Annotated in this window: 160 protein-coding genes, 1 pseudogene and 1 riboswitch (1 of these 162 only partly in view); of the genes and pseudogenes, 50 read left to right on the top strand and 111 right to left on the bottom strand. The window is 71.8% G+C overall.

The features are described from left to right. Positions 1 to 401: 401 nt before the first annotated feature. Positions 402 to 1,703, bottom strand: a complete 1,302-nt coding sequence (gene tyrS / locus FHS13_RS06630; protein WP_184289113.1) for a tyrosine--tRNA ligase — start codon at positions 1,701 to 1,703, stop codon at positions 402 to 404. A gap of 318 nt (positions 1,704 to 2,021) precedes the next feature. Between tyrS and FHS13_RS06625 the strand changes: the two genes are divergently transcribed. Further along, positions 2,022 to 2,702 (top strand): HNH endonuclease family protein, encoded by a 681-nt coding sequence (locus tag FHS13_RS06625; RefSeq protein ID WP_343064925.1) that lies wholly within the window; start codon positions 2,022 to 2,024, stop codon positions 2,700 to 2,702. A gap of 45 nt (positions 2,703 to 2,747) precedes the next feature. Here FHS13_RS06625 and FHS13_RS06620 read toward each other — a convergent pair whose 3' ends face one another. The 31 genes from FHS13_RS06620 to FHS13_RS06470 form a co-directional block, all read right to left on the bottom strand. Continuing rightward, positions 2,748 to 3,266, bottom strand: coding sequence for a hypothetical protein (locus tag FHS13_RS06620; RefSeq protein WP_246404602.1), 519 nt, complete (start codon positions 3,264 to 3,266; stop codon positions 2,748 to 2,750). Positions 3,267 to 3,479: 213 nt separating this feature from the next. Next, positions 3,480 to 3,908: a DUF742 domain-containing protein gene (locus tag FHS13_RS06615; protein ID WP_184289107.1), complete on the bottom strand. Its 429-nt coding sequence runs from the start codon at positions 3,906 to 3,908 to the stop codon at positions 3,480 to 3,482. Next, the gene (locus FHS13_RS06610) at positions 3,895 to 6,525 is read right to left on the bottom strand and encodes a sensor histidine kinase (RefSeq protein ID WP_184289104.1); all 2,631 of its coding nucleotides are present in this window, start codon (positions 6,523 to 6,525) and stop codon (positions 3,895 to 3,897) included. The genes FHS13_RS06615 and FHS13_RS06610 overlap by 14 nt, the downstream gene beginning before the upstream one ends. Positions 6,526 to 6,807: 282 nt before the next feature. Beyond that, the gene (locus FHS13_RS06605) at positions 6,808 to 7,725 is read right to left on the bottom strand and encodes a sirohydrochlorin chelatase (RefSeq protein ID WP_184289101.1); all 918 of its coding nucleotides are present in this window, start codon (positions 7,723 to 7,725) and stop codon (positions 6,808 to 6,810) included. A 154-nt stretch (positions 7,726 to 7,879) separates the two neighbouring features. Then, entirely contained in the window at positions 7,880 to 8,482 is a 603-nt protein-coding gene (locus FHS13_RS06600) for a GTP-binding protein (RefSeq protein WP_184289098.1), read from the bottom strand. After that, a complete protein-coding gene (locus FHS13_RS06595; RefSeq protein WP_343064924.1) occupies positions 8,463 to 8,972 on the bottom strand; it encodes a DUF742 domain-containing protein in 510 nt (169 codons plus the stop codon). Before FHS13_RS06595 ends, FHS13_RS06600 begins: the two co-directional genes overlap by 20 nt. Then, positions 8,969 to 9,403 carry a roadblock/LC7 domain-containing protein gene (locus FHS13_RS06590; RefSeq protein ID WP_184289095.1) on the bottom strand — a complete coding sequence of 145 codons (435 nt, stop codon included), beginning with the start codon at positions 9,401 to 9,403 and terminating at the stop codon, positions 8,969 to 8,971. Before FHS13_RS06590 ends, FHS13_RS06595 begins: the two co-directional genes overlap by 4 nt. A gap of 1 nt (position 9,404) precedes the next feature. Next, positions 9,405 to 11,855 carry a nitrate- and nitrite sensing domain-containing protein gene (locus FHS13_RS06585; protein WP_184289090.1) on the bottom strand — a complete coding sequence of 817 codons (2,451 nt, stop codon included), beginning with the start codon at positions 11,853 to 11,855 and terminating at the stop codon, positions 9,405 to 9,407. 226 nt (positions 11,856 to 12,081) lie between these two features. Next, positions 12,082 to 13,500, bottom strand: a complete 1,419-nt coding sequence (gene argH / locus FHS13_RS06580) for an argininosuccinate lyase (RefSeq protein ID WP_184289087.1) — start codon at positions 13,498 to 13,500, stop codon at positions 12,082 to 12,084. Positions 13,501 to 13,561: 61 nt separating this feature from the next. After that, on the bottom strand, positions 13,562 to 14,101 hold the full coding sequence (locus FHS13_RS06575; protein WP_184289084.1) for an arginine repressor: 540 nt from the start codon (positions 14,099 to 14,101) through the stop codon (positions 13,562 to 13,564). Continuing rightward, complete coding sequence (argF, locus tag FHS13_RS06570) at positions 14,098 to 15,036, bottom strand: ornithine carbamoyltransferase (protein WP_184289082.1); 939 nt, start codon at positions 15,034 to 15,036, stop codon at positions 14,098 to 14,100. The genes FHS13_RS06575 and argF overlap by 4 nt, the downstream gene beginning before the upstream one ends. Continuing rightward, complete coding sequence (locus FHS13_RS06565) at positions 15,033 to 16,244, bottom strand: acetylornithine transaminase (RefSeq protein ID WP_184289079.1); 1,212 nt, start codon at positions 16,242 to 16,244, stop codon at positions 15,033 to 15,035. The genes argF and FHS13_RS06565 overlap by 4 nt, the downstream gene beginning before the upstream one ends. Further along, positions 16,241 to 17,218, bottom strand: coding sequence for an acetylglutamate kinase (argB, locus tag FHS13_RS06560; RefSeq protein WP_184289076.1), 978 nt, complete (start codon positions 17,216 to 17,218; stop codon positions 16,241 to 16,243). The genes FHS13_RS06565 and argB overlap by 4 nt, the downstream gene beginning before the upstream one ends. Beyond that, complete coding sequence (locus tag FHS13_RS06555; protein WP_184289073.1) at positions 17,215 to 17,997, bottom strand: bifunctional ornithine acetyltransferase/N-acetylglutamate synthase; 783 nt, start codon at positions 17,995 to 17,997, stop codon at positions 17,215 to 17,217. The genes argB and FHS13_RS06555 overlap by 4 nt, the downstream gene beginning before the upstream one ends. Before the next feature lie 18 nt (positions 17,998 to 18,015). Beyond that, positions 18,016 to 19,044 (bottom strand): N-acetyl-gamma-glutamyl-phosphate reductase, encoded by a 1,029-nt coding sequence (gene argC / locus FHS13_RS06550; RefSeq protein WP_184289070.1) that lies wholly within the window; start codon positions 19,042 to 19,044, stop codon positions 18,016 to 18,018. 558 nt (positions 19,045 to 19,602) lie between these two features. After that, positions 19,603 to 21,054: an NAD(P)/FAD-dependent oxidoreductase gene (locus FHS13_RS06545; protein WP_184289067.1), complete on the bottom strand. Its 1,452-nt coding sequence runs from the start codon at positions 21,052 to 21,054 to the stop codon at positions 19,603 to 19,605. Positions 21,055 to 21,220: 166 nt separating this feature from the next. Beyond that, positions 21,221 to 21,700: a MarR family winged helix-turn-helix transcriptional regulator gene (locus FHS13_RS06540; protein ID WP_184289064.1), complete on the bottom strand. Its 480-nt coding sequence runs from the start codon at positions 21,698 to 21,700 to the stop codon at positions 21,221 to 21,223. A 170-nt stretch (positions 21,701 to 21,870) separates the two neighbouring features. Then, complete coding sequence (locus FHS13_RS06535) at positions 21,871 to 23,094, bottom strand: aminotransferase family protein (protein ID WP_246404757.1); 1,224 nt, start codon at positions 23,092 to 23,094, stop codon at positions 21,871 to 21,873. Positions 23,095 to 23,514: 420 nt separating this feature from the next. Continuing rightward, complete coding sequence (pheT, locus tag FHS13_RS06530) at positions 23,515 to 26,001, bottom strand: phenylalanine--tRNA ligase subunit beta (protein WP_184289058.1); 2,487 nt, start codon at positions 25,999 to 26,001, stop codon at positions 23,515 to 23,517. Continuing rightward, positions 26,001 to 27,119 (bottom strand): phenylalanine--tRNA ligase subunit alpha, encoded by a 1,119-nt coding sequence (gene pheS / locus FHS13_RS06525; RefSeq protein WP_184289055.1) that lies wholly within the window; start codon positions 27,117 to 27,119, stop codon positions 26,001 to 26,003. Before pheS ends, pheT begins: the two co-directional genes overlap by 1 nt. Before the next feature lie 192 nt (positions 27,120 to 27,311). Then, the gene (locus FHS13_RS06520) at positions 27,312 to 28,490 is read right to left on the bottom strand and encodes an ATP-binding protein (protein ID WP_184289052.1); all 1,179 of its coding nucleotides are present in this window, start codon (positions 28,488 to 28,490) and stop codon (positions 27,312 to 27,314) included. Positions 28,491 to 28,874: 384 nt separating this feature from the next. Further along, positions 28,875 to 29,729, bottom strand: a complete 855-nt coding sequence (locus tag FHS13_RS06515; protein ID WP_184289049.1) for a TrmH family RNA methyltransferase — start codon at positions 29,727 to 29,729, stop codon at positions 28,875 to 28,877. 11 nt (positions 29,730 to 29,740) lie between these two features. Beyond that, positions 29,741 to 30,106, bottom strand: coding sequence for a 50S ribosomal protein L20 (gene rplT / locus FHS13_RS06510; RefSeq protein WP_184289046.1), 366 nt, complete (start codon positions 30,104 to 30,106; stop codon positions 29,741 to 29,743). Positions 30,107 to 30,272: 166 nt separating this feature from the next. Continuing rightward, positions 30,273 to 30,467: a 50S ribosomal protein L35 gene (gene rpmI, locus FHS13_RS06505; protein ID WP_184289043.1), complete on the bottom strand. Its 195-nt coding sequence runs from the start codon at positions 30,465 to 30,467 to the stop codon at positions 30,273 to 30,275. A 174-nt stretch (positions 30,468 to 30,641) separates the two neighbouring features. Further along, the gene (gene infC, locus FHS13_RS06500) at positions 30,642 to 31,208 is read right to left on the bottom strand and encodes a translation initiation factor IF-3 (RefSeq protein WP_343064929.1); all 567 of its coding nucleotides are present in this window, start codon (positions 31,206 to 31,208) and stop codon (positions 30,642 to 30,644) included. Positions 31,209 to 31,594: 386 nt separating this feature from the next. Next, positions 31,595 to 32,425 carry a shikimate dehydrogenase gene (locus tag FHS13_RS06495; RefSeq protein ID WP_184289040.1) on the bottom strand — a complete coding sequence of 277 codons (831 nt, stop codon included), beginning with the start codon at positions 32,423 to 32,425 and terminating at the stop codon, positions 31,595 to 31,597. Further along, positions 32,422 to 34,695: an endolytic transglycosylase MltG gene (gene mltG, locus FHS13_RS06490; protein WP_184289037.1), complete on the bottom strand. Its 2,274-nt coding sequence runs from the start codon at positions 34,693 to 34,695 to the stop codon at positions 32,422 to 32,424. The genes FHS13_RS06495 and mltG overlap by 4 nt, the downstream gene beginning before the upstream one ends. Beyond that, entirely contained in the window at positions 34,692 to 35,180 is a 489-nt protein-coding gene (gene ruvX / locus FHS13_RS06485) for a Holliday junction resolvase RuvX (RefSeq protein WP_184289034.1), read from the bottom strand. Before ruvX ends, mltG begins: the two co-directional genes overlap by 4 nt. A gap of 492 nt (positions 35,181 to 35,672) precedes the next feature. Then, complete coding sequence (alaS, locus tag FHS13_RS06480; protein WP_184289031.1) at positions 35,673 to 38,342, bottom strand: alanine--tRNA ligase; 2,670 nt, start codon at positions 38,340 to 38,342, stop codon at positions 35,673 to 35,675. A 296-nt stretch (positions 38,343 to 38,638) separates the two neighbouring features. After that, the gene (locus FHS13_RS06475; RefSeq protein ID WP_184289028.1) at positions 38,639 to 38,914 is read right to left on the bottom strand and encodes a hypothetical protein; all 276 of its coding nucleotides are present in this window, start codon (positions 38,912 to 38,914) and stop codon (positions 38,639 to 38,641) included. Further along, a complete protein-coding gene (locus tag FHS13_RS06470) occupies positions 38,911 to 39,303 on the bottom strand; it encodes a DUF948 domain-containing protein (RefSeq protein ID WP_184289024.1) in 393 nt (130 codons plus the stop codon). The genes FHS13_RS06475 and FHS13_RS06470 overlap by 4 nt, the downstream gene beginning before the upstream one ends. A 390-nt stretch (positions 39,304 to 39,693) precedes the next feature. Here FHS13_RS06470 and FHS13_RS06465 point away from each other — a divergent pair, with 390 nt between their 5' ends. After that, positions 39,694 to 41,229, top strand: a complete 1,536-nt coding sequence (locus FHS13_RS06465) for a serine/threonine-protein kinase (protein ID WP_184289021.1) — start codon at positions 39,694 to 39,696, stop codon at positions 41,227 to 41,229. A 39-nt stretch (positions 41,230 to 41,268) separates the two neighbouring features. Here FHS13_RS06465 and FHS13_RS06460 read toward each other — a convergent pair whose 3' ends face one another. The 4 genes from FHS13_RS06460 to FHS13_RS06445 form a co-directional block, all read right to left on the bottom strand. Continuing rightward, positions 41,269 to 42,603 carry an AAA family ATPase gene (locus FHS13_RS06460; RefSeq protein ID WP_184289018.1) on the bottom strand — a complete coding sequence of 445 codons (1,335 nt, stop codon included), beginning with the start codon at positions 42,601 to 42,603 and terminating at the stop codon, positions 41,269 to 41,271. A gap of 30 nt (positions 42,604 to 42,633) precedes the next feature. Then, the gene (locus tag FHS13_RS06455; RefSeq protein ID WP_184289015.1) at positions 42,634 to 44,634 is read right to left on the bottom strand and encodes a SpoIIE family protein phosphatase; all 2,001 of its coding nucleotides are present in this window, start codon (positions 44,632 to 44,634) and stop codon (positions 42,634 to 42,636) included. A gap of 469 nt (positions 44,635 to 45,103) precedes the next feature. Beyond that, positions 45,104 to 46,867, bottom strand: a complete 1,764-nt coding sequence (aspS, locus tag FHS13_RS06450; RefSeq protein WP_184289012.1) for an aspartate--tRNA ligase — start codon at positions 46,865 to 46,867, stop codon at positions 45,104 to 45,106. 155 nt (positions 46,868 to 47,022) lie between these two features. Beyond that, on the bottom strand, positions 47,023 to 47,700 hold the full coding sequence (locus tag FHS13_RS06445) for an MBL fold metallo-hydrolase (RefSeq protein WP_184289009.1): 678 nt from the start codon (positions 47,698 to 47,700) through the stop codon (positions 47,023 to 47,025). A gap of 464 nt (positions 47,701 to 48,164) precedes the next feature. Here FHS13_RS06445 and FHS13_RS06440 point away from each other — a divergent pair, with 464 nt between their 5' ends. After that, positions 48,165 to 49,397, top strand: a complete 1,233-nt coding sequence (locus FHS13_RS06440) for a DUF349 domain-containing protein (RefSeq protein WP_184289006.1) — start codon at positions 48,165 to 48,167, stop codon at positions 49,395 to 49,397. A gap of 68 nt (positions 49,398 to 49,465) precedes the next feature. Here the strand turns inward: FHS13_RS06440 and FHS13_RS06435 are convergent, their stop codons facing one another. The 14 genes from FHS13_RS06435 to pyrR all read right to left on the bottom strand — a co-directional run bounded on the left by FHS13_RS06435 (position 49,466) and on the right by pyrR (position 65,976). Continuing rightward, positions 49,466 to 50,128 carry a DUF11 domain-containing protein gene (locus FHS13_RS06435; RefSeq protein WP_184289003.1) on the bottom strand — a complete coding sequence of 221 codons (663 nt, stop codon included), beginning with the start codon at positions 50,126 to 50,128 and terminating at the stop codon, positions 49,466 to 49,468. A 153-nt stretch (positions 50,129 to 50,281) separates the two neighbouring features. Then, entirely contained in the window at positions 50,282 to 51,475 is a 1,194-nt protein-coding gene (gene metK, locus FHS13_RS06430) for a methionine adenosyltransferase (RefSeq protein ID WP_184289000.1), read from the bottom strand. Between the two features lie 240 nt (positions 51,476 to 51,715). Next, positions 51,716 to 52,933 (bottom strand): bifunctional phosphopantothenoylcysteine decarboxylase/phosphopantothenate--cysteine ligase CoaBC, encoded by a 1,218-nt coding sequence (coaBC, locus tag FHS13_RS06425; protein WP_184288997.1) that lies wholly within the window; start codon positions 52,931 to 52,933, stop codon positions 51,716 to 51,718. A 25-nt stretch (positions 52,934 to 52,958) separates the two neighbouring features. Next, positions 52,959 to 53,225, bottom strand: a complete 267-nt coding sequence (gene rpoZ, locus FHS13_RS06420; protein WP_184288994.1) for a DNA-directed RNA polymerase subunit omega — start codon at positions 53,223 to 53,225, stop codon at positions 52,959 to 52,961. Between the two features lie 116 nt (positions 53,226 to 53,341). Next, positions 53,342 to 53,929 carry a guanylate kinase gene (gene gmk, locus FHS13_RS06415; RefSeq protein WP_184288990.1) on the bottom strand — a complete coding sequence of 196 codons (588 nt, stop codon included), beginning with the start codon at positions 53,927 to 53,929 and terminating at the stop codon, positions 53,342 to 53,344. A gap of 639 nt (positions 53,930 to 54,568) precedes the next feature. Then, a complete protein-coding gene (mihF, locus tag FHS13_RS06410) occupies positions 54,569 to 54,892 on the bottom strand; it encodes an integration host factor, actinobacterial type (RefSeq protein ID WP_184288987.1) in 324 nt (107 codons plus the stop codon). 404 nt (positions 54,893 to 55,296) lie between these two features. Further along, complete coding sequence (pyrF, locus tag FHS13_RS06405) at positions 55,297 to 56,013, bottom strand: orotidine-5'-phosphate decarboxylase (RefSeq protein ID WP_184288984.1); 717 nt, start codon at positions 56,011 to 56,013, stop codon at positions 55,297 to 55,299. A gap of 308 nt (positions 56,014 to 56,321) precedes the next feature. Beyond that, on the bottom strand, positions 56,322 to 57,257 hold the full coding sequence (locus tag FHS13_RS06400; protein ID WP_184288981.1) for a dihydroorotate dehydrogenase: 936 nt from the start codon (positions 57,255 to 57,257) through the stop codon (positions 56,322 to 56,324). Between the two features lie 43 nt (positions 57,258 to 57,300). Beyond that, positions 57,301 to 58,200 (bottom strand): dihydroorotate dehydrogenase electron transfer subunit, encoded by a 900-nt coding sequence (locus FHS13_RS06395; protein WP_184288979.1) that lies wholly within the window; start codon positions 58,198 to 58,200, stop codon positions 57,301 to 57,303. A gap of 335 nt (positions 58,201 to 58,535) precedes the next feature. After that, on the bottom strand, positions 58,536 to 61,838 hold the full coding sequence (carB, locus tag FHS13_RS06390) for a carbamoyl-phosphate synthase large subunit (protein WP_184288976.1): 3,303 nt from the start codon (positions 61,836 to 61,838) through the stop codon (positions 58,536 to 58,538). A gap of 17 nt (positions 61,839 to 61,855) precedes the next feature. Next, a complete protein-coding gene (carA, locus tag FHS13_RS06385; protein WP_184288973.1) occupies positions 61,856 to 62,998 on the bottom strand; it encodes a glutamine-hydrolyzing carbamoyl-phosphate synthase small subunit in 1,143 nt (380 codons plus the stop codon). Positions 62,999 to 63,048: 50 nt separating this feature from the next. Further along, positions 63,049 to 64,347: a dihydroorotase gene (locus FHS13_RS06380; RefSeq protein WP_184288957.1), complete on the bottom strand. Its 1,299-nt coding sequence runs from the start codon at positions 64,345 to 64,347 to the stop codon at positions 63,049 to 63,051. Positions 64,348 to 64,444: 97 nt separating this feature from the next. Beyond that, positions 64,445 to 65,353 carry an aspartate carbamoyltransferase catalytic subunit gene (locus tag FHS13_RS06375; protein WP_184288954.1) on the bottom strand — a complete coding sequence of 303 codons (909 nt, stop codon included), beginning with the start codon at positions 65,351 to 65,353 and terminating at the stop codon, positions 64,445 to 64,447. Then, positions 65,353 to 65,976 carry a bifunctional pyr operon transcriptional regulator/uracil phosphoribosyltransferase PyrR gene (gene pyrR, locus FHS13_RS06370; RefSeq protein WP_184288951.1) on the bottom strand — a complete coding sequence of 208 codons (624 nt, stop codon included), beginning with the start codon at positions 65,974 to 65,976 and terminating at the stop codon, positions 65,353 to 65,355. Before pyrR ends, FHS13_RS06375 begins: the two co-directional genes overlap by 1 nt. Positions 65,977 to 66,476: 500 nt before the next feature. Here pyrR and bldD point away from each other — a divergent pair, with 500 nt between their 5' ends. Then, positions 66,477 to 66,971 (top strand): transcriptional regulator BldD, encoded by a 495-nt coding sequence (bldD, locus tag FHS13_RS06365; RefSeq protein ID WP_184288948.1) that lies wholly within the window; start codon positions 66,477 to 66,479, stop codon positions 66,969 to 66,971. A gap of 238 nt (positions 66,972 to 67,209) precedes the next feature. Further along, positions 67,210 to 67,821 (top strand): GNAT family N-acetyltransferase, encoded by a 612-nt coding sequence (locus tag FHS13_RS06360; RefSeq protein WP_343064922.1) that lies wholly within the window; start codon positions 67,210 to 67,212, stop codon positions 67,819 to 67,821. Here the strand turns inward: FHS13_RS06360 and metF are convergent. Next, on the bottom strand, positions 67,736 to 68,596 hold the full coding sequence (metF, locus tag FHS13_RS06355; RefSeq protein ID WP_246404729.1) for a methylenetetrahydrofolate reductase [NAD(P)H]: 861 nt from the start codon (positions 68,594 to 68,596) through the stop codon (positions 67,736 to 67,738). The two genes, FHS13_RS06360 and metF, sit on opposite strands and share 86 nt — an antisense overlap. A gap of 222 nt (positions 68,597 to 68,818) precedes the next feature. On the opposite strand from metF, the gene FHS13_RS06350 reads away from it, so the two are divergent. From FHS13_RS06350 to FHS13_RS06340, 3 genes are all read left to right on the top strand, one after another. Further along, positions 68,819 to 69,898 (top strand): polyprenyl synthetase family protein, encoded by a 1,080-nt coding sequence (locus FHS13_RS06350; protein WP_184288942.1) that lies wholly within the window; start codon positions 68,819 to 68,821, stop codon positions 69,896 to 69,898. A gap of 133 nt (positions 69,899 to 70,031) precedes the next feature. Further along, complete coding sequence (locus tag FHS13_RS06345) at positions 70,032 to 71,333, top strand: DUF418 domain-containing protein (protein ID WP_184288939.1); 1,302 nt, start codon at positions 70,032 to 70,034, stop codon at positions 71,331 to 71,333. Positions 71,334 to 71,398: 65 nt separating this feature from the next. Continuing rightward, complete coding sequence (locus tag FHS13_RS06340; protein ID WP_184288935.1) at positions 71,399 to 72,292, top strand: SDR family oxidoreductase; 894 nt, start codon at positions 71,399 to 71,401, stop codon at positions 72,290 to 72,292. A gap of 8 nt (positions 72,293 to 72,300) precedes the next feature. Here FHS13_RS06340 and thiE read toward each other — a convergent pair whose 3' ends face one another. Continuing rightward, positions 72,301 to 72,969, bottom strand: a complete 669-nt coding sequence (thiE, locus tag FHS13_RS06335) for a thiamine phosphate synthase (RefSeq protein ID WP_184288932.1) — start codon at positions 72,967 to 72,969, stop codon at positions 72,301 to 72,303. Positions 72,970 to 73,044: 75 nt separating this feature from the next. Further along, positions 73,045 to 73,404, bottom strand: a complete 360-nt coding sequence (locus tag FHS13_RS06330; RefSeq protein ID WP_184288914.1) for an Rv2175c family DNA-binding protein — start codon at positions 73,402 to 73,404, stop codon at positions 73,045 to 73,047. A gap of 109 nt (positions 73,405 to 73,513) precedes the next feature. Continuing rightward, a riboswitch (TPP riboswitch) is annotated at positions 73,514 to 73,624 on the top strand. Between the two features lie 30 nt (positions 73,625 to 73,654). On the opposite strand from FHS13_RS06330, the gene thiO reads away from it, so the two are divergent. The 7 genes from thiO to thiI all read left to right on the top strand — a co-directional run bounded on the left by thiO (position 73,655) and on the right by thiI (position 81,440). Next, positions 73,655 to 74,857, top strand: a complete 1,203-nt coding sequence (gene thiO, locus FHS13_RS06325; protein WP_184289217.1) for a glycine oxidase ThiO — start codon at positions 73,655 to 73,657, stop codon at positions 74,855 to 74,857. Continuing rightward, the gene (thiS, locus tag FHS13_RS06320) at positions 74,848 to 75,063 is read left to right on the top strand and encodes a sulfur carrier protein ThiS (RefSeq protein ID WP_184288913.1); all 216 of its coding nucleotides are present in this window, start codon (positions 74,848 to 74,850) and stop codon (positions 75,061 to 75,063) included. The genes thiO and thiS overlap by 10 nt, the downstream gene beginning before the upstream one ends. Further along, positions 75,060 to 75,836 carry a thiazole synthase gene (locus FHS13_RS06315; RefSeq protein WP_184288910.1) on the top strand — a complete coding sequence of 259 codons (777 nt, stop codon included), beginning with the start codon at positions 75,060 to 75,062 and terminating at the stop codon, positions 75,834 to 75,836. The genes thiS and FHS13_RS06315 overlap by 4 nt, the downstream gene beginning before the upstream one ends. Positions 75,837 to 76,106: 270 nt before the next feature. Next, positions 76,107 to 78,050: a Stk1 family PASTA domain-containing Ser/Thr kinase gene (gene pknB / locus FHS13_RS06310; protein ID WP_184288907.1), complete on the top strand. Its 1,944-nt coding sequence runs from the start codon at positions 76,107 to 76,109 to the stop codon at positions 78,048 to 78,050. Positions 78,051 to 78,089: 39 nt separating this feature from the next. Then, the gene (locus FHS13_RS06305) at positions 78,090 to 78,743 is read left to right on the top strand and encodes a response regulator (protein ID WP_184288904.1); all 654 of its coding nucleotides are present in this window, start codon (positions 78,090 to 78,092) and stop codon (positions 78,741 to 78,743) included. Positions 78,744 to 78,892: 149 nt separating this feature from the next. Continuing rightward, positions 78,893 to 79,918, top strand: a complete 1,026-nt coding sequence (locus tag FHS13_RS06300; protein WP_184288902.1) for a 6-phosphofructokinase — start codon at positions 78,893 to 78,895, stop codon at positions 79,916 to 79,918. A 238-nt stretch (positions 79,919 to 80,156) separates the two neighbouring features. Next, on the top strand, positions 80,157 to 81,440 hold the full coding sequence (gene thiI, locus FHS13_RS06295; protein WP_184288899.1) for a tRNA uracil 4-sulfurtransferase ThiI: 1,284 nt from the start codon (positions 80,157 to 80,159) through the stop codon (positions 81,438 to 81,440). Positions 81,441 to 81,616: 176 nt separating this feature from the next. Here thiI and aroF read toward each other — a convergent pair whose 3' ends face one another. Continuing rightward, positions 81,617 to 82,663, bottom strand: coding sequence for a 3-deoxy-7-phosphoheptulonate synthase (gene aroF, locus FHS13_RS06290; protein WP_184288896.1), 1,047 nt, complete (start codon positions 82,661 to 82,663; stop codon positions 81,617 to 81,619). 361 nt (positions 82,664 to 83,024) lie between these two features. Between aroF and FHS13_RS06285 the strand changes: the two genes are divergently transcribed. Further along, positions 83,025 to 83,654: a molybdopterin-dependent oxidoreductase gene (locus tag FHS13_RS06285; protein ID WP_420221564.1), complete on the top strand. Its 630-nt coding sequence runs from the start codon at positions 83,025 to 83,027 to the stop codon at positions 83,652 to 83,654. Between the two features lie 23 nt (positions 83,655 to 83,677). Here FHS13_RS06285 and macS read toward each other — a convergent pair whose 3' ends face one another. From macS to FHS13_RS06270, 3 genes are read right to left on the bottom strand one after another with little or no spacing between them, the layout of a single operon-like run. Then, the gene (gene macS, locus FHS13_RS06280) at positions 83,678 to 84,820 is read right to left on the bottom strand and encodes a MacS family sensor histidine kinase (RefSeq protein WP_221442487.1); all 1,143 of its coding nucleotides are present in this window, start codon (positions 84,818 to 84,820) and stop codon (positions 83,678 to 83,680) included. A 3-nt stretch (positions 84,821 to 84,823) separates the two neighbouring features. Next, on the bottom strand, positions 84,824 to 85,654 hold the full coding sequence (locus FHS13_RS06275) for a hypothetical protein (RefSeq protein WP_184288887.1): 831 nt from the start codon (positions 85,652 to 85,654) through the stop codon (positions 84,824 to 84,826). Continuing rightward, positions 85,651 to 86,454 carry an alpha/beta fold hydrolase gene (locus tag FHS13_RS06270; protein WP_184288884.1) on the bottom strand — a complete coding sequence of 268 codons (804 nt, stop codon included), beginning with the start codon at positions 86,452 to 86,454 and terminating at the stop codon, positions 85,651 to 85,653. Before FHS13_RS06270 ends, FHS13_RS06275 begins: the two co-directional genes overlap by 4 nt. A 326-nt stretch (positions 86,455 to 86,780) precedes the next feature. On the opposite strand from FHS13_RS06270, the gene FHS13_RS06265 reads away from it, so the two are divergent. Next, complete coding sequence (locus FHS13_RS06265; RefSeq protein WP_184288881.1) at positions 86,781 to 87,608, top strand: lysophospholipid acyltransferase family protein; 828 nt, start codon at positions 86,781 to 86,783, stop codon at positions 87,606 to 87,608. A 58-nt stretch (positions 87,609 to 87,666) separates the two neighbouring features. On the opposite strand, the gene FHS13_RS06260 is transcribed toward FHS13_RS06265, so the two are convergent. Together FHS13_RS06260 and FHS13_RS06255 are read right to left on the bottom strand one after the other, a co-directional pair. Further along, positions 87,667 to 88,620 (bottom strand): ROK family glucokinase, encoded by a 954-nt coding sequence (locus FHS13_RS06260; RefSeq protein ID WP_184288877.1) that lies wholly within the window; start codon positions 88,618 to 88,620, stop codon positions 87,667 to 87,669. Positions 88,621 to 88,747: 127 nt separating this feature from the next. Beyond that, on the bottom strand, positions 88,748 to 89,164 hold the full coding sequence (locus tag FHS13_RS06255; RefSeq protein WP_246404591.1) for a hypothetical protein: 417 nt from the start codon (positions 89,162 to 89,164) through the stop codon (positions 88,748 to 88,750). A gap of 488 nt (positions 89,165 to 89,652) precedes the next feature. Here FHS13_RS06255 and FHS13_RS06250 point away from each other — a divergent pair, with 488 nt between their 5' ends. Next, positions 89,653 to 91,452, top strand: a complete 1,800-nt coding sequence (locus tag FHS13_RS06250; protein WP_184288873.1) for an AMP-binding protein — start codon at positions 89,653 to 89,655, stop codon at positions 91,450 to 91,452. 270 nt (positions 91,453 to 91,722) lie between these two features. Here the strand turns inward: FHS13_RS06250 and qcrB are convergent, their stop codons facing one another. From qcrB to ctaE, 4 genes are read right to left on the bottom strand one after another with little or no spacing between them, the layout of a single operon-like run. Beyond that, positions 91,723 to 93,369, bottom strand: a complete 1,647-nt coding sequence (gene qcrB / locus FHS13_RS06245) for a cytochrome bc1 complex cytochrome b subunit (RefSeq protein ID WP_184288870.1) — start codon at positions 93,367 to 93,369, stop codon at positions 91,723 to 91,725. A 3-nt stretch (positions 93,370 to 93,372) separates the two neighbouring features. Beyond that, on the bottom strand, positions 93,373 to 94,494 hold the full coding sequence (qcrA, locus tag FHS13_RS06240) for a cytochrome bc1 complex Rieske iron-sulfur subunit (RefSeq protein WP_184288867.1): 1,122 nt from the start codon (positions 94,492 to 94,494) through the stop codon (positions 93,373 to 93,375). Continuing rightward, the gene (locus FHS13_RS06235; protein ID WP_184288864.1) at positions 94,487 to 95,458 is read right to left on the bottom strand and encodes a c-type cytochrome; all 972 of its coding nucleotides are present in this window, start codon (positions 95,456 to 95,458) and stop codon (positions 94,487 to 94,489) included. The genes qcrA and FHS13_RS06235 overlap by 8 nt, the downstream gene beginning before the upstream one ends. A gap of 17 nt (positions 95,459 to 95,475) precedes the next feature. Continuing rightward, positions 95,476 to 96,102, bottom strand: a complete 627-nt coding sequence (gene ctaE, locus FHS13_RS06230) for an aa3-type cytochrome oxidase subunit III (RefSeq protein ID WP_184288860.1) — start codon at positions 96,100 to 96,102, stop codon at positions 95,476 to 95,478. A gap of 481 nt (positions 96,103 to 96,583) precedes the next feature. On the opposite strand from ctaE, the gene FHS13_RS06225 reads away from it, so the two are divergent. Together FHS13_RS06225 and trpD are read left to right on the top strand one after the other, a co-directional pair. After that, the gene (locus FHS13_RS06225; protein WP_184289214.1) at positions 96,584 to 97,021 is read left to right on the top strand and encodes a response regulator transcription factor; all 438 of its coding nucleotides are present in this window, start codon (positions 96,584 to 96,586) and stop codon (positions 97,019 to 97,021) included. 194 nt (positions 97,022 to 97,215) lie between these two features. Next, positions 97,216 to 98,301, top strand: a complete 1,086-nt coding sequence (gene trpD, locus FHS13_RS06220; RefSeq protein ID WP_184288857.1) for an anthranilate phosphoribosyltransferase — start codon at positions 97,216 to 97,218, stop codon at positions 98,299 to 98,301. A gap of 37 nt (positions 98,302 to 98,338) precedes the next feature. Here the strand turns inward: trpD and FHS13_RS06215 are convergent, their stop codons facing one another. Genes FHS13_RS06215 through FHS13_RS06205 form a run of 3 tightly spaced genes read right to left on the bottom strand, consistent with a single transcriptional unit; the run spans position 98,339 to position 101,135 of the window. Next, positions 98,339 to 98,614 (bottom strand): Lrp/AsnC ligand binding domain-containing protein, encoded by a 276-nt coding sequence (locus tag FHS13_RS06215; RefSeq protein WP_184288854.1) that lies wholly within the window; start codon positions 98,612 to 98,614, stop codon positions 98,339 to 98,341. 51 nt (positions 98,615 to 98,665) lie between these two features. Beyond that, complete coding sequence (locus FHS13_RS06210) at positions 98,666 to 99,430, bottom strand: rhomboid family intramembrane serine protease (RefSeq protein ID WP_184288851.1); 765 nt, start codon at positions 99,428 to 99,430, stop codon at positions 98,666 to 98,668. Continuing rightward, the gene (locus tag FHS13_RS06205; protein WP_184288848.1) at positions 99,408 to 101,135 is read right to left on the bottom strand and encodes a DEDD exonuclease domain-containing protein; all 1,728 of its coding nucleotides are present in this window, start codon (positions 101,133 to 101,135) and stop codon (positions 99,408 to 99,410) included. The genes FHS13_RS06210 and FHS13_RS06205 overlap by 23 nt, the downstream gene beginning before the upstream one ends. A gap of 126 nt (positions 101,136 to 101,261) precedes the next feature. Between FHS13_RS06205 and FHS13_RS06200 the strand changes: the two genes are divergently transcribed. The 5 genes from FHS13_RS06200 to FHS13_RS06180 all read left to right on the top strand — a co-directional run bounded on the left by FHS13_RS06200 (position 101,262) and on the right by FHS13_RS06180 (position 106,757). Beyond that, the gene (locus tag FHS13_RS06200; RefSeq protein ID WP_184288845.1) at positions 101,262 to 101,531 is read left to right on the top strand and encodes a hypothetical protein; all 270 of its coding nucleotides are present in this window, start codon (positions 101,262 to 101,264) and stop codon (positions 101,529 to 101,531) included. Further along, positions 101,528 to 102,883, top strand: coding sequence for an NYN domain-containing protein (locus FHS13_RS06195; protein WP_343064920.1), 1,356 nt, complete (start codon positions 101,528 to 101,530; stop codon positions 102,881 to 102,883). The genes FHS13_RS06200 and FHS13_RS06195 overlap by 4 nt, the downstream gene beginning before the upstream one ends. A gap of 254 nt (positions 102,884 to 103,137) precedes the next feature. Beyond that, entirely contained in the window at positions 103,138 to 104,139 is a 1,002-nt protein-coding gene (locus FHS13_RS06190) for a C40 family peptidase (protein ID WP_184288839.1), read from the top strand. 339 nt (positions 104,140 to 104,478) lie between these two features. Next, positions 104,479 to 105,471 (top strand): C40 family peptidase, encoded by a 993-nt coding sequence (locus tag FHS13_RS06185; protein WP_184289211.1) that lies wholly within the window; start codon positions 104,479 to 104,481, stop codon positions 105,469 to 105,471. A 152-nt stretch (positions 105,472 to 105,623) separates the two neighbouring features. Further along, positions 105,624 to 106,757, top strand: coding sequence for a glycosyltransferase (locus FHS13_RS06180; protein WP_184288836.1), 1,134 nt, complete (start codon positions 105,624 to 105,626; stop codon positions 106,755 to 106,757). Between the two features lie 68 nt (positions 106,758 to 106,825). On the opposite strand, the gene FHS13_RS06175 is transcribed toward FHS13_RS06180, so the two are convergent. The 3 genes from FHS13_RS06175 to ctaC are packed head-to-tail and all read right to left on the bottom strand — an operon-like array spanning position 106,826 to position 109,875. Then, positions 106,826 to 107,251: a cytochrome c oxidase subunit 4 gene (locus tag FHS13_RS06175; protein ID WP_184288832.1), complete on the bottom strand. Its 426-nt coding sequence runs from the start codon at positions 107,249 to 107,251 to the stop codon at positions 106,826 to 106,828. Between the two features lie 6 nt (positions 107,252 to 107,257). Further along, positions 107,258 to 108,931, bottom strand: a complete 1,674-nt coding sequence (ctaD, locus tag FHS13_RS06170) for an aa3-type cytochrome oxidase subunit I (RefSeq protein WP_184288829.1) — start codon at positions 108,929 to 108,931, stop codon at positions 107,258 to 107,260. After that, the gene (gene ctaC / locus FHS13_RS06165; RefSeq protein ID WP_474646577.1) at positions 108,931 to 109,875 is read right to left on the bottom strand and encodes an aa3-type cytochrome oxidase subunit II; all 945 of its coding nucleotides are present in this window, start codon (positions 109,873 to 109,875) and stop codon (positions 108,931 to 108,933) included. Before ctaC ends, ctaD begins: the two co-directional genes overlap by 1 nt. 402 nt (positions 109,876 to 110,277) lie before the next feature. Between ctaC and FHS13_RS06160 the strand changes: the two genes are divergently transcribed. After that, positions 110,278 to 110,535 carry a sulfurtransferase TusA family protein gene (locus tag FHS13_RS06160; RefSeq protein WP_184288823.1) on the top strand — a complete coding sequence of 86 codons (258 nt, stop codon included), beginning with the start codon at positions 110,278 to 110,280 and terminating at the stop codon, positions 110,533 to 110,535. Positions 110,536 to 110,723: 188 nt separating this feature from the next. On the opposite strand, the gene rpsD is transcribed toward FHS13_RS06160, so the two are convergent. From rpsD to FHS13_RS06120, 8 genes are all read right to left on the bottom strand, one after another. Further along, positions 110,724 to 111,335: a 30S ribosomal protein S4 gene (gene rpsD, locus FHS13_RS06155; RefSeq protein ID WP_184288819.1), complete on the bottom strand. Its 612-nt coding sequence runs from the start codon at positions 111,333 to 111,335 to the stop codon at positions 110,724 to 110,726. Positions 111,336 to 111,667: 332 nt separating this feature from the next. After that, complete coding sequence (locus FHS13_RS06150; RefSeq protein WP_184288803.1) at positions 111,668 to 112,639, bottom strand: PfkB family carbohydrate kinase; 972 nt, start codon at positions 112,637 to 112,639, stop codon at positions 111,668 to 111,670. A gap of 410 nt (positions 112,640 to 113,049) precedes the next feature. Next, positions 113,050 to 113,397, bottom strand: coding sequence for a HesB/IscA family protein (locus FHS13_RS06145; RefSeq protein WP_184288800.1), 348 nt, complete (start codon positions 113,395 to 113,397; stop codon positions 113,050 to 113,052). 303 nt (positions 113,398 to 113,700) lie between these two features. Beyond that, the gene (locus FHS13_RS06140; RefSeq protein ID WP_184288797.1) at positions 113,701 to 114,801 is read right to left on the bottom strand and encodes a glycerate kinase; all 1,101 of its coding nucleotides are present in this window, start codon (positions 114,799 to 114,801) and stop codon (positions 113,701 to 113,703) included. 41 nt (positions 114,802 to 114,842) lie between these two features. Next, positions 114,843 to 115,433: a PspA-associated protein PspAB gene (gene pspAB, locus FHS13_RS06135; protein ID WP_184288795.1), complete on the bottom strand. Its 591-nt coding sequence runs from the start codon at positions 115,431 to 115,433 to the stop codon at positions 114,843 to 114,845. Positions 115,434 to 115,469: 36 nt separating this feature from the next. Continuing rightward, positions 115,470 to 116,387 carry a zinc metalloprotease HtpX gene (gene htpX / locus FHS13_RS06130; RefSeq protein ID WP_184288792.1) on the bottom strand — a complete coding sequence of 306 codons (918 nt, stop codon included), beginning with the start codon at positions 116,385 to 116,387 and terminating at the stop codon, positions 115,470 to 115,472. A 179-nt stretch (positions 116,388 to 116,566) separates the two neighbouring features. Continuing rightward, a complete protein-coding gene (pspAA, locus tag FHS13_RS06125; protein ID WP_184288790.1) occupies positions 116,567 to 116,845 on the bottom strand; it encodes a PspA-associated protein PspAA in 279 nt (92 codons plus the stop codon). Further along, positions 116,842 to 117,612, bottom strand: coding sequence for a PspA/IM30 family protein (locus FHS13_RS06120; protein WP_184288788.1), 771 nt, complete (start codon positions 117,610 to 117,612; stop codon positions 116,842 to 116,844). Before FHS13_RS06120 ends, pspAA begins: the two co-directional genes overlap by 4 nt. 97 nt (positions 117,613 to 117,709) lie before the next feature. Between FHS13_RS06120 and FHS13_RS06115 the strand changes: the two genes are divergently transcribed. Then, a complete protein-coding gene (locus tag FHS13_RS06115; RefSeq protein WP_184288785.1) occupies positions 117,710 to 118,378 on the top strand; it encodes a DUF3043 domain-containing protein in 669 nt (222 codons plus the stop codon). Positions 118,379 to 118,485: 107 nt separating this feature from the next. Beyond that, positions 118,486 to 119,493, top strand: coding sequence for an aldo/keto reductase family protein (locus FHS13_RS06110; protein ID WP_184288782.1), 1,008 nt, complete (start codon positions 118,486 to 118,488; stop codon positions 119,491 to 119,493). Positions 119,494 to 119,556: 63 nt separating this feature from the next. On the opposite strand, the gene FHS13_RS06105 is transcribed toward FHS13_RS06110, so the two are convergent. Beyond that, complete coding sequence (locus FHS13_RS06105) at positions 119,557 to 119,763, bottom strand: hypothetical protein (protein WP_184288779.1); 207 nt, start codon at positions 119,761 to 119,763, stop codon at positions 119,557 to 119,559. Between the two features lie 207 nt (positions 119,764 to 119,970). Here FHS13_RS06105 and FHS13_RS06100 point away from each other — a divergent pair, with 207 nt between their 5' ends. The 10 genes from FHS13_RS06100 to FHS13_RS06055 all read left to right on the top strand — a co-directional run bounded on the left by FHS13_RS06100 (position 119,971) and on the right by FHS13_RS06055 (position 131,653). After that, entirely contained in the window at positions 119,971 to 120,921 is a 951-nt protein-coding gene (locus FHS13_RS06100; protein WP_184289209.1) for a bifunctional adenosylcobinamide kinase/adenosylcobinamide-phosphate guanylyltransferase, read from the top strand. Then, positions 120,918 to 121,712 (top strand): adenosylcobinamide-GDP ribazoletransferase, encoded by a 795-nt coding sequence (locus FHS13_RS06095; protein WP_184288776.1) that lies wholly within the window; start codon positions 120,918 to 120,920, stop codon positions 121,710 to 121,712. The genes FHS13_RS06100 and FHS13_RS06095 overlap by 4 nt, the downstream gene beginning before the upstream one ends. A gap of 266 nt (positions 121,713 to 121,978) precedes the next feature. Then, complete coding sequence (locus FHS13_RS06090) at positions 121,979 to 123,493, top strand: leucyl aminopeptidase (protein WP_184288773.1); 1,515 nt, start codon at positions 121,979 to 121,981, stop codon at positions 123,491 to 123,493. Positions 123,494 to 123,620: 127 nt separating this feature from the next. Continuing rightward, a complete protein-coding gene (gene lpdA / locus FHS13_RS06085) occupies positions 123,621 to 124,997 on the top strand; it encodes a dihydrolipoyl dehydrogenase (RefSeq protein ID WP_184288770.1) in 1,377 nt (458 codons plus the stop codon). A 117-nt stretch (positions 124,998 to 125,114) separates the two neighbouring features. Then, positions 125,115 to 126,875 carry a 2-oxoglutarate dehydrogenase, E2 component, dihydrolipoamide succinyltransferase gene (gene sucB, locus FHS13_RS06080; protein WP_246404693.1) on the top strand — a complete coding sequence of 587 codons (1,761 nt, stop codon included), beginning with the start codon at positions 125,115 to 125,117 and terminating at the stop codon, positions 126,873 to 126,875. Between the two features lie 140 nt (positions 126,876 to 127,015). Next, on the top strand, positions 127,016 to 127,585 hold the full coding sequence (locus FHS13_RS06075; RefSeq protein ID WP_184288764.1) for an NADPH-dependent FMN reductase: 570 nt from the start codon (positions 127,016 to 127,018) through the stop codon (positions 127,583 to 127,585). A 437-nt stretch (positions 127,586 to 128,022) separates the two neighbouring features. Then, positions 128,023 to 128,955, top strand: coding sequence for a TIGR01777 family oxidoreductase (locus FHS13_RS06070; protein ID WP_184288761.1), 933 nt, complete (start codon positions 128,023 to 128,025; stop codon positions 128,953 to 128,955). Positions 128,956 to 128,964: 9 nt separating this feature from the next. Further along, positions 128,965 to 129,669, top strand: coding sequence for a lipoyl(octanoyl) transferase LipB (gene lipB / locus FHS13_RS06065; protein ID WP_184288758.1), 705 nt, complete (start codon positions 128,965 to 128,967; stop codon positions 129,667 to 129,669). A 93-nt stretch (positions 129,670 to 129,762) separates the two neighbouring features. Next, the gene (gene lipA, locus FHS13_RS06060; protein WP_184288755.1) at positions 129,763 to 130,710 is read left to right on the top strand and encodes a lipoyl synthase; all 948 of its coding nucleotides are present in this window, start codon (positions 129,763 to 129,765) and stop codon (positions 130,708 to 130,710) included. Between the two features lie 217 nt (positions 130,711 to 130,927). Continuing rightward, the gene (locus tag FHS13_RS06055; protein ID WP_184288753.1) at positions 130,928 to 131,653 is read left to right on the top strand and encodes a DUF4191 domain-containing protein; all 726 of its coding nucleotides are present in this window, start codon (positions 130,928 to 130,930) and stop codon (positions 131,651 to 131,653) included. A 109-nt stretch (positions 131,654 to 131,762) separates the two neighbouring features. Here the strand turns inward: FHS13_RS06055 and FHS13_RS06050 are convergent, their stop codons facing one another. The 3 genes from FHS13_RS06050 to FHS13_RS06040 form a co-directional block, all read right to left on the bottom strand. Beyond that, on the bottom strand, positions 131,763 to 133,139 hold the full coding sequence (locus FHS13_RS06050; protein ID WP_184289206.1) for an LCP family protein: 1,377 nt from the start codon (positions 133,137 to 133,139) through the stop codon (positions 131,763 to 131,765). Between the two features lie 200 nt (positions 133,140 to 133,339). Further along, on the bottom strand, positions 133,340 to 134,764 hold the full coding sequence (locus FHS13_RS06045) for an LCP family protein (RefSeq protein WP_184288750.1): 1,425 nt from the start codon (positions 134,762 to 134,764) through the stop codon (positions 133,340 to 133,342). Positions 134,765 to 134,919: 155 nt separating this feature from the next. Further along, positions 134,920 to 135,393 carry an RDD family protein gene (locus FHS13_RS06040; protein WP_184288746.1) on the bottom strand — a complete coding sequence of 158 codons (474 nt, stop codon included), beginning with the start codon at positions 135,391 to 135,393 and terminating at the stop codon, positions 134,920 to 134,922. A gap of 331 nt (positions 135,394 to 135,724) precedes the next feature. Here FHS13_RS06040 and glnA point away from each other — a divergent pair, with 331 nt between their 5' ends. Beyond that, positions 135,725 to 137,149: a type I glutamate--ammonia ligase gene (glnA, locus tag FHS13_RS06035; protein WP_184288742.1), complete on the top strand. Its 1,425-nt coding sequence runs from the start codon at positions 135,725 to 135,727 to the stop codon at positions 137,147 to 137,149. A gap of 142 nt (positions 137,150 to 137,291) precedes the next feature. After that, positions 137,292 to 140,330: a bifunctional [glutamine synthetase] adenylyltransferase/[glutamine synthetase]-adenylyl-L-tyrosine phosphorylase gene (locus FHS13_RS06030; RefSeq protein WP_184289203.1), complete on the top strand. Its 3,039-nt coding sequence runs from the start codon at positions 137,292 to 137,294 to the stop codon at positions 140,328 to 140,330. A gap of 57 nt (positions 140,331 to 140,387) precedes the next feature. Here the strand turns inward: FHS13_RS06030 and FHS13_RS06025 are convergent, their stop codons facing one another. From FHS13_RS06025 to FHS13_RS06015, 3 genes are all read right to left on the bottom strand, one after another. After that, positions 140,388 to 142,295: a carbohydrate-binding module family 20 domain-containing protein gene (locus FHS13_RS06025; RefSeq protein WP_184288739.1), complete on the bottom strand. Its 1,908-nt coding sequence runs from the start codon at positions 142,293 to 142,295 to the stop codon at positions 140,388 to 140,390. A gap of 314 nt (positions 142,296 to 142,609) precedes the next feature. Then, positions 142,610 to 142,945, bottom strand: a complete 336-nt coding sequence (locus tag FHS13_RS06020; protein ID WP_184288736.1) for a hypothetical protein — start codon at positions 142,943 to 142,945, stop codon at positions 142,610 to 142,612. 47 nt (positions 142,946 to 142,992) lie between these two features. Continuing rightward, the gene (locus tag FHS13_RS06015; RefSeq protein WP_184288733.1) at positions 142,993 to 143,574 is read right to left on the bottom strand and encodes a hypothetical protein; all 582 of its coding nucleotides are present in this window, start codon (positions 143,572 to 143,574) and stop codon (positions 142,993 to 142,995) included. A gap of 279 nt (positions 143,575 to 143,853) precedes the next feature. Between FHS13_RS06015 and FHS13_RS06010 the strand changes: the two genes are divergently transcribed. After that, positions 143,854 to 145,215: a glutamine synthetase beta-grasp domain-containing protein gene (locus FHS13_RS06010; RefSeq protein WP_184288730.1), complete on the top strand. Its 1,362-nt coding sequence runs from the start codon at positions 143,854 to 143,856 to the stop codon at positions 145,213 to 145,215. A gap of 43 nt (positions 145,216 to 145,258) precedes the next feature. Here the strand turns inward: FHS13_RS06010 and FHS13_RS06005 are convergent, their stop codons facing one another. From FHS13_RS06005 to FHS13_RS05995, 3 genes are all read right to left on the bottom strand, one after another. Beyond that, positions 145,259 to 146,437 carry a globin domain-containing protein gene (locus FHS13_RS06005; RefSeq protein WP_184288727.1) on the bottom strand — a complete coding sequence of 393 codons (1,179 nt, stop codon included), beginning with the start codon at positions 146,435 to 146,437 and terminating at the stop codon, positions 145,259 to 145,261. Between the two features lie 234 nt (positions 146,438 to 146,671). Then, positions 146,672 to 147,100, bottom strand: coding sequence for an Rrf2 family transcriptional regulator (locus tag FHS13_RS06000; RefSeq protein WP_184288724.1), 429 nt, complete (start codon positions 147,098 to 147,100; stop codon positions 146,672 to 146,674). Next, a complete protein-coding gene (locus FHS13_RS05995; RefSeq protein ID WP_184288721.1) occupies positions 147,091 to 148,665 on the bottom strand; it encodes a DHA2 family efflux MFS transporter permease subunit in 1,575 nt (524 codons plus the stop codon). Before FHS13_RS05995 ends, FHS13_RS06000 begins: the two co-directional genes overlap by 10 nt. 373 nt (positions 148,666 to 149,038) lie before the next feature. On the opposite strand from FHS13_RS05995, the gene panB reads away from it, so the two are divergent. Beyond that, complete coding sequence (gene panB / locus FHS13_RS05990) at positions 149,039 to 149,896, top strand: 3-methyl-2-oxobutanoate hydroxymethyltransferase (protein WP_184288718.1); 858 nt, start codon at positions 149,039 to 149,041, stop codon at positions 149,894 to 149,896. A gap of 221 nt (positions 149,897 to 150,117) precedes the next feature. Continuing rightward, entirely contained in the window at positions 150,118 to 151,158 is a 1,041-nt protein-coding gene (locus FHS13_RS05985; RefSeq protein ID WP_184288715.1) for an LLM class F420-dependent oxidoreductase, read from the top strand. Between the two features lie 47 nt (positions 151,159 to 151,205). Here the strand turns inward: FHS13_RS05985 and npdG are convergent, their stop codons facing one another. Further along, a complete protein-coding gene (gene npdG, locus FHS13_RS05980; protein WP_184288712.1) occupies positions 151,206 to 151,901 on the bottom strand; it encodes an NADPH-dependent F420 reductase in 696 nt (231 codons plus the stop codon). Between the two features lie 52 nt (positions 151,902 to 151,953). Then, a complete protein-coding gene (locus tag FHS13_RS05975) occupies positions 151,954 to 152,139 on the bottom strand; it encodes a hypothetical protein (RefSeq protein ID WP_184288710.1) in 186 nt (61 codons plus the stop codon). A 114-nt stretch (positions 152,140 to 152,253) separates the two neighbouring features. On the opposite strand from FHS13_RS05975, the gene map reads away from it, so the two are divergent. Continuing rightward, positions 152,254 to 153,105, top strand: coding sequence for a type I methionyl aminopeptidase (gene map, locus FHS13_RS05970; protein ID WP_221442419.1), 852 nt, complete (start codon positions 152,254 to 152,256; stop codon positions 153,103 to 153,105). 362 nt (positions 153,106 to 153,467) lie between these two features. Further along, positions 153,468 to 154,424: a S66 peptidase family protein gene (locus FHS13_RS05965; RefSeq protein ID WP_343064919.1), complete on the top strand. Its 957-nt coding sequence runs from the start codon at positions 153,468 to 153,470 to the stop codon at positions 154,422 to 154,424. 13 nt (positions 154,425 to 154,437) lie between these two features. On the opposite strand, the pseudogene FHS13_RS21840 reads toward FHS13_RS05965, so the two are convergent. Continuing rightward, a pseudogene (locus FHS13_RS21840) lies at positions 154,438 to 154,557 on the bottom strand (IS481 family transposase); the annotation flags it as partial. 128 nt (positions 154,558 to 154,685) lie between these two features. On the opposite strand from FHS13_RS21840, the gene FHS13_RS05955 reads away from it, so the two are divergent. Further along, positions 154,686 to 154,955: a helix-turn-helix domain-containing protein gene (locus tag FHS13_RS05955; protein WP_184288706.1), complete on the top strand. Its 270-nt coding sequence runs from the start codon at positions 154,686 to 154,688 to the stop codon at positions 154,953 to 154,955. 99 nt (positions 154,956 to 155,054) lie between these two features. Beyond that, positions 155,055 to 157,019 (top strand): acyl-CoA dehydrogenase family protein, encoded by a 1,965-nt coding sequence (locus tag FHS13_RS05950; protein WP_184288703.1) that lies wholly within the window; start codon positions 155,055 to 155,057, stop codon positions 157,017 to 157,019. Positions 157,020 to 157,160: 141 nt separating this feature from the next. Here the strand turns inward: FHS13_RS05950 and FHS13_RS05945 are convergent, their stop codons facing one another. Next, positions 157,161 to 157,760, bottom strand: a complete 600-nt coding sequence (locus FHS13_RS05945) for a hypothetical protein (protein ID WP_184288700.1) — start codon at positions 157,758 to 157,760, stop codon at positions 157,161 to 157,163. A 159-nt stretch (positions 157,761 to 157,919) separates the two neighbouring features. Between FHS13_RS05945 and FHS13_RS05940 the strand changes: the two genes are divergently transcribed. Continuing rightward, entirely contained in the window at positions 157,920 to 158,369 is a 450-nt protein-coding gene (locus FHS13_RS05940; RefSeq protein ID WP_184288697.1) for a hypothetical protein, read from the top strand. A gap of 42 nt (positions 158,370 to 158,411) precedes the next feature. Here FHS13_RS05940 and FHS13_RS05935 read toward each other — a convergent pair whose 3' ends face one another. From FHS13_RS05935 to FHS13_RS05890, 10 genes are all read right to left on the bottom strand, one after another. Further along, entirely contained in the window at positions 158,412 to 159,698 is a 1,287-nt protein-coding gene (locus FHS13_RS05935) for a thymidine phosphorylase (RefSeq protein ID WP_184288694.1), read from the bottom strand. A gap of 82 nt (positions 159,699 to 159,780) precedes the next feature. Continuing rightward, positions 159,781 to 160,188 carry a cytidine deaminase gene (locus tag FHS13_RS05930; RefSeq protein WP_184288692.1) on the bottom strand — a complete coding sequence of 136 codons (408 nt, stop codon included), beginning with the start codon at positions 160,186 to 160,188 and terminating at the stop codon, positions 159,781 to 159,783. Further along, the gene (locus tag FHS13_RS05925) at positions 160,167 to 161,444 is read right to left on the bottom strand and encodes an ABC transporter permease (protein ID WP_420221533.1); all 1,278 of its coding nucleotides are present in this window, start codon (positions 161,442 to 161,444) and stop codon (positions 160,167 to 160,169) included. Before FHS13_RS05925 ends, FHS13_RS05930 begins: the two co-directional genes overlap by 22 nt. Continuing rightward, positions 161,441 to 163,000, bottom strand: coding sequence for an ABC transporter permease (locus FHS13_RS05920; RefSeq protein WP_184288689.1), 1,560 nt, complete (start codon positions 162,998 to 163,000; stop codon positions 161,441 to 161,443). Before FHS13_RS05920 ends, FHS13_RS05925 begins: the two co-directional genes overlap by 4 nt. Next, positions 162,997 to 164,589: an ABC transporter ATP-binding protein gene (locus FHS13_RS05915; protein WP_184288686.1), complete on the bottom strand. Its 1,593-nt coding sequence runs from the start codon at positions 164,587 to 164,589 to the stop codon at positions 162,997 to 162,999. Before FHS13_RS05915 ends, FHS13_RS05920 begins: the two co-directional genes overlap by 4 nt. A gap of 137 nt (positions 164,590 to 164,726) precedes the next feature. Further along, positions 164,727 to 165,779, bottom strand: a complete 1,053-nt coding sequence (locus FHS13_RS05910) for a BMP family ABC transporter substrate-binding protein (RefSeq protein ID WP_184288684.1) — start codon at positions 165,777 to 165,779, stop codon at positions 164,727 to 164,729. A 345-nt stretch (positions 165,780 to 166,124) separates the two neighbouring features. Beyond that, positions 166,125 to 166,853: an alpha/beta fold hydrolase gene (locus tag FHS13_RS05905; RefSeq protein WP_184288681.1), complete on the bottom strand. Its 729-nt coding sequence runs from the start codon at positions 166,851 to 166,853 to the stop codon at positions 166,125 to 166,127. A 139-nt stretch (positions 166,854 to 166,992) separates the two neighbouring features. Then, positions 166,993 to 167,334, bottom strand: coding sequence for a biotin/lipoyl-containing protein (locus FHS13_RS05900; RefSeq protein WP_184288678.1), 342 nt, complete (start codon positions 167,332 to 167,334; stop codon positions 166,993 to 166,995). Positions 167,335 to 167,340: 6 nt separating this feature from the next. Next, on the bottom strand, positions 167,341 to 168,363 hold the full coding sequence (locus FHS13_RS05895) for an alpha-ketoacid dehydrogenase subunit beta (protein ID WP_420221530.1): 1,023 nt from the start codon (positions 168,361 to 168,363) through the stop codon (positions 167,341 to 167,343). Further along, the gene (locus FHS13_RS05890) at positions 168,360 to 169,400 is read right to left on the bottom strand and encodes a thiamine pyrophosphate-dependent dehydrogenase E1 component subunit alpha (protein WP_184288675.1); all 1,041 of its coding nucleotides are present in this window, start codon (positions 169,398 to 169,400) and stop codon (positions 168,360 to 168,362) included. Before FHS13_RS05890 ends, FHS13_RS05895 begins: the two co-directional genes overlap by 4 nt. 565 nt (positions 169,401 to 169,965) lie before the next feature. Here FHS13_RS05890 and FHS13_RS05885 point away from each other — a divergent pair. Further along, positions 169,966 to 170,457: an Lrp/AsnC family transcriptional regulator gene (locus tag FHS13_RS05885; protein WP_184289191.1), complete on the top strand. Its 492-nt coding sequence runs from the start codon at positions 169,966 to 169,968 to the stop codon at positions 170,455 to 170,457. Between the two features lie 42 nt (positions 170,458 to 170,499). On the opposite strand, the gene FHS13_RS05880 is transcribed toward FHS13_RS05885, so the two are convergent. Genes FHS13_RS05880 through deoC form a run of 6 tightly spaced genes read right to left on the bottom strand, consistent with a single transcriptional unit; the run spans position 170,500 to position 176,996 of the window. Beyond that, positions 170,500 to 172,194, bottom strand: a complete 1,695-nt coding sequence (locus FHS13_RS05880) for a phospho-sugar mutase (protein WP_184288672.1) — start codon at positions 172,192 to 172,194, stop codon at positions 170,500 to 170,502. 17 nt (positions 172,195 to 172,211) lie between these two features. After that, positions 172,212 to 173,009: a purine-nucleoside phosphorylase gene (locus FHS13_RS05875; protein ID WP_184288669.1), complete on the bottom strand. Its 798-nt coding sequence runs from the start codon at positions 173,007 to 173,009 to the stop codon at positions 172,212 to 172,214. Next, positions 173,006 to 173,623: a GNAT family N-acetyltransferase gene (locus tag FHS13_RS05870; RefSeq protein WP_184288666.1), complete on the bottom strand. Its 618-nt coding sequence runs from the start codon at positions 173,621 to 173,623 to the stop codon at positions 173,006 to 173,008. The genes FHS13_RS05875 and FHS13_RS05870 overlap by 4 nt, the downstream gene beginning before the upstream one ends. Before the next feature lie 13 nt (positions 173,624 to 173,636). Beyond that, complete coding sequence (locus FHS13_RS05865; protein WP_184288663.1) at positions 173,637 to 174,623, bottom strand: aldehyde dehydrogenase family protein; 987 nt, start codon at positions 174,621 to 174,623, stop codon at positions 173,637 to 173,639. Next, positions 174,616 to 176,046 (bottom strand): aldehyde dehydrogenase family protein, encoded by a 1,431-nt coding sequence (locus FHS13_RS05860; protein ID WP_184288658.1) that lies wholly within the window; start codon positions 176,044 to 176,046, stop codon positions 174,616 to 174,618. The genes FHS13_RS05865 and FHS13_RS05860 overlap by 8 nt, the downstream gene beginning before the upstream one ends. A 2-nt stretch (positions 176,047 to 176,048) precedes the next feature. After that, positions 176,049 to 176,996, bottom strand: a complete 948-nt coding sequence (gene deoC, locus FHS13_RS05855; RefSeq protein WP_184288655.1) for a deoxyribose-phosphate aldolase — start codon at positions 176,994 to 176,996, stop codon at positions 176,049 to 176,051. A gap of 354 nt (positions 176,997 to 177,350) precedes the next feature. On the opposite strand from deoC, the gene FHS13_RS05850 reads away from it, so the two are divergent. Then, the gene (locus FHS13_RS05850) at positions 177,351 to 178,037 is read left to right on the top strand and encodes a hypothetical protein (protein ID WP_184288652.1); all 687 of its coding nucleotides are present in this window, start codon (positions 177,351 to 177,353) and stop codon (positions 178,035 to 178,037) included. Positions 178,038 to 178,067: 30 nt separating this feature from the next. Here FHS13_RS05850 and FHS13_RS05845 read toward each other — a convergent pair whose 3' ends face one another. The 4 genes from FHS13_RS05845 to FHS13_RS05830 all read right to left on the bottom strand — a co-directional run. Then, positions 178,068 to 179,324, bottom strand: a complete 1,257-nt coding sequence (locus FHS13_RS05845; protein ID WP_184288648.1) for a heparan-alpha-glucosaminide N-acetyltransferase domain-containing protein — start codon at positions 179,322 to 179,324, stop codon at positions 178,068 to 178,070. A 104-nt stretch (positions 179,325 to 179,428) separates the two neighbouring features. Further along, the gene (locus FHS13_RS05840; protein WP_184288645.1) at positions 179,429 to 181,420 is read right to left on the bottom strand and encodes an acetoacetate--CoA ligase; all 1,992 of its coding nucleotides are present in this window, start codon (positions 181,418 to 181,420) and stop codon (positions 179,429 to 179,431) included. A gap of 124 nt (positions 181,421 to 181,544) precedes the next feature. After that, the gene (locus tag FHS13_RS05835) at positions 181,545 to 182,231 is read right to left on the bottom strand and encodes an HAD family hydrolase (RefSeq protein ID WP_184288643.1); all 687 of its coding nucleotides are present in this window, start codon (positions 182,229 to 182,231) and stop codon (positions 181,545 to 181,547) included. Between the two features lie 32 nt (positions 182,232 to 182,263). Further along, a protein-coding gene (locus tag FHS13_RS05830) for a DUF4126 domain-containing protein (protein ID WP_184288640.1) crosses the window boundary here: on the bottom strand, positions 182,264 to 182,322 show its end. 574 nt of this gene lie beyond the right edge of the window; 59 of the gene's 633 nt are visible here — the last part of the coding sequence; its start codon lies beyond the right edge, outside the window; its stop codon occupies positions 182,264 to 182,266.

Raw genomic sequence — 182,322 nt, 5'->3', positions numbered from 1 at the left:
TGGTTGCTCTTCCGGAGAAGGCGTCTGCGTTTCCGCTTTGTTGTGTCTTCACTTTATCAGCGTTCCGGTCCGCCACCAAATCGGTGTTTTTCCGGTGTGCTTCACAAGTGAAGAAGTCCGTTTCCGCCCCGATTGCCTGGTCCGAAGACCCTGCTTTCCGAGGAGGCCTTCCGAAGCTTACACGGCTTCGGGCACTGCCCGGACCGAGCTTGTTCGGAGAGGAGGTTCGCCGCCGATCGCAGTCGGTCCCGCTCTCGAAGGAGCGCCCACCGTGCCGCTGCGGCCCGATCGACTATAGGCGGGCTCTGTGCGGGCGTCAAATCGCCTTCCCTGTCGTCCGGAAGTCCGCCGGTACAGCAGGAGGGCGGGCGCACGGAGCGCCCACCCTCCCCCTCGCCCTGTCAGGCCTTGAGGACGACGCCCCCGATGTTGCGCTTGCCCCGGCGCAGCACCACGAAGCGGCCTTCCAGCAGGTCCTCGGCGCCGAGACGGGCCTCCACGTCGGTGACCTTCTCGTTGTTCACGTAGGCCCCGCCCTCCTGGACCGCGCGGCGGGCCGCCGACTTGCTCGGGGTCAGGCCGCTCAGGGCGAACAGCTCCACCACCGACGGCAGCTCCGCCACCGGGCCCTCGACCTCGGCCTTGGGAACCTCGGCCAGGGCGGAGTCCAGCGTGCGGGCGTCCAGGGCGGACAGGTCCGCACGGCCGAACAGCGCCAGACTGGCGTCGACGACCTTGCGGCACTCCTCCTCGCCGTGGACGAGAGCGGTGAGTTCCTCGGCCAGGGCCCGCTGGGCGGCACGGGCCTGCGGACGCTCCTCCGTCCGGCGCTCCAGCTCCTCGATCTCCTCGCGTGTCCGGAAACTGAACACCTTGAGGTAGCGCACCACGTCGCGGTCGTCGGCGTTGAACCAGAACTGGTAGAACGCGTACGGCGAGGTCAGCTCGGGGTCGAGCCAGACCGTGCCGGTCTCGGTCTTGCCGAACTTGGTGCCGTCGGCCTTGGTCAGCAGGTTGGTGGTCAGCGCGTGCGCCGGGCCGTGCGGCTCGTTGGCGTCGATCCGGCGGACCAGGTCCAGGCCGGCGGTGATGTTTCCCCACTGGTCGGAGCCGCCGGTCTGGAGAACGCAGCCGTGGCGGCGGTAGAGCTGCACGAAGTCGTAGGACTGCAGGAGCACGTAGCTGAACTCGGTGTAGCTCATGCCTTCGCCGTCGAGGCGGGTCCTGACCGTCTCGCGGGCCAGCATCTGGTTGATGCTGAAGTGCTTGCCCACGTCGCGCAGGAACTCGATGGCGTTCATCGAGCCCAGCCACTCGGCGTTGTTGACCAGGATCGCGTCCGTCGGCTCTCCCTGCTTCCCCTCCGGCGCGAAGCGCAGGAACGACGACAGCTGACCGCGGAGGTTGTCGACCCACCCCAGCACGGTCTCCGCCGAGTTGAGCCGGCGCTCGGCGCTGGGCTTGGGGTCGCCGATCATGCCGGTGCCGCCGCCGACCAGGGCGATCGGGCGGTGTCCCGCCTGCTGGAAGCGGGCGAGGGTCAGGATCTGGGTGAGGTGTCCGACGTGCAGGCTGCCCGCCGTCGGGTCGAAGCCGCAATAGAGCGTGATCGGACCATCGGCGAGGGCCTTGCGGAGTGCGTCAAGGTCGGTCGTCTGCGCGATGAGGCCGCGCCACTGGAGTTCGTCGATGATGTCGGTCACTGTGATGCTCTCTGTCGTGTGGGCAGGCCCGGGGGCCGGTCTGCTTTGCAGTCTAGGCCCTGTTCTTCGGGTCACCTCGGGCCGCACGGCCGATCGGCACGCGACGGTGCCCTCCCCTCGGCGCCGGCACCTTCCCGCCTCCCTGCGGCTCCTTCTCGCTCACCCTCCTCGTCCTTCCGTCCCCTCGGACGGATTTCGCGCCGTGTTCCCGCACCCTCCGGGCGGGATCCGAATTCCGGCGCGTGTTCCCTTCGGCCGCACGCATGGGTCAAGCTGGTCATCGGCGTTGTCCCCTTCCGACCTACTGTGGAGCCCCTTGTGAAGAAGATCGGTGCGATCGTCGCCGGTGTCCTGGTCGCCGTCGCGGCCTTCGTCCTCTACGAGCTCGGCGTCATCACCCCCGACCCCCGGAGTGACGGAGGAGGCTCCGCGAGCGGACCGATGTCCGCCCCGTCGGGAGAGCCGTCCGCGGAGCAGGCCCTGAACAAGCTCGACGAGCTGCGGGTGGAGGAGGAGAGCCAGGCCTCGGGCTACGACCGCTCGGCCTTTCCCCACTGGACCTCGAACGTGCAGGACGGCTGCAACACGCGTGAGGCGGTTCTGGTGCGCTCCGGGGAGGGCGTCGAGGTCGGCGAGGACTGCGACATCACCTCGGGCACCTGGCACAGCGCCTACGACGGCGAGACCTTCACCGACCCGGGCGACCTCGACATCGATCACATGGTGCCACTGAAGGAGGGATGGCGCTCGGGGGCCCACGAGTGGACGACCGACAAGCGCGAGCAGTTCGCCAACGACATGGAGTCGGACCAGCTGTGGGCGGTGAGCGCCTCGTCCAACCGCTCCAAGAGCGACGGGGACCCGTCCGACTGGCTGCCCCCGCTGGAGTCGATGCACTGCGAGTACGCGGTCTCGTGGATCGAGGTCAAACACGTGTGGGACCTGAGTGTGGACCCGGACGAGGAGGCGGCACTGCGCGAGGTCCTCGCGAGCTGCTGATCCGTGCGGCCCGGCCCGCCGCGGAGCGGGCGGGCCGCACGCTCCTCAGGCCGGGTTCGCGTGGCGGACGCTGCGCGCGGTGGCCAGGAGTCCTTCCTCCCCGAGGGCGCCGAAGGCGTCCCGCACCTCCACCCCCACCCCCGCCGCCGGGCTCCAGAACGCCTCGGTCCCGCCGTGCAGGCCGGGCACCCCGCCGTTGTCGAACCCGGTGAGCTCCCAGGACTCCGGAGAGCGCTCGTGGTACTCGGCGAGGAAGTCGCGCAGCGATTCGAGGTCGGTGATCCTGTCACCGCGCATGACCAGGACCTGGAGGACGACCCTGGCGCCTCCCCCGTCCAGAGCCTCCTCCCACACCCTGCTCCGGAAGGTCACGTCCCCCCACTCGTACTCGAAGTCGGAGACCGAGGTCTTGTCGTCGATCTGCTCGGGCAGGTGCTCGATGGTGAAGCCGTCCAACTCTCCCCCTCGCGGGTCGGTACCGGCCGTGGCCCCCGTCAGGGCGAACACGAGCACGGCGGCAAGTACAGCGGTGAGCGCGGCCGCCGGCCGGCGGACAAAGGGCATGGTCACCTCCGGCCGGGGAGCGCCGGGTCCGTCCCGGGGCCTTCCGGCCCACTTCCATGCTGAACCGCGCCCGGGGCCGGGACCAGAGCGTTCTCCGGGCTGTGGACAACCCCGGTCCGGCACACTCCGTCTCCCCTTCCCCTTTTCGGTGAGGACCGAACCACGCGGCGCCCAAGGGCGGCGGAGGCCCCGGTCCCGGGAGCCGGGGACCGGTCAGAGGGCCTCCAGCCCCTCGAGGACGGCTTGGAGGAGTTCCGCCTGGCGGAGGGAGCGCGTGGGCTCGCAGCACCGGAGCGAGCCGTCCTCGACCATGCCCGCGGCGATCGCCCTGACCTGACCGACGGGCAGGTCGACCCGCGCAGCGAGCTCGGCGACGGTCCGGGGGCTGCGTGCGTGGTACAGGATCGCCTCCCGCTCGGGCCACAGTCCGCCTTCCCCCTCCTCGGTCCGCACGGCGACGACCGGGGTGAGCAGGTCGAGCAGGCCGGGGTCGACGGCCCGGGCGGCGCCGGGGTCCCCCGCCGTGACTGCGTAGGGGCGGAGGAACCGCTCCTCGGGCTCGGCCGGGGGCCCGTCGGGGCCGGCACGGCCGTCTCCGCTCTCCGGGGCCGCCGTGTCGAGCGATCCTCTACTGCTCACCATGTCCTCCCTGCCGTGTGGGAGCCGGGACCTGGTCTCCCGACCGCTCCCGGGGAACGGGCCGCTTGGGCAGCGGCGTGCCGTGGCCGCCTCCCCGGGATCCGGTGCGGGAAGGGTCCTGGGGACCGCTGGGGTGCCCTTCGGGCAGTGCGGGCCCGGCATGCGGCCCCGGGGGCAGGTACTGCCGATCGGCCGTGAAGGGCTGGGTCACCGAGGCGGCGGCCGTGCCGGCAGGACCGTAGGGGCCGGGATCGGGCAGCGGGCCCGTGTCCTGCGCCCCGTGCGGGGGGCGGCCCGACGCGCCCCAGGTCGGGACAGGGCCGGCGGGGAATTCCGGTGCCCCGGTGCGGGGCACGGCGTCGTGCCCCGGCGGTTCACCTGCCACCCGGGGATCGAAGCTGCCTGCGGGCACCGGGCCGGCGGGCACAGGAGCGCTCCGCGCCGGACCCGGTGGCACCGGAGCGGACGTCTTGTAGGCGCCGTTCACCCCCGGTTGTGTGTCGGCGGGAACGCGGGGCGGACGGAACTCGGGCGCCGACGGCTGCGCGCCGCCATGTCCGTCGGGCCGCGGAGTTCCGCCCCGGGGCGCGGCGGACACGTCGCCGCGTCCCTCCTGCTGCGGGTGCCGGACGGCGGGGAGCTGCGGCGGGGCGGGGTGCCGGGCCGGGTTCTCCACGGGTTCCAGCAGGGAGGCCGGTACCAGTGTGGTCGCACGGGTGCCGCCGTAGGGCGAGGGCCGCAGCCACACCCGCACGCCGTGGCGCTCGGCGAGGCGGGCGACGACGAACAGGCCCAGCCGGGGGTCTTCCGGCAACGCCATGACGTCGAACTCCGGTGGCCGGGAGAGGGTCCGCTGGGCTTGTGCGTAGCCCTGCTCGGACATGCCCAGCCCCCGGTCCTCGACCTCCACCAGCAGCCCCTCGGGGGCCGGGGTGCAGCTGACGTCCACCGGTGTGCCGGCAGGGGAGAACTGGGTGGCGTTCTCGACGAGTTCGGCGAGGAGGTGGACGATGTCGGACACCACCTGGCCGTGCATGAGCAGCCGGGGGACGGAGGTCAGGCGGACCCGCTCGTAGTCCTCGGTCTCGGCGATGGCCGCACGCAGTACGTCCACGAGCGGGCGCGGCTGGTTCCAGCGGCGTGTGGACTGCCCTCCGCCCAGGATGATGAGGTTGTCGGCATAGCGCCGGGCCCGGGTGGTGAGGTGGTCCAGGCGGAACAGGCGGCGCAGCGCCTCCGGGTCCTGCTCGTTGTACTCGAGCTCGTCGAGGAGGCGCAGCTGCCGCTGGACGAGGGTCTGGTTGCGGAAGGCGATGCCGAGGAAGGCCTTGTTGGCGCCGCGGCGGATCTCCGCCTGGCGGACGGCGGCCGCGACCGCGGTGAGCTGCGCGGTGTCGAACGCCTCGGCGACCTGGCCGATCTCGTCGTTCCCGGACTCGTCCAGGGGTGGCAGCTCCTCCTGGACGTCGACCTTTCCGCCGCGCTGGGCCCGGTCGATGATGCCGGGCAGGTCCTCGTCCCGGTCGAGGATCTGCCCGCGCAGCCGGGCGAGCCGGCCGGTGAGGCGGCGGGAGGAGCGGCTGACGGCGGAGATGGCCAGAATTCCGGCGAGGAGGGTGGCTGCGGCGGCGGCCACGCCGAAGGACACCCGCACCAGTGCGGTGTTCCAGGCCAGGTCGACGGTGTGTTCGACCTGGGCGGAGACAAGGTCGTCCATGAGCGCGAGCGCGCTGGAGGAGGACGCGTCCCACTCCTCGGCGTCCACGTCGACGGAGGAGTTCCACGTCGGCTCCCCTCCGCGCTCCACGACGGGAGAACGGGTGACCACCCGGCGGCTGAGTTCCTCGGTCCCGGCCCAGTCCCGGCTCCCGGTCATCTTCTCGTACCGGTCCCGCACACCGGGGTGCATGGCCTCGCGCGCGGACGTGAGGGCGGAGCGGTAGGAGGCGGTGAGGTGGGTGAAGTGCGCGGTCGCCCCGTGGTCCATCTCCCCCGCCGCGATGACTCCGGCCAGGAGTGCGTCGGCGGTGGCGTACTCGGCGCGGGCACCGAGCAGCTCGGTGGTGAGGACGGCGTCGGTGACGCTCTCACCGCCGTCGGTGGCGTGGACGAGCGCCGTGGTGACGGCGTCTGCCCCGGTGAGGACCTCCCCGTAGGTGAGGAGCACCTCCTCCTGGCTCGCGGTGTGCTCGTCCAGGCGCAGGCGGATCTCCTCCACGGTGCGGGAGGCTCCGAGGAAGGCGGCGGCGCTGCGCCGCACCTCCTCGTCTCCGCTGTCCCCCAGGTCCTCGGCCAGGGCCTCGGCATCGGCCAGGGCCGCATCGGTGCGCTCGCGCTGCTCGTCCAGGTCGCGTCCCGTGTCCTCGTCGGGGCCGCTGTCCTGGAAGCGGCCCAGGTAGACCAGGGAGAGGCGGCGTTCGGTGTGCAGTTCCCCGACGGCCTCCGCGAGGGCCTGGCTGCCCTCGCGCGCCTGGACGACCGCGCCCATCAGCTGCGCGGCCCGGACTGTGCCGACGGAGGCGACGACGAGCCAGAGCACGAGGAAGCACAGGCTCGGGACGAGCACGATGCGGGTGAGCTGTCCGCGGATCGTGGACGCCTTGATGTGGGTGGTGAACATGGCCCCCTCCAGCCTGGGCGGGTGCCGGGTGCCCGGGAGGAGGGCCTCGGCGGCTTTCGGTCATGCCGAGACTAGCGAAAAACCATTGCCCTTAGTTGCCAAACGATTACATCTAGTTGCAACAAGGGGGCAGAAAGACCATGTGCCGTGCTTTTTGCAGGTACGTGGCCCCTTCCCGAACCGTGGAAGGGGGCAGAGCGTACACATCAGGGGCCGTCCGCTGCCGCGTGGCGGCAGCGGACGGCCCCTGACCGAAAGGCTGTTCCTCCGGGCGGCTCGCCCTCAGGACTCCGGCCGGTGGCGCGAGCCCACCGGCGCGGGCAGCTCGTCGACCGTGGGCGGCTGCTCCACACCGAGCGAGTTGAGGATCTCGGCGTAGCGCAGCGCGGCGATCTTGCCCAGCAGGCCGTCCGCACCCAGGGGTGTACCCAGCCGGGCACCGAAGCGCTCGGCCAGTGCACCCAGCTCGTCGGCGGGCAGTTCGGGCCCGAGCGCACTGGGTGCGATGACAGGACGCCGGCAGCCGCCCTGGCGCAGCTGTTCCACGGTCTGCCCGATCGAGGCCTCGCTCTCCAGGTCGGCGGGCAGCACGGTCAGACCGAGGCGTGCGGCCAGCAGAACCGCGGTGACCCCGGCCGCGCCGACGGCCCCCTCTCCGCCGACCGCGCCCACCACGACACCGTCGGCCATGCTGGTGTCGCGCGCGACGACGCTGATCAGACGCATGCGGTCGGCACGCACGTAACCGGCCTCGGCCAGACGCAGGTGCAGAGCCTCGGCGAGCATCGGGTGCGGACCCAGGCCCTCGCTGACCCGCACGGAGGCGCCGGAGGCCGCGACAGCGGCCTCGATGGCCGCGGAGACCTGCTCGTGCGGTGCGGTGACCAGCGGGACGACGACGCCCGAGAGGGGGCTGTCGTCGTCGCCGCTCAACTCCGCCAGGGCCTTGGCGAGGGACTCCTCGTCGCCCTCGGTGTGGCCGTAGCTGACGGACACCTCGGGCCGGTAGGCGCGTACGAGATCGGCCATCCGGGCACCGACCGACTCACCGTCGGCGCCTCTGGCCTGGTCGGCCGGGCCCGGGACCGCCATGATCAGCGCGGGCGTGCCGAACCAGTTGTCGAAGGACAGCGGGTTGCGGTGGCGGCCGGAACGCCGCTTGGGCAGTTGGCGTGGGGGAAGTCGGTCAGAGTTTCGCATACCAGGATTCAGATGAGAGGCGGATGGAGTGCCCGCTCGGAAGCAATGGTCGTTGCCGCGTCATTGTAGCGCTGTGCCATATCCACGGGCGTGTCCCACGAACGGTACACCTGGTCACCCCTCGTGCGGCGGTCTGGGGTGCGGGCCGGCGGGGTCATCCGCTCAGGGCGGGGCTGCGGCCGCGGATCACGTGGGTGACCAGTTCTACCAGCACGTCCCTGCTGGACTCGCGGTCGCGGGCGTCGGCAAGGACGATCGGTACCTCCTCGGGAACGTCCAGTGCCTCGCGCACCTCCTCGGTCCGGTAGGCGGTGGAGCCCTCGAAGCGGTTGACCGCCACCACGAAGGGCACCCCTCGGCGCTCGAAGAAGTCCACCGCATGGAAGCAGGTGTCCAGGCGCCGGGTGTCGGCGAGGACGACCGCGCCGAGTGCGCCCTCGGCGAGCTCGTCCCACATGAACCAGAAGCGGTTCTGCCCCGGGGTGCCGAACAGGTACAGGACCACCTCGGGGCTGACCGTGATGCGGCCGAAGTCCATGGCGACGGTGGTGGTGCTCTTGTCCTCAAGCCCGCCCAGGTCGTCGACCCCGCAACTGGCCTCGGTCATCACCTCCTCGGTGCTGAGCGGGGCGATCTCGCTGACAGAGCCCACCATGGTGGTCTTGCCCGCGCCGAACCCCCCGGCGATGATGATCTTGACGGCCTGGGGGATCGGTTCCTGCCCGTGCGTCGTGGTCTCAAAGTCTGCGGATGCCATCGAGTACCGCCTGGAGCACTTTCTTGTCGGGGAGCTGGGTGACGGGCACGGCTGCCCTGGTCCGGATGTCGCCGTCGGCGAGCAGGTCGCCCAGGATCACCCTGACCACGGTCAGGGGGATGTCGAGGCGGGCGGAGATCTCCGCGACCGAGATCGGTCTGCCGCACAGTCTCAGGATGGCCTCCCGCTCGGGTTCGGCCACCTGTTCCTGACGGCCTCGGGCAGCGACCACGATGGTGATCAGGTCCAACCGCGGACCGCTGCCGCAGGGTCTGGTGCGCCCCCGGGTCATCGTGTAGGGGCGGACCAGGGGACCTTCGGGCGCGTCTCCGCTCAGCACACCCTCCGAGGGCCCCTCCGACGTGGGGTGGCCCCGGCCGCGGTGCCACGGCGCCTCCTGGGCGGGCGGGAAGAGGTCCGCGCCCTCGAACCCCTCCGTCTCCGGAGGACTGACCGTCCCCGAGCGTCCCCGCTCCTGCCTGCCTGTCACGAGCTCCCACCTCCCGTCGCCGTCAGCTGCCCTGGCCTGCGCGGTGGGGCGGTGAGGAACTGTCCCACCCTCTTGACCCGCAGGTTCATCTCGTAGGCGACCATGCCCACATCGGCGCTCTCCTCGGCCAGGACAGCCAGGCAGGCGCCCTCACCCGCCGCGGTGACGAAGAGGTAGCAGTGCTCCATCTCCACGACGGTCTGCCGGACCTCCCCGCCACCGAAGTGCCGCCCCGTTCCCCGGGCCAGGCTCTGGAACGCCGAGGCCACGGCCGACAGGTGCTCGGCCTCCTCCGGCGGAAGTTCCCGGGAGCGGCCGATCAGCAGTCCGTCGGCCGACAGCACGATCGCGTGCGCGGCTCCAACGACGCGGTCGACCAGGTCGTCCAGAAGCCAGTCGAGATTGTCCGCGGCCTTGCTCTTGCCCACCATGTCAGTCGCTCTCTCCCGTGTGGTCGTCGGCGGCGGCGCCGACATCGTCACTGGTGTGCTGGTGTCCGTGGCCGTCCGCGTCGATGTCGGCGGCGCGGCCGCGGCGGGTGCCCGAGCTGAAGGCGTCCATCAGCTTGCGGGCCTGTTCCGGGCTGCGTTCCCGGGCTCCGGGGGGACCGCTGTCCGCGTCCTCCGACGGGGGATCCTGTCTGAGCTGGGGTACGAGGCTCTCCTGGCGTCTGCGCCGCGGCAGCCCGGGGCGCCCCGGGGCTGCGGCGGCATGTTCCCGGGACACCGGCTCCGGCCCGGAGAGCAGGTCCTGCTGCTCCACCGCCTCCTCGATGTCGGGAACCTGGCGCAGCAGGGGCGTGCGGGGCACGTGCCCCGCCTCGTCGGTCTCCTCGCCCGGGTCGGGGGGCACGGGCCGCAGATGCGGCCGGGTCCCCTCGGAGGGGGCCGCGCCCAGGGCCGCGCGGGCCCCGGTGCCGGCGCGCCCGGTCGGCCGGGGCCTTTCGGGAAGGGCGACGACGAGTGCGTCGGGGATGAGCACCACGGCACGGGTCCCGCCGTAGGCGGAGGGCCGCAGCTGAACCTGGATGTCGTGCCTGACGGCCAGGCGGGCGACGACGAACAGGCCGAGGTGGGCGTCGGTGCCCGGTGCCATGACGTCGAACTCGGGGGCCTTGCCGAGCGTGGCGTTGGCCCTGGCCAGCGCGTCCTCGGCCATACCGAGCCCGCGGTCCTCGATCTCCACGGCCACGCCCCTGGGCACGGACTCGGCGGAGACCGTGACCTCGGTGTGCGGGGGCGAGTAGGCGGTGGCGTTCTCCAGCAGCTCGGCGAGCATGTGGATCACGTCGGCGACGGCGGCCCCCGTCAGGGACAGCTCGGGCACGGCGACGAGGCGGATCCGGGCGTACTCCTCGGTCTCGGAGACGGCGCCGCGCAGGATGTCGACGAGCGGGATCGGCTTGCGCCAGCGCCGTCCCGGCCGGGAGCCGCCCAGGATGATGAGGTTCTCGGCGTGGCGGCGGCCCCGGGTGGCCAGGTGGTCGAGCTGGAAGAGGCTCTCCAGCAGGTCGGGGTCGTCCTCCTCCCGCTCGACACGGTCGAGGAGCTGGAGCTGGCGCTGGATCAGGGACTGGTTCCGGTGGGCGATACCGAGGAAGACCCGGTTGACGCCGGCCCGGATGTCGGCCTGCTTGACCGCGGCGCTGACGGCCGTGCGCTGGGCGATGTTGAAGGCGTCGGCGACCTGGCCGACCTCGTCGTCGCCGTGGTCGAGCTGCTTCATCTCCTTGTCCAGGTCCACGCTCTCCCCCGCCTCCAGGCGTCGGACGATGCGGGGCAGGTCGGTGCGGGCGGTGCCCAGGGTCTCGGCGCGCAACCGGGCGAGCCGGTTGGTCAGCCGCCCGGCGGAGCGGGCGGAGACGCCGTAGGCGACGGTGCCCGCGAACAGGGAGGCGATGCCGCCGCCGAGGGCGAGGGTGAGCATCCAGGAACTGGCCTCCTCCGCCGCGGTGACCACGGAGGCGGCGCGGGCCCCGGTGATACCGCTCAGCTCGGCGTTGACCTCGTCGGCGCTCTCGCGCCAGCCGTCGATCTCGGCGGGAGGTGCGGTGCGTCGCCCCTGCTGCGGTGCGCCGGGAGCGGTCGGGGGCTCCTCGTGGGCGGCGACGGCCCCGGCGATGGCGAGGGCCTCGTTCCAGACCCGGCTCTCGGCGAGGGTACGGGAGGTGGCGGTGTCGTCGGAGGCGCTCCCGGGATGGACGGTGCCCACACGGTGGCGCGCGTCGTGCACCAGAGCGGCGATCTCGACCTGGTCGGCGCGGGTGAGGCCGTCCCGGACCTGTACCGAGCTGATGAGGGCGTCGGCGTGGCTGAAGCTCTCCTGGGCCCACATGAGGTCGGTGGCGGCGGCGGCCTCCGCTGCGGCGAAACCGTCGTCGAGGGAGCGCGCGGTACCGGCGTAGATGCCGATCCCCTGCCCGATGGCATCGGTGTAGGCCTCCATCGCGGCGTCGGGGAGCCCCGGCGAGGCGAGGTTGTCGCCGCGCATCCGCCCGACCTCCTCCAGAGAGGTGAAGAAGTTGCCCGTGAGGGCGCGGCTGGCGGGGTCGTCCAGGTCACCGAGCCGGTCGCGCAGGACGGCGAGGGTCTCGACCTCCTCCTCCGTGGCCTGCCCCGCCTCGACGAGGGCGGCGTGGGTCTCCGGCCCGGGCGCGGCCAGGTACTCGGCGCTGAGCCGGCGCTCCTCCTGGAGGCCGGTCAGGACGGCGGCGAGCTGCATGCCCGCCCGGCCGTGGCCGACCGAGGCCCGCAGCGACAGGGCTTCCACGAGGGTCGCGGTGCTGAGCACGGCGAACAGGGCGAGGAAGGTGATGCTGGGTATCAGGACGATCCTGTTGAGCTGCGCCTTGATACCGCGGCGGCGGCCTCCCGGCTTCCCCACTTGTGCTCCTCCCACGGACTGGTCGCGGACACCTTTCGGGGGTGGCTCCCGGCGCGGCCCGTCACCGTGCGCGCCGAAATGAGCACTCGTGGTACCCGCGGATTCAGGACGCTACCGCACTCGATCGGTGCTTGCCGGGGAATCAGGAAAATCCGCAGCCGTCCGCGGAAAAGGGAAAGGGCGCCCCGCGGCGGCTGCCGCGGGGCGCCCTGGGCGCTCTGTCCGTCTAGGCGGAGAATGCCCGGCGGTTCTCGTCGATGGCCGAGCGCAGGCGCTCCAGCTGCTCGGCGACGCGTACGGGGGCGGTGCCGCCCCGGCCCGCGCGGGAGGCCAGGGAGCCCTCGACGGTGAGCACCTCGCGCACGGCCGGGGTCAGGTGCGGCGAGATCGCGGCGAGGTCCTCGTCGCTCAGGTCGGGCAGATCGGCCCCCCGCTCCTCGCACACCCGCACGCAGGTGCCGGCGATCTCGTGGGCCTCGCGGAAGGGAACGCGCTCGCGTACGAGCCACTCGGCGATGTCGGTGGCCAGGGAGAAACCCTGGGGGGCGAGTTCGGCCATGCGGTCGGTGTGGAAGACCAGGGTGGCGATCATGCCGGTCACCGCGGGCAGCAGCAGGTGGAGGGTGTCGACGGCGTCGAACACCGGCTCCTTGTCCTCCTGCAGGTCCCGGTTGTAGGCGAGCGGGAGCCCCTTGAGGGTGGCGAGCAGACCGGCGAGGTCGCCGATGAGGCGGCCCGCCTTGCCCCGGGCCAGCTCTGCGACGTCGGGGTTCTTCTTCTGCGGCATGATCGACGAACCGGTGGAGAAGGCGTCGTCGAGCGTGACGAAGGAGAACTCCTTCGTCGCCCACAGGATGACCTCCTCCGAGAGCCGGGACAGGTCCACGCCGACCATGGCGGTGACGAAGGAGAACTCGGCGACGACGTCGCGCGCCGCGGTGCCGTCGATGGAGTTCTCCACCGAGGCGGGAAAGCCCAGTTCCACGGCGACCGCCTGCGGGTCCAGGCCCAGCGAGGAGCCGGCGAGCGCGCCGGAGCCGTAGGCGGACACGGCGGCGCGCCGGTCCCAGTCGCGCAGCCGCTCGACGTCGCGCAGCAGCGGCCAGGCGTGCGCCATGAGGTGGTGGGCGAGCAGCACGGGCTGGGCGTGCTGGAGGTGGGTGCGCCCGGGCATGGCCGCGCCGGGGTGGGCTCCGGCCTGGTCGGCCAGGGCCTCCACCAGGTCCAGGAGCAGATCGGCGATCTGCCGGGCCTCCTCGCGCAGGTACATGCGGATGAGCGTGGCGATCTGGTCGTTGCGGGACCGGCCGGCGCGCAGCCGTCCCCCCAGCTCGGGGCCGACCCGCTCGATGAACCCGCGCTCGAGGGCGGTGTGCACGTCCTCGTCCTCCAGGACGGGGGTGAAGGCCCCCGAGGCCACGTCGGCCTCCAGCCGGTCCAGACCCTCGATCATGCGGTCGAGCTCGCCGTCGGTGAGCAGCCCGGCGCGGTGCAGCGCCCGTGCGTGCGCGCGCGATCCGGCGATGTCGTGGCGGGCCAGGCGCCAGTCGAAGTGGGTGCTCAGCGACAGCCGGGCCAGGGCCTGGTCCGGTCCGCCCTCGAAGCGGCCTCCCCACAGGCGCAGCGCCTCGGGCTGGTCGGGCATGGTGTGCTCTCCTCGGGGTGGTGCGGTGTGCGGGGCCGGTCGGCCCCGCACGGCGTCGTGCTCACGGTCTGCGGTCGGCCAGCCGCAGGAGGGCGGCGGCCAGTTCCTCCCCGCCCCGGGGGTCGCGGGAGATGACCAGGATGGTGTCGTCTCCCGCGATGGTGCCCAGGATGGCGTGGAAGTCGGTGTGGTCGATGGCGGAGGCCAGGTACTGCGCCGCTCCGGGGGGTGTGCGGACGATGACCATGTTGGCGGAGGCCTCGGCGGAGACGAGGAGGTCCTCGGCCAGCCGGGCGAGGCGGGCCCCGGAGGCCTCGGCCAGGTCGAGGGTGTCGGGGCGGGTGCGCTGGAGACGCTCGCCGCCCTCCCCCGGCAGGACGTAGGCGAGGTGCCCGTCGGCGGTGCGCAGCTTGACCGCGCCCAGTTCGTCCAGGTCCCGGGAGAGGGTGGCCTGGGTGACCTGGACACCGGCCTCGGACAGGCGCTTGGCCAGGTCGCTCTGGGAGCGGATGTCCTCCCGGGTGAGGACGTCGGTGATGCGGGCCTGTCTGGCCGCCTTGGTCATCGGGGCCGTGGCCTGCCCCTCGCCGTTCGCCGTCATCCGCCCTCCGGGGTCTCGGCGGCCTCCAGGAGGAAGGCGAGCAGGGCCTTCTGCGCGTGGCGGCGGTTCTCGGCCTCGTCCCAGACCACGCTCTGGTGGCCCTCGAGGACGTCGGCCGCGATCTCCTTGCCGCGGTAGGCGGGCAGGCAGTGCAGCACGATCGCCGCGGGGTCGGCGGCGGCCATGAGGGCCTCGTCGACGATGTAGGAACCGAAGGTGGCCAGGCGCTCCGCGGCCTCGTCCTCCTGGCCCATGGACACCCAGGTGTCGGTGGCCACGACGTCGGCGCCCGCGGCCGCCTCGCGCGGGTCGGGAGTGACGGCGACCGACCCCCCGGTCCGCCGGGCGATCTCGGCGGCGCGTTCGAGCACGGCCGGGTCGGGGGTGTAGCCCTCCGGGGCGCCGATCCGGACGTGGAGCCCGGCGGTGGCGCCGCCCAGCAGGTAGGAGTGGGCCATGTTGTTGGCGCCGTCCCCGAGGTAGGCCAGGGTGAGCCCGGCCAGGGTGCCCTTGTGCTCGCGCACGGTCTGCAGGTCGGCGAGGATCTGGCAGGGGTGGAACTCGTCGGTGAGCGCGTTGACCACGGGGACGGAGATGTGGGCGGCCAGGGTCTCCAGGTCGGCCTGGGCGAAGGTGCGCCACACGACGGCGGCGACCTGGCGCTCCAGAACGCGGGCGGTGTCCTCCAAGGGCTCGCCCCGGCCCATCTGGGTGCTGCCGCCGTCCAGGACGAGCGGGGTGCCGCCGAGGTCCGCGACACCGACGCCGAAGGACAGGCGGGTGCGCGTGGAAGGCTTGTCGAAGAGGAGCGCGACACTGCGGGGGCCCTCGAGCGGGCGGTGGCCGAAGCGGTCCTTCTTCATGGTGTCGGCGAGGTCGAGCACCCGGGCCTGCTCGGCCGGGGTGAGGTCGTCGTCGCGCAGGAAGTGCCTCATGACTGCTTCTCCTTGGTGGCGGCGGCCTCGGCGGCGTCCAGGACGGTGGGCAGCGCCTCGATGAACACGCCGATCTCCTCGGGCGTGATGACCAGGGGCGGGGCGATCCGGACGGCGTCGGGGGTGACGGCGTTGACCAGGAAGCCGCGGACGGCGGCCTGCTCCTGGACGTGGGCGGCGTGCGGGGCGGTGAGCTCCAGGGCCCGCCACAGGCCGCTGCCGCGCTGGCCGGCCAGGAGGGGGTGGTCGAGGGCCTCGAGCTGTTCGGCGAGGAGATCGCCCACGACGGTGGTGTGCGCGAGCAGGCCCTCCCCCTCGATGGTGTCGAGGACCGCGAGCGCGGCGGCGCAGGCGACGGGGTTGCCGCCGAAGGTGGAGCCGTGGTCCCCCTTGCGGAAGGCGTCGGCGTAGCGGCCCAGTCCGACGCAGGCGCCGATCGGCAGGCCGCCGCCCAGGCCCTTGGCCAGGGTGAGGACGTCGGGGCGCACCCCCTCCGCCTGGTGGGCGAACCAGGCTCCGGTGCGGCCGATGCCGCTCTGGATCTCGTCGAGGACGAACGCGGCTCCGGTGGCGTCGCAGATCTCGCGGACACCGGCGAGGTAGCCCTCGGGGGCGGGGACGACACCGGCCTCGCCCTGGACGGGCTCGGTGAACACGGCGACGCAGTGCTCGTCGACGTTCTCGCGCAGGGCGTCGAGGTCCCCGTGGGGAACGAAGCGGACCTCCGTGCCGAAGGGACCGAAGGGCTCACGGATCGCGTCCTTGCCGGTGAGGGCGAGGGAACCGGAGGTGCGGCCGTGGAAGCCCTTGCTGGAGGCCACGTAGTAGTGGCGGCCGGGAGAGGCCGCGCGCTTGACGAGCTTGAGGGCGGCCTCGTTGGCCTCGGTGCCGGAGTTGGCGAAGAAGACCTTGGCGTCGCCGCCGACCAGCGCGACGAGCCGCTCGGCGAGCTCGACCTCGCGTTCGTGGACGAACAGGTTGCTGGTGTGGGCCAGGACGGCGGCCTGACGGGCCACGGCGGTGACCACGGCCGGGTGACCGTGGCCGAGGACGGAGACGGCGATGCCGGCGATGAGGTCGAGGTACTGGCGGCCGTCGGCGTCGTAGACCTCGCAGCCCCGGCCGTGGGAGAGGGCGATCGGCGGAACGCCGTAGGTGGGCATGAGCGAGGCGGCGAAGCGCTCGCGCAGGTCGGAGCTGCTGGTCACGTGCGGCCTCCGTCGGTGTCGTTGCGGGCGTGGTTCCGGGGCTGCGGTCCGTTCCCCGAGAGCAGGGCTGCCTCCAGCTCCTCGTCGGCGACCATGGTGCCGACACCCTGGTCGGTGAAGACCTCCAGGAGCAGGGAGTGGGGGACGCGCCCGTCGATGATGTGCGCCTGGGGGACTCCGCCCCGGACCGCGGTCAGGCAGGCCTCCATCTTGGGGAGCATCCCCGAGGCGAGGGAGGGCAGCAGTTTCTCGAGTTCCTCGACGTCCAGTCGGCTGATGAGCTCGGTGTTGGCCGGGTAGTCGGCGAACAGGCCCTCGACGTCGGTGAGCATGATGAGCTTGCCCGCGCCGAGCGCGACGGCCAGGGCGGAGGCCGCGGTGTCGGCGTTGACGTTGTAGACGCCGCCGTCGTCGGCGCGGGCGACGCTGGAGACGACGGGGATGCGGCCGTCGGCGATGAGGGCGGCCACGGCACCGGGGTTGACCTCGGTGACCTCGCCGACGCGTCCGATGTCGACGCTCTCCCCGTCGATCTCGACGCTCTTGCGCTCGGCCACCAGGAGGTTGGCGTCCTCGCCGGACATGCCGACGGCGAAGGGCCCGTGCCGGTTGATCAGGCCGACGATCTCGCGGTTGACCTGGCCGGTGAGGACCATGCGGACGATGTCCATGGCCTCGTCGGTGGTGACACGCAGTCCGGCGGTGAAGGTGGACTCCACGCCGGAGCGGTCGAGCATGGCGCTGATCTGGGGCCCGCCGCCGTGGACGACGACGGGTCGCAGGCCGGCGTAGTGGAGGAAGACGACGGACTCGGCGAAGCGGACACGGAGCTCCTCGCTGACCATGGCGTTGCCGCCGTACTTGACCACGACGGTGCGGCCGTGGAAGCGGGAGAGCCAGGGCAGCGCCTCGATGAGGTTGGCCGCCTTGTCGATGGCCCCGGTGTGGTCACCGGGGGCGGATCGCGCGATCACGGGTTCTGTCCCCTCTTGTGCATGGTGGCGGGGTCGGCGTCGATCTGTGCGGCCAGGTCCGCGCACACCTCCGTGAGGAGGGCGGCGAAGTCCTCGGGCCGGGGAGCGGTTCCGCCGGCGCCGCTGGCCATGAGCAGGACGGTGTCGTTGCTGCCGGTCAGCGGGGCCAGGGTCGCGGCAGCGGCGGCGGCCAGCAGCTCCTGGCACTGGTCGGCGGTGAGGTCGGCGTCGGTGGTGAGGACGCACAGTCCGGTGGACAGCGAGGGGTCGGGCCCCTTGGCCATGGCGCCGAGGGTGTAGCCCCCGCCGCGCCGGAAGGCGATCTTGGCGACCGTGTCCGTGGTGCGTACGGCGTCGGCGGCGGCCAGCCCCCCGCTGCGGGAGAGCTCGGCGATCGCGGCGGTGACGCCGCCGCGCAGCTCCTCCAGAGGAGGCCGGACCCCGACCGGCCCGGCCGCGCACAGGGCGATCTCGGCGGCGGAGTCGCCGAGCCGTCCGGCGGTGTGCTCGGCGAGGGCGTGGGCGTCCTGGAAGCCGAGGTGGCCGGTGCCGGTGTTGGCGCATCCGGAGTTGAGGACGGCGGCGCGGACACGGCCGCCGGCGACGACCTGGCGGGTCCACAGGGCAGGCGCGGCCTGGTTCTCGCCGCTGCCGAGGACCGCGCCGGCCGCGCGGGAGGGACCGTCGTTGACGACGACGGCGACGTCGAGGGCCCCTTCGGGACCGATGCCCGCGCTGACGCCCGCGGCTCGGAAGCCCAGCGGTGCGGTGACGCTCACGGTGTGCCTTTCCAGTGGTTACGGGGCGACCGCGGCGAGCGGGAGACCGGTGGTCTCGGGCAGGCCCAGGGCGAGATTCGTGCTCTGGACGGCGCCGCCGGCGGTGCCCTTGGTGAGGTTGTCCAGGGCGGCGACGGCGACCATGCGCCCGGCGTCGGGGTCGACGGTGACCTGGACGAGGGCGGTGTTGGCGCCGAGCGTCATGGCGGTGCTGGGCCAGGTCCCCTCCGGAAGGAGGTGGACGAAGGGCTCGTCGGCGTAGGCGGTCTCGTAGGCGGCACGCACCTGGTCGACGGTGGCACCGGGCCGGAGGGGTGCGGTGCAGGTGGCGAGGATGCCGCGGGGCAGGGGCGCCAGGACCGGGGTGAAGGACAGGCGGACCGGTTCGCCGGTGACGGCGGTGAGGTTCTGGACGATCTCGGGGTTGTGGCGGTGGGTGCCGCCGACTCCGTAGGGGGTGAGGGCCCCCATGACCTCGCTGCCGACGAGGTTGGGCCTGGGCGCCTTGCCCGCGCCGGAGGTTCCGGTGACGGCGACGACGGTCAGGTCGGGCTCGACGAGCTGCTCGGCCAGGCCGGGGAACAGGGCGAGGGTGGCGACGGTGACGTGGCAGCCCGGGACGGCGACCCTCCTGGCCCCGGCGAGGCGTTCGCGCTGCCCGGGCAGCTCGGGCAGGCCGTAGGGCCAGGTGCCGGCGTGCGGGGTGCCGTAGAAGCGCTCCCAGGCGGCGGCGTCGTTCAACCGGAAGTCGGCCCCGCAGTCGACGACGAGGACGTCGTCGCCGAGCTGCCGGGCGATGTCGGCGGACTGCCCGTGCGGCAGAGCGAGGTAGACGACGTCGTGGCCGCGCAGCTCCTCGAGGGTGGTGGGGGCCAGGACGCGGTCGGCCAGCGGCAGCAGGTGCGGCTGGTGCGCTCCGAGGCGGTCCCCGGCGCTCTTGGCCGCGGTGAGGGCGCCGATCTCCATCTCGGGGTGGCCGAGCAGCAGGCGCAGCACCTCGCCTCCGGCGTAGCCGCTGGCTCCGGCGATCGCCGCGCTGTAACCCATGGTGGTTCTCCCCCTCGATCCTCTCCGACTGAACCATCATGCACTGGACTGCAAATTTATGCAAGCCGCCCGCCGCCCGGCCCGTGAGGAAGCGGTCCGGGAGAGTGTGTGACGACAGCTCGGGAGGCGCGCCCGGGACATGTGCGGCACACCCGGAAGGCGACCGTGACCCGCACCCATCGCGGACGGCGGACCGTCCGTCGACACCGCACGTTCCCCGGGACCGCCCCGACCTGGGTTTCGGCACCGCCGCTGGGCCGTCCGCATGCTCCTGCGGGTCCGAGAGCACGCTCCCGTGGGGAAGAGGTCCGCTGCGAGGGCGGCCGGAGAAGGCAGCCCAAAGCGGGAGCCTCCCCTGCCCGGCGGAGCGCACCGTCCACAGCATCCGACGGTCGACCCGCGACACCGGCTCCTGGGCACCGGATCGCACACGAAGGTGTACAGACGCCCGGCCGCCCGCTCCAGGTTCCGTTCGAGGCCGGGGGCACAGGTCTCGGGAGTTCCCGTGCCCTGCGGGGAAGGCCGGACGCAGGTCCTCAGGACAGGCCCCCAGCCGGTTCAGCGGCCGGAGAGCCGACCCGCGATGCCGGCGAGGCGGGAGGTGCGGGCCTTCTCCTCAGGGATCTTGGACTCGCGGCGGTCGGCGCTCCGGTAGAGGCCGCGGACGACCTGGGTGCCGACCCAGCGCAGGGGCTCGGGCTCCCAGCCGCGGGACTGGTGGCCCACCCAGGGCAGGCGGGTCAGGTCGGTGTCTCGGCGCAGGACCAGGTCGCGCAGGGTCCGGCCGGCGAGGTTGCTGGTGGCCACGCCGCTGCCGATGTAGCCCCCGGCCCATCCCAGACCGGTCTCGGTGTCGAGGTGGACGGTCGGGCTCCCGTCGCGGGGAACACCGAGGACCCCGGACCAGGCGTGCTCGACGGGTACGTCGGCCACGTCGGGGAACATCCGGGTGAGCGCGCGCCACAGCTCGGCGATGCTCTGGGGCTGGGTGGCGCCGTCCCCGTCCTCCCCTGAGCCGAGGCGGTGGGGCACGCTGCGGCCGCCGATGGCGATGCGGTCGTCCGCGGTGCGCTGGGCGTAGACGTAGGAGTGGGCGCTGTCGCCGAGAACCTCTCGGCCCTCCCAGCCGATCTTGTCCCACACCTCGGCCGGCACCGGTTCGGTGGCGATCATCGACGATCTCATCGGCTGCCAGTCGCGCCGGCGGCCGTGCAGCGCCGAGGTGAAGCCCTCGGTCGCGCGGATGACGTGGTCGGCGTACACGGTGCCGTGCTCGGTGACGACCGCGGGGCGGGAGGCGCCCTGGCGGGGGCGGATCTCCTCGACGGCGGTGCCCTCGAAGAGGGCGACGCCCAGGGCCTCGACGACGCGGGCCAGGCCGGTGACCAGCTTGGCGGGCTGGACGCGGGCGGCGTGCGGCGAGTAGGCGGCGGCCACGGCCCCCTCCACGGCGATGTCCGGCTTGTGGCCCTCTTCCAGCATGTGGATGTCGTCGGGCCAGTAGCCCCATTCCTGGAGGTACTCGATGTCCTCGACCAGGCGCTCGCGCTGGGCGGCGTTGGTCGCGACCAGGCGCATGCCGCCCTTGACGATGTCGGCGTCGATCCCCTCGGCCCCGGCCACGGAGACGACCTCGTCGACGGTGCCCATCATCGCGCGCTGGAGGGCGATCATGGACGCCTTGCCGTAGGACTGCGCGTAGCGCTCGCGGGAGCCGGCGAACTCGGCCGACAACCAGCCTCCGTTGCGCCCGGACGCCCCGTATCCGGCGAACTCGCGCTCCACGACCGCCACGCGCAGGTCAGGCTGGGCCTTCTTGAGGTAGTAGGCCGTCCACAGCCCGGTGTACCCGGCCCCGACGATGCACACGTCGTAGTCCACCGTGCCCGGCAGCGGGTCCCTGCGTTCAGGAACACCCGTCTCGCGGAACCAGAAGGAAACCGCGCCGTTGGCGAAGCGGGTGGACCGGGGGATCGGCCTCAATTGCGCGGCAGTGGTGAACAGTCCCATCAATTCCCCCCGTGCATGTCCGCCGGGAGACCGTGCTGCTCGGTCTCCGAACACTCGCCAAACTACACGGAGAGGGACAGTGGTAGGTCTTTTTCCGCACTTTCGTACGATTACGGTCTGCCAACAGGGGCTTTTCGACTACACGGGGTGTTGAAAGGGAAGTTCCTCAGCAGACCGCGCTGTCACGGAGGGTTCGGGCGATCTCGGCCAGCTGCCGGACCCCCTCCGGCCCCAGGGGCGCCAGGACGTGCTCCCGCAGCCGCTGGACGTGCTTGACCCGGGCCCGGTCGATGAACTCCACACCCTTGGGCGTGAGGGAGGCGTAGACGACGCGGCGGTCGGAAGCGCAGTTCTCGCGTACGAGGTACTCTTCGCGCTCCAACCGGTCGGCGAGCTTGGTGAACCCGCCGGTGCTCAGGCTGACCTCCTTGGCCAGGCGGCTCATCGGCAGTCGGTGGCCCGGCGTGCGCTGGAGTCGGATGAGCACCTCGAACCAGGGCCCCGCCATGTCCTTGCCCCCGGGGGTGATCCCGTTGAGCAGCCTGGGCTGCACGTTGTTCATCGCCTCGTGGAGCAGGCCCCAGGCGGTGATGAGGTCGTCGTCGTTCAGAGTGCTGTCGGTGTGCTCGGTCTCCTGCGCGGTCATGTCCGTCCCCGTCGGGTTCCGGGCGAGCAGCTTCGCGCATCTCACCCATAAGAAGTATCTTCCCGGTAAACATTACCCGACGGTCTTTTGTTCCGGCAGTCCTCGACCGCCTCGGATGGACACGGGGCCGCGCCGGTTCCGCCGCCGGAGCGGCGGAACCGGCGGACCCGTCAGCGACTCGACACCGCGTCGAGCGAGGCCGCCAGCGTGGAGACCAGGTGGTCGATCTGCTCCCAGGTGATGATCAGCGGCGGCGACACCAGCAGCGCCCTCGGGACCGGCCGCAGCACGACGCCCCGGGAACGCGCCTCGGCGAACACGTCGGCCGTGGTGATTCCCCGTTCGGTCAGGGCCTCCTCGGTGAGCTCCACCGCCCCCATCACGCCGAGGCCCGAACGCACCTCCGCCACCAGCGGGTGGCCGGCCAGGGTGCGCAGCGCCCCGTCCAGGTGGCGCTCGACCTCCAGCGCCACGGTGAAGAGGTCCTCGCGTTCCAGGATGTCGAGGTTGGCCATGGCCGCCGCGCATGCGCTGGGGTGCCCGGCGTAGGTGGTCCCGTGCATGAACGGGTTCCCCTCCCGGTTCCAGAACGGGTCGGCGATCCGGCCGCTGACCACGACACCGCCCAGCGGCACATAGCCGCTGGAGACGCCCTTGGCGAAGACCACCATGTCCGGGGTCACCCCGAACCGTTCGATCCCGAACCAGTTCCCCATCCGGGCGAATCCGCAGATGACGCTGTCGACGACGAACAGCACGCCGTACCTGTCGCAGATGCGGGCCACCTCGGTGAAGTAGTCGGGCCCGGGCAGGTACACACCGCCCGCACCGACCACCGGTTCGGCGAAGAAGGCGGCCACGTTCTCGGGGCCCACCCGGAGGATCTCCGCCTCCAGGGCCGCGGCCGAGTCGTGCGGGACCACCGAGGTGTCCTCGAGCAGCCGGCCGTACCCCGCACGGAACCTCTCCATACCCGAGATGCTCGTGCCGATGCCGTGCAGGCCGTGGTAGCCCCCGGTCCGGCTGATCAGATGGGTCTTCTCCGGCTTCCCCGTCACGGCCCAGTAGCGCCGGGCCAGTTTGGCCGCGGTGTCGATGGACTCCCCTCCCCCGCAGGTGAGGATCACCCTCGGGTCCGCGACAGGAGCGTGCGCGGCCAGCCGCTCGCTGAGTTCCAGGGCGGGGAGGTTGGCGAAGTCCCCGTACACCGTGTAGGAGTCCAGCAGGGTCATCTGCCGGTGGACCGCGTCGGCGATCTCCCGCCGTCCGTGGCCGGCGTTGCAGTACCAGAGGCTTGCGGTGCCGTCCAGGTAGCGGTCCCCGGAGGAGTCCCACAGCCACACGCCCTCGGCGCGGGCCACCACGAATTCGGGACCCCTGCTGACCGTGTTCATGTCGCAGAAGGTGTGCCAGAGCCGACCGGGTTCCCCGGTCCGGCGGGCGGCAGGTACTGACGAGACAACCGTTTCGGTCATAGGGCGACCTCCGAGCCGTGAGACGTGCGCGTGTGCGCAGCAGCAAAAAGGCTGTGTCGACCTGCGTCCGGGCGCCCGTAGGAGCAGGTCCTTGCAGGCTAGGTGTGACCCCCGCCTCACAGCAAGAGACAAAACGATTTTTCATCCCCGGAAACACGAACGTCATGCGCGCTACCCGGGCCCGCAGGCTTCAAAACACCTGATACGCAGGAAGAACACGGCTGAAAAAAATCTTTTCCGCAGCCTTCCGAACGGAGCTTTCGTGTCGGAGGGGCCGCTTCCCGGCCCCGAAACGCAAGGGCCGGCCGCCCCCGGAGGGACGGCCGGCCCGCGGGGCGGTCAGGCGCGCATGGACGCGCCCGTGCGTTCGGCCGCCGCGGCGACGGCGGCGTCGCGGGCGGCGCCCGCCTCCTCCGCGGTCAGGGTGCGGTCCCCGGCGCGGAAGCGCAGTGTGAAGGCCACCGACTTGCGGCCCTCGCCCACCTGGTCACCGGTGTAGACGTCGAACAGGCGGACGCTCTCCAGGAGTTCGCCCGCGCCCTCGGCCAGGGCGGCGCTGATCTCACCGACCGGCACGGAGGCGTCCACGACCAGGGCGACGTCCTGGGTGGCCACCGGATAGGTGGACACCTCGGGCGCGGTCGCCGGGGTGCGCGCCCGCTCGATCCGATCCAGGTCGACCTCCATCGCCGCGGAGCGCTCGGGCAGCCCGAAGGCCTTGACCGTGCGCGGGTGCAACTCACCCGCGTGGCCCACGAGCACGCGCTCTCCGTCGACGCGCGCGTACAGCGCGGCGCAGCGGCCGGGGTGCCAGGGGGCGTGCGCGTCGGCCTCCACCTCCAGCTCCACACCCGCGGTGAGGGCGACCTCGCGGGCGGCCTGGACCGCGTCGGCCCAGGTGGCCTCGCGGCCCGGCCCCCACCAGCCGGCGCGTTCGAAGCCCCCGGCCAGCACCGCGGCCACATGGCGCGGCTGCTCGGGCAGGGCGGCGTCGATGCGCGCCAGCTCCTCGGCGGAGGGGCCGCGGTCGACCGGGAGCAGCGGGGCTCGCCCGCCACCCGGCCTGGGCCGGTAGACCAGACCCGTCTCGAACAGGGACACGTCGGAGAAGCCCCGGCCCACGTTGCGGGCCAGTGCCTTGAACAGGCCCGGCAGCAGTGTGGTGCGCAGCAGCGGCTCCTCGTCCCTCAGGGGGTTGGCGAGGCGCAGCGAGTTCCGGCGCGCGTCACCGGCCGCCAGCTGGAGGCCGTCGAGGTCGCGCTCGCCCACGAAGGGGTAGGACAGCACCTCGTTGTGTCCGGCGGCGGCCAGGGCGCGGCCGACGGCGCGGCGCAGGCGCTGGCCCGCGGTCAGTCCGCGGCCCGAGGCCCGCGGCCGGATCGAGGGGATGTTCTCGTAACCCTCGAACCGGATGACCTCCTCGGCGAGGTCGTTGGGGTCGGTCAGGTCGGGGCGCCAGGTGGGCGGGGTGACGCGCAGGGCGGTGCCCTCGGCCTCAACCTCGCAGCCGATCGCCTCCAGCCACGTGCGCGCGGTGCCCTCGGGGTAGTCGACGCCGGCGACGGAGCCCGCGTGGGACTCCTCGACGACGATCTCCGTGCGCTCGGCGGGGTGGACGACATGGGTGTAGCCGGGCTCCACGGAGGCACCGCCCAGCTCCGCGAGGAGCTCGACCGCCCGGGTGGCGGCGGCCAGCTGGACGGCGGAGTCGACACCGCGCTCGAAGCGGCGGGAGGACTCCGACGACAGCTGGTGGCGGCGCGACGCGCGGGCGATGTGCATCGCGTCGAAGTGGGCGGCCTCGACGAGGACCTCGGTGGTGGTCAGGGAGATCTCCGTGGTGGCGCCGCCCATGACGCCGGCGATGTTGACCGGGCCGCTGTCGTCGGCGATGACGATGTCGTCCGGGTCCAGGGAGCGCTGGACGTGGTCCAGGGTCTCCAGCTTCTCCCCCGGCGCGGCCGCGCGCACGCTCAGGGCGCCCTGGAGGGCGGTGCGGTCCCAGGCGTGCAGCGGCTGGCCGAGCTCGAGCATCACGTAGTTGGTGACGTCGACGGCCAGGGAGACGGAACGCACGCCGCACTGGTGCAGGCGCCGCTTCATCCACAGCGGACTGGGCGCGTCGGGGTCGAACCCGGTGGCGCCGCGCAGGACGTAGCGGCCGCACAGCTCCGGGTCGGTCTCGGCCGGGTGGCCCTCGCCGGCGGGCGCCGCCACCTCGACGTCCGCGGGGTCGCGGAAGGCCGTTCCGTACAGGGCGGCGGTGTCGCGGGCCACGCCGCGGATCGACAGGGCGTAACCGCGGTCGGGTGTGACGGCGATGTCGAGCACGTCCTCGCGCAGGCCCAGCGGGCCGATGGCGTCCTCGCCGACCTCGCCGAAGCCCTCGGGCAGCACGATGATGCCGCTGTGGTCGTCCCACAGGCCCAGCTCACTGGCCGAGCAGATCATGCCCTCGGACATCTTGCCGTAGGTCTTGCGGGAGCCGATGCGGAAGCCGCCGGGCAGCTCCGCGCCGGGCAGGGACACCACGACGAGGTCGCCCTCGGAGAAGTTGCGGGCTCCGCAGACGATGTTCTGGGGCTCGCCCGTGCCGTTGGCCTGCCCGACGTCCACCTTGCAGTAGCGGATGGGCTTCTTGAAACCGGTGAGCTCCTCGATCTCGAGCACGCGGCCGTAGACGATCGGGCCGGTCAGGTCGGCACCGAGCTCGTCGACGGTCTCGACCTCCAGGCCCGCCAGCGTCAGCCGCGAGGCCAGGTCGCGTGCGGTGGTGCCGGCAGGCAGGTCGACGTACTCCCGCAGCCAGGAAAGGGGGACGCGCATCAGTTCTCACTCCCGAACGCCGAGGTGAAGCGGATGTCGCCCTCGACCATGTCGTGCATGTCGCGCACACCGTGCGCGAACATCAGTGTCCGTTCGATTCCCAGCCCGAAGGCCCAGCCGCTGTAGACCTGCGGGTCGACGCCCGCCGCGGTGAGCACACGCGGGTTGACCACGCCGCAGCCGCCGATCTCGATCCATCCCTCGCTGGAGCAGGTGCGGCAGGGCGCCTCGGGGTCGCCCACCGACGCCCCGCGGCACACGAAGCACTGCATGTCCACCTCGGCGGACGGCTCCGTGAACGGGAAGTAGGAGGCCCGGAACCGCGTCCGGAGGCCCTCGCCGAAGAAGGTCTCGACGAAAGCGTCGATGGCCCCGCGCAGGTGCGCCATCGTGATGCCCTTGTCCACGACCAGGCCTTCCAGTTGGTGGAAGACGGGGCTGTGGGTGGCGTCGAGCTCGTCGGTGCGGAAGGTCTTGCCGGGGGCGACCACGTAGACCGGCAGTTCCCTCGAGACCAGCGCCCGGATCTGGACCGGGGAGGTGTGGGTACGCAGGACCATGCCGCTGTCGCCGCCGTCGGGTCCCTCCACGAAGAAGGTGTCCTGCATGGTGCGGGCGGGGTGGTCGGGCTGGAAGTTGAGGGCGTCGAAGTTGAACCACTCGGCCTCGACCTCGGGCCCCTCCGCGATCTCGAAGCCCATGCCGACGAAGACGTCGGCCATGCGTTCGGCGACGGTGGTCAGCGGGTGGCGGGCACCGCGCGGAGCGCGGTCCCAGGGCAGGGTGACGTCGACGCGCTCCTCGACGAGGACGCGCTCGTCGCGCTCGGCCTCCAGGACGGCCTGGCGCTCCTTGAGCGCCTGGCCGACGTCGCGGCGGGCGCCGCCCACGCGCTTGCCCGCCTCGGCCTTGGCGGCCGGGGGCAGGGCGCCGATCTCCCGGTTGGCCAGAGCCAGCGGGGAGCGGTCCGAGGCGTGTGCGAGCCGGACCTCCTTGAGTTCTGCCAGGTCGCGGGCGGCCTCGACGGCGGCCAGCGCCTCCTCGCGCATGCGGGCGACCTCGTCGGGGTGCAGGGGGGTCACCTCGACCGGATCGAAGGAATTGTTCGGTGCAGACATAGTTGGTTGCCTCGCCGCTCAGCCCCCGCACGGAGAAGGCACGGGAGCGCACGGCAGTCACGGTCCGCCGGAGGCGGACCAAGCCGACAGGAAAAGCACAGGCAGGATGTCGGGCGGTGCCCGGGGGATTCTCCGCTGCGGGATCCGGACACGCCGTGAAGCCCACCGGGGGTGCTGGAGGGTCTGACGTGCTCAGACGAACTCGGGCGCCCCGGCGGGCATGGTAAATCGGAACTCGGCACCGCCGCTGGGGGCGCGTCCCACGGTGATCGTGCCGCCGTGGGCCTCAACGAGGCCCTTGACGATGAACAGCCCGAGGCCGGTCCCGCTCCGGCGCTTGCTGCGCCAGAACTGGCGGAAGACGCGCGGAATGGTCTCGGGCGCTATGCCCTGGCCCTCGTCGCGCACCGACACCGCTGCTCCCTCCTCACACGGCTCGATCACGATACTGACAGTACCAGCGCCGTGCCGTACCCCGTTTTCCACGAGGTTGGTGACGATCTGCTCGATCTTGTCCGGGTCGAGCCACATCTGCGGGAGCTCACCGCGGGTCTCGACCCGGAAGCGCTCCTCCGACTCGCCCGCGGCGACGCGACCGGCGACGACCCTGCGCACGGCCTCGGTGAGGTCGACCACCTGGCGGCGCAGCTCCAGGCGCCCCGACTCGATGCGGGAGACGTCGAGGAGGTCGTGGATGAGGCGGGTCACGCGGTCGGCATCGGCGTTGACCGTCTCCAGCATGAAGATCTTCTGCTTCTCGGTGAGCCGCTCCCATTTGGTGAGCAGCGTCGAGGTGAACCCCTTGACACTGGTCAGCGGGGAGCGCAGCTCGTGGGCGACCTCCGAGACCAGGTCGGCGCGGCTGCGCTCGGCCCTGGTGGAGGCGTCCCTGAGGGTGACGACGAGGCGGACGAGCTCGCCACCGGGCCGGGCGCGCACGTAGCGGGCCGCGACGAGGATCTCCCGCTCGTCGGGCAGGTAGACGGCGCGCTCGGTCTGGCGGGTGCGGGAGCGGTCGCCCCCGTAGGGATCGCTGGCCTCCCACCAGTCGTTGCCGTCCGCCCCCACCAGGGGCAGTGCGGCCCGGTAGTCACCGCCCAGGGCGCTCTCCGCGGGAATTCCGGTCAGCTGGGCGGCCTGGGCGTTGAAGAGGACGACCCGGCCGCGCGCGTCGGCCACGAGGACACCGTCGGGCAGGTCGTCGGCGTGCAGGGAGGCGTTCCCCGAGACGGCGGAGGCCCCGTCGATGTCCCACAGGGAGGCCTGGGACCGCCCGGTGCCGCCTCCGGCGCCGTCGGCCGAGGGGGTGCTGCGGGGAAGTACCGCTCCCCCGCCCTCCACCGGGTGATCCACCTGCCGGCCGCTGCCCACGCCTCTCTCCGCTCCCGTTGAAGGTCCACGACCGCAGGCCTCGTGCCGAGGACCGCTGACCGGTGGTGACACCACCCGTGGACGCCACCGCAGGTTGTCTACCCTGCACTTACACCTGGTACGCCTTGCCCCGGGATACGGACGCCCGACAGGAGAGCGTAGGAGTCCTCCTCGCCCCGTGCCCCGGGAACAGGATTCGACGGCCCGCCCGCGCGGTACCCGTTCACGAAACAGTGCCCAGTCTGCCGGACGGGGACGGGCCGCTCGGCGTCCGACCCGGAATACGGGTAAGGCCGAGCAGCGGTCGCGCGCGAAGGTGCCCGACCGCTGTGATCCTGCTTCTTCGACCCTATCGGCACTCAGGCCGCGTGCACGTGCATTTGGCTAGGAAGGTGCACGGCGCCTCTGCTGGCGCGCGGTGGTGTAGAGGCACACCGCGGCCGCAGTGGCCAGATTCAGGCTTTCGGCCCCGCCGTAGATCGGAACGCTGACCGCTCCGTCGGTGAGGCGGACGGTCTCCTCCGGCAGCCCCCAGGCCTCGTTGCCGAAGACCCAGCCCACCGGGCCGTCCAGATCGCCGCCGTCGGCGACCTCGTGCAGGTCCCGGGTACCGCCGCCGTCGGCGGCCCAGACCCGCGCACCCTGACCGCGCAGGAAATCGACGGCGCTCGCCGCGGAGGCGCCCACGACGACGGGAAGGTGGAAGAGGCTTCCGGCGGAGGCGCGCACGCACTTGCCGTTGTAGGGATCGACGGAGGCGTCGGTGAAGACGACCACGTCGGCGCCGGCGGCGTCCGCCGTGCGCAGCACCGTCCCGGCGTTGCCGGGGTCGCGGACGTGGGAGAGGACGACCGCCAGCCGGATGTCGCCGATGCTCTCGAGGGGGACGTCGACGAACTCGCAGACGGCGATGACGCCCTGCGGGGTGACGGTCTGAGTCAGCTCGGACATCACATCCAGGCTGACCCGGTGGGTGGGGACACCCGCCGCGTGGGCGGCGTCCACCAGGTCGCGGTGGCGTTGCACGGCCTCGGCCGTGGCATACACCTCGACGACCCCGGGGGCGGCCCCTCTGTACGGGGACCGCCCCTGGCCGCTCGCCGCGGCCAGGGCCTCACGCACTGCCTGGGGCCCTTCGGCGAGGAAACGTCGCTCGCGTTGGCGGAAGGTGCGCTTGGCGAGCCGCCGAACCCCCTTGATCCTGGGTGAGCGGATACTCGTGAACTCGTGGCTCGCCATCGCTGTCCGTCCTAGGCCTCGGCGGGGAGGGCCTTCTTGGCGGTCTCCACCAGGGTGGCGAAGGCGGCCTCGTCGTTGACGGCCAGCTCGGCGAGCATGCGGCGGTCGACCTCGATGCCGGCCAGCTTCAGGCCCTGCATGAAACGGTTGTAGGTGAGGCCGTTGGCGCGGGAGGCGGCGTTGATGCGCTGGATCCACAGACGACGGAACTGGCCCTTGCGGTCCTTGCGGTCGCGGTAGGCGTAGGTCATCGAGTGGAGCATCTGCTCCTTGGCCTTGCGGTACAGGCGCGAACGCTGACCGCGGTAGCCGCTCGCCCGGTCGAGGACGACCTTGCGCTTCTTCTTGGCGTTGAGAGCCCGCTTCACGCGTGCCACTGTGACTCCCTCTTGTGTGTTCCGGCGCGCAGGGCGCGCCGACCGGCCCGGCTCCGCAGAGCCCGGCGGCCGTTCTCGCTTCTGACTGATCCCTCCCGGAAGCCCTCACCGCTCCGGCCGAGCCGGGGACGCGGGTCCTCCCGGGGGGAGGGGAAGGTTCTGCGGACTACTTGCCGAGAAGCTTCTTGATGAACTTCGTGTCCGCGGGCGACAGCACCGCCTCGTTGCTCAGCTTGCGCTTGCGCTTGGAGGTCTTGTGCTCAAGGATGTGGTTCTTGTTGGCACGGCGGCGCATGATCTTGCCGGAGCCGGTGACCTTGAAGCGGTCCTTGGCCCCACTGTGGGTCTTGTTCTTCGGCATGTCGCCGTCGTCTCCTACTCCGTCGGCGTACCCTCCGCATGTGGCGGAGGACACGGCTGGTGCTATGGCGGGACCTCTGCGCGCCAAATACAACACAAGTCGGGGCTGCACGGGCACAGCCCTCCCCACCACCCGTCCGGTCGGCCGGGCGGTGGGGGACTTCCCCTCGAACCGCTAGGCCTCTTCGCTCTGCTCGCGGCGGGCCTTGTCCCCCGCCGCCGCGCGGGCCTCGGCCTTGTGCTCGGACCGCCGCTTGTGCGGACCGATCACCATGACCATGTTGCGGCCGTCCTGCTTGGGCTGCGATTCCACCGTGCCAAGGTCCTTGACGTCCTCGGCCAGGCGCGCCAGAAGGCGGCGGCCCAGTTCGGGACGGGACTGCTCGCGGCCGCGGAACATGATCGTCACCTTGACCTTGTCCCCGCTCTTGAGGAACCGCACGACGTGACCCTTCTTGGTCTCGTAGTCGTGCGGGTCGATCTTCGGGCGGAGCTTGATCTCCTTGATGATCGTGTTCGACTGGTTCTTACGGGCCTCGCGGGCCTTGACCGCGGACTCGTACTTGAACTTGCCGTAGTCCATCAGCTTGGCGACCGGCGGGCGCGCGGTCGGCGCGACCTCGACGAGGTCGAGGTCGGACTCCTGGGCCAGACGCAGGGCGTCCTGCACGGAGACGATTCCGACCTGCTCGCCGTTGGGCCCGACAAGACGGACCTCGGGCACCCGGATGCGGTCATTGATGCGGGGCTCGGCGCTGATGAGACCCCTCCCTAGCTTTATCGGATTACCTGGGACCGGCCGCCCTCCGGACGGTGGGCGGCCTGTTCGGCCGGATCACCCGTGGGGCTCTCCGGCCGGGCCGGGGTCTTCCCAAAAAGCGAAAACCCCGCCGGTACGTGCAAGCGGGGTCGATCCGACGGACGGCGAAGGACACGCAGCGAAGGACCAGGGACGGATGCCCGGGCTCACGACGCGACGCGCTCGTCCGACCTGTCGACCTGCGCGGGCCGAGCCCGGCAGGTGGGAGGATCACCTCCGCTTGCGGTCCCGGTGTGGCAGGCACACCGGTCCAAGTCGTCTCCTCATACTATCAGCAGTGCGGGCCCGCCGGGCCGGGCAGTCCCGTGTCAGCGGGCCGAGCGGCGGGCGAGCTCGGCCTCGCCGGCCGCGCGCATCGCCTCCACCGGGACCTCCTCGGTCCCGGTCATCAGCCTGACCTGGGCCGCGGCCTGGTGCAGCAGCATCGGGAAGCCGCCGACCACGCGCCGGCCGCGGGCCGCGACGGCCTCGGCCGCCGGGGTGGGCCAGGGCGAGTAGACGACGTCGAACAGGTCGGCCCCGCACTCGGCCAGAGCGTCGGCGTGGCGGTCGGCCGCGCCCGAGGGCAGCGAGGAGACCACCAGGTCCACATCGAGGTGGCGCTCCAGCTCCGCCAGGGGCGCGATCTCCAGCACGGAGCCGAGCCGCCGGGCGGCCGCGGCCACCTCGCCCGTGCGCCCGGTGTCACGGGCGAGCACGGTGACCGGCGCGACCGGCCCCAGCTCCCGCAGCGCGGCCAGCACCGAGGCGGCCGTGGCCCCCGCGCCCAGGACGGTGGCGCTGCGGGGGGAGCCGATCCCCGCCTCGGTGAGGGCGACCACGATCCCCTCGACGTCGGTGTTGCTGCCGGTCCACCCCCCGCCGCGGCGGACCATGGTGTTGACCCCGCCCACGCGGACGGCCAGGTCGTCGACCGTGTCGGACAGCTCCAGGGCCCGACGCTTGAGGGGCATGGTCAGGGACAGCCCGGCCCATTCGCCGCCGAGGCCGGCGAGGAAGGGCCCCAGGCCCTCCTCGCCGCACTCGTGCATGCCGTAGGACCAGCGGTCCGCCAGCCCCATCTCCTCGTAGGCCGCGGTGTGCAGGACCGGGGAGAGGGAGTGGGACACCGGTGAGCCCAGGACCGCGGCGCGCCTCACTCCCCGCCGCCCATCCAGGTCTCCTCGAACTTCTCCTTGAGCAGGAGGAACTCCTGGTAGTCGCCGGTGAACTCGGTGACACCGGCCTCGGGGTCGGTGGCCACGAAGTACAGGTAATCGGCGTCGGCAGGCTCCAGCGCGGCCTCGATGGCGGCCTGTCCGGGAGCCACGAAGGGGCCGGGGATCAGACCCTTCTTGTGGTAGGTGTCGAAGCCGCTGGTGTCGGCCTCGCACTTGAGTCGCTGCTCGTTGTTCAGGGCGATGCCGTATTCGCCGATGGCGTAGAAGCAGGTGCTGTCCATCTGCAGCATCATGTCCTGCTCGAGGCGGTTGTGGATGACCGCGGAGATCTTCGGCATGTCCTCCTCGCCACCGCTCTCCGCCTGGATGATGGAGGCGATCGCCATGATCTCGTTGGGGTCGTAGCCCGCTGCCGCGGCCCGCTCCTCCAGCTGGATCTCCTCGGCGACCTCGTGGAACTTGGCGGTCATGGCGAGCAGCATCGACAGCGGTTCTGTGTCGGACTCGAAGCGGTAGGTGGCGGGGAACAGGTAGCCCGCCGGTCCCTGGGTGGCGTAGTCGGGGAGGTTGAGCTCCTCGGTACGGGCGTGCGCCGCCTGGAGATCCTCCAGGCTCGCGCCTGTGGACTCGGCCAGGATCTCCAGGATCTGCTCGTTGCGCAGACCCTCCTTGAAGGTGATCCTGCCCTCGATGCGGTTGGCCGGGTCGAGCAGGGCGCGCACCGCGCTGTCGGCGCTCATGCCCAGGGCCAGCGAGTAGGTTCCGGGGGTCAGGCCGTTGCCCAGCTCATCCGGGGACAGGGACTCCAGGGCGTTGGTGAACGCCCGGGGGCTGGCGACGACACCGAGATCGGTGAGGTTCTCCCCGACGGTGAGGCCGCTCTGCTGCTCCTCGATGACGAAGACGACCTCGTCGGTGCCCTCGCCGCTGAAGTCGGCGGGGAAGACGTAGGTGCGCAGGACGGTGTAACCACCGCCTCCGACGACGATGACGAGGGCCAGGCAGAGGAGGATCATCATCCCCTTGCCGCGGGGCCCCCGGCCCGAGGCGGCCCGGCGGTGGGCCTCACGGGCCTTCTTGAGCTCCTTGGCCTTCTTCCGGCGCTTGCGGCCGCCGCCGTAGGCCTCGGCGATCTCGGCGAGACCGGGCTCCTCGTAGTCGTACTCCTCCTCGGGCTCCTCGGGCTCCTCGCGGCGCCCGCGCCGGCGCCCTCCCCGGGTCTCGTCGTCGGCGGCCTTCTCGACGGGGGCCTCGGCGGCACCGCGCCGGCGGCGGCCGCCGCCGCGCCTGCGGCTGCGGGGCTCCTCCGGAACGTCCTCGGTTTCCTCGTCGGGGAGCGCCTCTGCCGGTGCGGGCGCCTCGTGGTCGTCGCGGCCGCGGCGGGCACGGCGGCCCCTCGGTTCGGCGTCCTGGCGGAACTCACCGCTGTCCTCGGGAAGCTCCTCGGCGGCACCGCGCCGACGCCGGCCTCCGCGACGGGAGGGCGTCTCGGGGAGCTCTTCCTCCGGCTCGGAGCGGCCGCGGCGGCTGCGCCCCTTCGACGGAGGGGGAACGGCGGCGAAGGCGCCGGTGTCGGCGGAGGTGTGCACACCCGGGAACGAGCCGGTGTCGAACACGTCGTCGGCCTCGGGGGCGTCGTCCAGGAAACCGCCGACCGGCTCGTCGCGGCGGCCGCGGCGGGAGCGGCGGCGCCCGCCGGTGTCGTCCTGGGCCGACGCACGGCGGCCGCGGCGGGAGCGGGGCTCGTCCTGCTCGGGCGCCGGCGGGGCCTCTGGCTCCTGCTCGGCCCGTGCCCGTCGCCCGCGGCGGGGAGTCTCCTCCTCGGGGCGTGCGGGTGCGGGCGCCGCGGAGGCGGGCTCGCCGAGGCCCTCCAGAGCGGCGAGCGCGTCCTGGGTCGCGTCACCGCCCGCGGGCTGCGACGGTGGCACGGGGCGCTGGTGGGAGCCGGTCTCGTAAAGGTGTCCCCCGCCCGAACGCGCCGCACGGCTGCCGCGCAGCGCGTCGGCGGCGCCTCCGCGCCGGGGTGGCCGGGGGGAGCCGGTGTTCTGGGGGCCGCCCGGACCGAGAGGGTCGTAGCCGTCTCCCCGTCCGCCGGCGGACGGAGCGTCCTCCCAGGAGTCGGGCCTGGCCCGGCGCCCGCGCGAGGGCGGTGCGGGCAGCGGGTCACCGAGCGGGTCGTAGTCGTAGCCGCGTCCGCGACCGGCACGTCCACGATAGGGATCGTCGGGGTAGTCATCCCTGTCGTTCATGATTCTCCCTGGCTGGAGCGGACGGTCTCGCCCGGGGGCCGGCCTGTCGACCGTTCCTGGTCCAAGGCGCTCTGGAGGAGCACGGTTGCCGCCGCCTGGTCGATGACTGTTCGGCGGGCACGCCCACCCTTCGCACCCTTCTTGCCGAAGGAGGCTCCGGAGAGCAGCTGGCCCTGCGCGGTCACGGTGGTGAGGCGTTCGTCGACCAGGCGGACGGGGACGGGGTGGAGGAGCTCCGCGAGCTCCGCCGCGAACTCCCGTGCGGAGCGGGCCGCAGGCCCCTCTTTCCCGGACAGTGAGGCAGGGTAACCCACAATGACTTCCCGTGCTTCGCGTTCCAGGACCAGCAGGGCGATGCGCTGCCGGTCCCCCTTGCCGCGCGGGACGGTCTCGACCGGGGTGGCGAGCATACCGGCGGGGTCGCTGACGGCAACGCCGATGCGGGCGTTGCCGGGGTCGACGGCCAGGCGTACACCGTGCCTCACGAGGAACTCCCCCCCGGTCCGGGGACGCGACGCGGGCGGGCCGTGCCGTCGGGAGCACAGCACCGCGGTGGGAAAATCCTCAACACGGTGGTCCTGTTCATCAGGTGGGATCGCGGGAAGTTCCGCGCAGACAGCCCTGTGATCGGCTGCGACGCGCCACAGTATGCCCGATTCGACGACCAGGTGCAGCCTCGGCGCCTCGTCGACGGCGCTCAGGGGGTCGGCCGGGGGCATGCGCCCGTCCCTCGGGGACGGACTTTCTTCATCAGAGTGTAGATCACCGCGATACCTTCCCGAATCGCCCGAAGATCCGTTTCGGGCACCCGAACGGGCGGCGCGCCTCACGGATGCTCCGGCACGAGGACCGGGCACCACCGAGAACACCGACGAAGTCACGGAAGGTAACTTTACAATCCGCTGCGTGATCAGATGGATTTCCGTGCCCGGGTGTCGGCGGCCGCCGGAATTCCGGCGGCCGCCCCCGTTCACGGTTCAGGCGGAGGCCACCCGCGCCTCGACGGCACGCAGGGCCTCGTCCACCTTGCCGGCGTCGCTGCCACCGCCCTGGGCGATGTCGGGCTTGCCACCGCCACCGCCGCCGAGCACGCGGGCCGCCACACCCACCAGTTCGCCGGCCTTGACACCGGCCTTCTGCCCCGCCTTGTTCACGGCGATCACGACCACGGGGCGGTCCTTGGGGACCGCGGTCATCGCCACGACCACGGGTTCGTCCTCGCCCAGGCGCCCGCGCACGTCGAGGACGAGCTTGCGCAGGTCGTCGCCGCTCGTGCCCTCGGGTGCCGCCTGGGCGACCACCAGTGCGGACCCGTGGCGCCGCGCGCCCTCGGCGATGGAGCCGGCGGCCTGGAGCACCTGTGCGGCGCGCAGGCGCTCGATCTCCTTCTCCGCGGTGCGCAGCCGGGAGACCATGGCGTCGATCCGCTCGGGCAGCTCCTCGCGCGGAGTCTTGAGCTGTTCCGAGAGCTGCCCCACGAGCGCGGACTCGCGGGAGAGGCGGCGGAAGGCGTCCGCGCCCACGGCGGCCTCGACACGGCGCACACCCGAGCCGATGGAGGACTCCCCCAGCAGCTTGACGATGCCCAGTCGGGCGGTGGAGGGCACGTGGGTGCCGCCGCACAGTTCGACGGAGTAGTCGCTCATCTCGACCACGCGCACGCGGTCACCGTACTTCTCGCCGAACATGGCCATGGCGCCCATCCGCAGCGCCTCCTCCAGGCCCCGCTCCTGCGTCTGGACCTCGATGTCGCGGGCGAGGACGGTGTTGACCTCCTCCTCGACCTCGGCCAGGCGCTCGCCGCCCAGCGCGTTGTCGGCGGTGAAGTCGAAGCGCAGGTGCCCCGGCCGGTTCTCCGACCCCGCCTGGCCGGCGGTGGGGCCGAGCGCGTTGCGCAGCGCGGAGTGGATGAGGTGGGTCGCCGAGTGGGAGCGTTCGATCGCGTGGCGGCGGTCGGTGTCGATCGAGGCGTGCACGGTGTCCTCGAGAGCGATCTCGCCGGAGCGCACCGTGCCCCGGTGGACGAACAGGCCCGGCAGGGGCTTCTGCACGTCCTCGACGTCGACGAGCCCGCGGCCGTCGACGCTGAGCGTGCCGGTGTCGGCGAGCTGTCCGCCGCTCTCGGCGTAGAAGGGGGTGCTGTCCAGGACGATCTCGACCCTCTCCCCCTCGCGCGCGGCGGGGGAGGCCGCGCCGTCGACCACGATTCCCTTGATCCGGGACTCGCTCCGGGAGTCGGAGTAGCCGAGGAAGTCGGTCGCCCCGGCGCCCTCCAGCAGCTGGGCGTACAGGGAGATGTCGGCGTTGCCGAGCTTCTTGGCCCTGGCGTCGGCCTTGGCGGTCTCGCGCTGCTTCTGCATCAGCTCGCGGAAGGCGGACTCGTCCACGCTCAGGCCCTGCTCGGCCGCCATCTCCAGGGTGAGGTCGATGGGGAAGCCGTAGGTGTCGTGGAGCTGGAAGGCCTCGGAGCCGGAGAAGACGCTGCCGCCCTCGGCCCGGGTCCGCTCGGCGACGCGGCCGAAGAGTGCGGTGCCGGCCCGCAGGGTCTCGGCGAAGTTCTTCTCCTCGGTGTCGATCACACCGTGGATGACGTCGGCCTTGTCGAGCAGGTCGGGGTAGATGTCCTTCATCGCGTCGATGCTGACGGCCGTCAGCTCGTGCAGGAAGGCGGTGTCGCTGCCGGAGAGCAGCCGCAGGTTGCGGATGGAGCGGCGCAGGATGCGGCGCAGGACGTACCCGGCCTTCTCGTTGCCCGGCTTGACGCCGTCGGCGACGAGCATGACGGCGCTGCGCACGTGGTCGGCGACCACGCGGAGCATGACGTCCTGGTCGCTGTCGTCACCGTAGCGGGTGCCGGTGAGCTCGGCGGCGCGGCGGAGGACGCGGCCGATGATGTCGGTCTCGTAGATGTTGTCGACGCCCTGCAGGACCGACGCGAGCCGCTCCAGGCCCATGCCGGTGTCGATGTTCCTCTTGGGCAGCTCACCGATGATCGGGAAGCCTGTCTTGTCGCCGCCCTCGCCCCGCTCGTACTGCATGAAGACGAGGTTCCAGATCTCGATGTAGCGGTTCTCGTCGGCCTGGGGGCCGCCTTCGGCACCGTACTCGGGACCGCGGTCGTAGAAGATCTCGGAGCAGGGTCCGCAGGGGCCGGGGACGCCCATCGACCAGTAGTTCTCCTCCATCCCCATGCGCTGGATGCGCTCGGGGCGCACGCCCACGACCTCCCGCCAGATGCGCTCGGCCTCGTCGTCCTCCAGGTAGACCGTCACCCACAGCTTGTCGGGATCGATGCCGAAGCCGCCGTCCTCGACGGGGGTGGTGACCAGTTCCCACGCCAGCGGGATGGCCTTCTCCTTGAAGTAGTCGCCGAAGGAGAAGTTGCCGAGCATCTGGAAGAAGGTCGCGTGCCGGGAGGTCTTGCCGACCTCTTCGATGTCCTTGGTCCGGATGCACTTCTGGACACTGGTGGCGGTGTCGTAGGGAGGCGTGCGCTGCCCGAGGAAGAAGGGCTTGAACGGGACCATGCCGGCGGGTACCAGCAGCAGTGTCGGATCCTCGGCGATCAGGCTTGCCGAGGGCACCACGGTGTGTCCGTTCTTCTCGAAGAAACTGAGGAAGCGGCGCGCGATCTCTGCCGTCTCCATTGATGCCCTCCTGTGTTCGACACCGCCGTCGGCGGGTCGGTCCCTGACCGGGACCTCGTGGTACGCGGCCGTGCCTCCCTCCGGGGGAGGCCGCCACGCGAACGCGTGCGGATTCTCGGTGACCGCCCGGAGGCGGTGGCCGGGGTGCTCGCCGTAGTGACGACAACGGCGGAGGCCCGGTTGTTCCAAGGCTATCGCCGTCGGCCCCCGCCGGGATCCGCTTTTCGCGCCCGCGAGGGCCCGGGGACGGCAGGAGGGGGCCGGCGGCGGCCGGCCCCCTCCGGGGAGATCGCGGATCAGCCGCCGGGAAGCTCTCCGGCGTCGCGCGTCCCGGGAAGGGCCCGGCCCCGCCGCGGGGCGTAGCGGCGCAGGAGCTCCTCCTCCTGCTCCCGGACCGCGGCGGCCAGGTCCTCGTTGAGTTCGTTCAGGGCCCCCCGGTACTCACCGACGCGCCCTTCGACGCGCTCGGCGATTCCGCCGGGCGTGAGCGCCCGGCGCGCGCGGTTGACACGATGGACGGCGTAGCCGCCGAGGGCGGCGCCCGCCGCGAGGTAGAACAGGCGGCCGATCACCGGTTCTCCCTCCTCCGACGGCCGCGGACCACGGCCAGCGCCCTGCGCTGCCCCAGTACGCGGCGGACGCCGTAGGACAGGGACGCGACCCGCACGAGGGGTCCGGTGACGACCGACCGGGTCAGCGCGGTCACGGTGGAGACGTCCTCCGAGGTGGCCTGCACGTTGGCGGTGATCTCCTCGACCCGCTCCAACGACGTGTTGGCGCGTTCGACCGTGGAGGCGACGTCGTCCATCAGGGGAGGTGTGCGTTCCCCCAGTTCGGACACGACCTTGGTGGTCTCGTTGATGAGCTTGATGAGCTTGACGAGCGCCACGCACATGAACGTGGCGAGCACCGCCCAGACCACCGCGGCGACGAGCGCGGCGACCTCTCCTCCGGTAAGCATGCGGGCTCCGTGGCAGATGTAGAGGGTTGTTTCGGGTGTGTGGCGGCCCCGCGCACACCGCGCCGAGAACTCGGGGGCCTGGCCGTCCGGGGCCCGACAGCTGCCGGGCGGGACCCCGGCGCGGGCCGGTTTCGGCCGACCCTATCGTGTCCGGTCGTCGGTCACGTGAACGCGCCGCGGCGTGGGAGGGCCTGCGGCGCAGATCACGTGCGGCCACCGGTCGTCGTCCCCTGTAACCTCCCTTGAGAAAGGCGCCGGACGCAGGGAGGATGCACCCGGCAGCCGGACCGGGAACCCGCTCGCGGTCTCGACCCTTCCAGGACCGAGAAGCTGACTACGATGTCCGGACATGCCGCCCACCGGCTCCTAAACATCCCGGACAGGACACCTATGAGCCCCCGTTCTCCCCGAGAGATCTCCGTACTGGTGCCCGAGCACCTCCCCCCTCTGTATCCGGACGACCCGGCCCGGATCGGCCCCTATCTGGTTCTGGGACGCATGGGGCAGGGTACGACCGGCACGGTCTACGCCGCCGTGGACACCTCCTCCCCCACCGCCGGCGACCGCCTGGTCGCGGTGAAGGTCCTCAAGGCCCCCGAGTTGGAGTCGCCCGGAGCGAGAGAGGCCCTGAACCGGCGCCTGCTCGCGCTCTCCCAGGTCGATCCCGCGCGCGTCGTGGTCCCGACGGCCTTCGACTGCGAGGCCACCCCGCCGTGGATCCTCCTGCCCTACATGGAAGGTGAACGGCTGTCGCACTACGTGACCAAGCGCGGCGGTCTGGGCACCGGCAAGCTCATCGCACTGGCCACCGGCCTCGCGGAGGGCCTGGCCGCACTGCACGCCCGGGGAGTGGCGCACGGTTCGCTGCGCCCCGACGAGGTCCTGCTGGAGTCGCGGGGCCCGCACATCATGGAGTGCGCGCTTCCCGCCTCGGCGGAGAATCTGCGCGGTTCGGGTGCCACCTGGCTGAGCCCCGAGCGGCTTGCGGGCGGGGAGGCCGACGCGGCCTCGGACGTGTTCGCGTGGGGCGCCGTGGTCGCCTTCGCGGGGACCGGCAGGCTGCCCTTCGGGACGGGCGAGCCCGAGGAGATCTCCGCCCGGGCCGCCGCCGGGGAGTTCGAGCTGTCCGGGCTCGCCAAGGGGTTGCAGCCGCTGGTGGGCCGCGCCCTCGACCCCGACCCCTCGGCCCGGCCGAGTCTGCACGAGGTGATGGGGGCGGCCATCGCCGTCTGGCAGCGGGAGAACCCCCACGACACCGACCTGACCGACCGCGCGCGGCTGGCACACATCCTGGAGCGTGAGTGGAGCGCCGTGGAGCCGCCCCCGCGGGTGCCCCGTGTGATCCGGTTGGAGGGCGGCGGCCCCCGCCGCCCCTCCAGGGCCGTGGTCGTGGCGGGCGCGGGGGCCGCCGCGCTGGCCGTGGTCGGCGGAGCCGTGTGGGGGGCTTCCCAGGTGCTCGGTGCGGGATCGCGGGAGGAGCCCGCCGTCCCGGCGGCCCAGGACCCCTCCCCGAGCCCCGCCGCGGAGGAGGATCCGCTGACGCTGGTGGTGCGCTTCGACCCCGCCGAACAGGAGAACGTCCTGGAGGGCCCTTGGATCTACACCCCGGTGGACCGGGACGACGAGCCCGTGCGCGGCCAGGGCGTGCCCGCGCACACGGAGTGGGCCGAGCAGTGGGACGAGGCCGGGGAGCCCGCCGAGGCGGTGATCTCCCCCGAGGCCGAGGTGCTGTGCGCGAAGTTCTGTGCCGCGCCCGAGCACGTCTTCATCGACGACGAGGGCCGCGGCACCTGGGAGCTGACCGGCGCCGACTTCATCAACTACCTGTCCTGGGGGCCGGTGGTGGTCGTCGAGGTCACCTTCGCCGAGGAGGAGGGCGAGGGTCCGCGCGAGATCGTGCAGGTCACCGAGCTCTTCACGGACTGAGGCCTCTGTCCCGCCTCCGGCCCCGCCGGCCGGCCGCCGTCAGTCCTCGCTTCTGAGGACGCCGCGGATGCGGTCGAGGATCTCGGCGAAGCGCCGCTCGGCGCCGTGCCCGGTCGGCCTGTAGTACTCGCGCCCGTCGATCCCCTCGGGCGCGTGTCGCTGGGGTGCCACTCCTCCGGGGTAGTCGTGGGCGTAGCGGTACCCCTTGCCGTGGCCGAGCTCGCGGGCTCCCTTGTAGTGACCGTCGCGCAGGTGGAGCGGTACGGGCCCCGCCTTTCCCGCCCGGACGTCGGCGATGGCGGCGTCGATGGCCGAGATCACCGCGTTGGACTTGGGCGCCAGGCTGATGTGGACGACCGCCTGGGCGAGGTTGATGCGGGCCTCGGGCATACCGATGAGCTCCACGGCCTGGGCGGCGGCCACCGCGGTCTGGAGCGCGGTGGGGTCCGCCATGCCCACGTCCTCGCTGGCGTGGACGACGATGCGGCGGGCGATGAACCGGGGGTCCTCCCCCGCCTCGATCATGCGGGCCAGGTAGTGCAGGGCGGCGTCGGGGTCGCTGCCGCGCATGCTCTTGATGAAGGCGCTGACCACGTCGTAGTGCTGGTCCCCCGAGCGGTCGTAGCGCACGGCGTGGCGGTCCACGGCCCGCTCGACGTCCTGCTCCGTGACGGCCACCGGTTCCGCGCCGGCGGGCCCCGCCACCAGTGCGGCCGCCTCCAGGTAGGTCAGGGAGCGGCGGCCGTCCCCTCCCGCCAGGCGGACGAGGTGGTCGGTGGCCTCCTCCGTGAGGGTGTAGCGCCCCGCCAGGCCCCGCTCGTCGGTGAGCGCCCGACCCAGCAGCTCGCGGACGTCGGTGTCGTCCAGGGACTCCAGGGTGAGCAGCAGGGAGCGTGAGAGCAGCGGGCTGACCACGGAGAAGAAGGGGTTCTCGGTGGTGGCGCCGATGAAGCTGACCCACCTGTTCTCCACCGCCGGGAGCAGGGCGTCCTGCTGGGTCTTGTTGAAGCGGTGGACCTCGTCGACGAACAGGAGGGTGCGGGTGCCGTGCATGCCCATGCGGCGCCGTGCCTCGTCCACGACGGCGCGCACGTCCTTGACGCCCGCGTTGACCGCCGACAGCTCCACGAAGCGGCGCTTGGTCACCCGGCTGACCACGGTGGCCAGGGTGGTCTTGCCCGTCCCCGGAGGTCCCCACAGGAAGACGGACATGGGGGCGTCGTCCTCGACCAGGCGGCGCAGCGGACTGCCCCGGCCCAGGAGGTGGCGCTGGCCCACGACCTCGTCGAGGGTGCGCGGCCGCATGCGTACGGCAAGCGGCTCCTGCCCCCGGGCGGCTTCGGCTCCGGCGTCGTCGAACAGTGTTTCGGCCACGTGTCCAGGGTAGGCCGCGGGGCGGGGCGGTCAGGTCGCGGTCTCGGTCCGGACCATGCGGGTGATGAGCAGGGCGATGTCGTCGCCGCGCCCGGCCGGCGCCATCTCGGCGATGACGTCCGCCGCCTCGTGGGGGTCCTCGCAGTGCTCGCTCAGCGCCCGGCCGACGCGGTCCAGTCCCGCGTCCATGGTCACCTCGGTGCTCTCCACCAGCCCGTCGGAGCACAGCAGCAGGGTCGTGCCCGGGTCCAGGACGCGGCTGGTGACGGTGTACTCGGTGTCGGGGAGCACGCCCAGGGGCGGCCCGGTCTCCGGTTCCCACAGCTCGTAGCCGTCGGCGTCGGCCAGGACCACGGGCGGCTGCCCCGCCCAGGCGGCCTGCATGACGCCGCCGGCGCGGTCGACGACGAGGTAGCCGCAGGTGGCGAAGACGATCTCGCCGGTCTCGGTGAGCAGCCGGTTGGTCTCGCCCAGGACTACGCCGGGGTCGGACTGGTTGGTGGCGTAGGCGCGGAAGGCGACACGGATCTGGCCCATGGCGGCGGCCGCCTCCACCCCGTGGCCCTGGACGTCGCCGACCAGGAGGCCGACCTTGTCGTCGGGCAGCTCGATGACGTCGTAGAAGTCGCCGCAGATGCGCCAGTCGGCGCGGGAGGGCAGGTACTTGGTGGCGATGTCCAGGTCGGGGAAGCTGGCCACCTGCCGGGGCAGCATGCGCCGCTGGACGGCGTCGGCCAGCTCCAGCTCGGCCTCCTGCGCCTTGATCCGCTCCAGGGCCTGTCCGGCCAGGCCGGCGAAGGTGAGCATGAGCGCGCGCTCGTCGCGACTGGCATGGTGGGGCCGGTCCCAGACCATCTGCCAGACGCCGAGGGCGACCTTGCTGTCGCCGAAGATCGGTACGGTCGCCCAGGCCTGGGCCTTGGAGTCGCCGTGGCGCATGAGGTCGACGGCAGCGGGGAAGCGGCTGATGACCTCGGCGCGGCTCTCGAAGAAGCGCGGTTGGCGGTCCTGGATGACCGCGCCCATGGGGTAGTCGGTGTCGTCGGCGCGGCGCCCGTCGATCCTGTCGGCGTTGCCGCGGGCGCGGGTGCTGGGGGAGGTGCGCAGCACGCCTCCCTCGACGTAGAGGGCGACGGCGAAGTATCCCCCGAAGATGGGCAGGAACTCCTCGCTGAGCAGGTCCATGACCTTGTCGACGGTGGTGGCCGAGACCAGTTTGGACGACAGCTCGGTGACCAGGCGGCCGTGCTCGGCCTCGGTGCGGCGGCGGTCGGCCAGGCGGCGGACGAGCTGGACGTGCTCGGTGACGTCGTCGATGATGCCGACCAGGCGGTCGGGCTCACCGGGGACGAAGCGACCGCGCACGTGCAGGGAGCGCTCGTCGCCGAGGCGGTCGAAGACGCGGAAGCGCTGCTCGTAGTCGCGTCCGCCGAAGGAGGCGGCCAGGGCGTCGCGGACGCGGGCGACGTCGTCGGGGTGGACGCGCTGCATGAGGCGTTCGAGATCGTGGTCCCCGGCTCCCAGGAGGGCGCCGAGCGGGGTGGGGCCGAAGAGTTCGCGCAGCTGCCTCGTGTCCAGGTCCAGGCTCCACATGACGGAGTCGGAGTTGTCGGTGCGGAGTTCCCCGATGGCACGCAGGTCCGTCTCCTCGGGGGAGAGCACGTGCATCAGGACGACCGCGACGGCGCCGGAGGGATCGGGGTTCGGCAGCGGGCGCAGCTCGACCTCGGCCGTGTGCGCGGTCCTGTCCGCCACCGCCAGGCGCAGGCGGGCGCGGCGGCCCCATTCTCCGGCGAGGGCCCGGGCGTGGGCCTCGGCGCCGCGCCGGGCGTCCGCGTCGGCGAGGAGCGCGTGCCAGGGCCGTCCGCAGGCGTCCGCTCCGCCGAGGAGCTCGGCGAAGGCCAGGTTGGCGTGGGTGACCGCGCCGTCGGCCGAGGTGAGCGCCATGGGCTCGGGGGCGTGACGGAACGCCTCCGCGAGCACGTTCTCGGAACCGTCGCCTGCAGCGCGTTTTCCGTTCACAGACTTCATCCTCGTGTCGTCTCGGACATCACACCCGCGTTTCAGCACGGACACCTCTGTGAACATTCCGATTCGGCTCATTGTAGATGTCGGGGGCGATGCGGGTTCTCGGTGCGGTACCGGGCGCGGTTACCGCCGTTTCCACCGTCTGCTCGCCTGAGCTCCTCGTCACCGTTCCGGCCGCGGGGGAAGCGGTCCCCCGTGCGCGCTGTGTCCGCTCCACACACACGTGCGTGTTGCGGCCGTGAAGGGTGATTCGCTCCCAACCGTAGGGGATCCTGGCTCCGCGCGCATCCGCAAGACGTTTCCCGAACCGCCTTCGGTCACTTTTGCAGAGGCATTATGTCCACTTATGAACCAGTTTCCCCATTATTAAACCGATAAAAGGAAAAACGGGGAACTGCGGGCATGCACACCGGCCCCTGGCAGAGCTCCGCCCCGTCCCGGTCGGGTCCGGGACGGGGCGGCAGGGGTACGCCTACTTCTTCGGGTCGGGAACGACCGTGCGGACGTGGACGTCGCGCAGCTGCCGGTCCGAGACCTCGGAGGGCGCGCCCATCATCAGGTCCTGCGCGTTCTGGTTGAGCGGGAACGCGATGGTCTCGCGGATGTTGGGCTCGTCGGCCAGGAGCATGACGATGCGGTCGACGCCGGGTGCGATGCCGCCGTGGGGCGGGGCACCGAACTTCAGGGCCTTGAGCATGCCGCCGAACTCGGCCTCCACGGCGTCCTTGTCGTAGCCGGCGATCTCGAAGGCCTTGTACATGATCTCGGGCGAGTGGTTCCGGATCGCGCCGGAGGAGAGCTCGACGCCGTTGCAGACGATGTCGTACTGCCAGGCGAGGATGTCCAGCGGGTCCTTGGTCTCCAGCGCCTCCAGGCCGCCCTGCGGCATGGAGAACGGGTTGTGGCTGAACTCGACCTGCCCCTCGTCGTTCAGCTCGAACATGGGGAAGTCCACGATCCAGCAGAAGCGGTAGGCCTTCTCCTCGAAGTGCCCGGCCCGCCGGCCCGCCTCCACGCGCACGGGCGCCATGATGCGGTTGATCTCCGCCTCGTCCTCGGACGCGCAGAAGAACAGGCCGTGGCCGGGGCCCGCGCCCAGCTCGGAGAGCAGCTCGTCGGCGATGCCGGTGACGAACTTGGCGACGGGTCCGGTCAGCTCGCCGCCCTCGCCGACCTTGATCCAGGCCAGGCCCTTGGCACCCTGCTCGACCGCGAAGTCGCCGATGCCGTCGAAGTACTTGCGCGGCTGTCCGCCCACGTCGGGAACGGCCAGGGCGCGCACCTTCTTGCCCGCGAAGGCCCGGAAGTCGGTCTTGTCGAACAGCGCCGTGACGTCGGTCATCCTCATCGGCACGCGCAGGTCGGGCTTGTCGGTGCCGTACCACTCCAGGGCGTCGCGGTAGGCGATGCGCGGATAGGGGGAGGTGATCTCCCAGCCCTCGGAGAACTCCCGGAAGACGTCGGTCATGACCTTCTCGATGACCTCGAAGACGTCCTCCTGCTCGACGAAGCTCATCTCGACGTCGAGCTGGTAGAACTCGCCGGGCGAGCGGTCGGCGCGGCTGTCCTCGTCGCGGAAGCACGGCGCGATCTGGAAGTAGCGATCGAAGCCGGCGATCATCAGGAGCTGCTTGAACTGCTGCGGCGCCTGGGGCAGGGCGAAGAACTTGCCCGGGTGGATCCGGGAGGGCACCAGGAAGTCGCGGGCGCCCTCGGGGCTGGAGCTGGTGAGGATGGGGGTCTGGAACTCGTTGAAGCCCAGCGCCGTCATCTTCTCGCGGATCGAGGAGATCACACGCGAGCGCAGCATGATGTTGCGGTGCATCCGCTCCCGGCGCAGGTCCAGGAAGCGGTAGGTCAGGCGGCGCTCCTCGGAGGTGTTGTCCTCGGGAAAGACCGTCAGGGGCAGCTCGTCGGTGCCGCCGAGCACCTCCAGCTCCTCCGCCTCGATCTCGATCTCGCCGGTGGCCAGGTTGGGGTTGACGTTCTCACCGCTGCGGGCCGCGACCGAGCCCGTGACACGGACGACCGTCTCCTTGGGGGTCCGGCTCAGCTGCTCGAACACCGGGGACTCGGGACGTGCCGTGATCTGGGTGACGCCGTAGTGGTCACGCAGGTCGACGAAGAGCAGGCCGCCCAGGTCGCGGCGGTTGTGCACCCAGCCAGACAGGCGCACCTGCTGCCCGACGTGCTCCTTCCGGAGCTGACCACACGTATGAGTCCTGTAACGATGCATGAGTTACCAAGTCCACTAGCTACACGGCTGGGTGAGGGCGCCGGGGAGCCCGCTGGCGGGCCCGGCCGGGGGCATGGGTGCCCCCTGAACACTGGAATCCTACCGTCAACGCCGTCGGCGGACCCCCGGGTTCGGACCGCGGCGCGAAGGAGCACTCAGGCGGAGGCGCCGCGCAGGTACGGGTTGGTGGCGCGCTCGCGGGCGACGGTGGTGGCGGGGCCGTGTCCGGGCAGGATCCGGGTGTCGTCGGAAGCCGCCAGGACGGCCTCGGCGAGGCTGCGCGCCATCGCGGCGGAGTCGCCCCCCGGGAAGTCGGTGCGGCCGACGGATCCCGCGAAGACGAGATCACCGGAGAACATGACGGGGGCGCCGCCCTCGTCGGAGACCGTGTAGACGACCGATCCCGGGGTGTGGCCGGGGGTGTGCCGGACGGAGATCTCCAGTCCGGCGTACTCCAGGGTTCCCCCGCCGCCGGTCTCCACCAGGTTCTCCGGCTCGCTGTGGGGGCCCGGCCCCAGAAGGGCGGAGAGCTGGGCGGCGAAGCCGGCGTCGACACCCGCCGCGGGTTCGGTGAGCAGGTGGCGGTCGGCAGGGTGCACATGGACCGGGGTCCCGTGCCGTCCGGCCAGCTCGGCCGCCGACCACACGTGGTCGAAGTGGCCGTGGGTGAGAAGGATCGCGGCCGGGGTGAGCCCCTGCTCGGCCAGCACCCGGTCGACCGGGGCCGAGGCCTCCTGGCCCGGGTCGACGACGACGCACGCACCACCCCGAGCCGGTGCGAGCACGTAGCAGTTCGCGGCGAGGGGGCCGGTGGGAAGCGCGGCGATGAACACGGCGGAAGTCGTCCTGTCCTTCGGGAGTCGGTCTTCCGGCGGCGGCGCACCCACTTCTTCCGGGCCGCCCTGACGCCGGTACCCCAGAGCCTACCGACGGGTCGGGAAAGCAGCACGCCGCGAGGGTCGGCGAATGCTTTTGATCACCATTCGATCACCGCGCGCGCCCGGGCTCTTTGCCAAACCGCGCGGTAGTGCCATATTGGTCACGGTCCAGGTGTGTGCCCGGGCCCCGACCTGCGCGTCCCGACGAAGCGGACGGGCCGGCGAGGCCGACCGGGCGGCACCGGGCCCCGAGGCAGGCCGCGCACAGACAGGCCTGCGCATACGGTGAGACACGGCGCGTCGTTCCCACCGAACCGCGGGAGCGCCGTGCCCGGCACGGCAGGCACCGCCGCGGATCGCGCGGACACGCCGCGACGCCCCGAACCCGCGCAGCGGGTTCACGACAGCAGGAGGACACGGTGACCACGGACCCTTGGGGCCGCGTTGACGACGACGGCACGGTCTACGTGCGCACGAGCGAAGGCGAGCGGGTCGTCGGATCGTGGCAGGCGGGGGAGCCGGAGGAGGCCCTGGCCTTCTTCCGCCGCAAGTACGATGCACTGGTCACCGAGGTGGAGCTGCTGGAGAAGCGGCTGCGCAGCACCGACCTGTCCGCCTCCTCCGCCATGTCGAGCATCGACAAGCTGCGCACGGCGGTCCGGGAGGCCGGCGCCGTCGGCGACCTGGACTCCCTGATGGCGCGGCTCGACGTGCTCGCCGACCGCGCCGAGGAGCGCAAGGTCGAGCAGAAGCAGGCGCAGGAGAACGCGCGCGAGCAGGCCCGGGAGACCAAGGAGCGCATCGTCGCCGAGGCCGAGCGGGTCGCGGTGGAGACGACGCACTGGAAGTCCGGCGGCGAGCGGATGCTCCAGCTCATCGAGGAGTGGAAGAAGGCTCCCCGGGCCGACCGGCCCACCGAGCAGGCCCTGTGGAAGCGCATGTCGGCGGCCCGCAACTCCTTCTCCAAGCGGCGCAAGGCCTACTTCGCCGGCCTGGACCAGGAGCGCGAGGAGGTGCGCGCCGTGAAGGAGCGCATCGTCGCCGAGGCCGAGGCCCTGTCCGGCTCGGAGGACTGGGGGCCCACGGCCCGCGCCTACCGCGACCTGATGCAGCAGTGGAAGCGTACCGGCCGTGCCGACCGTGCCAGCGAGGACAAGCTGTGGGCGCGCTTCAAGGCCGCCCAGGACCGCTTCTTCGACGCGCGCAACGCGGTCTTCGCCGAGCGCGACGCGGAGCTGCGGGTCAACGCCGAGGCCAAGGAGAAGATCCTCGCCGAGGCGCAGGCGGAGATCCCCGCCATCTCCGACCCCCGCCGGGCTCGCGCCCGCCTGCGTGACTACCAGGAGGCCTGGGAGGCGGCCGGAGAGCTGCCGCGCGACGTGCGCGACCAGCTCGAGGGTGCCTTCCGCCGGATCGAGGACGACGTGCGCCGCGCCGAGGACGCCGAGTGGAAGCGGACCAGCCCCGAGGCGCGGGCGCGCGCCAAGGACACGGTCGACCAGCTCGCGTCGGCGATCTCCGGCCTGGAGGCGAAGCTGGAGAAGGCGCGCGCCGCAGGCGACACCAAGCGCGCCAAGGAGGCCGAGGAGGCCCTGGATGCCCGGCGGGCGTGGCTGGCCGAGGCGGAGAAGGCCCTCGACGAGATGAGCTGACCGGGGCGGCCCGGGTGAGCGGTGCGGAGGCGGGTCGCGTTGCGGCCCGCCTCCGGCGCCTTCCGGGCCTACCTGTTCACGTCCATGTGGAGGACGTTCGAGCGCCCGGGAAAGGTGCGCAGGTCAGGGACCTCTCCGGGGGCGTGCTCCCGGGGCTCCTCGGACCGGGGCGCCTCGTTCCGCCTCTTCAGGAGGCGACCCAGCACGGCGATGCCGAAGGCCGCGGCGACGAAGCCGAGAACTCCCGCCAGGGCCCATCCGAACGGCAGCACCGCCTGGACCCGGTGCGACTCGGCCGAGCATGCGGCCAGTACAGCGCCGGGAGCCGGCCTGAGGCAGGCCGTGGTGACCGGGCGCCGGGCGCCCTCGGGGAAGCCGGTGACCTCTCCGGTCATCCTCAGGGAGGCTCGCTCCCCCGGGGCCAGGGACCGGGTCCAGGTGATCTTCCGCTCCTCCACCGCGGCGTCCCCGCTTCCGGAGACGTGGCGCACCGTCGGCGGCAGGTACTGCACCACCTGCGCCTCGGGCAGCTCCTCCTCGCCGGAGTTGCGCACCCGGATCGTGTACTCGATCCTGTCCCCCGGCCGCAGCCCCTCCTCGTTCGAGGTGGTGCTCTCCAGGGTGATGTGCAGGCTGCCCGTGCCAGGGATCTCCCCGGTCTGTCCCGGGGCCCCGGGCGCGGCCACGAGCGCGGCCAGGCCCACCGCTGCCACTGCTGACGCCACGGCCATGACGCTTCCTCCGCTCTCCACCAAGAGAAACTCTTCGTGTCTATGTGATAGCACAGAGTAACTTGACGGGAGGTGTGCCGTGAGCGGGTCCGCGACGCGCACGAGGGGCGGGCGGCCGAACGGCCGCCCGCCCCTCGTGCGCATGCGGAGGCCTCAGACCCCCACGAAGGAGCGCAGGGCCTCGGCCCGGTCGGTCCGCTCCCAGGTGAACTCCGCCAGCTCACGGCCGAAGTGACCGTAGGCGGCGGTCCTGGAGTAGATCGGGCGCAGCAGGTCCAGGTCGCGCACGATGGCGGCCGGGCGCAGGTCGAAGACCTCCTTGACGGCCTTCTCGATCAGCTCGGGGGCGACCTGCTCGGTGCCGAAGGTCTCGATGAACACGCCCACCGGGTGCGCCTTGCCGATGGCGTAGGCGACCTGGACCTCGGCGCGCTCGGCGAGCTCGGCCGCGACGATGTTCTTGGCGACCCAGCGCATGGCGTAGGCGGCCGAACGGTCGACCTTCGACGGGTCCTTGCCGGAGAAGGCGCCGCCGCCGTGGCGGGCGTAGCCGCCGTAGGTGTCGACGATGATCTTGCGGCCGGTGAGGCCGGCGTCGCCCATCGGGCCGCCGATCTCGAAACGCCCGGTCGGGTTGACCAGGAGGCGGTAGTCGTCGGAGGCCAGACCGAAGGAGGCCACGACCGGCTCGATGACGTGTTCGCGGATGTCGGGGGCGAGCATCTCGTCCAGGTTGATGTCCGCCGAGTGCTGGCTGGAGACCACCACGGTGTCCAGGCGCACAGGGGTGTGACCCTCGTACTCCACGGTGACCTGGGTCTTGCCGTCGGGCCGCAGGTAGGGGACGGTGCCGTCGCGGCGGACCTCGGACAGGCGCTCGGCGAGCGAGTGCGCGAGCTTGATCGGCAGCGGCATCAGCTCGGGGGTCTCCCGGTTGGCGTAGCCGAACATCAGGCCCTGGTCGCCGGCGCCCTGCTTGTTGAGCTGGTCGTCCTCGTGCCCGACACGCGCCTCGTAGGCGGTGTCGACACCCTGGGCGATGTCGGGCGACTGGGCGTCGATGGAGACATTGACCCCGCAGGAGTCACCGTCGAACCCCTTCGCGGAGGAGTCGTACCCGATCCCGAGGATGGTCTCGCGCACGATGGCGGGGATGTCGACGTAGGTCTGGGTGGTGACCTCACCCGCGATGTGGACCTGACCGGTGGTGATCAGCGTCTCGACCGCGACCCGGCTGGCGGGGTCGTGGGTGAGCATCGCGTCGAGGATCGCGTCACTGATCTGGTCGGCCATCTTGTCGGGATGGCCCTCGGTGACCGACTCGGAGGTGAAAAGGCGGCGGGACACGTTGCGTGACTCCTTGCAGCGGCTGCTGGCTGACATGTGCGGTGCGGCCAGGCGCCCCGGCTCCCTGCCGGGGAGGCCGATACCGACCGGCGCGGTTGGTTATCTGGTCCACTGTAACGGGACCGCTGGGGGCGGGACTCCCCGAGGGCCTGGCGGCTGTTCACGGGACACCCGTTGGCAGTCTGACTTACCCGGTGGTAGGAATCCAGTCCCCGACGTGGGCGGTTCCCGGGAAACCGGTCAGTCGGGCAGCCGTTCCGCGACCAGGTCCCACACCCTGTCGGCGAGATCCTCCTTGGGACCGCGGGGAATCTCCACCGCCGTGCCGTCCGGTCCCAGGACCACGGCCTGGTTGTCCTCGGTCCCGAAGGCGCGCCCGCCTCCGACCTGGTTGACCACGAGCAGGTCACAGCCCTTCCTCGCCAGCTTGGCGCGGCCGTTGGCGAGGACGTCGTCGGTCTCCGCCGCGAAGCCCACGACGGTCTGCGCCAACCCCTCGCGGTCGCGGGAGGCGACCAGGCCGGCCAGGACGTCGGGGTTCTCGACGAGCTCGACGGGGGCCGGGGCCGAGCCGTCCTTCTTGATCTTGGAGGCGGCGCTGGCCGCGGGCCGGAAGTCGGCGACGGCCGCGCTCATCACGACGGCGTCTGCTCCCCGCCGCTCGGCCTCCATGGCGTCGGCCAGGTCGAGCGCCGACTCCACTGGGACGACGCGCACCCCGGCCGGGTCGGGCAGGGCCACGTTGGCGGCGACCAGTGTGACCTCGGCGCCGCGGGCGGCCGCGGTGCGTGCCAGGGCGTAGCCCTGCTTGCCGGAGGAGTGGTTGCCGATGAAGCGGACGGGGTCGATGGCCTCGCGGGTCCCGCCGGCCGAGATCACCACGCGGCGGCCGGCCAGGTCGGGGGCCCTGCCTCCCCGCCGCAGGACCATGCGGGCGGCCTCGAAGAGCTCGGCGGGATCCGGCAGGCGGCCCCGGCCGGTGTCGGCGCCGGTGAGGCGGCCCACCGCCGGGTCGAGGACGACGGCACCGCGCGAGCGCAGGGTGGCCACGTTGGCCTGTGTGGCGGGGTGCTCCCACATCTCGGTGTGCATCGCGGGTGCGAACACCACGGGGCACCGGGCGGTGAGCAGGGTGTTGGTGAGCAGGTCGTCGGCCAGGCCCGCCGCCGCCTTGGCCAGCAGGTTGGCGGTGGCCGGGGCGACGAACACGAGGTCGGCCGTCTGGCCGATGCGCACGTGCGGGACCTCGTGGACCGCGTCCCACACCCCGGTGGCGACGGGCCTGCCCGACAGGGCGGCCCAGGTGGGCTCACCGACGAAGCGCAGCGCCTCCTCGGTGGGCACGACCCGGACGGCATGGCCCGACTCGGTCAGACGGCGGAGCAGCTCGCACGCCTTGTAGGCGGCGATACCGCCGCAGACGCCGAGGACGACCTGTGGTTTTCCTGTGTCACTCACGTTCGGAGTTCTACCAGGCGTGTTCTCAGCTGCCCTCGTAGGGCTCGGCGGTGAGCAGACCCGACTTGATCTCGCGCAGGGCGATGGAGAGGGACTTCTCCTGGACCTGGGTCTCCACCAGCGGGCCGACGTACTCCAGCAGGCCCTCGCCGAGCTGGGCGTAGTAGGCGTTGATCTGACGGGCCCGCTTGGAGGCCATGGTGACCAGGCTGTACTTGCTGTCCACCAGCTCCAGCAGGTCGTCGATGGGCGGGTTGGTGATGCCTTCGGCGACGGGCTCGGTTCCAGCCACTTGGATTACCCCCAGGGACGGTCTTCACGATCCGGCGGGGATCCGCCGGCGTTGGTAGGCCACAGGACTCGGAGAAACTGCTCGCGCGTCCCGTGCGGCGCCGCCAGGCGGCGATATCACACCGCGGGCGCGGTGATCAACGCTAGCAGCTCGGCGCACACTTCCCGCACGGACGTGTTGACGAGAGTGGTGTCGAACTCCTTCTCCGCGGCGAGCTCGACGCGGGCCGCCTCCAGTCGGCGCCGGATGACCTCCTCGGACTCGGTGCCGCGACCGGTGAGGCGGCGCACCAGTTCGTCCCACGAGGGCGGGGCGAGGAAGACCTGCAGGGCCTCGGGCATGGTCTCGCGGACCTGGCGCGCGCCCTGGAGCTCGATCTCCAGCAGGACGGGGAGTCCGGCCGCCAGGCGCTCCTCCACGGGACGGCGGGGGGTGCCGTAGCGATTGCCCGCGAACCGGGCCCACTCCAGGAGCTCGTCCTCCGCCACGAGGCGGTCGAACTCCTCGTCGTCGACGAAGTGGTACTGGACGCCGTCCTGCTCCCCGGGGCGCGGTGCGCGGGTGGTCGCCGACACCGAGAGCCACACGTCGGGATAGGCCCGGCGCAGTTCGGCGACGACCGTGCTCTTCCCCACACCCGAGGGTCCGGAGAGGACGATCAACCGCTTGGCGGCCGGGGCAGGCTCGGTTCCGGGCTCAGACATGTGGTTCCAGGCTTCCTTCGGGCCTTGCCCGCCACGGGGCGCCTGGGGAGGTGGGCCTCGGGCTTCTCCGGCCCGGGCCGGCGCCGTCGGTGTACGGGCGGCGTGATGTGCGGGGCGTCGCTGGTAGGACGCGGGAAGCTTCATTTATACCATCGGGTAGCAGTGCGCTCCCGGCCGAACGAACAGCCGCGCACCACCACCCGATGGTCCTCAGGGCAGCAGTGCGCTCCCCAGCCGCACGAACAGCCGCGCACCACCACCCGATGGTCCTCAGGGCAGCAGTGCGCTCCCGGCCGCAGGACCGGCCACGCACCACCACCCGACGGTCCTCAGGATGCCGGTGCGCTCCTTAGCCGCACGAACAGCCGTAGGAACATCCGCGCACCACACCACCCGATGGTCCTCAGGGCGGCAATGCGCTCCCGGCCGCACGAACAGCCGCACACCACCACCCGGCGGCCCTCAGGATGCCGGTGCGCTCCCGGACTCGGAACCGGCCGCACACCGCGGCCTGATCGTCCTCGGGCCCGGCACGCAGCCGGACCCGGGGCTCACCGCACACCGCGACCGGGGGAGGCCGCCGGGGCGCGGGCGCCCGCCGCGACTGTGGGGGAAGCGGCGGAGCCCGCACCGGGGGTACTACTTGGCGAGGTCGCCGAACTCGGCCTCGAGGGCGGCGCGCTGGTTCGTGCCCAGGCCGCGGACACGGCGCGACTCGGCGATGTTGAGCCGCTCCATGATCTGCTTCGCACGGACCTTGCCGACACCGGGGAGGGACTCGAGCAGAGCCGAGACCCTCATCTTCCCGATGACGTCGTCCTCGAGGCCGTCGGCGAGCACCTGGGACAGCGAGATACCGCCGTTCTTCAGCTTGTTCTTGACCTCAGCGCGTTCTTTTCTGGCCTTGGCGGCCTTCTCGAGAGCCGCGCTGCGCTGCTCGGGTGTGAGGGGAGGAAGGGCCACGCCGGGTCACCTCGGTTTTCTACTCGTTTGTGGAGGGCGGACGCCTGCGCAAGTTAGTAGGTCCGACCCTCCTTAGGCAACGTAAAGTGCCCTTTCAGGGGCTATTTCGTCAAACCAACTACTCGTAGCAATGACTCGATTACGCACAGAAGGAAAAGTCAGGACTTTAGTCCCGATTGACCGACGGACGACCTTTGCCACCAGCAGAGGTCACAGAGGGGTGACTCAGGTCACTCTGGGCGCTCGTTCGCCATTTCGGTCATCCCCTTCGGCCCCGTCCTTGCGCCTGAAACTGTGAACCTTGGTGTTCGTTCGACACTTCGAGCGCCACCTCCGCCGTTCCCCTGCCCGACAGGGCGCTCCGACCTCCGAAGGGGGGACTCCCGGGTGCCGTTTCCGCGCCCCTAGGCTCCCTGGGACGAGCTCGCCGCGCGCCGGACCGCCGCCGCAATGGAGGCCGCCGCGGCACCGGGGTCCGGGGCCCGGGTGATGGGGCGGCCGATGACCAGGAGGTCCGCGCCCGCCTCGATCGCCTCCTCGGGGGTCGCCACTCGCGACTGGTCGCCCAGGTCCGCCCCCGCCGGACGCACGCCCGGCGTGATGAGGGTGACGTCCGGGCCCACCTCGGCCCTCACCAGGGCCACCTCCTGCGGCGAGCAGACCAGGGCGCGCGCCCCGGCTCCGACCGCCATGACAGCCAGGCGCCGTACCGCGTCCCGGGCCGGCCCGAGCAGCCCCACCTGCTCCAGATCCTTCTCGTCCATCGAGGTGAGCACCGTCACGGCGGCGATCTTCGTGTCCGGGGCGGCCTCGGCCGCAGCCCGCACCATGTCGGCCCCTCCGGTCGCGTGCACGGTCAGGATCGAGGGCCGGAGCCCCGCGACGCTGCGCGCCGCCCCCGCGACCGTGGCCGGGATGTCGTGCAGCTTCAGGTCGAGGAAGACACCGACCCGGTTGGCGCCGCGCACGGCGGCGATCACCTCGGGCCCGTGGCGCAGGTAGAGTTCCAGCCCCACCTTGACCGTGCTGACGTGTGGCGCGACCGCCGTGGCCCAGGCCGCCGCGGTCTCGATCTCCCTCGCGTCGATCGCCACTGCGATGGGCGCGGAGTGCGCGGTCATGTCGGTGTCTCTCCCATCGTGTGCCACCGGTTCCGGCCGGTGCCGCACCCGTCCCCGCGTTCTTGCCGACGCGATCACGAATGCACGTTCATCTTCGTGTGCACACCACCAGATGTGCGATTCCCCGGCCGGAGCGGTTCATGCGCCCCACCCGTGTCACTTCCCTGTAACGCTACTCAGGCGGCCGCAGGCGCATCGGCCCCGGTCCGCCCCTTCCGCCCCTCCCGGGCACAGGTGTTCGGCCGCACAGGGCCATCTCGGCGCCGTTCAGCGCGTTCCGAGCGCTTGCGCCCCGTGTGTCCGGACTGTCACGTTCCTTGCCGGTGGGCGGCACCCACCAGTTCGGACGCCTTGGACACTCCCCGGGCCTCCAGCGACTCGGTGAACTCCCGGAGCACCCGCGCGCACGCGGAAGGGTCGGAGAAGTTGACCGTGCCGACCGCCACCGCGCTCGCCCCGGCCGCCATGAACTCCACCACGTCGGCCCCGGTACGCACACCGCCCATCCCGATGATCGGCATGTCCGGCATGGCCTCGTGCACCCGGTACACGCACCCCACCGCAAGCGGACGGATCGCCGGGCCCGAGAGCCCGCCCATGCCGCCGGCCACGGCCGGACGCAGGGTCCGCGTGTCCACCGCCATGCCCCGGACCGTGTTGATCATCGACAGTCCGTCGGCCCGCGCCTCCGCGCACGCCTCGGCCAGCTCCACCACGTCGGGGACGTCCGCGGCCAGCTTGGCCAGGACCGGCACCTCCGAGCGGGCGTGCGAGCGCACCGTCCGCACCACGGCCGCCGCCCGGGCGGGGTCGTCGGCGAAGCGGCGCCCGGAGGGGGTCTCGGGGTCGGGGCACGACAGGTTGACCTCGATCGCGTCCACCCCCGCGGTGCCCGAGACCCTGCGGGCCAGTTCGCCGAACTCCCCCAGGCTCGAACCGGCCACGGACACGATGGCCCTGCCCCCGCGCGACAGCAGCCACGGCAGGTCCCTCTGCAGGAACACGTCCACGCCCGGCCCCTGCATGCCCGTCGTGCTCAGCATCCCGCTGGGCGTCTCGGCCATGCGCGGCGACGGCCGTCCCGCGTGCGGCTCCAGCATCACCGACTTGGTGGTGACGGCGCCGATGGAGGCGATGTCGAAGAAGTGGGCGAGTTCGCGGCCGGTTCCGGCGCACCCGGCGGCGGTCACCACCGGGTTGGGCAGTTCCAGGGCGCCCAGGCGGACTCGGAGGTCTGCGTTCAACGTGTCCTCTCCGGTGGTCGAGCGCGGGACCGGCCCGCGCCGGTCAGGCGATGTCTCGGGTGGATTCGGTGGCGCGGGCCGCGCTCGATCCCTTCCATCCGGGGGCACCCAGCGCGTCGAAGGGAATCGTGCCCACGTCGTCGAAGCGGACCTGCTCCCCCCGGAACACCGGACCGTCGACGCAGGAGCGCACCATGCGGGTGACGCCGTCCTCCCCCACGACCGGGACCACGCAGGTCATGCAGATCCCCGTGCCGCAGGCCATGGTCTCCTCGACCGAGACCTGGACGGGGACGCCGTGTCCTGCCGCGACGGCGGTGACCGCCCTCAGCATCGGCATGGGCCCGCAGGCGTAGACCGCGTCGGAGCGGCACTCCTCGATGACCCGGCCCAGGACGTCCGTGACCCGGCCGCGGGTGCCGAAGGAGCCGTCGTCGGTGGTGAAGACCGCCGTCTCGGCGATGCGGCGGGCGGTGATGGCGCTGAAGACCCGGTCGGCGGAGGCACCGCCCAGAACGAAGTCCACACGGCAGCCGCGCCGGCGCAGCGACTGGGCGAGCGGGAACAGCGGGGCGCTGCCGGAGCCGCCCCCCACCAGCACGCAGTTGACCGGGTCACGGGGCAGCGGGAAGGGGCGGCCCAGGGGGCCGACCACGTCCAGCAGGTCCCGCGATCTTCGCTCGGCCAGCCATGCCGTCCCCGTCCCCCGCACGGAGAAGAGGAACTCGACGGTGCCCCCGTAGTCGGGTTTGACGTCGTGAACGGCGAACGGGCGCCGCAGCAGGGTGCTGGAGTGGTCGCCGCCCACCGCCACGGAGACGAACTGGCCCGACCGGAAGCGCTCGGCTATCCCGGGCGCGACCACGGTGATGGCGTAGTAGGCATCCACCCTGCGCACGTTCAGCACGGGGCATCTGACCTGCACCGGTCCGTTGTCGCTCATCGTCTCGGGAAAGCCTCTCTCGCGCTCTGGGCCGGCGGGCACCGCGAGGTGTGCTGCGGGGCCCGCGCCGTGCGGGGGCCGGGTCCTGCCCGCCGCGAGCGGCGTGCAGGACCCGGCCCCTACAGACTAGGCCCTGTTTTTTTGGATGCTCTCGCCGTATCGGCGGAGCCGATCCTCCGGCGAACGGCCGACCAGGTGTTCCCTTGGGAGGCGGGGAGCGCAGCTCAGCCTGGTGGCTCGGCAAGCTCTCCGACGCGGCAAGGGGGCGCCTGGCGGCCGTGCAGCCCGAGACGATCCGAAGAACAGGGCCCGGACGCCCCTGGAGGCGCCCCCGGCTACGCCCTGCTCGCGGTCAGCGCCTGCGCGTGCTCCTGGAGGGAGCGCACGCCCACGTCACCGCGCACGCGGGCCTCGATCGCCTGGACCGCCGCGGCCAGCCCCTGCACGGTGGTCACGCTGGGGACTCCGCGCAGGACCGCCGCGGTGCGGATCTCGTACCCGTCCAGGCGCGGACCCGACTGCCCCGCCCCGCCGAACGGGGTGTTGACGATGAGGTCGACCTCGCCGTCGTGGATGAGCTGGACGACGGTGCGCTCACCGTCGGGGCCCGGCCCCTCGCTCTGCTTGCGCACGACCTCGGCGTGCACGCCGTTGCGGCGCAGCACCACCGCGGTGCCCTCGGTGGCCAGGATCTGGAAGCCCAGATCGGCCAGGCGCTTGACCGGGAAGATCATCGAGCGCTTGTCGCGGTTGGCCACCGAGACGAACACCCGGCCGCGCACCGGCCAGAAGCCGCTGACGGCCAGCTGCGACTTGGCGAAGGCCGCGCCGAACTCGGTGTCCAGGCCCATCACCTCACCGGTGGACCGCATCTCGGGGCCCAGGACGGTGTCGACGCCGTCGCCGTCCTTGTCGATGAACCGGTTGAAGGGCAGCACGGCCTCCTTCACCGAGACCGGTGCGTCCGCGGGCAGGTCGCCGCCGTCGCCCTCGGCCGGCAGCATGCCCTCGGCGCGCAGCTCGGCGATGGTGGCGCCGGCCATCACGCGGGCGGCGGCCTTGGCCAGCGGCACGGCCGTGGCCTTGGAGACGAAGGGCACGGTGCGCGAGGCGCGCGGGTTGGCCTCCAGGACGTTGAGCACACCGGCAGCCAGCGCGTACTGCACGTTGATCAGGCCGCGTACACCGGTGCCGCGGGCGATCGCCTCGGTGGAGCGGCGGATGCGCTCGATGTCCTCCTTGCCCAGGGTGATCGAGGGCAGGGTGCACGCCGAGTCGCCGGAGTGGATGCCGGCCTCCTCGATGTGCTCCATGACCCCGCCCAGGTAGAGGTCGGTGCCGTCGTAGAGCGCGTCGACGTCGATCTCGATGGCGTCGTCGAGGAACCGGTCGATCAGCACCGGGTGCTCGGGGCTGACCTCGGCGTTGCGCTCGATGTAGTCGGCGAGCATCTCCTCGCTGTAGACGATCTCCATGCCGCGCCCGCCCAGCACGTAGGAGGGGCGGACCATGACCGGGTAGCCGATCTCGTCGGCGGCGGCCTTGGCCTCCTCGAAGGAGTAGGCGGTGCCGTACTTGGGCGCGGGCAGGCCGGCCTCGGCCAGGACCTTGCCGAACTCGCCGCGGTCCTCGGCCAGGTCGATGGCCTCGGGGCTGGTGCCGATGATCGGCACCCCGGCCTCCTTGAGGCGGCGGGCCAGGCCCAGCGGGGTCTGGCCGCCCAGCTGCACGATGACCCCGGCGACGGGGCCGGTGAGCTGCTCGGCGCGCACGACCTCCAGCACGTCCTCCAGGGTGAGCGGCTCGAAGTAGAGCCGGTCGCTGGTGTCGTAGTCGGTGGAGACCGTCTCGGGGTTGCAGTTGACCATCACGGTCTCGTATCCGGCCTCGGAGAGGGCGAAGGAGGCGTGGACGCAGGAGTAGTCGAACTCCACGCCCTGGCCGATGCGGTTGGGGCCAGAGCCCAGGATGATGATCTTGGGCCGGTCGCCGGCCGGGACCTCGGTCTCCTCGTCGTAGCTGGAGTACAGGTACGGCGTCTGCGCCTCGAACTCGGCGGCGCAGGTGTCCACGGTCAGGTAGACGGGGTGGATGCCCAGGGCGTGGCGCAGCTCGCGGACCACGTCCTCGCTCTTGCCGGTGATCTCGCCGATCTGGAGGTCGGAGAAACCCAGCTGCTTGGCCCCGCGCAGCAGACCGGCGTCGAGCGCGGGCGCGGCGGCCAGCTCGCGGGCGGTCTCCTCCAGGCGCAGCATCTGGTCGAGGAACCACGGGTCGATCTTGGTGGAGTCGTGCAGCTCCTGGACCGTGGCCCCGGCGCGCAGGGCCTGCTGGACCTGGCGCAGCCGGTGCTCGGTGGGCGTGGCGGCGGCGCGCACGAGCTCGTCCTTGTCGCCGGGCTCACCCGCCCAGGTGAGGCCGACGCCGGACTTCTCCAGGGAGCGCATGGCCTTCTGGAGCGCCTCGGGGAAGGAGCGGCCGATGGCCATGGCCTCGCCCACCGACTTCATGGTGGTGGTGAGGGTGGGGTCCGCGCCGGGGAACTTCTCGAAGGCGAACCGGGGGGCCTTGACCACCACGTAGTCGAGCGTGGGCTCGAAGCTGGCCGGGGTCTCCCGGGTGATGTCGTTGGGGATCTCGTCGAGGGTGTAGCCGACGGCGAGCTTGGCGGCGATCTTGGCGATCGGGAAGCCGGTGGCCTTGGAGGCCAGCGCCGAGGAGCGCGAGACGCGCGGGTTCATCTCGATGACGATGATGCGGCCGGTCTCGGGGTGCACGGCGAACTGGATGTTGCAGCCGCCGGTGTCCACGCCGACCTCGCGGATGACCGCGATGCCGATGTCGCGCAGTGCCTGGTACTCGCGGTCGGTGAGGGTCATGGCGGGGGCGACGGTGATGGAGTCGCCGGTGTGCACACCCATGGGGTCGAGGTTCTCGATGGAGCAGACGACGACGACGTTGTCGTTGGCGTCGCGCATCAGCTCCAGCTCGTACTCCTTCCAGCCGAGGATGGACTCCTCCAGGAGCACCTCGGTGGTCGGGGAGAGCGCCAGGCCCTGGCCGGCGATGCGGCGCAGCTCGGCCTCGTCGTGGGCGAAGCCCGAGCCGGCGCCGCCCATGGTGAAGGAGGGGCGCACCACGACGGGGTAGCCGAGCTCCCCCGCGGCGTCCAGGCACTCCTGGAGGCTGTGGCAGATGCGCGAGCGCGCGGACTCCCCGCCGATGCGGTCGACGATCTGCTTGAAGCTCTCGCGGTCCTCGCCGGCCTGGATGGCGGCGATGTTGGCGCCGATGAGCTCGACCCCGTACTTGGCCAGGATGCCGGCCTCGTCCAGGGCAACGGCGGCGTTGAGCGCGGTCTGGCCGCCCAGGGTGGGCAGGAGGGCGTCGGGGCGCTCCTTGGCGATGATCTTCTCGATCATCTCGGTGGTGATCGGCTCGACGTAGGTGGCGTCGGCGATCTCCGGGTCGGTCATGATCGTGGCCGGGTTGGAGTTGACGAGGACGACCCTCAGCCCCTCGGCCTTGAGGACGCGGCAGGCCTGGGTGCCCGAGTAGTCGAACTCGGCCGCCTGTCCGATCACGATCGGACCGGAGCCGATCACGAGAACGGAGGAAAGATCACTACGGCGCGGCATGCTCTTTGTTCCTTTGACTACTCGGCAGCCGGAGCGGGCTGGGCGGACATCAGGTCGATGAACTCGTCGAAGAGCTCGGCGGCGTCATGGGGGCCCGCGGCGGCCTCCGGGTGGAACTGGACGCTGAACACGGGGCGGTCCAGCAGCCGCAGGCCCTCGACGACCTGGTCGTTGAGGCCGATGTGGCTGACCTCGGCCCGGCCGTAGGGGGTGTCGAAGGGGCCGTCGAGCGGGGCGTCGACGGCGAAGCCGTGGTTCTGGCTGGTGATGGCGACCTTTCGGCTGCGGGTGTCGATCACCGGCTGGTTGACGCCGCGGTGGCCGAAGGGCAGCTTGTAGGTGCCCAGGCCGAGCGCGCGGCCCAGGAGCTGGTTGCCGAAGCAGATGCCGAAGAGCGGCTTGCCCGCGTCGAGGACGCCGCGCACAGCGGCGACGGGGACGTCCGCGGCGGCGGGGTCGCCGGGGCCGTTGCTGAAGAAGACGCCGTCCGGGTCGAGGGCGAGGATGTCCTCGGCGGTGGCGTCGGAGGGCAGCACGGTGACCCGGCAGCCGCGTTCGGACAGCCGCCGGGAGGTCATGGCCTTGATGCCCAGGTCGACGGCGGCGACGTGGAAGCGGGCCTCCGTTCCCTCGGGCGGCAGGACCTCGTAGGGCGTGTCGGTGCTGACCTCGCCGGCCAGGTCGGCGCCGGCCATGGGAGGCTGCTCCAGGACGCGGGCCAGCAGCCGCTCGGGGTCGGTCTCGACGGTGCTGACGGCGGCGCGCATGGCGCCCTTGTCGCGCAGGTGGCGGGTGAGGGCGCGGGTACCGGTCAGGGCGATGCCCACCACGCCCTGGCGGCGCAGCTCCTCGTCGAGGGTGCGCTCGGCACGCCAGTTGGAGGAGATGCGCGCGGGCTCGCGGACGACGTACCCGGCGACCCAGATGCGGCCCGACTCGGGGTCGTCGTCGTTGATACCGGTGTTGCCGACGTGCGGGGCGGTCATCACCACGATCTGGCGGTGGTAAGAGGGGTCGGTGAGGGTCTCCTGGTAACCGGTCATCCCGGTGTTGAAGACGATCTCTCCGAAGGTCTCGCCGGGGGCGCCGAAGGAGCGCCCGCGGAAGACGCGGCCGTCCTCGAGAACCAGGATCGCCGGACCGCCGGTTGCCTCTGACACGTTTCCCCCCTCTGCCGCACCAGGACCGGCCTGGGCGCTTGCTGCGGTGTTCACTGGATCTTGCCCTCCAGGACGGTGGGGGCGCCGCGCAGGAACGTGGCGCGCACCCGGCCGGGCAGGGTCATGCCCCCGAAGGGCGTGTTGCTGCTCTTGGTGACCATGGCCGCTCCGTCGACACCGACGGGCGCGGCGGGGTCGTACAGGACGACGTTGGCGGGTTCACCGACCGCCAGGGGGCGGCCGTGCCCGGTGACGCGGCCGATGCGGGCGGGCGTCGCGGACATGCGCTCGGCCACCTGCTCCCACGTCAGCAGGCCGGTGTCGACCATCGCCTTCTGCACGACGGCCAGCGCGGTCTCCAGTCCGACCATCCCCATGGCGGCGGTGGACCACTCGGTCTCCTTGGCCTCCTTGGGGTGGGGGGCGTGGTCGGTGGCGACGACGTCGATGGTGCCGTCGGCCAGGCCCTCGCGCAGCGCCTGGACGTCATCGGCCGTGCGCAGCGGCGGGTTGACCTTGTAGACGGGGTCGTAGGACTCGACCAGGTCGTCGGTGAGCAGCAGGTGGTGCGGGGTGACCTCGGCGGTGACCTCGCAGCCGCGGGCCTTGGCCCAGCGGATGATGTCGACCGAGCCCCGGGTCGAGACGTGGCACACGTGCAGGCGCGAGCCGACGTGCTGGGCGAGCAGGCAGTCGCGGGCGATGATCGCCTCCTCGGCGACCGCGGGCCAGCCGGGCAGGCCGAGGCGGTCGGAGACGCATCCCTCGTTCATCTGGGCGCCCTCGGTGAGGCGGGGCTCCTGGGCGTGCTGGGCGATCACACCGTCGAAGGCCTTGACGTACTCCAGGGCGCGGCGCATGAGCAGGGCGTCGGAGACGCAGATGCCGTCGTCGGAGAAGACGCGTACGCGCGCGGCGGAGTCGGCCATGGCCCCGATCTCGGAGAGCCGGCGGCCGGCCAGGCCGACGGTGACGGCGCCGACGGGGCGCACGTCGCAGTACCCGGCCTCGCGGCCCAGGCGCCAGACCTGTTCGACGACGCCCGCGGTGTCGGCGACGGGGTCGGTGTTGGCCATGGCGTGGACAGCGGTGTAGCCGCCCATGGCGGCCGAGCGCGAACCGCTCTCGACGGTCTCGGCGTCCTCTCGGCCGGGCTCGCGCAGGTGGGTGTGCAGGTCGACCAGGCCCGGCAGGGCGATCAGACCGCCGGCGTCGACGACCGTGGTGCCCTCGGGGGCCCTCAGGTCGGCGCCGATCGCGGCGACCAGGCCGTCGGCGAGCAGGATGTCGACGGGTTCTCCGCCGAGCGGTCGGACGCCGCGGAGCAGGTGGGGTCGGATGTCGGGCATCGCGGTTTCGGCTTCCTCGTGTTCTCGTGGTGTCGGGAGGTCCGGGCGCCGGGGCCGTGCGGGCGCCTCCGGCGCGGGCGCACGGGCGCCCCGGTGCTCAGGAGCCGCCGAGCAGCAGGTAGAGCACGGCCATGCGCAGGCTGACCCCGTTGGCGACCTGCTCGGTGACGGTGCAGCGCGGGGAGTCGGCGACCTCGGCGGAGATCTCCATGCCGCGCACCATCGGACCGGGGTGCATGACGATGGCGTCCTCCGGCATGCGTGCCAGGCGTTCGCCGTGCATCCCGTAGCCGCGGCTGTACTCGCGTACGGAGGGGAAGAAGGAGTCGTGCATGCGCTCGGCCTGGACGCGCAGCATCATCACCACGTCGGTCTTGGGCAGAACGGCGTCGAGGTCGTAGGAGACCTCGCACGGCCAGGTGTGCACCGAGACCGGAAGGAGGGTGGGCGGTGCGACGAGGGTGACGTGGGCACCCAGGGTGGTGAGCAGCAGGACGTTGGAGCGGGCCACACGGCTGTGCAGGATGTCGCCGACCACGGCCACGCGCAGGCCTTCCAGGCGGCCCAGGCGCGAGCGCATGGTGTAGGCGTCGAGCAGTGCCTGCGTGGGGTGTTCGTGGGTGCCGTCGCCGGCGTTGAGGACCGAGCCGTCGACCCAGCCCGCGAGGCGGTGTGCCGCGCCGGAGGCGCTGTGGCGGATGACGACGCCGTCGGCGCCCATGGCCTGGAGGGTGAGAGCGGTGTCCTTGAGGCTCTCTCCCTTGGAGACGCTGGACCCCTTGGCCGAGAAGTTGACGACGTCGGCGGACAGGCGTTTGGCCGCCAGTTCGAAGGAGGTGCGGGTGCGGGTGGAGTCCTCGTAGAAGAGGTTGACCACGGTGCGGCCGCGCAGGGTGGGGAGCTTCTTGACGGAGCGGTCCCCCACGAGGGCGAGTTCGGCGGCGGTGTCCAGGACGAGGACGGCCTCGTCCCTGCTGAGGTCGCCGGCGGAGAGCAGGTGGCGCATCAGACGTCCTTCCCCTCGGTGGTGCCGGGCCTCGGCCTGGCGGGTCCGAGCAGTACCGCGTCGTCGCCGTCGGTCTCGTCGAGCCGGACGGTGACGCTCTCGCGCAGGGAGGTGGGCAGGTTCTTGCCCACGTAGTCGGCGCGGATGGGCAGCTCCCGGTGGCCCCGGTCGACGAGGACGGCGAGCTGCACGGCGCGGGGGCGGCCCAGGTCGTTGAGGGCGTCCAGTGCCGCCCGGACGGTGCGTCCGGAGAAGAGGACGTCGTCGACCAGGACGACGACGCGGTCGTCGAGGCCGCCCGCGGGGATCTCGGTCCGCTTGAGGGTGCGCACGGGCGCCGAGCGCAGGTCGTCGCGGTACATGGTGACGTCGAGGGAGCCGTGCGGGACGGTGAGGTTCTCGACGAGTTCGATCCGCTCGGCCAGGCGGCGGGCGAGGGGGACGCCGCGGGAGGGGATGCCGAGGAGGGTGACGTCGCGGCCGCCCTTGGTGCGTTCGAGCACCTCGTGGGCGATGCGGGTCAGGGCCCGGTTGATCTCGCTGCCGTCGAGGACGGCACGGGTTCCCGGTACCGGGGAGGTGTCTGCGGGCTCGCTGCCGCCCGCGGGTTTTCGCGCATGCACAACGGTGACCCCTTCCCTGCCTCACTGGACAGGTCGTTAAAGGATGTCGATCGAGCACACGCTACCAGCGGCGATCGGGGGCCTGCGGAGCGGACCCGGCCCCCGAAAGCCTGAATGTGACTCTGATCACGTGCACGGGGAGTGTTCGGCTCTCCTTCGGCACCCATCTGGCCACAGTGCGCATACACCCCAGGAAGGCGGATACGCGAAAACCCCTTGCAGGGAAGCAGTTTCCGTCACAGCGGACTTCCCCACTCGCACCGATCGGCACGGATATGAGAGGAGTCTCACTTACGCACGGTTTGGCCACTGATTAGTCGCGTTTCACCCCAACGGCTTGACCTGAACGGCCACCCCCCATAGCGTCACTGTCTGTAACCACTATCGAGTGGGGTTGCACCCCGTGACCTCTCCGACCGGTCCGCTCCTGCGGCCTGCCGGGCGCGAGCGGACGTCTCCCCACCTCGCCAGCCACTGTCACGGCCGGGAGCGACAAGAAGATGCCATCCGAATACGCCAAGTCCCTCGGTGCGCGGCTGCGCGCCATCCGCACCCAGCAGGGCCTGTCCCTGCACGGGGTGGAAGAGAAGTCCCACGGACGCTGGAAGGCCGTCGTGGTCGGCTCCTACGAGCGCGGTGACCGCGCGGTCACCGTCCAGAAGCTCGCCGAGCTCGCCGACTTCTACGGTGTGCCCATGTCGGAACTGCTGCCCGGAGGCGCCGCGCCCGCGCCCCTCGGCCCGACACCGAAGCTGGTCATCGACCTGGAGCGCATGCAGCAGCTGCCGCAGGAGAAGGCCGGCCCGCTGTCCCGCTACGTGGCCACCATCCAGAGCCAGCGGGGCGACTACAACGGCCGTGTGCTCTCCATTCGCCACGAGGACCTGCGCTCACTCGCGGTCATCTACGACAAGTCGCCCGGCGACCTGACCGAGGAGTTCATCAACTGGGGCGTCCTCGACCCCGAGGCCCGCCGCGCGGTGGACGCCTTCTAAACGGGCATCCGCGGAACGCGCCCGGGCCCGTCCGGCACCCGAGGCCGGCTCCCCAGGAGCCGGCCTCGCTGCGTTCCCGCGGCAGCGGCGCGGCCGGGCACTCCGCACCCCGGCGCCCTCCCGCCTCGCTTCCGCCGGCGGCGGGGAACCGCTCCGGCTCCTCGCCCGGCCTCGCGCGACGCACCCGGATCCCGCTCGTTGCGGGCGGCATCCGCCGGACACGCCCTAATGTGGGTCCGTGCCAGCCGACACCGAGTTGCGCGAACTGGCCCCGGCCGCGTTCGCGCACGCCGTCCCCGCCCTCCTGGAGGTGTACGAGGCGGCGATGAGGCCTCCGCCCCAGCAGCTGCCGGGGCGGGCCGCCGTCATGCACAGCCACGCCCACCACCCCGGCTTCCGCTCGGTCGTCGCCCTGCGTCAGGGGACGCCGATCGGCTTCGCCTATGCCTTCCACGGCCTGCCCGGGCAGTGGTGGCACGACACCGTCGCCATCGGCCTGCGCGCCGCGGCCGGGCACGGCCACACGCGCCACTGGCTCTCCGACGCCCTGGAGATCGCCGAGGTCCACGTCCGTCCCGACGCGCAGGGACAGGGCGTGGGACGCTCGCTCCTGCACGCTCTGTGCGAGGGCAGGCCCGAGCGCACCGCTGTGCTGTCCACCCGCTCGGGGCCGTCGGCGGCCCGGCACCTCTACCGCTCGTGCGGGTTCACCGAGGTGCTGGAGGACTTCACCTTCCCGGGCAGCCCGGACCAGCCCTTCTCCGTCATGGCCGCCCGGCTGCCCCTGACGGGCGCCGCCCGGCGACCTCCCGGTAGATCTCCCTGGTGGCGGTGGACTGGTTCGAGGTGATGAAGTGGATGCCCGGCGCCCCCTCGTCCAGGAGCCGCTCGCACATGCGCTGGGCGTACTCGATACCGAAGGCCCGAACCGCCGCGGCGTCGTCCCCGAAGGAGGCGAAGCGCTCGGCCAGGGCCGCGGGGAAGGGTGCTCCCGAGAGCTGCTCCGACCGGGGGATGAACGAGGTGCGCACCACCGGGAAGACCTCCGGGATGATCGGCACGTCGCAGCCGCGGGCCGCCACGCGGTCGCGCAGGCGCAGGTAGTCCTCGGGGTCGAAGAACATCTGGGTGATGGCGTAGTCGGCGCCGGCCTCGCACTTGCGGACGAAGCGCTCGGTGTCGGTCGCGACGTCCTCCGAACGGGGGTGCTTGTAGGGGAAGGCCGCCACCCCCACGCAGAAGTCGCCGCTGTCCTTGAGGAGCCGGACGAGCTCCTCCGCGTAGGTCAGCCCCTGCGGGTGGGGGATCCACTCCCCGGTCGGGTCACCGGGAGGGTCGCCGCGCACCGCGAGCATGTTGGAGACCCCCGCGTCGGCGAGGCGGCCGATGAGGTGGCGCAGCTCGGCCACGGAGTGCTCGACGAGGGTCATGTGGGCGACGGGCAGCAGAGTGGTGTCGGTCGCGATGCGCTCGGTGGTCTCCACCGTCATGCCCCGGGTGCTTCCGCCGGCGCCGTAGGTGACGGAGACGAAGGAGGGGCCCAGGGCCTCGATCTCACGGATCGCCCGCCAGAGGCGCTGGTTGGCCTCCGGGCTGCGGGGCGGAAAGAACTCGAAGGAGAACATCGGCTCGCCCGTGCGGAGGAGGTCGCGGATGTGCCGCGGCCGGGCGGAGGGACTGCGGGCTGCTGTGGGGCGTGTCGGTGCTGCGAGCATGCCCACAACCTTAGGCGAGTCCTCCTCACCGTGCGGGAACGGCGTCCCGGTATGTGAGATCCCAGGACAAGGTCGCGCCGAGGGGCCGCGCCGCAGGCCGAGCACCTGCGAAACATGCCCTAGTGTGCAGGTATGTCCGCCAGTTCTTCCTCTGCCTCGCCCGTTGCGTCCGTGCGCTCCGCCGTGGACGCCGAGTTGGAGGCCTTCTGCACCGCCCATCGCGCCCAGCTCCTGGAGATCGGCGCGGAACTGGCCCCGGCCATGGACGCGCTGGAGGCGATGCTCGCAGGAGGCAAGCGCCTGCGCCCGACGTTCTGCTACTGGGGCTGGAGGGGGGCCGGCGGCGCGGCCGGCGATCCGCGCGTGTTCCGGGCCGCCGCGGCCCTGGAGTTCCTGCAGGCGTGCGCCCTCGTCCACGACGACGTGATCGACAACAGCGACACCCGCCGCGGGCTGCCCGCCACCCACAAGAGGCTGGCCAAGCTGCACGCGGACCACGGCTGGAACGGCGACAGCGAGGGCTTCGGGCAGGGCGCGGCCGTGCTCATCGGCGACCTGTGCCTGGCCTGGTCCGACGAGATGTACCAGGCGAGCGGTTTCCCGCTGGAGTCCCTCCAGCGGGGCCGGAGCCCCTTCGACGCGATGCGCACCGAGGTGATGGCAGGGCAGTACCTGGACACGTTGGAGCAGGTGCGGGGCACCGAGTCACGCGAGGCCGCGCTGCGGGTGATGCGCTACAAGTCCGCCAAGTACACGATCGAGCGGCCGCTGCACCTGGGCGCCGCCCTGGCGGGACGCCACGAGGAGCTGGCCCCGGTGTACACCGCCTACGGGATCCCCCTGGGCGTGGCCTTCCAGTTGCGCGACGACGTGCTCGGGGTGTTCGGCGACCCGTCCACGACCGGCAAACCCGCGGGCGACGACCTCCGCGAGGGCAAGCGGACCCTGGTGGTGGCCGAGACCCTGGCCCGTTCCGGCCGCGCCGACGCCGACCGCTTCCGCTCCCTGCTGGGGGCGCCGGACCTGTCGATGGAAGCGGTGGAGTGGATGTGCGCCCTCATCGAGTCCTCCGGGGCCCTGGACGCCTGCGAGGAGCTCGTCACCCGGTACTCGGACGAGGCCCTCGCGGCGCTGGAGTCGCCGGCCCTGGACGAGAGCGCCCGGGAGCCGCTGCGCGAGCTCGTGGCCGCGGCCACCCGCCGCGCGCACTGAGGCTGGCCGGGGCCTGCCCGCAAGGCCCTCATGGAAATGTCCGGGGATTCCCGTAAGGGATTCCCGGATGTGCGGACGCCCCTCTCCGGTTACGTTGGCAGCACGAGGCCGACCGGACCGGAGGGACCCTCCCATGACATGGCGAACCCCGCACCGGGGACCGGTGCACACCGGCGAGCGGGCCCTGGCTCCCGACCTGGCGCGCGGCTTCATGCTCCTGTTCATCGCGATCGCCAACTCCGTGTGGTACCTGTGGGCCGGCGACCCGGGGCTCATGAACGTACACCCTGCTCCGGAGGGGGTCCTCGACCGGGCGGCGCAGTTCTTCACCGTGATGGCGGTGGACATGCGCAGCTACCCGATGTTCGCGTTCCTGTTCGGGTACGGCATGGTGCAGTTGGCCACGCGCCAGGAGGCCGCGGGTGCCGACGTGCGGGACGTGAACGCACTGCTGCGCCGCCGCAACCTGTGGCTGATCGTGTTCGGCTTCCTCCACGCCCTGCTCCTGTGGATGGGCGACATCCTGGGGGCCTACGGTGTGGCCGGGCTCCTCCTGGGGTGGTTGTTCCTGCGCCGCAGGCCCGCCACCCAGATGGTGTGGGCATGGGTGATCGTCGGCCTGATGGCCCTGCTGACGGCGTTCGGCCTGGCCGGGCTGGCCTTCACCCTGGCCGGCGGCGACCTGGGAGCCCAGAGCTCCGTCGGAGGCAGCATCACCTCGACCGCGGCCAACATCTCCGATCCCTCGGTCCTGGGGGCGGCGCTGGGACGCATCTCGGCCTGGCCGTTCCTCTCCCTCGGCCAGGCGCTCGGCCTCGCCGTCCCCGCGGCGGTCCTGTTCGGGTTCTGGGCCGCGCGCCGGCGTGTCCTGGAGGAACCGGGCGAGCACCTGTCCCTTCTGCGCCTGACCGCCTTCCTCGGCATCGCCACGGGCTGGCTGGGTGGCCTTCCGGCCGCGCTGGCGCAGATCGGCGTGTGGGACCTGGCCCCCGGACAGGTGGAGATGCTGCTCATGTGGCACATGCTGACCGGTCTGGCCGGAGGCCTGGGCTACATCGCCCTGATCACCCTGGTCGCCCGCCGCCTGGATGCGCGCGGGCGCGCGCACGGCCCGGTCGTGACCGCGATCGTCGCCACGGGCAAGCGGTCCCTGAGCTCCTACCTCGCCCAGTCTGTTCTGTGCGCACCGGTGCTGGCCGCGTGGGGACTGGGCCTGGGCGGGCAGCTGACCGCGTGGACCATGTTCCTGTACGCGGTCGCCGTGTGGCTGGTGACGGTCGCCGCGGCCTACGCCATGGAGCGTGCGGGCGTGCGGGGACCGGCCGAGACGCTGCTGCGCCGTCTGGCCTACCGGCGCGGTTCGCCGGGACGTGCGACCGCTCCCGCCGCCGGTGCGGAACACCTGCGGGAGGACCCGGGGCGCCCCTCTCCCTGACGAGGCGAAAGTCGGGGCGTGCCGCTCAGCCTCCGGCACGCCCTCGTCCTTCAGGATGGGGAGTCATGGGCGACGATCACATGACAAACCACACCATAGGGGTGACCGGGGCAACCGGAGCGGTGGGCGGGCGGGTCGCCGCCCGACTCGCACGTCTGGGGGTGGCGCAACGGCTCATCGTGCGGGACATCAACCGTGCGCCCGAGTACCCGGGCAGCACGGCGGCGATGGCGACCTACGAGGACACGTCCGACTTCGAGCGGGCCTGCCGGGGCGTGGACACGCTCTTCCTCGTCCCCGCCACCGAGTCCGAGAACCGGATCGACGTGCACCTGAGCGCGGTGGACGGCGCTCTCAAGGCAGGCGTGTCGCGGATCGTCTACCTGTCCTTCCTGGGGGCGGGCCCCGCCTCCACCTTCACCTTCGCGCGGACGCACTTCTTCACCGAGGCCCACATCCGGTCGACGGGCCTGACCTACACGTTCCTGCGCTCCAGCCTCTACCTGGACCTCCTGCCCGCGTGGGTCAGTGACCGGGGCGAGGTGCGCGGCCCCGCGGGCGAGGGCAGGGTGGCGTGGGTCTCACGCGACGACATCGCCGACGTGGCCGCCGCGGTGCTGGCCGACCCGGTGGCCGCTGCCGTGTCGGAGGACGCAACCCACGACGTCACCGGCCCCGAGGCGCTCTCCATGGCCGAGACCGCCGAGAAGCTGGGTGCCCTGACGGGCCGCAGCATCCGCTACGTGCCCGAGACCCCGCAGGAGGCGATGGAGGCCCGTCTGGCCGAGGGGATGCCCCTGTGGGAGGCGGAGGGCCGGGTGTCCTCCTACACCGCGATCGCGGCGAACGAGCTGGACGTGGTCGCCTCCACGGTCCAGAAGCTGACCGGCCACCCCGCCCAGTCCATCGAGGGCTTCCTCCGCCGCCACCCCAGTGCCATGTCGCACGTGTTCTGCTGACGCCGGGGTCAGTGCGCGCTGCGCGCCTCCACCCGGGCGCGCAGCGCGGCGGCCGCGGACCTCGGGTCCTCGGCCTCGGTGACGGCGCGCACCACCACGATGCGGCGGGCCCCCGCGTCCAGGACCTGGTCGACGTTGCCCTCGTCGATGCCTCCGATGGCGAACCAGGGGCGGTCGGTGCGCAGCGCCGCGGCGTACTCGACCAGCCCCGTTCCGGCGGCCCGGCGGCCGGGCTTGGTCGGTGTCTCCCAGACCGGGCCCACGCAGAAGTAGTCGCTGCCGACCTCCTCCGCGGAGGCGGCCGCCGCCTCGGGGTCGTTGTTGGAGCGGCCGATGACCGGATCGGCCCCGACGATGTCGCGGGCCATGGGCACCGGCAGGTCGCGCTGACCCAGGTGCAGCACGTCGGCGCGCACGGCGCGGGCGATGTCGGCGCGGTCGTTGACGGCGAGCAGGGCGCCGTGGCGCTCGCAGGCCTCCCGCAGCACCTCCAGGGCGGCGATCTCCTCGCGGGCCTCCAGGCCCTTGTCCCGGAGCTGGATGATGTCCACTCCCCCGGCGAGAGCGGCATCGGCGAACTCGGCGAGGTCGCCGCGCTCCTTCCGGGCGTCGGTGCACAGGTACAGAAGGGATGCGTCCAGGCGCTTGCGCAGGCTGGTTCCGTGGCTGGTCCTCACGCCGACCACCCTAGGCCCTCGGGCGGGCCCGCCCAAAGGAGCGGGACGGCGCGCCCCGCACAGGAGGCGGCCCCGTCAGAAGGCGAGGCCCTGGGCGCGGCGGCGCACCTCGGTGCCCCGGTTGCCGCGCAGGGCCTCCATGGGTGTGCCCGGCAGGGACGCGTCGGGGGTGAACAGCCACCGCAGGGCCTCCTCGGAGGAGAAGCCCGCGTCGCCGAGCAGGACGAGTGTGCCCTGGAGGCCCTTGACGAAGTTGTCGCCGTCGACGAAGGCCGCGGGGATGCACAGCTCTCCGCCCCGGACCACGCCCGCCAGTCGCCCTTCCCGGATGAGTGTCTTGACGGCGTTCGGGCTCACGCCCAGAGGCGCGGCCGCCTCCTTGAGGGTCAGCCACTCGCCGACCAGTGCTTCGATGTCGAGATCGCTCGGTGTCACCCCACCAATCTGCCACACCGGGGGAACAGGGGCGTCCCGGCGGGCCCGGACCGAAGGAGATCCCCGCCACTGATTCCCGCGGCGGGGATGCGTAGGATGGGCCCGAGCATTCACGTCCCGCGGGAGCCGGGGGGACCCGGCTGAGAGGGAGGCTGTCCGCCTCCGACCGCACGAACCTGATCCGGGTCATGCCGGCGAAGGGAGGGGAGACCGCACCGTGCGTACGCAGGAGGACCTCCGGTCCGGAAGGATCCGTCCGCCCGCCGAGGAACACGCGACCGTCGTGGTCGGCGGCGGGCTCGCCGGGCGGGTGACCGCCTGGAGGGCCGCGCAGAGGGGCCTGCGGGTCACCCTGGTCGAGCCCGACCCCGTGACCGCCCCGTCCGCCTCCCGCTCCGCCTCCGCCGTCGCCGCCGGCATGCTCACCCCGGCCACCGAGGCGGTGTTCGGCGAGGAGCCCCTCATGGAGCTCGGGATCCGGTCGGCGGGCATGTACGCCGACTTCGTCGCCGAGCTGGAGGAGGCCTCCGGCATCCGGGTGGGATACCGCACCACCGGCACGCTCCTGGTCGCCTTCGACCGCGACGACCTGGCCGTCCTCACCGAACTGCACGGCCTCCAGGGGCGTCTCGGCGTGCGCGCCGAGCGGCTGACCGGCCGCGAGTGCCGCCGTCTGGAGCCGATGCTCGCCCCGTCGGTGCGCGGCGGCGTGCTCGCCCCGGAGGACCACTCGGTGGATCCCCGGCTGCTGCTGCGCGCCCTCGCCGCGGCCGGGACCCGCGCGGGGGTGGCCGAGGTCCGGGAGCGTGTCGTGGAGATCACGGCGGGCGGCCCCGGTGGCGCACGCCTGGGTGCGGTCCTCTCCGACGGGCGCGTCCTGCCCGCCGGCCAGGTGGTGCTGGCCGCCGGCTGCCGGAGCGACCGCGTGAAGGTTCCCCGGCCGGTGGTTCCGCCGCTGCGCCCCGTCAAGGGCCAGCTGCTGCGCACCCGGGTGCCCGCCGGCGAGCCACCGCTGGTGCACCGGACGGTCCGCGGCCTGGTCCGGGGCTCTCCCGTCTATCTGGTGCCGCGAGCCGACGGCGAGGTGGTCGTCGGCGCCACACAGGAGGAGCGGGGCCACGACACCTCCCTCACCGTCGGCGGCCTGTGGCAGGTGCTCAGGGACGCGCGGGAGCTCGTGCCGGGGGTGGACGAGCTGGAGGTCACCGAGACCTGTGTGGGACTGCGTCCGGGCTCTCCCGACAACGCACCCCTGCTGGGGCCCACCGGGGTCGGTGGACTGCACCTGGCCGGGGGCCACTTCCGGCACGGGGTGCTGCTGGCCCCCGTCACCGGCGAGGCCATGGCGCAGGTCCTCACCGGGGAGGCCCTGCCGGAGTACGCGCGGCGGTTCGCCGCCGACCGCCCGGAGGTGTCCGGGCACACGACGAACTGGGAGCATCAGTGGAACTGACCGTCAACGGCGACCGCCGTGAGACCGCGGACGGCACCACGGTGGAGGCCGTGGTGCGCGACCTGACCGCCTCGGAAGGCGGCCCGGTCCCCGGGGGGATCGCCGTCGCCGTCAACGACGAGGTGGTGCGCCGGGCCGCGTGGGCCGGCACCGTCCTGGAGGCGGGCGACCGCGTGGAGGTCATCACCGCGGTGCAGGGGGGATGAGCGTGACACGGCACACCGACGACCCGCTCGTCGTCGCGGGGGTCTCCTTCGGTTCGCGGCTCATCACCGGCACCGGGGGCGCCCCCTCACTGGACGTGCTCGAGGAAGCACTGGTCGCCTCCGGCACGGAGCTGACCACCGTGGCCCTGCGCCGGATCTCCCCGGGGACCCGGGGGTCGGTATGGGACGTGTTGGAACGCAACGGGATCCGGCCCCTGCCGAACACCGCGGGGTGCTTCACCGCCGCCGATGCCGTGCGCACCGCTCGGCTGGGCCGGGAGGCGCTGGAGACCGACTGGGTGAAGCTGGAGGTCGTGGCCGACGAGCACACGCTGCTGCCCGACCCGGTGGAGCTGCTGGAGGCTGCGGAGCAGCTGGTGGACGAGGGGTTCACCGTGCTGCCCTACACCAACGACGACCCGGTGCTGGCCCGCCGCCTGGAGCAGCTGGGCTGCGCGGCGGTGATGCCGCTGGCCGCGCCGATCGGCTCCGGGCTGGGTATCCGCAACCCGCACAACCTGGAGCTGATCGTGGAGCAGGCGGGCGTCCCGGTGATCGTCGACGCGGGGATCGGCACGGCCAGCGACGCCGCGCTGGCCATGGAGCTCGGCTGCGACGCCGTCCTGCTCGCCACGGCCGTCACACGCGCCCAGGAGCCGGTGCGCATGGCGTCGGCCATGCGCGACGCCGTGCGCGCGGGCCGGAACGCCCGCCTGGCGGGCCGCATCCCGGTACGCCGCCACGCCCGCGCCTCCTCCCCCGACCCCGACTGACCCGCGTCCCCGCGCCGCCCGCCGGAAGGCGGCGCGGACACGGGTTTGGCGCCGTCCCCTACCTTGGAGTGGACGTGTCGTCCCCAGGAGGACGCCGCGAGCACAGAGAACCAACAGCGCGCGTCCGCCCGGCCCGTGGAGGGGCGCGCCGCCGACCGCGGGGCAGATCCTGCGCGGGCTTCCGCTATCGTGTCGGTTCGACACCTGGTGCCGGGTACGCGCCACCGCCGCGACAGCCCGCGCTCCCCGCAGCAAGGACACTACTCCGCCGTGGACATGACGACTTCCGACCCGCTCGTAGGCGAGACGCTGGACCAGCGCTACTTCGTGGAGTCCAGAATCGCCGGTGGCGGGATGGCGACCGTCTACGTCGCCCACGACCTGAGGCTGGACCGACGGCTCGCGCTGAAGGTGATGCACCCCTCCCTCGCCCAGGACCCCACCTTCGTGCAGCGCTTCATCAACGAGGCGCACTCCGTGGCGAAGCTCTCCCACCCCAATGTCGTCCAGGTCTTCGACCAGGGGGAGGACCGGGGCCACGTCTTCCTCGCCATGGAGTACGTTCCCGGCCGCACGCTGCGGGCACTGCTCAAGGAACGCGGGCGCCTGTCTGCCTACGACGCCCTGAACGTGATGGCGCCGGTGCTGGCCGCCCTGGGCGCCGCCCACCAGGCGGGCATGGTGCACCGCGACATCAAGCCCGAGAACGTCCTCATCACCGAGGACGGCCGGATCAAGGTCGCCGACTTCGGTCTGGCCCGCGCGGTGGAGCAGTCCACCCAGGGACTCACCCGCACCGGCACTCTCATGGGCACCGCCGCCTATCTGGCACCCGAGCAGATCGAGCGGGGCACCGCCGACGCGCGTACCGACGTCTACGCGGCGGGCATCATGCTCTACGAGCTGCTCACCGGCAGCCAGCCGCACACCGGTGAGACCCCCATCGCGATCGCCTACCAGCACGTCAACGAGGACGTTCCGCGTCCTTCCCACTTCCTGCCGGGGCTGGCGCCCGAGGTCGACGCCCTGGTCACCAAGGCCACCGAGCGCGACCCCCGCTACCGCCCCGGAAACGCGGGCCAGTACCTGGCCAGGGTTCTGGAGGTGCTGCACGGTCTGCCCGCCGACCAGCGCAAAGGCGGTGCCCCGCTGCCTCCGGTCAACCCCGGTGAGGCGGCCACGGCCTCCGTCACCGCCCCTCAGCTCATCGCGGGCGGCGCCGGACCGGGCACCGAGAACGCCACCATGGTCGTCGACATGGGCGGGTTCGACGAGGGCTACGACGAGTACGGCGACGGTGGCGGGGATCCGCCCCGCCGGGGCCTGCTCATCGGTGTCGGCGCCGCGCTGCTCGCCCTCGTGCTGCTCGCCGGCGGCTGGTGGGTCCTGGTCGGCCGCTTCGAGGAGGTGCCCGACGTGGTGGGGTCCTCCCCCGAGGCCGCGCGTGAGGCCATCCGCACCGAGGGTCTGATCTACGACCTGTCCGAGGAGACCGTCTACAGCGACGACGTCGAGGTGGGCGCGGTCGCCTCCACCGATCCCGAGGCCGGGGAGCGCCTCTCCCCCGGCACCGAGGTCACCGTGCACCTCTCCAAGGGGCCCCAGTACGTGGAGATGCCCGATCTGGTGAAGCAGGACGACTCCGATGCCGTCGAGGCCCTGGAGGATCTCGGCTTCGAGAAGGACTCCATCGTCCGGGAGGAGGTCGACGCCGAGGGCGTGGCCCCGGGCGAGGTGGTGTCCACCACACCGGCCGCGGGCGAGCAGGCCGACCGCGAGGAGACGGTGACCGTCACCGTCAGCCGGGGCATCGAGGTGCCCGCGGTCGGCGGCCAGGAACTGGCGCAGGCCGAGAGCGCCCTGACCTCGCTGGGGCTGGACGTCCAGATCGCCGAGGAGGCGAGCGAGGACGTCAAGGAAGGCCTGGTGATCAGCCAGTCCCCCGACTCCGGCTCCATCGTCGGCGCCGGCGACACGGTCCAGCTCACGGTCTCCACGGGTCCGCCCCCCGTCGAGATCCCCGACGTGGTCGGCATGTCGGTCAAGGACGCCAAGGAGGAACTGGAGGAGGCCGGCTTCAAGGTCAAGGTGGAGCGCATCCTCGGCGGCCGGACCGTGTCCGCCCAGTCCCACGAGGGCGAGGCCCCCGAGGGCACGGAGATCACGATCACCGCGACGCCCTTCGACCTCGGCGAGGACGAGGACGACGACTGACCGGTGCCCTCCCGCCCGGGGCGGGATAAGGTCTCTCGCATGGAGAGCGAGCGGATCCGGGTCCTGGTGGTGGACGACCACCCGATGTGGCGCGACGCGGTCGCGCGCGATCTGGACGAGGCCGGGATCACCGTCGCGGGAACGGCCGGGGACGGCGCCAAGGCGCTGCGCATCGCCCCGGCCGCCCGCCCCACCCTGGCCGTCGTCGACCTGCACCTGCCGGACATGTCAGGGGTGGAGCTCACCGCGGCCCTGGTCGCACTGCCCGAACCCCCGCGCGTCCTGGTGCTCTCGGCCAGCGGTGCCGGCGACGACGTCCTCGCGGCGGTGAAGGCCGGGGCGACGGGCTACCTCGTCAAGTCGGCGGGCCGGGAGGAGCTCCTGGACGCCGTGCGGCGGGTCGACCGCGGCGAGGCCGTGTACACACCGGGGCTGGCGGGCCTGGTGCTGGGCGAGTACCGCAGGCTGTCGTCGGACGAGCGGCGCCCCGAGGCGGCCGCCCCCGCGCTCACCCCCCGCGAGACCGAGGTGCTGCGCCTGGTCGCCAAGGGCCTGGCCTACAAGCAGATCGCGCAGCGCCTGTCGATCTCCCACCGCACCGTGCAGAACCACGTGCAGAACACGCTCACCAAGCTGCATCTGCACAACAGGGCGCAACTGGTCCGCTACGCCATCGACCAGGGACTCGGCTGATCCTCCGCGGCCGGTGACGCCCGTCCGTCCCCGGAGTGAATTCGCACGCTGTTCGCCCCTCGGGGTTGGCCTGAGCTCGCCGGGACCATTATGGTCTAGACCATATGGCGCCATGCGTCACAAGCCACACAACGTCGAGGAGAAGTCGTATGCGTGTCGGGGTGCTGACCGGTGGCGGGGACTGCCCTGGTCTGAACGCTGTCATCCGCGCTGTGGTCCGCAAGGGGATCAAGGACTACGGTTACGAGTTCGTGGGCTTCCGGGACGGCTGGCGCGGTCCGCTCGAGGGTGACACCATGCCCCTGGACGTGGAGGCCGTACGCGGCATCCTCCCGCGCGGCGGCACCATCCTGGGTTCCTCCCGGACCAACCTCATGAAGATCGAGGGCGGTGTCGAGCGGGTCAAGGACAACATGGCCGGGCTCGGCGTGGACGCGCTGGTGGCCATCGGCGGCGAGGACACGCTCGGCGTGGCCCGCCAGCTGCACGACCGCGGCGTCAACGTCGTCGGGGTGCCCAAGACCATCGACAACGACCTCAACGCGACCGACTACACCTTCGGTTTCGACACGGCCGTCAACATCGCCACGGAGGCCATCGACCGCCTCCACACCACCGCGGAGTCGCACCACCGCGCGCTCGTGGTCGAGGTCATGGGCCGCCACGCCGGGTGGATCGCGCTCCACTCGGGTATGGCCGCCGGGGCCAACGTCATCCTCATCCCCGAGCGCCCCTTCGACATCGACGAGGTCGTCAAGCACGTCGAGAGCCGCTTCCGGACCCAGTACGCGCCCATCATCGTGGTCGCCGAGGGGGCCCACCCCAAGGAGGGGCAGATGGAGCTGGCCACCGGCGAGAAGGACTCCTTCGGCCACGTGCGCCTGGGCGGCATCGGTCAGCGCCTGGCCGAGGAGATCGAGCAGCGCACCGGCAAGGAGGCCCGCTCGGTCGTCCTGGGCCACGTGCAGCGCGGCGGCACCCCGAGCGCGTTCGACCGCGTGCTCGCCACCCGCCTGGGCGTCAACGCCATCGAGGCCGTGCACGACAAGTCCTTCGGCAAGATGGTCGGCCTGCGGGGCACCGACATCGTGCGCGTGGACCTGGCCGAGGCCACCGACACCCTCAAGACCGTCCCGGCCGAGCGCTACACCGAGGCCGAGGTCTTCTTCGGCTGACGCGGCGGAACACGCGTCGGCCGGACGGGCGTCGGGCCACGGCCGCCCGTCCGCGGGCCCCCTCCCAGCTCCCTCGGAGGGGGCCCGCGGTGTGTCCGGCCCCCTCTCGGAAAGCGGATGAAGCGGTGGGGAGAATGTCCGATACTGAAAGGACGTCAGTGGTCGTTCCCGGTTCGGACCGCCGTCGCCTCCCACACAGCAGCCGGGACACCAAGACATCCAACCGGAGGTAGCACCCATGACCGCGTCGCTTGAGTCCGCGCCGCTCCCAGTGACCGAGGCCGGGGCCGACGCAGGGCTGGGCGAGCTCTGCGTGCTCATGAAGCTCGGCGAGATCGTTCTCAAGGGCTCCAACCGCAAGCTGTTCGAGCGCCGCCTGCACAACAACATCCGCAACAGCGTGCGCGACCTGGGTGAGATCCGCCTCTCCCAGCGCGGAGCCGGCGTCATCATCGTGCGCAAGCCCGGCGCCTCCGACATCGAGGTCGCCGAGATCGCCGACCGCATGGCCCATGTCATGGGGATCGTGTGGGTGCACCTGGTGCGCCGCGTCGCCAAGGACCTGGACGCCGTCACCGACGTCGCCGTGCGCTCCATGGCCGGACGCACGGGCACCTTCGCCGTGCGCGCCCGCCGCCGCGACAAGCGCTTCGGGATGACCTCCTCCGAGCTGGCCGGACACCTGGGCCACAAGATCATCGAGGCGCACGGCTACAAGGTGAACCTCAAGCGGCCCGACAACACCCTGTTCGTCGAGGTGGACAAGGACGAGGCGTTCGTGTTCACCGACGGCACCCCGGGCCAGGGCGGCCTGCCCGCCGGGATGAGCGGACGCGGCCTGGTCCTGATGTCGGGCGGCATCGACTCCCCCGTGGCCGCGCACCGGATGATCCGGCGCGGGCTCAAGGTGGACTTCCTGCACTTCTCGGGCATGCCCTTCACCGGACCCGAGTCCATCTACAAGGCCTACAGCCTGGTCCGCCAGCTCGACCGCTACCAGGTGGGCTCCCGCCTGTTCGTGATCCCCTTCGGCAAGGCCCAGCAGCAGCTCAAGAGCTCGGGTGTGGAACGGCTGCAGATCGTCGCCCAGCGACGCCTGATGCTCAAGACCGCCGAGGCCCTGGCCGACGACCTGGGGGCGGAGTGCCTGGTCACCGGTGACGCGCTCGGCCAGGTCTCCAGTCAGACCATGGCCAACCTGACGGCGCTGGACGACGCGGTCGACCTGCCGATCCTGCGCCCGCTCATCGGTATGGACAAGACCGAGATCATGGACCAGGCCCGCAGGATCGGGACGCTGGCCATCTCGGAGCTGCCCGACGAGGACTGCTGCACCATGCTGACCCCGCGCCAGGTGGAGACCGCGGCCAAGATCCCCGACCTGCGCCAGATCGAGAAGCGCCTGGACGCCGAGGAACTCGCCGAGCACCTGGTGACCACGGCGCAGATGCACAGGCCCAGCTTCCTGGGCGAGGCGGCCCCGGCCCGACTGGAGACCCGGCCCGCCGCCGTCCGCGCCTGAGCGGGGCCTGCCCCGGGACCCCGGTCCGGGGGCAGGCGCTCCGCCGGAGCACGAGCCGTGGAAGGCGAAGAGGGCCTCCTGGCTCCGGGAGGACACCGCGGTCCCTACCGGCGCCGGAGGCCCTCCTCGTCCGTGTCGGGCGGGGTGGGCGCCACCGGCCCGCGCGGTCAGTACGCCTAGATCCCGGCGAGTTCGAGGCCCGGGGCGGGGGTGAGGGCGCGGCCGGTCAGGGCGGCCAGGGTCCCGATCGCGTCGCGCAGCCCGGCCAGATCCTCCTGCACCAGGGCCTGCGGACCGTCGCACAGGGCGGTCTCGGGACGGGGGTGGACGTCGACGATGACTCCGTCCGCACCGACCGCGACGGCCGCCCGGGTCAGGGGCAGTACCAGGTCGCGCTTGCCTCCCGAGTGGGACGGGTCGACGATCACCGGCAGGTGGGACAGGCTCTGGGCCACGGGAACGGCACTGATGTCCAGGGTGTTGCGGGTGGCCTTCTCGAAGGTGCGGATCCCGCGCTCGCACAGGACGATGTCGAGGTTGCCGCGCTGGGCGATGTACTCGGCGGCCATCAGCCACTCCTCGATGGTGGCGCTCATGCCGCGCTTGAGCATGACGGGCTTGCCGGCGTCGCCGGCGGCCTGGAGGAGGGCGAAGTTCTGCATGTTGCGGGTGCCGATCTGGAGCATGTCGGCGTAGGAGGCGACGAGCTCGACGTCGGCGGCGTCCACGACCTCGGTGACGACCGGCAGGCCGGTCTCCGCGCGCACGTCCGCGAGGATCCTCAGGCCCTCCTCGCCCAGTCCCTGGAAGGCGTAGGGGGAGGTGCGGGGCTTGTAGGCGCCGCCGCGCAGCAGGGACGCGCCGGCCTCCTGTGCCATCCGCGCCGCCTCCAGGGTCTGCTCGGGGGTCTCGACGGCGCACGGGCCGGCGATGAGGGTGACGTTGTCGCCGCCGATCGGCACGCCGCGGACGCTGACGACGCTGCGGCTGTCGTGGTTCTCCCGGCTGACCAGCTTGTAGGGGGCCGAGATGCGCAGGACGTCGCTGACGCCGGGTTTGGCGGCCAGGCCCAGGTCCTGGAACCGTTCGACGTCCCCGACGAGGCCGATGATCGTGCGGCTCACGCCGCGGGTGACGTAGGCCTCTCCCCCGGCCGAGCCGATCAGCTCGACCAGGTCGCTGATGTTGTCGGAAGTGGCGTCCGGTGCCATCACGATGACCATGTGCGTGTCCCTGCCTGTGTGTTGGGTCTGGAGCTGAGCCCCGCGGTGCGTGTCGGACCGCCGGCTCCCGGGACAGCAAAAAGCCCCGGGTCGTCCGGCCCGGGGCTCAAGTCGTCTGTGTCAGCGCAGCGCTCTACAGGCGACCGGGGTGTCGGGCCGGTAGCCATAAAAACGCCAGAAGTTCCGCTGCATGGCAGGAACTATAGCGCACGGCCGGCGGTTGTCCACACACCCGGGTCGACCGACCCCGCTCTTCCGGGCACCTGGCAGGATGGCGGGTGCCGCCTCTGCTCCGCGCGGCGGGGGCGCCCAGGGGTGCCCCGGGAGATCTGGAACCGCGGTGATACGGACGGGGGAAGGTGTGTCCGAGGGGACGGGGAGCGGCAGCCGTTCGGAGGGGACGGCCGTGCCGCCGGGGCAGCGGGTGCGCCTGCACCACAAGCCGATCCACTACGGGCCGGTTCCGCGCTTCCGCGCGGACAGGTGGGACTTCCGCGTCATGGGGGCGACCTCCTCCCTGGGGGTGTACCGGTGGACGTGGGAGGAGTTCGCGCACCTGCCCCGGAGCCGCTCGGTGAGCGACTTCCACTGCGTGGCGCGCTTCAGCGTCCCCGGGATGTCGTGGGAGGGTGTACGCTCCGCCGACCTGGCCGCGGCCGCGCCGCCCGCGCCCGAGGTGACGCATGTGATGGCCTGGGCCGAGTACGGCTACAGTGCGAACCTGCGCCTGGAGGACTTCTTGGCCGAGGGGGTGCTGCTAGCCACCCACTCCGGTGGTGCGCCGCTGGCGAAGGAGCGCGGATATCCGCTGCGCCTGGTGGTGCCGCACCTGTACGGGTGGAAGAACGTCAAGTGGCTGCGCGCCCTGGAGTACATGACGGCCGACCGCCGGGGCTTCTGGGAGGAGCGCGGATACCACAACCGCGGCGAGGTCTGGCAGGAGCAGCGCTTCTTCCACCAGGAGGAACCGGGCCACGGCCCGCCCCTGTGACCGGTCTCCGGGACCGGCCGCCCTCAAGGGCGGGGGATGCGCAGCTCCACCTCGGTTCCCTGCCCGGGGAGCGAGAGGATCTCGGCCGTGCCGCCGAGGTCGCGCAGGCGCCCCTGCACGGACTGCGCCACGCCCAGACGTCCCTCGCGGCGGGCCTGCTCCAGGCGCCCCTCGGGGATCCCGGGGCCCTCGTCGCGTACGGACACCGCCACCGCGTCCCCCTCGTCCTCCACCAGGATCCAGGCGCGCGTGCCCTCGGGGCAGTGCCTGGCGACGTTGTCCAGGGCGGCGGAGACGGCGGCCGCCAGTTCCCGCGCGGTGGGCCCGGGCAGCGTGACGGGGGTGGCCGGCGCGGACACGGCCACCCGCACCGACTCCAGAGGCCGGAGCAGGTCACGCAGGTCCGTCCGGTCGGGGGCGGGCGCGGGGCCGGCCTCGTCCGCCTGGGCGGGATCGGACGTGCCGTCGGTGAGCAGGGCCCGCAGGCGCACCTCCTGCTCACCGGCCATCCGCCCCAGTTCGGCGGCCTCTCCCCCGACCTCGGCACCGCGCCGGCTGACCAGGGACAGCACCTGCAGGACCGAGTCGTGGATCGAGCGGGCCAGCTGCTCGCGCTCGCGCAGCCGGGCCTCCAGGGCCACCGCCTGCGCGAAGCGCTCCTCGGCCTGTCCCGAGATCCGGGCCATGTGGCCGACGGCCAGGCCCGTGAGGAGCAGCAGGACCACACCCCGTGCGGTCGCCGGGGTGACGGCCGCACCCATGAGGGCGCGCAGGAGGAGGTCGGCCGAGCCGTAGAGCAGGGCGACCGCGACGGCGCCGCGGCGTCCCCAGATCACGCTGGCGGCCAGCGCGGCACCCGCGAACCAGTAGCCGCTCAGGGGCGGTGCCTGGGTGAGGTAGAACGGCGTGGCCGCGGCGGCGGTCGCGAACAGGCAGCCAAAGGTCACCGCCAGGTCGACGGTGAGCAGCCGCCAGGTCCGCCGCTCCGGCGCGGCGTAGGCCAGCGCGGTCACCACGGTCCATGCGGCCATGAGGACCAGGACGCCCCAGGCCAGCCAGGGACGGAGCAGGTGTTCGTGGTTGCGGACCAGCAGGAAGAGCGCGTAGACGAGGGAGACGGCGCGGAAGAGGGTGAAGGAGCGCCAGAGGGGGACGTCGAAACCCAGGGCTCAGACCACCGCCCCGTCGTCGGGACCGCCGTCACCGGGGGGACGGCGGTCGTTCATGCGCAGGATGAGCACCACGAAGCAGGCCAGGCAGACCAGCACCGCCAGGAACACGAGCCAGTTGGGGCGGGGAAGCCCCAGGAAGGTGATGCCGAAGACCAGCGCGGGACTGCCCAGGAAGCCGAACCAGGCGGCGATGCCCGTCCTGTCGCCCTGGAGCAGAGGGGGTGGCGGCGGAGGCTCGTAGTGGCCTTCCAGGTCGGCCTCGGTCCGGCGGTCCTCCTCCTCGCGGTCGGGCCCGTCCGCGAGGAGGTCACCGGAGGCGGCGGGCTCCTCGTCCCGGGGAGGGGCGCCGAGGTTCTCGGCGTCGGGCCACGAGCGCAGGTCCCGCTCCGGGGCGTCGTCCTCGTAGAAGCGGGAGACGAGGTCCTTCCACACCTCGTCCTCGCCGGCCCCGGGGGCCGTGTCGGAACCGGTGTTCTCGGACGGCCCCTCCAGGAGGTCGCCGCCGACCGGCGTCCGGGGGTCGGCCGCACCGGCGTCCGGATCCGCGTCCCCGGTCGGCAGCGGGTTCTGCGCTCCGAGGTGGGGAAGTTCGGTGCCGAGAACGCGCTCGGCCTCGGCCCGCTCGTCGGCGTCCACGTACAGGTGGTCGGTGGGCGGGTCCTCCGCTCCCCCGGAGGGTTCGAGGACGTCCTCCTCCAACGGAACGGCGTAGGCGGCGATCCCCTTGCGGCGCAGCGCCTCCAGCATCCTGTCCGCGTGGAGGGGCGCGAGCAGCACCAGGGGCACGTAGGCGTCGGCGAGCAGGCCGTTGCCCCGGCGTTGCGTCATCGCTCGGCTCCTTCTTCCACTCTTCTTCTGCTGTGCTCCCGCACGAAGGCGAGGCTCCCCTCGAAGACGGCGGCGGCGTCGTGGTCGAGGGTCGCCACGTGGTAGCTGTCGTGGAGCAGATGGATCGTCAGCTGTGCACCGACCGCCCTCCTGGCGAGGATACGCAGACTCCGGGGGCCGACGACATGGTCCTGGGGGCTCCGGTAGGCCAGGATCGGCAACCTCAGGCGGGGCATGCCCTCCTGGACCTCGCGCCACAGTTTCGGGAGTGTCGCGGCGGCCGCCGTGGGCACCCGGTCGTAGCCGCCTTCGCTGGTGTCGTCCTTGGACACGTCGTTGCCCAGGCCCGGTGTGGAGGGCATGAGGCGCGCGGCCAGGCGCCGGACCGGGGCGATGACGGGCAGCCTGAGGTCCTCCACGGCCAGGGAGGGGTTGACGAGCACGGCGCCCCGCACGATGCCGGGGTGCCTCTGGGCCAGGCGCAGGGAGAGGGCCCCGCCCATGGACAGCCCCATGGCGAACACCTCGTCGCAGCGCCCGTCCAGGTCCAGCAGGGCCCGCTCCACCTCGGCGAGCCAGTCGTCGCTCGTGGTCGTGTTCATGTCCTGCCAGACCGTTCCGTGTCCGGGCAGCAGGGGCACTTCGACACTGAGCCCCGCAGCGGCCAGGTGCTCGGCCCAGGGCCGCATCGAGTAGGGCGAGCCGGTGAACCCGTGGCAGAGCAGGACGCCCGTCCTCGATCCGCGGTGGCTGAACGGCTCCGCACCGGGGATCGCAGGGGCGGAGTGGATCGTTCTCACGGAGATGCTCCCAGGGAATGCGAGCGGCGCACGGCGACGCTGTGTCGGATCGGCCGGGGCGCGTACCCGCCCCCACAGCCGTAAAGCTAACCTTTCGCCGGGCCGTTTGTCATGGGCGCGCACCAGGGCCCGCCGACGGGCGTCCCCGCGGCCGCGGCGGACCGCGTCCCTTCGCCCGGGTGAGGGGCGTGGCGCGCCGGGGCAGGTGCACTGAGTATCCTTCGTCTGGTCGGGCGCGAGCCCACACGGCAATATCGGCTGAGCGGGACAGTGGACCATGGCAGAGCGTGCCCAGTGCTCCCCGCGTGTGCAGGGGTGATCCGAGGATGTTCTACTGGGTGGTGAAGGCGTTCCTGGGGCCGGTCCTGGCCGTGCTGTGGCAGCCCCGCGCCGAGGGGGTGGAGAACGTGCCCCGCCGGGGGCCGGCCATCATGGTGAGCAACCACCTGTCGTTCTCCGACCACTTCTTCGGCCCGCTGCCGCTGCCGCGGAAGATCACCTTCCTGGCCAAGGCCGAGTACTTCACCGGCACCGGGCTCAAGGGGTTCTTCAGCCGGATGTTCTTCACCGGCGTCGGGCAGATCCCGATCGACCGCTCGGGCGGCAAGGCCAGCGAGGCGGCGCTGCGCACGGGCCTGAGGGTGCTCCGGCGCGGTGACCTGCTCGGCATCTACCCGGAGGGCACCCGCTCCCCCGACGGCAAGCTGTACCGGGGCCGCACGGGCGTGGCCCGCCTCGCCCTGGAGTCGAAGGCGCCGGTCGTGCCGATGGCGATGATCAACCTGGAGAAGATCATGCCCCCGGGCCGGACCGTCCCGAAGCTGGGCATCCGCCCGCACGTGAAGTTCGGCAAGCCGCTCGACTTCTCGCGCTACCACGGCATGGAGGAGGACCCGCGCGTGCTGCGGGCCGTCACCGACGAGATCATGTACGCGCTGATGGAGCTGTCGGGGCAGGAGTACGTGGACCGCTACGCCCAGACGGTCAAGGCGGAGCTGGAGGCGGAGGCCAAGGAGGCCCGCAAGGAGCAGAACGCCGACGAGAAGGAGCGCCGCAGGGCCAGGAGGGCGAGCCGCAAGGAGGAGCGCCGGGCCCGCAAGGAGGCGAGGAAGGACAAGGCCTCCCGCTCCGGACCGGACGCGGAGAAGGACTGAGGGACGCGAGCGGCCCCGGCCCCGGAAAGGGGCCGGGGCCGCTCGCGTCCGGGCCGGCTCAGTGGCGGGCGAGGTCGCCGGCGCCGGCGATGCCGGCCTCGCCGCCCAGTTCGGCCAGGCGGATCTCGGCCGGGCGCCGGTTCGGCCGCCCGGGGACGTGGCGGGCGAAGGAGTCGCGGATCGGCTCCAGGAGGACGGCTCCGGCGTCGGAGACACCGCCGCCGACCACGAAGCACTCCGGGTCGAGGATCGCGGCCAGGTCGGCCATCCCGGCCCCCGCCCATTCGCCCACCGTGCGGAAGCAGTCCAGGGCCGCCGCGTCGCCCTCCAGCGCGGCCTGGGTGATCACGTGGCCGCTGATCCCCTCCGCGTCGCCCTCGGCGAGCTTGAGCATCCGTTCGGCCCCCCGGGGGTCGGTGCGGGCCCGCTCACGGCCCTCCGCGACCAGGGCCCGGCCGCTGGCGTACTGCTCCCAGCAGCCCTGGTTGCCGCAGGGGCAGCGGCGTCCGTGCGGGACCACCCGGTAGTGGCCCACCTCGGCGGCCACGCCGAAGCGGCCGCGGTGCAGGCGTCCGTCCATGACGAGCCCGCCCCCGATCCCGGTGCCCAGGGTGATGCAGACGAGGTGGTCGCTGCCGCGTCCCGCGCCGAAGCGCGCCTCGGCCCAGGCCGCGGCGTTGGCGTCGTTCTCGATGACGACCGGCAGCCCCACCAGGCCTTCGAGCCGCTCCCGGAGGGGCTCGTTCCGCAGGCCGAGGTTGACGGCGACCTGGACCGTGGCACGGTCCTCGTCGACGAACCCGGCCACTCCCACACCGACGGCCCGGACGTCCTCCCCCTTCCCGCTCCGCCTCTCACGCAGCTCTCCCACGGCCCGGGCCACGACGGCAGCCAGTCCTCCGGGGTCGTCGGCAGGGGTGGGGTACTTGACCTTGTCCAGGATCTGCCCGTCGTGGTCGACGACGCCGGCGGCGACCTTGGTCCCGCCGATGTCTACGCCGATGGTCAGCATGGGGGCAGCTCCTTCTACTTACGCCCAAACTCTGACATAAGTCCCGAAGTTCATGTCAGAGGTCTTTCAAATGGTGCAAACCATTCGATTAAACCAGGCCAGAGCCACCCCGGACACCCCCGGCGCCCTACTCCCCGTCCGCCGACCCGGGGGACGTCCGCCCCGAGCCGCCCTCCGGCCCGGCCGCGCGCTCCGGCGGCGGGGCCGACTGCTCCAGGGAGCGCTCGAGCACGCCCCAGGTGCGCCCGAGCGCCCCCGCCACGGCCAGGCCCGCCCGACCCAGGTGACCCGCGATCTCGGGGGCGGAGGTGCGGACGATGTCGAGGACCTCCTCCAGCGCGGGCCGGGGCTCGGTCGCGGTCTCCAGCCGGATCGCCTCCTCCCACACGTCGCCCTTGGGCGGCGGCGGGGCGACGACGGCGCCCACACCCCTCTTGACGCCGGCGACGAGCAGCCTGCGCTGAAGGCCGTCCACCAGCCGCAGGGCGTCCTCCACCAGGTCCCCGCCGGTTCCGTCGCCGGTCCTGCCGTCGTTCTCCGCCATCCCGTCCTCCTTCGTACCGGATCGTCACCTCACGTTAACCGCGGGAAGAGCTCCGCCGCCGCCTTCTCAGGGAAGGTTCAGGGTCCGATCAGGGGATGAGGCAGGGGCGCCGGGACGTTGGAAGAAGAGGAGGACCTCTACCACAGCAAACGCCCATACGATTACAGAACGACACAGAAGCAGTGTGATGTGCACAAACAACACACCCGGCGTATAGTTCGCGTGCGTGTGGAGAGCGACGTGTCCAACCGCACCCGCAGGCACCGGGGGACCGTGCACCCGCGGTGCCGGCCACGCCCTCCCGCCCGCGAGACACCGGGGCGGGACCGCGGCACCGGGATGAACTCCCTGTTCACCGGGCTGACAGATCAACTCCGGATTACCTTTGGATACCGAACGGCAACCTGTTCTACTCACGAGTAGCGCGGTGTTGTTACGGTCGTCACGTCCCCACAATCCCAGAAACCCGTCAAGTCCAGGAGAACCACGTGCGCGAATACAGCTCTCCCGCCAAAGCTGCGATCTCCGATGACGCGAGACTGACCGACACGCTCTACGCGCGCGCCGCCGCCGAGCCGAGCGCCGTGGCCTCCCGCCGTCAGGAGTCCGGTCAGTGGCGCGACGTCACTGTGGCTGAGCTGCACGGCGACATCGCCGCGTACGCCAAGGCTCTGATCAACGCGGGTATCGAGCACGGCGACCGGGTCGCCCTGCTCTCGCGCACCCGCTACGAGTGGACCGTCGTCGACTACGCGATCTGGTCCATCGGGGCGATCACCGTACCGATCTACGAGACCTCCTCCGCCGAGCAGATCGAATGGATCCTCTCCGACTCCGGCGCCAAGGCCGTGTTCGTCGAGAACGCCGACCACGCCGAGCGGATCGAGTCCGTACGCGAGAAGACCCCGGAGCTCACCCTCGTATGGCGCTTCGACGGGCCCGAGTTCGCCCAGCTGCGGAGCGAGGGCTCCGGGATCAGCGACGAGGAGCTGGAGAAGCGGCGCACCGCGGTCAAGGTCGACGACCTCGCCACCCTCATCTACACCTCGGGCACCACAGGCCGCCCCAAGGGCTGCGAGCTCACCCACCGCAACTTCCTCTTCATCGCCCACAGCGCCCTCGAAGGCCCCGCCCAGAAGGTCCTGTACGGCAAGGAGAACCCCTCCACTCTCCTGTTCCTGCCCCTGGCGCACGTCTTCGCCCGCTTCGTGCAGGTCATGACCATCGAGGGCAAGGGCATCCTCGGCCACTTCCCCTCCACGGGCCCCGAGCTCATCGAACAGCTCTCGGTCTTCAAGCCGACCTTCCTCCTCGCGGTCCCCCGCGTGTTCGAGAAGGTGTACACCAAGGCCGAGCAGAAGGCCACGGCCGAGGGCAAGGGCAAGATCTTCGCCGCCGCGGCCGAGGCCGCGATCGCCTACAGCCAGGCACTCGACAGCGGCCGGATCCCCTTCGGCCTCAAGCTCAAGCACAGCCTGTTCAGCAAGCTGGTCTACGGCAAGCTGCTGGCCGCCCTGGGAGGCGAGGCCGAGTACGCCGTCTCCGGCGGCTCCGCCCTCGGCTCGCGCCTCGGCCACTTCTTCCGCGGCATCGGCTTCACCATCATCGAGGGCTACGGCCTCACCGAGTCCACCGCCCCGACCTCGGTGAACAGCCCCGAGTTCAACAAGATCGGCACCGTGGGCCGGCCCCTGCCGGGCTGCACCATCCGCATCGACGACGACGGCGAGATCCTCCTCAAGGGCGACCACATCATGGTCGGCTACTGGGGGAACGAGAAGGCCACCAAGGAGGCCTTCACCGAGGACGGCTTCTACCGCAGCGGCGACCTGGGCTCCCTGGACGACGACGGCTTCCTGAGCATCACCGGACGCAAGAAGGAGATCATCGTCACCGCCGGCGGCAAGAACGTCGCCCCGGCCGTCCTGGAGGACCGCATCCGGGCCCACGCCCTGGTCAGCCAGTGCATGGTCGTCGGCGACAACCGCAAGTTCATCGCCGCGCTGATCACGATCGACCCCGAGTCGTTCGAGCAGTGGAAGAAGGACAACGGCAAGACCGGCTCGATCGCCGAGCTCACGGAGGACCCGGACCTGGTCGCCACCGTCCAGGGAGCGGTCGACAACGCCAACCTGGCCGTGTCCAAGGCCGAGGGCATCAAGAAGTTCAAGATCCTGCCCTCGGACTTCACCGAGGAGAACGGCCAGATGACGGCCTCTCTCAAGGTCAAGCGCCACGTGGTGAACAAGGAATGGAGCAAGGAGATCGAGGAGATCTACTCGGTCTGACCCCCCCGCCCCGCCTTCCCGAACCGGCCCTCTCCTCGAGGGCCGGTTCCGTGTTCCCCGGCCCCGTCCCCGCTCCAGGGGGCGGGGCCTTGCCGCGCTCCCGGCCCGGGGACAGGGCGCGGTCCGCAGTCGGACCGGGCCCTGTCCCCGGGTCGGGGCGCTCCCCGCCGCCTCCGATGGTCCTGCGGCTCCCGGAGCGCACGTCCCACCCCGGAAAAAGCGACGGGCCCGGCCGCGCGATGCGGCCGGGCCCGTCGTCGGATGCGACTCCTAGTGGGCCGCGGACTCCTTCTCGACGTCCTTCGAGTGGTGCAGGTGGTGGCCGCTGTGCGGCTCCACCCCCTCGAAGGACACGTTGTCCTTGGTGTACCAGTGCGCCAGGGCGCGGCGGAGCCTGCCCTTGCCCTTGCGGGCGGCAGGGTTCTCCACACCCTTGTCGTCGACCTCGTCGGCCAGGGCCGTCGAGGTGATCACCGGCTTGCTCGCCAGGACATCGGTGGTCTCCTCGGAGCTCTCCTTGTGGACCTCGATGAACTCACCGCTGGGCAGCTGGCGGATGGTGCCGCTCTCGTAGCCGTGCTCGAGGGTGTCCCGGTCACGGCGCTGCAGACCCAGGCAGATCCGCTTGGTGACCATGAAGGCCACGATCGGCCCCAGGATGACCAGCACACGGAAGATGTACGTGGTCAGGTAGAGGTTGATCGAGAACGTCTCCGACAGGATGTCGTTGGAGCCGGCCAGCCAGCACAGGCCGTAGAAGGTGATCATGGCGACGCCGACACCGGTGCGCACAGGGGCGTTGCGGGGACGGTCGGCGACGTTGCGCGCCCGCTTGTCCCCGGTGATCCACTGCTCGATGAACGGCCACAGGGCCAGTCCGCCGAAGACCACACCCATGATTCCCAGCCCCGGCACCAGCACGCCCATGGGGACGGCATAGCCGAAGATCGAGAAGTCGAACCAGTTCGGGAAGATGCGGAGCGCACCCTCCATGAAGCCCATGTACCAGTCGGGCTGGAGCCCGGAGGTGATGGACGTCGGGGTGAAGGGCCCGAACAGGTGGATGGGGTTGATCTGGACGAACGCGCTCAGACCCGCGATCACGGCGAACGTGAAGAAGAAGAACCCTCCGGCCTTGACCGCGAAGCCGGGGAACATGGGTGTTCCCACCACGGTCTTGTCCGTACGCCCCGGTCCGGGGTATTGGGTGTGCTTCTGGTGCCACAGGATCATGAAGTGCGCGACGATCAGACCCAGCAGCAGTGCGGGAATGGCCAGCACGTGCAGCATGTACAGGCGGGTGATGATGTCCTCGCCGGGGAACTCCCCGCCGAACAGGAACATCGAGATGTAGGTACCCACCAGCGGCACCGCCAGGATCACGCCCTGGAGGATGCGCACGCCCATGCCCGAGGGCAGGTCGTCCGGCAGCGAGTAGCCGAAGAGGCCCTCGATCATCGCGAGCATGAAGATCGCGACACCGATGAGCCAGTTGATCTCGCGCGGCTTGCGGAACGCACCCGTGAAGAACACGCGGAGCATGTGGACCACAAGCGAGGCCACGAAGATCAGCGCGGCCCAGTGGTGGATCTGGCGGACCAGGAAACCACCGCGTACCTCGAAGTCGATGAACAGCGTCGAGGCGTAGGCCTCCGACATCGGGACGCCCTGGAGGCGCTCGTAGGAGCCGTCGTAGATGACCTCCACCATGCTCGGCTTGAACCAGAGCGTGAGGAAGACACCCGAGACGAGCAGGATGATGAACGAGTACAGCGCGATCTCGCCCAGCATGAACGACCAGTGGTTGGGGAAGACCTTGCGCAGGTTCTTCTCACCGGTCTTGGCGAGATGGAAGCGGTCGTCGATGAAGTTTCCGACGCCGCGCAGCGCCTTGGGTGCTTGCGTGGTCTTACTCATCGACTAGTCCTTCGCGTAATCCCAGAACGTCGGTCCGGGCGGCGCCGTGAAGTCGCCCCTGGCGACGAGGTAACCCTCGTCGTCGACGCCGATGGGCAACTGCGGCAGCGGCCGGTGGGCCGGACCGAAGACGACCTTGGCGGCGTCCGACGCGTCGAACGTGGACTGGTGGCACGGGCACAGGATGCGGTGCGTCGTGCGCTCGTACAGGGCTGCGGGGCAGCCCACGTGGGTGCAGATCTTGGAGTAGGCGACGATGCCGTTGTGCGTCCAGTTCAGACGCTGCCCGGACTCGCCGTCGACCTCGATCTCCTCCTCCATCCCCTGCTTCCAGTCGTCCTCCGGGACCTTGATCAGGAGGATGACGGACTTGGCGGCGTCGTTGAGGCTGATGCCGTGCGGGTAGTTCTCGTCGTCGATGGCCGGGAGGGCGGAGATCATCCCGTACGGGTCGTTCTCCAGGTCCTCCGCGCGGATCGCGCGGTGGGTGCCCTCGACGTACATCCGCATGCCGTCTTCCCACGGCGTGTTCTTCAGCTTGTCGCCGGGGAGCGGGCCGGTGTCGCGCAGGAGCACGATCGGCGCCAGGCCGAGCGGGACCATGGCGAGGATGAGCGTGCGGCGCATGAGCGGGCGCTTGGTGAACCCGCTCTCGTCCGCACCCTTCATGAAGAAGTCGCTGAAGGACCCCTTCTCCTCGGCACTCGAGGGCAGCTCGTCGTAGGGCGAGGCGACCTCGTAGTGCGGCATGACCTTGCGGGCCCACACCGTCATGCCGGCGCCGATGCCGAACATGGCCAGGGTGAGCGAACCGCCCAGCGCCATGTTCGAGTACTGGCCGATCTGCGGGTCCGCGATCTCGTCGACGGGGAAGACGAAGTAGGAGACCAGGAACCCGATACCGCCCAGGAAGGCCAGGAGGAACCAGAGGGACGCGACCTTCTCGCCGCGGCGCTGGACCTCCTCGGGCCACACGTGCGTCTCGGACGCCTTGTAGGGGCCTCCGTGGTCGTCCTGGGCCGCGGGGGCCTCGGTGACGACGCTCTGTTCGGCCGTGGGAGTGCCGACCACGCGTTCAGGCGTGTCCTCCCCGGCTCCGCTGGTGTTGTTGTTCTTCTCAGTCATGGGCACGCTGCTTCGCGGTGATCCAGATCGCGCAGGCGACGATCAGGGACAGACCGACGGTCCACCCGATGAAGCCCTCCGCGACCTGGCCGACCCGCTGGAGGTCGAAGATGCCGCCCGCGTTGGGTTCGGCCTGGAGCGTCTTCACGTAGGAGATGAGCTCCTGCTTCTCCTCGGGCGAGATGACGCCGTCACTGAACATCGGCATGGCGCCGGGGCCGCTGACCATGGCCTCGTAGATCTCGCGCGGGGTGGAGTCGTGGATCTCCGGAGCCCAGCGGCCGTCCGTGAGCGCGCCGCCGCCGCCGGACCAGCCGTGGCAGTGGGCGCAGTTGGTCAGGTACAGGCGCATGCCCATGTCGGTGTCGCTGGCGCCCTGGATGTAGTCCTCGTACTCGGCCTCGTACTCCTCGAGCGCCGCCTCGTACTCGGCAGCGGACTCCTCGACCGCCGCCTCGTACTCCTCGTCGCTCTCGAAGTCGCTGCGCTGAGGCTCGAAGTCCTCGGGCTCGGGGGCCTCGTCGGGGACCTCGTAGGGAATCTCGGGGCCGGCCTCGCCGGAGCGGATCGACTCGTTGTAGTACGCGATCAGGTCGGCCAGCTCCTCCTCGGAGACGACCGGCTCCCGGCGCGGCATCTGCGCGCTCGGGTCGGAGGACGGCATACGGCCCGTGCTGACGTAGAAGTCGATCGAGGCCGGGCCGACCTCGCGCAGGTCCGGACCGGTCGCGGTGCCGGAGCCGTCGAGCCCGTGGCACGAGGCACAGGTCTGGTCGAAGACGACCTTGCCCTCGGCCGCGTCCGCGTCATCCGGTGATGCAACTTCGGCGGCGAGGGTCTGCGCCTGGGCCTGGTCGGAGGTGGGAGCCACTGCGGCGTATCCCACCCCGAACAGGACTAGCGCGAGGATGACGACGGCATACCCCGCGAGGGGATGCCGTCGCCGCGCGGTAATCCATTTCACGGTTTCCCCGTTTCGGGTTACTGGATGAAGTAGATGGTGAAGAACAAAGCGACCCAGACCACGTCGACGAAGTGCCAGTAGTAGGACACGACGATGGCGCTGGTCGCCTGCTGGTGAGTGAAGCGCTTCGCGGCGTACGTGCGTCCCAGCATGATGAGGAACGCGATCAGGCCACCCAGGACGTGGAGTCCGTGGAAACCCGTGGTCAGGTAGAACATCGACCCGTAGGCGCTCGACTGGAGCGTCAGGCCCTCATGCGCGATGAGCTCGTAGTACTCATACGCCTGTCCGCAGATGAAGAACAGGCCCATGAAGAACGTGAGGAAGAACCACCTGCGCAGCTTCTTGACGTCCCCGCGCTCTGCGGCCCATACGCCGAACTGCGCGGTGAAGCTCGAAGCCACGAGGACCACGGTGATGGCCGACGCCCACGGAACGTTGAGGTGGGTGTCGGGCCACGGCCCGAGGTCCGGGTTCCCGTTGACCACTGATCGGATGGTGAAGTACATCGCGAACAGCGCAGCGAAGAACATGAGCTCGTTGGCCAACCAGACGATGGTGCCAACGCTCACCAGGTCAGGACGCTTTGCCGCACCATGTGCTGGTGTCGGTGCTGATTTGGGGTTCGCGGTTGCTGTCGCCACGGGAGCATTATTACGGCATCTCGCGAAGGCCCGTACTCGACCCCCCGTAACGAGGCGGATCGGTACCGGTTCCACCCTCCCGAAGGTCCCGGGAACGGACCGGGGACGTGACGTGCGCTTCATCGCGCCCGCCGGCGGGCACCCCCCGGGGTCGACCGGACACCGGGGGCTGCCAGGATCCGTGTTCCTGGGCGGCTGCGGCGATCCGTACCCCGCCGAAGCCCGCCTCAACCGCCCCGGGATAACCTCAGTGCAACATAACTATCACTCTTTGACAACATGCGGTCTCGGGGGGCAGCCGGGAGCCCGAGACGTGCCGACATCCTGGGTCGGGTCGAAGGTCCTCCGCCGGGTGCTCCCGTGCGGGGACTCCTGGGCACAGCGGACACGAGGCAATAGAGTCGGAGGCGTACAGCCAACGGATGCCCAGGCCGCCCCCCACGGCAGCGGCCCCGGCACGGAAGCGATGGGACGGTTCGCGATGGTGGTCAGCGGTACGGACACGGACGCCCGGATGCGCGTACTGGTCTACAGCGACAAGGCCGAGACCCGCGAGCAGGTGCGGCAGGCGATCGGCCGCCGCCCGGCCGCCGACGTTCCCCGGGTGGAGATCGTCGAGTGCGCGACTGCGCCGATGGTGCTGCGCAAGCTGGAGGAGACCGACGCGGCCGAGCGCATCGACGTCGCGATCTTCGACGGCGAGGCCGCCCCCACCGGCGGCATGGGCCTGTGCCGCCAGGTCAAGGACGAGATCTTCAACTGCCCTCCGGTGCTCGTGCTGGTGGCGCGGCGCGACGACGCCTGGCTCGCGAACTGGTCGCGGGCCGAGAAGGTGGTCGCCCGGCCGATCGACCCCGTGGTGCTGGCGGACGCCCTCGCCGAGCTCATGCGGCAGCGGCTCGCGGTCCTGAGCGGATGAGATGACGGGTGCGCGTGACCGGAGGGAGGCGGCCGCGGCCGCCTCCCCCGTCGTTGTCCGCACGGGCGGCGACCGGGAGCGCCGGCACGTCGCGGTGGGCGGGGCCCTGAACCACGGCGCCGACACCGGGCGATGGCGCAGCCTCAGCCCTTTCCCGCCGTCCAGTCCCCTGCCATCGCGGAGCACGAGAAGAGATGAACGACCAGACCCCTGACCAGCAGCCCGATTCCGCCGTCGCGGAGCGGACCTGGTCCCACCTGCTCACCGCCCTGCTCAACGGCGTCACCCTCGGCGCCTCCGACACCGAGTGGGCGATGAACGAGATCATGTCCGGCTCGGCGACCGACGCCCAGACGGCCGGGTTCGCCATCGCCCTGCGCGCCAAGGGCGAGGACGTGTCGGAGGTGACCGGCCTGGCCCGGGCCATGCTCGACAACGCGGTGCGCCTGGAGGTGCCCGGGCCGACCCTGGACATCGTCGGCACCGGCGGCGACCGCGCCCACACGGTGAACGTGTCGACGATGGCCTCGATCGTGGCGTCGGCGGCCGGGGCGCGCGTGGTCAAGCACGGCAACCGCGCCGCCTCGTCCTCCTGCGGAACGGCCGACGTGCTGGAGCGGCTCGGCGTGGTCCTGGACCTGCCGCCGGAGCTGACCGCCCGTGTGGCGGAGGAGGCCGGAATCACCTTCTGCTTCGCACCGATGTTCCACCCGTCGTTCCGCTTCACGGCCAAGCCGCGCCGTGAGCTGGCGGTACCCACCGTCTTCAACTTCCTGGGCCCGCTGACCAACCCCGCCCGGCCGACCGCGTCGGCGATCGGGGTGTTCGACGAGCGCATGTGCGGGGTGATCGCCGGCGTGTTCGCCCGCCGGGGCTCCTCCGCCCTGGTGTTCCGCGGCGACGACGGCCTCGACGAGCTCACCACCGCGACCACGTCGACGGTGTGGGTGGTGCGCGGCGGCGAGGCGCGGCGCGAGGTCCTCGACCCGGCGGACCTGGGCATCGCCCGGTCGGCACCCGATGCCCTGCGCGGCGGCGACGTGGAGTTCAACGCCCGGGCCGTGCGCGACATGCTGGCCGGCCGCCCCGGCCCGGTGCGCGACGCGGTGCTGCTGAACGCCGGCGCGGCGCTGGCCGCGGCGGACGGTGTGGAGGGCTCCCTGACGGACGCCGTCCGCGCCGGGTACGAGCGGGCCGTCGCCGCGGTCGACAGCGGCGCCGCCGAGCAGGCCCTCCAGCGCTGGGTGGAGATCAGCCAGGCGCACGCCAAGGACCTGTAGGTGACAGCGGTCCCGGGCCTTCCGGCCCGGGACCGCCTCACCAGCCGATGGCGAAGGCGGACTCCAGGTCGTGCCTCGAGTAGGCCTGGAAGGAGATGTGCGTGTCGGAGGAGATCACGCCCGGGACCTTGTTGACCCGGCCGGGGATGACCACGGCCAGGTCCTCGTGGCGGCGCACCCGCACCATGGCCACCAGGTCGACCCCTCCGGTGACCGAGTAGACCTCGCTCACCCCCTCGATCTCCGCGATCGCCTCGGCGACCTCGGGGATGCGGTGGACTTCGGCCTTGATCATGACGATCGCGGTGATCACTGTGCCTCCAGCACGGAAACGGCGCGGGCGGGCCCCGGCCCGGGGCCGCCCCTAGTAGACGTCGGAAAGCCGCGTCCCGGAGCGCCGTCGCAGCCGGTAGACCACAAGTCCCGCCACCACCCCGGCGACGAAGCCCCACACGTGCGCCGCGTGTGCGACGCCGGAGGCCGAGCCGGGCGTGTTCGATGTTGTGACGTAGAGAAGATACTCGAGCACGAAGTAGCTTCCCACCATCGCCCATCCCGGCAGGCGCATCGGCACGGCACCGAGGACCAGGGTCGTCACCCGGCCGCGGAACTGCACCACGAGGTAGGCGCCGAGCACTCCCGAGACCGCTCCCGAGGCACCCACCATGGGCACCTGCGCACCGGGGTCCCCCAGGGCGAAGCCGTAGGCGGCGGCCAGACCGGTGGCCAGGTAGAGCAGCAGGAAGCGGGTCCGGCCGATGCGGTCCTCCACCACGGGGCCGAACACGAACAGGTAGACCATGTTGCCCAGCAGGTGCAGCGCGCCGCTGTGCACGAACATCGAGCTGAGCACCGACAGCCACACGCTCTTGTCCTCCAGCGGGGCGCACCCGGGCTCCATGGGGCCGATCACGTCGATCCTGCCGAACATCTCGGCGGGGACCGCGCCCCAGCGCAGGAAGTAGTCGTGGACGGCGCAGTAGCGCTCCGCGAAGTCGACCGGGTACCAGACGGCGGTGGTGGCCTGAGGGGAGGCGAGGTAGGCCAGGACGTTGGCCGCGATCAGCAGGTAGGCGACGACGGGAACACGCCGGACGGGATGGTCGTCATTGAGCGGGATCGCGGCCATGGGCCCAGTGTGTCATCTCCGTGTGCGCCTCGGCCCCCGCGACGGGGCATGTCCACTCCCCCTCGATCTCGACCAGGCGGGTGGCGGGGTCGGCGAGCCAGGCCAGGACCAGCTCGCTCTCCCCGGGCAGTGCCGCCGGCAGGGGCCCCGGGACGTGCGGGACGTGTTCGGCGGTGGCGACGAGGGAGGAGAGGAAGGCGGCGGGGTCGCTGCCCGGTGTCAGGACGGCGGAGGCCGCGAGCCTGCCGTGGCGGACCACGCAGGTCTCCCAGCCGGCTCGGCCGCGCCGGCCGGCGACCAGGTGGGGGACCGCCGCGATGGCGGCCAGGCGCTGGGCGCGGCGGGCGCCGCGCAGGAACGAGGCCAGTCTGTCCCGCAGGGCCGCGGCCTCCTCGTAGCGCAGGTCGGCCGACAGTTCGGCGATGCGCTCGGTGTGCGCGGCCACGACGGCGGAAGGGTCCCCGGTCATGGCCGAGCGCGCGGCCTCGGCGTGTGCGAGGTAGGCAGCGCGGGACTCGGTACCGTCACAGGGCGCCCCGCAGCGGCCCAGCTGGGCCAGCACGCACGGAGAGACGCGGCCGTCGGGGACGGCGGGCAGGTCGTGGGTGCACCGGCGCAGCGGGAAGGCGTGCAGCAGCGCCTCCGCGGCCTGTTCGGCGTCGCTCCGGGACCGGTAGGGACCGATGCAGGCCGCCCCGTCCCCGACCGACCGCGCGGTCGACAGCCTCGGGAAGGGGCCGTCGGTGAGCACGATCCAGAAGTCCCGCTCCGGCCGGGGCGAGCGCCGGTTGTAGGGCGGTCGGCGTTCGGCGATCAGGCGCAGCTCCCGCACCGACGCCTCCAGCTCGGTGGTGCACACGATGGGGGTGACGCCCTCCACCACGGCGGCCATCTCGCGGATGTGCCGGCGGCTCTCGGCGGCGGTGAAGTAGGAGCGCACCCTGCGGCGCAGGTTGTTGCTCTTGCCGATGTAGAGGTCGGCGCCGCGTGCGTCCGTGAACACGTAGACGCCGGGGGCCTCGGGCAGCCCCTCGGCCAGGTGCCGCTTGGCACGCTGGGCCCGGGTGGGCGGCTTGGAGACGGAGCGCAGTTCCTCCAGGCTGGAGACGCCCATGGGAGCGAGCCGGTCGATCAGCCCCTGCAGGACCGAGGCGGTGGCCCGCGCGTCCTGAAGAGCCCGGTGGTTGGGGGTGGCCGGGGCCCCGAAGTGGGCGGCGAGGGTGGCGAGGCGGTGGTTGCGGGTCTCGCCGCGGGCCAGAACCGCGCGGGCCAGGCGCAGGGTGTCCACCACCGGGCAGGCGGGCCGGGGCAGCCCGTGGCGTTCGAGCGCGGCTTCGAGGAAGGCGGTGTCGAAGGGTGCGTTGTGGGCGACCAGCGCGGTGTCGGGGTCGGCGGCCAGGAAGTCCAGCAGCCGGGGCAGGACCTCCTCCGCCGGCGGGGCGGCGGCCACCATGGACGGGGTGATCCCGGTCAGGAGGGTGATCTGCGCGGGGACGGGGACGCCGGGGTCGACGAGGGTCTCGAACTCGTCCACGGTGCGGCCGCCGCGCACCTTGACCGCGCCGATCTCGGTGATCCGGTCGTGCGTCGCGCTGGTCCCGGTGGTCTCCAGGTCGAGCACGACGAAGGTGGTCGCGGCCAGGGGTGTGCCGAGATCGATGATGCTGGTCTGCACGCCGGCGGGCGCCGCTGACTGTCGAACCACGCGGTCAGGGTAACCGGAGCCGGTGACCGACCAGCCGGAATACGGCCTGACCTGCCCGGCGTGGGAGGATGTGGGTGATGGGACGCAAAGGGTCCCGCGTGCCGTGAAGGACCATGAGGAGGAACCGTGGGGATTGCGATGCCGGGCGACGACGAGCGGTGGCGGTGCACCGGTTGCGGCAACCTCACGCGGTTCGACGTGACACGGACGGTCCGCTCCCGCGACTACGTGCACCAGGACCTGTCGGGTGAGGGCCGGGTCGAGGAGCGCACCGTGCTCTCCGAGACGGTCGAGCAGGTCACATGCCGCTGGTGCGGTGCCACCGACCGCGTCGAGATCACCGCCCGCCCCGACGCCGACCAGCCCTCGGCGGAGAGCCCGACGGGTCACCGGTGAGCACCGGCCCGGAGGCCGGCAGCTCGGGGAACGGCGTCCCGGAGGAGGCGGAGGAGAGACTGCGGCGGCCCCTGCCGGAGGCGGTCCGCGCCCGGGTCGTGGAGTACGGCGCCGACGTGCTCGGCGGCATGCGGGCCTCCGAGCTGCCTCCTGCCCTGCGCCGCGTGGCCAGGTTCGAGCCGCGCCGGCGGGCCCGCCTCGCGGGGCCTCAGATCGCCGCGCAGCTGGAGGTCGACGCGGAGTTCCGCGCCGCGGTGGCCTCCCGCGTGGAGCAGGTGTGGCCCGAGCTGGCCGAGGGCCTGCGCTCGGGTGTGGTTCCGCCCGCCGCCGACCCGGTGGCGGTCGCGGCCTGCGCCTACCTGCTGCGCCCCGAGGGATGGTCCGGCATCGTCGAGGACGTCCACGGCGAACTGGACCACCGGGCCAGTTCCCTGGAGGCCGACGAGGCCGCCAAGGCCCTCGACGCGGTGCGGCGGGAGCTGGCGGAGACGCGTGACGGCCACCAGGCGGAGCTGCGGCGGCTGCGCGCCCAGATCAGGGAGCAGCGCTCCGAGATCGCCGAGCTGCGCCAGAAGGTGCACGTGGAGCGCCGGCGCGCCAAGGAGGCCCGGTCCCAGGCCGAGCAGGCCGCGGCCCGGACCGCCGACCGCGAGACGGAGACCGCCGGCCGGGTCGGCGCGCTGGAGTCGGAGAACCGCCGACTGAGGTCCCGGCTGGCCGCGGCCGAGGCCCAGGTGGAGAACGCCCGCCGCGCCGCGCGCGCGGGGCGCAACGCCGACGAGGCGCGCCTGCGTGTGCTGATCGACGTGCTGGTGGACGCGTCCCACGGGCTGCGCCGCGAACTGGCCCTGCCCGCCTCGGTCGACACCCCGGCCGACCTGGTCGCGGCCGAGAGCGAGGAGCGGCAGCGCGTGTCCCTGGGCGGCCTGCCCGACGACGCCCCCGGTCTGCTGGAGCACCTGCTGACGGTTCCGCGCGTCCACCTGCTGGTGGACGGCTACAACGTCACCAAGACGGGGTACGGGACCCTGCCGCTGGCCGATCAGCGCAACCGCCTGCTCACCTCCCTGGAGGGGCTGGCCAGCCGCACCCGCGCGGAGATCACCTGCGTCTTCGACGGAGCGGACGTGGACACGCCCCCCGCGATGGCCTCGCCCCGCCACGTGCGCCTGCTGTTCAGCGCCCCGGGGGAGACCGCCGACGAGCTCATCGTGCGGCTGGTGCGGGCCGAGCCGGCCGGTCGCCCGGTCGCGGTGGTCACATCCGACCGGGAGATCGTGTCGGCGGTCCGGCGGGCGGGAGCCCGCGCGGTGCCCTCGGCGATCTTCCTGCGCAGGTTGGAGACGCACTGATCCGTCCGTGCCCGGGAGCGTCCCCGGGCACGGGAGGGGCTTTGCGGGCGAGACCTCCCGGTTGAGCTGTGGCAGGCGGTCCGCTAGGTTCTACGGGAGTGTGAGTGCTCTACCGGTAAAAGGCCATATGCGGACCTGCCGGTGGGGTCCCGCAGCTCGCACGCGCGTTCGCGCTCCAGGCGCGGGCCGCTCCCCCACATCTTTTTCCTGACCCCCCGTGCGGACTTCCCAGACCCCAAGGAGCGTGGACCGCCATGAAGAACCCCGGTGGTCGGCGTACGGCTCGCCGAATCGCTGCTACGACCGGCATCGGAGCGGTCGTCGCCAGTTCCCTCCTCGTCCCGGGCACCGCCTCCGCGGAGCCGACCCGCGAAGAGGTCGAGGAGAAGATCGAGGAACTCAACCAGGAGGCGGCCGCCGCGGTCGAGGCCTACAACCAGGCCGAGGAGGACCACGAGGTCGCCGAGACCCGGTACGAGGAGCTCGACGAGCAGGTCGGCGACGAGCAGGAGCGCTACGAGGAGCTCAAGCAGAAGGTCCAGCAGCTCGCCAACGCCACCTACCAGGCCGGGGAGCTCGACTCCACGACCAGCATCCTCGCCTCCGACGGCCCCGCGACGCTGCTGGACCAGAACGCCGACCTCAACTACCTGTCGGAGTCCCAGCAGGCCCAGCTGAACGAGTTCGGTGAGTCCTCCGAGCGCCTGTTCACGCTCAAGGACGAGGCGGAGAAGGCCCTGGAGGAGGCGGAGGAGACCCTGGAGGAGGCGGAGGAGGCCAAGGAGGAGGCCGAGGCCGCCATCGCCGAGCAGGAGGAGATCCTCGCCCAGTTCCCCGACGCCGACGCCTCGGTCGCGGGTGCCGACGACTCCTCGGGCCAGGCCTACACCGGCTCGGCCTCGGGCAACGCCGCCGCGGCCCTCGACTTCGCCTACGCCCAGATCGGCAAGCCCTACATCTTCGGCGGCACCGGCCCCGACGGTTACGACTGCTCCGGCCTGGTGCAGGCCGCCTGGCGGTACGCCGGCGTCGACCTGCCCCGCACCACCTACGCCCAGGCCGAGGTGGGCACCCGCATCTACGACATGAACGCGCTCCAGCCGGGCGACATCATGTTCTTCAGCGGCCTGGGCCACGACGGCCTCTACGCGGGCAACGGGCAGATGGTCCACGCCCCGCGCACCGGCCGCAACATCGAGGTCGTCGGACTCGCCGCCTACTGGGCCGGTCAGTTCCAGTTCGCCGTCCGGTTGTAGAGGACCGCGTGTCGAGGCCGTTCCCGCTCCGGGAACGGCCTCTTTTCGGTTCGGGGAAGAGCCGAAGGTTCGGTTTTCGGACAAGTGTGAGAAGCAATCGGAACGTCACGAAACGGTTGAGAGCAGTCCAAGGCATGCACTAGTGTCATCGCCGAGCGTGGTTGCTCCTCTTCGCCGTCCCCCGGCGGCGACAACCGCGTCCGGGTCGGGACTCCCCTTTTTTCCACCGGGGCCTGCGGGTCTCGGGTGCGCCCTGCCCGGTTCTGTCCCCTTCGGGGCCAGGGGAGAAAGGTATTTCCCAACGTGTCTGCATCCCGACGCACAGCGGTTGTGTCCGTTATGGCCGCCTGTGCCTTCCTCGTCCCCAGCGGGGTCGCACACGCCGAGCCCACCGTGGAAGAGGTCCGCGAGGAGATCGAGCGCCTGGAGGAGGAGTTCAGCGAGCTGAACGCCACCTACAACGAGGCCAAGGAGACCCACGAGACCGCCGAGGAGAAGCTCGAGGACATCCGCGGGGAGATCGAGGAGACCGAGGAGAAGATCGAGGAGCTCAGCTCCGGCGTGCGCACGCTCGCCAACCTCACCTACACGGGTGTCGACTTCACCTCCCCCACCCAGCTGATCGGCGCCAGCGGCCCCGAGGAGGCCCTGGCCCACCAGGCTGACCTGTCCTACCTGTCCGAACAGCACAGCAGCGGCCTCGACCAGTACGTCGAGGAGCTGGAGAAGCTGGAGAGCCTGGAGGTCGAGGCCTCCGATACCGAGAAGGAGGCCGAAGAGGCCCTCGAGGAGGCCGAGAAGGCCACCGAGGAGGCCGAGGACGCCATCACCGAGCAGGAGGAGCTGCTCTCCGAGCTCACCGCCGAGGAGCAGGCCGCCGCGACCCAGAACGTCAGCAACTCCAGCGGCGGTTCGGGCGGCGGAGGCAGCAGCGGCGGAGGCGGCGGAGGCGCCACCTACAACGGCCCCGCCTCGGGCAGCGCCCGGGTGGCCCTGGACTTCGCCTACGCCCAGATCGGCAAGCCCTACGTCTGGGGCGGCACCGGTCCGAACGGCTACGACTGCTCCGGCCTGACCCAGGCGGCCTGGGCCGCCGCGGGTGTGTCCCTGCCGCGCACCACCTACGACCAGATCAACGCCGGCCAGCGGGTCAGCTGGGAGAACATGCAGCCCGGCGACCTGATGTTCTTCTACGGTGCCAGCCCGAGCCACGTCGGCATGTACGCGGGCAACAACACCATGGTCCACGCCTCGACGTCGGGCCGCCCGATCGGCACGGTGACCCTGAGCGACTACTACCGCTCGAACTTCACCGCGGCCGTCCGCCCGTAGGAACGGAGCCGATGCCGGTGCCCCCGCCCCTCCCGGGCGGGGGCACCGCCGTTTCCGGCGCCCTGTCCGCGGCCCCGCCTGCCGCACCCGCCGGGGATCGGCTCCGCCGATGCGGAGAGAGCGTCCGAAGAACACGGCCTAGACTCGCAGCCGTGCCGCGAACACTGATCATCACCAACGACTTCCCGCCCCGCGCCGGGGGTATCGAGTCCTTCGTCCACGAGCTGGCGCTGCGGCGGCCCGAAGGTTCCGTGGTCGTCTACTGCTCCTCGCCCTCGCCCTCGGACGCGGCAGCCGATCCGCACTTCGACCTGCGCCTGCCCTTCCCCGTGGTGCGCGACCGGGCCCGCGTCCTGCTGCCCGTGCCGCGCGTGGTCGCGCGGGCCCGGGCGATCGCCCGCCTCGAGGGCTGCGACAGCGTTCTCTACGGGGCCGCCGCACCGCTCGGGCTGGCCGCGGCCGAACTGCGCGGCAGCGTGCGGCGGCAGGTGGCCCTCACACACGGGCACGAGGCGGGATGGGCCCTGCTGCCGGGATCCCGCGAGGCCCTGAGGCGGATCGGCGAGACCACCGACACCGTCACCTACCTGGGCGAGTACACCCGGAGAAGGCTCGCCCGCGCCCTCACCCCCGCCGCCGCCGCGCGCATGCGCCGGCTGGCACCCGGTGTGGACACCGAGCGCTTCCGCCCCGGCTCGGGGGGCGAGGAGGTCCGCGCGAGGCTCGGCCTGGGCGGGCGCCCCGTGGTCGTGTGCGTGTCGCGGCTGGTGGCCCGCAAGGGCCAGGACACCCTGATCCGGGCCTGGCCGCGCGTGCTGGCCGACGTCCCCGACGCGGCGCTGCTGATCGTGGGCGACGGGCCCGACGCGCGGAGGCTGCGCTCGGCCGCCGCCGGCACGAGGTCGGTCCTCCTCACCGGTCCGGTGGCCCCCCGGGAACTTCCGGCGTACTACGACGCAGGCGACGTGTTCGCCATGCCGTGCCGGACCCGGCGGGGCGGCCTGGACGTGGAGGGCCTGGGCATCGTCTACCTGGAGGCCTCGGCGACGGGTCTGCCGGTGGTCGCCGGCGACTCCGGCGGAGCACCCGACGCCGTCCTGGACGGCGAGACGGGCCACGTCGTGGACGGAACCCGCCCCGGGCCGACCGCGCGCGCTCTCATCGGACTCCTGAAGGACCCCGACCGCGCCGCCAGGATGGGTGCGCGCGGGCGCGCCTGGGTCTCCGGGGAGTGGAGCTGGGACCGCACCTCCGAACGCCTCGGCGCCCTTCTGACGGCCTCCTGAGCCCCGGAGACGGCGAGAGCCGCCCCGGCCGGTGCCGGGGCGGCTCTCCTCCGCTCGGGGATGTCCCCCTAGTGCTGGAACTCCTTGCGGTAGTACTCGAAGACCCAGCCGATGACGGTGAGGATGATGGCGAAGGCACCGAGAAGGGCCATCCACCAACCGATCGCGATACCGATCGCCGTGAAGGCGACGGACATCGCGACGAACATCGGCCACCAGCTGTGCGGGCTGAAGAACCCGTACTCGCCGGCGTTCTCGACGATCTCGCCGTCGAGCCGCTCCTCGGGAGGAAGCCCGTGGAAGTGCTCGCTGCGGCGGGCCGACTGCCAGAGCCAGAAACCCACCATCCAGCCGAAGCCGATACCGATCGCCAGGACCGTGGTACCGGCCCATTCGATCGTCCCGGTGTCGATCCAGGACCAGTAGGCGTACAGGCCGGCGACCATTCCGAAGAAGGTCGAGACGCCCATGAACAGATAGGCCTGCGTCTTCATTGGCCCCTACTCCTTCGTGACGCCGGCGGGAACCGCGCCCGGGGCCGCGGCGTGCGGGTGGTTCAGGTCGAACACGGGACGCTCGGAGCGGATCCTCGGCAGCGACGTGAAGTTGTGCCGCGGCGGCGGGCAGGAGGTCGCCCACTCCAGCGAGCAGCCGTAGCCCCACGGGTCGTCGACCTCGACCTTGGGTGCCTTCTTCGCGGTGATGTAGATGTTCCAGAAGAAGATGAGGGTCGAGGCGGCCAGGACGAACGAGGACACCGAGGAGATCTGGTTGAGCTCGGTGAAACCGTCCTCGGGCAGGTAGTCGGCGTAGCGGCGCGGGAAGCCCGCCGCGCCCAGCCAGTGCTGCACGAGGAAGGTGCCGTGGAAGCCGAAGAACAGGAACCAGAACTGGATCTTGCCCAGCTTCTCGTCGAGCATCTTGCCGGTGAACTTGGGCCACCAGAAGAAGAAGCCCGCGAACATCGCGAACACCACGGTGCCGAACACGACGTAGTGGAAGTGGGCCACCACGAAGTAGGAGTCGGTGACGTGGAAGTCGATGGGCGGGGAGGCCAGGAGCACACCGGTCAGTCCGCCGAAGAGGAACGTGACCATGAAGCCGAGCGTGTACAGCATCGGCGTCTCGAAGGTGATCTGGCCCCGCCAGATCGTGCCGATCCAGTTGAAGAACTTCACCCCGGTCGGGACCGCGATGAGGAACGTCATGAACGAGAAGAACGGCAGCAGGACCGCGCCGGTCGGGAACATGTGGTGGGCCCACACGGTGACCGACAGGCCCGCGATGGCGATCGTCGCGCCCACGAGGCTCTTGTAGCCGAAGATCGGCTTGCGGCTGAAGACCGGCAGGATCTCGGTCGCGATACCGAAGAACGGCAGCGCGATGATGTAGACCTCCGGGTGGCCGAAGAACCAGAACAGGTGCTGCCACAGGATGGCACCGCCGTGCGCGGCGTCGTAGACGTGGGTGCCGACGATGCGGTCCGCGCCCAGGGCGATCAGGGCCGCGGTCAGGACCGGGAACGCCACCAGGACCAGGATGCTGGTGAGCATCGTGTTCCAGGTGAAGATCGGCATGCGGAACATCGTCATACCGGGCGCGCGCATGCACAGACCGGTCGTGATGAAGTTGACCGCACCGAGGATGGTGCTCAGACCGGAGACGGCCAGACCCAGGATCCACAGGTCACCGCCGACGCCCGGCGAGTAGACCGCGTTGGACAGCGGGGTGTAGGCGAACCAGCCGAAGGACGGCGCGCCGCCGGGGGTGAGGAACCCGGAGATGGCGATCAGGCTGCCGAACAGGAACAGGTAGTAGCCGAACTGGTTCATCCTCGGGAACGCCACGTCGGGCGCGCCGATCTGCAGCGGCATGATGATGTTCGCGAACCCGACGAAGAGCGGGGTCGCGAACATCAGCAGCATGATGGTGCCGTGCATGGTGAACAGCTGGTTGAACTGCTCGTTGGACATGACCTGCATGCCCGGGGAGAACAGCTCGAGCCTCATCGCCAGCGCCATGACGCCGCCGAGGAGGAAGAACGCGAACGAGGTGATCAGGTACATGTACCCGATGACCTTGTGGTCGGTGGACGTGAGCCAGCCGACGATCTTCGAGCCCTTGTGCGAGGGCACTTGTGCCCTCGTCTCGACCGGGGTTGTCGTGGTGGCCATTACTCGTCATCCTCCTGGGCCTCGTCGGTGAAGCCCGTGCCCTCGGTGTTGGAGCCCTCGGCACCCTGCTCCTCCGAGGTGTCCGGGCCGTCCGGGGTGTCGGCGGCCTCGGTCTCCTCGGCCTCGGCGGCCTGGATCTGCTCGGACTCCCAGGTCTCGTAGTCGTCCTCGGTGAGGACGTCGACCTGGAAGAGCATGCGGGTGTGGTCCACGCCGCACAGCTCGGCGCAGCGGCCGGTGTACTGGCCCTCGCTGCCGTCCTTGACGTCGACCTGGAACGCGTTGTCGCGGCCCGGGATGACGTCCATCTTGAAACCGAACTCGGGGACCCAGAACGAGTGGATCACGTCCGGGGAGTGCAGGTCGAAGTGGACGACGGCGTTCTCCGGCAGCGTCAGGGTCGGCTGCGTGGAGAGGTCGGTGGTGCCGTCCGGGTTGGGGATGCCCACCTCGGTGAAGAGCACCTCGCCGCCCTCGGCCTTCGGGGCGTCCAGGTAGTTGAACTGCCAGGCCCATTGGAAGGCGACGACCTCGACGTGGACGTCGGCCTCCCTCTCGGTCTCCATCAGGTAGGTCTGGTCACGCGCGGTGAAGTAGAACAGCACCGAGATGACGACGATGGGGAGAACGGTGTAGAGCGCCTCGATGGGCAGGTTGTAGCGGACCTGCGGAGGCAGCTGATCAGAACGCCGGCGGTGGAAGATGACCGACCAGATGATCAGTCCCCACACGAGAATGCCGACCGCGAAAGCCGCCACCCAGGAGCCCTGCCAGAGCGAGAGAACACGCTCGGCCTGCTCGGTGATCGGCCCCGGCATGCCCAAACGAGTGAGATCGTCTGACGCGCAGCCGGTCGCGGCCAGCCCCAGCACGGCGAGCGCGGCGCCGCGTGGTGCCCATCGGCGCAGACTTGGGCGCCGATCTTCTTGGCGGGTCGGACTCACGGATTGCCTTCCCAGCGGTGTAGCCCGTGGATTCCCACGGGCGGCCTAAGTATCCAAAGCTTGTCAGGGGGAAACATTATCGCGAACCGCCCAGAGTCCCGCCGATGGGCTTGGCAGGTCAGCGTGTTGCCAGAGACCCGTTCTCGGGACACTCGGTGGTTCACGGAGCCGGGCCCGTTCGCCCGCGGGGGGTGTCCCCCTCCCGGCTGGCTAGCGAGGCGCGGCCCGGCGTTCCCCCGGGCTCCTCCCCCCGAGCCCGTCCCGTCTTCCGACGCGGGCGTTCTCGCGAGGAGAGAACAAGGCGAGCGTATCGCTGGGTTTACGACACCCTTAACCGGGTTCGCCTTATCGGACTCCGGAGGTCAAGATGGGGACACAGGACGACGACACACGGGGGTGTCCGTGCCGGATCAGCAGCCGGGGCCGCCACCTGCTCCGCTCGTGACGGTGGAGGCGGTGGGCCGCAAGTGCCCGATCCCGATCATCTGGTTGGCCCAGCGACTGCACGAGGTCCCCATCGGGGGCCTGATCGCGGTCACCGCCGACGATCCCGCGGCGAGGGCGGACATCCCCGCCTGGTGCCGGATGAAGATGCACGAGTTCGTCGCGGAGGAGCAGCTGACGCGGGGTAGTGCTTTTCACATCCGCAGGATGTACTGAGCCGAAACGCCGGCCCTGAAGGGGCCCTGAAAGGGGCGTCGGGGTTTTCGGCCCCGGGCTCATAACGATTTGTCTACATCCGGATCCCGAAGGCGGGAACGCGCGGAACGGGGCAGGGGCCGCGCGGACGTGGTCCGCACGGCCCCTGTCACCGCCTTCCGGGCACGGGGGCACCCGGGGGGAGAGCCCTAGCGGGCGTAGTACTCGACGACGAGCTGCTCGTCGAAGGGCACCGGGATCTGCTCGCGCCGGGGACGGTCGACGACCGCGACACGCAGGTCCTTGTGGCTCACCGCGAGGTAACCGGCGATCTTGTCGTCGGCGTGGACGCCCTCGGCGGCCTCGACGAACGGCACCATGTTGCGGGACTTCTCCCGCACCGCGATGATCTGGCCCGGCTTGACCTGGTACGACGGGATGTCGACCTTCTTGCCGTCCACGGTGATGTGGCCGTGGTTGATGAACTGGCGAGCGGCGTAGATCGAGGCGGCCAGGCCGGCGCGCAGGACGACCGTGGCCAGACGCAGCTCCAGCTCGACGAGCATCTCCTCGCCGGTACGGGCGGCGCGCTTCTTGGCGTTCTCGTAGACCCGGAGAAGCTGCTTCTCGGACAGGTCGTAGTACCAGCGCACCTTCTGCTTCTCGGCCTGGCGGACCGCGTAGTCGCTGCTGTTGCGGCGGACGCGGCGGCCGTGCTCGCCGGGCGGGTAGGGACGCTTCTCGAAGTAGCTGACCGCCTTACGGGTCAGCGGCATTCCGGCGCGCCGCGACAACCGCACCTTGGGTCCGGTGTAGCGCATGCAATGTCCTTTCAGGGTGGTACGGGGAATCCCAGGTAAGGCTGGCCTAGATCTGGGAGGCGTGCGGGCACGCCCGGGCTCCCCGCGAGATGCGGGCGGGAGCGGGTTCCCCACCGTCGCGGCGACCCCTCGCCGACGGTTCGGGCTGGAACGAACCGGCACGCGTTTCGACGCACCGGCCGGTACGGGCCCCGTCGGCGGACCGGCAGGGCACTCGTACTGGACGCGGCCCCCGTACATGTCGTGCCGGGGCCGCGCGGGTCGCGACTTACCACTCTACGCGGTCCGGGACACCGCCCGGGACCGCTGCGGGCCGGTATCGGCCCCGGGATTCACAGGAAGGGACGGACCTCGGCAGCGGCTGCGGCCCCGTAGGACCTCTCCAGGCGGTCCACCAGGGAGTCCGCGCTCAGCGTGTACTCCTGCGGACCGTCGGCCTCGAGGCAGTGCACGGCGGTGGCGTTGCCGACCTGCGCCGCGCGCTCCAGGGACAGCCCCCAGGAATGGGCGGCCAGGAATCCGGCCCGGAAGGCGTCCCCCATCCCGGTGGGGTCGACCGGTTCGCCGACCGCGGCCGCGGGGACGTGGATGCTCGGCTCGCCCTTGCGGTCGATCCGGACGCCCTTGGCACCGAGCGTGGTGACACGGGTGCCGACCCGTTCCAGGATGTCGGCCTCGGACCAGCCGGTCTTCTGCTCGGCCAGTGCCTTCTCGTACTCGTTGGCGAAGAGGAGGTCGGCACCCTCGACGAGCGAGCGGACCTCGGGGCCCTCCATCCGGGCGAGCTGCTGGGAGGGATCGGCGGCGAAGCGGATACCGCGGGTGCGGCACTCCTCGCTGTGGCGGACCATCGCAGCGGGGTCGTCCGCGCCGATGAGCACCAGGTCGAGGCCCCCGAGCCGGTCCGCGATGGGCTGGAGCTCGATGTTGCGGGCCTCGGCCATGGCACCGGCGTAGAAGGACGCGATCTGGTTCTGGTCGCGGTCGGTGGTGCAGATGAACCGGGCGGTGTGGCGCAGTTCGGAGATGTACACGTGGGAGGTGTCGACACCGTGGCGGTCCAGCCAGGACCGGTAGTCCTCGAAGTCGGCACCGGCCGCGCCCACGAGGACGGGGGAGAGCCCGAAGGCGCCCAGGCCGAAGCAGATGTTGGCCGCGACGCCGCCGCGTCGGACGTCCAGCTCGTCGATGAGGAAGGAGAGGGACAACTGCTGGATCTGCTCGGGGATGATCTGCTCCGCGAACCGCCCGTCGAAGGACATCAGGTGGTCTGTGGCGATGGATCCGGCAACCGCGATACGCACGGGAGGAAGGCTCCTTGGTCAGGACGTGCCGGTCTGGCGACCGGGCGGAGTGCGGGCACACCGGAGCGCGCCCCTGAGGACTGCCTCAGGGTATCCAGTGCTCCCCCGTCCCGGAACGGCCGCGGGGCAGGTGTCGACGGCGGCGGGGGAGGCCGGACCGGGTCCGGCCTCCCCCGCCGGGGCCGTGTCGTCGGACGATCCCTCGGAGATGTCCGGGGATGTCCGCTTCGGGCCGTGTCGTGCCGGTGCTCTCGCCGCATCGGCGGAGCCGATCCCCCGGCGAACGGCCGACCAGGCGTGCCCTCGCACGGCGGAGAGCGCAGCTCGGCCCGGCGGGCTTCGCAAGCTCTCCGAGGCGGCAAGGGTGCGCCTGGCTGCCGTGCAGCCCGGAACGATCCGGAGAACAGGGCCTAGTTGAAGGAGTCGCCGCAGGCGCAGGAGCCGGTGGCGTTGGGGTTGTCGATGGTGAAGCCCTGCTTCTCGATGGTGTCGACGAAGTCGATCGTGGCGCCGACGAGGTAGGGGGAGCTCATCCGGTCGGTGACGACCTGGACGCCACCGAAGTCGCTGACGATGTCGCCGTCGAGCTCGCGCTCGTCGAAGTAGAGCTGGTAACGCAGACCCGAGCAGCCACCGGGCTGCACCGCGACGCGGAGGCGCAGGTCGTCCCGTCCCTCCTGCTCGAGGAGAGCCCGAACCTTGCCGGACGCCTCGTCGGTGAGGATGATCCCGTCGGTGGTCTCGCTCTGAACCGTCATCGTGAAAAGCTCCTCTGAAAAGGGGTTGCGGCTGACCGTGCGGCCCCGGCCCCGCCTGTGGGGACGGACGTCCTCCTGGACGGACAACGCCCGGGACCGGCCCGGCATTCCGCCACCGTGTTCACCATGTCTGCGCGTCCTCGGACACCGGAGGGCCCCGCGGAGCACGATGGTGCGCCTTGTTCCTCCAGGGTAATGTCGCCTGCGCCGCCGCGCCATCTTCGGGGGCGGTGCCTGTGGACACTCCGCGAGGGGACGAACTACCCGGCCGCGAGGGACGTACTCGGCGTTCCGAGGGCGTCCTCAGTTCCTCCAGCGGCGGGCGACGGCGGCGGCGAGGTCGCGCAGCTCCTCCGCGGGGCGGGCCATGGCGGCCTCGACCGATCCGGCGGACTCGGTCAGGGACCAGGTCTCGGTGATGCCCGCGGCGGCCGCCTCGGCCCGGCCGACGGCGACCCTCCCCGCGGTGACGACGCAGGGTACGGCGTGCTCCCCCGCCAGGCGGGCCACCCCGTGGGGGAGCTTGCCGCGCAGGGACTGGTGGTCGAAGGAACCCTCCCCCGTGACGACGAGGTCGGCGCCCGCGAGGCGCTCGGCCAGCCGGACGGCGGACAGGACGCGGCCGACGCCGGACTCGACGGAGGCACCGAGCAGGAGCAGCGCGAACCCGAGGCCGCCCGCCGCGCCCGAGCCCGGCTCCTCGCGCACCGTGCCGCCGGGGTCGGTCCGGTCGGCGAACGCGGCCAGGGCGGCGTCGAGACGCTGCACGAGGTCGGGGTCCGCGCCCTTCTGGGGGCCGAAGACGGCGCTGGCGCCGTGGATGCCGAGGAGCGGGTTGTCGACGTCGGTGGCGGCGACGAGGCGGACCCCCTCCAGGGCCCGGACCGCGGGGGCGAGGTCGACCGTGCCGACGCCGGTCAGTGCCAGGCCACCCGAGGACAGGGGCTCGGCGGGGCCGGCCCCCAGAGCGGCGAGCATTCCGGCCCCGGCATCGTTGGTGGCGCTGCCGCCGAGCCCGAGGACGACCGTGCGCGCGCCGTCGGCCACCGCGAGGGCGAGGAGCTCGCCGACGCCGCGGGTGGTGGTGCGGCCGGGGTCGCGCTCCCGCGCGGGGACCAGGTGCAGGCCGCAGGCCTGGGAGGTCTCGATGTAGGCGGTGTCCCCGTCGAGGAGGTAGGAGGCGCGCACCGGCGCACCGAGGGGGCCGCAGACCTCGGCCTCGCGGATCCGGCCGCCCAGGGCGGTGTGCAGGACCTCGACGAAGCCGGGACCGCCGTCGGACAGGGGCACCAGGTCGGTGCGCGCCTCCGGGTCGGAGCGGAGCCAGCCCTCGGCGACGGCTCGGGCGGCCTCCGCCGCGGTGAGGGTTCCGGCGAACTTGTCGGGGGCGATGACGATGCGCACCGCAACAGTGTGCCATTCCCCGCTCTGGAGGGAAAGGCCGGTCACACCCCGGGGGCGCCGTAAACGGGGAACCAGCGGGAGCGGTCCTTCTCCAGGGGCAGGTCGTCGCCGACGGCGGCCTCCGCGCGGAGTTCGAGCGCGTTGTCCCGGCGCTGCCCCTCCAGCGGCGCGAACGGGTAGAAGGTGCCGCGCTTGTACAGGTAGACCAGGGCGAGCCGGCGCCGTTCGTCACCGAACCCCACCAGGGAGCACAGCAGGGAGGGACCGTACCCGTTGGCCTCCAGGGTGGAGTTGACCGCGTGCAGGGAGGTGACCAGTCCGGTGATGTCGTCGGCGCCCCCGCCGCCCGCGGCCGGCTCGCCGGAGCGCACCACCAGCCACGTGTAGCCGTACTCGTCGGCACGGCGCTCCACCGGCGGCCCGCCGCCGGTGTCGAGCAGAGCGGTGACGTCCTCGGTGAGGTCGCTGAAGGCCGCTCCCTCGGTGGGCCGGAAGGCGACCGAGGCGGTTCCGGTCGGGCGGAGGCCGGTGACGGCTCGCAGGGTGACGGCGGCCGACGGCAGGGCGAACAGGGCGTCGAGGTCGGGTCGGGCGGGCTCGGACCGCCCGAACAGGGCGCGCCAGAAGCTCATGGTCCTCCTCTGCGGCGGATGTCGGTGCTGCGGACGTCAGGCTCCCCTGCCGAGGTGGCGGGAGATCTCGGAGAGCTGCGCCAGACGCTTCTCCACGGGCGGGTGGGTGGCGACGAGCCGGCTGAGGCTGAACCCCTTCGCGAAGGCGGGGGCGAAGAAGAAGGCGTTGAACGGTTCGACCTGGCGCAGGTCGCGGGTGGGGATGCGCGCCATGTCGCCGGTGATCTTGGTCAGGGCGCTGCCCAGGACCGAGGGGCGTCCGGTGAGGTAGGCGGCGGCCCGGTCGGCCGACAGCTCCCGGTAGCGCGACAGCGCCCGGGTGAGCAGGAAGCTCAGTCCCCAGGCGACGGCGCTGACCAGTACGACCAGGAGGGCGACGGCCGCGGGCGCGGGACCGTTGTTGTTGCTACGTGTCATCCCCGAGAAGGCGGCGAAGCGCAGTCCCGCCTGGGTGAGGAAGCCGGCGACGATGCCGAGGAACCCCGCCACGGTCATGACCGTGACGTCGCGGTGGGCGACGTGGGAGAGCTCGTGGGCCAGGACCGCCTCCAGCTCGTCCCCCTCCAGTCTCCGCACGAGCCCGGTCGTGACGCAGACGACGGCGCTCTTGCGGCTGTGGCCGGTGGCGAAGGCGTTGGGGACGTCGGTGTCGGCGACCCCGACGCGCGGCTTGGGCATGTCGGCCAGGGCGCACAGGCGGTCGATCCGGGCGTGCAGGTCGGGCGCCTGCCGGGGAGAGACCTCCTTGGCCCCCATGGCGAACATGGCGATCTTGTCGGAGGAGAGGTAGCTGAGGACCGCGAACCCCGCCACGAGCAGCACGACCAGCCAGACGTTCATCCCGACCGCGACGAGCGCCACGACGAAAGCGGCGTAGACCAGGACCAGGAGGACCATCGTCAGGACCATCCGGCCGGTGAGGCCCCGGTCCGGTCTGAACTTGGAACCCGCCATGTCCCCTCCCCCGTGTTCGGACGTCTCTGCTGTAGTCCTGACCCGGGGGAGGGGATCCGAACCTGAGAGGCGGGGGCCGGGGGTACAGATGCCGGGGCCGCCGCGGCCCGGAGGCCGCGGCGGCCGGCGTACGCACACGGCCCCGCCCGGACGGTTGGGCGGGGCCCCGGTAGCGTCCCTCAGCCGGGGATGAGTCCGTCGTCCTGGAGCATCTCCTTGACTTCCTCCATGCTCGCGTCGGCGTGCGGGAGGATGTACTGGGAGGGCTCGAGGGAGTCGGGCGGCAGCGCCTTGCCGTCCTCGCGGACCTTGTCCAGCAGGTCGTGCAGTGCCGTGCGGAAGGCCTCCTCGTCGCCCGCCTCGATCGCCGCCTCCAGGGCGGCGTCGAAGGAGTTGAGCAGTTCGAGGTCGGCGTCGGTGAGGTCGAGCTGGCCCTCACCCATGATGCGGACGATCACGCGCCCTCCCTGCGGTTGGCGGTGCTGCCGTCACCGCTCTCGATCTGCGGGGCGGCGGAGCCGCTGCCCTGACCGAGCTCCATCTTCATGCGCTCCAGCTCGGCGTCGACACCGCTGGTGCTGGCCATGCGGTCGAGCTCGGCCTGGATGTCGTCGCGGGCGGTGCCCGTGACGTCGTCGAGGGCCCCGGAGGCCAGGAGCTCGTCGACGGCCCCCGCCCGGGCCTGCATCTCGGCGGTCTTGTCCTCGGCCCGCTGTATGGCGAGGCCGACGTCGCCCATCTCCTCGGAGATGCCGGAGAAGGCCTCACTGATCTGCGTCTGCGCCTGGGCCGCGGTGTAGGTGGCCTTGATGGTCTCCTTGCGGGTGCGGAAGGCGTCCACCTTGCTCTGGAGGCGCTGGGCCGCCATGGTGAGCTTCTGCTCCTCGCCCTGGAGGTTGGCGTGCTGCTGGCGCAGGCTGTCGATCTCCTGGGCCAGGCCGGAGCGGCGGGTGAGGGCCTCGCGGGCGAGGTCCTCGCGTCCCTGGGTCAGGGCCGCGCGGCTCTGGTTCTCCAGCTTGGAGGACTGCTGCTCCAGCTGCTGGATCTGCAGTTCGACGCGCTTGCGCGAGGTCGCGACGTCGGCCACACCCCGGCGGACCTTCTGCAGGAGTTCAAGTTGTTTCTGGTACGAGTAGTCGAGTGTCTCCCTGGGGTCCTCGACCGAGTCCAAGGCCTTGTTGGCCTTGGACTTGAAGATCATGGAAAGTCGCTGAAACACGCTCATCGGCGTGGCCGTCCCCTTCTCGGTGCGTACATCGGGCTGTTCCCAGCGGGCGCTTTGCCCAACCCTACGTGCTCTGGCCCGTGGTCGCCATAAACCTGTGAGCGGCTACCCTGTGGGTGTGTTCCGACGTCGCTCCGCTTCCGCAGACACGGATTCGCACGGCGAATCCGCCAGCCCCGAGGCCGCCGAGACCGGCCGGCCCCGGGGGTACACCCCCAAGAAAGGGGTGCCCACTCCCAAACGCAGGGAGGCCGAGACCAACCCGCGCAGGCCGGTGAAGGCTCCGGAGACCCGCAAGGAGGCCTACCAGGCCTACCGGGAACGCCTCGACCGCCAGCGGGGCAGGGGCACGGCCACCTCCAAGGCCCTGCGCGGTGTCCCCCAGGACGAGGCCCGCTACTACCGACCGGCCGACTTCGGTCCGGCGCGGGCGTTCGCCCGGGACTACGTCGACTCCCGGCGTACGGCCAGTGAGTTCTTCCTGCCGTTCTCGATCCTGGTCATCCTGGTGCTCTTCTTCACCCCGCCCGGCGTGCAGTTCGGTGTGGCCTACGGGGTGTGGCCGCTGATGATGCTCACGATCATCGTCGAGGGCGTGTTCACCGGCCGCAAGGTCAAGAGGCTCGCGGTCGAGCGCTTCCCCGACGACGATCTGCTGCGCGGCATCGGCATGTACGCGGCGATGCGCCAGCTGCAGTTCCGCCGCCTGCGGCTGCCCAAGCCCAAGGTCAAGGTGGGGAACCGGCCGGAGCTCGGCGGGCGCTGACGCGGGGCGGGGCCGGCCGCGGTCGGGTGGAAAGCCGCCCCCGCACCGGCCGGGCACCTCCGAACCTGCCCCCTCGGCGCCGGACCGGATTGGTTAGAGTGCTCGCCATGGAATTCCGGCAGCTTGGCAGAAGCGGTCTCACCGTCAGTGAGATCGCCTACGGGAACTGGCTCACCCACGGCTCCCAGATCGAGGAGGACGCGGCCGTCGCCTGCGTACGTGCGGCCCTGGACGAGGGCATCACGACCTTCGACACGGCCGACGCCTACGCCCGCGGCAAGGCGGAGGAGGTGCTCGGCCGCGCGCTGAAGGGCGAGCGCCGCGACGGGCTGGAGATCTTCTCCAAGCTCTTCTGGCCCATGGGCGAGGGCAGGAACGACAGGGGCCTGTCGCGCAAGCACATCATCCGCGGGGTGGAGGACACCCTGCGCCGCCTGGGCACCGACTACCTGGACCTGTACCAGGCCCACCGCTACGACTACGGCGTCCCGCTGGAGGAGACCCTGCGGGCCTTCGACGACCTGGTCCGCCAGGGCAAGGTCCTCTACGTCGGGGTGTCCGAGTGGCGCGCCGAGGAGATCGGCCGGGCCCTGGAGATCGCCGACCAGATGGGCCTGGACCGCATCGTCTCCAACCAGCCGCAGTACAACATGCTCTGGCGGGTCATCGAGTCCGAGGTTGTGCCCCTGTCCGAGCGCGAGGGGCTCGGACAGATCGTGTGGTCGCCCCTGGCTGGCGGCATCCTCACCGGCAAGTACCGGCCGGGCCAGGCCCTGCCCGAGGGGTCGCGGGCCACCGACCCGAACACCAAGCACTTCATCGCCGACAGGGCGGGTGACCAGGAGCTGCTGGAGAAGGTGCAGCGGCTGGAGCCGCTGGCGAAGGAGGCGGGGCTGAACCTGCCCCAGCTGGCGCTCGCCTGGGTCCTGCAGAACGAGAACGTCTCCACCGCCATCATCGGGGCCTCGCGCCCCGAGCAGGTGCGGGACAACGTCAAGGCCGCGGGCGTCCGACTCGACGCGGGCCTGCTCGCCCGGATCGACGAGGTCCTGGGGGACAGCGTGAGCACCGACCCGGCGCTCACCAAGAGCCCGGAGGACATCCGGACCCGCTGACCCGGTGCGCCGTTGCTCCCCGGGCCCGCACGGGCCCGGGGAACCCGGCCCGGGCGCCGGCGCTCAGTCCATGGGCTCCAGGGCCATCGAGTAGACCTCCCGGCCCTCCTCCAGAAGGGCGACGCGTCCCACTCCCCCCTCGGCCAGTTCCTTCCAGTTCTCGCCCAGCCAGCTCTCCGCGTCGCCCCGCGAGGTGAACGACTCGGAGGGGAGCTCCTCTGCCGACGGACCGGCACCGTCGGCCTCGATGTACCGCCAGGTCCACGCCATTGCTCGACCGCCCTTCGTCGCGGATGCCGCGGCGGTGGTCGCCGCGTTCCCGTGCCGAGCTTAGCCAAGGCCCGGTTCGGCATGCGGTTTACTTTGTGCGTGCGTATCCGATTCCCGGGGACCGCGGGCAGCGTGGGCTGGCCCGCCCCGCAGTGCACCTGCGCCTCCTGCAACCTGGCCCAGGCCGACCGCCGCCTTCCCCTGCGCGTGACGGTCGACGACAGCTTCCGCGTCCGCGAGAGCGGTGCGGCCGGGCCGGTGCCCCCCGGTTACACGGTCTCCCCGACCCCGGACGGCCTCCTGGTCGAGAGCCCCGGCGGCGGCCGGCTGCTCCACGCCCGCTCCGGCCCGGCCCCGGAGGATTCCGCGGGGTCCGGTGCCGGCCAGGTGGACATGGTCGTCGTGGACGCCGCCCGCCGCCCCGAGGCCATCGGCGAGCTGCGCCGCTCGGGGGTGATCGGGGTGACCACGGCGGTCGTCGCGGTCGGCGGGGACCACAGCGTCCGCTCCCCCGCCGAGTTCGCCCGCCGGGCCCGCCTGTGGGGTGCGTTCGCCCCGGCCGACGGCCACGTCATGTCGTGTCCGCCCGCGGTCTGGCCCGATGCGCGCCCCCGCGCCCCGCACCGCGTCCTCGTCACCGGCGGGGCCCGCTCCGGCAAGTCGACCGAGGCCGAGCTCCGCCTCCTCGCCGAACCGGAGGTCGTCTACGCCGCCGCCGGCGAGCCCGCCGACCCGGAGAAGGACCCCGAGTGGGCCGAGCGCGTGGCCCGGCACACCGAGCGCCGGCCCCGGTGGTGGCGCACCGAGGAGACCACGGACCTGGCCGGTCTGCTGGGGAGGGAGAGGGGCGCCGTCCTGATCGACTGCCTGGGCACGTGGCTGACCAGGGTGATGGACGAACACGGCGTGTGGGGGGAGTTCCCGCCCCCGGGCGCCGAGGAGCGGGTGGAGTCCGAGGTCCGCGCCCTGCTGGAGGCGTGGCGGACCACGCGGGCCTACGCCGTGGCGGTCACCAACGAGGTGGGCTCGGGCGTGGTGCCCGCGACCCGGGCGGGCCGCCTGTTCCGCGACCACCTGGGTCGGCTGAACCAGTGGATGGCCGCCGGGTCCGAGGAGGTCGTCCTAGTGGCCGCGGGGCGCGTCCTGGACCTGTCATGAGCACCGCCGGGGACGCCGCCGCGGGGGCCCGGATGGCGGTGGGGACCTTCACCGCGGTCCCGGTGCGCGTGGAGCGCGTGGACCGCGCGGTCGCCGGGTGGGCGATGCTGTGGGCGCCCGTGCTGGGCGCGGCGCTCGGTGCCGTGTGCGGGGCCGCGGCCGCGGCGGGGACGCTGCTGGGGCTGCCGTCCGTACTGGCTGCTCTGCTGGGGACCGGGCTCGCGGCCCTGCTCACGCGGGGGCTGCACCTGGACGGGCTGGCCGATCTCGCCGACGGGCTGGGCAGCGGGCGGCCGGCCGAGGGCGCCCTGGAGGTCATGCGCCGGTCCGACATCGGGCCGTTCGGCGTGGTCACCCTGGTCCTGGTGCTGGGCGCCCAGGTGCTGGCGCTGGGCCGGCTGGCGGAGGTCTCCCCCTGGGCCGCCGTGGCCGGCGCCGCCGTGGCGGGTGCGGCGGGACGGCTCGCGGTGCTCCTGGCCTGCACCCCCCGGACCCCTCCTGCCCGGCCGGACGGGCTGGGCGCCCTCGTCGCCGGTACGGTCGGCCCCGCCCGTGCGGCGGCGGCCTGCGCGGGCACGGCCGTCCTGTGCCTCGCCGGTCTGGCGGTCTCCCCTGGGTTCGCCGCGGCGTGCGCGGGTGCGGCCGCCGCCGGGATCCTGGTGGCGGTGCTGCTCCTGCGCCGGGCCGTGCGGCGCCTGGGCGGTGTGACGGGCGACGTCCTGGGAGCGCTGGCGGAGTCGGCCGCGACGGCGGCGCTCGTGGTGGCCGCGGGCGCCTCGGCCTGGGTCTGACCCGGAGCGAGGGGACCGCGCCTCGCCGTGTTTCCGAATGTAGCCAGCATCACATTTCTTCACACGCCGTTTGGTGTCGCCCCCGGTGGAAAGGCGGTCGGCTTCCCACCGGTGGCCTCCCCCGACGGCCAGAGGCCCTCCTGCGCGCGGACGGGCCGGCACCCGCCCCCTGGGACTCCTCGGGCCCCCGCCGGCGCGCTGCGGCACGTCGGGGCCCCGGGGCGCCGACGTGCCGAGCGGAGCGCCGGAGGACTAGCATCAGGGGTGTGAGCACGTCGTTGTCAGTACACACGGAGTCCCCCAGTTCGCTCGACGCCGACGCGGTAGTCGTCGGTTATCACTCCGGAGGCGACGCCCCGGAGCCCGCATCGGGCGCTCATGACGTCGATGCCGCCTTCTCCGGCGGCCTCGCCCGAACCCTGTCGCTCCTGGGAGCGAGCGGCGCAGCGGAGGAGGTGCACACACTTGCCTCCCTGGGAGCCGTTCGGGCCCCCCTCGTCGTCGCGGTCGGTCTCGGCCCGGCACCCGCCGAGGGCCCCGTCGACTCCGACGTCCTGTCCCGCGCGGCCGGAGCCGCGCTGCGCACGCTGGCGTCGCGCCCCGAGGGCGCGGGCCGCGTCGCCCTGGCCCTGCCCTCCGGCACCGCCGAGGAGGCGGGCGCCGTCGCGATCGGCGCACGCCTGGGCGCCTACGCCTTCGACCGGTACCGCACCGGCGAGCAGGCCCGGAAGAAGGCCGAGAGCGGCGACACGCAGCTGCTCCTCGTCAGCTCGGCCCCGGAGGCCGAGAAGGCGGCCGAGCGCGCCGCCGTCCTCGCCGACGCGGTCTGCCTCGCCCGCGACCTGGTCAACACCGCGCCCTCCGACCTGGTCCCCGAGGACCTGGCCGCCGCGGCGCAGGAGGTCGCCGAGCGCACCGGTCTGGAGATCGAGGTCCTCGACGAGCAGGCCCTCTCCGAGGGCGGCTACGGAGGCCTGACGGGGGTCGGGCAGGGGTCCGCCAACCCGCCGCGCCTGGTCCGCCTGTCCCACAGCCACCCCGAGGCCACCCGGACGGTCGCCTTCGTCGGCAAGGGCATCACCTTCGACTCCGGCGGCCTGTCCCTCAAGCCCGCGGGCTCGATGGACTGGATGAAGTCCGACATGGCCGGCGCCGCCTCCGTGCTCGCCGCCATGGGCGCCATCGCCACCCTGGGCGTCAAGGTCAACGCCGTCGGCTACCTGGCCGTGGCCGAGAACATGCCCAGCGGCACCGCCCAGCGTCCCTCCGACGTCCTGACCGTCTACGGCGGAAAGACCGTCGAGGTGCTCAACACCGACGCCGAGGGCCGCCTGGTCATGGCCGACGCCCTGGTCCGGGCCCAGGAGGACGCACCGGACCTGGTCGTGGACATCGCCACGCTGACGGGCGCCCAGCTCGTCGCACTGGGCACCCGCGTGTTCGCGGTCATGGCCAACGACGACGCGGTGCGCGACGAGGTCGTGGCCGCGGCCGGTGCCGAGGACGAGGCCGCCTGGCCGATGCCGCTGCCAACCGAGCTGCGCTCGGGTCTCGACTCCTCCGTCGCCGACATCGCCAACGTGGCGGGCGAGCGCTGGGGCGGGATGCTCTCGGCCGGCGTCTTCCTCAAGGAGTTCGTCGGCGAGGACGTCAAGTGGGCGCACCTGGACATCGCGGGCCCGTCCTTCAACCAGGGCGGTCCCCACGGGTACACCCCCAAGGGCGGCACCGGTTCCGGTACACGCACCCTGATCCGCATCGCCGAGGAATACGCGAAGTAGCCTTCGGCCGGGCGGCGCACCTGTCGAGCCGGGGCGCCGCCCTTCGACGGCCGCCGTGGTCCCCCCTCGTGCCGGACCGCGGTACACCACCAGATTTCACCAGCCACACACCAAGGAGTTCGTTCCCGTGAGTGAGAACGGCGGCACCTTCGACCTCGTCGTCCTGGGCGGCGGCAGCGGCGGCTACGCGGCGGCACTGCGCGCCGCGGAGCTCGACATGAGCGTCGTACTGATCGAGAAGGACAAGCTCGGCGGGACCTGCCTGCACCGCGGCTGCATCCCCACCAAGGCCCTCCTGCACTCCGCCGAGGTCGCCGACTCCGCCAAGGAGAGCGAGAACTTCGGTGTCCGCGCCACCTTCGAGGGCATCGACATCGAGGCCGTGCACAAGTACAAGGACAAGGTGGTCAGCGGCCTGCACAAGGGCCTCACCGGTCTGGTCAAGGCGCGCAAGATCACCGTGGTCGAGGGCGAGGGCAAGCTCACCGGCAAGGACGAGGTCACGGTCGGCGACGCGGTCTACAAGGGCCGCAACATCCTGCTCGCCACCGGCTCCAAGCCCAAGACGCTGGGCCTGGAGATCGACGGCGAGAAGGTCATGACCAGTGACCAGGCCCTCGGCCTGGACCGCGTCCCCGAGTCGGTCATCGTCCTGGGCGGCGGCGTCATCGGCGTGGAGTTCGCCAGTGTGTGGCGCTCCTACGGCGCGGAGGTCACCATCGTCGAGGCCCTCAAGCACCTCGTCCCGGTGGAGGAGGAGTCGAGCTCCAAGCTGCTCGAGCGCGCCTTCCGCAAGCGCGGCATCAAGTACGAGCTGGGCACCCCCTTCGAGTCGGTCAAGACCACCGACTCGGGCGTCACCGTCACCCTCGAGGGCGGCAAGACCCTGGAGGCCGAGGTCCTCCTGGTGGCCATCGGCCGCGGCCCGGTCTCCGAGGGCCTGGGCTACGAGGAGCAGGGCATCACCCTCGACCGCGGCTTCGTCCAGGTCGACGAGAACCTGCACACCGGTGTCGGCAGCATCTACGCGGTCGGCGACCTCATCCCCACCCTGCAGCTGGCGCACGTCGGCTTCGCCGAGGGCATCTTCGTCGCCGAGCACATCGCCGGGCTCAACCCGCCCGCGATCGACTACGACGGCGTTCCCCGCGTCACCTACTGCGAGCCCGAGGTCGCCTCCGTGGGCCTGACCACCAAGGCCGCCAAGGAGCGCGGTCTCGAGGTCGTGGAGATGAACTACAACCTCGCGGGCAACGGCAAGAGCCAGATCCTGCAGACGCAGGGTGCGGTCAAGGTCATCGCCGAGAAGGACGGCCCCGTCCTCGGTGTCCACATGGTCGGCAGCCGGGTCGGCGAGCTCATCGCCGAGGGCCAGCTGATCTACAACTGGGAGGCCCTGCCCTCGGAGGTCGCCCAGCTCATCCACCCGCACCCGAGCCAGTCCGAGGCTCTGGGCGAGGCCCACCTCGCCCTGGCGGGCAAGCCGCTCCACGTCCACGACTGACCTTGCCGGGGGGCGGGCCCGCGCCCGCCCCCCCGTCCCATCCGCGCTGCCCATCAAGGGGTTGGGCAGAACACCGCGCCCAGATCCAACGAGGAACCCATGCCGACATCCGTTTCCATGCCCGCCCTGGGTGAGAGCGTCACCGAGGGCACCGTCACCCAGTGGCTGAAGAACGTGGGCGACACCGTCGAGGTCGACGAGCCACTCCTCGAGGTCTCCACCGACAAGGTGGACACCGAGATCCCGTCCCCCGTCGCCGGCGTGCTCACCGAGATCCTCGTCCAGGAGGACGAGACCGTGGAGATCGGCGCGGAGATCGCCATCATCGGCTCGGAGGGCGACGACGCGCCCGCCGCCGAGGAGCCCGGAGAGGCCGTCGCGGAGGAGCCCGAGGAGGAACCCGCGGAGGCCGCCGCCGAGGAACCCGAGGAGGAGCCCGAGCCCGAGCCGCGCTCCGACTCCGGTCAGGCCGCCCGGGCCGAGGAAGGCCCGACCACGTCGGTGACCATGCCCGCCCTGGGTGAGAGCGTCACCGAGGGCACCGTCACCCAGTGGCTGAAGAACGTGGGCGACACCGTCGAGGTCGACGAGCCACTCCTCGAGGTCTCCACCGACAAGGTGGACACCGAGATCCCGTCCCCCGTCGCCGGCGTGCTCACCGAGATCCTCGTCCAGGAGGACGAGACCGTGGAGATCGGCGCGGAGATCGCCGTCATCGGAGGCACCGGCGGCGAACCGCCCGCCGCCTCCGAGGCCGCCGCTCCGGCCGAGGCCGAGCCCTCGGCCCGTCCCAAGGGCGCGCGCGAGGAGCACCCCGAGCCGCAGGGCGAGGAGCCCGAGCCGACCCGCGGCGACGAGAGCGGTGACAGCCGGGACAGCGATGACAGCGGGGACGAGGGACCCTCCGTCGACATCGAGACCCTCAGCGGTACCGGCCGCGCCTCCGGCACCGACGCCGGGACCGAGGGCTACGTGACCCCGCTGGTGCGCAAGCTCGCCGCCGAGCACCGCGTCGACCTCGGACAGGTCCGGGGCTCGGGCGTGGGCGGCCGCATCCGCAAGCAGGACGTGCTCAAGGCCGCCGAGGAGCAGAAGGCCGCCGCCGCACGCTCCTCCGCACCGGCCGCGCCGTCCTCCGCTCCGCGCAAGGCCGCCTCCGACACCGCTCTGCGCGGCCGTACCGAGAAGATCACCCGCCTGCGCCGCTACATCGCCGACAGCATGGTGGAGTCGCTCCAGGTCTCGGCCACGACCACGCAGGTCGTGGAGGTGGACGTCACCAAGATCGCCCGCCTGCGCGAGCAGGTGATCGAGCGCGACGGCTCGGCCCCCGACTTCTTCGCCTTCTTCGCCCTGGCCACCGTCGAGGCGCTGCGGGTCCACCCCAAGCTCAACGCGGCGATCGACATGGACAAGGAGGAGATCACCTACCACGACACGGAGAACCTGGGCGTGTCGGTGGACACCGAGCGCGGTCTCCTCGTCCCCGTGGTCCAGGACGCGGGCAAGCTCAACATGACGGGACTGGCCGAGGCCATCGCGGACCTGACCGAGCGGGCCCACACCGGCCGCCTGGGCCCCGACGAGCTGGGCGGCGGCACGTTCACCATCGCCGAGACCGGCGGCAACGGCGCCCTGTTCGGCACGCCGATCATCACCCAGCCGCAGGTGGCCATCCTGGGCACCGGCGCGGTCGTCAAGCGCCCCGTCGTGGTCGAGGCCATGGGCGGGGAGGTCATCGCGGTGCGCTCGATGGTGTACCTGTCCCTGGCCCACGACCACCGCCTGATCGACAACGCCGACGCCGGCCGCTTCCTGCAGACGGTGAAGGAGCGCCTGGAGGAGGGCGCCTTCGAGGACGCGCTGGGTCTGGGCTGACCCTGCGGATTCCGGGGGCCGGGCGGTACGCCCGGCCCCTTTCCTTTTCCGGAAGGGCTTTCGTCCGTCCCTGATTTGACCTCAAGCACTGTTGAGGTCCTAGCGTTGGGCTGTCACCCGTAGAGCACAAGGACCCCTACATGCACAACCTTCGGATCGCGGTGATCCTGGGCAACAACCGCAACGGAAGCACGGGCCCCGCTGTCGCCCGCTGGTTCCTCGGCCTGGCGCACCGGCGCAAGGACATGGAGATCGACGTCCTGGACGTCTCGGAGCTGTTCACCGACGACCTGTACGGCCACGGGCACGGAGCCCCTCTGGCCGCCTTCGGGCCGAGGGTGGCCGCCGCCGACGGGTTCGTGGTGCTCACCCCCGAGTACAACCACGGGTACCCCGGACCGCTGAAGAGCGCGATCGACTCCGCCCGCAGGGAGTGGTTCGCCAAGGCGGTGGGCTTCGTCTCCTACGGGGGGATGTCGGGCGGCCTCCGGGCGATCGAGCAGTTGCGCCTGGTCTTCTCGGAGCTGCACACGACGACGGTGCGCGACACGGTGAGCCTGCACAACGCGTCGCGGATGTTCGGGCCCGACGGCCTCCCCGCCCGGGACCTGTCGGGGGAGCAGGGCGCGGTGGAACTGCTGCTGGACCAGGTGGCGTGGTGGTCCCTGGCCCTGCGGGAGGCCCGCCGGGAGCGGCCCTACCCGTTCTGAGCCGCTTCTGGGGAGCAGCGCGCGGGGACAGCGGGGGCCGGGGAGCGGAAGGCTTCTGGTAATGTCACCCAACTGTGACGAGTGAAGCGGATCCCGGCGCGGGAGGTGGACGGGACGGCGCCTGAGGGCACCGCCCCGTCTTTCTACCCCACCAATCACCATCCCCTGATGATCCCCATCATCAAAGGTCTTCGGGAGAGGCGCGCGGCAGCCGGCCCGACTGCGCGCGTCGCCCACAGCATCTCCGCGTTCACGCGGAGTTCCATGTCCCACATTCAAGGTAGAAGACCGTGGGCTCCTCCCGCAGAGCTTTTGACGAAAAACCCGAAGAAAAAAGTCCGGCCGGCCTGCCGCTCCCCCGACCCCGGGCCGGAAGGGCGTGCACAACGGTGCCGCTCGCCGACGTGTGCCGCTCTCTTCGGGGTAGACCCAGAGGCATGAGAGTGGCGATCACCGGGGCCTCGGGGCTTGTCGGCCGCGCGCTGGAGGAGTCCCTGCTGGGCGACGGGCACACCGTCGTGCGCATGGTGCGCCACGCCCCCCGGCCGGTGTACCGGTCGAACCTGGAGGAGGCCGAGTGGCGTCCCGAGCAGGGGCGCGTGGACACCGTCGCGCTGCACGAGGCCGACGCCGTGGTGCATCTGGCCGGAGCTCCCGTCGGCTCGTTCCTGTGGACCCGGCACAGGCGATCCCTCATCCGGCGCAGCCGGGTGCGGGGCACCCGCACCCTGGTGCAGGCCCTCCTCGGCATGTCCTCCCCGCCGCCGCGGCTGCTCACCGCGTCGGGGATGCACTTCTACGGCAACACCGGTGGAAGCCCGGCCACGGAGGACAGCCCTCCGGGCAGCGGCTTCCTGGCCGAGGTCTGCCAGGCCTGGGAGGAGGCCGCCGCCCCGGCCCGCGAGGCGGGGCTGTCGGTGGCGCACATGCGCACCGCCGTGGTGCTGGACCGCTCGGGCGGCTACCTGCGCACGGTCCTGCCGCTGTACCAGGCGGGTCTGGGCGGGCGACTGGGCTCGGGCCGGCAGTACATGAGCTGGATCGCCATGCAGGACATGGTGGGAGCGGTCCGCTTCCTCCTGGAGCGGCCGGACGTCACCGGACCGGTGAACATGTGCGCGCCCGAGCCGGTGAGCAACGCCGCCTTCACCGAGGCCCTGGGGCGGGTGCTGGAGCGCCCGACCCTGCTTCCGGTCCCGGCGACGGCGCTGCGGGCCACACTGGGCGACTTCGCCGAGGAGATGGCCCTGACGGACCTGAGGGGAACGCCCGAACGCCTGACACAGGCCGGCTATTCCTTCTCCTTGCCCACGATCGAACGTGCGCTTTCCGACATACTGGTCAGACCGGGCTCTCGCACCGGGGCGTAAGGTGGACGTGTGAGTGATCTCGTTTACGCATGGCTGGGCGACACTCCCGTCCCGTACCACCAGGGCTGGGATCTCCAGAAACGGCTCCACGAGCGCCGCGTCGCCGACGAGGTGGCCGACACCGTCCTGCTGCTGGAGCACGAGCCCGTGTACACGGCCGGCAAGCGCACCGGGAGATGGGATCGTCCCATCACCGACCCCGGTGCTCCCGTGGTGGACATCGACCGCGGCGGCAAGATCACCTGGCACGGTCCAGGACAGCTCACCGTGTACCCCATCGTGCGCCTGCCCGACCCGGTGGACGTGATCGCCTACGTCAGGATGCTGGAGGAGTCCGTTCTCCGCACCATCGCCGAGTACGGTCTCAGCGGCAGACGCGTCGAGGGGCGCACCGGGGTCTGGCTGGACGCCGACCCCGACCGCGGCCTGGCCGAACGCAAGATCGCGGCGATCGGCTGCCGCATCGCCCGCGGTGTCGGTATGCACGGCCTCGCGCTGAACTGCGACAACGACCTGTCGTGGTTCGACCGGATCGTCCCGTGCGGCATCTCCGACGCCGGGGTCACCTCTCTCACCGCCGAACTGGGGAAGGACGTCACGGTCGCCGAGGTGCGGCCGCTGATGGAACGCCACCTGGCGGACCTCCTCGGAGCGGCGGCGTACAGCCACACCGACGGTGCCGAACTGCTCTCCGGCGCCACCGCCCGTGGATGACACACCACACGAGCCAGTCCCGCAGGGCCGACAGCTCCCCCACGAGGGGCGCGGTGACCCGCAGCGCGGGAAGCAGAAGGGAACGGGTTCACGTTGACCATCGCTCCTGAGGGACGCAAGCTGCTGCGCGTGGAGGCGCGCAACAGCGAGACCCCTATCGAGAAGAAGCCGCCGTGGATCAAGATCAAGGCGCACATGGGGCCCGAGTACACGGAACTGCGCTCCCTGGTCAAGAGCGAGGGCCTGCACACGGTGTGCCAGGAGGCAGGCTGCCCCAACATCTACGAGTGCTGGGAGGACCGCGAGGCCACCTTCCTCATCGGCGGTGACCAGTGCACCCGCCGTTGCGACTTCTGCCAGATCGCCACGGGCAAGCCCACCGCCCTGGACCGCATGGAGCCGACCAAGGTCGCCAGGTCCGTGCAGACCATGGGACTGCGCTACGCCACGATCACCGGTGTGGCCCGCGACGACCTCGAGGACGGCGGTGCCTGGCTGTACGCCGAGACGGTCCGCAAGATCCACGAGCTCAACCCCGACACGGGCGTCGAACTGCTCATCCCCGACTTCAACGCCGAGCCCGACCAGCTGGCCGAGGTCTTCGGATCGCGTCCCGAGGTCCTGGCGCACAACGTGGAGACGGTCCCCAGGATCTTCAAGCGCATCCGCCCGGGCTTCCGCTACGAGCGCTCCCTCGACGTCATCACGAAGGCACGCGAGGACGGCCTGGTCACCAAGTCGAACCTGATCCTGGGCATGGGCGAGACCCGTGAGGAGATCAGCGAGGCGATGCGCGACCTCCACGAGGCCGGGTGCGACCTGCTGACCATCACCCAGTACCTGCGCCCCTCCAAGCTGCACCACCCGATCGACCGGTGGGTCAAGCCCCAGGAGTTCGCGGAGCTGGGCGAGGAGGCCGAGGAGATCGGCTTCGCCGGGGTCATGTCGGGGCCGCTGGTGCGCTCCTCCTACCGGGCGGGGCGCCTGTACAAGCAGGCGCGGGCCAAGCGTGACGCGGAGGCCGCCGCGGTGTCCGAGTAGGACAAAGAGGCCTTGCGCCCCAAGTCGTGACCAAGCTGGAACGGTGGCCCGCGGGCCACCGTTCCGTACACCCCGGCCAGGACACATATCCTGTTTCAGAGGCGCCCAGATCATGGCGTTCGGAAGGCGCCGCACGAGGTCGACCGCGAAGAGGAGGCAAGGCAGCCCCGGGATTGTCCCCGCCGGCCCCGGCCGGCGTGCGCTGCCTGAGAGCACGATGGCGAAACAGCCCAAGGGTTCAGAGAGCACAGCCGCGAAGGGCGCGAAGGGGACCAAGGAGCCAGGCCGCCTCAAGCAGATCGGCATGGTCGCCAAGATCGTCCACCGGCAGAGCCCGCGCAGCATTCCGCTCGCCGTCGCGGTCGCGGTGGTCATCCTCGCCGTCTTCGTCGCGATCGGCATCTGGACGGGATCGTGGATCCTGTGGCCGCTGACCGGTCTGCCGATCGCCTTCCTGGTGGGCTTCATCATCTTCACCCGCTCGGCCCAGCGCGTGCAGTACTCGATACTCGACGGCCAGCTCGGCGCGGGCGCGGCGGTGCTGGACAACATGCGCGGCAACTGGACGGTGGAGTTCGCCGTGACCGCCAACAAGCAGCAGGACGTGGTCCACCGCGTGGTGGGCCGTCCGGGCGTGGTCCTGGTGGGAGAGGGGGACCCGGGCCGCCTCAAGCCGCTGATCGCCGGTGAGAAGAAGCGCGTGGCGCGCGTGGCCTACGACACCCCCATCTACGACTTCAAGGTCGGCAACGGCGAGGACCAGATCCCGCTGTCCAAGCTCCAGCGCACGCTGCTCAAGCTGCCGCGCAACCTGGACAAGCAGGGCGCCTCCGACCTGGTCTACCGGCTCAAGGCCCTGCCCTCGCGGATGCAGATGCCCAAGGGCCCCCTGCCCAAGAACGCCAAGCTCCCGCGCGGCATGCGCGGCCAGATGGGCGGCTGACCGGCTCCCGGCCTCGGACGAGAGGGGGAGCCGCACCGGACCGGTGCGGCTCCCCCTTTTCTGCGTCGTGTGCGGGTTCCGCGTGGTGTGCGGGGCCGCACCTGCGGCATCAGCAGGTGTTCTCCCCCGAGGTGTCGGCCGCGGTGGTGGCGCCCAGCTCCTCCAGGGTGCCGCCCCCGCCGTCCGAGCCGTCGGAGGAGCCGATGCCCTGCCAGTCGGCGCCCATCACCAGTTCCAGGCTCTCGCCGAGGTCGGCCGCCTCCTCCACCTGCGCCCCGCCGACCAGTGCGCCGGCCACCAGCCGCGCGGAGGCCTCCTGCCCGGGGCCGTGGTAGACGGTGGTCAGCTCGGGTGCCCGCACCTCAGGGTTGCCGGTCCCGACCACGTCGAACCCCTCTGCGGTCAGGAGGGGCTCCACCTGGGCGGCCAGGCCGGTCGTGCCGTTGTTGTTGAGGAGCCGGAGCGACACGTCGGAGGGCTCGACGGCCTCCTCGCCCTCCTCGTCCTTCCCGCTCTCCTCCTCGGGGAGGACCTCGCCGGCGGCGACCGCGGCGAACAGCTCCTGCGCCCGGTCCTGGACGAGCTCCACCTTCCCCTCGTACAGGGCGGGGTCGGCGTCCACGACGGGGACCGTCACCATGTTCACCCGGTCCAGGTCCACCTCCCGCATCGCGATGACCAGCTCGGCCATCGCGTCCATGGTGAATCCGCTGTCGGCGACCAGGCTGTCGTTGACCGAGCCCAGGAAGTCGTAGACGGCGGTGGGGCTGGACAGGAGCTCGCCGCCGGTGACCTCGCCCAGGATCAGGCCGAGCATCTCTTGCTGGCGCCTGATCCGCTCCAGGTCGCTGCCGAGCTCGGTGGTGTCGCGCGAGCGCGCCAGGGCCAGCGCCTGCTCGCCGTCGAGGACCTGCTGTCCGGCGGGCAGGTCGAGGTGCGCCTTGGGGTCCACCATCGGCTCGGGGATGCACATCTCGATGCCGCCGACGGAGTCGACGATGTGCTGGAACCCCGCGAAGTCGACCAGCACCATGTGGTCCAGGCGGACGTCGGTGACGTCCTCCACGGTCTTGGCCTGGCAGTCCATGCCGCCGTGGACCATCGCGTGGTTGAGCTGGTCGAAGGTCCCCGGGGTCCCCGGGGCCTCCCCCGCAGGGTCGCACGGGGGGATCTGGACCATGAGGTCGCGCGGCAGGTTGACCATGGTCACACCGCTCCTGTCCACGTCGACGCTCGCCAGGACGATGACGTCGGGCCGGATGCCGTTGGCCGCGCTGTACCCGGCCTCGTCGCCGGACCGCTCGTCGGTGGCCATCAGCAGGATGTTGTGGATCCCCTCGACCTTGTCGGGCCGGTTCCCCCAGGCGTCGGTGTCGACCTCCTCGGTCTGCACCGCCAGCACGTCCCGGTATCCGGCGTAGGCGGTCAGGCCGGCGGCGATCACGGCCGCGGTGACGCCGCACGCGGACCACTGGCCCAGCGTCATCAGCGGAGCGGGCTTCGGTTTTCTGCGAGCCAAGGAAGGCACCTGCGATCCGTTTCCGGGGTTTGGGGGCACATCCGGCGGGGGAAGGGGCGTTCTGCCCGGCACCCGGACGCGACTGCCCGGATGCTACCGGAACCGTACGTTCCGTGCCAGATTTCGGCAGCATCCGGGCAAGGAAGCGCTCCGACCGAATTCCTCGGTCAGCAGACGCTCTCCTCCTCCTCGGCGGCGGTGATCCCGCCCAGGTCCTCCGTGACGGAGAGGTCGGGCTCGGCGGAGCCGCCCTTGAAGCCGTTCCAGTCGTTTCCGATGACCAGCTCCAGGGTCTGCGGCAGGTCCGCCACCTCCTCGACGGCGGCCGGGCCGTCCAGCGAGGCAGCGAGCGCCTCGGCCGCGGCCGCCTGCCCCGGGGCGTGGTAGACGGTCGTCGACTCGGGGAACCGCACGGTGGGGTTGCCCTGGCCGGCGATCAGGTAGCCCTCTCCCTGCATGTAGAGGGCCACCTCGTTGGCCAGACCCTGGACGGTGGTGCCGTTGAGCACCATGACGGAGACCTCCGAGGGGTCCGGCGCGTCCTCCGCGGCGGGCTCCTCCTCCTTCTCCTCCTTCTCGTCGGTCAGGTCCGCGCCGGAGTTGATCGCCTGGAACAGTTCGGAGGCGGCGGGCTGGCTCAGGGCGAGGCGGTTGCGGTCCTCCGGGTGCTGCCCGTTGGGGACGGTGACGAACTGGATGCGGTTCAGGTCGACCTCGCGCATGGAGATGGCCATGTCGGTCATCGTGTCGATGGTGAAGTCGTTGTCGGTGGTGACCGAATCCGTGACCGCGAGCAGGAAGTTGGTGATGGTCAGCGGGCTGGTCATGACCTCACTGCTGAGCACCTGGCGCAGCATGGCGCCCATGAACTGCTGCTGGCGGCCGATGCGGGACAGGTCGCTGCCGTCGCCCTGCCCGTAGCGGGAGCGCACGAAGCCCAGCGACTGCTCGCCGTCGAGGGTCTGCTGCCCGGCGGACAGGGTCAGGTGCGCCTTGGGGTCGTCGATGGGCTCGGGGATGCACATGTCGACGCCGCCGATGGCGTCGACCATGTCCTTGAACCCGCCGAAGTCCATCATCACGAAGTGGTCCAGGTGCACACCGGTGACCTGCTCGACCGTCTGCCACTGGCAGCCGACGCCGCCGAAGGTCATCGCCGAGTTGATCATGCCGCTGTGCGCGCCCATCCCCTCGTAGCCCTCGACCGCCTCGCAGGCGGGCAGGTCCACGACCAGGTCGCGCGGCAGGTTCACCAGGGTGGCGGCGCCCTTGTCGACGTTGATGCTGGCGATCAGCATCATGTCCGGGCGCGCGCCTTCGGCCTCGCCATAGTCGGCGTTCTCACCCGAGCGCACGTCGGAGCCGATGACCAGGAGGTTCATCACGCCCTCGACGCTGGTGGGCCGGTCCCACTGGTCGGTGTCGACCTGGGCCGTCGTGATGTTGCCGACGATGCCCTGGTACCACCAGTAGCCGCCCAGACTCGCGATGATCGACAGCGCGGTGGCCGCGCAGGCCACCCACTGCCCCGGTGACATCCTCATGGCGTCGAGGACGCCTGCGGGACGGGGAGCGGAGCGTTTTCCAGCCATGCGAACCTTCGGAGGGTGGGGTACTGGGGTACCGGAGGAGGGGAGGCACGCGGTCGGGGGCCGCGCGGAGGGCGGCCGCCGTGTTTCCTGGTCGTGCGATGAACGGATGCTAACAGCCGCCCGGGGAACACGCGTACGCGCGGGCGGGGGGTCCCTCAGTAGCGGGTGACCACGGTTCCGGCGGCGCGGTCGTGCAGGCCGCGGGTGTCCCGGTCGTAGATGACGGCGGGAACGAACAGGCACAGCAGCAGGGTGCGCACGGCCATGGAGACGAACCAGGGCCAGGAGCGCTCGCCGGTGGCGGTGATGCCGACGCCCACCAGGCGGCGGCCGACCGACGTGCCGAACAGGGTGAGCAGGAGGATGTTCATCACGGCGAAGATCACCAGGGCGGTGTTGCTGATCAGCGAGACCACCTCCTGCTCCTCGGTGACGCCGCTCCCGACCAGGCCGAGGCCGTGGGCGGCCCAGGCCAGGGCCAGGGCCAGGAACCAGTCGAGGACCAGTCCGGCGACCCTGCGGAAGACACCGGGGACCGAACCCGGACCGCTCTCGGGCAGGCCGAGCCGGTTGCCCCGGTAGCGGAAGTCGTCGTCGGCCGCGGTCGCGGCCCCGCTCGTGTCGCTCATGCCTTCCACGTTATCCACCCCGGCAGCGGAACCGGTTCCGGGCGGCCCGCAAGCGGGAGACCGGGGCGACACCCTCTCGTGTCCTGGGCCACAGAAGGTGCGTGGGAAGTGTCCCGTTTATCCCAGAACGCGAGTGAAACAGCACGTCGGACGGGTTGGTCTGTAAAAATGACAGGGTCCGTAACATACAGGAAACAATCGAGACATGGCGTGGAAACCACCCGCTTCTAGCTTTTCCTCGAAGCCGGGAGACAGAACGCGTGTCCGGCCCCGCCGCGACGGAGCGGCCGGAGGACCCGCCGCCGTCTCAGCCACGTGCACGGAGGTCCCTTTGTTCAGCAGCGTCGACGAGGTGCTCGCTTTCATCCGGAACGAGGACGTCAAGTTCCTCGATGTCCGCTTCACAGACCTGTTCGGGGGAGTCCACCACGTGACCCTCCCGGTCGAGAACGTCGACGAGTCGACGTTCCGCGACGGCCAGATGTTCGACGGCTCGTCGATCCGCGGCTTCCAGGCCATCCACGAGTCCGACATGCTGCTGCTCCCCGACCTGAGCACCGGCGTCGTGGACCCGTTCCGCAAGTACAAGACGCTGAACATGACGTTCTTCGTCCACGACCCGCTCACGCTGGAGTCCTACAGCCGCGACCCGCGCAACGTGGCCCGCAAGGCCGAGGCCTTCCTGCGCGGCTCGGGCATCGCCGACACCGCCTTCTTCGGCCCCGAGGCCGAGTTCTACATCTTCGACGACGTCCGCTTCGAGACCCGGTCCAACACCGGCTTCTACGAGATCGACTCCATCGAGGGCGCCTGGAACACCGGATCCTCGGTCGAGGGCGGCAACCGCGGCTACCGTCCGCGCTACAAGGGCGGCTACTTCCCGGTCGAGCCGGTCGACCACTACAGCGACCTGCGCTCCACCATGGTCCGCACCCTCATCGAGGCCGGTGTGGAGGTCGAGCTCCAGCACCACGAGGTCGGCACCGCGGGCCAGGCCGAGATCGGCATCAAGTTCGGCACCCTGCTCCACGAGGCCGACACCGTCCAGCTGTACAAGTACATCATCAAGAACGTCGCCAACGAGGCGGGCAAGACGGCGACCTTCATGCCCAAGCCGCTCTTCGGCGACAACGGCTCGGGCATGCACTGCCACCAGAGCCTGTGGAAGGACGGCGAGCCGCTGTTCTTCGACGAGTCCGGCTACGGCCAGCTCTCCGACACCGCCCGCTACTACATCGGCGGCCTGCTCAGGCACGCCCCGGCACTGCTGGCCTTCACCAACCCGACGGTGAACTCCTACCACCGCCTGGTGCCCGGCTACGAGGCCCCGATCAACCTGGTCTACAGCCAGCGCAACCGCTCGGCCTGCATCCGCCTGCCGCTGACCGGCTCCAACCCCAAGGCCAAGCGCATCGAGTTCCGGGTGCCGGACCCGTCGGCCAACCCGTACCTGGCCTTCTCCGCGATGCTGATGGCCGGCGTCGACGGCATCAAGAACAAGATCGAGCCGCCGGAGCCGATCGACAAGGACCTGTACGAGCTGCCCCCCGCGGAGGCCCAGGCCATCAAGACGGTGCCCGCCTCGCTGGAGGAGGCCCTCGAAGCACTGGAGGAGGACCACGAGTTCCTCCTGGAGGGCGGCGTGTTCACGAAGGACCTCCTCGAGACCTACGTGGACCACAAGCGCACCGAGGAGATCGACTCCCTGCGCCTGCGCCCGCACCCGCGCGAGTTCGAGCTGTACTACGACATCTAGGAATGCGAGGGAAGGCCGGGCGGCCATCCCCCCTCCTGACCGGGGCCGGTGTCCGAACAGGGACACCGGCCCCGAGCCGTGCGGTTCCCCGGGAACCCGTGCGGCTACCGTGGGACGCGTGGCAAGGGACGAAAGAGGCACCATGACGGCAGGCGCGCTCGCCAGACGCGGTTTCGGCGACAGCGCCCGGGCCCTGCGGCTGCTCTCGGAGGCGGGGATCGCCGCCGGCCCCGACAGCGCCGTCGTCGACGCCCTCGCGCAGGCACCCGACCCCGACCGGGCCCTGCTCGGACTGGTGCGGGTCCTGGAGGCGGGGAACGACCCCATCGAACTGCTGGAGGCCCTGGACGAGGACCGCGACCTGCGCCTCCGGCTGTGCAAGGTGCTGGGGACCAGCACGGCGCTGACCGACCACCTGGTGCGCCATCCGGGCGACTGGCGGGAGCTGCGCGGCGCCGACGCCGCCCGCGCCCCCGGTCCCGAGGAACTGCGCCTGGGCCTGCTGCACACCGTGGGCGCCGATCCCCACTCCCCCGCGCCCGTCGCGGGGACCTCGGACAACCGCCCGGTGGCCGAGCTCAGGCACGCCCTGCGGGTGGCCTACCGGCGCAGGGTGCTGCGCCTGGCCGGACGCGACCTGATCGGCGCGGCCACCCTCGACCGGACCGCCGCGGAACTGTCAGACCTGGCCGCGGCCCTGCTGGAGGCCTCCCTGGCGGTGGCGCGTGCCGAGCACCCCGAGGACGCCGCGCTGTGCCGCCTGGCGGTGATCGGCATGGGCAAGTGCGGCGGCCGGGAGCTCAACTACGTCAGCGACGTGGACGTGGTCTTCGTCGCCGAGCCGGCGGAGGCCGAGGGCGGGGATCCGCCGGACGAGCAGAGGGCGATGCGCGCCGCGACCAGGCTGGCCACCGCGATGATGCGCATCCCTTCCGACACCGACGCCGAGGGCACCCTGTGGGAGGTGGACCCGGCCCTGCGCCCCGAGGGGCGCAGCGGCCCGCTGGTACGTCCCCTCTCCGGGCACCGGGCCTACTACGAGCGCTGGGCCAAGACGTGGGAGTTCCAGGCCCTGCTCAAGGCGCGCCCCCTCGCCGGGGACTCCGCGCTGGGCCGCGCGTACATGGACGTGATCACTCCCATGGTGTGGCACTCCTCGGCCCGCAAGGACTTCGTCGAGGACGTGCAGGCGATGCGCCGGCGGGTGCTGGACCACATCCCGGCGGGACGGGCCGAACGGGAGCTGAAACTGGGTCCGGGAGGTCTGCGCGACATCGAGTTCTCGGTGCAGCTGCTGCAACTGGTGCACGGCCGCACCGACGAGCGGCTGCGCTCGGGCAACACCCTGGAGGCGCTGGAGGCGCTGTCGCAGCACGGCTACGTGGGCCGCAGGGACGCGGCCGGCCTGGCCGACGCCTACCGTTTCCTGCGCCGACTGGAGCACCTGCTGCAGCTGGAGCGTCTGCGGCGCACCCACCTGGTGCCCGACCCCTCCGACCCGGACGGGCCCGACCAGCTGCGCCTGCTGGGCCGGGCCCTCGGCTTCACGGCCGACCCGGTGCGCGAGTTGACCGCGGCCCGGCGGCGGGTGTCCGGGGAGGTGCGGCGCCTGCACGAGAAGTTGTTCTACCGTCCGCTGCTCAACGCCGTGGCCCGGCTGCCCGACGAGGAGAAGCGCCTGTCCCCCGAGCAGGCCCGGGACCGGATGGAGGCGCTGGGGTTCGCCGACCCGGCCGGCGCGCTGCGGCACCTGGAATCGCTGACATCGGGTCTGTCGCGGCGGGCGGCGATCCAGCGGACCCTGCTGCCGGTGATGCTGGGCTGGTTCTCCGACTCCCCCGACCCGGACGCGGGTCTTCTGGGGTTCCGCCAGGTCAGCGAGGCTCTGGGCACGACGCCGTGGTACCTGCGCCTGCTGCGCGACGACGTGCGAGTGGCCGAGCGGATGGCGTGGCTGCTGGGGACCAGCAGATACGTGACGGAGCTGCTGCTGCGCGCACCGGAGGCGGTGGCGATGCTGGCGGACGACACCGACCTGGCGCGCCGGGGGCCCGGGGTGCTGGCGGCCGAGGCCGCGGCCGCGCTGCGCCGCCACGACACGGCGGAGGACGCGGTGGCGGCCGTGCGGGCACTGCGCCGCCGGGAGCTGCTGCGCACGGCCGCCGCCGACCTGCTGGGCGCGGCGCCGGTCCAGGACGTGGGCACGGCGCTGACCGACATCGCGGCGGTGACGATCGACGCGGCGCTGCGGGCCGCCCGGTCCCGGGTCGTGGCGGCCGACGGCGAGGAGCTGACACGGGTGTGCGTGGTGGCGATGGGCCGCTTCGGCGGCGGCGAGCTGACCTACGCCAGTGACGCGGACGTGATGTACGTGCACGACCCGCTGCCCGGGGTGGACATCGCCGCGGCGACGAGGCAGGCGATGGCGGTGTTCCGCGAACTGGCACGGCTGCTGGAGATGCCGGCCGCGGAGCCGCCGCTGCAGGTCGACACCGACCTGCGCCCCGAGGGCAGGAGCGGGCCCCTGGTGCGGACCCTGGAGTCGTACGCGGCCTACTACAGGCGCTGGTCGCAGGTGTGGGAGAGCCAGGCGCTGCTGCGCGCGCGCCCGATCGCGGGCGATCCCGGGCTGCGCGAGGCGTTCACCGATCTGATCGATCCCTTCCGCTACCCGGCCGGGGGGATCGACTCGTCCTCCGTGCTGGAGATCCGCAAGCTGAAGGCGCGGATGGAGGCCGAGCGGCTGCCGCGCGGGGCGGACCCGACACTGCACACGAAGCTGGGCCGGGGCGGGCTGTCGGACGTGGAGTGGGTGGCGCAGCTGATCCAGCTGCGCCATGCGCACGAGTGCCCGGACCTGCGCACCACGGGAACCCTGGAGGCGCTGGAGGCCGCCGTGGCGCACGGGTTCCTCGGCGCCGACGACGGCGACGTGCTGGCCGAGGCCTGGTGCCTGGCCTCGCGGGTGCGCGGCATGGTGATGCTGGTGCGCGGCCGGGGCGGGGACTCGCTCCCCCACGACCTGCGGGTGCGGGCGGCGCTGGCCGCCGGGATGGGCCTGGACGACGCGGAGGAGGACGCGGATGTCCAGGAGGGGCCGGCGGAGCGGCTGACCCAGCTCTACCTCAACGCGACCCGCCGGGCCCGCGCCGTGATGGAGCGGGTCTTCTACGACGACTGACGCGGGGGCGCCCCCGCGCGGGGCGGGGGCGCCGTCGGGGCCGCGGGCGGCCCCGTGTCACCTCCAGTACTCGGTGAACACCTGCTTGCAGCCTCCGGCACTGTCGTCGCCGGTGGCCACCCGGTTGGCACCGGACTCCCACACGACGTCGCCCGCGCCGTCGATCTTGACGAACTTGTACTCGAACTCGGTGCCGACGGGCAGGTCGGTGCCGCCGCTCCACCACGGGTACGTGTTCTCGTCGGTCCTGAGCCTGAGCCCGTCGCGGGGGTTCCAAGAGCCGAGCTCGGGGAGGGAGCCGACGACGTGGATCTCCTGGCCGTAGCGGGTGGAGGCCTCGACGTGGAACTCGGCGGCGACGGTCGTGCAGTCCTCGTCGCCACCGCCGCCGTCACCACCGCCGTCGTCGCCACCGCCGTCGTCGCCACCGCCGCACTCGGCGGGGTCGTCGCAGGTGCCGCCCACGTGCAGGGCGACCGCACCGTCGGCGGGCACCTGGACGGTGACGCGCCCGCCGGAGACGGTGTAGGAGCCGGGGCCGGCCGCGTTCTCGTAGGTGCCGTCGGGCAGGTCGGTGGAGGCGGTCAGGTTCCAGGTGCCGCCGCCCGCGTTGAAGGCGGCGAATCCGCGGCCGCCCCGGTCGAAGGCCACCCGGGACGAGCCGTCCTGGGCCCTGGCCGTGAGAGCGGTGTCACCCACGGCGTTGCGGAAGGCGGCCATCCCGGCGACGGCGGGGGCGCGGTGCTCGCAGACCCAGTCGGAGGAGGAGCAGTCGCTGTCGGCGGTGATCCACCCGGCGGGGTTGCCGGGCTCGGTCCCGGTGCTGGGCGGCCCCTCGGCGACGGCTCCGCCGAAGTCGTAGCTGGACATCACCACGGGCGTGCCGTAGGGGTGGGCCAGCATGAACGCGGTCGCGAGGTGGTAGCGGGCGCCGTTCTTGTGGGTGAGGGTGGGCTCGTAGCGCTGGGTGTCGTGGTTGTCGATGAACACGAGCGCCTCGTCGGAGTCGAGGCCTCCGTGGCGGGGCATGTTCAGCAGGGGCGACAGGTTGCCGTCCCGGACCTTGGCGGAGACGTCGCGCTGGTAGTCGAAGTTGGTGACCAGGCCGTAGGGCGCGTAGTTCGTGTAGGGAATGGTGGCGTCACCGTAGACCTCGTGGTAGATGTGCGGCTGTCCGCCGAATCCGGGGACCTCGTCGAGGTCGCGGAAGATCTCGGCGATGTGGGCCTCGGGGACGTGTTTGGAGGCGTCCACGCGGAAGCCCGCCACGCCCATGCCGATGAGGCCGTTGAGGTAGCGGCGGATCTGGGAGCGCACCTGCGGGTCGGCGGTGTCGAGGTCGGCCAGGTCCAGCAGCCGGCAGTTCTGGACCTCCCACTTGTCGTTCCAGTCGGTGATGGTCTCGTAGCAGGGGCCGAAGTTGTCGCGGCCGTAGCTCGCGGTGCCGTCGCCGAAGAGGTCGGGGTGGTCGTACTGGGCCCACGGGGTCCCGTTGCTGCCGGTTCCGGAGCCGGGGCCGGTCATGTGGTTGATGACGACGTCGGCGTAGATGCGCACGCCGTTGTCGCGGCAGGTCTCCACCATGTCCTCGAACTCCTCGGCGGTGCCGCGCCGGGTGTTGTCGATCTGGTAGGAGACCGGCTGGTAGTCCTGCCACCAGGGGTAGTTGCCGCCTTCGGCGAAGGGGATGACCACGTGCTCCTGGGGCGGGGAGACCTGGACGCCGCCGAAGCCGTTCGGGCCGAGGAAGTCCTCGCACTCGGCGGCGACGGAGTTCCAGTTCCACTGGAACAGGTGGACGATCGTGTCCCCGTTGGCGGCGGTCGGTGCGTCCGCCGCCGGCAGGGGCGTCGCCGGTACGGGCGACTCGGGGGCGGCCGCTGCCGGGGCGGCCAGGACGGAGGTCAGCAGGGCGGCTGCGGCGGCGAGTGCCGCCAGGGTCCGACCCGGTCGGTTTCTGTGCATCATCGCGCTCCTGGGGGTGGCGCTTGCGGGGGAGACACGCAGGAACTTGCCATTGATGCAATTTCTTGCGTGACGTTGCGCACACTACCCTTCCGCGCCGCCGTTGGAAACACGGGCTCACGGAACACGGAGAAAAGAGGACCCGGTACCACCGGACCCGTACGCGATCTTCCCTGCTCACACCGTGACAGAGACGACCGCCGCCGCGGGGAAGGCCCGCAAGAATTTTCGCCGCGACGTCAGCCGCGCACGCAAAAGGGCCGACCGCGGCACGCGTACGTGCCGGGGCCGGCCCTGCGGCGGCCGGGGGCGGCCTACCAGAACACGGCGACGCCGATGTTGACGACGGCGAGCACACCCGCGGCGACGGCCAGGTTCCGGGCGGGCCTGCGAAGGTTGAGGAAGGCCACGACCGTGACCGCCAGGGCGATCACGAGCTTGACTCCGACCCACATGTGGTTCATGCCCCCGCCCGCCATCTCGGTGACGCCCACCATCAGCAGGCCGGTGACGAGCTGCAGGAGGGAGCTGTGCAGCAGGACCTTGACCGACTTGGGGTTGTCGGTCATCAGCTGCATGAGGAAGCCCGCGAGGATGCCCGCGAGGCCGAGCATGTGCAGGAAGAGAAGCGCGGAGGAGAGGATGTTCATGGCCCCAGGTTACTACGTACGGTAGTTTTCACCTCCGCGGCGGCCGCTCAGACGGGGCGCACCCGGCGGCGCCACAGCAGCCAGCCCGTGCCCGCCGCGAGCGCGACGCCCGCTCCCCCGGCGACCATCGCGGGGTCCACCTTCCCGGAGGCGCGCGACAGCACGGCCGGCTCGGTGACCGCCACCGCGTCGCTCGCGCACACGGTGGGGTCGTCCTCGCCCTCCAGCAGCAGGCAGGCGGTGCTCGCCGTACTTTCCCCGGCGTGCTCCGCCGGGCGGACCCGCACGGTGTAGACGGCCTCCTCCCCGCCCGGCACTCCGACCCGCCAGTTGACGATTCCGTCCGCGATCAGCCCGTCTCCGTCCGCCTCCACGATCTCCAGCCCCTCGGCCACGTGCTGGGCCAGGTGGGCGTCCTCCACCGCCTCCGGTCCGCTGTTGGAGACGGTCGTGCGCAGCACCGCCTCCCCGCCGGGCGCGACCTCCTCCGCCTCCAGCACCAACCCGAGGGGGGACTCGGGCAGAGCCGCGCCGTCGGCGAGCGCGGGCGCCCCCGGCACCGCTGCCCCGAGGGCGGCCGCGCACCCGGCCGCCGCGAGCCGAGCCCCTACCCGAACGGACCGAGCCATGCCGTGCCTCCTGACGTCTCCGCTGTACGACGACACCAAGACAACTACGCGCACATGAATATGTACGCAAAGTGACACACCCCTGGAGGCAAGTTCCCGGGCGCCCGATGGGGTTCGGGGCGGCCCTCCGGCGGCCATAATGCGCATACGGGGAGCCGGGCGGGCCGCCGCGCGGAAATACCCCGGAAATATGCACACGGCAGACTGTGTCGGGGACACTGTGCCCGGCACGGCTCAGCGGACGCCGGGCCGGGCGACCGGCATCGAGGAAGGTTGATCGTGAATCGACAGCAGGAATTCGTGCTCCGCACACTGGAGGAGCGCGACATCCGGTTCGTGCGGCTGTGGTTCACCGACGTGCTCGGGTACCTCAAGTCCGTCGCGGTCGCGCCGGCCGAACTGGAGGCCGCCTTCTCCGAGGGCATCGGCTTCGACGGGTCCTCCATCGAGGGGTTCGCCCGCGTCTACGAGGCCGACATGCTGGCTCAGCCGGACCCCTCCACCTTCCAGGTCCTGCCCTGGCGCAACGAGCCGCACGGCACCGCGCGCATGTACTGCGACATCCTCATGCCGGACGGCTCGCCCTCACCGGCCGATCCGCGGCACGTGCTCAAGCGCCAGCTCAGCAAGGCCTCCGATCTGGGCTTCACGTTCTACACGCACCCCGAGATCGAGTTCTACCTGCTCAAGAAGATGCCGGAGCTGGGCGAACTGCCCGTGCCCAACGACTCGGGCGGGTACTTCGACCACACACCGCACAACAGCGCGCACGACTTCCGGCGCAACGCCATCAACATGCTGGAGGCCATGGGCATCTCCGTGGAGTTCAGCCACCACGAGGCCGGCCCGGGCCAGCAGGAGATCGACCTGCGCTACGCGGACGCGCTGACCACCGCCGACAACATCATGACCTTCCGGCTCGTGATGAAGGAGGTGGCGATGGAGCAGGGCGTCTACACCACCTTCATGCCCAAGCCGTTCACCCAGTACCCCGGCTCGGGCATGCACACCCACCTGTCGCTGTTCGAGGGCGACCGCAACGCCTTCTACGAACCCGGTGCCGAGTACCAGCTGTCCAAGGTGGGACGCGGCTTCATAGCGGGACTGCTGCGCCACGCCGACGAGATCACCGCCGTGACCAACCAGTGGGTCAACTCCTACAAGCGGCTGTGGGACGACCCCGCGGCCTCCGCGGGTATGGGCGGCGAGGCCCCGGCCTACATCTGCTGGGGGCACAACAACCGGTCGGCCCTGGTACGGGTGCCCATGTACAAGCCGGGCAAGTCCAATTCCAGCCGGATCGAGCTCCGGTCCATGGACACCGCCTGCAACCCGTACCTGGCCTACGCGGTCATCCTCGCGGCGGGCCTCAAGGGCATCGAGGAGGGCTACGAGCTGCCCCCGGGCGCCGAGGACGACGTGTGGGCGCTCACCGACGCCGAACGCCGCGCCCTGGGGATCCGCCCGCTGCCCCAGAGCCTGGACGAGGCGCTGCGCCTGATGGAGAACAGCGAGCTGGTCGCCGAGGCCCTCGGCGAGCACGTGTTCGACTTCTTCCTGCGCAACAAGAAGGCGGAGTGGCGCGAGTACCGCCGTCAGGTCACCCCCTACGAGCTGGCCCGCTACCTGCCGACGCTGTAGGCCTTCCGTGCGGCGGGGGCCCGGGCGGGCCCCCGCCGCACGCTCAGGCGCCCAGCCACAGGTCGGGGCCGAAGACCTCGTAGCGGATCAGGCGGGCGGGCACGCCCGCGTCCAGGAACTGGGTGCGGACGTCGCGCATGAACGGCAGCGGCCCGCACAGGTAGACCTCGGCGCCCTCGGGGACCTCGACGGCGCCGATGTCCATCAGGCCCTTGCGGCCGCCCTCGCCCTGCTCGTACCAGTTCACGGCCTCGGCGTTCGGCAGTGCCTCGACCAGGGCGGCGATCTCGTCGCGGTGGGCGTGGTCCTCGGCGCTGCGGTCGGCGTGCAGGACCAGTACCCGGCGGGTGCTCTGCTGCTCGGCGAGCCGGTGGAGCATGGCGACCATCGGGGTGCAGCCGATACCGGCGGAGACGAGCACGAGGGGGTGCTCCCCGTCGGGCAGGACCACGTCGCCGGCCGGGGTGGAGACCATGAGGGTCTCGCCCGGGACCGCGGTGTCGTGCAGCAGGGTGGAGACCTCGCCGGCCGGTGTCTCCCCCGCGCGCAGGCGCTTGACGGTGATACGGCGCTGTCTGCCGTCCCAGCCGGTGAGGGAGTACTGGCGGGCCTGGCGGACGCCGTCGGGCATGCGCACCCGGACGCTGACGTACTGGCCGGGCCGGAAGTCGGGGGCCGGGGAGTCGTCCTCGGGTTCGAGCGTGAGGGTGACGGCGTCGGGCGTCTGCTCGGTGCGCCCGGCCACCCGCCAGGAGCGCCACACGTCGCGGCCGGTCTGCCCGGCATCGGAGTAGAGGCGGGCCTCCAGGGCGATGAGCGCCCCGGCCATGAGCCAGTAGACCTCGTCCCAGGCCGCCACGACCTCGGGGGTCGCCGCGTCGCCGAGCACGTGGGCGATGGCGCCGAACAGGTACTTGTGCACGATCACGTACTGGTCCTCGGTGATGCCCAGGGACACGTGCTTGTGCGCGATGCGGGACAGAAGGGCGTCGGGGCGCTCGTCGGGGTTGTCCAGCAGGAGGGTGGCGAAGGAGGCGATGGAGCCGGCCAGGGCCTTGCGCTGCTCCCCCGAGGCCTGGTTGCCGCGGTTGAACAGGCCGTCGAGGAGCTCGGGGTTCTCGCCGAGCATCGTGTCGTAGAACCGAGCGGTGATCGTGTCCAGGTTCTCGGCCACAGCGGGGATGGTGGCCCGGACGACCGCGGCGGACTCGGTGGAGAGCATGCGTCCTCCTCAGCGGGGACCAGTGTCCCCGGTCAGATAATTGGTATCTGAAATGCATATTAAATCTCCCCAAAAGGCCCCCTCCGCAGGGGTGCCCTCCGCCGGGTCCCCCGGGAGGCCCCGCGTGACCTCCGCCCCTCTGCGGCGCGGGACCGACAGCCCCGCGGCAGGGACCTTCGACCCGGCTCGGGGGAGGTCGGCGGCCCCTGCCCCCGTCGGGACCGAGGTCTCCTCTCAGCCGGGTTTCAGCAGGTTGAGGGTGGTGCGGGCGGGTGGTGTGACCAAGGCCTCCACGGTCACGCCGTCCAGGGACGCGTAGAAGGCCTCCCGGGCCTCGCGCAGGGCTCCGCGCAGGCGGCAGGCGGCCCGCAGGGGGCAGGGCGGGTCGTCCTCGCAGCCCGCCAGGTCTCCGTCGCCCTCCAGTTCGCGGACGATCGAACCCACTGAGGCGTGCCGGCCCTTCTCGGTCAGGCGCAGGCCTCCGCCCCTTCCGCGGCGGGTCTCCACCAGGCCCATGTCGGACAACCGGGCCACGGCCTTGGCCATGTGGGTGTAGGGCACGGCGAGCATCCCCGCGGCGGTCCGCGTGGTGAGGAGCCCGTCCTCCGCCGCGAGCCGCATGACCAGCCGCAGGGAGACATCGGTGAAAGCGGTCAGGCGCACTCCCTCAGGGTAGGACGTGCCCGGCGGGCGCCTCCCCCCTTGGGCAGCCACAGCAGGACCACCGCGAGCGCGACCAGGGCACAGGCCGCCGACACCGCCGCGGCGATGTGCACCCCCTCCATGAACGCCTCCTTCGCCGGGGCCACCAGCATCCGCCCCCGCTCCCCCAGCGCGCGGGCGAGCGCGAGGGTGCCCTCGACGGACTCCCCCGCCGCGTGCAGGTCCGACCCGTCCAGGTGCTCCGCCCCCTCCTGCCGGGCCGCCTCCTCCAGCGCGGGGGTGATCCCGGCCCTGTAGCGGGAGGAGATCACCGCGCCGACGACGGCCACTCCCAGCGCCGTCGCCACCTGGCGGACGGTGTTCTGCAGTGCCGAGGCCGCACCGGCCCGTTCCGCGGGCACCGTGGAGACGATCGCGTCGGTGGAAGGGGTGATCACCACGGTCATCGCCGCGGAGTGGGCGAAGAGGAGCACCAGGACGAGCCACACGGGGGTGTCCGTGCGCAGGAGCACGAGGAACGACACGCTCAGGGCCACGACGAGCGCTCCGGTCCCGGCGACGGCCCGCTGCCCGTACCTGTGCACCAGGGCGGGGCTCAGCGGGGCCAGGGTCATCTGCCCCACCGCCGCCGGCACCACCAGCAGGCCCGCGGCGAGCGGGGCGAACCCTCGCACGCTCTGCCAGTAGAAGCTGAGGAAGAAGACCAGGCCGGACATGCTGAAGAACATCAGCACGACGCAGGCGACCGACACGCTGAACCGCGGCTCGCGGAAGAAGCGCAGGTCGAGGGACGGGTTCGGGGTGCGCGCCTCGTGCACCAGGAAGAGCACGATCGCGAGCACGCCGCCCGCAAGCGCGCCGAGGACGTCTCCTCCGGCGGGGGAGGAGCGCTCGCCCGCGGTGATGATCCCGTAGACGAGCAGCACCAGACCGGGGACCGACAGCAGCACGCCCGCCACGTCCGGCCTTCCCGGGTCGGGGTCCCGGCTCTCGGGGAGAAGGAGGAAGGCCAGGACCAGGGCGGTCAGGGCGATCGGCACGTTGACGAGGAAGATCGATCCCCACCAGAAGGTCTCCAGCAGCAGCCCGCCGACCGACGGGCCGAGGGCCATGGCCAGCCCGACCGCGCCCGACCACAGCCCGATGGCGCGGCCCCGCTCCCGCTCCGGGAACACCTGGGCGATGGTCGACAGGGTCTGCGGCATCACCATGGCCGCGCCCAGGCCCATGGCCGCCCGGGCCAGGACGAGCTGGCCGGGGGTCTGCGAGCAGGCCGACAGCGCCGACGCCGTGCCGAACACCACCAGGCCGGCCGCCAGCATGCGGCGGCGGCCCCAGCGGTCACCCAGCACGCCGAAGGTGAACAGCAGACCGGCGAAGACCAGGGTGTAGGAGTTGATCGCCCAGGCCAGCTGCGCCTGGGTGGCGCCCAGCCCCTTCTCGGGGTCGGACAGGGTCCGCAGCGCGACGTTGAGGATGGTGTTGTCGGCCACGACGACCAGGAGGCAGAGGACGAGAACCGCCAGACCGCCCCACCTGCGCCGGTACGCCGTCCGCTCGTCCACACTCTCCCCGCTTCCGCAGCCGGGCCGCGGCGTCCGGTCCCGCCGCGCTCCCCCGCGCCCGCACACGGCGGGACGCCATCGTCATCGCACGGTGACACAACGTCCCGAAACCCGGCCCGCCCTCCGGACGACTTGGGCGTTTCCCTCCCCCTCGCCCGACCGTCCGGGTCGGGGAAGCCCTGCCGGGGCAAACCGGTTGTATCCGATGGAAAGCGGCCCCCGGGCTCCGTGCAATGATGCTCGGAGCGGCGTTCGGTCCCGTGCCCCGGGCCACCGGGCGCCGCCGGCCCCGCGTGAGAGCGCGGCTCGACATATTTCGTCCACACGTCCGGAGACACCCGCGAGGTGCTTCGAGACAACGGAGGAAGACAACATGAGCACCACACCCACGACCCCCTCTGCCGGGAACTCCCTCTACGGCGGGGTCACCAACCGACGCGTCACGGTGCGCGACCTGGCCGCCGCCAAGGAGCGCGGCGAGCGCTGGCCGATGCTGACCGCCTACGACGCCCTCACCTCCCGGGTCTTCGACGAGGCGGGCATCCCCGTCCTGCTCGTCGGCGACTCGGCCGCCAACGTCGTCTACGGCTACGAGACCACCCTCCCGGTCACGGTGGACGAGCTGATCCCCCTGACCGCCGCCGTCACCCGCTCGACCAAGCGGGCGATGGTCGTGGCCGACCTGCCCTTCGCCTCCTACCAGGCCTCCCCGCAGCAGGCGCTGGAGACCGCCTCCCGCTTCATGAAGGAGGGGCGCGCCCAGGCCGTGAAGCTGGAGGGCGGCCGCGCCGTGGCCCCCCAGGTGGAGCTGCTGGTCTCCGCGGGTGTTCCGGTGATGGCCCACCTGGGGCTGACGCCGCAGTCGGTGAACACCCTCGGCGGCTACCGCGTGCAGGGTCGCGGCGACGAGGCGGCGGAGAACCTGCTCAAGGACGCCAAGGAGCTCGAACGGGCGGGCGCCTTCGCGGTCGTACTGGAGTGCGTGCCGGCCGACCTGGCCCGGAGGGTGACCGAGCAGCTGGCCGTCCCGACCGTGGGCATCGGGGCCGGCCCCGGCACCGACGCCCAGGTACTGGTGTGGCAGGACATGGCGGGCCTGAGCCCGAAGGTGGCCAAGTTCGTCAAGACCTACGCCAACCTGCACGAGACCCTGCGCGACGCCGCCTCGGCCTTCGCCGGCGAGGTCGTCTCCGGCGCCTTCCCCGAGGAGCGCCACTCCTACAGCGCCTAGGTGTAGTGCCCTGAGAGGTTGCTGACACGGGAGGCGGGAGGCCGCCGGGCATCCCTTCCCGCGTCGGAGAACCCGCGCCGCCGACCGGGCCCGAACCGGTCGGCGGCCGCGTGTCCGGACCGTGTGAGGCGGACCACAGGCCGAATGTCGCTCGGTAGTACAGTGACGCCGACACCAGGACCGCCACGGGCCGGTTCCCGGCCCCACCGGGAGGACAGCAGATGCGCATCTCGATGCCGCTCCAGTACGCGGGCGAACCCAAGGCCGCCGTCGATCAGGTCGTCGAACTGGAGAAGGCCGGGCTCGACACCGTGTGGGTGGCCGAGGCCTACGGTTTCGACAGCCCCACCCTCATGGGCTACATCGCCGCACGCACCGAGAGCGTGACCATCGGGTCGGCCATTCTGCAGCTGTACAGCCGCACCCCCACCCTCCTGGCGATGACCGCCGCCGGGCTGGACCACCTGTCCGACGGGCGCGCCGTCCTCGGGCTGGGCGCGAGCGGGCCGCAGGTCGTCGAGGGTTTCCACGGCGTCCCCTACACCAAGCCCCTGGCCCGCACCCGCGAGACCGTCGAGATCTGCCGCAAGGTGTGGCGGCGCGAGGCCCCGCTCACCCACGAGGGAGCGGTCTTCCGGCTGCCGCTGCCCCCGGAGCAGGGCACCGGCCTCGGCAAGCCCCTCAAGATCATCAACCGGCCGCTCCGCCCGCAGATCCCGATCTACGTGGCCTCCCTCGGCATGAAGAACGTCGCCATGACCGCCGAGATCGCCGACGGCTGGCTCCCCCACCTGTTCATCCCCGAGAAGGCCGGGGAGGTCTGGGGCGAGGCGCTCGCCGAGGGCAGGGCGGCGCGCGACGCCTCGCTCGGCGAACTGGAGATCGCCGCCGGCGGCCTGCTGGCCATCGGCGAGGGCGAGGAGACCAAGAGGCTGCTCGACCTCGCGCGGCCGATGATCGCCCTGTACGTGGGCGGTATGGGCGCCAAGGGCAAGAACTTCTACAACACCGTCGCCCGCCGCTACGGCTACGAGGAGGCGGCGGAGAAGATCCAGGACCTGTACCTGTCGGGCCGCAAGGACGAGGCGGCCGCCGCCGTGCCCGAGGAGTTCGTGGAGCTGACCAACCTGGTCGGCCCCGAGTCCTACGTGCGCGAGCGGGTGGAGGCCTTCCGCGCCGCAGGCGTCACCCAGCTCAACGTCGTTCCTGCGGGCGGCGACCCGGTCGCGCTGGTCGAGAAGGTCAAGGGCTGGCTGTCCTGACCCGGAGGGGCCGGGGAGGCGCTCCCCGGCCCCGCGGGCGTACCGGCCTAGAGCCCGGTGACGCGGATGCCCGCGTGCGTCTTGTAGCGGCGGTTGACCGCGATGAGGTTCGCGGTCAGCGCCTCGACCTGGTGGGCGTTGCGCAGGCGGCCGCCGAAGACGCCCCGCACACCGGGGATCCGCTCGGCCAGCGCCCGCACCTCGTCGGTGGCGGCGCGGTCCTCCCCCAGCACCAGCACGTCCAGGTCCACCGTCTCCACCCCGGGGTCGAGCAGGACCACCGCGGACACGTGGTGGAACGCGGCCGTCACCCGGCTCTCCGGCAGCACCTGGGCCGCCTGCTCGGCGGCGCTTCCCTCGGCGACCGGCAGAGCGTAGGGGCCGCGCTTGTCGAAGCCCAGCGGGTTGACGCAGTCGACCACGATCTTGCCCCGCAGCGGCTCGGTCAGGGCCTCCAGCAGCTCCTTGTGGCCCTCCCAGGGAACGGCCACGACGACGATGTCCCCGGCCCCGGCCGCGCCGGCGTTGTCCAGGCCCCGGACGTCGATGTCGGCGTCCTCGGCCGCCACCAGCTCCCGGGCCGCCTTCTCCGCGCGCTCGGCGCTGCGCGATCCCAGGTACACGGTGTGTCCGGCCAGGGCGAACCTGCGGGCCAGGCCGCGCCCCTGGTCGCCGGTGCCGCCCAGGACCGCGACGGTCCGGCCGGAGATGTCCACGTTCTCGGGTGTGCTCGCTTCGCTCATGGGCCCGATCCTGTCAGAGGGGCCCTTCCCGACCGGGGAGTGCCCCGGCCCGTCAGCGCTCCTCCTCGTTCTCCTCCTCCCACGCCGAGTTGCGCTCCGCCGCGATGGTCAGCGCCCGTTCGGCCGTGTCCCGGTCGGGATAGGGCCCCATACGTGCCTGGTTGGGACAGCCCGGGCCCTGTTCGACCCTGCTGTGCCTGAGGCAGTACCACCACTGGTCCTCCGGTACGCCGACCACGGATCCTCCTTCGCTCGCGGGTCCTCCTGCGGGGTCTACCCGCGGCGGGACCTGCCTCACACCCGTCCGGAGAGGGAGGGGAGCACGGGAAACCGCCAACTATCATCGGTGTCCATGACTACTCCGCTGGTTCCCGGGCGCATCTCGCCGCAACGTTCGGTCCCCTCCCACATCGCACGGCCCGAGTACGTCGGCCGCAAGCACCCTGTGGAGGGGGTCCTGGGCGACGTGCAGACCCCGGAGACCGTCGAGCGGATGCGGGAGACCTGCCGCATCGCGGCTCAGGCCCTGGAGGAGGTCGGCAAGCACGTCGTGCCGGGTGTGACCACCGACGAGCTGGACCGGATCGGCCACGAGTTCCTCCTCGACCACGGCGCCTACCCGAGCCCGCTGGGCTACAAGGGCTACCCGAAGTCGCTGTGCTCCTCGCTCAACGAGGTCATCTGCCACGGCATCCCCGACGACACCGTCGTCTCCGACGGTGACATCGTCAACATCGACATCACCGCCTACAAGCACGGCGTGCACGGGGACACCAACGCCACCTTCCTGGCCGGCGACGTCTCCGAGGAGCACCGGCTGCTGGTCGAGCGGACGAGGGAAGCACTGATGCGCGGCATCAAGGCCTGCCGTCCGGGCCGGCAGATCAACGTCATCGGCCGCGTCATCGAGTCCTATGCCAAGCGGTTCGGCTACGGGGTCGTGCGCGACTTCACCGGCCACGGCGTGGGTCCGGAATTCCACTCCGGCCTGGTGGTACCGCACTACGACGACCCGACGCGGGACACGGTGATGGTGCCCGGCATGACCTTCACCATCGAGCCGATGATCACCCTGGGCGGTATCGACTACGACATGTGGGACGACGGCTGGACCGCCGTGACCGCCGACCGCAGGTGGACCGCCCAGTTCGAGCACACCCTGGTCATCACCGAGACCGGCGCGGAGATCCTCACCCTTCCCTGAATCTCCCCCTGCCCGCCCCCGACGGCCCGGACCCCTCTCCGGGAAGGGGGCCGGGCCGCCCTGCTGCTCGCCGGGCGCCCGCACCGGTGTGCGGCGCGTCCGGTACACCTCCTCGGGCGCCCGTGAGACGATCCGGTTCCGCAGCTCCGTGACCACGGCGGTTTCCCGTGTGCCGCGAGGCGATACGGGTCAGACTGGAGGGGTCCGCCCCGGCAGGCCCGTGTCCGACCCGTCCGGCCGGGAGCGGGAACACCTGCCGCGAGCCCCGCCACCTCTCCCCGGGGCCGGGGAGCGTCCGAGCGTCGAAGGTGGAGGGTGCGTGCCGCTCAGGTGCGCGAGAGCGATTCCCGGAGGGGGACCCTGTGACGGAAGTGACGACCCAGGAGGTGGCGCGCCCCCTGACGCGCCCGCCGCGCCTGCGCCGGGGGGACCGGGTGCGGCTGGTGGCACCGTGCAGCCCTGTGCCCGAGGCACAGCTGGAGGCCGCGGCCGCGGAGCTGTCCTCCTGGGGGCTGGCGGTGGAACCGGCACCGCACGTGCGCGACCGGCACCCGGTGCTGCCCTATCTGGCCGGCTCCGACGCCACCCGGGCCGCCGACCTCCAGGAGGCCTGGTGCGACCCGGACGTGGCCGCGGTGTTCTGCGTGCGCGGCGGCGACGGGGCGCACCGGACCGTGGACCTGCTGGACTTCGACGCGCTGCGCCGTGCCCGGCCCAAGGCCCTGGTCGGGTTCAGCGACATCACGGCACTGCACGAGGCGTTCGCGGTCGAGCTGGGCGTGGCGACGGTGCACGGACCGGTGGTGGGCACCAAGTACTTCGTGGGCGACGCCATCGCCCAGTTCGAACTGCGCACCACGCTGTTCGAGCCCGAGCGCCGCATGGTGCTGACCTCACCGGGCGCGCACGCGCTGGTGCCGGGCCGTGCCGAGGGGGTCCTGCTGGGGGGCAACCTGAGCCTGCTCAACGACGGCCTGGGGACCCCTCACAGCCGCCCGTCGGCCGCCGGCGGCATCCTCGTCCTGGAGGACGTGGGCGAGGACGTCGCCAGGATCGACCGGATGCTCACCCATCTGCTGCGGTCGGGCTGGATGGCCGGTCTCGCGGGTGTGGTGCTGGGCACCTGGACGGACTGCCCTCCCGACCTGGGCGTGATCGCCGACCTGATGCGCGACCGCCTGTCGCCCCTGGGCGTGCCGGTGCTGTGGGGCCTGGAGTTCGGCCACTGCGCCGCCCAGCTCACCCTCCCCCTGGGCGTCCCCGCCCTGCTCGACGCCGAGAGCGGGATGCTGGAGCTGTCGCTCCCCGGCCTCTCCTGAGCCGGCGGGCGCCCGCGACCTGGAAGCGTTCTGCGGCGCGTCTGAGCGGCCGGCCGTCCTCGACCACGCAGCGGGCCAGGGCCAGGCGTCCGGCGGGTGCGAGGCGGGCGCTGGCGTGGGTGGTGTGGGCCACCGAGGGCCTCCTGACCTTCTTCAGGTGTTGATCTGAGCAATCCACACCTATGTCGGAGGCCCTCTCTTGTTGTCAAGCACTGCCGGGCTGTTCCTCACCTCTGTGGTCATTACACCTAGACTCTGGGCATGGTGAGAGAGCCGTTGACCGCAGCCCAGATCGAGCGGGGGCGCCTGCTGGGCGGGCTGCTCCGGCAGGCGCGCGGCGAGCGCACCATGGTCGGTGTCGCCCGCGAGGCCGGAATCTCGGTGGAGACCCTGCGCAAGATCGAGGGCGGGCGCGTACCGACCCCCGCCTTCTTCACCGTCGCCGCGGTCGCCGCCGCGCTGGGCCTGTCGCTGGACGACCTCCTGAGGCGGGTGGACGAGGCCGCGAAGCCCTCGCCCGTCGCGGTGTGAGCCGTCTCCCCCTGTGGAACGTGGGAACGTGGGTACGGATGTGGTTGCGCTGTCCGGCCGTCCGGAGCCGCGGGCGCCGGTGAACACCCAGGGGGAGCAATGACCGAGAAGAAGCTGAAGGTGGACGGGGACGAGCTCCGCGGCCTCCTCGACGGACGGTGGGCACACGTGCGCGAGCGTGCCCGCGAGGTGCTGCAGGGCGACCTCTACGCCCCGGTGCACGGCCTCACCGTGGACGAGCACCGCGCCCGTACGCTCAGCCAGCTCAAGGCCCTGGCCGGGACGGAGATGCCCGCCTACGGCTTTCCCGAGTCGGTGGGCGGCAAGAACGACATCGGTGCCTCCGTCGTCGCCTTCGAGATGCTCGTCGCCGACTTGTCCCTCATGGTGAAGATGGGTGTCCAGTGGGGTCTGTTCGGCGGTGCGATCACCGCCCTGGGCACCGACCGCCACCACCGCGAGTACCTGCCCGACGCGATGTCGGTGGAGCTGCCGGGCTGCTTCGCCATGACCGAGACCGGACACGGGTCGGACGTCCAGAACCTGCGCACCACCGCCACCTACGACCCCGCCACCGAGGAGTTCGTGGTCCACACCCCCGACGAGGCGGCGCGCAAGGACTACATCGGCAACGCCGCTCGCGACGGCCGGATGGCAGTGGTGTTCGCCCAGCTGCACGCGGGCGGCGGCGAGCACGGCGTGCACGCCGTGCTGGTGCCGATCCGCGACGCGGACGGCCGGCCGATGCCGGGTGTGCGCATCGAGGACTGCGGCACCAAGGCCGGCCTCAACGGCGTGGACAACGGCCGCCTGTGGTTCGACCAGGTGCGGGTACCGCGCGGCAACCTCCTCAACCGGTACGGCGACGTCGCGCCCGACGGCACCTACTCCAGCCCCATCGAGAGCCCCGGGCGGCGCTTCTTCACCATGCTCGGCACCCTCATCCGCGGCCGGGTCAGCGTGGCCGGGGGCGCGGGCAGCGCGGCCAAGGCCGCCCTGGCCATCGCGATCCGCTACTCGGACACGCGCCGGCAGTTCACCCGCCCCTCGGAGGACGGCCCCGCGCAGGAGGTGCGCATCCTCGACTACCTGGCGCACCAGCGCAAACTGCTGCCCGCCCTGGCCCGCACCTACGCCCTGCACTTCGCGCAGGAGGAGCTCGTCTCCCGTCTGCACGACCTGTCTCGGGCCGAGAGGCCCGACGAGCGGGCCCAGCGCGAGCTGGAGTCGCGGGTCGCGGGACTCAAGGCCGTCGCCACCTGGCACGCCTCCGAGACCATCCAGACCTGCCGGGAGGCGTGCGGCGGCGCCGGCTACATGGCCGAGAACCGCATTCCGCAGCTGAGGGCCGACTCCGACATCTTCACCACTTTCGAGGGCGACAACACGGTCCTGCTCCAGCAGCTCACCAAGAGCCTCCTCACCGACTTCCGGGACTCCTTCGGCGATCTCGACCAGCGGGGGCTGGTCAGGTTCATGGCGGGCAAGGTGTTCGAGACCGTCATCGAGCGCACCGCCGCGATCCCGCTCATCGAGCGCCTGGTCAGCGCGGCTCCCGGCCGCGACGGCGAGGACGCCCTGTACAACCGCGGCTGGCAGCTGGAGCTGCTGGAGGACCGGGAGAAGCACGTCGTCGAGGGCCTGGCCGCAAGGCTGCGCCGGGCGGGCAAGGACGGCGGCGACGCCTTCGAGGCCTTCAACCGCGCCCAGGACCACGTGCTCAAGGCCGGCAGGGTCCACGTGGACCGGGTCGTGCTGGAGGCGTTCGTCGCGGGGATCGACCGCTGCGGCGACAAGGCCACCGCCAAGCTCCTCAACCGGCTCTGCGACCTGTACGTGCTCTCCCTCGTGGAGGAGGACCGCGCCTGGTTCCTGGAGCACGAGCGCCTCTCCACCTCCCGCGCCAAGGCCGTCACACGTGCCGTCGACGACCTGTGCCGGGGACTGCGCCCCTACGCGGTGCAGCTGGCCGACGCCTTCGGCCTGCGCGACGAGTGGCTGGCCGCACCGATCGCCCTGGGCGCGGAGCACGTCCGCCAGGGCGACCCGGTGCCCGGGGCCTGAGGCCGCCCGGAGCGGCGTTCGGCGCAGGACCGGACAAGGGATGCGAATGCCTTCGGGCGCGCGGCCGCCGGGCGGGCGCGCCCGGGCCCCTTCCTCCGGTGCGGCGGCTCCGCCTCCCGTACCGGACCCCGGCGCGGGAGGTCAGTCGGCGACGGCGTCCAAGGGGCCGCTGTCGCGGCGCTCGGGGGCGTACTCGCCCCGCAGGCGGGCCGGCTCCCACCACCACCAGTGCGTCTCGGGCACCCAGGCGGGCACCTCCTCGGCGGAGGCGGGGCCCGCCTCCGCCGCCACCTCGGCCAGGGCCTCGTCGATGCGGACGATCGTCTCCAGGTCCTCCGGGCGCAGGAACTGCCGCCAGGGCACGAACTCCTCGGCGAGGAGCTGGAGCATCGAGCGGCGCCAGCAGGCGGGCCGGTAGCCCTCGTGGCGGCCGTTCTCGGCGGCGGTCTGGCTGCGCACGACGTAGAGGCCGAGGCGGGCGGGGTTGTTGCCGCTGACCAGCAGCTCGGCCAGCTCGGAGGCGAAGCGCCGCCCTCCGGGGGAGTCCCGCTGGGCCGGGGTGGTGGCCCGGTACAGGTCGAACAGTGCGGCGAAGGCCGTCTCCACCAGCGAGTCGCGGTCCCTGCGCCGCACGGCGCTCTCGGCGAAGGCGTCCAGGGCCCTCCGCGCCAGGACCGGCAGCTCCCTGTCCGGATCCGCTCCCACCCGTACCACCCTCCTGGGATCGCCTCTGCGCCACATCCTGCGACAGGATCCGATGATAGACATCCGCCGGAGGGCCTGCCAGGGGCCGGTGTCCGGGCTCCTCCCGACCGGCGACTTCGCATCATGGCCGAAACCGGCCAAGGAATGCACGTTACAGACAGCCGTTTCCTGGAGACCCGCCGGTATTTTGGCCGCGTGAGTACCTCCCAGGAAGACACCAGTCCCACCGCCCCCGACCCCGAGGACGGACCCCCCGCGGCCTCCGGACCCTCCGAGGAGAACCCCTTCCTCGCCGCGGCGGGCACGCCCGTCCCGGTCGGCGGGGTCTTCTCCGCCGAGACCTTCTCCCTGACCGGCCTGCTGCTGCTCGCCACCGTCGTCGCCGGCATGCGGCTGCCCGACCTGTTCGGCTGGTTCGTCCTGGCCGGCAGCGAGGCAGAACCGGGGCAGGCCGCTCTCCTCCAGGCCGAGATCACGGTCGCCGGGGGGCTGAGCGCCCTGGCCGTGCTCATGTCCGCGCTCGCCCTGTTCACCAGCGGCGCCGGCAGCCGCGCCTGGACCCGCTGGCTGGCCACCGCCACCGTCCTCGTCGGCAGCCTCCTCGTCCTGACCGCCGTCCTCGCCTACGCCGGAGCCGCCGCCTGACCCGCCCTCCGCGGAGGGCGGGTCGGGCCCGGCGGACCGCGTTCAGGCGATGCGGTCGAGGATCAGCGGGCGCGGCTCGTGGCCGGCGTCGGCGATGTCGAAGGCGCCCTCCAGCGCCCGGGCCCCGCGCTCGAAGCGGGCGGGGTCGTCGGCGTGCAGGGTGAACAGCGGCTCACCGGCGCGCACGCGCTCCCCCGGCTTGGCGTGCAGGGTGACGCCCGCGCCGAAGGACACCGCGTCCTCCTTGCGGGTGCGTCCCGCCCCCAGGTGCCAGGCGGCCAGGCCCACCTGGTAGGCGTCCAGGCGGGTGAGCGTGCCCGAGGCCGGGGCGAGCACCTCGCGGCGCTCGGCGGCCTGCGGCAGCGGTGCGTCCGGATCGCCGCCCTGGGCCCGCACGAGCCGCTTCCAGACCGCCAGGGCGCTGCCGTCGGCGAGTGCCTCGGCGGGGTCCTTGACCCCGTTCTCGCCCGGCGTGAGCCCGGCGGCGGCCAGCATCTCGCGGGCCAGGGCCACGGTCAGCTCCACCACGTCGGCCGGACCGCCGCCCGAGAGCACCTCCACCGACTCGGCGACCTCCAGCGCGTTGCCGACCTGGCGGCCCAGCGGGGTGGACATGTCGGTGATGAGCGCGACCGTGCGGACGCCGTGGTCGGCGCCGATGCCGACCATGGTGCGGGCCAGCTCGCGGGCGGAGTCCACGTCCTTCATGAACGCGCCCGAGCCCGCCTTGACGTCGAGCACGAGCGCCCCGGTGCCCTCGGCGAGCTTCTTGCTCATGATCGACGCGGCGATGAGCGGAATCGATTCCACGGTCCCGGTGACGTCGCGCAGCGCGTACAGCTTGCGGTCGGCCGGCGCCAGACCGCCCCCGGCCGCGCAGATCACCCCGCCGGTGTCGGAGAGGACCGCGCGCATCTCGTCGGTGGACAGCGACGCCCGCCAGCCGGGGATGGACTCCAGCTTGTCCAGGGTGCCCCCGGTGTGGCCCAGCCCCCGGCCCGACAGCTGCGGCACCGCCGCCCCGCAGGCGGCGACGGTCGGGGTCAGGGGCAGCGTGATCTTGTCCCCGACCCCGCCGGTGGAGTGCTTGTCCGTGGTGGGCCGGTCCAGCTCCGAGAAGTCCAGCCGCTCGCCGGAGGCGAGCATCGCCTCGGTCCAGCGGGACACCTCGGCCCTGGTCATCCCGCGCAGGAAGATCGCCATGGCCAGCGCCGACATCTGCTCCTCGGCGACCTCGCCCCGGGTGTAGGCGTCGATCACCCAGTCGATCTGCTCGGGCCGGAGCTCCTGCCCGTCGCGCTTGGCGCGGATGACCTCGATGGCGTCCATGTGTGTCCTCTCACCGGGAAAACGGGTCTCCCCGGGCCGCTGCGCGGCACCGGGGAGACGGTACTTGCCGGAAATTCTTCTGTCAGCCGAGGTTGTGCGGCCCGAAGGCCTGCGGCAGCACCCTGTCCAGGGTCCAGACGCCCTCGGGCGTGTCCATGAGCAGCTCCGGCCCGCCGTGCTCGTACAGCAGCTGGCGGCAGCGGCCGCACGGCATGAGCGCCTGACCCTGCCCGTCCACGCAGCTGAACGCGACCAGTCGGCCGCCGCCGGTGGCGTGCAGGGCGCCGACCAGTCCGCACTCCGCGCACAGGCCCACGCCGTAGGAGGCGTTCTCCACGTTGCAGCCGCTGACGACGCGCCCGTCGTCCACGAGCGCGGCCGCGCCCACGGGATAGTTCGAGTAGGGCGCGTAGGCGTGTTCCATGGCCTTGCGCGCGGCGGCGCGCAGCGCCTCCCAGTCGATGTCGGTCATGAGCGGCTCGCCCTCCATTGCCTGCCGACGCCCGCGGGCGGCCTCAGCCTCTGCGAGGCCAGCGACAGTACCAGCAGTGTGGTGATGTGCGGGCTGTAGGTGGCCAGCTCGCGCGGCAGCGAGTCGGTGGTGAAGTACCAGACCAGCAGCAGCACCCCGGCCAGGGCCCCCGCCGCGGCCATGCCCTTGCGGTCCTTGCGCACCTGCCAGACGGCGACGGCGAGCAGGACCAGGGCGAGGAGCAGCAGCAGGACGTGGATCGCCGCTCCGCCGCCCCGGATCTGGAGGGCGTCGGTGTAGCCGAACAGACCCGCGCCCGCGGCCAGGCCGCCGGGCCTCCAGTTGCCGAAGATCATCGAGGCGAGGCCGATGTAGCCGCGGCCGCCGGTCTGCCCCTCCTGGTAGATGCGGGAGGCGACGATCGACAGGAACACGCCGCCCATGCCGGCCAGGCCGCCGGAGACGACGACCGCGACGTACTTGAGCGTGTACACCGGCACGCCGAGGGACTCGGCGGCGTCGGGGTTCTCGCCCACCGAGCGCAGGCGCAGGCCGAACGTGGTCCGCCACAGCACCAGGTAGGTCAGCGGGATCATGAGGATGGCGACGAGGGTGAGCGCCGACATGTTGGTGGTCAGGCCGATGACCAGCGCGGCCAGGTCGCTGACGAGGAAGATCCCCTTCTCCTCCAGCGGTCCGAGCGCGTCCTTGACGAAGGGCAGGCTCAGCACCTGGAAGGGCGGTGTCCGCGGCGACTGGGAGGCTCCGGCCCCGTCGACGTCGGCGTAGACCAGGATCGACAGGTAGCGCATCGCTCCCAGCATGAGGATGTTGATCGCCACGCCGGAGACGATGTGGTCGACCGCGAAGGTCACGGTGGCCACCGCGTGCAGCAGGCCGCCCGCCATGCCGGCGAGCACGCCCGCCAGCAGGCCCAGCCACGGGTTCCCCGTGGACCAGGCGAAGTAGGCGCCGAACCAGGTGCCCATGATCATCATGCCTTCGAGGCCGATGTTGATGACACCCGCGCGTTCGGCCCACAGGCCGCCGAGGGCGGCCAGGGCGATCGGCACCGCGAAGATGATCGTGGTGCTGATGGTGCCCGAGTCGACGAGCATGTCCTGCCCGGTGAAGACCCGCAGGCCCGACAGGGACACCAGCACCGCCGCGGACAGGGTGAGCAGGCGCCAGAGCGCCCAGCCCCTGGGCCGTGCCGGCCGGGCCCCGACCGGGGTCCCCGACACGGTGCCCGTCACTGTGATCTCCTGGCTCACTTCGCCTCCCCGCCGCGCTCGCCGTCGCCGGGGGTCTGGTCCCCGTCGGCTCCGGTGCCGCCCTCGGCCGCCGTGCCGGTGGCCACGGCGGCGGGTTCCTTCGGCTCGGCAGCGGTGCCGAGCTCCTTGCCGATCTGCTGCTGCTGGTAGCGGCGGCCCCAGCGGTGCACGATCTCGTAGACCACGACGACCGTGAGGACGATGGTGGCCTGCGCGATGACCGCGATCTCCTGCGGGTACCCGTCGAAGGGCAGGATGCCGGCCGCCTGGTTGAGGAACGCCCAGAACAGTGCCGCGAAGACGATGCCCACGGGGTGGTTGCGCCCCAGTAGGGCGATCGCGATGCCGATGAAGCCGATGCCGGTCGGGAAGTCCAGCGCGTAGTAGTGCGAGGCTCCCAGCAGCTGCGGCATGCCGACGAGTCCTGCGGCCATGCCCGAGAAGAGCATGGACAGGAACACCATCTTCTTGACGTCGACGCCGCTGGCCTCGGCCGCGCTCTGCGACTGGCCGGTGGCCCGCAGCTCGAAGCCGAACCGGGTGCGGTTGAGCATCACGGAGTAGGCGATGCCGACCGCGGCGGCCAGCACGACCAGGCCGAAGATCTCCCGGTCCGAGCCGAGGAAGCCGGCCGGGATGCCGGGCACCCACGACGACTCCTCCAGCGGAGGGGTGCCGATGTTGTTGGTGCTGATCTCGACCGCCAGGCGGTCGGTGCTCAGCAGGTAGGCGGTGATGCCGGTGGCGATCGAGTTGAGCATGATCGTCGAGATCACCTCGGACACGCCGCGGGTGACCTTGAGGTATCCGGCGATGCCCGCCCACGCGCCGCCGACCGCGACGGCCGTGGCCATGACGACGATCTGGCTGAGGACCGGCGGCAGCACCAGGTATCCGCCCACGGCCGCGGCGAGCAGGGCGGCGAGCCGGTACTGGCCGTCCACACCGATGTTGAACAGCTTCATCTTGAAGCCGATCGCCACGGCGACGGCGGCCAGGTAGTAGGTGGTGCCGTCGTTGACGACCTGCACCAGGCTGTCGGGCCGGGTGCCGTACTCGAGCATGCGGGTGAAGGTCGCCAGCGGCGGGATCCCGCTCAGCTGGAGCACGAGCGCGGTGACGGCGATCGCGAGAACGCCCGCCGCGGCCACGGCGCCGAAGGACAGCGCGAGCATGGCCGACAGGCGCCGGTACAGCAGGTGCGCCAGGAAGGAGCCGACGAGCGCGCCCAGTACGGCGGCGACCGGCTCGATGAGGGACAGGTCCAGGAACCAGCCCGTCAGCATCCCGGCGACCACGGACAGCACCAGGGCGGTCGGGACGACCAGCGTCCGGTGGAGGGTGGTGCCCTTCTCCCGGACGCCCTCGGGGTCGCCGGCGCCGCGCGTCCGGCCGTCGGCCCAGAGCGCGGTCGCGAAGGCGGCCGCGACACCGATCGCCGACGCCGCCCACCACAGCAGCGCCAGGTCCAGGGCCGCGGTGACCGCGACGCCCACGGCGACGGTGGCCGCCGTGGCGACGGGTACGGGCATGCTCCGGGTGGAGTCCTTGCTCATGCTCCGTCCTCGCTTCGGTCAGCGGCGGCGGTACCGCCTTCTGTCTTCTCGTCTCCGGCCAGCCCGGCGCCGGTCATGGCCGAGCCCAGCTGTTCGGGGGTGACATCGGTCGGGTCGGCCTGGGCGACCATGCGTCCGCGCAGGATGACGTGGAGCGTGTCGGACATGCCGATGAGCTCGTCGAGGTCGGCGGAGATCAGCAGGACCGCGAGCCCGGCCGCGCGGGCCTCGCGCAGCTGCTCCCAGATGGCGGCCTGGGCCCCGACGTCCACGCCCCGGGTGGGGTGGGCGGCCACGAGGAAGCGCGGATCGCCGCTCATCTCCCGGCCGATGATGAACTTCTGCTGGTTGCCGCCCGAGAGTGCGTCGGCGACGACGTCGATCCCCGGGGTGCGCACGTCGTACTCGGCGACGATGCGCTCGGAGTCGGCCCGCGCCCCGGCCCTGTCGATCCAGGGGCCGCGTGTGCTCGGGGCCTTGGTCTGGTGGCCCAGGATGCGGTTCTCCCACAGCGGGGAGTCCAGCAGCATGCCGTGGCGGTGGCGGTCCTCGGGGATGTAGCCGACGCCCGCCTCGCGGATCTTCAGCGTGTGCCAGCCGGTGATGTCCTGACCGCCGAGGAGGATCCGGCCGGAGGCGAGCGGGCGCATGCCCATGATCGCCTCGATCAGCTCGGACTGGCCGTTGCCTTCCACACCGGCGATGCCGACGATCTCGCCCTCGTGGATGTCGAGGGTGACCCCGTCGACCACGGGGCGGCCGTCGGCCGCGGTGATGGTGACCCCGTCCAGGGAGAGCACGGTGTTCTCCGTGACCGTGGACTCGCGCAGCTCGGGGACGGGCAGCTCGCCGCCCACCATCAGCGTGGCCAGTTCCCGGGCGGTGGTGGTGCTCGGGTCCGCGGTGGCCACGGTGGTGCCCCGGCGGATCACGGTGATCTCGTCGGCGACGGAGAGGACCTCGTCGAGCTTGTGCGAGATGAAGATGACCGTGAGGCCCTCGCTCTTGAGCTCTCGGAGGTTGTCGAAGAGCTCGTCGACCTCCTGGGGGACCAGGACGGCGGTGGGCTCGTCGAGGATGATGGTCTCGGCGCCGCGGTAGAGGACCTTGAGGATCTCCACGCGCTGGCGGTCGCCGACGCCCAGGTCCTCCATCAGGCGGTCGGGGTCGACGCCCAGGCCGTACTGCTCCGACAGCTCGCGGATGCGGGCCCGGGCCCGGTTGCCGATGCCGTGCCTGCGCTCGGCGCCCAGGACGACGTTCTCCAGCACGGTGAGGTTGTCGGCCAGCATGAAGTGCTGGTGCACCATGCCGATGCCATGCTTGATGGCGTCGGAGGGCGAGTTGAGGCGGACCTGGCGGCCCTTGACCCCGATCGTGCCCTCGTCGGGGCGGTGCATGCCGTACAGGGTCTTCATCAGCGTGGACTTGCCCGCACCGTTCTCGCCGACGATGGCGTGCACGGTACCGGAGGCCACGGTGATGTTGATGTCGTGGTTGGCCACGACGCCGGGAAAACGCTTGGTGATCCCGCGCAGCTCAACGGCCGGGGGCGCGGAGGCCCCTGAGCCCGATGGCGTGCTGCTCATCTGTCTCCTCGGGGAACTTGCGGCGCGGCGCGGAACCGGGTGGGCCCCGGCCGCACGTCGCATGACAGCAGCCGGGGCGGCGCCGGGCAAGGGGGATCCTCCCCTTCCGGCCGCCGCCCCAGGCCGTGCTTCGGGGCCTACGGCTTCTCGGAGACCTCGATCTCGCCGTCGATGATCTGCTGCTTGATCTCGTCCAGCTGCTCCTGGAGCGGGCCGATGAGCTCGGGGTTGGAGTCGGTGTAGTCCACACCGCCGCTGGCCAGGTCGAAGCGCTGGACACCCGCCTCGACGGTGTCCTCGCTGGCGGCCTCGATCAGGTCGTAGACGGCGACGTCGACCTGCTTGATCGCGGAGGTGAGCACGTACGGCTTCTGCTCCTCCTCGGCGTTCTCGTACTGGTCGCTGTCGACACCGACGAACAGGAAGTCGTTGCTGACGGCGGCCTCGAGGACGCCGTTGCCCGAGGCGCCGGCGGCGTGGTAGATCACGTCCGCGCCGCGGTCGTACTGGGCCTGGGCCATCTCGCGGCCCTTGGCCGGGTCGCTGAAGCCGCTGAAGTCCGGCGGCTGGCTGATGTAGTCGACCTCGACCTCGATGGCGTCGTCGACGTGGGCGACGCCCGCGACGTAGCCGGCCTCGAACTTCTGGATCAGCGGGGTCTCGACACCGCCGATGAAGCCGACGTGGTCCTCCTCGGTGCTCAGCGCGGCGGCGGCGCCGGCGAGGAAGGAGACCTGCTCCTCGGCGAAGACCAGGCTGGTGACGTTGTCGATGTCGGTGATCTCGGAGTCGACGATGGCGAAGTCGACGTCCGGGTACTCGGGCGCGACCTCGCGGACGGCGCCGTCGTAGGCGAAGCCGACCGCGATGACGACGTTGAAGCCCTCCTCGGCCATGGTGGTCAGGCGGTCCACCTTGGCGGACTCGGCCTCGCCGTCGGTGGGCTCGAACTCCTGGGCGTCCACGCCCAGCTCCTCCACGGCCTGCTCCAGACCCCGGTAGGCCGAGTCGTTGAACGAGCGGTCACCGCGGCCGCCGACGTCGTAGGCCAGGCCGACCTTGACCCCGGAGGCGGACTCCTCGCCGCCGGAACCGCTGCCCCCGTCGTCGGCCGCGCTGTCACACGCGGTAAGGGCCAGCACACCCGCCGCCGTGACGGCGGCGAACTTGGCTGCGTTGCTGCGCTTCACTTGATAACTCCCCTTCGCCCTCTCGACAGCCCGTCATATAGATGCGGATCGGCCGAGTTCTGCAGCCGGACGATATACGGTCGCCGAAAGTACACCCAACCTGCGCACCGACTTGTTATGAAGGCGAAAGCAGAGCGACACGGTGGCCCTCCCCAAAGTTACCGAGAACACACCGGAGGCAGGCAACCTTCTTTGCCGCAGGGGTTTTCCCGGCGGCGGAACACCCTTCGACAAGCGGTTACCGCAGTGAGCTCCGACACCTTTACGTAGAGTGACAAATCCCACGTGGGAGGGCACTGGTCCATACCGGTCTGGCATCTCCGGGGCGGGTCGGCACCGTCGGCCTCAGGAAGTGAGGAACTCCACGACGGCCTGTCTGAGGATCCGGGAGGAGACGGCGTTGGCGTGGCCGCGCCCCGGCACCTCCACGAAGGTCCCCCCGCACAGTGCGGCCAGCTCCTGCGCCCCGGCCGCGACCTCGTCCTCGGAGCCCGCTGCGACCAGGACGGGACAGGTGAGGGGCGGGTGCGCCCGGAAGGGCCGGGAGGCCTGGCCCCGGGCGCAGGCGGCCAGGGCCGCGGGGTCGTTCCCGGGCAGCCCCGCGACATTGCGGAAGACGGAGTCGAAGGGGGTGTCCCCGCTTCCGGGGTCGGACAGGTCGACCCCTTCGAAGGCGTCGGCCGGGCCGAAACCGCAGAGGGCGACGCGGCGCACCCGCTCGGGGTGGGTCAGGGCGAGCTCCCAGGCCAGGCGCGAGCCCATGGAGTAGCCGACCGCGTCGACCCGCTCGACGCCCAGCCGGTCCAGCGCGGCCGTGAGGTCGCCGACGAAGTGCTCGGGAAGGTAGAAGCCGCTGTCGGCGGGCTTGTCGCTGTCCCCGTGTCCGCGCAGGTCGGGGCCCAGCACCCGCAGCCCCTCGGCCTCCAGGGCCCGTGTCCAGCCGGCGGCCCGCCAATTCATGTCGAAGCTCGTGCCGAAACCGTGCAGCAGGAGTACGGGAACGGCGTCCGCCGGGGAGGACGGAATCAAATCCGCGCAGCGTATTGCCACGCCGTCGGCCGGATTTTCAGACATGAATCCTTCATTCCTCGTTCGCTGGAGTTATTCGGAAGGGGAAGGACGGGCCCATTCAGATCTTTCCCCGAACCCCGGCCGCCTACAAGCGGATCCGGTCGGATATTTCTCTGAACGGGCCCCGGTTCCTCTCCCCTGTTCAGTCCGCAGGCGGCTTGAGGCGCACCCGGCGGGTGGGCCTCTCCTCCGCGGGGACCTTGCCGACGATGCCGGCCTGGGGCGCGTCGTCACTCACCGTGACCACAAAGGTGACCAGGGGCGCGCCGACGGGGACCACCTCCTCCTCCCGCGCGTGCAGCTCGGCGATCCGGCCGGCCTTGGGCGAGGGGATGACGACGGCGGACTTGGTGGTCTCCACCTCCACCAGGGGGTCGTTGCGTCCGACGGTGTCGCCGACGCCGACCTGCCACTCCAGGACGGTCGCCTCGACCAGGCCCTCCCCCAGGTCGGGAAGGGTGAAGGTGACGCTCTCTTCGGCCATGTCTGTCTAGAACTCCAGTGTCCTCTGCACCGCAAGCAGGATGCGGTCGATCGTGGGCAGGTACTGCGGCTCCAGCGGACCCGCGGGGTAGGGCACGTCGAACCCGGTGACGCGCTGTACAGGGGCGGCCAGGTCGCGGAAGCAGTTCTCGGTGACCAGTGCCGAGACCTCGGCGCCCAGTCCGGCGGTGAGGGGCGCCTCGTGCACGACCACCGCCCGCCGGGTCCGCGCCACGGAGGCCGCGAGGCCCTCGGCGTCGATGGGCTTGAGCCAGCGCAGGTCCAGCACCTCCAGCTCCACACCGTCCTCCGCGGCCAGCTCGGCCGCCTGGACGCAGCGGTGCACCATGGCGCCCCAGGCCACGAGGGTGGCGTGGCGTCCGGGGCGGACGATCCGGCTGGTGCCGATGGGCTCGTCGGGTTCGCGCAGCTGAACCGGCCTGCGTTCCCAGTAGCGGGCCTTGGGCTCCATGTAGACCACCGGGTCGTCCGAGCGCACGGCCTGGAGCAGCAGCGTGTAGGCGTCCCCGGGGTCGGAGGGGGCCACGACCTTCAGTCCCGGGGTGTGGGCGAAGATCGCCTCCAGGCTCTCCCCGTGGTGTTCGGGCGCCTGGATGCCGCCGAAGGAGGGCAGGCGCAGCGTGATCGGCATGGGCGCCGCTCCGCGGGTCCGGTAGTTCATCCGCGCCACCTGGTTGACGATCTGGTCGATGGCGGGATAGGCGAAGCCGTCGAACTGGAGCTCGGGGACGGGGCGCCAGCCGTTCATCGCCAGGCCGACCGCCATGCCCATGATCGCGGACTCGGCCAGGGGGGTGTCGAAGACGCGCCGGTCCCCGAACTCCTTCTGGAGTCCGTCGGTGACGCGGAAGACTCCGCCGAGGGTTCCCACGTCCTCGCCGAAGACCAGGACGTCGGGGTCCTCCGCCAGGAGGACGCGCAGCGCCCGGTTGACGGCCTGCTGCATGGACAGCTCCACGACGGGGGCTTCCTGCGTCTCCGTGCCGGTGCGGTCGATCAGCTCGGTCACAGCCGGACCTCCTCCTGCCAGATGCGGCGCTGCCGGGCCAGCTCCTGGGTGGTCTCCCGGTAGACGTGCGTGAACAGCTCGGAACCGTCGGGCTCGGGGGCGGTGGAGACTCCGTCGCGGATCTCCTCGGCGCGCGCCCTCGCCTCGGCGTCGATGCGGTCGAGTTCCGCCTCGCCGGCGTATCCGGCCTCGATCAGGGCGCGGCGCATCAGGTCGACGGGGTCGCGGTGGCGCCGCCACCGCTCGGCCTCGGCCTCGTCCCGGTAGCGGGCGCTGTCGTCGGAGGTGGAGTGCGGCTCGACCCGGTAGGTGAGCGCCTCGACAAGGGTGGGGCCCTCGCCCCGGCGGGCCCGCTCCGCCGCCTCGGAGACGGCGCGGTGGACGGCGCCCGCGTCGTTGCCGTCCACGGCGACGCCGGGCATCCCGTAGCCGGCGGCGCGCGCGGCCACGGATCCGCCGGCGACCTGGCGCTCGTTGGGCACCGACAGCGCCCAGCGGTTGTTCTGGCAGAAGAAGACGACCGGCGCCCCGTAGACGCCGGCGAAGTTCATCGCCTCGTGGACGTCGCCCTCGGAGCTGGCGCCGTCGCCGAAGCAGGCCAGCGCCACGCCCTCGCCACCGCGCAGCCGCTCGCCCACGGCCCAGCCGACGGCGTGCGGCACCGGGCCGCCGACGACGGCGTTGATCGCACCGAAGCGGGACTCCATGGCGTCGTAGAGGCCGCCGTGCCACAGGGCCCGGTGCGTGGCCATGTAGCCGACCATCTCCACGCCGTAAGCCAGGGCGACGGCCATCTCGCGGTAGGTCGGGAAGACGAAGTCGCGGGAGGGGTCCAGCGCGGTCGCGGCGGCGACCTGGGCCGCCTCCTGTCCGCGTACGGAGACGTAGGCGGGGAAGACCCCCTGCCGCTGGAGGGCGACGGCCTCGGTGTCGAGGTCGCGCGCGGTCCGCATGTGCCGGTACATCGTGCGGGCGAGATCGGGCGCCAGGTGGTCCACCGTGGCGGACCCCTGACCGGCTGACTCGTGGGTCGGCATGTCGAGCGGCTCCCAACATGGCCCGGCAGCACCCTCGTGTGCCGGACCGAGTGGTTTCGAACGTGAAGCCCGATTCTCTGAAATATTCGACACTTCCGCCAGATACAGAGCGAAACTCGATACGAACAAGCACACATGAGCCTCAAACGTTCTCCAGCGTCTAAGTTATGGCGTGCGCCACGCCGAAAACACGACACTTCGCCCGATCTCCGACCGGAACCCCACCCCACCACCGACAGCGCCGATGTGGTTACAGTGTGAAGCTGATCGTGAGCAAGGAAAACCCCCTGCGCCAACTCCGACAATTCGTCGATAAAAGCGCAAGCAAGTACGACAAAAGCCTCTTCGGGGCACCCCGGGGAAGAAGTTCTGTCGCATTCTCGGAAGGGACGTGTAGTTACCCGCGAGTCAGGGAAACCCTGGACCCGATCACCGCGTCAACGACAAGTACAGTCGGATGCCCCGGCGCGCCCCCGCGCCACCCCCGCGAGAAGCGACCCGACCGCCCCCGGTCACGGGGACGCCGGGGGTCCACCGATCACAAGAGCACATGAGGAGCCCCCACATGGCCATGGGTGAGCACCGTAGGAACGGCCGGCGGCCCGACGCCACCGACCAGACGATCCTGAGCGCCCTCGCCAAGGACGCGCGCACCGGGATCACCGAGATCGCCGCGCTGGCCAACGTCTCCCGAGCCACGGCCTACAACCGGATCAAGAGGCTCACCGACGAAGGGGTCATCCGCGGCTACTCCGTGGTGACCGACCACTCGAAGATGGGGCTCGGCGTCACCGCGCTCGTCCTCATCTCGGGCAGTCAGCCCGACTGGCGCGCCAACCGGGAGATCCTGTCCGCCTACCCCGAGATCGAGTACTGCTGGTACGTGGTCGGCTCCGCGGACATCGTCCTGCTCGTCCGCGTCGCCGACACCAACCAGCTTCGCGACCTGATCCTGACCCGGCTGCAGTCGCTCCCCGGGGTGACCGCCACCCAGACGCTCACCGTCATCGACGAGGTCGTGCACCGGCCCGTCGTGGAGCCCGGAGACCCCGGCTGAGGAGACCTCTTCCTCCCCGCACCCGGAGGCCGAGGGCTCCGATCAGCCCCCGACCGCCTCGGCGACGGCGGCCATCAGCCCGCCCAGCAGCTCCGACCCCCGTTCGCGGGCAGCCCCGACGTCGCCGTCCACGTCCGACACGACTTCCACATAGGCCTTCAGCTTGGGCTCGGTGCCCGAGGGCCGCAGCGTCACACGCCCCCACGCCGCGCCCTCCAACCGGAAGCGCAGGGCGTCCGTCGGCGGCAGCCCCTCGTGGCCGTCGGCGAAGTCGTCGACCCCCGCCACCCGCAGGGGGCCGAACTCGGTCGGCGGTTCGGCGCGCAGCCGCCGCATCGCCGCGTCGATCAGCGACAGGTCCGAGACCCGTACCGACAGCTGGTCGCTCAGGTGCAGGCCGTACCTGCGGGCCTGGTCGTCGAGCAGGTCGCCCAGGGTCCTGCCCTCCTTCGCGGCCTCCGCCGCCATGGCGGCCGCGAACAGCGCAGCGCTGATGCCGTCCTTGTCGGCGACCGGGCGCCCGCTGTCGCCGCCGATGCAGTAGCCGATGGCCTCCTCGAAGGCGAACACCCGCCGCGCCCCGGGCCCGCCGGCGCGGGCCAGCCACTTGAATCCGGTGAGGGTCTCCTCGTAGCGGACGCCGCGGGCGCGGGCGATCTTGCCCAGCAGGCTGGAGGAGACGATCGTGGTGGCCACGACCCGGTCGTCCCCGCTCGTGCGGTCGAGCACGTACTCGGCGAGCAGGCCGCCGACCTCGTTGCCGTTGAGCCGCCCGTACCCGGGGACGACCACGGCGAGCCGGTCGGCGTCGGGGTCGTTGGCCACCACCAGGTCGGCGTCACCGGCCTGGGCCATGGCCAGGTCCATGGCGCCGGGCTCCTCGGGGTTGGGGAACTCCACCGTCGGGAAGGCCGGGTCGGGGTCGAACTGGGCCTCGACCACCGCCGGCCGCGCGAACCCGGCCCGCTCCATGGCCTCGACGAGCACCCTGCCGCCCACACCGTGCATGGCCGTGTAGACGACGGACAGGTCGCGAGGGCCCTCGGGCACCAGAGCGGTGACCGCGTCCAGATAGCGCTCCACGGCCTCCTCGCCCAGGACCTCCCAGCCGGTGCCGAGCGGCAGGTCCGCGACCGGGCCGACCGCGTCGATGGCGGCGGAGATGTCGGCGTCGACCGGGGCGACGATCTGCGCACCCGCCTCGTCGCCCTCCCCGCCGACGTAGACCTTGTAGCCGTTGTCCTGCGGCGGGTTGTGGCTGGCCGTCACCATGATGCCCGCGTCGGCGCGCAGGTCCCGCACGGTGAAGGCCAGGACCGGGGTGGGCAGCGGGCCCGGCAGCACCGACACCCGGTGCCCCGCCCCGGTGAGGACGGCCGCGCTGTCGCGGGCGAAGTCCTCCGAGCGGTGCCGTGCGTCGTAGCCGATCACCACGTGGGCGCCGCGCCCGGGCACCCCCTCGGAGGAGGGCAGGCGCCCGTGCAGCCAGGCGGCGATCCCGGCCGCGGCACGCATGACCACCACCCGGTTCATCCGGCCCGGCCCGGCTCCCAGCGCGCCGCGGAGCCCGGCGGTGCCGAACTCGACCCGCGTGTTGAACCGGTCGTCCAGCTCGGCCAGCGCCTCCTCCTGCCCGGCCTCGGCCGCGGCCAGCAGCGCGGCGAGCTCCTGGCGGGTCTCGTGGTCGGGGTCCTGGGCCAGCCACTCCCTGGCCCGGGCGACGGTGTCGGCGGTCATCGCTCTCCTCGGCGTCTTCAGATCTTGGCGACGATGTCGGCGAGCAGGCGGCCGACCTTGTCCGCGGAGTCGCGCCCGGTGGCCAGCACCTCCTCGTGGTCGAGGTTGGCGCCCTCCAGCCCGGCGGCGATGTTGGTGACCAGCGACATCCCCAGCACCCGGGCGCCCTCGGCCCGGGCCGCGATCGCCTCCAGCACGGTGGACATGCCGACCAGGTCCGCTCCCATGGCGCGGAGCATGCGGATCTCGGCGGGGGTCTCGAAGTGCGGTCCGGGCATGGCCGCGTAGACGCCCTCGGGCAGGGTCGGGTCGACCTCGCGGGCCAGCGCGCGCAGCTCGGCGCTGTAGGTCTCGCTGAGGTCGACGAACTCGGCGCCGGCCAGCGGCGAGCGCGCCGTCATGTTGATGTGGTCGGCGATGAGCACCGGCGACCCGACGCCGTAGGTGGTGTTGATGCCGCCCGCGGCGTTGGTGAGCACCACGGTCCGCGCGCCGGCGGCCACGGCGGTGCGTACGTTGTGCACCACGGCGTCGGTTCCGTGGCCCTCGTACAGGTGGGTGCGGCCCAGGAAGGCGAGCACCGAGCGGTCGCCGTCGGTGATGCTGCGGACGGTGCCGCTGTGTCCGGCCACGGCGGGGGGCAGGAATCCGGGCAGCTCGGCGGCGGGCAGCTCGTGCCCGGTGGCGCCGATCAGGTCGGCGGCGGGCGCCCATCCCGAGCCCATGACCAGTGCGACGTCGTAGGCGTCGACACCGGTGCGCGAGCGCAGCTCCTGCGCCGCGCGCGCGGCGGTCTCCTTGGGTGTCTGGGTCACAGCGTGTTCTCCGTTCGTCGGGGCGGCGCGGGGTCCGGGATCCGGGTCAGCGGCCGCGCCATCACGTGTTGGGGGCCCTCGTCTCCGAGGACGGTGCGCCCGGTGGCGGTGTATCCGGCCGCCTCGTAGACCCGCCGGGCCGCGGAGTTGGCCTCGTTGACGCACAGCACGGCCTCGCGTGCGCGCGGTGCCACCTCGGCGGCCAGGGAATCCAGCAGGGGTGCGGCGCACGCGGCCCTGCCGATCCCCCGGCCCTGCCATTGTGGCGTGACGTAGTAGGCGCGCAGCAGCACCGCCCTTTCGGGAGTGTCGACCAGTTCCCGCAGGTAGGGGCCGGTGTCCAGGATCCCGAACCCGGCCGCGGCCTCCCGGGCCCGGCCGGGGTCCCCGGCCGGGCCGAGGACGATCGCGAACGGTACGCGCGCCGGATCGGCGTCGGCGGCGGGCAGGGTGGCCACGGGCAGGGCCACGTAGCGCGTCTGCCCGGGAGCGAGGCGGTGGCGCAGCACCGCCTGCCTCAGCAGCGCGGCCTCGGAGGTGTCGCGGTCGAGTCGGACCAGGCGCGGGAGAGGTACGGCGCCGTGCCCGGCGCGGTACCGGCTCTGGGTGTGCATGGTCCGCACGGTCTCACATCCCGATCGGGTGCCAGACCGTCTTCGTCTCCAGGAACGGGGTCATGCGCGCCGTTCCCGGGTCCGGGTCGAGCCAGGCGTCCTCGCCCGCGTCCGCGTCGGGGCCGGGGCGCACCACCCGGGTGAGCGTCTCGGCGGCGGCCTGCTCGAACTCCGTCGCCGCGTCTCCCGCGCCGGTCAGGTCGAGGGCGTCGACGTCGGCGTGCGAGGCCAGGTGCGGCCCCAGTTCGGGGACCCGTCCGGTGAGGACGTTGACCACTCCGCCGGGCACGTCGGAGGTGGCCAGCACCTCGGCGAGGTCGACCGCGGGCAGCGGCGCCCTCTCCGAGGCCACGACCACGGCGGTGTTGCCGGTGGCGATCACGGGGGCCAGGACCGAGGTCAGGCCGAGCAGGGGGGCGTTCTGCGGCGCCAGCACCGCGACGACGCCGGTCGGCTCGGGGGTGGAGGTGTTGTGGTACGGGCCCGAGACGGGGTTGGCGCCGCCGAGCACCTGGGCGACCTTGTCGGTCCACCCGGCGTAGTACACCCACCGGTCGATCGCCGCGGACACCAGCCGGTCGGCCTCGTCCGGCCCCGCGCCGGTCGCCCGGCCCAGACCCGCGGCGAACTGGTCGCGCCGGCCCTCCATCACCTCGGCGATCCGGTAGAGGATCTGGCCGCGGTTGTAGGCGGTGCGCGACGACCAGCCGCCGAAGGCCTTGCGGGCTGCCGAGACGGCGTCGCGGGCGTCCTTGCGGGAGGCGAGCGAGGCGTTGGCGAGGTGCTCGCCGCCGGCTGAGGTCACGGGGTAGCTCCTGCCCGACTCGGAGCGGGGAAAGGCCCCGCCCAGGTAGAGCTTGTAGGTCTTGCGGACCGCCAGACGGGCGGCCGGCGCCGCCTCCCGGGTACCGGCAGCGCCCTTGTCGGAGGCCTTGGCCTCGTGCTTCGCGGCCTTGGCGGCGTTCTTGCCGCTGCCCTTGCCGCCACGACGTTCAGCCAAGGTAGGCCTCCAATCCGTGCCGCCCGCCCTCGCGGCCGTAACCCGACTCCTTGTAGCCGCCGAAGGGGCTGGCCGGGTCGAACTTGTTGAACGTGTTGGACCACACCACGCCGGCGCGCAGCCGCTCGGCGGTCCACAGCATGCGCGAACCCTTCTCGGTCCACACACCGGCCGACAGCCCGTAGGGCGTGTTGTTGGCCTTGTCCACGGCCTCCTGCGGGGTGCGGAAGGTCAGCACCGACAGCACGGGGCCGAAGATCTCCTCCCGGGCCACGCGGTGGGCCTGGCTGACGCCGGTCAGGACCGTGGGCGCGAACCAGTAGCCCTTCTCCGGCAGCTCGCAGTCGGGCGACCAGCGCCGGACTCCCTCGGCCTCTCCGCTGTCGGTGATCTCGCGGATGCGCTCCAGCTGCGCGGCGGAGTTGATCGCGCCGATGTCGGTGTTCTTGTCCAGCGGGTCGCCCACGCGCAGCTTGGCGATGCGCTCCTTCAGGCGGGGCAGCAGCTCCTCGGCGACCGACTCCTGCACCAGCAGGCGCGACCCCGCGCAGCACACGTGGCCCTGGTTGAAGAAGATGCCCGAGACGACGCCCTCGACGGCCTCGTCGAGCGCGGCGTCCTCGTAGACGATGTTGGCGCCCTTGCCGCCGAGCTCCAGGGTGAGGCGCTTGGAGGTGCCCGCGACCGAACGTGCGATCTGGCGCCCGACGCCGGTGGAACCGGTGAAGGCGACCTTGTCCACCCCGGGGTGCTCGACCAGCGTCCGGCCGGTCTCGCCCGCTCCGGGGAGGATGTTGACCACGCCGGGCGGCAGGTCGGCCTCCTGGCAGATCTCGGCGAAGGCCAGCGCGGTCAGCGGCGTGGTCTCGGCCGGCTTGAGCACCACGGTGTTGCCGGTGGCCAGGGCCGGGGCGATCTTCCAGGCCAGCATGAGCAGCGGGAAGTTCCACGGGATGACCTGGGCCGCCACGCCCAGCGGCCGGGGGTCGGGCCCCAGTCCGGCGTGGGCGAGCTTGTCGGCCCACCCCGCGTGGTAGAAGAAGTGCGCCGCCACCAGGGGCAGGTCGACGTCGCGCGTCTCCTTGATCGGCTTCCCGTTGTCCATCGACTCCAGCACGGCCAGTTCGCGCGAGCGCTCCTGGACGATGCGGGCGATGCGGAACAGGTACTTTCCGCGTTCGGCCCCGGGCATGGGGCCCCAGACCTTCTCCTGGGCGCGGCGGGCGGCGGCCACCGCCCGGTCGATGTCGGCGGCCCCGGCGACGGCGACCCTGGCCAGCTCGGTCTCGTCGGCCGGGTTGAGGCTCGTCAGGTACTCCCCGCTCTCGGCGGGGGTGAACTCCCCGTCGACGAACAGGTCGTAGGACTCGCGCAGGGTGACGACGGAGCGGGACTCCGGCGCGGGCGCGTACTCGAAGATCACCTTTAGTCCAACGTGTAGTGGTCGGGGCCCGGGTAGGTGCCGGTGGACAGTCTGGTGCGCTGCATGAGCAGGTCGTTGAGCAGGCTGGAGGCGCCGATGCGGAACAGGTCCGGGGTGAGCCAGTCGGGGCCGGCGGTCTCGTTGACCATGACCAGGTTGCGGATGGCGTCCTTGGTGGTGCGGATGCCGCCCGCGGGCTTGACGCCCACCTTGCGCCCGGTCTCGGCGCGGTGGTCGCGGACCGCCTCCAGCATGACGAGGACGACGGGCGGGGTGGCGGCCGGGGAGACCTTGCCGGTGGAGGTCTTGATGAAGTCGGCCCCGGCGCGGATGGCCAGGTGGGAGGCGCGGCGCACGTTGTCGTAGGTGACGAGCTCGCCGGTCTCCAGGATGACCTTGAGGTGGGCGTCGCCGCAGGCCTCCTTGACCGCGGTGATCTCCTCGTACACCTTCAGGTAGTCGCCGGACAGGAAGGCTCCGCGGTCGATGACCATGTCGATCTCGCTCGCGCCGTCGGCGACGGCCCGCCGGGTGTCGGCGAGCTTGACCTCCATGGGCGCGCGTCCGGCCGGGAAGGCGGTGGCGACCGAGGCGACCCCGATGCCGGTGCCCTCCAGCGCCTCGACGGCGGTGGCGACCATGTCGGGGTAGACGCAGACCGCGCCGACCTTCGGCACGGTGCGGTCGGCGGGGTCGGGAAGGGCGGCCTTGGCGCACAGGGCCCGGACCTTGCCCGGGGTGTCGGCGCCCTCCAGGGTGGTCAGGTCGACCATGGAGATGGCCAGGTCGATGGCCTGGGCCTTGGCGGTGGTCTTGACGGACCGGGTCGCGAGGTCCTGGGCGCGGGCTCGCGCGCCGACCTCGTCGACGCCCGGGAGTCCGTGCAGGAACGCCCTGAGCTCGCGACTGGTCGTCGCCTCGGGCGCGGAAGCGGTCTGGGGCACGGGCACCTACAGCTCGGTCGAACGGTGTTGCCGGATCGGTCCGTTCGCCGCGTCCGGCGGCGAAGGCGGACGGGGGCGGGGCGTGCCCCGCGATGTCCGGCAGTCACCATAACCCCGGGACGGGCGGCCGCCGGTACCCGCCACCGCCGCGCGGACCAAGGTTGGAGGAGAGTCCAACCGAACCTTGGTGCAGACTTTGGCCCTTCCTCCAATTACGGAAGGAATCCACGGGAGAACACCGCTTTCACAGGAACACGGCGCTTCCGCTACCCCTCGTCCGGTCTATACCGGAATCCTCCTTTCGCGGCGCCGAGCGCGCCCGTGTTCCCCCAGCACCCCCGCGTTGCCTACCCTTGCCCCATGGCTGAGTTCCGGATCAGCAGCGACGACGACCGGGTCGACCTGCGCAAGATGGCGACGGCACTCGTGGAGTCCCAGGGCTGGGCCCGTGAGGAGGTCGGCATCTGGGACAACCGGCGCGGCGAGGTCATCGTGACCGTCGACGACGCGCTGCTGTCCCCGACCGAGGCGGACCCGCTGCACCGGCCCCGGCACACCCCCAGCGACGTGCACCGGGCGTGCGAGCTGGTCCGCCGCGAGGACCCGTCGCTGAGGCGCGTGGACTTCGCCGTCCTGCGCCGGGAGGCGGCGCGCTTCTTCTCCGCGGGGTGGACGGTGGCCGACGTGCTGCACGGCCTGGCGCACCGCCCCGACGGCACGCCCTGGCCGCAGGGGCCCGACCACCAGGGCACCGAGTGGCTGCGGGCGCGATTGAGGGCCTGGCGCACCGCCGACGGCGACATCCGGCCCTCCCGCTCCCAGGAGAGCGCCCAGATGCGTGTGATCAGCAAGGCGGGCCTGCCGATGGACATCGGCCTGCCCGCGGAGGAGGAGGTCGCCCAGTACCCGGTGGCCAGTCCGTCGGCCGCGCGCTCGGCGGCCGACGACGCCCGCCGCCTCATCCGCCAGAACGCCCGCACGACCTCCGACTCCCTGGCCCATCGCGACCGCACCGCGGCCACGATCCACCGCCCCGGGAAGCGATGACCCCGGGGGTCCCGGCGCCTCCCGCGGCGCTCAGCCGTTCCTGCGGCGGCGCTCCTCCACCAGGGTGACCGCGGCGCCGGCCGCCTCGCCCAGGACGGACTCGGCGGGGCCCCGCCCCACCGTCGCGCGCCAGAGCACGGCGAAGACCAGCGACCCGAGGAGGAACCCCTCCAGCAGCCACGGGGTGTGGTAGTCGTAGCCCTGGAAGGCGATGACCACCGCCAGCACCAGGATGTGCCCGGCGTAGACAGTCAGCGGCATCCTTCCCACCGACGTCAGCGGGTACATGGTCCTGCGGAACCGCTCGCACAGCCAGATGCACACCACCAGCACCATGAGGCTCTGGCCCACCGCCTCGGCGATCTCGAAGGTGGTGCCGGTGTGCGGCGCGTTGATCCCCAGCCACCACCACGAGTCGGTGGGCACCTGCCCCGAGATCGAGTGCGCCTCGTCGTTCACCGCGAAGCGCAGCTCCTCCACCAGGGCGGGATCCTCGATCCGCGCCAGGGGCACGCCCAGCGTCTCCCGGCTGCGCAGGTCCATCAGCCGCTCGGTGCCGCCCAGGGGCCCGAGCACCAGCCACGACCCCGCGTAGCCGAACGCGGCCGCCCCGGCCCCGGCCGCCAGGAGGCGCAGCCGTACGGCCGTCGAGGTCAGGTCCAGGCGCCCGACCGCCATCCCCGCGGCCATGAACGCCATGAACGTGACCGCCGGGTAGTAGCCGGTGAGGAAGAACTCGGTGAGCGAGGTCAGCGACGAGGTCCTCGGCTCCGCCGGAAAGACGGTGCCGCGCAGCAGGAGCGACAGCGGCGGACCGAGCACCGCCAGCACGCCGGCCACCGCCCACAGGGCGCCCGACCGCAGACGCAGCAGCGGCAGTGCCAGGACGAAGAAGCCCGCGTAGTAGGCGAGGATGACGGCCACCGGCACCCCCGTCATGTCCAGGAGCAGCCCCAGCAGACCGATGAGCACCGACCGGGCGAGGATCCGCACCGTCGACCGGCGCAGCTCGTCGCCGGCCACGGGCCGCGTCCGGCCGGTCATCATCGCCAGGGAGATCCCCGCGAGGAAGGCGAAGAGGGCGGAGGAGTTGCCCCGCGTGATGTCGTGCAGGTCCCAGGCGTAGTCGTCGGGGGACAGCACCCCCATGGAGTCCACCCCGAGGTGGACGACGAACATCCCGAAGACCGCGAGTGCGCGGGCCGCGTCGATGCCGTCGATCCGGACCCTGGCCGGTGCCGCCCCGGAGGAGGGGGCGGCGGTGTCGTCAGATCGGTTCTGTGCCACGGGCCACAGGCTATGCCCGCCCGGCCCGCGGCAACAGCGGCATGCGGCGCAAACGCCGTTTTCGGCCCCGGCGTGGCCGGAGTCGGCCACGCCGGGTCACCGCGTCAGTCCTTCAGTGCGGCGAAGGAGTCGAGGGCCTCGGGGTTGGCCAGCGAGTCGCGGCTGGCGACCTTCTCGGGGGCCTCGCCCATGAGGATCCGCTTGACCGGCACCTCCAGGATCTTGCCGGACAGGGTGCGCGGCACTGCGGTGACGGCCCGCACCCGGTCGGGCACGTGGCGCGGGGAGCAGTCGGTGCGCACGCGCTTCGCGATCTCCTTGACCAGGGCGCCGTCGAGCTCGGCGCCCTCGCGCAGCACGGTGAACAGCTCGATGCGCGAGGAGCCGTCGCCCTGGGGCACGTCCACGACCAGCGCGTCGACGATCTCCTCCAGGGCCAGCACCGCGCGGTAGATCTCGCTGGTGCCCATGCGCACGCCGCCGCGGTTGATGGTGGAGTCCGAGCGGCCGTAGATGATCGCGGTGCCCCGGTCGGTGATCTCGATCCAGTCGCCGTGCCGCCAGATGCCGGGGTACATGGAGAAGTAGCTGTCGCGCAGCCGCTCCCCGCCCTCGTCCCCCCAGAAGAAGACGGGCATGGAGGGCGCGGGCCGGGTGACCACCAGTTCGCCGACCTCGCCGGTCAGCTCCCGGCCCTCGGGGTCCCAGGCGGCGACGGCCATGCCGAGCGAGCGCGCCTGGATCTCTCCCTCGTACACCGGCAGGGTGGGCACGCCGCCGACCAGGCAGCTGCACACGTCGGTGCCGCCGCTGGTGGAGAACAGCCAGAGGCCGTCGCCGAACTGCTCGTACACCCAGGAGAAGGCCTCGGGGCTGAGCGGGGACCCGGTGGAGCCGATGGCCCTGAGGGCCGACAGGTCGCGTCCCCGGCGGGGCTCGACGCCCTCCTTCATGCACGAGGACAGGAATCCGGCGCTGGTGCCGAACACCGTCACACCCGCCTCGGCGGCCAGGTCCCACAGGCCCCCCAGGTCGGGGGCGGCGGGGCTGCCGTCGTACAGGACGACGGAGGCGGGGGTCAGCAGGACGCTGACCAGGAAGTTCCACATCATCCAGCCGGTGGTGGTGAACCAGAGGACGCGGTCGTCCTCGCGGGCGTCCAGGTGGAGGTGGAGGTTCTTGAGCTGTTCGAGGAGGATGCCGCCGTGCCCCTGGACGATGGCCTTGGGCAGGCCGGTGGTCCCCGAGGAGTAGAGCACCCACAGGGGGTGGTCGAAGGGGACCGGGGTGAATTCCAGGCCGGCCCCGGCACCGGACTCCTCCAGGTCGCGCCACGGGAGGGTCCCCTGCGGCGCCCCGGCACCCGGCTCCAGGTAGTCCAGGACGACCGTGTGCTCGACGGTGGGCAGCTCGGCGCGCAGTTCCTCCAGGACCGGGCGCCGGTCGAAGTCCTTGCCGCCGTAGCGGTAGCCGTCGACGGCCAGGAGCACCTTGGGCTCGATCTGGGCGAAGCGGTCGATGACGCTGCGCACCCCGAAGTCGGGCGAGCAGGAGGACCACACCGCGCCGAGGGAGGCCGTGGCGAGGAAGGCCGCGACGGTCTCGGGGAGGTTGGGCAGGTAGGCGGCCACGCGGTCGCCCGGACCCACCCCCAGCCGCCGCAGGCCGCCGGCGATCGCCGCGGTGCGGGCGCGCAGCTCGCCCCAGGTCCACTCCCCCAGCTCACGCAGCTCGGTCGCGTGGCGGAGGGCGATCCGGTCGTCGTCGGCGCCCTCGAACAGGTGCTGGGCGTAGTTGAGGGTGGCGCCGGGGAACCACCGCGCGCCCGGCATGGAGTCGTCGGCCAGCACCTTCTCGTAGGGCGTCTCGGAGCGCACCCCGTAGTACTCCCAGATCGACTCCCAGAAGCCGTCGGTGTCGGTGACCGACCAGCGCCACAGGGCGTCGTAGTCGAATGCCGGGGAGGTGCCGCCCTCCCCGAACGCCCGGACCCCCTTGTGCTCGGCCGCCCAACGGGCGAACGCGACGATGTTGGAGGATTCGACCGCCGCGTCGTCGGGCTTCCAGAGCACACGGGGCACGCTGCTCTCCGTCATTGGGCCGCCTTCCCATTCGTGTGGCTGTGTCTCGGTGTGAGGCCCATCTAACAACACACCATGACGCAGGTGACGAGGCGGGTCGGGGCCCCGGGAGGAACGCGCTCCTCCGCGACTCGGCAGGTCACCGGGCCGCGGAGGCACCGCGCAGGATCTCGACGGCGGCCACCGGGGTGTCGACGACCGGGAAGCCGGTGGCCTCCAGGCGCTCGCGCGCCATCAGGCCGGAGGCGACCAGCACCGAGTGGGCCCCGGCCTCGCGGGCGGCGCGGGCGTCGTCGTCGATGTCGCCGATGAGCACGACGCGGGAGGGGTCGATGCCCTGCTCGTCGAGGTGGCGCACCAGGTGCTCGGCCTTGGAGTCGTGCTCGGTGTCGAACCGGCGCCCGTCCACGCGGGTGAAGTGCGGGGCGAGCCCGCGTTCCCGGACGAGCGGGACGAGGTGGTCGTGCGAGGCCATGGACAGCAGGGACTGGGTGCCTCCGGCGCGGTTCCAGTCGTGCAGCACGTCGGGCACCCCGGAGGCCAGTTCGCAGGTGGGCAGGTGCTCGGTGTAGCCGCTGTCGTAGAGCTCCTCCAGCAGCTGCCACTCGAGGTCGTCGATGCTGCGGCCCAGCAGCTCCTCGTAGCAGGGGATGAGCGGCCGGCGGAAGACGGACCGCCAGTGGTCCAGCTCCAGCGGGGCGATCCCGAAGCGAGCGCAGACGGCGTTGACCGCCGCGAGGTTGGCGTGGTTGTCGTCCAGGAGCGTGCCGTTCCAGTCCCAGACGATGTGGGTGATGTCGTTCCGGTCGAATGTCGTCTCAGTCATCGCATGCACTGTAGGGCCGTTCTCCCTGCTTGTCAGCCCCGCGCCTCCCCGGGGGCCGGGGCCGGCGGGCCCTCCTCCGGCAGGCGGCGCC

The sequence above is a fragment of the Nocardiopsis algeriensis genome (assembly GCF_014203695.1).
GTDB classification, from domain to species: Bacteria; Actinomycetota; Actinomycetes; order Streptosporangiales; family Streptosporangiaceae; genus Nocardiopsis; species Nocardiopsis algeriensis.
The sequence above is the reverse complement of the archived record's forward strand: the minus strand, read 5'-3'. Positions and strand labels throughout refer to the sequence as shown.

Coding starts and splice junctions, on each gene's coding strand:
- FHS13_RS06620 (WP_246404602.1), bottom strand. CDS start 3,266: ATGCCCTTTGTCCGCCGGCCGGCGGCCGCGCTCACCGCTGTACTTGCC.
- FHS13_RS06615 (WP_184289107.1), bottom strand. CDS start 3,908: ATGGTGAGCAGTAGAGGATCGCTCGACACGGCGGCCCCGGAGAGCGGA.
- FHS13_RS06610 (WP_184289104.1), bottom strand. CDS start 6,525: ATGTTCACCACCCACATCAAGGCGTCCACGATCCGCGGACAGCTCACC.
- FHS13_RS06605 (WP_184289101.1), bottom strand. CDS start 7,725: ATGCGAAACTCTGACCGACTTCCCCCACGCCAACTGCCCAAGCGGCGT.
- FHS13_RS06600 (WP_184289098.1), bottom strand. CDS start 8,482: ATGGCATCCGCAGACTTTGAGACCACGACGCACGGGCAGGAACCGATC.
- FHS13_RS06590 (WP_184289095.1), bottom strand. CDS start 9,403: ATGGTGGGCAAGAGCAAGGCCGCGGACAATCTCGACTGGCTTCTGGAC.
- argH (WP_184289087.1), bottom strand. CDS start 13,500: ATGCCCGACCAGCCCGAGGCGCTGCGCCTGTGGGGAGGCCGCTTCGAG.
- FHS13_RS06575 (WP_184289084.1), bottom strand. CDS start 14,101: ATGACGGCGAACGGCGAGGGGCAGGCCACGGCCCCGATGACCAAGGCG.
- argF (WP_184289082.1), bottom strand. CDS start 15,036: ATGAGGCACTTCCTGCGCGACGACGACCTCACCCCGGCCGAGCAGGCC.
- argC (WP_184289070.1), bottom strand. CDS start 19,044: ATGGGTTACAGCGCGGCGATCGCCGGAGCCAGCGGCTACGCCGGAGGC.
- FHS13_RS06545 (WP_184289067.1), bottom strand. CDS start 21,054: ATGGGACTGTTCACCACTGCCGCGCAATTGAGGCCGATCCCCCGGTCC.
- FHS13_RS06540 (WP_184289064.1), bottom strand. CDS start 21,700: ATGACCGCGCAGGAGACCGAGCACACCGACAGCACTCTGAACGACGAC.
- FHS13_RS06535 (WP_246404757.1), bottom strand. CDS start 23,094: ATGAACACGGTCAGCAGGGGTCCCGAATTCGTGGTGGCCCGCGCCGAG.
- pheT (WP_184289058.1), bottom strand. CDS start 26,001: ATGCGCGTCCCCCTTTCCTGGCTGCGGGAGTACGTCGACCTGCCTGCC.
- pheS (WP_184289055.1), bottom strand. CDS start 27,119: ATGTCTGCACCGAACAATTCCTTCGATCCGGTCGAGGTGACCCCCCTG.
- FHS13_RS06515 (WP_184289049.1), bottom strand. CDS start 29,729: ATGGCGAGCCACGAGTTCACGAGTATCCGCTCACCCAGGATCAAGGGG.
- rpmI (WP_184289043.1), bottom strand. CDS start 30,467: ATGCCGAAGAACAAGACCCACAGTGGGGCCAAGGACCGCTTCAAGGTC.
- mltG (WP_184289037.1), bottom strand. CDS start 34,695: ATGAACGACAGGGATGACTACCCCGACGATCCCTATCGTGGACGTGCC.
- alaS (WP_184289031.1), bottom strand. CDS start 38,342: ATGGAGACGGCAGAGATCGCGCGCCGCTTCCTCAGTTTCTTCGAGAAG.
- FHS13_RS06470 (WP_184289024.1), bottom strand. CDS start 39,303: ATGCTTACCGGAGGAGAGGTCGCCGCGCTCGTCGCCGCGGTGGTCTGG.
- FHS13_RS06465 (WP_184289021.1), top strand. CDS start 39,694: ATGAGCCCCCGTTCTCCCCGAGAGATCTCCGTACTGGTGCCCGAGCAC.
- FHS13_RS06455 (WP_184289015.1), bottom strand. CDS start 44,634: ATGAAGTCTGTGAACGGAAAACGCGCTGCAGGCGACGGTTCCGAGAAC.
- aspS (WP_184289012.1), bottom strand. CDS start 46,867: ATGCATCGTTACAGGACTCATACGTGTGGTCAGCTCCGGAAGGAGCAC.
- FHS13_RS06435 (WP_184289003.1), bottom strand. CDS start 50,128: ATGGCCGTGGCGTCAGCAGTGGCAGCGGTGGGCCTGGCCGCGCTCGTG.
- gmk (WP_184288990.1), bottom strand. CDS start 53,929: ATGTCTGAGCCCGGAACCGAGCCTGCCCCGGCCGCCAAGCGGTTGATC.
- pyrF (WP_184288984.1), bottom strand. CDS start 56,013: ATGACCGCGCACTCCGCGCCCATCGCAGTGGCGATCGACGCGAGGGAG.
- FHS13_RS06395 (WP_184288979.1), bottom strand. CDS start 58,200: ATGAGCGACAACGGACCGGTGCAGGTCAGATGCCCCGTGCTGAACGTG.
- carB (WP_184288976.1), bottom strand. CDS start 61,838: ATGCCGCGCCGTAGTGATCTTTCCTCCGTTCTCGTGATCGGCTCCGGT.
- FHS13_RS06380 (WP_184288957.1), bottom strand. CDS start 64,347: ATGCCCGACATCCGACCCCACCTGCTCCGCGGCGTCCGACCGCTCGGC.
- FHS13_RS06375 (WP_184288954.1), bottom strand. CDS start 65,353: ATGCGCCACCTGCTCTCCGCCGGCGACCTCAGCAGGGACGAGGCCGTC.
- bldD (WP_184288948.1), top strand. CDS start 66,477: ATGCCATCCGAATACGCCAAGTCCCTCGGTGCGCGGCTGCGCGCCATC.
- metF (WP_246404729.1), bottom strand. CDS start 68,596: ATGTTCTCCTTCGAGTTCTTTCCGCCCCGCAGCCCGGAGGCCAACCAG.
- FHS13_RS06350 (WP_184288942.1), top strand. CDS start 68,819: ATGTCCGCCAGTTCTTCCTCTGCCTCGCCCGTTGCGTCCGTGCGCTCC.
- FHS13_RS06345 (WP_184288939.1), top strand. CDS start 70,032: ATGACATGGCGAACCCCGCACCGGGGACCGGTGCACACCGGCGAGCGG.
- FHS13_RS06340 (WP_184288935.1), top strand. CDS start 71,399: ATGGGCGACGATCACATGACAAACCACACCATAGGGGTGACCGGGGCA.
- FHS13_RS06315 (WP_184288910.1), top strand. CDS start 75,060: ATGAGCGTGACACGGCACACCGACGACCCGCTCGTCGTCGCGGGGGTC.
- FHS13_RS06305 (WP_184288904.1), top strand. CDS start 78,090: ATGGAGAGCGAGCGGATCCGGGTCCTGGTGGTGGACGACCACCCGATG.
- FHS13_RS06300 (WP_184288902.1), top strand. CDS start 78,893: ATGCGTGTCGGGGTGCTGACCGGTGGCGGGGACTGCCCTGGTCTGAAC.
- thiI (WP_184288899.1), top strand. CDS start 80,157: ATGACCGCGTCGCTTGAGTCCGCGCCGCTCCCAGTGACCGAGGCCGGG.
- aroF (WP_184288896.1), bottom strand. CDS start 82,663: ATGGTCATCGTGATGGCACCGGACGCCACTTCCGACAACATCAGCGAC.
- FHS13_RS06275 (WP_184288887.1), bottom strand. CDS start 85,654: ATGACGCAACGCCGGGGCAACGGCCTGCTCGCCGACGCCTACGTGCCC.
- FHS13_RS06265 (WP_184288881.1), top strand. CDS start 86,781: ATGTTCTACTGGGTGGTGAAGGCGTTCCTGGGGCCGGTCCTGGCCGTG.
- FHS13_RS06260 (WP_184288877.1), bottom strand. CDS start 88,620: ATGCTGACCATCGGCGTAGACATCGGCGGGACCAAGGTCGCCGCCGGC.
- FHS13_RS06255 (WP_246404591.1), bottom strand. CDS start 89,164: ATGGCGGAGAACGACGGCAGGACCGGCGACGGAACCGGCGGGGACCTG.
- qcrB (WP_184288870.1), bottom strand. CDS start 93,369: ATGAGTAAGACCACGCAAGCACCCAAGGCGCTGCGCGGCGTCGGAAAC.
- qcrA (WP_184288867.1), bottom strand. CDS start 94,494: ATGACTGAGAAGAACAACAACACCAGCGGAGCCGGGGAGGACACGCCT.
- FHS13_RS06225 (WP_184289214.1), top strand. CDS start 96,584: ATGGTGGTCAGCGGTACGGACACGGACGCCCGGATGCGCGTACTGGTC.
- trpD (WP_184288857.1), top strand. CDS start 97,216: ATGAACGACCAGACCCCTGACCAGCAGCCCGATTCCGCCGTCGCGGAG.
- FHS13_RS06210 (WP_184288851.1), bottom strand. CDS start 99,430: ATGGCCGCGATCCCGCTCAATGACGACCATCCCGTCCGGCGTGTTCCC.
- FHS13_RS06190 (WP_184288839.1), top strand. CDS start 103,138: ATGAAGAACCCCGGTGGTCGGCGTACGGCTCGCCGAATCGCTGCTACG.
- FHS13_RS06185 (WP_184289211.1), top strand. CDS start 104,479: ATGGCCGCCTGTGCCTTCCTCGTCCCCAGCGGGGTCGCACACGCCGAG.
- FHS13_RS06175 (WP_184288832.1), bottom strand. CDS start 107,251: ATGAAGACGCAGGCCTATCTGTTCATGGGCGTCTCGACCTTCTTCGGA.
- ctaD (WP_184288829.1), bottom strand. CDS start 108,931: ATGGCCACCACGACAACCCCGGTCGAGACGAGGGCACAAGTGCCCTCG.
- rpsD (WP_184288819.1), bottom strand. CDS start 111,335: ATGCGCTACACCGGACCCAAGGTGCGGTTGTCGCGGCGCGCCGGAATG.
- FHS13_RS06145 (WP_184288800.1), bottom strand. CDS start 113,397: ATGACGGTTCAGAGCGAGACCACCGACGGGATCATCCTCACCGACGAG.
- pspAB (WP_184288795.1), bottom strand. CDS start 115,433: ATGAGCTTCTGGCGCGCCCTGTTCGGGCGGTCCGAGCCCGCCCGACCC.
- htpX (WP_184288792.1), bottom strand. CDS start 116,387: ATGGCGGGTTCCAAGTTCAGACCGGACCGGGGCCTCACCGGCCGGATG.
- FHS13_RS06120 (WP_184288788.1), bottom strand. CDS start 117,612: ATGAGCGTGTTTCAGCGACTTTCCATGATCTTCAAGTCCAAGGCCAAC.
- FHS13_RS06110 (WP_184288782.1), top strand. CDS start 118,486: ATGGAATTCCGGCAGCTTGGCAGAAGCGGTCTCACCGTCAGTGAGATC.
- FHS13_RS06105 (WP_184288779.1), bottom strand. CDS start 119,763: ATGGCGTGGACCTGGCGGTACATCGAGGCCGACGGTGCCGGTCCGTCG.
- FHS13_RS06095 (WP_184288776.1), top strand. CDS start 120,918: ATGAGCACCGCCGGGGACGCCGCCGCGGGGGCCCGGATGGCGGTGGGG.
- sucB (WP_246404693.1), top strand. CDS start 125,115: ATGCCCGCCCTGGGTGAGAGCGTCACCGAGGGCACCGTCACCCAGTGG.
- FHS13_RS06075 (WP_184288764.1), top strand. CDS start 127,016: ATGCACAACCTTCGGATCGCGGTGATCCTGGGCAACAACCGCAACGGA.
- FHS13_RS06070 (WP_184288761.1), top strand. CDS start 128,023: ATGAGAGTGGCGATCACCGGGGCCTCGGGGCTTGTCGGCCGCGCGCTG.
- FHS13_RS06055 (WP_184288753.1), top strand. CDS start 130,928: ATGGCGAAACAGCCCAAGGGTTCAGAGAGCACAGCCGCGAAGGGCGCG.
- FHS13_RS06050 (WP_184289206.1), bottom strand. CDS start 133,139: ATGACGCTGGGCCAGTGGTCCGCGTGCGGCGTCACCGCGGCCGTGATC.
- FHS13_RS06045 (WP_184288750.1), bottom strand. CDS start 134,764: ATGGCTGGAAAACGCTCCGCTCCCCGTCCCGCAGGCGTCCTCGACGCC.
- FHS13_RS06040 (WP_184288746.1), bottom strand. CDS start 135,393: ATGAGCGACACGAGCGGGGCCGCGACCGCGGCCGACGACGACTTCCGC.
- FHS13_RS06030 (WP_184289203.1), top strand. CDS start 137,292: ATGACGGCAGGCGCGCTCGCCAGACGCGGTTTCGGCGACAGCGCCCGG.
- FHS13_RS06025 (WP_184288739.1), bottom strand. CDS start 142,295: ATGCACAGAAACCGACCGGGTCGGACCCTGGCGGCACTCGCCGCCGCA.
- FHS13_RS06020 (WP_184288736.1), bottom strand. CDS start 142,945: ATGAACATCCTCTCCTCCGCGCTTCTCTTCCTGCACATGCTCGGCCTC.
- FHS13_RS06015 (WP_184288733.1), bottom strand. CDS start 143,574: ATGGCTCGGTCCGTTCGGGTAGGGGCTCGGCTCGCGGCGGCCGGGTGC.
- FHS13_RS06005 (WP_184288727.1), bottom strand. CDS start 146,437: ATGCTCTCCACCGAGTCCGCCGCGGTCGTCCGGGCCACCATCCCCGCT.
- panB (WP_184288718.1), top strand. CDS start 149,039: ATGAGCACCACACCCACGACCCCCTCTGCCGGGAACTCCCTCTACGGC.
- FHS13_RS05985 (WP_184288715.1), top strand. CDS start 150,118: ATGCGCATCTCGATGCCGCTCCAGTACGCGGGCGAACCCAAGGCCGCC.
- npdG (WP_184288712.1), bottom strand. CDS start 151,901: ATGAGCGAAGCGAGCACACCCGAGAACGTGGACATCTCCGGCCGGACC.
- map (WP_221442419.1), top strand. CDS start 152,254: ATGACTACTCCGCTGGTTCCCGGGCGCATCTCGCCGCAACGTTCGGTC.
- FHS13_RS05955 (WP_184288706.1), top strand. CDS start 154,686: ATGGTGAGAGAGCCGTTGACCGCAGCCCAGATCGAGCGGGGGCGCCTG.
- FHS13_RS05950 (WP_184288703.1), top strand. CDS start 155,055: ATGACCGAGAAGAAGCTGAAGGTGGACGGGGACGAGCTCCGCGGCCTC.
- FHS13_RS05945 (WP_184288700.1), bottom strand. CDS start 157,760: ATGTGGCGCAGAGGCGATCCCAGGAGGGTGGTACGGGTGGGAGCGGAT.
- FHS13_RS05935 (WP_184288694.1), bottom strand. CDS start 159,698: ATGGACGCCATCGAGGTCATCCGCGCCAAGCGCGACGGGCAGGAGCTC.
- FHS13_RS05930 (WP_184288692.1), bottom strand. CDS start 160,188: ATGGAGGGCGAGCCGCTCATGACCGACATCGACTGGGAGGCGCTGCGC.
- FHS13_RS05920 (WP_184288689.1), bottom strand. CDS start 163,000: ATGAGCAAGGACTCCACCCGGAGCATGCCCGTACCCGTCGCCACGGCG.
- FHS13_RS05915 (WP_184288686.1), bottom strand. CDS start 164,589: ATGAGCAGCACGCCATCGGGCTCAGGGGCCTCCGCGCCCCCGGCCGTT.
- FHS13_RS05905 (WP_184288681.1), bottom strand. CDS start 166,853: ATGTCTGAAAATCCGGCCGACGGCGTGGCAATACGCTGCGCGGATTTG.
- FHS13_RS05900 (WP_184288678.1), bottom strand. CDS start 167,334: ATGGCCGAAGAGAGCGTCACCTTCACCCTTCCCGACCTGGGGGAGGGC.
- FHS13_RS05890 (WP_184288675.1), bottom strand. CDS start 169,400: ATGCCGACCCACGAGTCAGCCGGTCAGGGGTCCGCCACGGTGGACCAC.
- FHS13_RS05885 (WP_184289191.1), top strand. CDS start 169,966: ATGGCCATGGGTGAGCACCGTAGGAACGGCCGGCGGCCCGACGCCACC.
- FHS13_RS05880 (WP_184288672.1), bottom strand. CDS start 172,194: ATGACCGCCGACACCGTCGCCCGGGCCAGGGAGTGGCTGGCCCAGGAC.
- FHS13_RS05870 (WP_184288666.1), bottom strand. CDS start 173,623: ATGCACACCCAGAGCCGGTACCGCGCCGGGCACGGCGCCGTACCTCTC.
- FHS13_RS05850 (WP_184288652.1), top strand. CDS start 177,351: ATGGCTGAGTTCCGGATCAGCAGCGACGACGACCGGGTCGACCTGCGC.
- FHS13_RS05840 (WP_184288645.1), bottom strand. CDS start 181,420: ATGACGGAGAGCAGCGTGCCCCGTGTGCTCTGGAAGCCCGACGACGCG.
- FHS13_RS05835 (WP_184288643.1), bottom strand. CDS start 182,231: ATGACTGAGACGACATTCGACCGGAACGACATCACCCACATCGTCTGG.